Origin of the sequence: Sphingopyxis terrae subsp. terrae NBRC 15098 (genome assembly GCF_001598815.1) — a bacterium.
GTDB classification, from domain to species: domain Bacteria; phylum Pseudomonadota; class Alphaproteobacteria; order Sphingomonadales; family Sphingomonadaceae; genus Sphingopyxis; species Sphingopyxis terrae.
In genome coordinates, this window is record NZ_BCZQ01000003.1 from 111881 (window position 1) to 333300 (window position 221420).

Annotated in this window: 225 protein-coding genes, 1 tRNA gene, 1 pseudogene and 1 riboswitch (2 of these 228 running past the window's edge); of the genes and pseudogenes, 105 read left to right on the plus strand and 122 right to left on the minus strand. The window is 66.1% G+C overall.

Features of this window, described 5'->3' with window-relative positions:
• The 3 genes in view from STE01S_RS00595 to STE01S_RS00605 are tightly spaced (at most 7 nt apart) and all read right to left on the minus strand, a layout consistent with a single transcriptional unit that may run on beyond the window.
• Window positions 1-311, minus strand: partial view of a glycerophosphodiester phosphodiesterase gene (locus STE01S_RS00595; protein ID WP_062763986.1) — the beginning only. The gene continues 763 nt to the left of window position 1, outside the view; 311 of the gene's 1074 nt are visible here — the first part of the coding sequence; its start codon is at window positions 309-311; its stop codon lies beyond the left edge, outside the window.
• The gene (locus tag STE01S_RS00600; RefSeq protein ID WP_062763988.1) at window positions 308-658 is read right to left on the minus strand and encodes an ArsC family reductase; all 351 of its coding nucleotides are present in this window, start codon (window positions 656-658) and stop codon (window positions 308-310) included. Before STE01S_RS00600 ends, STE01S_RS00595 begins: the two co-directional genes overlap by 4 nt.
• 7 nt (window positions 659-665) lie before the next feature.
• Window positions 666-1340, minus strand: a complete 675-nt coding sequence (locus STE01S_RS00605) for a cyclic nucleotide-binding domain-containing protein (protein ID WP_062763990.1) — start codon at window positions 1338-1340, stop codon at window positions 666-668.
• Window positions 1341-1597: 257 nt separating this feature from the next.
• On the opposite strand from STE01S_RS00605, the gene STE01S_RS00610 reads away from it, so the two are divergent.
• Window positions 1598-2971, plus strand: a complete 1374-nt coding sequence (locus tag STE01S_RS00610; RefSeq protein ID WP_003040609.1) for a class II 3-deoxy-7-phosphoheptulonate synthase — start codon at window positions 1598-1600, stop codon at window positions 2969-2971.
• Window positions 2968-3138 (plus strand): hypothetical protein, encoded by a 171-nt coding sequence (locus STE01S_RS20200; RefSeq protein ID WP_162928171.1) that lies wholly within the window; start codon window positions 2968-2970, stop codon window positions 3136-3138. The genes STE01S_RS00610 and STE01S_RS20200 overlap by 4 nt, the downstream gene beginning before the upstream one ends.
• Window positions 3139-3167: 29 nt before the next feature.
• On the opposite strand, the gene STE01S_RS00615 is transcribed toward STE01S_RS20200, so the two are convergent.
• On the minus strand, window positions 3168-4667 hold the full coding sequence (locus tag STE01S_RS00615; protein WP_255265841.1) for a M28 family peptidase: 1500 nt from the start codon (window positions 4665-4667) through the stop codon (window positions 3168-3170).
• A gap of 83 nt (window positions 4668-4750) precedes the next feature.
• Window positions 4751-5563 carry an HpcH/HpaI aldolase/citrate lyase family protein gene (locus STE01S_RS00620; RefSeq protein WP_062763994.1) on the minus strand — a complete coding sequence of 271 codons (813 nt, stop codon included), beginning with the start codon at window positions 5561-5563 and terminating at the stop codon, window positions 4751-4753.
• A 72-nt stretch (window positions 5564-5635) separates the two neighbouring features.
• Here STE01S_RS00620 and STE01S_RS00625 point away from each other — a divergent pair, with 72 nt between their 5' ends.
• Together STE01S_RS00625 and STE01S_RS00630 are read left to right on the plus strand one after the other, a co-directional pair.
• Entirely contained in the window at window positions 5636-6556 is a 921-nt protein-coding gene (locus tag STE01S_RS00625) for an SPFH domain-containing protein (protein WP_058813142.1), read from the plus strand.
• Between the two features lie 16 nt (window positions 6557-6572).
• On the plus strand, window positions 6573-7019 hold the full coding sequence (locus STE01S_RS00630; RefSeq protein WP_062763996.1) for an NfeD family protein: 447 nt from the start codon (window positions 6573-6575) through the stop codon (window positions 7017-7019).
• A 145-nt stretch (window positions 7020-7164) separates the two neighbouring features.
• Here STE01S_RS00630 and STE01S_RS00635 read toward each other — a convergent pair whose 3' ends face one another.
• The 3 genes from STE01S_RS00635 to STE01S_RS00645 form a co-directional block, all read right to left on the minus strand.
• Complete coding sequence (locus STE01S_RS00635) at window positions 7165-7695, minus strand: GNAT family N-acetyltransferase (protein ID WP_062763998.1); 531 nt, start codon at window positions 7693-7695, stop codon at window positions 7165-7167.
• A 31-nt stretch (window positions 7696-7726) separates the two neighbouring features.
• Entirely contained in the window at window positions 7727-8287 is a 561-nt protein-coding gene (locus STE01S_RS00640) for a hypothetical protein (RefSeq protein WP_062764000.1), read from the minus strand.
• A gap of 150 nt (window positions 8288-8437) precedes the next feature.
• A complete protein-coding gene (locus tag STE01S_RS00645; protein WP_062764003.1) occupies window positions 8438-9331 on the minus strand; it encodes a metal-dependent hydrolase in 894 nt (297 codons plus the stop codon).
• A gap of 77 nt (window positions 9332-9408) precedes the next feature.
• Here STE01S_RS00645 and STE01S_RS00650 point away from each other — a divergent pair, with 77 nt between their 5' ends.
• The 4 genes from STE01S_RS00650 to STE01S_RS00665 all read left to right on the plus strand — a co-directional run bounded on the left by STE01S_RS00650 (window position 9409) and on the right by STE01S_RS00665 (window position 15939).
• Window positions 9409-10017, plus strand: a complete 609-nt coding sequence (locus STE01S_RS00650; RefSeq protein ID WP_255265863.1) for a TetR/AcrR family transcriptional regulator — start codon at window positions 9409-9411, stop codon at window positions 10015-10017.
• Window positions 10018-10141: 124 nt separating this feature from the next.
• Window positions 10142-10792, plus strand: coding sequence for an ATP-dependent Clp protease proteolytic subunit (locus tag STE01S_RS00655; RefSeq protein WP_058813148.1), 651 nt, complete (start codon window positions 10142-10144; stop codon window positions 10790-10792).
• Window positions 10793-10958: 166 nt separating this feature from the next.
• On the plus strand, window positions 10959-12227 hold the full coding sequence (gene clpX, locus STE01S_RS00660) for an ATP-dependent Clp protease ATP-binding subunit ClpX (protein WP_003040640.1): 1269 nt from the start codon (window positions 10959-10961) through the stop codon (window positions 12225-12227).
• A gap of 313 nt (window positions 12228-12540) precedes the next feature.
• Entirely contained in the window at window positions 12541-15939 is a 3399-nt protein-coding gene (locus STE01S_RS00665; RefSeq protein WP_255265842.1) for a TonB-dependent receptor, read from the plus strand.
• A gap of 267 nt (window positions 15940-16206) precedes the next feature.
• On the opposite strand, the gene STE01S_RS00670 is transcribed toward STE01S_RS00665, so the two are convergent.
• The 10 genes from STE01S_RS00670 to STE01S_RS20205 all read right to left on the minus strand — a co-directional run bounded on the left by STE01S_RS00670 (window position 16207) and on the right by STE01S_RS20205 (window position 19747).
• On the minus strand, window positions 16207-16617 hold the full coding sequence (locus tag STE01S_RS00670) for a SufE family protein (protein WP_062764009.1): 411 nt from the start codon (window positions 16615-16617) through the stop codon (window positions 16207-16209).
• A 58-nt stretch (window positions 16618-16675) separates the two neighbouring features.
• On the minus strand, window positions 16676-16930 hold the full coding sequence (locus STE01S_RS00675) for a hypothetical protein (protein WP_062764011.1): 255 nt from the start codon (window positions 16928-16930) through the stop codon (window positions 16676-16678).
• 23 nt (window positions 16931-16953) lie between these two features.
• The gene (locus STE01S_RS00680) at window positions 16954-17223 is read right to left on the minus strand and encodes a hypothetical protein (RefSeq protein WP_062764013.1); all 270 of its coding nucleotides are present in this window, start codon (window positions 17221-17223) and stop codon (window positions 16954-16956) included.
• A gap of 28 nt (window positions 17224-17251) precedes the next feature.
• Entirely contained in the window at window positions 17252-17500 is a 249-nt protein-coding gene (locus STE01S_RS00685) for a hypothetical protein (RefSeq protein ID WP_003040649.1), read from the minus strand.
• A gap of 16 nt (window positions 17501-17516) precedes the next feature.
• A complete protein-coding gene (locus STE01S_RS00690; protein ID WP_062764015.1) occupies window positions 17517-17837 on the minus strand; it encodes a hypothetical protein in 321 nt (106 codons plus the stop codon).
• An 11-nt stretch (window positions 17838-17848) separates the two neighbouring features.
• Entirely contained in the window at window positions 17849-18148 is a 300-nt protein-coding gene (locus tag STE01S_RS00695) for a hypothetical protein (protein ID WP_003040654.1), read from the minus strand.
• Window positions 18149-18189: 41 nt separating this feature from the next.
• Complete coding sequence (gene pspC, locus STE01S_RS00700; protein ID WP_003040655.1) at window positions 18190-18570, minus strand: envelope stress response membrane protein PspC; 381 nt, start codon at window positions 18568-18570, stop codon at window positions 18190-18192.
• 1 nt (window position 18571) lies between these two features.
• Complete coding sequence (gene pspB / locus STE01S_RS00705) at window positions 18572-18847, minus strand: envelope stress response membrane protein PspB (RefSeq protein ID WP_003040657.1); 276 nt, start codon at window positions 18845-18847, stop codon at window positions 18572-18574.
• A gap of 12 nt (window positions 18848-18859) precedes the next feature.
• On the minus strand, window positions 18860-19522 hold the full coding sequence (gene pspA / locus STE01S_RS00710) for a phage shock protein PspA (protein ID WP_003040658.1): 663 nt from the start codon (window positions 19520-19522) through the stop codon (window positions 18860-18862).
• 84 nt (window positions 19523-19606) lie between these two features.
• Window positions 19607-19747: a hypothetical protein gene (locus STE01S_RS20205; protein WP_156000919.1), complete on the minus strand. Its 141-nt coding sequence runs from the start codon at window positions 19745-19747 to the stop codon at window positions 19607-19609.
• 176 nt (window positions 19748-19923) lie between these two features.
• Here STE01S_RS20205 and pspF point away from each other — a divergent pair, with 176 nt between their 5' ends.
• Window positions 19924-20967 (plus strand): phage shock protein operon transcriptional activator, encoded by a 1044-nt coding sequence (gene pspF, locus STE01S_RS00720; protein ID WP_062764019.1) that lies wholly within the window; start codon window positions 19924-19926, stop codon window positions 20965-20967.
• 1 nt (window position 20968) lies between these two features.
• On the opposite strand, the gene STE01S_RS00725 is transcribed toward pspF, so the two are convergent.
• Window positions 20969-21484, minus strand: a complete 516-nt coding sequence (locus STE01S_RS00725) for a hypothetical protein (RefSeq protein ID WP_062764021.1) — start codon at window positions 21482-21484, stop codon at window positions 20969-20971.
• Window positions 21485-21710: 226 nt separating this feature from the next.
• Here STE01S_RS00725 and rplU point away from each other — a divergent pair, with 226 nt between their 5' ends.
• From rplU to STE01S_RS00740, 3 genes are all read left to right on the plus strand, one after another.
• Window positions 21711-22181 carry a 50S ribosomal protein L21 gene (gene rplU / locus STE01S_RS00730; RefSeq protein WP_062764023.1) on the plus strand — a complete coding sequence of 157 codons (471 nt, stop codon included), beginning with the start codon at window positions 21711-21713 and terminating at the stop codon, window positions 22179-22181.
• A gap of 47 nt (window positions 22182-22228) precedes the next feature.
• Window positions 22229-22498 (plus strand): 50S ribosomal protein L27, encoded by a 270-nt coding sequence (gene rpmA, locus STE01S_RS00735; RefSeq protein WP_003040665.1) that lies wholly within the window; start codon window positions 22229-22231, stop codon window positions 22496-22498.
• Between the two features lie 251 nt (window positions 22499-22749).
• Entirely contained in the window at window positions 22750-23346 is a 597-nt protein-coding gene (locus tag STE01S_RS00740; protein ID WP_062764025.1) for a GNAT family N-acetyltransferase, read from the plus strand.
• 15 nt (window positions 23347-23361) lie between these two features.
• On the opposite strand, the gene STE01S_RS00745 is transcribed toward STE01S_RS00740, so the two are convergent.
• Window positions 23362-23844, minus strand: coding sequence for a hypothetical protein (locus STE01S_RS00745; RefSeq protein WP_062764027.1), 483 nt, complete (start codon window positions 23842-23844; stop codon window positions 23362-23364).
• A gap of 6 nt (window positions 23845-23850) precedes the next feature.
• A complete protein-coding gene (locus STE01S_RS00750; RefSeq protein ID WP_062764029.1) occupies window positions 23851-24402 on the minus strand; it encodes a copper chaperone PCu(A)C in 552 nt (183 codons plus the stop codon).
• 163 nt (window positions 24403-24565) lie between these two features.
• On the opposite strand from STE01S_RS00750, the gene dnaK reads away from it, so the two are divergent.
• Together dnaK and dnaJ are read left to right on the plus strand one after the other, a co-directional pair.
• Complete coding sequence (dnaK, locus tag STE01S_RS00755; protein WP_003040675.1) at window positions 24566-26470, plus strand: molecular chaperone DnaK; 1905 nt, start codon at window positions 24566-24568, stop codon at window positions 26468-26470.
• Window positions 26471-26529: 59 nt separating this feature from the next.
• Window positions 26530-27666: a molecular chaperone DnaJ gene (gene dnaJ, locus STE01S_RS00760; RefSeq protein WP_003040677.1), complete on the plus strand. Its 1137-nt coding sequence runs from the start codon at window positions 26530-26532 to the stop codon at window positions 27664-27666.
• Window positions 27667-27696: 30 nt separating this feature from the next.
• Here the strand turns inward: dnaJ and STE01S_RS00765 are convergent, their stop codons facing one another.
• A complete protein-coding gene (locus STE01S_RS00765; protein ID WP_040589202.1) occupies window positions 27697-30006 on the minus strand; it encodes a patatin-like protein in 2310 nt (769 codons plus the stop codon).
• Window positions 30007-30185: 179 nt separating this feature from the next.
• Here STE01S_RS00765 and STE01S_RS00770 point away from each other — a divergent pair, with 179 nt between their 5' ends.
• A complete protein-coding gene (locus STE01S_RS00770) occupies window positions 30186-31679 on the plus strand; it encodes a CpaF family protein (protein ID WP_003040680.1) in 1494 nt (497 codons plus the stop codon).
• Window positions 31680-31705: 26 nt separating this feature from the next.
• On the opposite strand, the gene STE01S_RS00775 is transcribed toward STE01S_RS00770, so the two are convergent.
• On the minus strand, window positions 31706-31891 hold the full coding sequence (locus STE01S_RS00775; RefSeq protein WP_003040682.1) for a hypothetical protein: 186 nt from the start codon (window positions 31889-31891) through the stop codon (window positions 31706-31708).
• A 55-nt stretch (window positions 31892-31946) separates the two neighbouring features.
• Between STE01S_RS00775 and STE01S_RS00780 the strand changes: the two genes are divergently transcribed.
• A complete protein-coding gene (locus STE01S_RS00780) occupies window positions 31947-32789 on the plus strand; it encodes a class I SAM-dependent methyltransferase (RefSeq protein WP_062764031.1) in 843 nt (280 codons plus the stop codon).
• The gene (gene aat / locus STE01S_RS00785) at window positions 32786-33559 is read left to right on the plus strand and encodes a leucyl/phenylalanyl-tRNA--protein transferase (protein ID WP_218016967.1); all 774 of its coding nucleotides are present in this window, start codon (window positions 32786-32788) and stop codon (window positions 33557-33559) included. Before STE01S_RS00780 ends, aat begins: the two co-directional genes overlap by 4 nt.
• Window positions 33560-33594: 35 nt before the next feature.
• Here aat and STE01S_RS20730 read toward each other — a convergent pair.
• The 4 genes and pseudogenes from STE01S_RS20730 to STE01S_RS00800 form a co-directional block, all read right to left on the minus strand.
• Window positions 33595-33831: pseudogene (locus STE01S_RS20730) on the minus strand (DUF2155 domain-containing protein); the annotation flags it as partial.
• A 170-nt stretch (window positions 33832-34001) separates the two neighbouring features.
• Entirely contained in the window at window positions 34002-34388 is a 387-nt protein-coding gene (locus STE01S_RS00790; protein WP_003040693.1) for an NADH:ubiquinone oxidoreductase subunit NDUFA12, read from the minus strand.
• Window positions 34389-34470: 82 nt separating this feature from the next.
• Window positions 34471-34926 carry a DUF192 domain-containing protein gene (locus STE01S_RS00795; RefSeq protein ID WP_062764033.1) on the minus strand — a complete coding sequence of 152 codons (456 nt, stop codon included), beginning with the start codon at window positions 34924-34926 and terminating at the stop codon, window positions 34471-34473.
• Between the two features lie 83 nt (window positions 34927-35009).
• Window positions 35010-35582 (minus strand): regulatory protein RecX, encoded by a 573-nt coding sequence (locus STE01S_RS00800; RefSeq protein ID WP_058813159.1) that lies wholly within the window; start codon window positions 35580-35582, stop codon window positions 35010-35012.
• A 182-nt stretch (window positions 35583-35764) separates the two neighbouring features.
• Between STE01S_RS00800 and STE01S_RS00805 the strand changes: the two genes are divergently transcribed.
• The 3 genes from STE01S_RS00805 (at window position 35765) to STE01S_RS00815 (ending at window position 40762) form a co-directional block, all read left to right on the plus strand.
• Window positions 35765-37516, plus strand: coding sequence for a fatty acyl-AMP ligase (locus tag STE01S_RS00805; RefSeq protein ID WP_003040702.1), 1752 nt, complete (start codon window positions 35765-35767; stop codon window positions 37514-37516).
• Between the two features lie 106 nt (window positions 37517-37622).
• Complete coding sequence (locus tag STE01S_RS00810; RefSeq protein ID WP_062764035.1) at window positions 37623-39977, plus strand: putative bifunctional diguanylate cyclase/phosphodiesterase; 2355 nt, start codon at window positions 37623-37625, stop codon at window positions 39975-39977.
• Window positions 39978-40198: 221 nt separating this feature from the next.
• Window positions 40199-40762, plus strand: coding sequence for a CHAP domain-containing protein (locus STE01S_RS00815; protein ID WP_062764037.1), 564 nt, complete (start codon window positions 40199-40201; stop codon window positions 40760-40762).
• A 110-nt stretch (window positions 40763-40872) separates the two neighbouring features.
• On the opposite strand, the gene STE01S_RS00820 is transcribed toward STE01S_RS00815, so the two are convergent.
• A complete protein-coding gene (locus STE01S_RS00820) occupies window positions 40873-41142 on the minus strand; it encodes a DUF3297 family protein (protein WP_003040709.1) in 270 nt (89 codons plus the stop codon).
• A 322-nt stretch (window positions 41143-41464) separates the two neighbouring features.
• On the opposite strand from STE01S_RS00820, the gene STE01S_RS20210 reads away from it, so the two are divergent.
• Together STE01S_RS20210 and STE01S_RS00830 are read left to right on the plus strand one after the other, a co-directional pair.
• On the plus strand, window positions 41465-42397 hold the full coding sequence (locus STE01S_RS20210; protein WP_162928172.1) for a hypothetical protein: 933 nt from the start codon (window positions 41465-41467) through the stop codon (window positions 42395-42397).
• An 8-nt stretch (window positions 42398-42405) separates the two neighbouring features.
• Window positions 42406-44046: a ShlB/FhaC/HecB family hemolysin secretion/activation protein gene (locus STE01S_RS00830; RefSeq protein ID WP_120694122.1), complete on the plus strand. Its 1641-nt coding sequence runs from the start codon at window positions 42406-42408 to the stop codon at window positions 44044-44046.
• A 9-nt stretch (window positions 44047-44055) separates the two neighbouring features.
• Here STE01S_RS00830 and STE01S_RS00835 read toward each other — a convergent pair whose 3' ends face one another.
• Entirely contained in the window at window positions 44056-44523 is a 468-nt protein-coding gene (locus STE01S_RS00835; protein ID WP_062764043.1) for a hemerythrin domain-containing protein, read from the minus strand.
• A 189-nt stretch (window positions 44524-44712) separates the two neighbouring features.
• On the opposite strand from STE01S_RS00835, the gene STE01S_RS00840 reads away from it, so the two are divergent.
• The gene (locus STE01S_RS00840; RefSeq protein ID WP_062764045.1) at window positions 44713-45441 is read left to right on the plus strand and encodes an enoyl-CoA hydratase/isomerase family protein; all 729 of its coding nucleotides are present in this window, start codon (window positions 44713-44715) and stop codon (window positions 45439-45441) included.
• Between the two features lie 182 nt (window positions 45442-45623).
• Here STE01S_RS00840 and STE01S_RS00845 read toward each other — a convergent pair whose 3' ends face one another.
• Window positions 45624-46415 (minus strand): enoyl-CoA hydratase/isomerase family protein, encoded by a 792-nt coding sequence (locus STE01S_RS00845; protein WP_062764047.1) that lies wholly within the window; start codon window positions 46413-46415, stop codon window positions 45624-45626.
• Window positions 46412-47188, minus strand: coding sequence for an SDR family oxidoreductase (locus STE01S_RS00850; protein ID WP_058813163.1), 777 nt, complete (start codon window positions 47186-47188; stop codon window positions 46412-46414). The genes STE01S_RS00845 and STE01S_RS00850 overlap by 4 nt, the downstream gene beginning before the upstream one ends.
• A gap of 341 nt (window positions 47189-47529) precedes the next feature.
• On the opposite strand from STE01S_RS00850, the gene STE01S_RS00855 reads away from it, so the two are divergent.
• Window positions 47530-47964, plus strand: a complete 435-nt coding sequence (locus STE01S_RS00855) for a winged helix DNA-binding protein (protein WP_062764049.1) — start codon at window positions 47530-47532, stop codon at window positions 47962-47964.
• A gap of 19 nt (window positions 47965-47983) precedes the next feature.
• Here STE01S_RS00855 and STE01S_RS00860 read toward each other — a convergent pair whose 3' ends face one another.
• From STE01S_RS00860 to STE01S_RS00880, 5 genes are all read right to left on the minus strand, one after another.
• The gene (locus tag STE01S_RS00860; protein WP_003045111.1) at window positions 47984-48187 is read right to left on the minus strand and encodes a hypothetical protein; all 204 of its coding nucleotides are present in this window, start codon (window positions 48185-48187) and stop codon (window positions 47984-47986) included.
• A 114-nt stretch (window positions 48188-48301) separates the two neighbouring features.
• Window positions 48302-48541 (minus strand): helix-turn-helix domain-containing protein, encoded by a 240-nt coding sequence (locus tag STE01S_RS00865; protein WP_062764051.1) that lies wholly within the window; start codon window positions 48539-48541, stop codon window positions 48302-48304.
• 11 nt (window positions 48542-48552) lie between these two features.
• Window positions 48553-49008: a hypothetical protein gene (locus STE01S_RS00870; RefSeq protein ID WP_062764053.1), complete on the minus strand. Its 456-nt coding sequence runs from the start codon at window positions 49006-49008 to the stop codon at window positions 48553-48555.
• 44 nt (window positions 49009-49052) lie between these two features.
• Window positions 49053-49427 (minus strand): hypothetical protein, encoded by a 375-nt coding sequence (locus STE01S_RS00875; RefSeq protein ID WP_040590190.1) that lies wholly within the window; start codon window positions 49425-49427, stop codon window positions 49053-49055.
• A 38-nt stretch (window positions 49428-49465) separates the two neighbouring features.
• On the minus strand, window positions 49466-50029 hold the full coding sequence (locus STE01S_RS00880; RefSeq protein WP_082813169.1) for a helix-turn-helix domain-containing protein: 564 nt from the start codon (window positions 50027-50029) through the stop codon (window positions 49466-49468).
• 326 nt (window positions 50030-50355) lie between these two features.
• On the opposite strand from STE01S_RS00880, the gene STE01S_RS00885 reads away from it, so the two are divergent.
• Window positions 50356-52734: a TonB-dependent receptor plug domain-containing protein gene (locus STE01S_RS00885; RefSeq protein WP_062764057.1), complete on the plus strand. Its 2379-nt coding sequence runs from the start codon at window positions 50356-50358 to the stop codon at window positions 52732-52734.
• A gap of 17 nt (window positions 52735-52751) precedes the next feature.
• Window positions 52752-54026 carry an aminotransferase class V-fold PLP-dependent enzyme gene (locus STE01S_RS00890; RefSeq protein ID WP_174531815.1) on the plus strand — a complete coding sequence of 425 codons (1275 nt, stop codon included), beginning with the start codon at window positions 52752-52754 and terminating at the stop codon, window positions 54024-54026.
• A 47-nt stretch (window positions 54027-54073) separates the two neighbouring features.
• Here STE01S_RS00890 and STE01S_RS00895 read toward each other — a convergent pair.
• A tRNA-Gln gene (locus STE01S_RS00895) sits at window positions 54074-54148 on the minus strand.
• Window positions 54149-54204: 56 nt separating this feature from the next.
• The gene (locus tag STE01S_RS00900; protein WP_062764059.1) at window positions 54205-55290 is read right to left on the minus strand and encodes a branched-chain amino acid aminotransferase; all 1086 of its coding nucleotides are present in this window, start codon (window positions 55288-55290) and stop codon (window positions 54205-54207) included.
• Between the two features lie 78 nt (window positions 55291-55368).
• Between STE01S_RS00900 and STE01S_RS00905 the strand changes: the two genes are divergently transcribed.
• Window positions 55369-55878, plus strand: a complete 510-nt coding sequence (locus tag STE01S_RS00905; protein WP_003042620.1) for a MarR family winged helix-turn-helix transcriptional regulator — start codon at window positions 55369-55371, stop codon at window positions 55876-55878.
• Between the two features lie 54 nt (window positions 55879-55932).
• Here the strand turns inward: STE01S_RS00905 and proC are convergent, their stop codons facing one another.
• Window positions 55933-56763 (minus strand): pyrroline-5-carboxylate reductase, encoded by an 831-nt coding sequence (gene proC, locus STE01S_RS00910; protein WP_062764061.1) that lies wholly within the window; start codon window positions 56761-56763, stop codon window positions 55933-55935.
• A gap of 23 nt (window positions 56764-56786) precedes the next feature.
• On the minus strand, window positions 56787-58478 hold the full coding sequence (locus STE01S_RS00915) for an alkaline phosphatase family protein (protein WP_062764063.1): 1692 nt from the start codon (window positions 58476-58478) through the stop codon (window positions 56787-56789).
• An 85-nt stretch (window positions 58479-58563) separates the two neighbouring features.
• Here STE01S_RS00915 and STE01S_RS00920 point away from each other — a divergent pair, with 85 nt between their 5' ends.
• From STE01S_RS00920 to STE01S_RS00940, 5 genes are all read left to right on the plus strand, one after another.
• Entirely contained in the window at window positions 58564-60642 is a 2079-nt protein-coding gene (locus tag STE01S_RS00920; RefSeq protein WP_082813170.1) for a protein-disulfide reductase DsbD family protein, read from the plus strand.
• A complete protein-coding gene (locus STE01S_RS00925) occupies window positions 60642-61382 on the plus strand; it encodes a TlyA family RNA methyltransferase (protein WP_003042632.1) in 741 nt (246 codons plus the stop codon). Before STE01S_RS00920 ends, STE01S_RS00925 begins: the two co-directional genes overlap by 1 nt.
• 62 nt (window positions 61383-61444) lie before the next feature.
• Complete coding sequence (locus STE01S_RS00930; RefSeq protein ID WP_003042633.1) at window positions 61445-61996, plus strand: TspO/MBR family protein; 552 nt, start codon at window positions 61445-61447, stop codon at window positions 61994-61996.
• Between the two features lie 50 nt (window positions 61997-62046).
• Entirely contained in the window at window positions 62047-62343 is a 297-nt protein-coding gene (locus STE01S_RS00935) for an accessory factor UbiK family protein (protein WP_058811245.1), read from the plus strand.
• Window positions 62344-62404: 61 nt separating this feature from the next.
• Window positions 62405-62911, plus strand: coding sequence for a type III secretion system chaperone family protein (locus tag STE01S_RS00940; protein WP_062764065.1), 507 nt, complete (start codon window positions 62405-62407; stop codon window positions 62909-62911).
• A gap of 23 nt (window positions 62912-62934) precedes the next feature.
• Here STE01S_RS00940 and STE01S_RS00945 read toward each other — a convergent pair whose 3' ends face one another.
• The 6 genes from STE01S_RS00945 to STE01S_RS00970 form a co-directional block, all read right to left on the minus strand.
• Window positions 62935-63894, minus strand: coding sequence for a right-handed parallel beta-helix repeat-containing protein (locus STE01S_RS00945; protein ID WP_174531819.1), 960 nt, complete (start codon window positions 63892-63894; stop codon window positions 62935-62937).
• Between the two features lie 103 nt (window positions 63895-63997).
• The gene (gene metH / locus STE01S_RS00950; RefSeq protein ID WP_062764067.1) at window positions 63998-66619 is read right to left on the minus strand and encodes a methionine synthase; all 2622 of its coding nucleotides are present in this window, start codon (window positions 66617-66619) and stop codon (window positions 63998-64000) included.
• 18 nt (window positions 66620-66637) lie between these two features.
• Window positions 66638-67162, minus strand: coding sequence for a GNAT family N-acetyltransferase (locus tag STE01S_RS00955; protein ID WP_062764069.1), 525 nt, complete (start codon window positions 67160-67162; stop codon window positions 66638-66640).
• The gene (locus STE01S_RS00960; protein ID WP_174531816.1) at window positions 67162-68217 is read right to left on the minus strand and encodes a homocysteine S-methyltransferase family protein; all 1056 of its coding nucleotides are present in this window, start codon (window positions 68215-68217) and stop codon (window positions 67162-67164) included. Before STE01S_RS00960 ends, STE01S_RS00955 begins: the two co-directional genes overlap by 1 nt.
• Window positions 68214-69152, minus strand: coding sequence for a methylenetetrahydrofolate reductase (gene metF, locus STE01S_RS00965; RefSeq protein ID WP_062764071.1), 939 nt, complete (start codon window positions 69150-69152; stop codon window positions 68214-68216). Before metF ends, STE01S_RS00960 begins: the two co-directional genes overlap by 4 nt.
• Entirely contained in the window at window positions 69149-70138 is a 990-nt protein-coding gene (locus STE01S_RS00970; RefSeq protein ID WP_062764073.1) for an ArsR/SmtB family transcription factor, read from the minus strand. The genes metF and STE01S_RS00970 overlap by 4 nt, the downstream gene beginning before the upstream one ends.
• A 217-nt stretch (window positions 70139-70355) precedes the next feature.
• Between STE01S_RS00970 and STE01S_RS00975 the strand changes: the two genes are divergently transcribed.
• From STE01S_RS00975 to STE01S_RS00990, 4 genes are all read left to right on the plus strand, one after another.
• Window positions 70356-70673: a hypothetical protein gene (locus tag STE01S_RS00975; RefSeq protein WP_003042650.1), complete on the plus strand. Its 318-nt coding sequence runs from the start codon at window positions 70356-70358 to the stop codon at window positions 70671-70673.
• Between the two features lie 191 nt (window positions 70674-70864).
• Window positions 70865-71158 carry a hypothetical protein gene (locus tag STE01S_RS00980; RefSeq protein ID WP_062764075.1) on the plus strand — a complete coding sequence of 98 codons (294 nt, stop codon included), beginning with the start codon at window positions 70865-70867 and terminating at the stop codon, window positions 71156-71158.
• A gap of 78 nt (window positions 71159-71236) precedes the next feature.
• Entirely contained in the window at window positions 71237-71443 is a 207-nt protein-coding gene (locus tag STE01S_RS00985) for a hypothetical protein (RefSeq protein WP_062764562.1), read from the plus strand.
• Between the two features lie 32 nt (window positions 71444-71475).
• Window positions 71476-71556: riboswitch (ZMP/ZTP riboswitch) on the plus strand.
• A gap of 18 nt (window positions 71557-71574) precedes the next feature.
• Entirely contained in the window at window positions 71575-72252 is a 678-nt protein-coding gene (locus STE01S_RS00990; RefSeq protein ID WP_062764077.1) for a DJ-1/PfpI family protein, read from the plus strand.
• 9 nt (window positions 72253-72261) lie between these two features.
• Here STE01S_RS00990 and STE01S_RS00995 read toward each other — a convergent pair whose 3' ends face one another.
• The 5 genes from STE01S_RS00995 to STE01S_RS01015 form a co-directional block, all read right to left on the minus strand.
• The gene (locus STE01S_RS00995) at window positions 72262-73047 is read right to left on the minus strand and encodes a glutaminyl-peptide cyclotransferase (RefSeq protein ID WP_062764079.1); all 786 of its coding nucleotides are present in this window, start codon (window positions 73045-73047) and stop codon (window positions 72262-72264) included.
• A 127-nt stretch (window positions 73048-73174) separates the two neighbouring features.
• Entirely contained in the window at window positions 73175-74818 is a 1644-nt protein-coding gene (gene groL, locus STE01S_RS01000; RefSeq protein ID WP_003042661.1) for a chaperonin GroEL, read from the minus strand.
• Window positions 74819-74883: 65 nt separating this feature from the next.
• Complete coding sequence (gene groES, locus STE01S_RS01005) at window positions 74884-75171, minus strand: co-chaperone GroES (protein ID WP_003042663.1); 288 nt, start codon at window positions 75169-75171, stop codon at window positions 74884-74886.
• A 123-nt stretch (window positions 75172-75294) separates the two neighbouring features.
• The gene (locus STE01S_RS01010) at window positions 75295-76692 is read right to left on the minus strand and encodes an MATE family efflux transporter (protein ID WP_062764081.1); all 1398 of its coding nucleotides are present in this window, start codon (window positions 76690-76692) and stop codon (window positions 75295-75297) included.
• Between the two features lie 100 nt (window positions 76693-76792).
• Window positions 76793-77365, minus strand: coding sequence for a Pycsar system effector family protein (locus STE01S_RS01015; protein WP_058811237.1), 573 nt, complete (start codon window positions 77363-77365; stop codon window positions 76793-76795).
• Window positions 77366-77527: 162 nt separating this feature from the next.
• On the opposite strand from STE01S_RS01015, the gene STE01S_RS01020 reads away from it, so the two are divergent.
• From STE01S_RS01020 to STE01S_RS01030, 3 genes are all read left to right on the plus strand, one after another.
• Window positions 77528-77764, plus strand: a complete 237-nt coding sequence (locus STE01S_RS01020) for an acyl carrier protein (RefSeq protein ID WP_040589850.1) — start codon at window positions 77528-77530, stop codon at window positions 77762-77764.
• Window positions 77765-77859: 95 nt separating this feature from the next.
• The gene (gene spt / locus STE01S_RS01025) at window positions 77860-79062 is read left to right on the plus strand and encodes a serine palmitoyltransferase (RefSeq protein ID WP_003042671.1); all 1203 of its coding nucleotides are present in this window, start codon (window positions 77860-77862) and stop codon (window positions 79060-79062) included.
• A gap of 128 nt (window positions 79063-79190) precedes the next feature.
• On the plus strand, window positions 79191-81134 hold the full coding sequence (locus STE01S_RS01030) for an ATP-binding protein (protein ID WP_255265844.1): 1944 nt from the start codon (window positions 79191-79193) through the stop codon (window positions 81132-81134).
• On the opposite strand, the gene STE01S_RS01035 is transcribed toward STE01S_RS01030, so the two are convergent.
• From STE01S_RS01035 to STE01S_RS01045, 3 genes are read right to left on the minus strand one after another with little or no spacing between them, the layout of a single operon-like run.
• Complete coding sequence (locus tag STE01S_RS01035; protein ID WP_062764084.1) at window positions 81131-81991, minus strand: hypothetical protein; 861 nt, start codon at window positions 81989-81991, stop codon at window positions 81131-81133. The genes STE01S_RS01030 and STE01S_RS01035 overlap by 4 nt on opposite strands.
• An 8-nt stretch (window positions 81992-81999) precedes the next feature.
• Entirely contained in the window at window positions 82000-82971 is a 972-nt protein-coding gene (locus tag STE01S_RS01040; protein WP_003042677.1) for a diacylglycerol/lipid kinase family protein, read from the minus strand.
• A 7-nt stretch (window positions 82972-82978) separates the two neighbouring features.
• Window positions 82979-83452 (minus strand): DUF2141 domain-containing protein, encoded by a 474-nt coding sequence (locus STE01S_RS01045; RefSeq protein WP_058811233.1) that lies wholly within the window; start codon window positions 83450-83452, stop codon window positions 82979-82981.
• A gap of 122 nt (window positions 83453-83574) precedes the next feature.
• Here STE01S_RS01045 and lptF point away from each other — a divergent pair, with 122 nt between their 5' ends.
• Both lptF and lptG read left to right on the plus strand, forming a co-directional pair.
• Window positions 83575-84783, plus strand: a complete 1209-nt coding sequence (gene lptF, locus STE01S_RS01050) for an LPS export ABC transporter permease LptF (RefSeq protein ID WP_082813171.1) — start codon at window positions 83575-83577, stop codon at window positions 84781-84783.
• 2 nt (window positions 84784-84785) lie between these two features.
• Window positions 84786-85883 carry an LPS export ABC transporter permease LptG gene (gene lptG, locus STE01S_RS01055; RefSeq protein WP_062764086.1) on the plus strand — a complete coding sequence of 366 codons (1098 nt, stop codon included), beginning with the start codon at window positions 84786-84788 and terminating at the stop codon, window positions 85881-85883.
• A gap of 175 nt (window positions 85884-86058) precedes the next feature.
• Here lptG and pnp read toward each other — a convergent pair whose 3' ends face one another.
• The 8 genes from pnp to STE01S_RS01095 all read right to left on the minus strand — a co-directional run bounded on the left by pnp (window position 86059) and on the right by STE01S_RS01095 (window position 92373).
• A complete protein-coding gene (pnp, locus tag STE01S_RS01060) occupies window positions 86059-88365 on the minus strand; it encodes a polyribonucleotide nucleotidyltransferase (RefSeq protein WP_062764088.1) in 2307 nt (768 codons plus the stop codon).
• A 254-nt stretch (window positions 88366-88619) separates the two neighbouring features.
• Window positions 88620-88889, minus strand: a complete 270-nt coding sequence (gene rpsO / locus STE01S_RS01065; protein ID WP_003042688.1) for a 30S ribosomal protein S15 — start codon at window positions 88887-88889, stop codon at window positions 88620-88622.
• A gap of 24 nt (window positions 88890-88913) precedes the next feature.
• On the minus strand, window positions 88914-89924 hold the full coding sequence (gene truB, locus STE01S_RS01070; protein ID WP_062764091.1) for a tRNA pseudouridine(55) synthase TruB: 1011 nt from the start codon (window positions 89922-89924) through the stop codon (window positions 88914-88916).
• A gap of 64 nt (window positions 89925-89988) precedes the next feature.
• Complete coding sequence (locus tag STE01S_RS01075) at window positions 89989-90420, minus strand: DUF6491 family protein (RefSeq protein ID WP_255265845.1); 432 nt, start codon at window positions 90418-90420, stop codon at window positions 89989-89991.
• Between the two features lie 53 nt (window positions 90421-90473).
• Window positions 90474-90737 (minus strand): hypothetical protein, encoded by a 264-nt coding sequence (locus STE01S_RS01080; protein ID WP_156416698.1) that lies wholly within the window; start codon window positions 90735-90737, stop codon window positions 90474-90476.
• A gap of 13 nt (window positions 90738-90750) precedes the next feature.
• Window positions 90751-91293, minus strand: a complete 543-nt coding sequence (locus STE01S_RS01085) for a GNAT family N-acetyltransferase (protein WP_058811228.1) — start codon at window positions 91291-91293, stop codon at window positions 90751-90753.
• Window positions 91286-91900 (minus strand): thymidine kinase, encoded by a 615-nt coding sequence (locus tag STE01S_RS01090; protein ID WP_062764095.1) that lies wholly within the window; start codon window positions 91898-91900, stop codon window positions 91286-91288. Before STE01S_RS01090 ends, STE01S_RS01085 begins: the two co-directional genes overlap by 8 nt.
• A 41-nt stretch (window positions 91901-91941) precedes the next feature.
• Entirely contained in the window at window positions 91942-92373 is a 432-nt protein-coding gene (locus STE01S_RS01095; RefSeq protein ID WP_062764097.1) for an RrF2 family transcriptional regulator, read from the minus strand.
• Between the two features lie 80 nt (window positions 92374-92453).
• On the opposite strand from STE01S_RS01095, the gene STE01S_RS01100 reads away from it, so the two are divergent.
• Together STE01S_RS01100 and STE01S_RS01105 are read left to right on the plus strand one after the other, a co-directional pair.
• The gene (locus STE01S_RS01100) at window positions 92454-92930 is read left to right on the plus strand and encodes a group III truncated hemoglobin (protein WP_062764100.1); all 477 of its coding nucleotides are present in this window, start codon (window positions 92454-92456) and stop codon (window positions 92928-92930) included.
• A gap of 104 nt (window positions 92931-93034) precedes the next feature.
• Window positions 93035-94462 (plus strand): WS/DGAT/MGAT family O-acyltransferase, encoded by a 1428-nt coding sequence (locus STE01S_RS01105; protein ID WP_062764102.1) that lies wholly within the window; start codon window positions 93035-93037, stop codon window positions 94460-94462.
• 34 nt (window positions 94463-94496) lie between these two features.
• Here STE01S_RS01105 and rbfA read toward each other — a convergent pair whose 3' ends face one another.
• From rbfA to STE01S_RS01170, 14 genes are all read right to left on the minus strand, one after another.
• Window positions 94497-94907 carry a 30S ribosome-binding factor RbfA gene (rbfA, locus tag STE01S_RS01110; protein ID WP_062764104.1) on the minus strand — a complete coding sequence of 137 codons (411 nt, stop codon included), beginning with the start codon at window positions 94905-94907 and terminating at the stop codon, window positions 94497-94499.
• Between the two features lie 53 nt (window positions 94908-94960).
• Window positions 94961-97504, minus strand: coding sequence for a translation initiation factor IF-2 (gene infB, locus STE01S_RS01115; protein WP_062764106.1), 2544 nt, complete (start codon window positions 97502-97504; stop codon window positions 94961-94963).
• A 17-nt stretch (window positions 97505-97521) separates the two neighbouring features.
• Complete coding sequence (locus STE01S_RS01120) at window positions 97522-98292, minus strand: DUF448 domain-containing protein (protein ID WP_062764108.1); 771 nt, start codon at window positions 98290-98292, stop codon at window positions 97522-97524.
• Window positions 98273-99907 (minus strand): transcription termination factor NusA, encoded by a 1635-nt coding sequence (gene nusA / locus STE01S_RS01125; RefSeq protein ID WP_003042722.1) that lies wholly within the window; start codon window positions 99905-99907, stop codon window positions 98273-98275. The genes STE01S_RS01120 and nusA overlap by 20 nt, the downstream gene beginning before the upstream one ends.
• A complete protein-coding gene (gene rimP, locus STE01S_RS01130) occupies window positions 99907-100452 on the minus strand; it encodes a ribosome maturation protein RimP (RefSeq protein WP_062764113.1) in 546 nt (181 codons plus the stop codon). The genes nusA and rimP overlap by 1 nt, the downstream gene beginning before the upstream one ends.
• A 627-nt stretch (window positions 100453-101079) precedes the next feature.
• Window positions 101080-101955, minus strand: coding sequence for a 3-hydroxyisobutyrate dehydrogenase (gene mmsB / locus STE01S_RS01135; RefSeq protein WP_062764115.1), 876 nt, complete (start codon window positions 101953-101955; stop codon window positions 101080-101082).
• The gene (locus tag STE01S_RS20215) at window positions 101952-102209 is read right to left on the minus strand and encodes a hypothetical protein (protein ID WP_162928173.1); all 258 of its coding nucleotides are present in this window, start codon (window positions 102207-102209) and stop codon (window positions 101952-101954) included. Before STE01S_RS20215 ends, mmsB begins: the two co-directional genes overlap by 4 nt.
• The gene (locus STE01S_RS01140; RefSeq protein WP_062764117.1) at window positions 102206-102988 is read right to left on the minus strand and encodes an enoyl-CoA hydratase-related protein; all 783 of its coding nucleotides are present in this window, start codon (window positions 102986-102988) and stop codon (window positions 102206-102208) included. The genes STE01S_RS20215 and STE01S_RS01140 overlap by 4 nt, the downstream gene beginning before the upstream one ends.
• 97 nt (window positions 102989-103085) lie before the next feature.
• Entirely contained in the window at window positions 103086-104132 is a 1047-nt protein-coding gene (locus tag STE01S_RS01145; protein ID WP_062764119.1) for an enoyl-CoA hydratase/isomerase family protein, read from the minus strand.
• 130 nt (window positions 104133-104262) lie between these two features.
• Complete coding sequence (locus STE01S_RS01150) at window positions 104263-105408, minus strand: acyl-CoA dehydrogenase family protein (RefSeq protein WP_062764121.1); 1146 nt, start codon at window positions 105406-105408, stop codon at window positions 104263-104265.
• A complete protein-coding gene (locus tag STE01S_RS01155; protein WP_062764123.1) occupies window positions 105405-105806 on the minus strand; it encodes a RidA family protein in 402 nt (133 codons plus the stop codon). The genes STE01S_RS01150 and STE01S_RS01155 overlap by 4 nt, the downstream gene beginning before the upstream one ends.
• Window positions 105799-106110 carry an I78 family peptidase inhibitor gene (locus tag STE01S_RS01160; RefSeq protein ID WP_082813172.1) on the minus strand — a complete coding sequence of 104 codons (312 nt, stop codon included), beginning with the start codon at window positions 106108-106110 and terminating at the stop codon, window positions 105799-105801. Before STE01S_RS01160 ends, STE01S_RS01155 begins: the two co-directional genes overlap by 8 nt.
• Before the next feature lie 21 nt (window positions 106111-106131).
• The gene (locus tag STE01S_RS01165; RefSeq protein WP_255265846.1) at window positions 106132-106707 is read right to left on the minus strand and encodes a hypothetical protein; all 576 of its coding nucleotides are present in this window, start codon (window positions 106705-106707) and stop codon (window positions 106132-106134) included.
• 87 nt (window positions 106708-106794) lie between these two features.
• Complete coding sequence (locus tag STE01S_RS01170; protein ID WP_062764127.1) at window positions 106795-108291, minus strand: CoA-acylating methylmalonate-semialdehyde dehydrogenase; 1497 nt, start codon at window positions 108289-108291, stop codon at window positions 106795-106797.
• Between the two features lie 101 nt (window positions 108292-108392).
• Between STE01S_RS01170 and STE01S_RS01175 the strand changes: the two genes are divergently transcribed.
• From STE01S_RS01175 to STE01S_RS01220, 10 genes are all read left to right on the plus strand, one after another.
• The gene (locus STE01S_RS01175) at window positions 108393-109295 is read left to right on the plus strand and encodes a LysR family transcriptional regulator (RefSeq protein ID WP_062764129.1); all 903 of its coding nucleotides are present in this window, start codon (window positions 108393-108395) and stop codon (window positions 109293-109295) included.
• Window positions 109296-109399: 104 nt separating this feature from the next.
• Window positions 109400-110590 (plus strand): efflux RND transporter periplasmic adaptor subunit, encoded by a 1191-nt coding sequence (locus STE01S_RS01180; protein ID WP_062764131.1) that lies wholly within the window; start codon window positions 109400-109402, stop codon window positions 110588-110590.
• A 6-nt stretch (window positions 110591-110596) separates the two neighbouring features.
• Entirely contained in the window at window positions 110597-113791 is a 3195-nt protein-coding gene (locus tag STE01S_RS01185; RefSeq protein WP_062764133.1) for an efflux RND transporter permease subunit, read from the plus strand.
• Window positions 113788-115188, plus strand: a complete 1401-nt coding sequence (locus tag STE01S_RS01190) for an efflux transporter outer membrane subunit (protein ID WP_062764135.1) — start codon at window positions 113788-113790, stop codon at window positions 115186-115188. The genes STE01S_RS01185 and STE01S_RS01190 overlap by 4 nt, the downstream gene beginning before the upstream one ends.
• 80 nt (window positions 115189-115268) lie before the next feature.
• Window positions 115269-116054, plus strand: coding sequence for an ImuA family protein (locus STE01S_RS01195; protein ID WP_058812224.1), 786 nt, complete (start codon window positions 115269-115271; stop codon window positions 116052-116054).
• Window positions 115963-117507: a Y-family DNA polymerase gene (locus tag STE01S_RS01200; protein ID WP_062764137.1), complete on the plus strand. Its 1545-nt coding sequence runs from the start codon at window positions 115963-115965 to the stop codon at window positions 117505-117507. The genes STE01S_RS01195 and STE01S_RS01200 overlap by 92 nt, the downstream gene beginning before the upstream one ends.
• Window positions 117504-120779 (plus strand): error-prone DNA polymerase, encoded by a 3276-nt coding sequence (locus tag STE01S_RS01205; protein WP_062764139.1) that lies wholly within the window; start codon window positions 117504-117506, stop codon window positions 120777-120779. Before STE01S_RS01200 ends, STE01S_RS01205 begins: the two co-directional genes overlap by 4 nt.
• Before the next feature lie 800 nt (window positions 120780-121579).
• On the plus strand, window positions 121580-122374 hold the full coding sequence (locus STE01S_RS01210; protein WP_003042733.1) for an ABC transporter ATP-binding protein: 795 nt from the start codon (window positions 121580-121582) through the stop codon (window positions 122372-122374).
• A gap of 144 nt (window positions 122375-122518) precedes the next feature.
• Window positions 122519-123670: a cell wall hydrolase gene (locus tag STE01S_RS01215; RefSeq protein ID WP_058811219.1), complete on the plus strand. Its 1152-nt coding sequence runs from the start codon at window positions 122519-122521 to the stop codon at window positions 123668-123670.
• 48 nt (window positions 123671-123718) lie between these two features.
• Complete coding sequence (locus tag STE01S_RS01220) at window positions 123719-124108, plus strand: VOC family protein (protein WP_003042741.1); 390 nt, start codon at window positions 123719-123721, stop codon at window positions 124106-124108.
• A gap of 36 nt (window positions 124109-124144) precedes the next feature.
• On the opposite strand, the gene STE01S_RS01225 is transcribed toward STE01S_RS01220, so the two are convergent.
• The 5 genes from STE01S_RS01225 to STE01S_RS01245 form a co-directional block, all read right to left on the minus strand.
• Window positions 124145-125857: an ATP-binding protein gene (locus STE01S_RS01225; RefSeq protein ID WP_003042744.1), complete on the minus strand. Its 1713-nt coding sequence runs from the start codon at window positions 125855-125857 to the stop codon at window positions 124145-124147.
• A 71-nt stretch (window positions 125858-125928) separates the two neighbouring features.
• The gene (locus tag STE01S_RS01230; protein ID WP_003042747.1) at window positions 125929-126699 is read right to left on the minus strand and encodes a TIGR02186 family protein; all 771 of its coding nucleotides are present in this window, start codon (window positions 126697-126699) and stop codon (window positions 125929-125931) included.
• Window positions 126696-127604 carry a sulfite exporter TauE/SafE family protein gene (locus tag STE01S_RS01235; RefSeq protein ID WP_003042748.1) on the minus strand — a complete coding sequence of 303 codons (909 nt, stop codon included), beginning with the start codon at window positions 127602-127604 and terminating at the stop codon, window positions 126696-126698. Before STE01S_RS01235 ends, STE01S_RS01230 begins: the two co-directional genes overlap by 4 nt.
• A 208-nt stretch (window positions 127605-127812) precedes the next feature.
• Window positions 127813-128907 (minus strand): hypothetical protein, encoded by a 1095-nt coding sequence (locus tag STE01S_RS01240; protein ID WP_062764141.1) that lies wholly within the window; start codon window positions 128905-128907, stop codon window positions 127813-127815.
• Entirely contained in the window at window positions 128895-130319 is a 1425-nt protein-coding gene (locus STE01S_RS01245; protein ID WP_062764143.1) for a glycosyl transferase family protein, read from the minus strand. Before STE01S_RS01245 ends, STE01S_RS01240 begins: the two co-directional genes overlap by 13 nt.
• A gap of 152 nt (window positions 130320-130471) precedes the next feature.
• Here STE01S_RS01245 and nhaA point away from each other — a divergent pair, with 152 nt between their 5' ends.
• The 4 genes from nhaA (at window position 130472) to STE01S_RS01265 (ending at window position 135278) form a co-directional block, all read left to right on the plus strand.
• Window positions 130472-131758: a Na+/H+ antiporter NhaA gene (gene nhaA / locus STE01S_RS01250; protein ID WP_082657277.1), complete on the plus strand. Its 1287-nt coding sequence runs from the start codon at window positions 130472-130474 to the stop codon at window positions 131756-131758.
• Window positions 131759-131802: 44 nt separating this feature from the next.
• The gene (locus STE01S_RS01255) at window positions 131803-133245 is read left to right on the plus strand and encodes a hypothetical protein (protein ID WP_255265847.1); all 1443 of its coding nucleotides are present in this window, start codon (window positions 131803-131805) and stop codon (window positions 133243-133245) included.
• A gap of 138 nt (window positions 133246-133383) precedes the next feature.
• On the plus strand, window positions 133384-134154 hold the full coding sequence (locus STE01S_RS01260) for a tryptophan 2,3-dioxygenase family protein (protein ID WP_062764145.1): 771 nt from the start codon (window positions 133384-133386) through the stop codon (window positions 134152-134154).
• A complete protein-coding gene (locus tag STE01S_RS01265) occupies window positions 134151-135278 on the plus strand; it encodes an aminotransferase class V-fold PLP-dependent enzyme (protein ID WP_062764147.1) in 1128 nt (375 codons plus the stop codon). Before STE01S_RS01260 ends, STE01S_RS01265 begins: the two co-directional genes overlap by 4 nt.
• A 9-nt stretch (window positions 135279-135287) precedes the next feature.
• Here STE01S_RS01265 and STE01S_RS01270 read toward each other — a convergent pair whose 3' ends face one another.
• The 3 genes from STE01S_RS01270 to STE01S_RS01280 are packed head-to-tail and all read right to left on the minus strand — an operon-like array spanning window position 135288 to window position 139486.
• The gene (locus STE01S_RS01270) at window positions 135288-136712 is read right to left on the minus strand and encodes an amidase (RefSeq protein WP_062764149.1); all 1425 of its coding nucleotides are present in this window, start codon (window positions 136710-136712) and stop codon (window positions 135288-135290) included.
• 18 nt (window positions 136713-136730) lie between these two features.
• Complete coding sequence (locus STE01S_RS01275; RefSeq protein ID WP_003042763.1) at window positions 136731-137738, minus strand: zinc-dependent alcohol dehydrogenase family protein; 1008 nt, start codon at window positions 137736-137738, stop codon at window positions 136731-136733.
• Complete coding sequence (locus STE01S_RS01280) at window positions 137738-139486, minus strand: N-acyl-D-amino-acid deacylase family protein (RefSeq protein WP_062764151.1); 1749 nt, start codon at window positions 139484-139486, stop codon at window positions 137738-137740. Before STE01S_RS01280 ends, STE01S_RS01275 begins: the two co-directional genes overlap by 1 nt.
• A gap of 123 nt (window positions 139487-139609) precedes the next feature.
• Here STE01S_RS01280 and STE01S_RS01285 point away from each other — a divergent pair, with 123 nt between their 5' ends.
• Both STE01S_RS01285 and STE01S_RS01290 read left to right on the plus strand, forming a co-directional pair.
• Complete coding sequence (locus STE01S_RS01285; protein ID WP_062764153.1) at window positions 139610-140368, plus strand: class I SAM-dependent methyltransferase; 759 nt, start codon at window positions 139610-139612, stop codon at window positions 140366-140368.
• A gap of 17 nt (window positions 140369-140385) precedes the next feature.
• The gene (locus tag STE01S_RS01290) at window positions 140386-140697 is read left to right on the plus strand and encodes an alkylphosphonate utilization protein (protein ID WP_062764155.1); all 312 of its coding nucleotides are present in this window, start codon (window positions 140386-140388) and stop codon (window positions 140695-140697) included.
• Between the two features lie 124 nt (window positions 140698-140821).
• Here the strand turns inward: STE01S_RS01290 and STE01S_RS01295 are convergent, their stop codons facing one another.
• From STE01S_RS01295 to STE01S_RS01365, 15 genes are all read right to left on the minus strand, one after another.
• Window positions 140822-142117, minus strand: a complete 1296-nt coding sequence (locus STE01S_RS01295) for an acyl-CoA dehydrogenase family protein (RefSeq protein ID WP_062764157.1) — start codon at window positions 142115-142117, stop codon at window positions 140822-140824.
• A 20-nt stretch (window positions 142118-142137) separates the two neighbouring features.
• Window positions 142138-143469, minus strand: a complete 1332-nt coding sequence (locus STE01S_RS01300) for a phosphotransferase (RefSeq protein ID WP_062764159.1) — start codon at window positions 143467-143469, stop codon at window positions 142138-142140.
• 69 nt (window positions 143470-143538) lie between these two features.
• Window positions 143539-144318, minus strand: coding sequence for an enoyl-CoA hydratase (locus STE01S_RS01305; RefSeq protein ID WP_120694124.1), 780 nt, complete (start codon window positions 144316-144318; stop codon window positions 143539-143541).
• Between the two features lie 11 nt (window positions 144319-144329).
• Window positions 144330-145259: an energy transducer TonB gene (locus STE01S_RS01310; RefSeq protein ID WP_218016964.1), complete on the minus strand. Its 930-nt coding sequence runs from the start codon at window positions 145257-145259 to the stop codon at window positions 144330-144332.
• A gap of 40 nt (window positions 145260-145299) precedes the next feature.
• Window positions 145300-146292, minus strand: coding sequence for a cupin-like domain-containing protein (locus tag STE01S_RS01315; protein WP_062764163.1), 993 nt, complete (start codon window positions 146290-146292; stop codon window positions 145300-145302).
• A gap of 66 nt (window positions 146293-146358) precedes the next feature.
• Entirely contained in the window at window positions 146359-147747 is a 1389-nt protein-coding gene (locus STE01S_RS01320; RefSeq protein ID WP_062764165.1) for a DUF389 domain-containing protein, read from the minus strand.
• A 12-nt stretch (window positions 147748-147759) separates the two neighbouring features.
• A complete protein-coding gene (locus tag STE01S_RS01325) occupies window positions 147760-148689 on the minus strand; it encodes an electron transfer flavoprotein subunit alpha/FixB family protein (RefSeq protein WP_062764167.1) in 930 nt (309 codons plus the stop codon).
• Window positions 148686-149435: an electron transfer flavoprotein subunit beta/FixA family protein gene (locus STE01S_RS01330; protein ID WP_003042796.1), complete on the minus strand. Its 750-nt coding sequence runs from the start codon at window positions 149433-149435 to the stop codon at window positions 148686-148688. The genes STE01S_RS01325 and STE01S_RS01330 overlap by 4 nt, the downstream gene beginning before the upstream one ends.
• A 110-nt stretch (window positions 149436-149545) precedes the next feature.
• Window positions 149546-150754, minus strand: coding sequence for an ADP-forming succinate--CoA ligase subunit beta (sucC, locus tag STE01S_RS01335; RefSeq protein WP_003042798.1), 1209 nt, complete (start codon window positions 150752-150754; stop codon window positions 149546-149548).
• Window positions 150755-150881: 127 nt separating this feature from the next.
• Window positions 150882-151193, minus strand: coding sequence for a hypothetical protein (locus tag STE01S_RS01340; RefSeq protein ID WP_062764169.1), 312 nt, complete (start codon window positions 151191-151193; stop codon window positions 150882-150884).
• A gap of 6 nt (window positions 151194-151199) precedes the next feature.
• Entirely contained in the window at window positions 151200-152351 is a 1152-nt protein-coding gene (gene bla, locus STE01S_RS01345; protein WP_058811306.1) for a class A beta-lactamase, read from the minus strand.
• 157 nt (window positions 152352-152508) lie between these two features.
• Window positions 152509-153174 carry a peptide-methionine (S)-S-oxide reductase MsrA gene (msrA, locus tag STE01S_RS01350; RefSeq protein ID WP_062764171.1) on the minus strand — a complete coding sequence of 222 codons (666 nt, stop codon included), beginning with the start codon at window positions 153172-153174 and terminating at the stop codon, window positions 152509-152511.
• Window positions 153175-153466: 292 nt separating this feature from the next.
• A complete protein-coding gene (locus STE01S_RS01355; protein WP_003042809.1) occupies window positions 153467-154678 on the minus strand; it encodes a pyridoxal phosphate-dependent aminotransferase in 1212 nt (403 codons plus the stop codon).
• A 129-nt stretch (window positions 154679-154807) separates the two neighbouring features.
• Window positions 154808-156625 (minus strand): aminodeoxychorismate synthase component I, encoded by a 1818-nt coding sequence (gene pabB / locus STE01S_RS01360; RefSeq protein ID WP_174531817.1) that lies wholly within the window; start codon window positions 156623-156625, stop codon window positions 154808-154810.
• 22 nt (window positions 156626-156647) lie between these two features.
• Window positions 156648-157184: a hypothetical protein gene (locus STE01S_RS01365; protein WP_062764175.1), complete on the minus strand. Its 537-nt coding sequence runs from the start codon at window positions 157182-157184 to the stop codon at window positions 156648-156650.
• Window positions 157185-157323: 139 nt separating this feature from the next.
• Here STE01S_RS01365 and STE01S_RS01370 point away from each other — a divergent pair, with 139 nt between their 5' ends.
• The 8 genes from STE01S_RS01370 (at window position 157324) to STE01S_RS01405 (ending at window position 165204) form a co-directional block, all read left to right on the plus strand.
• A complete protein-coding gene (locus STE01S_RS01370) occupies window positions 157324-158991 on the plus strand; it encodes a long-chain-fatty-acid--CoA ligase (RefSeq protein ID WP_062764177.1) in 1668 nt (555 codons plus the stop codon).
• A 134-nt stretch (window positions 158992-159125) separates the two neighbouring features.
• The gene (locus STE01S_RS01375; RefSeq protein WP_174531820.1) at window positions 159126-159557 is read left to right on the plus strand and encodes a MerC domain-containing protein; all 432 of its coding nucleotides are present in this window, start codon (window positions 159126-159128) and stop codon (window positions 159555-159557) included.
• 52 nt (window positions 159558-159609) lie between these two features.
• Window positions 159610-160074, plus strand: coding sequence for a Fur family transcriptional regulator (locus STE01S_RS01380; RefSeq protein WP_062764179.1), 465 nt, complete (start codon window positions 159610-159612; stop codon window positions 160072-160074).
• Window position 160075: 1 nt separating this feature from the next.
• A complete protein-coding gene (locus STE01S_RS01385; RefSeq protein ID WP_062764180.1) occupies window positions 160076-160897 on the plus strand; it encodes a hypothetical protein in 822 nt (273 codons plus the stop codon).
• Between the two features lie 68 nt (window positions 160898-160965).
• A complete protein-coding gene (locus STE01S_RS01390; RefSeq protein ID WP_062764182.1) occupies window positions 160966-162489 on the plus strand; it encodes a fumarate hydratase in 1524 nt (507 codons plus the stop codon).
• A 272-nt stretch (window positions 162490-162761) separates the two neighbouring features.
• Window positions 162762-163052 (plus strand): GIY-YIG nuclease family protein, encoded by a 291-nt coding sequence (locus STE01S_RS01395; protein ID WP_062764184.1) that lies wholly within the window; start codon window positions 162762-162764, stop codon window positions 163050-163052.
• Window positions 163053-163213: 161 nt separating this feature from the next.
• A complete protein-coding gene (locus tag STE01S_RS01400) occupies window positions 163214-164749 on the plus strand; it encodes a M20/M25/M40 family metallo-hydrolase (protein WP_062764186.1) in 1536 nt (511 codons plus the stop codon).
• Window positions 164746-165204 (plus strand): VOC family protein, encoded by a 459-nt coding sequence (locus STE01S_RS01405; protein WP_062764188.1) that lies wholly within the window; start codon window positions 164746-164748, stop codon window positions 165202-165204. Before STE01S_RS01400 ends, STE01S_RS01405 begins: the two co-directional genes overlap by 4 nt.
• Here STE01S_RS01405 and STE01S_RS01410 read toward each other — a convergent pair.
• Window positions 165201-166358, minus strand: coding sequence for a DUF481 domain-containing protein (locus tag STE01S_RS01410; protein ID WP_062764190.1), 1158 nt, complete (start codon window positions 166356-166358; stop codon window positions 165201-165203). The genes STE01S_RS01405 and STE01S_RS01410 overlap by 4 nt on opposite strands.
• 136 nt (window positions 166359-166494) lie before the next feature.
• Here STE01S_RS01410 and STE01S_RS01415 point away from each other — a divergent pair, with 136 nt between their 5' ends.
• From STE01S_RS01415 to STE01S_RS01430, 4 genes are all read left to right on the plus strand, one after another.
• Window positions 166495-166770, plus strand: coding sequence for a hypothetical protein (locus STE01S_RS01415; RefSeq protein WP_040589778.1), 276 nt, complete (start codon window positions 166495-166497; stop codon window positions 166768-166770).
• 91 nt (window positions 166771-166861) lie between these two features.
• Window positions 166862-167446, plus strand: a complete 585-nt coding sequence (locus STE01S_RS01420) for a DUF1285 domain-containing protein (protein ID WP_003042845.1) — start codon at window positions 166862-166864, stop codon at window positions 167444-167446.
• Complete coding sequence (locus tag STE01S_RS01425; protein WP_003042847.1) at window positions 167446-168036, plus strand: CoA pyrophosphatase; 591 nt, start codon at window positions 167446-167448, stop codon at window positions 168034-168036. Before STE01S_RS01420 ends, STE01S_RS01425 begins: the two co-directional genes overlap by 1 nt.
• 13 nt (window positions 168037-168049) lie before the next feature.
• Window positions 168050-169243, plus strand: coding sequence for a CCA tRNA nucleotidyltransferase (locus tag STE01S_RS01430; protein ID WP_082813195.1), 1194 nt, complete (start codon window positions 168050-168052; stop codon window positions 169241-169243).
• Here the strand turns inward: STE01S_RS01430 and STE01S_RS01435 are convergent.
• From STE01S_RS01435 to STE01S_RS01445, 3 genes are all read right to left on the minus strand, one after another.
• Complete coding sequence (locus STE01S_RS01435; RefSeq protein ID WP_003042851.1) at window positions 169216-170856, minus strand: putative bifunctional diguanylate cyclase/phosphodiesterase; 1641 nt, start codon at window positions 170854-170856, stop codon at window positions 169216-169218. The genes STE01S_RS01430 and STE01S_RS01435 overlap by 28 nt on opposite strands.
• Before the next feature lie 124 nt (window positions 170857-170980).
• Window positions 170981-173275 (minus strand): DNA topoisomerase IV subunit A, encoded by a 2295-nt coding sequence (gene parC, locus STE01S_RS01440; protein ID WP_062764194.1) that lies wholly within the window; start codon window positions 173273-173275, stop codon window positions 170981-170983.
• A 71-nt stretch (window positions 173276-173346) separates the two neighbouring features.
• Window positions 173347-174759, minus strand: a complete 1413-nt coding sequence (locus STE01S_RS01445) for a M20/M25/M40 family metallo-hydrolase (RefSeq protein WP_062764577.1) — start codon at window positions 174757-174759, stop codon at window positions 173347-173349.
• 127 nt (window positions 174760-174886) lie between these two features.
• Between STE01S_RS01445 and STE01S_RS01450 the strand changes: the two genes are divergently transcribed.
• From STE01S_RS01450 to STE01S_RS01470, 5 genes are all read left to right on the plus strand, one after another.
• Window positions 174887-175546 (plus strand): lysophospholipid acyltransferase family protein, encoded by a 660-nt coding sequence (locus STE01S_RS01450; protein WP_082813175.1) that lies wholly within the window; start codon window positions 174887-174889, stop codon window positions 175544-175546.
• Entirely contained in the window at window positions 175543-176361 is an 819-nt protein-coding gene (locus STE01S_RS01455; protein WP_062764196.1) for a DUF1295 domain-containing protein, read from the plus strand. Before STE01S_RS01450 ends, STE01S_RS01455 begins: the two co-directional genes overlap by 4 nt.
• Window positions 176337-176741, plus strand: a complete 405-nt coding sequence (locus tag STE01S_RS01460) for a hypothetical protein (RefSeq protein ID WP_062764198.1) — start codon at window positions 176337-176339, stop codon at window positions 176739-176741. Before STE01S_RS01455 ends, STE01S_RS01460 begins: the two co-directional genes overlap by 25 nt.
• Before the next feature lie 96 nt (window positions 176742-176837).
• Window positions 176838-177887, plus strand: a complete 1050-nt coding sequence (obgE, locus tag STE01S_RS01465; RefSeq protein WP_003042868.1) for a GTPase ObgE — start codon at window positions 176838-176840, stop codon at window positions 177885-177887.
• Window positions 177888-177958: 71 nt separating this feature from the next.
• Window positions 177959-178774 (plus strand): MipA/OmpV family protein, encoded by an 816-nt coding sequence (locus STE01S_RS01470; protein ID WP_062764200.1) that lies wholly within the window; start codon window positions 177959-177961, stop codon window positions 178772-178774.
• A 279-nt stretch (window positions 178775-179053) separates the two neighbouring features.
• Here STE01S_RS01470 and STE01S_RS20220 read toward each other — a convergent pair whose 3' ends face one another.
• On the minus strand, window positions 179054-179503 hold the full coding sequence (locus tag STE01S_RS20220) for a hypothetical protein (RefSeq protein WP_162928175.1): 450 nt from the start codon (window positions 179501-179503) through the stop codon (window positions 179054-179056).
• Window positions 179504-179655: 152 nt separating this feature from the next.
• Here STE01S_RS20220 and proB point away from each other — a divergent pair, with 152 nt between their 5' ends.
• From proB to STE01S_RS01495, 5 genes are all read left to right on the plus strand, one after another.
• A complete protein-coding gene (gene proB, locus STE01S_RS01475; protein WP_062764202.1) occupies window positions 179656-180759 on the plus strand; it encodes a glutamate 5-kinase in 1104 nt (367 codons plus the stop codon).
• Window positions 180760-180788: 29 nt separating this feature from the next.
• A complete protein-coding gene (locus STE01S_RS01480; protein WP_062764204.1) occupies window positions 180789-181688 on the plus strand; it encodes an NAD-dependent epimerase/dehydratase family protein in 900 nt (299 codons plus the stop codon).
• Window positions 181689-181766: 78 nt separating this feature from the next.
• Window positions 181767-183755, plus strand: a complete 1989-nt coding sequence (sppA, locus tag STE01S_RS01485) for a signal peptide peptidase SppA (protein WP_003042878.1) — start codon at window positions 181767-181769, stop codon at window positions 183753-183755.
• Between the two features lie 188 nt (window positions 183756-183943).
• On the plus strand, window positions 183944-184576 hold the full coding sequence (locus STE01S_RS01490) for a DUF1013 domain-containing protein (RefSeq protein ID WP_062764582.1): 633 nt from the start codon (window positions 183944-183946) through the stop codon (window positions 184574-184576).
• A gap of 3 nt (window positions 184577-184579) precedes the next feature.
• A complete protein-coding gene (locus tag STE01S_RS01495; RefSeq protein ID WP_062764206.1) occupies window positions 184580-185722 on the plus strand; it encodes an MBL fold metallo-hydrolase in 1143 nt (380 codons plus the stop codon).
• Between the two features lie 9 nt (window positions 185723-185731).
• Here STE01S_RS01495 and STE01S_RS01500 read toward each other — a convergent pair whose 3' ends face one another.
• Window positions 185732-186217: a GNAT family N-acetyltransferase gene (locus STE01S_RS01500; protein WP_082813176.1), complete on the minus strand. Its 486-nt coding sequence runs from the start codon at window positions 186215-186217 to the stop codon at window positions 185732-185734.
• A gap of 108 nt (window positions 186218-186325) precedes the next feature.
• On the opposite strand from STE01S_RS01500, the gene STE01S_RS01505 reads away from it, so the two are divergent.
• The gene (locus STE01S_RS01505; RefSeq protein ID WP_003042886.1) at window positions 186326-186697 is read left to right on the plus strand and encodes a dihydroneopterin aldolase; all 372 of its coding nucleotides are present in this window, start codon (window positions 186326-186328) and stop codon (window positions 186695-186697) included.
• Complete coding sequence (locus STE01S_RS01510; protein ID WP_062764210.1) at window positions 186694-187461, plus strand: SDR family oxidoreductase; 768 nt, start codon at window positions 186694-186696, stop codon at window positions 187459-187461. Before STE01S_RS01505 ends, STE01S_RS01510 begins: the two co-directional genes overlap by 4 nt.
• A 112-nt stretch (window positions 187462-187573) precedes the next feature.
• Here STE01S_RS01510 and STE01S_RS01515 read toward each other — a convergent pair whose 3' ends face one another.
• Together STE01S_RS01515 and STE01S_RS01520 are read right to left on the minus strand one after the other, a co-directional pair.
• Window positions 187574-189007: an NAD-dependent succinate-semialdehyde dehydrogenase gene (locus STE01S_RS01515; RefSeq protein WP_062764212.1), complete on the minus strand. Its 1434-nt coding sequence runs from the start codon at window positions 189005-189007 to the stop codon at window positions 187574-187576.
• Between the two features lie 76 nt (window positions 189008-189083).
• Window positions 189084-189683 carry a TIGR02466 family protein gene (locus STE01S_RS01520; protein WP_058811181.1) on the minus strand — a complete coding sequence of 200 codons (600 nt, stop codon included), beginning with the start codon at window positions 189681-189683 and terminating at the stop codon, window positions 189084-189086.
• Window positions 189684-189729: 46 nt separating this feature from the next.
• Between STE01S_RS01520 and STE01S_RS01525 the strand changes: the two genes are divergently transcribed.
• The 3 genes from STE01S_RS01525 to STE01S_RS01535 are packed head-to-tail and all read left to right on the plus strand — an operon-like array spanning window position 189730 to window position 192501.
• The gene (locus STE01S_RS01525; RefSeq protein WP_058811180.1) at window positions 189730-190650 is read left to right on the plus strand and encodes an SMP-30/gluconolactonase/LRE family protein; all 921 of its coding nucleotides are present in this window, start codon (window positions 189730-189732) and stop codon (window positions 190648-190650) included.
• A gap of 28 nt (window positions 190651-190678) precedes the next feature.
• Complete coding sequence (locus STE01S_RS01530; protein WP_062764214.1) at window positions 190679-191380, plus strand: VIT1/CCC1 transporter family protein; 702 nt, start codon at window positions 190679-190681, stop codon at window positions 191378-191380.
• Between the two features lie 14 nt (window positions 191381-191394).
• Window positions 191395-192501 carry a DUF2855 family protein gene (locus STE01S_RS01535; protein ID WP_062764216.1) on the plus strand — a complete coding sequence of 369 codons (1107 nt, stop codon included), beginning with the start codon at window positions 191395-191397 and terminating at the stop codon, window positions 192499-192501.
• A 16-nt stretch (window positions 192502-192517) separates the two neighbouring features.
• Here STE01S_RS01535 and STE01S_RS01540 read toward each other — a convergent pair whose 3' ends face one another.
• Window positions 192518-193264, minus strand: coding sequence for an SDR family oxidoreductase (locus STE01S_RS01540; protein WP_062764218.1), 747 nt, complete (start codon window positions 193262-193264; stop codon window positions 192518-192520).
• A gap of 118 nt (window positions 193265-193382) precedes the next feature.
• Between STE01S_RS01540 and STE01S_RS01545 the strand changes: the two genes are divergently transcribed.
• On the plus strand, window positions 193383-194033 hold the full coding sequence (locus STE01S_RS01545) for an HAD-IA family hydrolase (RefSeq protein ID WP_255265848.1): 651 nt from the start codon (window positions 193383-193385) through the stop codon (window positions 194031-194033).
• 673 nt (window positions 194034-194706) lie between these two features.
• Here the strand turns inward: STE01S_RS01545 and STE01S_RS01550 are convergent.
• Window positions 194707-195516 carry a universal stress protein gene (locus STE01S_RS01550; protein WP_062764222.1) on the minus strand — a complete coding sequence of 270 codons (810 nt, stop codon included), beginning with the start codon at window positions 195514-195516 and terminating at the stop codon, window positions 194707-194709.
• Between the two features lie 98 nt (window positions 195517-195614).
• Complete coding sequence (locus STE01S_RS01555) at window positions 195615-196508, minus strand: LysR family transcriptional regulator (protein ID WP_062764224.1); 894 nt, start codon at window positions 196506-196508, stop codon at window positions 195615-195617.
• A 113-nt stretch (window positions 196509-196621) separates the two neighbouring features.
• Here STE01S_RS01555 and STE01S_RS01560 point away from each other — a divergent pair, with 113 nt between their 5' ends.
• From STE01S_RS01560 to STE01S_RS01585, 6 genes are all read left to right on the plus strand, one after another.
• The gene (locus STE01S_RS01560) at window positions 196622-197332 is read left to right on the plus strand and encodes a CoA transferase subunit A (RefSeq protein WP_058811176.1); all 711 of its coding nucleotides are present in this window, start codon (window positions 196622-196624) and stop codon (window positions 197330-197332) included.
• Window positions 197329-198228, plus strand: coding sequence for an HAD family acid phosphatase (locus STE01S_RS01565; RefSeq protein ID WP_062764226.1), 900 nt, complete (start codon window positions 197329-197331; stop codon window positions 198226-198228). The genes STE01S_RS01560 and STE01S_RS01565 overlap by 4 nt, the downstream gene beginning before the upstream one ends.
• Window position 198229: 1 nt before the next feature.
• A complete protein-coding gene (locus STE01S_RS01570) occupies window positions 198230-198871 on the plus strand; it encodes a CoA transferase subunit B (RefSeq protein ID WP_003042921.1) in 642 nt (213 codons plus the stop codon).
• A 10-nt stretch (window positions 198872-198881) separates the two neighbouring features.
• Window positions 198882-200162, plus strand: a complete 1281-nt coding sequence (locus STE01S_RS01575) for a serine hydrolase domain-containing protein (protein WP_003042924.1) — start codon at window positions 198882-198884, stop codon at window positions 200160-200162.
• A gap of 66 nt (window positions 200163-200228) precedes the next feature.
• Entirely contained in the window at window positions 200229-201206 is a 978-nt protein-coding gene (locus STE01S_RS01580; RefSeq protein WP_062764228.1) for an NAD-dependent epimerase/dehydratase family protein, read from the plus strand.
• The gene (locus STE01S_RS01585; protein ID WP_062764230.1) at window positions 201194-201874 is read left to right on the plus strand and encodes a glutathione S-transferase family protein; all 681 of its coding nucleotides are present in this window, start codon (window positions 201194-201196) and stop codon (window positions 201872-201874) included. Before STE01S_RS01580 ends, STE01S_RS01585 begins: the two co-directional genes overlap by 13 nt.
• Window positions 201875-201983: 109 nt before the next feature.
• Here STE01S_RS01585 and STE01S_RS01590 read toward each other — a convergent pair whose 3' ends face one another.
• Window positions 201984-202502 (minus strand): sterol desaturase family protein, encoded by a 519-nt coding sequence (locus STE01S_RS01590; protein ID WP_062764232.1) that lies wholly within the window; start codon window positions 202500-202502, stop codon window positions 201984-201986.
• A gap of 135 nt (window positions 202503-202637) precedes the next feature.
• Between STE01S_RS01590 and leuC the strand changes: the two genes are divergently transcribed.
• From leuC to STE01S_RS01620, 6 genes are all read left to right on the plus strand, one after another.
• The gene (gene leuC, locus STE01S_RS01595; RefSeq protein WP_062764234.1) at window positions 202638-204068 is read left to right on the plus strand and encodes a 3-isopropylmalate dehydratase large subunit; all 1431 of its coding nucleotides are present in this window, start codon (window positions 202638-202640) and stop codon (window positions 204066-204068) included.
• Window positions 204069-204131: 63 nt separating this feature from the next.
• Window positions 204132-204575 carry a GxxExxY protein gene (locus tag STE01S_RS01600; protein WP_062764585.1) on the plus strand — a complete coding sequence of 148 codons (444 nt, stop codon included), beginning with the start codon at window positions 204132-204134 and terminating at the stop codon, window positions 204573-204575.
• Entirely contained in the window at window positions 204572-205168 is a 597-nt protein-coding gene (gene leuD, locus STE01S_RS01605) for a 3-isopropylmalate dehydratase small subunit (RefSeq protein ID WP_062764236.1), read from the plus strand. The genes STE01S_RS01600 and leuD overlap by 4 nt, the downstream gene beginning before the upstream one ends.
• Window positions 205169-205195: 27 nt before the next feature.
• Window positions 205196-206191 (plus strand): NADPH:quinone oxidoreductase family protein, encoded by a 996-nt coding sequence (locus tag STE01S_RS01610; protein WP_062764588.1) that lies wholly within the window; start codon window positions 205196-205198, stop codon window positions 206189-206191.
• A gap of 68 nt (window positions 206192-206259) precedes the next feature.
• Window positions 206260-206469, plus strand: a complete 210-nt coding sequence (locus tag STE01S_RS01615; RefSeq protein WP_320248640.1) for a DUF167 domain-containing protein — start codon at window positions 206260-206262, stop codon at window positions 206467-206469.
• An 85-nt stretch (window positions 206470-206554) separates the two neighbouring features.
• On the plus strand, window positions 206555-206848 hold the full coding sequence (locus STE01S_RS01620) for a hypothetical protein (RefSeq protein ID WP_040589790.1): 294 nt from the start codon (window positions 206555-206557) through the stop codon (window positions 206846-206848).
• Window positions 206849-206898: 50 nt separating this feature from the next.
• On the opposite strand, the gene sdhA is transcribed toward STE01S_RS01620, so the two are convergent.
• From sdhA to ald, 5 genes are all read right to left on the minus strand, one after another.
• Window positions 206899-208701 carry a succinate dehydrogenase flavoprotein subunit gene (gene sdhA, locus STE01S_RS01625; RefSeq protein ID WP_062764238.1) on the minus strand — a complete coding sequence of 601 codons (1803 nt, stop codon included), beginning with the start codon at window positions 208699-208701 and terminating at the stop codon, window positions 206899-206901.
• A 1-nt stretch (window position 208702) separates the two neighbouring features.
• Complete coding sequence (gene sdhD, locus STE01S_RS01630; RefSeq protein WP_003042951.1) at window positions 208703-209107, minus strand: succinate dehydrogenase, hydrophobic membrane anchor protein; 405 nt, start codon at window positions 209105-209107, stop codon at window positions 208703-208705.
• Window positions 209100-209543, minus strand: coding sequence for a succinate dehydrogenase, cytochrome b556 subunit (gene sdhC / locus STE01S_RS01635; protein ID WP_040589793.1), 444 nt, complete (start codon window positions 209541-209543; stop codon window positions 209100-209102). The genes sdhD and sdhC overlap by 8 nt, the downstream gene beginning before the upstream one ends.
• A gap of 146 nt (window positions 209544-209689) precedes the next feature.
• Window positions 209690-209920 (minus strand): hypothetical protein, encoded by a 231-nt coding sequence (locus STE01S_RS01640; protein ID WP_003042959.1) that lies wholly within the window; start codon window positions 209918-209920, stop codon window positions 209690-209692.
• Window positions 209921-209947: 27 nt separating this feature from the next.
• A complete protein-coding gene (gene ald, locus STE01S_RS01645; RefSeq protein WP_058811169.1) occupies window positions 209948-211063 on the minus strand; it encodes an alanine dehydrogenase in 1116 nt (371 codons plus the stop codon).
• Between the two features lie 158 nt (window positions 211064-211221).
• Here ald and STE01S_RS01650 point away from each other — a divergent pair, with 158 nt between their 5' ends.
• The 5 genes from STE01S_RS01650 to STE01S_RS01670 all read left to right on the plus strand — a co-directional run bounded on the left by STE01S_RS01650 (window position 211222) and on the right by STE01S_RS01670 (window position 215791).
• On the plus strand, window positions 211222-211695 hold the full coding sequence (locus STE01S_RS01650) for an Lrp/AsnC family transcriptional regulator (RefSeq protein ID WP_003042965.1): 474 nt from the start codon (window positions 211222-211224) through the stop codon (window positions 211693-211695).
• Between the two features lie 127 nt (window positions 211696-211822).
• On the plus strand, window positions 211823-213175 hold the full coding sequence (locus STE01S_RS01655; protein WP_062764240.1) for a methyl-accepting chemotaxis protein: 1353 nt from the start codon (window positions 211823-211825) through the stop codon (window positions 213173-213175).
• Between the two features lie 51 nt (window positions 213176-213226).
• Window positions 213227-213934 (plus strand): SDR family NAD(P)-dependent oxidoreductase, encoded by a 708-nt coding sequence (locus tag STE01S_RS01660; protein ID WP_062764242.1) that lies wholly within the window; start codon window positions 213227-213229, stop codon window positions 213932-213934.
• Window positions 213924-214823 (plus strand): subclass B3 metallo-beta-lactamase, encoded by a 900-nt coding sequence (gene bla, locus STE01S_RS01665; protein ID WP_062764244.1) that lies wholly within the window; start codon window positions 213924-213926, stop codon window positions 214821-214823. The genes STE01S_RS01660 and bla (STE01S_RS01665) overlap by 11 nt, the downstream gene beginning before the upstream one ends.
• The gene (locus tag STE01S_RS01670) at window positions 214820-215791 is read left to right on the plus strand and encodes a 50S ribosomal protein L11 methyltransferase (protein WP_062764246.1); all 972 of its coding nucleotides are present in this window, start codon (window positions 214820-214822) and stop codon (window positions 215789-215791) included. The genes bla (STE01S_RS01665) and STE01S_RS01670 overlap by 4 nt, the downstream gene beginning before the upstream one ends.
• 3 nt (window positions 215792-215794) lie before the next feature.
• On the opposite strand, the gene phhA is transcribed toward STE01S_RS01670, so the two are convergent.
• From phhA to STE01S_RS01695, 5 genes are read right to left on the minus strand one after another with little or no spacing between them, the layout of a single operon-like run.
• Entirely contained in the window at window positions 215795-216664 is an 870-nt protein-coding gene (gene phhA, locus STE01S_RS01675) for a phenylalanine 4-monooxygenase (RefSeq protein ID WP_062764248.1), read from the minus strand.
• Window positions 216665-216702: 38 nt separating this feature from the next.
• Window positions 216703-217323, minus strand: a complete 621-nt coding sequence (locus tag STE01S_RS01680; protein ID WP_062764250.1) for a molybdenum ABC transporter ATP-binding protein — start codon at window positions 217321-217323, stop codon at window positions 216703-216705.
• Window positions 217313-218008: a molybdate ABC transporter permease subunit gene (modB, locus tag STE01S_RS01685; RefSeq protein WP_003042982.1), complete on the minus strand. Its 696-nt coding sequence runs from the start codon at window positions 218006-218008 to the stop codon at window positions 217313-217315. The genes STE01S_RS01680 and modB overlap by 11 nt, the downstream gene beginning before the upstream one ends.
• Window positions 218008-218790, minus strand: coding sequence for a molybdate ABC transporter substrate-binding protein (modA, locus tag STE01S_RS01690; protein ID WP_062764252.1), 783 nt, complete (start codon window positions 218788-218790; stop codon window positions 218008-218010). The genes modB and modA overlap by 1 nt, the downstream gene beginning before the upstream one ends.
• Window position 218791: 1 nt before the next feature.
• On the minus strand, window positions 218792-219442 hold the full coding sequence (locus tag STE01S_RS01695) for a Crp/Fnr family transcriptional regulator (protein WP_062764254.1): 651 nt from the start codon (window positions 219440-219442) through the stop codon (window positions 218792-218794).
• Window positions 219443-219512: 70 nt separating this feature from the next.
• On the opposite strand from STE01S_RS01695, the gene STE01S_RS01700 reads away from it, so the two are divergent.
• A complete protein-coding gene (locus STE01S_RS01700) occupies window positions 219513-220391 on the plus strand; it encodes a sterol desaturase family protein (protein ID WP_062764256.1) in 879 nt (292 codons plus the stop codon).
• 76 nt (window positions 220392-220467) lie between these two features.
• Here STE01S_RS01700 and STE01S_RS01705 read toward each other — a convergent pair whose 3' ends face one another.
• Window positions 220468-221420, minus strand: the 3' portion of a protein-coding gene (locus STE01S_RS01705; RefSeq protein ID WP_062764258.1) for a PepSY-associated TM helix domain-containing protein. Its footprint extends 421 nt past the window's final position; 953 of the gene's 1374 nt are visible here — the last part of the coding sequence; its start codon lies beyond the right edge, outside the window; it ends in the stop codon at window positions 220468-220470.

Here is a 221420-nt window from a genome sequence, read left to right on the forward strand (position 1 = left end):
ATCCGTTTCGTCGTCTTGCGCGCGGCGAATTCGGGATGGTCGGCGACGTCGGTCGTCTCCGAAATCTCATTCTCGTGCCGCGCGACGAGCACGCCGTCCTTGGTCAGTACCAGATCGGGCTCGATGAAATCGGCGCCCTGTTCGATCGCAAGTTCATAGCTTGCGAGCGTATGTTCGGGCCGTTCGCCCGACGCCCCGCGATGCGCGATGACGATCGCGGGCTTTCCGTCGAGCGTGGGCTGCGCCGCCATCGGTTCAGCCCCGCAGCCGGCGAGCGCGAGCAGCGCCAGCGCGGCGCGCCAGGGCCTCATGCCGCAAAGCGCTGTTGCCAATCATCGGCGGAGAAGCCCACGCTATACGCGCCGTCGGCATCGACGAGCGGGCGCCGGATCATCGCCGGCTGATCGAGCATCAGTGCCTTCGCCTTTGCCGCATCAAGCTCTGCCTTGTCGGCATCGGGCAGCTTGCGGAAGGTCGTCCCGCTCTTGTTGAGCAGCTTTTCCCAGCCGAGCGCATCGACCCAGCGGTCGAGCATAGCGGGATCGAGCCCGTCCTTGCGATAGTCGTGAAACGCATAAGCCACGCCATGCTCGTCGAGCCAGCGCCGCGCCTTCTTCACCGTGTCGCAGTTCGGAATGCCATAGAGAGTCAGTGCCATGCCGCCGTCATAGCGACGGCGCTTCGGCAATGCGAGCGTTTGCGCTTGCCAATTTTCCGCGCAGCGCCCGGGCGAAGCCTTCGTGCAGCGCCGCGGCGATGTCGGGATTGGCGGCAAGATAGTCGCGCAGCACCGCGGCGGGGATGAACCACAGCCGCGCGTTGGTCGACAGCGTCACGGTTCCCGTCGCCTGCGCGCCGTCGAGCACGGTCGCCTCGCCGATCAGCGCGCCGTCGCTCACCGCGCCGACCTCGACCCCGTCGCGCAGCACCGACGCCGCGCCCTGGCTCAGATAGAAAAGGCTGGGTGCCGCCTGATTTTCGCGGATCAACACCTCGCCCTGCCGCGCCGAAATCCAGTGCCCCTGGTCGATCAGCCCGCGCGCCGCCGTCGCGCTCAGCCGGTCGAAATGACGGGCGCGAAGCTGCTCCTCCTCGGACGAGAAGCGGATGCTCAGATTGCGGAGCCAGTCGCGCCAGCCGAACGCGATATTGGCGAGGATGATCGCGAGCAGCAGCAGACCCGCGATCAGCGCCTGCCCCGCGACGAGCGCCAGCGGCAGGGCGACGAGCGCGGCGATCGCCAGCCCGGCGCGCACATATTCGATGCGCACCGCAAAGCTCGCCGCAAGCAGGATGAACAGGGCCAGATAGCCAAGAAGGGCCGGATCGAAATTCGCCATAGCCAATCGTTTTACAGCGGTCCCTGTGCTTAGATTGCTAGGGACCAAATCTTACCGATTACCGAAGACGGACGCGCGACCCGTAAATGCGTCCCGATTTGCGAAAGAAACTAACAGTTTTTTGCAATGAAGAAAAGCATAGGTGCGCAAAAGCCGCCATCATGCTAATTTTATCGCCCGCGCTTGCTTTGGCGGGGCAATCGCGCCAAGGCACCCGGCGAATCGATTTTGACGCAGAAAATGTAAGAAGACCGCATATGACGCACCAATGGCAACCGCAAAGCTGGCGCTCGCACGAAGCCCGCCAGCTGCCGACCTACACCGACGAAGCCGCGCTCGCGGCCGCCGAGCGCGAGCTTGCCGGCTATCCGCCGCTCGTCTTTGCCGGCGAGGCGCGCGAGCTGACCAGCGAGCTGGGCCGCGTTGCGGAAGGCAAGGCGTTTCTGCTTCAGGGCGGCGACTGTGCCGAGAGCTTTGCCGAATTCCATCCGAACAATATCCGCGACACCTTCCGCGTCCTGCTGCAGATGGCGGTGGTGCTAACCTTCGCGTCGAAGATGCCCGTCGTGAAGGTCGGCCGCATGGCGGGCCAGTTCGCCAAGCCGCGCTCGGCCGACATGGAAGAAGTGGGCGGCGTCGAGCTGCCAAGCTACCGCGGCGACATCATCAACGACATCGCTTTCGAAGCCGCAGGCCGCGCCCCCGATCCGCAGCGCATGATCCGCGCGTACAACCAGTCGGCGGCGACGCTCAACCTGCTGCGCGCCTTTGCGAACGGCGGCTATGCCAATCTGCATCAGGTCAACGCCTGGACGCATGATTTCATGGACCGCAGCCCTTGGGCTAAGAAATATCAGGAAACCGCCGCGCGGATTTCCGAAGCGCTCGCCTTCATGGAAGCGTGCGGCGTGACGCCGGAAACGGTGCCGCAGATCAAGGGCACGAGCTTCTACACCAGTCACGAGGCGCTGCTGCTTCCCTATGAGCAGGCGCTGACCCGGCAAGACAGTCTGACCGGCGGCTGGTACGACACGTCGGGCCATATGCTGTGGGTCGGCGACCGCACCCGCTTCGAAGGGTCGGCGCATATCGAATATCTGCGCGGCATCGGCAATCCGGTCGGCATGAAATGCGGCCCCAGCCTCGACCCCGACGAGCTGCTGCGCCTGCTCGATACGCTGAACCCCCAGCATGTTCCCGGCCGCATGACGCTGATCACGCGCTATGGTCACGACAAGATCGAGGCGCATCTGCCGGCGCTGGTGCGCGCGGTGAAGGCGTCGGGGCACCCGGTCGTGTGGTCGTGCGATCCGATGCACGGCAATGTCATCAAGACGGGCAATGGCTACAAGACGCGCCCATTCGAGCGCATCCTCGCCGAAGTGCGCGGCTTCTTCGCGGTCCACCGCGCCGAAGGCACGCATGGCGGCGGCATCCATATCGAGATGACGGGCCAGAATGTCACCGAATGCACCGGCGGTGCGATGGACGTGACGCAGATGGACCTTGCCGATCGCTACCACACGCATTGCGACCCGCGCCTCAATGCCGGGCAGAGCCTCGAACTTGCCTTCCTGCTCGCAGAAATGCTCAATCAGGAAATGACCGACCGGGCGAAGCAGGCCGCATGAGCGAACGCCGCGTCATCGTGCAGAAGGAAGTGATCCGCAACGGGGTCGGCTTCGGCAGCGCGCTGGCGATGGCGATCAGCTTCACCACCCACAAATCGGTGCTGTGGGCGATCATCCATGGCATCTTCAGCTGGTTCTACGTCGCCTATTTCGTGCTGACTCGCTGAGCGGCGCGCGGCGTCGCCGGAGCTAAGTCCTAGTCTGCCGTTCCCGGCCAGCGCTTCGTGTCGGCGAAGGCGCGGCCAAGCGCGACATGGAGATCGGCATCCTCGGCCGCGCCGCCAAGCGGTACCTTGTCCGAAAATTCGTCGGCGGGGCGATGATAGTCGCTACTGAGAAACGCCTCGAGCAGTTTCATGTCCGAAAAGCTGCCGCCGACCATCAGCGACGTGACGCCCTTGGCGCCGAGCGCCCAGCCATCCTGCCGCTGGACGAAGGCATCGGCCTCGCCGTCGCTGTCGATCGTCCGGCCGAGCGCCGTCGCAACGTCGCGCACCACCGCGTCATAGGCGGGCTTGCCGCGCCCGATCGTCGCGACCGGGGTGCCGCGCGGCGAAATGGCGATAGTGTCGATGTTGAGCGCGACAGTGATGTCGGACAGCGGCACCACCGGATGGTCGGCGAACCAGCGCGCGCCGAGCAGCCCCTTCTCTTCCGACGTGGTCGCGAGGAAATAGATGTCGCGGTCGGGACGCGGCCCCGCAGCAAGGCGCTTGGCCACTTCGATCAGCACCGCGATCCCGCTCGCATTGTCGACCGCGCCGTTGCAGATGCGATCGGCGGTGCCTTCGGGCCGGCAGATGCCCAGATGGTCCCAATGGCCGAGGAACAGCACTGCCTTGCCGTCGGGCTTCGCGCCCGGCAGCTTGGCGACGATATTGTTGCTGGCAAAATTGCGCACCGCTGCGGTCGCAGTGAAATCGCCCGTCACCGGCAGCAGCGCGCCGCGATAGTCGCCCGCCCCGGCCGCCGCACGCAGCGCCTCGCCGCTCTGTCCCGCCTTGGCGAGCATGGCATCGAGCGCCGCCGGCGCGATATAGCCGCTGATCTTCGGTCCTGCCGGCGCCGATCCCATGCGCACAGTCTTCGCGCCCAGGCCTTCGCGAATCTCGCTCCACGGCATCGAATCCGGCGCGACGATCAATACGCCCGCTGCGCCCGCGTCCGCGAGCATCTGGCGCCGCTCGCGGTAACGCGGCAGCTTGTCGCCGAAGGGCGGCGTATCGAACAGCATGACCGCGACCTTGCCCGCGACATCGGCGTTGACCCGGCCCGCCGCATCGACGCCATAGCCAACGAAGACGAGAGGCGTATCGGCCAGCGCCACCGACGCCTCGCTGCCGGTGACGATGATCCCGTCATCGCCGATCGCGAAGGGCTGGCCGGCTACCTTGAACCGCGCGCTTCCGCCCGTCGTCTGCGTTTCGACGAAAGGAACCGGCTGCAGCCAGGGCGTGTCGCTGCCCGGCACCGCCTGCAACCCAGCCTTTGCCCATTCGCCGACGATATAGGCGATGGTGCGGTCCTCGCCCTCGGTACCCGGACCGCGGCCCTCGAAGGCATCGCTCGCAAGAACGCGGATATGCTGCGCCAGATCGGCTTCGGCGACGGGCGCATCGCCCTTCGCATAGGCGGCGGGCGTGACAACAATCAGGGCGGCGGCCGCAACGGCGGCGCGAAATGGCGACAATGTCATGGATGTGCCCGATGGCATGGCGATGCCGAAGCGGCAAGGCGCGTTCGTCGAACGATGAACGGCGTTGACGGAAGGATGAACCGCTATTGCGGGCGCGCCCGTTCCAGCAGCGCCTTCGCCGCCGCGACGTGCATATCCTCGATCATATGGCCCGCGTGCCGCTGCGCACCGCCGGTTGCGGCGGCGACCAGCGCCTCGGCAGCGGCAATCTCGCGCGGCGACGGGGCGAAGGCGCGGTTGCACGGATCCACCTGCGACGGGTGGATCAGCGTCTTGCCGTCGAAGCCGAACCGCCGCCCCTCGCCCGCTTCGGCCGCAAAGCCTTCCGCATCGTCGATCGCATTATAGACGCCGTCGAAGCACCACACGCCGCCCGCCCGCGCCGCGAGCACGATCGCCTGGATCGCATGGCTCATCGCGCCGCGATCCATGCCGTCGGGCAGTTTGAGCTCAAAGGCCAGATCGTTGAGCCCGGCGATCAGCCCCTGCACCGCCGCGTCGGCGGCGATGCCCTGTGCCGCATAGATGGCCGTCGGCGTTTCGATCATCGCCAGCAGCGGTAGCCCCAGCGTGCGCAGCGGGTCGAGGTCCGAGGGCGCGTCGACCTTCGGCAGCACCACCGCGTCGAGCGCGAGCCCGTCCAGCGCCGCAAGATCGTCTGCCTGCTCGGCGCTGCCGCTGGCGTTGACGCGCACGGCGACGCGCTTGCCCGCAAAGCCCGCCGTCACCGCGGCGCGCATCGCCGCGCGTGCCTCTGCCTTGCGCTCCGCGGGCACCGCATCTTCCAAGTCGATGATCAGCATATCGGCGGCGAGCCCGCCCGCCTTTTCGAGCGCGCGGGCGTTGGAGCCGGGAACATAGAGGAGCGAGCGCGGGGCGAAAGCGGCATGGGTCATGCGCTTTTCTGTGGCGCAGCCGGACCATTGCCGCAATAAGGAAGCGGGATTGCGATCGAATTTGCAAAGGGGATGATCATGTATTTCGCACTTGCACTGGTGGTGCTGGCGCTGGTGTTTCTGATCTGGGCGCTGACGCCGGTGCGGCAGGGTTTCGCCTATACGATCGAACGCTTCGGCCGCTACACGCACACCGCGCAGCCGGGCCTCAACTTCATCATGCCGATCTTCGACCGCGTCGGTCGAAAGGTGAACATGATGGAGCAGGTGCTCGACATCCCGGGGCAGGAAATCATCACCAAGGACAATGCGATGGTCGCGGTCGACGGCGTCGTCTTTTTCCAGGTGCTCGACGCCGCGAAGGCGGCCTATGAGGTCAGCGACCTGTACCTCTCGATCATGAACCTGACGACGACCAACCTGCGCACCGTGATGGGGTCGATGGACCTCGACGAGACGCTGTCGAAGCGCGACGAGATCAACGCGCGCCTGCTGCATGTCGTCGACGATGCGACGACGCCATGGGGGGTGAAGATCACCCGCGTCGAGATCAAGGACATCCGCCCGCCCGCCGACATTTCGAACGCCATGGCGCGCCAGATGAAGGCCGAGCGCGAAAAGCGCGCCGCGATCCTGGAGGCCGAAGGGCTGCGCGCCTCCGAAATCCTGCGCGCCGAGGGCGAGAAACAGGGCCAGATACTGCAGGCCGAAGGGCGGCGCGAAGCCGCCTTCCGCGACGCCGAAGCGCGCGAGCGCGAGGCCGAAGCCGAAGCCAAGGCGACACAGATGGTCAGCGACGCGATCGCGAGCGGCAATGCGCAGGCGATCAACTATTTCATCGCGCAAAAATATGTGGAGGCGGTAAGCCAGTTCGCGACCAGCCCCAATGCCAAGACGATCCTGTTCCCGGTCGAGGCGACGCAGCTCATCGGCACGCTGGGCGGCATCGGCGAACTCGCCAAGGACGCGATCGAACGCGGCAAGGCAAGCTGAGGCAGGGGAAGCGGATATGCCCGACTTTATCGCCAATATGGAACCGCACTGGGCGTGGCTGTCGCTCGGCGTCCTGCTTGCCGCCGCCGAAATCATCGCGCCCGGCTTTTTCCTGATCTGGCTCGGCGGCGCGGCGGTTATCACCGGCGTCGTCGCGTGGGTGTTGCCGATCGGCGTGCCGCTTCAGCTCGGCATCTTCGCCGTGCTGGCGGTGATCATCCTCTATGGCGCGCGCAAATGGCTGCGCGACAATCCGATCGTCTCGACCGACCCGCTGCTCAACCAGCGCGGCGGCCGCCTCGTCGGTGAGGTGCTGACGGTGACGACGGCGATCGAGGACGGCCGCGGCCGCGCTCGGGTTGGCGACGGCGAATGGCCGGTGCGCGGCCCCGACGCCGCCGAAGGCGCCAAGGTCCGTGTTGTCAGCGCCGACGGCGGCGTGCTGGTGGTCGAGGCGGTCTGATCGATAGCGCGCCTGCGTCCCCGTTTAATTCGTCATGCTGAACTTGTTTCAGCATCCATGGGCTATCGTTTCCTTCCGTGCCGCGCTTGTTGAAAGAGCTGGCCATGGACCCTGAAACAAGTTCAGGGTGACGAAGAGGCAGAAATTATCCGCCCCTGGGCCGCGAATAAATCCCCACCACATGCCCCAGCGCGTCGCTGTCGCCGATGCGGCTAAAGCCCAGCTTTTCGGCGACACGCTCCGATGCCGCATTGCCCGGATCGATGATGCAGCGCACCTCGGGCGCGTCGAGCGTCGCGTCGGCCCAGCCGAGCGCCGCGCTCATCGCCTCGGTCGCGAGCCCGCCGCCCCAATGGTCGGCATCGAACGCCCAGCCCGCCTCGGGTAGATCCTCAAGTTCGGGGATGCCGCGGCAGAAATAGGACAGCCCGCCCATGCCGATCAGCGCATTGCTGTCGCGGTCGGCGAACACCCAATAGCCAAAGCCCATTACCGGCCACAGCCCGGCAGAGCTCAAAAATTTGCCCCAGCTCACGTCCGGCGCACGCGGTTCGCCGCCGATGAAGCGCGTGACGCGCGGATCGGCCCACATCGCGATATGGACCGGCTTGTCCGAAAAATGCGGCGGGCGCAGGCGCAGCCGCGCGGTTTCGATCGTGGGGGGCGAGGTGATCATCGTGCCGACATGCCCAGCGCGGCGGGCATGGTCAATCGGGGTCGAAGAAATGGTCGAACAGGTCGTGCAACACGGCCTTGCCGTCGACCTGCGGCCGGACGCGCAGCACCGCCAGCGTATCGACGCGCGCCAGCACGTCGCAATGGTTCAGCACGACATGATAGGCGGCGCGGTCCCTGAAATCGTGAAACAACAGCATCGCGTCGGGCTTGCAGTGGACGATCGCCTGCAACAGGCAGGCGACACGAAAGCGCCCGTCGATCAGTACCGCGTCGGGGCTGCCCGTCAGGTGGCGCCAGATATGCGTGTGATAGCGCGGCCAATCGCGCAGGCGCGCCGGGTCGGTCGGCCGGCCCTCCGCATCGACCGGGCCGATTTCGGGCTGATAGGGCGTGTAGCGCTCCGCCTCTTCGCCCAGTCGGCGCGCGATGGCGGCGAGCCGCTCGCGATCGCCGTCGACCGCCACGATCCGCCGGGCCTGCCGCGCGGCGACGAGCGTCGCCTCGCCGCATCCGAATTCGAGCAGCGACTGGCGTCCGGCGAGTTGCAGTTCGAGCTGCACGAGCTCGGTCGCGGTCCAGATCGATGGCATGGACGGTCCCCTGTTCCCCGAGCAAGGAGATATGGGACTTCGCCGCAGCCGTCCAGCTATGGGACAGTTCCCCCACGAAGGCGGCGACGCGGAGAGGGAGAGAGAGGCCCCTCCGGCCGCCCGCCTTCGCGGGGGTGCCGGGCCGCGGCGTCAGGCCGCGGCGGTTGCCAGTTCGGGCGCTGCCGAGGAATGCGACGGCATCACCGCATCGGCATAATCGCTCTCGAATTTCTTGATGAGCTGGCGGTCGTCATGGTTCCACGGGTGAAAGCCCGGCATGAAATAGGCCAGCCAGGGCACAAAGCTTTTGCGCAGGATGCCGGGGTAGCCGAGCATGAACCACCAGATGCGCGCGCTGACGCGCCAGCCGGTCAGCCCATCCTGCCGCAAGAGCGCCTTCATGCCCCGGATGCGCTTGGGCCAGAAGCGCGCGGTGATCGCGACCATCATCAGCGACTTCGCCTTCCAGCGCCGCCAGCGGCTCCAGTCGCGCGTCGCGTGGAGCCAAGTGTCGTAAGCGACGCCCTTATGCTCGATTTCCTCGATCGCGTGCCATTTCCACAGCGCCGCCCATTCGGGCTCGGCGCCGTCGTACATCGCGGAATCCTTGAGCATGATCGCCGCCATCATCGCGGTATAATGTTCGAGCGCGATCGTCGCCATCAGGTTGACGATGGGCGGGCGCGTCTTGATGAGTTCCATCACATTGCCGACATCGGCCTCGAGCTCCGACAGGTCGTAGCCCGCCTCCGCCGCCTTGCGATTGAAAACGACATGTTCGCGGCTGTGAATGACTTCCTGCTGGGTGAAGGCGCGGATTTCGCGCGCCAGCTTTTCGGGCACGCCGTCGCGGTGCGCCTTCACCGCCTCGATGAACATCGCCTCGCCCTTCGGAAAAGTTACCGACAGCGCGGTATGAAAGACCGACGCGATCGGGTCGCCATTCATCCACCAGCGCCCCTGTCGGTCGTCGCGGCCGAAGCGGCGATCGCGCGGGGTGATCGACAAATCCTGCGGCGTCGGCGTGCGGGAAGGGCTGGACATATGGTTCTCACCGTCGAAAAGGGGGTTCAGGGCGTGGGGACGCCCGACGGGGCAAGAAATAGGAATTACTTACAGTGGTGTCAATAGCAAAGAAACGGCTCAGCCCGGAGGAAAGCCGGTCGGTGGCGCTCGAAGCCGCGCGGCTGATCCTGATCGAGATGGGGCCGCAGGCCGTGACGCTGAAGGCAGTGGCATCGCGCATCGACCGCACCCACGCCAATCTGCTCCACCATTTCGGCAGCGCCGCCGGGCTGCAAAAGGCGCTCGCCGCCTATCTCGCCGAAACGGTGTGCGACACGATTGCGGCGAAGATGACGTCGTCGCCGCCAGGCGAACGCAATGTGCGCGAGATCGTCGACCTTGCCTTCGACGCCTTCGACAGCGGCGGCGCCGGCGCGCTCGCCACCTGGATGGCGGCGACGGGCAATGAGGACGCGCTCGACCCGATCCTCGATGCCATCCACCGCCTGATCGACGGAACGGCGCCCGACGCGCACGAAAAGCGGCTGATGCACGAAGACACGTTGGCGCTCGTGCTGATGGCGATGGGCGATGCCCAGCTTGGCGGCCCGATGGCCGAAGCACTGGGCCTGCCGCGCGATACCGCGCGCACGCTCGCCACCGAACTCATCACCGGCCGCATCGCCGCCTTCTGGACCGAACAGGGCGGCAAACCCCCGCAATAGCGGGGCGCGCCGGCACGCGATATTTGCCCCCTTGAATCCCTTACGCCACGCGCCGATGTAAGGCGCCGAGGGGCAGCCCGCCGGTTCGCGGCGGGCATCCCGGATACTGAAGGACGAAATTTCCATGATCGACCCGCTCGCCGCCCTTGTTCCCGTCGTCGTCGAACAGACGAGCCGCGGCGAACGCAGCTTTGACATCTTCTCGCGCCTGCTGCGCGAACGGATCGTCTTCGTGACGGGCGAGGTTGAGGACAATATGGCGTCGCTGATCGTCGCGCAGCTTCTGTTCCTCGAATCGGAAAATCCGAAGAAGGACATCTATATGTACATCAACTCGCCGGGCGGCGTCGTCACGGCGGGCATGGCGATCCACGACACGATGCAATATATCCGCCCGCGCGTCGGCACCGTGTGCATCGGCCAGGCGGCATCGATGGGCAGCTTCCTGCTCGCCGCCGGCGAACCCGGCATGCGCGTCGCGCTGTCGAACGCCCGCATCATGGTCCACCAGCCCTCGGGCGGTGCGCGCGGCATGGCGTCGGACATCGAAATCCAGGCCAAGGAAATCCTGCGTATCCGCAAGCGGATGAACGACCTCTATGCGCAATATACGGGCAAGCCGCTCAAAGACATCGAAAAGGCGATGGATCGCGACACTTTCCTCGAAGCCGAGGAAGCGCGCGCATTCGGGATCGTCGATCATGTCTACGACCGCCGCCCCGCGCTCCCCGGCGACGAGGGCCCCAAGGAAATCAGCGAAGGTCCGACGCCCTGACGCCGGCCGACCCGCTTTCGGTAACCGCGTTTGTTGACGCCCCGTTCGCGGGCCGTCGTCAGGTTGGACATGTCCCGATGTCACCCAATTGCCATATTGTAATTGGGTGATCGCGGGCTAGGATGAAGGACGGCAGCGCCCTTTTGCGGCTGCCAGAGGAAGATTTATGACGAAATTGAGCGGCTCGGACAGCAAGAGCACTCTTTACTGCTCCTTCTGCGGCAAGTCGCAGCATGAAGTCCGCAAGCTGATTGCCGGCCCCACCGTATTCATCTGCGATGAATGCGTCGAACTGTGCAACGACATCATCCGCGAGGAAATCAAGGGCGGGGTCGCCGCGCGCAAGGACGGCGCGGTGCCGACGCCGCTCGAAATCTGCCAGCACCTCGACAATTATGTGATCGGCCAGAACACCGCCAAGCGCGTGCTGTCGGTCGCGGTCCACAACCACTACAAGCGCCTCGCCAATTCGGGCCGCGGCGATGATGTCGAACTGGCGAAGTCGAACATCCTGCTCGTCGGCCCGACGGGCAGCGGCAAGACGCTGCTCGCGCAGACGCTGGCGCGCTTCCTCGACGTGCCTTTCACCATGGCCGATGCGACGACCCTCACCGAAGCCGGCTATGTCGGCGAGGATGTCGAGAATATCATCCTCAAGCTGCTCCAGGCGTCCGACTATAATGTCGAAAAGGCGCAGCGCGGCATCGTCTATATCGACGAGATCGACAAGATCAGCCGCAAGGCCGAGAATCCCTCGATCACCCGCGACGTATCGGGCGAAGGCGTGCAGCAGGCGCTGCTCAAGCTGATGGAAGGCACGACCGCGAGCGTGCCGCCGCAGGGCGGGCGCAAGCATCCGCAGCAGGAATTCCTGCAGGTCGACACGACCAACATCCTGTTCATCGCGGGCGGCGCCTTTGCCGGCCTCGAAAAGATCATCGGCGACCGCCTGCAGGGCAAGTCGATCGGTTTCGGCGCGCATGTCGCCGGCCCCGACGAACGCCGCGCGGGCGAGGTGCTCAAGAATATCGAGCCTGAAGATCTCCTCAAGTTCGGCCTGATCCCAGAATTCGTCGGCCGCCTGCCGGTGATCGCAACGCTCGAGGATCTCGACATCGACGCGCTGGTCAAGATTCTGGGCGAACCCAAGAATGCGCTGATCAAGCAGTACAAGAAACTGTTCGATCTCGAAGAAGTCGCGCTGACCTTCACCGATGACGCGCTGGTCGCGGTCGCCAAAAAGGCGATCGAACGCAAGACCGGGGCACGCGGGCTGCGCTCGATCGTCGAGGCGATCCTGCTCGACACCATGTTCGACCTGCCCGACCTGACCGACGTGATCGAAATCGTCGTCGACAAGGATGTCGTCGAAGGCCGCAAGGCACCGGTGCGCGTCTATGCCGACAAGGCGAAGGAAGCGGGCGACGCCGCCTGAGTCGAGTCGCGGCGCGCACCCACGCCGCGGTTTCGCCCCTGCCAATGTTGCATTGCAGCAACAGTTGCACGAAAAAACGCAGCGCTGCCCGTCGACAATTCTGCGGCAGCGACGGAAATTCGCGCTTTTTTGACCTTTTCGCGTACCAGCCCGCCCACGCGGCTTGCACTGTCACATTTGCTGTCACAATCGTGCCACATGCGGGCTTCAGGGGCGCTCGCAGGTCAAGCGCGCCCCAAGCCGCGCGCCTGCCGAATGCCACAATAGGGGACATCCTGACATGAAACTTCGTTATTCGATTGCGGCTAGCCTTATGGCTATCAGCGCCGCCACCGTCGTCGCGGCGCCTGCACAGGCGCAGCAGATCACGACCGGCATCCAGGGCCAGGTCAACGACGAAAGCGGCGCCGCGATCGGCGGCGCGACGGTGATCATCACCGATACGCGCACGGGTGCTGCCCGCACGATTACCACGGGCAGCGATGGTCGCTTCACGGCCACCAGTCTCGTCACAGGAGGCCCCTACAGCGTTTCGGTTTCAGCGACGGACTATGAAGGCCAGACGCTCCGGGACATCTTCACCAGCCTTCAGGGCAACACCGACCTCGTCTTCTCGCTGACCTCAGGCGGCGGCGAGATCGTCGTCACCGGCAGCCGCGTCAAGGTGACGCAGCTTGCCGTCGGCCCCGGCACCAGCTTTGCGGGCGAACTCCTTGAGGCCGCCCCTTCGTTCAACCGCGACGTTCGCGACATTATCCGTTTCGATCCGCGCGTCAGCCTCGACCGTGACGACAGCGGTTCGGGTCAGGATCGCATTTCGTGCCTTGGCGGCAACGACCGCGGCAACGCCTTCACCGTCGATGGCATCAGCCAGGGCGATATCTACGGTCTCAACGACACGGGCTTTTCGTCGCGCAGCTCGACGCCAATCCCCTACGCCGCAGTCCGCGAAACGCAGGTCCAGTTCGCGCCTTTCGACGTCGACTATGGCTCGTTCACCGGCTGCGCAATCAACGTCGTGACCAAGTCGGGTACGAACGATTATCACTTTGGCGGTTTCTTCGAATATACCAATTCGGATTTGCGCGGTACCAAAGTCGCCGACCGCCCGGTCGTTTCGATCAAGCCCGACAAGCGTTGGGGCGCCTATCTCGGCGGCCCCATCATCAAGGATCGCCTGTTCATCTATGGCGCCTATGAACATCAGGAAGCCGGCCAGTCGCAGGACGAAGGTCCGAACGGCGGTGGTTTCACCACTGAAACCCCGGGGGTTTCGGTCGATCAGTTCAACGAGATCACGCAGGTTCTGCGCGACGTTTACGGCATCGATTCGGGACCGCTCGTCCGGAATCGCCCATTTACGAACGATCGCTATTTTGTCCGCGCCGACCTTCAGATCAATGACAAGCATCGCCTCGAAGCCACCTACCAGCGGCTCGAGGAAAGCACGGTACGATCGGACGATCAGGCGACTACCGGTACATTCGCGAACACGATCGTCGGATTGAACACCTTCTATAAGAGCGGGACCGAATCGAACTACTATTCGGGCCGTCTCTATTCGCAATGGTCGGACAAATTCTCGACCGAGCTGCGCTATTCGCGGTCGGAAGTGCAGGATCTGCAGGATCCCGTCGGCGGCGGCGAAGCGCAATCGGGCAATCCGATCCCGCGCATCATCGTCGGTATCACGAACGCTGGCGGCGTCCCCGGTGCCGTCGAAGTTGGCCCCGGCTTCTCGCGTTCGGCAAACGACCTTCAGACGACGGTCGATCAGTACCGTGCGGTGGCGAAGCTGGATGCCGGCAACCACCAATTCAAGGTCGGGTTCGAATGGAACCATGCGGACCTGTTCAACCTGTTTGTGCAGAATGCCACGGGAACGCTCAGCTTCCAGAATATTGATGACCTGCGCGCCGGTCTGTTGTCGCCCGGAACGGGCAACAACAATACGACCAACTCGCCAACCAACGTCGCCAGCGGTGCGGTCGAGGGGGCGTTCGGCAACTTCTCGTCAACCGGCAACATCAACGATGCCGCGGCAGCGTTCACGCGCGACATCTACTCGGTTTATGCTCAGGACGACTGGCAGATCAACGACAGCCTGAGCGCAGTGATCGGCGTCCGCGCCGACTGGTACGATGGCGGCGCCCCGAAGCATAACCCCAACTTCTTCAACCGCTATGGCATCACCAATTCCGTCGGCTTCAGCCGTTTGCCTCCGGTAGTCATGCCGCGGCTTGCGCTGACCTATGATCTCAATGATTTTGCCGTTTTCTCGCGCGCTCAGGTGCGTGGCGGCGTCGGCATCTTCTCGGGCGGCGATCCTCTCGTGTGGTTTGGCAACGCCTTCCAGAACGACGGTCGCGGTTTCGCGCAGGGCACCAGCCAGTCCGCGAACTGTCCGACCGGCCAGATCAGCGTGTTGAGCGGCGGTCAGTTCACGGGTGTTCCGACCTGTATCGCAGCCGATGGCATTGCGACGGCGGCTGCCGGCCTTGGCGACACACAGTCGATCAATCCGAACATCAAGTCGCCGACGGTGCTGCGCGCCAACATCGGCTTCTCGTCGGAACTGAACTTTGCCGACAGCGGCTTCTTCAGCGGCTGGAACCTCAATCTCGACTATATCTACAGCCGGTATCGGAACCCCTATACCATTGTCGATCTGTCGCAGGTTCCGGACATCCGCAAGGGTTTGAGCGGCTTTACGATCGACGGACGTCCGATCTATGCGGCGATCGATCCCACGGTTGCGGGCTGCAACGCCGTGTTCACCGGCGCCAACCCGACGCCGACGTTCACCGGAGTCAGTGCAGCCTGCTTCAACACTGGTCGCGACGACGAACTGCAACTGACCAACGCTGGCGGCTACACCAGCCAGATCGCATCGTTCATCCTGTCGAAGAATTTCGATCGCGGCCTGTTTACGGACAATGGTTCGGTTTTCTTCAGCCTGGGCTATGCCTATACCGACGCGCATGATCGCCGGAACATGTATAATTCGACGGCGGGATCGAACTATGACAACACGGCGGCGTTCGATCGGCAGAATCCAGCTGAATCGCGCGGCTTCTTCTCGAGCAAGCACAATATCACGGCGCAGATGAATTTTCGCGAGGAATTCTTCAGCAACCTGAGCACCCGCCTCGGGATCAGCTTCGTGGGTCGTTCGGGCCGTCCGTACAGCCTGACCTTCTCGGGCGGTTCGGTGTTTGGCGACAGTGTTTCGGGTACCGACAACGCGCTGATCTACCTGCCGACGGGTGTCAATGACCCGAATATTTCGCCGACCTCGAACGCTACTGCCGTGCAGCAGCTCGTCGACTTCGCCAGCGGCCTCGACTGTGCGAAGAAATATATCGGTCGCTCGGTCCCGCGTAACACCTGCTCGAACGACTGGTATTTCGACATCGATCTGTCCTTCTCGCAGGAAATCCCCGGCCCGGGCCGGCTGTTCGGCAAGAATGACAAGATCAAGCTCTATGCGACGATGGACAACTTCCTGAACTTCCTCGACAAGGATTGGAACGTCCAGCGCCGCCGCGACTTCGCGGGCCGTCAGGATCTGGCTGCCGTCAGCGGGGTCGATGCACAGGGCCGCTATATCTTCACGAATGCGACCGGCACGACGACGTTCAACGATGATAACCAGATCAATGTCAGCTCGTCAGTGTGGCGCCTGAAGGTGGGCGTGTCGTACGACTTCTGATCGCACGGCAGATGAGAAAATGGGGCGCGGGAGGAAACTCCCGCGCCCTTTTTCGTTCCGCTTGACCCAACGAGTAGCCGCGGCTCAGGGGTGGATTCCAGCCTTTCGATTCTCGTCATCCTGAACTTGTTTCAGGATCCATGGTGCGCCCTTTCCTTATGTGCTGCGCCGGACGAGAGATCAGTCCAGGGATGCTGAAACAAGTTCAGCATGACGATGCTGTAAATGTAAGCAACCAGTCCCTAGCGGCCGTCTGACGGCCCCCGCTCAGCTCGCGGCAATGCGCCGTGCGGTATCCTGGACCAAGGCAATCATGTTGGGGACGCCCTGCGTACGGTTCGACGACAGCTGGCGCGTCAGGTCGAACGGGGCGAGCGCGGCGGCTATGTCCATCGCGGCGACCTCCGTCGCGGGCTTGTCCTGCACCGCGGCGAGAACGAGCGCGACGATCCCCTTGGTGATCGCGGCATTGCTGTCGGCAAGGAAGTGCAACCGGTCGCCGTCCTGCGGCAGCGGGTAGACCCAGACGCTCGCCGAACAGCCGCGGACCAGCGTCGCATCGGTCTTGAGCGGATCGGGCATCGGCTCCAGTTCGCGACCGAGATCGATCAGCAGGCGATAGCGATCGTCGCCGTCGAGGAAGTCATATTCTTCGAAAATGTCGTCGAGGCTGCGCATGGTCGCGGCCGTGGCAGAAAGCGCGTTGGAAGAAAAGCCTCTCGCGGCGTCAGGCTGATCAAAGATCGACCCCCGCCGCAATGGCTTCGAGCTTGCGCAGCCGTTCCTTGAGGTCGGCGATCTCGATCCGCGATCCGGCGTTCGGCACCGCGGGGTCCTGGCCGACGCTGTGGCAGACGGCGAGTTCTTCGCGCTTGAGCTGGATCCAGTCGCGCCAGCCGCGCAGCGCGGCGAGGCTGACGATGCCGAGGGCGGACAGCGCCACCGCGGCGGTGACAAGATTGGTTGCGAGGTCAGAAGTGATGGCGGCCATGACAGGGCTCCTTCTTCGTCACATCAGGGGTGCGAACGATCGCGCAGCTTCTCGATTTCCTCGTCGAGGCTGACCGCGCGATTATTGTCGGTGGCGATCCGTTCGAGCACCTGGATGCGCTCTTTCAATTGACGGATTTCGGCTTGCAGCGCCTTGGTCTCGGCGTCCTGATTGGGGTTGCCGACGAAATATTCGTTGCCGCGGCGGTCGCGGTGGACGCCATATTTCGCCCGGACGATGCTGCCGATCGTCACGATCAGCACGATGCCGATGACCATTTCAAAGGGGTTCATGGGGAGTGATCCTTTCGGTCTTGTCTTGTCAGTTCAGCGGGGCTTCGCGCAGCTTCTCGATCTCGTCGGCGACGTCGATTCCCTTGTCGGTCACGATGCGTTCGAGGACGCGGACGCGCGCTTCCAGCCGCTCGGTCTGCGCCGCATATTGCGCGGCCTTTTCGGCGGTGAGTTCGGACTGCTTCTCGATCATCTTCTGCTGGTGCTTCGACCAGATGGCGAAGCCGCCGAGGAGAAAGGGGGCAAGCGGGATCAGGATCCAGATGGTGTCGCTCATGACGGCTGCTCCTTCCTCAGTTCGCCGGACGCCGCAGCGCCTCGATCTCGCGCTCCAGCCGGTGGCCTTCGTCGGTGACGATGCGTTCGACCACCGCCAAGCGATCCTTGACCGATCCGAGTTCGGCGCGAAGCTGGGCATTTTCCTGGCTGATCAGCTTGACGCGCTCCATCGCCTCGTCGCTGGTCTTGGGATAGATCGCCTTGCCCCAGCTGTTTTCGAGCGGATAGCCGTGCTTGATGCGCAACCAGGTGGTGAAAATCCAGCCGCCGATTGCCGCGAGGCCGATGATCGCCGCGACCGGCGCGATTGCTTCCTTCAGGATGACGAAATCCATAGTTATTCCCCTCAGCGCAGGCTGTCTATCTGACTGGCGAGCTGCGCCGCCTGTCCGTTGGTGTCGGTCGCAATGCGTTCGAGAACCGAGATGCGTTCCTCCAGCCGGACGATCTTGCCGGCGAGCTTGGCATTGTCGCTTTCCAGCAGTGCGATTTTTCGATCAGCGTCGGCGTCGGTTCGATGAACCGTGCCGCCCCATTCATTTTCAACCGGATAGCCGTGTTTGGCGCGGATCCAGGTGGTGAACATCCAGCCGGCCATCGAGATGCCGATGATGGCGAGGACGAAAGCGGGACCACCGAAATTCATGTTTCAACTCCCTGTTGCCATGGTTCCGGGCGTCGCCGGGATCAGCGCAGTGCGTCGATCTCGTCGGCGAGGCGGCGGTTGTGGCTCGTGTAGTAAAGTTCGATATCGGCAAGCCGGCGATCGATGTCGCGGAAGCGCGAGCGGATGTCGCGGGTCGAGGCGCTGGGGTTCGAGCGCACGCCCTGCCAGAATTTCGCCTCTTCCTGCGAGCCATAGAGCGCGAAGGGCTTCGGCTGCGCCATCCAGGCGACGAGCCAATAGGCGATCAGCGTCCAGGGGAAGCCCCCCATCAGCGTCAGCAGCACCGCGCCGACGCGGACCCACAGGGCGTCGATCCCGCTATAGTCGGCGATGCCCGCACAGACGCCGCTCCATTTGGCGTTCTGTTTGTCGAGATAGAATTTCGTGCGGCTAGCGGACATCTCAGTTCCTCCTGCTGATGTTTTCAAGCTGCGCCAGATCTTCATCGCTGCGAACCGCGGGGCGGAAATCGGGATGGTCGGCGCTGATGATCCGTTCGACGGTATGCAGGCGGGCTTCGAGACGGCGCGCCGTGTCATACATTTCGTCGAGCAGCTGTTCATCCTCTCCGGTCAATGTCTTGGCCTGCTTCCACTTGGTGATGTAGTGGAGGATCAGCCAGGGCAGACCGAGGAAGAGCGTGCCGATGACGATCGGGACAATGATCACTTCTTCCATCGGTGCGGCTCCTTAGTTCTTGCCCTGCGCGGCTTTCAGCGCGGCGAGTTCGTCGGCAACCTTGTCGGCCGCCTGCAGCTCGGCGATTTCTTCGTCGAGCGACTTCTTGTAGCCGAGGCCCAGCGCGTCGGCACGGCCTTCGGCTTCGTCGACGCGGCGTTCGAGCGTTTCGAAGCGCGAGAAGGCATCCTGGACGCGGTCGCCATTGGTCATTTCGCGCAGACGATAGCGGTTTTCGGCGCTTTCGAGGCGATTGACGACGCTCGACTGACGCGCGCGCGCTTCGCTGAGCTTCTTCTGCAGCTTGGTGATGTCGGCTTCATAGCCCTTGAGCGCATCGTCGAGCACGGCGATTTCGGCCTTCAGCTTTTCAGCCATGTCGCCGGCCTTCTGCTTTTCGACCAGCGCGGCGGTGGCCAGGTCTTCGCGATCCTTCGACAGCGCCAGTTCGGCCTTTTCCTTCCAGCTGTCCTGAAGGCTTTCGAGCTTCGCGATGTGGCGACGCATTTCCTTCTGGTCGGCGATGGTGCGGGCGGCCGAGGCGCGGACTTCGACGAGGGTTTCGTTCATCTCGAAGATGATCTGGCGGATCATCTTTTCGGGATCTTCGGCCCGGTCAAGCAGATCGGTGACGTTGGCGGCGATGATGTCGCGGGTTCGTGAAAAAATACCCATGTCTAAACTCCTGTCGAAATTCGTCGAAAATGGCTGGTGCCGGGGCGGGGCAAGGGGGGAGAGTGCCCCGGCACCAGTTTTCGGTCAGGCCACGAGGCTGACCGCCGGGGTTGCAGCAGCGACGTCGTAAACGACCTGCGGATGATCGATCACCCCGACAAGGATGGCCAGCGCACCGACCGCGCTGAGCGCGAAAGTGGCAGTCTGGGCAAACAGCGTCTTCATGATCGTTCCTTCCTGTTTTTCGCTGCACCGGAGCTTTCTGCGCCGGTTCGCAAATATCTGTGCAGGAGGCGTGCCAATTGCCGAAAGCGGCGGAAAAGCGCCTAACTTCACACGGAATCGCCCCGTTCGCACAAAATGACTTGCCAATCAGCGGGAAATTTTGCCAATGATTGGGAATGGAGCGCGAAACGCAGTTCATCGGCCAGTCGGTCGCCTTTCAGGACGCGGTCGAACGCGCGAGCCAGGCGGCGACGCTTGACCGCCCGGTGCTGGTGATCGGCGAGCGCGGCACCGGCAAGGAACTGATCGCCGAACGTCTGCACCGCCTGTCGGCGCGGTGGGACCGGCCCTATGTGATCATGAACTGCGCCGCGATGCCCGAGACGCTGATCGAGAGCGAATTGTTCGGGCACGAGGCGGGGGCATTCACTGGCGCGACGAAGACGCGCGCAGGGCGCTTCGAGGAAGCCGACGGCGGCACCTTGTTCCTCGACGAGCTCGCGACCATGTCGATGGGTGCGCAGGAACGGCTGCTCCGCGCGGTCGAATATGGCGAGGTGACGCGCGTCGGTTCGTCGCGTCCGATCCGCGTCGACGTTCGTATCGTCGCCGCGACCAACGAGCATCTGCCCGCGCTGGTCGATGACAACCGCTTTCGCGCCGACCTGCTCGACCGGCTGTCGTTCGAGGTCATCACCCTGCCCCCGTTGCGCGCGCGCGAAGGCGATATCGAGGTGCTCGCCACCTATTTCGGACAGCGCATGGCCGCGGTGCTCGGCTGGGACGAATGGCCGGGTTTCGGCCCGCGCGCGCTCGCGGCGATGGAGGGCCACGACTGGCCGGGCAATGTCCGCGAACTCCGCAACGTCATCGAACGCGCCATCTATCGCTGGGCCGACCCGACGCGTCCGGTCGACGCGCTGAGCTTCGACCCCTTCGCCAGCCCGTGGCAGCCCGCAGTGCGCAAGACGCAGGCGAAGGCCGACGCGGCGCCCCCTGCCCCGGCTGCGCCCGGTGACGAGAGTGCAATGGCAACCCCGGCCCCGCCCACCGGCGGCGCCGTCAGCGATCTGCGCGCGGCGGTCGATGCCTATGAACGGCAAATCCTGTCGGACACGATGGCGCGCTGCCGCTTCAACCAGAAGGTCGCCGCCGAAGCGCTGGGTCTGAGCTATGACCAGATCCGCCACGCACTGAAAAAGCACGGGCTCAACAACTGAGCTATTGCCCCGGCAGCCGCCGCTCGAGCGTGGTCAGGACATCGTCCTGCGCGGCCAGCATTGCCGCAAGCTTGTCGCGCAGCGCATAGATTTCGGGCAGCCCGTCGACCGATTCGGCGATGCTGCGTTCAAGATAGAGGCGGTCGATGTCGGCAAGCGCGTCGGTCAGCGGCGCGCGCGTTGCCTGAAGGCGCGAGATCGCCTGCTGCGCTACGACCCAGTTTTCGCTGGAAATCGCCGCGCCGCCCGCTGCGGTGACGGCGGCCTCGGTCGGCGTCCGTTCGCGGGCGAAGGCTTGCTGCGCGCCCACCGCGTCCGATTCCCAGCGCGCCAGCCGCCCGGCCAGATCGGTCGGAAGCGGCCCCGGCGGCGGCACGACGACCGACGGCGGCGCAACGTCGAAACGTCCCTCGACCGGGCGCTTCGCGAGCGAAGGATAGTCGCCGCCCTGCGCAGCGGCGCAGGCCGACAGCGGGATTGCGGCCATCAGCGGCAGGATTGCAAGGATTGGCTTCATCGCCGTCCCTGATATGGGCGCAGACGCATCGCAGCAAGCCGAATCGGAGGAGCGGCGCCGCGCGCCCCGAACCGCCCCTTTCGCGATGAAAAGCGCGGAAATATGCGGTTGACAGCATCGCCGTTCGCCGCTAGTGGCGCTGACTTTCCCGCATGCCGGAAAAATCGGTCGCTTCGGCGGCTGACCGGGAGCGCGGGTGTTTTAGTTTCTGATTGGATGGAAGACCATGTTCGCAATCGTGCGCACGGGCGGCAAGCAGTATCGCGTCGCCGCTGGAGACAAGATCGCCGTCGAGAAGATCGAAGGCGCAGCCGGTGACACCGTGTCGCTGGGTGACGTTCTGCTGGCCGGTGACGGCGGCGAGGTGAAGGATGCGAAGGGTCTGACCGTTTCGGCCGAGATCATCGCCCAGACCCGCGGCGAAAAGGTCATCGTCTTCAAGAAGCGCCGCCGGCACAATTATCGCCGCCGCAACGGCCACCGTCAGTCGCTGACGCTGCTGCGCATCACCGCCATCGGCGAAGCCAAGAAGGCCGCTCCGAAGAAGGAAGCCGCGCCGAAGGCCGAAGGAGCCGCCGCTGCGCCCGCGCCCGAAAAGAAGGCTGCTGCGCCGAAGAAGGCCGCTGCACCCAAGGCCGAAGCTGCCGCCGAAAAGAAGCCCGCTGCCAAGAAGGCAGCCCCCAAGAAGGACGCCTGAGCGCGATCACGCGGCTCGGCTGAAGAACGAAACAAGGAGTTTAGGTCATGGCACATAAGAAAGCAGGCGGTTCGTCGCGCAACGGTCGCGACTCGCAGGCCAAGCGCCTTGGCGTGAAGAAGTTCGGCGGTCAGGAAGTGATCGGTGGCAACATCATCGTGCGCCAGCGCGGCACCAAAGTGTACCCGGGCGTCAACGTCGGCATCGGCAAGGACCACACGCTGTTCGCGACCGCGGACGGCCGCGTCCGATTCCACGATGGCAAGCTTGGCCGCAAATATGTGTCGGTCGACGCCATGGCGGAAGCCGCCGAATAAGGACGATCTTCCAGGGTCGTCCACCAAGGGACGACCCGGAACGGTCCTTTCCGCCCAAGCGGGAACAAAGTTCGAAAAGAGGGAGACGGGTCGCCCCCCGGTCTCCCTTTTTTCTTGCCCGGAATCCGGACCAACCCGGTCCCTTTGAATTTCCGGCGCGAAAACAGGGCCATCCATCTCCCTCGCATATCGACTGTCGTCAAAGCGTCACCATCTGGCGCCACGGCGACAGGCAAATGGGAGTGACGAAAATGTTTGCGCGTACCGAAAGACTGTTGCTACGGCCCGGCTGGCTCGAAGATGCCCCCGCACTCGCCCGGGCAATCGGCGAGGAAGCGGTGGTGCGGAACTTGTCGCGCGCGCCCTGGCCCTATGGCGAGGAAGAAGCGCAGGCCTTCCTGAGCCTGCCAAGCGATCCCGATCAGCCGCGTTTTCTGATCTTCGCGCGCACCGGCGGCGCCCCGCGCCTCGTCGGCGGCTGCGGCATCGCGCCGAGCCCCGAAGGGCCGCTCGAAATGGGCTATTGGATCGCCCGCCCCTATTGGGGCCTCGGCTTTGCGACCGAAGCCGGCCGCCAGCTCGTCCGGATCGCGCGCGCGATGCAATTGCCGAAGCTGACCGCGGGGCATTTCCTCGACAACCCGGCGTCGGGCGCGGTGCTGCGCAAGCTGGGCTTCCGTCCCACGGGGCAGATCGCGCAGCGCTACAGCGTCGCGCGCGGCCGAGACGTTGCGTGTGCGCTGTTCGAAGAGGGCGAGGGTGACGGCAGCGATGTCGTCACCCCGATGCGCGGCCGTATCGACAGCGACGCCGATTTTCGCGAACAGTTCCGGCTGATCGCCGCCTGACGCGCGGCGCGGCGCCTATGCTGCTGCCCCGCCGTCCGCGAACGGCAGGATCGCGCGATACGCCTCCACCCCCGGCGCGCCGGCGATCGTCGCGCCCTGGGTAAGCAGCCAGTAATGGCGCACGATCTCCGCCTGCTGTTCGAGCCCGTAGCGTGCAAGCGGCCAGCCGGGTTTCAGGCTGTAACCATAGCTCGCGAAAGGGTGGCGCATCAGCACCAGATACCAGCGCCCGCGCGTCTGCGCCTGCCACACATGCGTCATTTCGTGGAGGAACAGGCCCTTCAGCGGCCGCGAGGCGGCGGCGAAATCGTCGCAGTATAAGTCACCGTGCGGGTGGAAATGCAGCGACCCCATCGGCGCCATCACGACGCGGCGCGGCTGGAAGAATATCCACTTGTGGTGGCATATGCGCACGCGGTCATAGGCGATCGCATCGCCGAAGACCGACCGCGCCAGCGCAATTTCGCCCGCCGTCAGGGGCCGCGACGGCCGCGCCACGGGCGCTTACTTCTTCGCCGCGTCCGTGCTCGGCGCGCCATGGTCCATCGAGCCATGCGCCATCCCGGCCATCGCACCCGCCGGCGCGTCGCCGCTGCCGTCGGCGCTCGCGCCCGGCGCCGGCTTGATCGGCAGGTCGAACAGGATGCGGTCATTGTTATAGTTGGTGAAGACGAACTGCATCGGCAGCTTGCCGGCGCGCACCGCGGCGCCGTTGATGTGCCAGATCATCAGATGCTTGCCGCCGGGCTTGAATTCCAGCTCGCCCTTCGCGGGGACGGTCGCAGTGGTCAGCGGCTTCATCGTCACCACGCCATTTTCCTTGACGCTTTCGTGCATTTCGACGCGCTGCGCGAGGTCGGCGGTCACGGCGACCAGTTCGACATCCTGCGGACCGCCCTTGATCGTGAAGTAGCCCGCGGCGGGGCTGTCGGGGGTCGCGCCCATCTGGATATAGCCGGCGACCACCGCGAGTTGCGGGTCGCTGCCGACTTTGCCGTTGCAGCCGGTAAGGGCGAGCGCGCTGGCAGCAAGGGCGGCGATGGCGAAAGGCTTCATGATGCGGGACTCCCGAAATGCGTCGATTTTCGATCCACAGTAAGCGGTCAAAACCCTTGTGCCAAGGATTAGCGCACCTATATCGCGCCCATCAAACCCGCAAGGGAACCCATGTGCGGCGTGCCTCTTTAGGGCGCCGGAAAATGATAAGGACGTTGAGACTATGGCCAAAGTGATCGGGATCGACCTCGGCACCACGAACAGCTGTGTCGCGGTGATGGAAGGCGGCAAGCCCAAGGTTATCGAAAATGTGGAAGGCACGCGGACGACCCCGTCGATCGTCGCCTTCGCCAAGGATGGCGAGCGCCTGATCGGCCAGCCGGCAAAGCGCCAGGCCGTCACCAATCCCGAAAACACCATTTTTGCGGTGAAGCGCCTGATCGGCCGCCGCTTTGACGACCCCATGACCAAGAAGGACATGGAACTCGTCCCCTATACCATCGTCAAGGGCGCCAACGGCGACGCGTGGGTCAAGGCGGGCGGCGAAGATTATTCGCCGTCGCAGATCAGCGCCTTCATCCTTCAGAAGATGAAGGAAACCGCCGAAGCCTATCTGGGCGAAAAGGTCGAGCAGGCGGTGATCACCGTTCCGGCTTACTTCAACGACGCGCAGCGCCAGGCGACCAAGGACGCCGGCAAGATCGCCGGCCTCGAAGTGCTGCGTATCATCAACGAGCCGACCGCGGCCGCGCTCGCCTATGGTCTCGACAAGAGCGAGAACAAGACCATCGCGGTCTATGACCTTGGCGGCGGCACCTTCGACATCTCGGTGCTCGAAGTGGGCGACGGCGTGTTCGAGGTGAAGTCGACCAACGGCGACACCTTCCTGGGCGGCGAGGATTTCGACAGCAAGATCGTCGAATATCTGGCCGACGGCTTCAAGAAGGACGAAGGCATCGACCTGCGCGGCGACAAGCTGGCGCTTCAGCGGCTGAAGGAAGCCGCCGAAAAGGCGAAGATCGAACTGTCGTCGGCTGCGACGACCGAGGTCAACCTGCCCTTCATCACCGCCGACGCCAACGGGCCGAAGCACCTCGTCAAGACGATCACCCGCTCCGACCTGGAAAAGCTGGTCGAAGAGCTGATCAAGCGCACCCTTGAACCGTGCAAGAAGGCGATCAAGGACGCCGGCGTTTCGGCAAGCCAGATCGACGAAGTCGTGCTGGTTGGCGGCATGACCCGCATGCCGCGCGTGCGCGAAGTCGTGAAGGATTTCTTCGGCAAGGAACCGCACACCGGCGTCAACCCCGATGAAGTCGTCGCCATCGGCGCGGCGATCCAGGCGGGCGTGCTGCAGGGCGACGTCAAGGACGTGCTGCTGCTCGACGTGACTCCGCTGAGCCTTGGCATCGAGACGCTGGGCGGCGTGTTCACGCGCATGATCGACCGCAACACGACGATCCCGACCAAAAAGAGCCAGGTCTATTCGACCGCCGACGACAATCAGTCGGCGGTGACGATCCGCGTGTTTCAGGGCGAGCGCGAAATGGCCGCCGACAACAAGATGCTCGGCCAGTTCGATCTGGTCGGCATCCCGCCGGCGCCGCGCGGCGTGCCGCAGATCGAGGTGACCTTCGACATCGACGCCAACGGTATCGTCAACGTCAGCGCGAAAGACAAGGGCACCGGCAAGGAACAGCAGATCAAGATCCAGGCTTCGGGCGGCCTTTCGGATGCCGACATCGACCAGATGGTCAAGGACGCCGAACAGTTCGCCGAAGAGGACAAGAAGCGCCGTGAGGCGGCCGAGGCGAAGAACAACGCCGAAAGCCTGATCCACACGACCGAGCGCCAGATCGCCGAACATGGCGACAAGATCGACGCCGGGCTGAAGTCGGAAATCGAAGCGGCGATCGCCGAAGCCAAGACGGCCGTCGAAGGCGGCGACAGCGCCGCGATGACCGAAAAGGCGCAGGCGCTGGCGCAGGTCGCGATGAAGCTGGGCCAGGCGATCTACGAAAAGGAACAGCAAGCCGCGGCATCGCCCACCGCCGATGCTGACGAGAAGAAGGCCGACGACGATGTCGTCGATGCCGAATTCTCCGAAGTCGAAGACGACAAGAAGTAAGCATGAAACTCTCCCCGTCGCGCTTCCCGGCGCGGCGGGGCAGAGGGGGCCGATAGACCATGTCGCTCGACATCGATTATTACGAACTGCTCGAATGCGAGCGCGGCGCCGACGACGCGACGCTGAAAGCCAGCTACCGCAAGCTCGCCATGAAATATCACCCCGACAAGAATCCGGGGTGCGGCGACAGCGAAGCGCGGTTCAAGGCCATCAACGAAGCCTATGATTGCCTCAAAGATCCGCAAAAGCGCGCAGCCTACGACCGCTTCGGCAAGGCGGCGTTCCAGAATGGCGGCGGCCCGGGCGGCGGCTTCGGCGGCGGCGCCGAATTCGGCGACATCGGCGATATTTTCGAATCGATCTTCGGGTCGGCTTTCGGCGGCGGTCGGCAGCAGCAGCGCGGCCCCGCGCGCGGCGCCGACCTGCGCTACGACATGGAAATCCGGCTCGAAGACGCCTTTGCAGGCTGCAGCCGCGAGATTCAGGTCGATGTCGCGGCGCGCTGCGACGCCTGCGACGGATCGGGCGCGAAGCCCGGCACCGCGACGCACCGCTGCACCACCTGCAACGGCCACGGCAAGGTCCGCGCGCAGCAGGGCTTTTTCATGGTCGAGCGCACCTGCCCGCACTGCCAGGGATCGGGCGAGGTCATCACCGACCCGTGCGGCACCTGTCACGGCGAAGGTCGTGTCGACCGGCGCAAGACGCTGACCGTCGAAATCCCGCCCGGCGTCGATGAAGGCACGCGCATCCGCCTGCAGGGCGAAGGCGAAAGCGGTGCGCGCGGCGCGGCGGCTGGCGACCTCTACATCTTCCTCCACATGGCGCGGCACAAGCTGTTCGAACGCGAAGGCACGACGCTGTTCACGCGCGCGCCGATCAGCTTCACCACCGCCGCGCTCGGCGGCTGCATCACCATCCCCGGCCTCGACGGGCGCAAGCATGACATCAGCATTCCCGCGGGCATCCAGTCGGGCAAGCAGCTTCGTCAGCGTGGCGCCGGGATGCCCGTGCTCAACGGTCGCGGCCACGGGGACCTGGTGGTTCAGATCGACGTCGAAACCCCGACGCGGCTGAATGCCAAGCAGAAGGAATTGCTCCAGGCGTTCCGCGAAACCGAAACCGGCGAAGAATGCCCGGCAAGTCAGGGCTTTTTCGGACGGCTCAAGGAAATGTGGGACGATCTGACGGATTGAACCGTCACTGGGGTCAGTATCCTGACATCGTCATCCAATCTCGCCCCGCAATTCGGCAATCAGCGCCGCAACCTTGGGTAGGCGCGGTTCCTCTTCATCGAGGATCGCGTGGAAGGCCCGGCGCTTGAGCGCCGCCAGCTCGTCGGTGCGCAGCGCGCCCTCGCCGCCGACGCTCGACGCGACGATGTCGATCAGCCGGTCGGCACCGTGGAGCCGCCCCCACAGATAGTCATTCTCGCGATAGGCGCGGCTGAAGAAGGCGCCGAAGCTGTTGAACTCGATCCCCTTGAGCATCGACGCCGCGCCGCCGGTGCGGATCGCGGTCGCGTCCGACGGCGAGATGCGGTCGATCTTGATCGGATCGAATTCGTCGAACCCCTCGCCCTGCAACAGCGGCAGGGTGGCAATGTCGTAAAAGGGGTAGCCGAGATAGGCGAGCAGCATCGTGCGCCGGTCGTCCTTGGGCAGGCTGCCGAGCGCGGCGGCGATCAATATATCGGCTTCGGCATCGACGCTGACCAGATCGCGCCGTTCGGCGATCGCGTCAATCCACTGCGCCGCGCTGGCGTCAACGGGCACGTCGAGCCGCTCGAGCCACTGGTCGCCCTCGCGTTCGAGATAGAGACCGAGCGCGGTGTAGATCGCGCCGCGCATCGTCTCGCACGCCGGATCGGGGGCATCGCGCTTTGCCTCGACCGCGGCGTCGAGCTCGCGCGCGAGGAAGCGCAGACGCCGGATGCGAAAGCCAAGGTCGTGGGTACGGAAAAAGGCAATCGCGTCGGTGCTCGCGCCCGAACCGCGCTTGCCCGAAATGCGGTCTAGCCCGCGGCTGCGGATTTCGTCCCATACGGCGTCGCGCCGGTTGCGCTGATGGATGTCGCCCTCTGGCGGTGCCAGCCGGTCGATCAGCGCGACCAGCTCCTCGACCACCGCCGACAGCTTTAGGTGGCCATAGGGTGCATAGGCGAAGCCGGCGCGCGCCGCCGCCTCCGCCTGCGCCTTTGCGCGCCAGCGGTCGAGCCGCGCCGGGGTCGGGGTGTTGAGGAAGAAGGTCGTGCCGAACAGCGCCGCCACCTGCTCCTCGACCTCGACCTTCATCGCATCGACGACGCGCTGCATGCGGCGGATGCGCCGCGACATATTCTCGATCGCCTCGACGCTGTCGCGGATCGGCTGTTCGCGCGGAATTTCGGACAGTGCGCCGAGGATGGTCGAAAAAAAGCCCGGCGGACGGCGCGCTTCGCCCTCGCCTGCCTCGCCCGGCTTGCCGAAGCTGATCGAGCGATAATCGGGCTTGGGATCGATATAGACGAAGCGCCGGTCGATCTCGCGCCGCGCCGGCCGCTGCTTGAGCGCCGCGATCGCCGGACGGAACGGCGCGTTGGCGAGCACCGACCCGTCGATGAGCACCCGGTCGGAGGGATCGGCCTCGCTTCCGGTCGGAAGCTGGACGCGGACGAAATCGGCGCGCGCCGGCCAGGCGATGCCGCGCTTTTCGAGCACGCTGTCGAGTTCGCGCAGCGTAAAGGGCGGAAAGGCGCCGGGAAAGCTGGCGGTCGCGCGCGCCGCGGCGGCGAGGCCGGGGACGTCGTCGAGCCGCTTGCCCGCGCGGCCGTCCTGCCGGAAATGCATGATCAGCCGGTGTTCCTGCTCGGTCACGCGCGGCGGACTGTTGAGCGCGAGCGGCATGCTGTGCCCCGCATAGTCGGTCACCGACACGAACAGGTCGACCGGCTGACCCGCCGGCAGCAGCGGCCGCCCCTGCGGCCCCGACGCCATCGCATCGAAGGCATCGAGCAGCAGGCCGGAGAAAATCTGTCCGCCGAAGGGCGGTTCGAACCAGCGCGCGCGCACGAAGCGCGACAGCTTGGCGCGCACCTCGTCCTGCGCGCCCTCGCCCACCGTGCGGTCGATGACATTGCCGCGCCGCTTCATCGCCCAGCCGGCGATCGGCACCGCCCAGAATTTGGTTGCCGCCGACAACGGCCGCGCATCGGGGTCGATCAGCCGGTCGACATCGGCATCGTCGAGCCATAATTCGGTGAGCGGGTCGAGCGACTGGCCGGTCGCCATCGCCCGCGCGAGGAAAATGCCGTTGATGCCGCCCGCGCTGGCGCCCGCGATGATGTCGGCAAGGACGCGCAGCTTGATCCCGCTGCGCGCCGCGAGCGCGACCAGCAATTCGCCATAGGCATCGACCGCCGCCGGTTCCGCCTCGTCATGAAAGGTGCGCGACGCCGCCGCGAGCCGCCACACTTCCTTGGTGATGCCGTGCATGTAGACGGCAAGGCTGATGCCGCCGTAGCAGATCAGGGCAAAGCGTAATTCCTTCTCGCGCATCGGCGACCTGATAGCGCGCTTCCGCACGCCGCGTCACCCCTTGCCGGTCGGTTCCCGAAAAGCCGGGCGGCGCATTAGGACAATATCAAAGTTTCCGATTTATTCACCGTGTCGAATGGGGGTTTGGCCATCAAAAGTGGCCGATTTCCCAGTCTGTAGATTCGAAGCAGGAAGAAGCGATGAGTGCATTCGGACGCCGTCCCGGAACCGCAGGCCGCCCCGCCTTTGGCGTGGCCAAGCCGATGCAGGCTGGCCCCGGCATGGCTGGCGGCGCGCAATTTCCTGCAATCGACACGCCGGCCGCCGAGGCACCCCCGCCGCCGTCGAACCTGAGCCCAGAAATGGAGGCGATGGAGCGGCTGAACCAGCGGTCGACCGCCGAGGCGATGGAGCCCGAAAAGGCGCAGGGTTTCGAAGCCAGCGTCCACAAGATCAAGGAACAGGTGCTGCCGCGCCTGCTCGAACGCGTCGATCCCGAGGCCGCGGCGACGCTGTCGAAGGACGAGCTGACCGAGGAATTCCGCCCGATCATCCTCGAAGTGCTGGCCGAGCTGCGCATCACGCTCAACCGCCGCGAGCAATTCGCGCTCGAAAAGGTGCTCGTCGACGAATTGCTCGGCTTCGGCCCGCTCGAAGAGCTGCTCTCCGACCCCGACATCAGCGACATCATGGTCAACGGGCCGTATCAGACCTATGTCGAGCGCAAGGGCCAGCTCGTCATCGCGCCGATCCAGTTCCGCGACGAACAGCATCTTTTCCAGATCGCCCAGCGCATCTGCAATCAGGTCGGCCGCCGCGTTGACCAGACAACCCCGCTCGCCGACGCCCGTCTGAAGGACGGCAGCCGCGTCAACGTGATCGTGCCGCCGCTCTCGCTTCGCGGCACCGCGATCTCGATTCGTAAATTCTCGGCCAAGCCGATCACGCTCGACATGCTCTGTCAGTGGGGCGCCATGAGCCAGAAGATGTGCACCGCGCTGAAGATCGCAGGCGCGAGCCGGTTCAACATCGTTATCTCGGGCGGTACGGGTTCGGGTAAGACGACGATGCTCAACGCCCTCTCCAAGATGATCGACCCCGGCGAGCGCGTGCTGACCATCGAGGACGCCGCCGAATTGCGGCTGCAGCAGCCGCACTGGCTGCCGCTCGAAACGCGCCCCGCAAACCTTGAAGGCAATGGCGCCATTCACATGGGCGACCTCGTCAAGAACGCCCTGCGTATGCGTCCCGACCGCATCATCATGGGCGAAGTCCGCGGCGCGGAGTGTTTCGACCTCCTCGCCGCGATGAACACCGGTCACGACGGGTCGATGTGTACGCTGCACTCGAACAGCCCGCGCGAATGCCTCGGCCGTATGGAAAATATGGTGCTGATGGGCGACATCAAGATTCCGAAGGAAGCGATCTCGAAACAGATCGCCGACTCGGTCGACCTGATCGTCCAGATCAAGCGCCTGCGCGATGGCTCGCGCCGCGTCACCAACGTCACCGAGGTCATCGGCATGGAAGGCGACGTCATCGTCACCCAGGAATTGTTCAAGTTCGAATATTTGGACGAGGACAAGGACGGAAAGATCATCGGCGAATATCGCTCGATGGGCCTGCGTCCCTATACGCTGGAAAAGGCGCGCCAGTACGGCTTCGATCAGCCCTACCTCGAGGCGTGCCTGTAAGACCCGCCTGCGGGGGGAGGCAGCGCTTAGGGCTTGAGCGCCAGCGCCGCCGCCACGATCGCGACCGCCACGCTCACCAGCGCGATGCCGCGCCACGGCATGAAACCGACCTTGTCGACGTCGCGGCGATTGCGGCGGCGCCACTCGGCGAGTTCGGCGACACCGAACAGGATCGCCGCAGTTACGCTCACCGACAGCATCGACACTTGCATTGACGCTCAACCCTTCGCAAACAGGGGATCTTCCCCCCAGTGACGAGGTGCCGATATGCGTTCGCTTCCGATTATTGCAACCGCTCTTCTTGCCGCCACCGCTCCGGCGTTCGCGATGGCTGATCCGCACGCCGGACATGGCGATCATGGCGCGCACGGTGCCGCGCCCGAGGGCGCGATCGCCGCAGCGGTGGCGGCGCCGACCCGCACGCCCGCCAATGTCGCGCGCGACGCGGCGCGCCATCCCACCGAAACGCTGGCCTTCTTCGGCGTGAAGCCGGGCGATACGGTCGTCGAGCTGTGGCCGGGCGGCGGCTGGTATACCGAGATTCTGGCGCCGCTGACCCAAAGCGGTGGCGGCACGCTCTACGCCGCGGCGCCGTGGGAGCGCGGGCTGAACACAGTCCGCAAATGGCAGGAGGCCAAGCCCGACGCCTATGGCGCGGTCAAGCTCGCCGAATTTCCCGCGACCGGCGCCGGGCCCAAGGTTCCCGACGGCAGCGCCGATGTCGTGCTGACCTTTCGCAACGTCCACAACTGGCGCTTCGGCGGCATGGACAAGACCGCCGAAGCCTTCCAGCAAATCTATGCGATGCTGAAGCCCGGCGGCGTGCTGGGCGTCGTCGATCACCGCCTGCCCGAGGCGATGGATTCGGCGCTCGAGGAAAAGAGCGGCTATATGAAGCGCTCGTCGATCGTCGCCTTTGCCGAAGCCGCCGGATTCAAGCTGGCGGGCGAAAGCGAGGTCAACGCCAACCCCCGGGACACGCACGATTATGAAAAAGGCGTGTGGAGCCTGCCGCCGACGCTGACCAACAAGGATGTCGACCGCGAAAAATATGTCGCGATCGGCGAATCGGACCGCATGACGCTGAAGTTCGTGAAGCCAGCAAGCTGAGCAAGCCGCTCGAAACGATCGACCCCGCGCTGCTGCTCAGCGCCTATGCGCAGGGGATATTCCCGATGGCCGACGGGGCGGACGACCCGTCGGTCCATTGGGTCGAACCGCGGCTGCGCGCGATCCTGCCGCTCGATGGCTTTCACCTGTCGCGCAGCCTGCGCAAGCTGCTGCTCGCCGACCGTTTCCGCGTCACCACCGACACCGCCTTTCCCGCGATGATGGCGCTGTGCGCCGAAGCCGCCGACGACCGGCCGACGACGTGGATCAACCCGGTGATCCGCGCGAGCTACGAACGATTGTTCCGCATGGGCCATGCCCATAGCGTCGAATGCTGGCACGACGGGGAACTGGTCGGCGGCCTCTATGGCGTGTCGCTGGGGCGCGCCTTTTTCGGCGAATCGATGGTCAGCCGGATGCGCGATGCCTCGAAAATCGCGCTCGCGCATCTCGTCGCGCGGCTCAGGGCCGGGGCCTTCGAGCTGCTCGATTGCCAGTTCATGACGCCGCACCTCGCCAGCCTGGGCGCGATCGAAATGCCCCAGGCCGCCTATCTCGCGCGGCTTTATTCGGTGCTGTCGGGGGCCGGCGATGCGGCCTTGGGCGCCGCCGCGGGAGCGGCCGGAGCCGGGGTACCCTCGCCGCCATTCCCGGCAGGCGACTGGTCGGCGCTCGATGCCTTGGGCGCCGACGCTGGCTTGGGCGCGGAGCGCGCGACGGGTTCGCCGCCCGGATATGTCATCGCACAGCTTTTGACGAAGACATCATAGATCGGGTGCTGGATCACATTGCGCTCGGGGCGTTCCTTGAACACCCAGCCCGAAAAGACGCGATACCATTTATTGTCGCGCTGATCCTGCACCGACAATTGCACGAAGGCGCCGGTTTCGGGGGGATCTTCCCACGGCGCCGTCTGTTCGCAGGCGCGCAGGCGAACGATCGCGCGGCCGACGCGTGCGGTATCGCCCGGCTTCATCGTCAGATCCTGCACCAGCCCGTTGCGCTTGTTGAGCAGGCCCAGCACCGCCACGCGTTCGGCCATCGGGGTCGCGCCTTCGATCCCGCCGACTTCCTGCGGCACGGTTTCGGACTTGGCGATCTGCGGGATGTTGCTCGTCGTCTTGGTCTGGTTGCCGCGATCGCAGCCGGCCAGCGTCGTCGCCGCGAGCAGCGCGATCAGCGCGGAACGGAAAAGCGGCGTCGCCACGGCGCTCAGTCGGCGCCGGGCCGCCAGGCCTCGTAATCGCCGGTCGCGGCGGCGCGATGCCCGCCGCGTTCGAGCGCGCCGGCGGGGCGATAGGCACCCAGGCTGCCGGTCAGATTTGCAGTCGGCTCGGCGAGCCAGGGGCGCGGCGCGGGCAGCACGTCGGACGGCAGTTCGTCGAAGGTGCCGTGCAGCCAGCCATGCCATTCGGGCGGCACGCGGCTCGCGTCGTTCGACCCCTTGTAGAGTACCCAGCGGCGCTTGCCGTCGCGCGACCGGAAATAGCGGTTGCCAAGGCCGTCCTCGCCGACCTGCTCGCCATTTTTCCAGCTGCTCAGCAGTGTGCCGACGGTCGCGCCGTCCCACCAGGTGAAAATCTTGCCCAAGATGCTCATGGCGGTGGCGTTTACAGGCAAGCGTGCGGGCTTCGCAAGCGGTCTTTGGCGAAAAGCGGCGCCATTACCGCCTGCCCTACCGCTACTTTGCGTCCTGCCACGTCACCTTGGCGCTTTCGTCGATCCCCAGCTTCGCGGCGGTGCCGCCCGCCAGTTCGAGCACCGCCGCTACTTGGCCGCCGCTGACGACGGGATCGAGCGATTCGGGGATGGCGTTTTCGGCGATCCGGTCGATGCTGCCGTCGGCGCGCACGAAGATCATGTCGAGCGGGATCAGCGTGTTCTTCATCCAGAAATTGGCGATCTTCGGCTTGGCGAACGGAAACAGCATGCCGCCATCGGCGGGCAGCGACGTGCGGAACATCAGTCCCTTTTCCTGTTCGGCCTCGGTTCGCGCGACCTCGACGCGAAAGCGGTGGGTGGTGCCCGCCATTGCGATGGTCAGCGGCACTGTCGCCTCGGCGCCGGCTTCGGCCTCGGCGCCCTTGTCGCAGCCCGCGACGGGCAGCGCGAGCGCCAGGGTGAGGGCGGTCAGCATGGCTCGCATCGGCATCTCCTTGTCGACTTTCTGGTCGCCGTCTTGTCGCCGACCTCGGGGTGCCGGACGTTCAGCGCCGCTGCCTAATCGAGCGCCGCCTCGGCGTCCAGCGCGGCCAGCGCCGCTGCGTCCCCCGGCGGGACAGCGAGGATGCGCCGCGCGAGCGCGGGCGAATGGCCGGCGCGCGCGAAGGCGGCCACCTGGCGCTCGCGCTGCGCGGGATCGTCGAGCGGCTGGCGCGCGAACGGACCGAAGCGGCGGCGGCGCGCAAATCCGACGGCCGAAGCCACCGCCGCGCCCTCGGCGGCGTCGATCGCTTCGCCCGCGTCGGCTTCGTCGATGCCGTCGACGAAAAGCTGCGCGCGCACGCGCCGCGCGCCCAGCCCGCGCCGCGTCATCGCGGCGCCGCGCATCGCGGCATATTGCCGGTCGTCAAGGTAGCGCAGCCGCTCCATGCGGTCGGCGATCGCGTCGCAAGCGGCGCGCGGATCGGCGGCATCGGTCCATTCGGCCTCGCGCAGCTTGCGCCCCAGATAGCGCAGCAATTTCGCCCGGCTGGTCGCGAATCGCGCCACATAGGCGAGCGCCAATTCGTCGAGTCGCGATGCGTCGAGCGGCTTTTTGCTTCGGTCGGACGGAGTGCGGCGGTTGGCCATATGCCATGTTTATGCCACAGTCGGGTCCGATTGAGAACGATCAGAGCCCCTATGCCCGGCGGAAAGCCCGGAAAAATGGGCGATTATGTTCAAACAGTCAGGGATCGCGCACGCTCATCATGGCACCGGAAGATGACATGCTTGTTGCCGCATCCCCCGTTTCCCGGGATTCGACACCCCTTATGACCGAAAATTCCGCTCCTGCGGTGGAGGCGCTTGTCCCCACCCCGACCGAATGCGCCCAGCCGCGCCGCTTTTCGAACTTCGCCACCGTCGGCGAAGCGCTCGACTATGCCGCCGCGGGTACGCGCGGGCTCAATTTTCATGATCCGCGCGGGCGCCTGATCCGCCCCTATCCCTATAGCGAGCTCAAGGCCGATGCGCTCGAGGCCGCCTATCGCCTCGTGGCGGCGGGGGTACAGCCCGGCGACCGCATCGCGCTGGTCGCCGAAACCGGCGCCGAATTTGCCGCGCTGTTCTTCGGCACCATCTATGCCGGCGCCTGGCCGGTGCCGCTGCCGCTGCCGACCAGCTTCGGCGGGCGCGATTCCTATGTCGGACAGCTTGTCGTCCAGCTCACGAGCTGCGACCCCAAGATGCTGTTCTTCCCGCCCGAAATCGCCGCCATGGCCACCGAAGCCGCCGAACAGCGCGGCGTCCAGCCGATGGACTGGAGCGAATTTGCGGCGCGCCCCGCGCCTGTCGTCGATCTGCCCGAACAGAAGCCCGACGAAACCTGCTATCTGCAATATAGCAGCGGCTCGACGCGCTTCCCGCACGGCGTCGCCGTCACCCATGCGGCGCTGCTCAACAATCTCGCGGCGCATGCGCACGGCATGGAATTGCGCGACAGCGACCGCTGCATTTCATGGCTGCCCTGGTATCACGACATGGGCCTCGTCGGCTGTTTCCTGTCGCCGGTCGCCAATCAGGTGTCGGTGGACTATCTCAAAACCGAGGATTTCGCCCGCCGTCCGCTCGCCTGGCTCGATCTCATCAGCCGGAACAGCGGCACGACGCTCAGCTATTCGCCGACCTTCGGCTACGACATCTGCGCGCGCCGTATTTCCAGTCAGACGCATGTCGCCGACCGTTTCGACCTGTCGCGCTGGCGCGTCGCCGGCAACGGCGCCGACATGATCCGCCCCGACGTCATGCAGAGCTTCGTCGATGCCTTCGCCGACGCCGGTTTCAAGGCGAGCGCCTTTCTGCCGAGCTACGGCCTGGCCGAAGCGACGCTGGCGGTCAGCATCATGCCCCCCGGCGAAGGGATCGTTGTCGAACTGGTCGAGGAAACCGAATTGTCGGGGGCCAGCGGCGACGCGGGACGCCCGACCCGCTACCGCGCGATCGTCAACTGCGGCCGCGCTGTGCGCGACATGACGATCGAGGTTCGCGACGAGGACGGCAATATCCTTCCCGACCAGACCGTCGGCAAGGTGTGGTGCACTGGCCCGTCGCTGATGACCGGATATTATCGCGATCCCGAATCGACCGCCGCCTGCATGAAGGACGGCTGGCTCGATACCGGCGATATGGGTTATCTGTCAGATGGTTACATCTATATCGTCGGCCGCGCCAAGGACATGATCATCATCAACGGCAAGAATCACTGGCCGCAGGATATCGAATGGGCGGTCGAACAATTGCCGGGCTTCAAGTCGGGCGACATCGCCGCCTTCGCGATCACCACGCCGGGCGGTGAAGAGACGCCGGCGGTGCTCGTCCAGTGCCGCACCAGCGACGAGAAGGAACGCGCGGCGCTGCACGAAACGATCCGCGACCGGGTCCGCGCGATCACCGGCATGAACTGCCTCGTCGAGCTGATTCCGCCGCGCACGCTGCCGCGTACCAGCTCGGGCAAGCTCAGCCGCTCGAAGGCGCGCGCGCAATATCTGGCGGGCGAGATCCAGCCCTTCCGGATCGCCGCCTGAGCCGAACGGTGCGCAGCGCCAATTCTGTTCCGCTTCGGTACAGAAAATGCGACGAAGCGAAGCGCGCGGTTACTTTCGAGTAACCCGCTTTCGCTATGCAAGCGGCGTGAAAAGCCTGTTTAGCGACCAGATTTCGGACGATGATCTTCCGCTGCGTACCCTGTTGGGCCTGACCCGGCAGGACGAAGCGGTCGGCGACCTGCGCCAGCTCCAGATCGCGCCGCTGCGCGGCCGGGGCGCACTGCGCCTCCTCCTCAACGGGGGCATGGCGCTGGTCGCGGGGTTCACCATGATGATGGAAACGGCGTGGCCGGTCGTCGTCGGCTGGCTCCTCGTCACGCTCGCCTTTTCGATATGGTCGTTCCGCACCTTCGACAGGTTGCCGCTCGACGATCCCAAATTCGCGACCGCGGCCGAGTTTCGCCTCTGTCATCGCCATGCGCTGTATTCGGCGCTGCTCTGGGGCGGCGCCTTCTGGTTGCAAGGGCTGACGCCGACGCTCGACCACGTCCTTTCGTTGTGGACGATCGCGCTGCTGCTGATGCTCGCGCTGACGATGGTCGCGCACAGCATGCCGCTGACCTGTATTCTCTATATCGCGCCCGTCACGCTTTCGGCCTCGCTCGCGACCGCGGCGGCCGGCGCGCCGCAGCTGACCGGGGTGACGATGGTCGCGGGGCTGCTCCTCGCTACCTTCTGCCTCCGGTTTGCGCAGACGCACATCCGTATCCGCCGCGCCGAAACGGTGCTGCACGAAAAGTCCGAGACGGTCAGCCTGCTGCTGCGCGAGTTCGAGGACACCTCGGCCGACTGGCTGTGGCAGACCGACAATTCGCGCCGGCTGGTCCATGTATCGCCGCGCCTTGCCTATGCGCTCGGCGGCAGCGCCGAGGCGCTCGAAGGCATTCCGCTGCTTCAGGCGCTGTCGGGCGACGCATGGGAAAGCGCGACCTTTCCCAAGGCACTGCACGACATGGCCGAACGGATGAAGCGGCGCGAAAGCTTTTCGAACCTGATCGTCCCCGTGACGATCGCCGGCAAGCGCCGCTGGTGGGAATTGTCGGCATCGCCGCGCCTCGACGAGAGCGGCAAGTTCCTCGGCTTCCGCGGCGTCGGATCGGACGTCACCGAACAACATGCCACCGCCGAACAGATCGCCAAGATGGCGCGCTTCGACAATCTGACCGGCCTGCCCAACCGGCTGAGCCTGCACGAAGACCTGGCGCGCGCACTGACCCACGCGCTCGAGGCGAAATCACGCTGCGCAATGATGATGATCGACCTCGATCGCTTCAAGGCGGTGAACGATACGCTCGGCCATCCGGTCGGCGACAAATTGCTCGCCCAGGTCGCCGCGCGGCTCAAGAGCATGATGGAACAGGGCATGACCTGCGGCCGCCTGGGCGGCGACGAATTCGCGGTCGTGCTTCACAATATCGTCTCGTCCAAGGAGATCGAGGATCTGGCGCGGCGGATCATCGCGACGATCAGCCGGCCCTATGTGGTCGATAATCACCAGCTCTTCGTCGGCGCCAGCGTCGGCTATGCGATCGGGCCGCAGGACGGCAATACGGTCGAAACGCTGACCCGCAACGCCGACCTCGCACTCTACAAGTCGAAGGACAAGGGCGGCAATGTCGTCGCCGCCTATGTCGCCTCGCTCCACGCCCAGGCCGAGGAACGGCGCGTGATGGAGCAGGAATTGCGCGGCGCGCTCGATCGCAAGGAGTTCGAACTTTACTACCAGCCCGTCGTCACCGCCGAGGATGGCACGCTCAACGGCTTTGAGGCCCTGATCCGCTGGACCAACCAGAAACTCGGCAGCGTATCGCCCGGCCGCTTCATTCCGCTGGCCGAGGACAGCCGCCTGATCGGCCCGATCGGCGAATGGGTGCTGCGCACCGCCTGCGCCGAGACGATGCGCTGGCCGTCTAATCTGAAGGTCGCGATCAACGTGTCGGCCGAACAGCTCACCGATCCCAATTTCGCCTCGGTTGTCGTCTCCGCGCTCGCGCAGAGCGGCCTGCCTCCGCAGCGGCTCGAGATCGAAGTGACCGAAAGCGTCTTTCTGCGCGACGGCGGCGGCGCAGCGCAGCTGCTCGACCAACTCATCGGCCTCGGCGTCCGGCTGTCGCTCGACGATTTCGGCACCGGCTATTCGTCGCTCGGCTATCTGCGCAAGACGCAATTCTCGACCATCAAGGTCGACCGCAGCTTCGTCGTCGGCGCCGCAAAGGGCAGCATCGAATCGATCGCGATCATCCGCGCCGTCGTCGCACTCGCCGACAGCCTCGGCATGTCGACGACCGCAGAAGGCGCCGAAACCGAGGTCGAGGTCGACACGCTACGCACGCTCGGGTGCAGCAATATCCAGGGCTATTATTATGGCCGTCCGATGCCGGCAACCGACGTGCTGACGCTGTTCCGGCCGCCCGAATCGATCGCGACCGCAGCGGCCTGACCGCCCTCTGTTCACCGCTTCCGCATCGGTCCGCCGCGGCGCCGAAACGCCCGTTCGGCGACGAAGCGAAGAGCCTGAGCGACGAATTGCACAGCTTAACAAAAGGTTCCCCCACCCACCGCACCAACGGCGCAACTCACCGCTAGATGGGTGGTGGTTGCGAAAGCCTGTGGCAGAGACGCTGCAACGCTTGAAGACAAGCCAATGGGGGGTCGCCTTTCATGCTTCATCGCCGCTTTCTGGGTGCATTTGCGCTGTGTGCTTCGCTGCTCTTCAGCCTTCCTGCCGCCGCGCAGAGCTATCTCCAGTGCGTCCCCTTCGCCCGTTCGGAATCGGGTGTCGAAATCCGCGGTAATGCCAAGACCTGGTGGTCGCAGGCGGCCGGTGAATATAAGCGCGGCCACGAACCCCGGAAGGGTGCCGTCATGGCATTCGCCGCGACCCGCGGCATGCCGCTGGGCCATGTCGCCGTCGTGAAAAAGGTCATCAGCGACCGCGAAATCCTGATCGACCATGCCAATTGGTCGCCGATCAACGGCCGCCGCGGCCAGATCGAGCGCAACGTCCGCGTCGTCGACGTCAGCGACGCTGGCGATTGGAGCGCGGTGCGCGTCTGGTATGCGCCGATCGGCGATCTCGGCCTGCGCGCCAATCCGGTGCAGGGCTTCATCTATCCCGACAGCGACAGCGCGCCCGACAGCTCGACCTTCGACGCACCGGTGTGGGCGAGCAACAATTGGAAGCCGGGCAACGGCCTCGACGTCGTCGCCGCTTCGCTGCGCTGAGTTGAACTGAGCAAAGTCTAACCGCTAATCGTCATTGCGAGCGCAGCGAAGCAATCTCCGGCTGTCGATCTGGAGATTGCTTCGCTGCGCTTGCAATGGCGAAAGGCCGATCAGTCGTCCGACGCGTCGTCGCTCTCGGCCCCGGCATCTTCGAACCAGGCTTCGACCGGGCCCGACAGCTTGATCGTCATCGGCTGGCCGAAACGGTCCTTCGACTTGCCCGCCGCGACGCGGATCCAGCCTTCCGAGATCGAATATTCCTCGACATCGGTGCGTTCCTGGCCCTTGAACCGGATGCCGATGCCGCGTTGCAGCACCTCCATGTCGAAATGCGGCGAGCGGGGGTTGGTCGACAGGCGGTCGGGGGGCGTATCGGTCATCTGAAATCTCCGTTTTCTGGCCGCTGCCGCTAGGCGAGCCAGCCTCGCAAATCAAGCGCCGCTGCGCCTTGCCATGCTGCTCCGCCTTGCGTGCCATAGCGGAACAGAAGCGCTGCCCCGCGCCGCGCGCGCAACGCCCCGTCGCGAAATAGAGGGTTAATGCCCGATATTTCCGGAACCGGCCGAAGGGCACGGATTTGCGGCGTTCACACGGCCACGGGCGCGCCGATATCCGAATTAACCATAAGAAAAGACGAAACTTTCTTCGGGAAGACCGCGTCTTTTGGGCAGGGACCAGATCCACGCGTGGAGGAGAAAATCCATGGTTTCAACGCGTCTTGATCGTCGTATTTCCTTGCTCATCGCCCTGCCCGTCTGCCTGGTGCTCGGCGCCTGCGAATCGTCGGGAAGCTACCGCGTCGGCGCAGTCGGCCCGGCCGGACCGACCGGCGCTGCCGGTCCGCAAGGCCCCGAAGGGCCCGCCGGACCGCAAGGCCCCGCTGGCCCCGCCGGCCCCGCCGGCAGCGCGCTCGGCCTTGGCGATGCGGGCGCGCTGGCTGTCGGCGGTCTGGTCGGGCCGGGCGGTATCGCGGGCACCGGCCTGCTTGCCAACACCGGCGACCCTGCGAACGTCAATCCGGTGATCGGCGGCGTGCTCGTCAAATCGGGCGGCCTCGTCAATGTCGTCGCCGACAAGACGCTGCTCCTCGCCAATGCGGTCGACAGCAAATTGCCCGGCGGCACCAACCTCGTCGGCACGGTCGTCGGCGTGGTCAAGAGCACCGGCGTCGCGCTCGTCCAAACGGGCAACGGCCAGCAATATCTGCTCGACGGCCTTGCCGCCGCGCCCGGCGAACTTGTCACCGCCACGATCGGCAAGGCAACCGCGATCGGGTCGCCCGGCGCTTCACCGCTGATCGGGGCGAGCATCCTGTCGCCCGGCCAGACCAATGGATCGCTGTTGACCGTCGGGGTCGGGTCGAACGGCAACCTCGTGACGCTGCAACCCGGCGGCAGCGGCAATCTGCTCGGCGGCCTTGGCGGCGCGGTGCCGGGAACCGCCACACCGGGCAGCGGGGCGGGCAATCTGGTCGGCACACTGACCAGCACGGTCGGCACCACCGTCGGCGGCGTAGTCGGTCAGGCAGGCGGTCAGGCCGGAGGTTCAGGCACCGAAAAGGGCGGTCTGATCTCGGGCGTCACCCAGGGCGTCGGCGGCCTCCTTGGCGGGTTGAAGCCGCCGCGCGGGGATTGATCGCGATCATGCGGAGCCCGAACCGGTGCGGCGCCGCGGCGTTGGCAGCAGCGATGCTCCTGCCCGCCGCGGCGTCCGCCGCCCAACCGTCCGCGACCCCGCTCGAACCGGGGCGCCCGCCGCTATCCCCGACCAGCGACCGGCCTTTCCCCCTCCCCGATCCTGACGTCGCACCACCCTCGCCGGCACGCACCGCGCCGCAGGGCCGCCCCGACATCGCGATCCGCAAGGTCCGCTTCATCGGGGCCGGGGTCCCCGCCAACGTCGCCAAGGCGGCCGAGCCCTATATCGGCCGCCCCGCCTCGACCGAAAATCTGAAGCGCCTCGCCGCCGCGATGACGCGCGCCTACAACCGGTCGAGCGTCGCGCTGTTCACCCTCGTCATCCCCGAACAGGATTTTGCGGACGGCGTCGTCATCGTCGCCTCGGCCGAGGGGCATATAAGCCGCGTGACGATCAGCGGCGATGCGCAGGGCGGCCCCGCCCCGCTGATCGCGCGCATGGCCGCACCGCTGCCGGGGCAAGCCCCATTGCCGCGCGCCCGGTTCGAACGCGCGCTCGGCAATATCGCCGACATCCCGGGCACCAAGGTCACCCCGACGCTGGCGCTCGGCGACAGCCCCGGCGCGGTGGCGCTCGATCTGGCGGTCGACGCCAGCCGCCCGACGCTCGGCGTCGGCTTCACGACGCGGTCGAGCCCCTATGTCCGCGACGGCATCGTCGAGGCGACGGCGCGCGGCTACAGCCTCCTGCGCAGCGGCGACGAGAGTCAGCTCGGCGGCGCGGCGGCGGTCGATTTCAAATCGCTGCTCTATATCACCGCGCGCCATTCCACGCCGCTGGGCGCCGCGGGCACGCGCGCCGAGCTGTCGGTCGCGGCGCTGCGCACCCGGCCGCGTGCGCTCGCCATCGACGGCAAGGCGTGGAGCGGCGGGCTGGCGGTGACCCACCCGCTGATCCGCAGCACGCGGCGCACGCTGACGCTGTCGGGGCGGCTCGACTATCTCGATTCGCGCAACGCCCTGTTCGGCACCACGATCGCGGCGGAGAAGAGCTGGACCGCGAGCGGCGCGCTGGCCTTTCGCCTGACCGAGGACCGCAGCGTGGTCGGCGCCCGCATCGGCGTCTCGCGCGGCCTCGACATCGCGGGCGCGCGCGTCGATCCGGCGGTGGGGGAAGCGGACTTTCTCTATGCCGACGCGGCGGTCGAGGCGAATCAGGCGATCGGCAAGCGCGTCGTGCTGCGCGCCGCCGCCACCGGACGCTGGACGCGCGACCGCCTACCCGCGGCACAGCGCTTCAGCGTGGGCGGCGCCAGCTTCGGGCGCGCCTTCGACGACGGGCTGGTCAGCGGCGACCGCGGCTATGCAGGCTTCGGCGAGCTGGCACTGCGCCCGCTGGCAAAGGGCGCGCTCGCGAAGAGCGAGGTCTATGCCTTCGCCGACTATGCCGATGTGACGCTGCTCGCGCGCCCCGCGACCCCGCGCAGCCGGTTCGATCTGGGAAGCTGGGGCGGCGGGGTGCGCCTGTCGTACCGCGACAATGCGACGATCGGGGTCGAGTTCGCCGATGCGTGGAACCAGCCCGCCCCCGGCTTCGATCAGGGCTGGCGCGTCGCGCTCGCCTGGAAAGTCTCGATCCGCCCCTGACCGGCGCTCTCAGGCGGTACGGCGCCCGCGCTCGCGAGGTGGCGGTGCCTCGGCCTTGAACAGCGTTTCGGCGACCGGATAAAGCTCGCTTTCCTCGCGCGCGATCCGGTCGCCCAGCGCGGTCAGGATCGCGCGCGTTTCGGCGCAGAAGCCCGGCCAGTCGGCCTCGACGCGCAATTGGGTCCAATAGCTGTCATAGGCCTCGAACGCCTCGGCGATATGGCCCATCTCGTCGATGAAGCGCGCGGCAAGCTCGGCCAGCACCGGCTCGCCCTTCGTCTGCAACCGCGGATAGAGCGCCCAATCCTCGCACTTCAGATGGCGCACCAGCGTGTCGCGAAACATCCCGCGCACCGCGGCCAATTCGGTCGGCCGCGGCGGGCGCCGGCCTGCGACAAATTCGATCATGAAGCCCGACAGGGTGACGAGCGCCGCATGTTCGGCGCGCAATCGGCGCATTTCCTGCGTCAAAGGCATGAACCACCCTCCAGTCGAGCGGTCCCTCACTTGCCCGCATAACGCCGCATGCTGAAAAGAGCGTTAAGCACGCTCGGCCATACGCCCACCGGGTCCGCCGCCGCGGGCGGTGCCGTTGGCGTCGGCACCGACTGGACTTGCCCACAGCGACCGCCCATGCTGGCGCGAAACGGGATGGAGATCGGGTGAATGACGGATCTGGTATTGCGCGCCGACGAAGGCGGGATCGCGACGCTGACGCTCAATCGTGCCGACAAGCGCAATGCGCTCAACCTCGCGCTATGGGCCGAACTCGACGCGCATATTTCGGATCTCGCGGCCGCGGGCGATGCGATCGGCGTGGTCGTGCTGCGCGCGAACGGGCCGGTCTTCTGCGCCGGGAACGACCTCAAGGAACGCGGGGGCGAAGCGCCGCGGCCGCATTATCAGGCGTCGATCGTCACCCGCCTTGCCGAGCTGCCGCAACCGGTGATCGTCGCGGTGCAGGGTGGCTGCTTTACCGGCGGGCTCGAACTGGCGCTGGCCGGCGACATCATCGTCGCGGCGGAAAGCGCGCATTTCGCCGATACGCACGGCAAGTTCGGGCTCGTCCCCATCTGGGGGATGAGCCAGCGCCTGGCACGCCGCGTCGGCGAATGGAAGGCGCGCGAGATGAGCTTCACCGGCCTGCCGGTCGACGGGCGCGAGGCCGCGCGCATCGGCCTTGCCAATCATTGCGTCGCCGACGACCGGCTCGACCTTGCCGTCCGCACCCTCGCCGAAGCGATCGCCGCCCAGTCGCGCCACAGCGTCTTCGCCTACAAGCGCCTCTACCGCGAACAAGCCGACCTCCCCCTCGCCGCCGGCCTCGCGCACGAAGTGTTCAACAGCGCCGGCGTTGCGCCGGACGTCGCCGAAAGGGTGGCGCGACAGTTCTGACGGTCGCCCAGCGGCGGTTGTGGGGAGGGAAGCGAGGATTGCCGCTAACCGCTTTGTGTTCCCCGGCGAAAGCCGGGGCCCAGAGTGTCGAACGCCGCCGTTAGTGCTGAGAAGCCCTGGACCCCGGCCTTCGCCGGGGAACACATTGTCAACGCGGTACTCTCATTCTTTCGACACCCCCCTCACCGTTCGCGATACGCCGGGGGCCGTTTGCCAAGGAAGGCTGCGAGCGCTTCCTTATGGTCTTCGGTTGCGGACAGGATGACCTGCTGACGATCCTCGATCGCCATGGCGGCGTCGAGGCTCTGGGCGTCGATGTTGAGGTTGAGCGCCTGCTTCGACAGGCGCAGTCCCCAGGGGCTGGTCGCGAGCATTTCTTCGGCGAGCGCCAGGCCGCGGTCCAGCAATTCGTCCTCGGCGACGATCTCGCTCACCAGTCCCGCCGACAGCGCGCGCTCGGCGTCGATGAAGCGGCCGGTCAGGATCATCTCCGATGCCAGGCTGGCGCCGACGAGGCGCGGCAGGAAATAGCTCGACGCCATGTCGCAGCCGCCGAGCCCGATGCGGATATAGGCGGCGTTGCACCGGAAGCCAGGCGCCGCATAGCGCACATCGGCGGCGAGCATCAGCGACAGCCCGCCGCCCGCCGCGGCGCCATGCCCCAGCGCGATGATCGGCTGCGGACAGGCGCGCATCTTGCGATAGATATTGCCGATGCTCGTCTGGGTGCGCAGTGTGCGCAGCACCGGCGTCTCGTCGCTCGACCGGTCCTCCTGAATGTCGAGCCCGGCGCAAAATCCGCGCCCCGCCCCGCGCAGGATGACGACGCGCACGTCGGGCCGCGCCGCCAGCCCGCCGAAATAATCGTGCAGCTCCTCGACGAGCCCCTCGCTCAGCGCGTTGAGCCGCGCGGGCCGGTTGAGCGTTGCGATCTCGATCTGACCGCGCGCCTCGATCAGCAGTTCGCCGCTCACAGCGTCTGGCCGTCGTCGATGGTGATCACCGAACCGGTGATGCCGCGCGCCGCGTCGGAGCACAGCATCAGCAGCGGCGTGTGCAGGTCGCTCGGCGGACGCAGCCGCTGGCGCGGGAAGCTCGCGACGAACTTGGCGCCCGCCTCGCTCGCGAACAATTCGGCGGTCATTTCGGATTCGAAATAGCCCGGCTGGATGACATTGACGCTGATCCCGCGCCGCGCCCATTCGCGGGCAAGCGCCTTGCCCATGTGGCGAACCGCGGCCTTGGTGGCGCCATAGACCGAGGTCGCCGGAAAGATCTTTTCCGCCGTTATCGACCCGATGATGACGATGCGGCCATTTTCCTTGTCGCGGCTGCCCGCCGCCTCGAGCCGGCGCGCGCCTTCGGTCGCGGTCAGGAAGACCCCGCGGACATTGGCGGCGAGCAGGAAATCGACATCCTCGACCGACAGGCCGAGCGCCACCTTCTCGGTCGCGACGCCGGCGTTGGCGACGATCGTATCGACGGTGCCGAACGCAGCCTCGGCGGCGTCGTAGGCGGCCTTGGTCGAGGCTTCGTCGGTAACGTCCATGCTGACCGCGACCGCTTCGCCTCCCGCTGCGCGGATCGCCTCGACCTGCTCGGCAAGCTTGTCGGCGCGGCGTGCCGCGAGCACCACCTTCGCGCCTGCTGCGGCGAGCGCCTTTGCAAAGCCCGCGCCCAGCCCCGACGACGCCCCGGTCACCAGCGCGACACGCCCGCTGAGGTCGAATTTCGGTTCGCTAGCCATATGTCTCTCCCTTGTCCTGGCCGCCGGACGGGCGATGCGCGGGCGGCGGCAGGGCCGCACCGTCAGTTAAGTTGACGCTTACGTCAACGGCGAGCGATGGCAAGCCCTTCCGCCCGTGGCTGACGGAAAAACGCCGCGCGGGGGGTTGACCGATCATATTTGTTCTCCTATTGTTCTTTTGTGCACACACAACCTGTTCCCCCGTCGCGGCCGCCAAGCGTGGCGGACGGGGGATAAAGGGCCTCCGCTCCCCACCCTTAATTGGCATACCAAATCCGCAACTTTACAATGCGGCGCCCCCCACCACTATCGCATCAACTTTTGCGAATGGGGAACGGGACATGACGCGCGCCTTGGCGGTGATGAAGGATCAGCATTGGGGCGAATATCCGGATGCGGCCATACCGGCGGACTTGCCGCCCGGCACGCGGTCCTTCTGTCCGGAAGCGCGGGCGCATGCGGTGCGCAACCTCATCCGGCATCGCCGCCGCCGCGAACAATTGTTCGGCGACGAGGTCTTCGCCGATCCGGTGTGGGACATTCTGCTCGATCTCTATGCGTCGCACCACGAAGGAAAGAGTGTCGCGGTGACCAGCCTGTGCATCGCCGCCGCCGTCCCGCCCACGACCGCACTGCGCTGGATCAAGGTGATGACCGAAAAGGGGTGGCTGGTGCGCGCCCGCGATCCCGCGGACGGGCGCCGCGTCTATGTCGGTCTGGGCGCCGACGCGCTGGTGCGGCTCGATCTCTATTTCGCCGGGCTGCCGGGCTTCTGATCGGGCTTCTGCCCGCGGGTCAGTCGGAGAAATAGCGCCGCTGAAGCCGCGCCATCTCCTCGGCCGAAGGGGTCTCGCCGATCCGGCCGTTCAATATCTCGATCGCCGAGTTGAGTTCGATGGCCGCCTGCGCTTCGCCGATGGCATCGAGCAGGGCCAATTGCCCCACCAGCACATCGCGTACGCCGCGCAGCCGCTTCGTCTCGTCTGGAACCTTCGTCATAGACCGCGCTTGTCCTCGAACTCGCGGCGCAACGGACCCTTGGCGGCGGCGAGCGGGAGCGGCGTTAGCAGACGGGGTGCATGCCGGAAATGTCGAACTGGTCCGGATCGGACGTCAGCGGCGGCGGCGATCCGAAACGCCGCCGGAGAGCCAAAGAGCGCCCTCCGTTTCGGTCACGACCACCCTCCCCCGGTTCTGAAGCAGCGCGGCGACGCGCAGGACGGTCGATGCCGTCAGCCCCGTGGCGCTGGCTATATCGTCGATGCCGCGGCGATCGTCGGCAAGCGCGGCCAGAACGGCGCCAGCCTTGGCGGCCACGCCCGGCGCCAGCGGCGGATCGAAATCATCGAACATATAAGACCAATCTAGCGCGCGTTGCGGCGCGCGGCGTCGTCATTCTGCTTGCGTCGCCGCCTTCGGTCGGCCTGAAACCATACGGTTGCCAGCACGATCACCAGCATCTGCGGATAGGCCCAGAAGCCTTGCCCAGCCGAGTAGAGCCGCGGCCAGAGGTCGGGCAGGACCAGCTTCGTCAGATGCGTCATACAGGTGATGAGCTGGAACGCCGGCAGGCACAGCGTCCAATAGCGGCGACTGACCAGCGCATGACCGAGATAGACCGCGAGCATGACGAAATCGAGCAGCGTCAGGAGCAGGCTGAACGTCTCGAAGCGCGTGCCCGAAATGATCAAAGCCGCCGGCGTCAGCACCGAAGCGACGAACACCGTCCAGATCGCAAAGCGCGTTTCGCGCTCGCCCGCCCACTGGACATACACCAGAACGGACAGAAGAACGAAAAGATAGATATAGCCCCAGATCAATCGGCCCGCCTCCGCTTATCGGCACCCATGACCCGGGACATGCTTCAGGCGGCCCGCGTGGCCGGCCGGCGCGGCGTGTCCGCGTCGCTCTCGGCAAGCGTCGCTCTCGCCGGAACCACCTTGCCCAGATCGCCCGATCCGACGACCATATTGCGCAGCCCGACCCGGTCTTTCAGCGAGGCCAGTTCATTGTGGAGCGCGACGACCTGCGACCGCCCCTCGAACAGGCCGGCAACCGCCGACTGAAGATGCGCGAAGGCACGGTCGCCGACCACCGCCGACAGGCGGGCCCCCGCCTGCGCATCGGGCAAGGATGTCACGAGCACGCCCAGCTTCGCAATCGCATTGTCGATGGCGGCTTCGGCCGCATGCACCTCGTTCGCGAGCTTGTTGGCCACGGCCAGTCGTTCTTTCAGCATGATTTTCTCCCCGCGCGCGCTGCCGCGACAACGCGCCTTCAGGGGGTCGACAGGAGTTTCGAAACGCCGGCATAGCCATTCAGCAAGACCCCGAACGCGATGCTGGCCCCGATCGCGATCGCCAGGATAATGACCAGTCGCCACCAGATCGAAAGCCTGTTCTCTCCCCCGAAAAATGTGGCGATCGGATGCGATGGTTCCAGCCACGCGGCCGCATCGTCGGAAGCGCTCCCGACGCCCCCCACCTGCCTGTCCCGTTGCTCGAGATCGTCGGGACCGACACCATCTCCCGCCGACGCCCCCTTGTCGGCGAGACGTTCGGAATCGGGAAGGTCGAACTTTTCATATACCAAATTGGTGCTGGCTGCGGCCGCTACCGCGCCGGCACTCTCGGCCCAGATCTTAGCCGCGACGAAGCGGGATTTGGTATCGAGCTTGGCGCATGCCGATTTCAGCCGGGCGTCGACCGTGTGCGGCGAAAGACCAAGCACGCGGGCGATTTCCTTGGACGCTAAACCTTCGCCAACGGCTTTCAGACAGTCGATCTCGCCAGCCGACAGGCTGCCAATGCCGCTATCCTTTCCCATATCCGCCCGACTCATCGATTCCGCGCCTTGGTTTACCGTCCTTGGGCCCGTAACAGGCCATCGCCTGCGTCCATCCCTGCCCCGTCAGGCGCACCGCTTCGTCGCGCCGACCGCCTTCAGCCTATCGGGCGAACCGTAACGAAGGGCAATGCAAAAGTCGCCTGTCCAGCGGACATGACCATCGTCCGGCGCCAAAGCGCCGAAAGGACGACGCGAACCGCTGCACCGGCAATCTTTATTCGACGACAGGCCGAAGCGACATGCACCTGTCATATTGAATTCCTACTTGGCCCGCGAACCGGATCACAAACCTCTCTCCCTCGCGTTCCCAAGGAGCATCCATGAAAAGCCTCACCGCCTGCGCGCTTGTCGCGCTGCAATTTGCTGCGCCTTCGATAGCCTTCGCCGAAGAAGCCGTTTCCACCGATGTCGAGGCGGCAAAGGACGGTGATGCGATCATCGTGACCGGAACGCGCGACACGCGGCGCACCCAGTTCGATACGCTGGCACCGATTGACGTCCTCTCGTCGCAAGCGATCGACGGCAGCGTGTCCGACGACCTGTCCGACACGCTCGCGCAGTTGCTCCCCTCCTTCAATGTTCAGCGGTTGCCGGCGGCCGACGGCCTCGCGTTCGTCCGCCCGGCGACGCTGCGCGGTCTGTCCCCCGACCAGACCCTCGTGCTGGTGAACGGCAAACGCTATCACCGCTCGGCGCTGCTCGGGACGCGCGGTGCGCAGGCCGCCGATCTTGCGACCATTCCCAATCTTGCGATCAAGCGGGTCGAGGTGCTGCGAGACGGAGCATCGGCGCAATATGGCTCGGATGCGATCGCCGGCGTGATCAACATCATTCTCGACGATCAGCCCGGAATGGACGCTTTCGGGCAATATTCGCAATATTATGAAGGCGACGGCGCAAGCTATCAGACCGGTGCCCAAGGCGGGGTAGCGCTCGGCGACCGCGGTTCCATCGTCTTTAGCGGCGAATTCACCAAATCGGACGCGACATCGCGCACGCGCCAGCGCCCCGATGCAGAGGCTTTTCAGGCGGCGCATCCCGAACTCGTCATCCCGAATCCGGTTCAGCGCTGGGGCCAGCCCGATCTGCGATCGGTGCGCGGCGCGATCAACGCCGACTATGCGATTGCGGACGCGATCACCCTCTACGCTTTCGGGACGATCGCTGACGGCGAAGGTGTCACCGATTTCAACTGGCGCAATCCCGCGAACACCGGAAATGTCTACAACCCTAGCCCGGCCTTTCCCGACTTCAGCTTCACCGACCTGTATCCGGCAGGCTTCACGCCGCGCTTCGGCAGCCAGTATGACGACTATCAGGCGGTCGGGGGAATCCGCGGCGCAGCGGGCGATGCCTTCACCTATGACCTCAGCGCGTCGACCGGGCGCAGCCGTATCGATTACACGATGCAGGAATCGCTCAACGCCTCGCTCGGTCCCGACAGCCCGACCAGCTTCTACCTCGGCCGCCTGCGGCAGAGCGAATTTAACCTCAATGCCGACTTCGTCTATCGCCTGCCGCTCGGGATGGTCGAACCGGCGAACATCGCCTTCGGTGCCGAACGGCGCAAGGAAACCTATGCCATTTATCCCGGCGACCCCGCTTCCTATGCGATCGGGCCGGGTGCGGCATCGGGTCTTGCCCCGAACAGCAACGGCTTTCCCGGCTTCAGCCCGCTCAACGCCGGCGAATGGTCGCAGACCAGCTATGCCGGCTACCTCGACGTCGAATTGCGCCCGATCGAGGCGCTGACGCTGGGCGCCGCCGGCCGCTACGAGGATTTCTCGGAGTTCGGCGACACCTTCAACTACAAGCTGTCGGCGCGGCTGGAGCCGGTTCGCGGCATTGCGTTGCGCGCGACCTATTCGACGGGCTTCCGCGCCCCGACTCCCGGTCAGCTCAACGCGGTGAACACGACGCAGGGCCTCGACACCACGACGCTGCAGATCTTCAACCGCGGCCGGCTGTCACCCAATGACCCGATCGCAATTGCCCTCGGCGCCCAGCCGCTCAAGCCCGAAAAGTCACGGAACCTGACGGCGGGGCTGACATTCCAGTCGTCCTTCGGCCTGACCGCGAGCATCGACGTCTATCAGATCGAACTGCGCGACCGCTTCGGCCAGTCGGCAACCTTTGCCGTTCCGGCCGACCTGCCCAATCCGCAGCGCTTTACCGCGGTGACCTATTTCACCAACGACTTCGACACGCGGACGCGCGGCATCGATCTCGTGCTCGGCTATGCGCGCGACATCGGCCCAGGGCGCGCCGATGTGAACCTTGCGTATAATTATAATCAGACGAAGGTGACGAGCGGCACGACCGCGGCCATCGGCAACGAGACGCAGCGCATATTGTTCGAGGACCGGCTGCCCAAGCACAACGCCACCGCCTCGCTGGGCTACAGCGTCGGCCCGTTCGGGATACAGGCGCGGGCGCGCTATTATGGCGCGTGGACCGATGTCAGCGGCAACGCGACGGGCGATGTCTTCCAGCGCTTCGGTTCGATCATGCTGTTCGATCTGTCGGCAAGCCTGGCGCTGAACGAGCATGTCACCCTGCGCGCCGGCGCCGAAAATATCTTCAACACCTATCCCGACGAAGCGACGAACCAGGCGGTGCGCGGCCTCATCTATTCGCGCAACGCCCCCTATGACACCGACGGCGGCCAATATTATGTCCGCCTGGGCATCACCTTCTAGGGCGAAAGGCGCGGACGATGGACCTCAACCGCCGACAGATGCTGATGGCCGCGGCGGCATTGCCGGTGGCGGGGCGGGCCGACGCCCTGCCGCCACCGGTGCGCAGCGGGGCAGCGTCCGCGCCGCCCGACGACGAAGCCTATTGGGCGGGCGTCGCCGGGCACTATGATGTGGTTCCCGGCATCACCCAGCTCGAAAACGGCAATTGGGGGATGATGGCGAAGCCGGTTCTGCGGGCCTATGAGGCAGCGATCGAGCGCGTGAACCGCGAAACAAGCTATTATGCGCGGCGCGGCATGGGCCCCGACCTGATCGCGGTGCAAAAGCGCGTCGCCGCCAAGCTCGGCGTCGCGCCCGACGAGATCGCCTTCACGCGCAACGCGACCGAAGCGCTCAAGGCGCTGATCGGCGGCTACAACGGGCTGCGCCCCGGCGATGCCGTCCTCTACGCCGATCTCGACTATGACAGCATGCAGGCGTGCTGCGATTCGCTGAAGATGCGGCGCGGGGTCGATATCGTGCGGATCGCGCTCCCCGAACCGGCGACGCACCAGGGGCTGATCGATTGCTATGCGGCGGCACTCGACGCCCATCCGCGCGTGCGCCTGATCCTGCTCACCCACCTCAGCCATCGCACCGGCCTTGTTATTCCCGTGCGCGAGATCATCGCCATGGCGCAGGCGCGCGGCGTCGATGCGATCGTCGATGCGGCGCATAGCTGGGGGCAACTCGACTTCGCCCTGCCCGATCTCGACGCCGATTTCGTCGGTCTCAACCTGCACAAATGGATCGGCGCGCCGCTGGGCGTCGGGGCGCTCTATATCCGCCGGGACAAGCTCGACCGGATCGATCCCGATATGGCGAATGCACCACCGTTCAGCCCAAAAGCCCAAAGCCGCGTCCACACCGGCACGGTCGATTTTGCGGCGCAGCTCAGCGTACCGGCCGCGCTTGATTTTCAGGACGCGATCGGCGACGCGCCGCGCGCCGGCCGCTTGCGCCACCTGCGCGATCTATGGGCCGAACCGCTTCGCGGCGTGCCGGGAATCGAAATATTGACCCCGACCGACCCGCGTCTCCACGGCGGCATCACCTCGTTTCGGCTTTCCGGCAAGACCAGCGAAGCCGACAATATCGCGATCGCAAAGCGCCTGCTGGACGACTATCGCATCTTCACGGTCCACCGCTCCGGCCCGGCCCGCGGCGCGTGCGTCCGGGTCACACCGGCGCTCTTCAACAGCGCAAACGACATGGCCCGGCTCGTCGCGGCATTGCGGGATATGTTGCGCTAGAGCGGACTGCGAGGCCGCTCTGGCCTCCGCCATCGACTTGAACCGGCTGGCTGGGGCGGCAGGATTCGAACCTGCGCATGGCGGTACCAAAAACCGCTGCCTTACCGCTTGGCTACGCCCCATCGGCCGGTGCGAGGGCGCTCTATAGCGTCTCGCGACCGATTGGCAAGGCGCCGGATCAGAGGCGTGTGACCCAACCGTGCGGGTCGGCGGCGCGGCCGCGCTGGATGTCGACGAGCTTGTCCTTCAGCATCGCGGTCACCTGTCCGGGGCCGCCGGCACCGACGGTAAAGCTCGTGTCGCCGCGCGTCACCTTGCCGACAGGGGTCACCACCGCCGCGGTGCCGCACGCAAAGCTTTCGGTCAGCCTGCCGCTGGTCGCATCGGCCTGCCACTGGTCGATCGCATAGGGTTCCTCGCGCACCGTCAGGCCCGCGTCGCGCGCCAGTGTGATGATGGCGTCGCGGGTTATGCCGGGCAGGATCGTGCCGGTGAGCGGCGGGGTGACAATGCTGCCGTCGTCGAAGACGAAGAACATGTTCATGCCGCCCAGTTCCTCGATCCAGCGATGCTCCGCGGCGTCGAGGAAGACGACCTGGTCGTGGCCCTTGGCGATCGCTTCCTGCTGCGCAATCAGGCTCGCGGCATAATTGCCGCCGCATTTGGCGGCGCCGGTGCCGCCGGGTGCGGCGCGGGTATAGTCTTCCGACACCCAGAGCGAGACGGCCGGCGCCCCCGACTTGAAATAATTGCCAACCGGCGAGGCGATGACGAGGAAATGATATTCGGCGGCAGGCTTGACGCCCAGGAACACCTCGCTCGCATACATGAAGGGGCGCAGATAGAGCGCGCCGCCTTGCACCTTCGGGAACCAGTCGGCATCGACGCGGACAATCTCGCGCACCGCGGCAAGGAACAGGTCCTCGGGCAGTTCGGCCATCGCCATGCGGCGGGCGCTGGCGTTGAAGCGTGCGGCATTCGCCTCGGCACGGAACAGTGCCATCGATCCGTCGTCGAGCCGATAGGCCTTCAGCCCTTCGAATATCTCCTGCGCATAGTGCAGCACCGCGGTCGCCGGATCGAGCGACAAGGGGCCGCGCGGCATCACCTGCGCATCGTGCCAGCCCTGGCCTTCCTTGTAGCGGATCGAGACCATATGATCGGTGAAGACGCGGCCGAAGACCGGGTCCGCAATCGCCGCCGCGCGTACATCGTCCGCCGTCGGGTTCGGATGCGGAAGACGGGTGAAAGCGGGTGCGGACATGGAAAAACCTAACCTCTTGGCAGTGACTCGGTGCGCGCCTCTTGCCAAAGCGCGGCGCCGCGCGCAACGGTAGTCGCCATGGCCGATGAAAATTTTCTTTCACAAGTTCCCGCTGCCTCTGCCCTTTTCTTGCGCGAAGAGGAGGTGCGCCGCGGCATCGAATTCCTGTTTTTCGGCCATGGCGCGTTGTGGCGCGCGGGCGATGCGCGGCTGGCCGAAAACGGCCTCGGACGCGCGCATTACCGCGCGCTTTACTTCATCGCGCGCCAGCCGGGGCTGACGATTTCGGACCTGCTCGCGCTGCTCGGCATCACCAAACAGTCGCTTGGCCGGGTCATCAAGGATCTGGAGGCGCGCGAGATGCTCGTCACGCGCCCGGGCAACCGCGACCGGCGGCAGAAGGAACTACGGCTCACTCCCGCCGGACGCGCCGTCGAGGCTGCGGTCTTCGGGCAGCTACGCGACGCGATGAGCCGCGCCTACACTCATGCGGGTCAGGCGGCGGTCACCGGCTTCTGGCAGGTCAACGAAGCGTTGATGTCGCCGCGCGAGCGGCAGCGCGTCGCCAGGCTGGGCAGCGAAAGCTGAGTGGGCGATAGCCGCCCGGCGCTGTCACGGCCCACGCCTTTGCGGGCGCGCCGGTCAATCTTCGCCGCGGGCAAGATCGGCGAGTTCGCGGCCGCGATCGCGCGCCGCGCGCAGGACATTGGTCATCAGCGCCACGAGTTCGCCGCCTTCGTCGAGGATGTCGAGCCCGGCCTGCGTCGTGCCGCCCTTGCTCGCGACCTGCGCGACGAGCGCGCCCGGTTTTTCGCCGCTGCGCGCGAGCAGGGCGGTCGCTCCGCCAAAGGTCGCGGTCGCAAGCTTGAGCGCATCGTCGCCCGAAAGGCCAAGGCGCTCGCCCGCCGCCGCATAGGCTTCGATCAGACGAAAGACGAAGGCCGGACCGCTGCCGGTGAACGCGGTAACGAGGTCCATCATACCGTCGTCGGGCAGCGCAACGATCTCGCCGAGCGGCTTGAGCAGCGCTTCGATCGCGGCACTGTCGGCATCACCCGTACTGGTCACGGCCGAAACCCCGGCGCCGATGCGCGCGGCGAGATTGGGAAGTATGCGGACCTGCGCCCGCGCTTCGGGAAAACGGACCGCGAGATCGGCGAGCGAGACGCCAGCGAGGATCGAGAGCAGATGCACCTCGCCACCCGCGACCGCGGCCAGATCGCCGGCGACCTCGCCCAATTGCTGCGGCTTCATGCCGAGCATGATCCAGTCGGCGGCCTGACCCGCCGCCCGCCAATCGGCAAGCGAGGTGAAATGCGCGGTGCCTTCGCGCGGCGCCGCGACCGGATCGACGACGGCGACCCGCGCCGGATCGAGCCCCGCGGCGAGCCAGCGATCGAGCATCGCGCCCGCCATATTGCCGCAACCGACCAGCAGCATCCGGCCGGCAAATTTCCCCAAAGTCTTCGTCATGATCCCTTGTTCTTCATTTTTCTTTACGGACGGCAACTGCTTTCCGGACCCGAAAGCAGGTCGAGGCAGCGGCCATCGATCTTGGCCGCGTCGACCGGCAGGTCGATGAGCGCGGCAAGCGTCGGCATGATATCCACCGTCATCACGGCATTCGGCTGTTCGAAGGCGGTGAGCCCCTTGCGCCAGAAAAGGATCGGCACGCGGCGGTCATAGTCCCATACCGAACCATGCGTCGCGACATAGCCGAGGCCCGATTCGGGGATCGGCGTGACGCGCGGTTTGAGCACGACGATGAAATCGCCCGAACGCTGCGCATTATAGGAAGCGCGCAGCTTGTCCATCAGCGTCCACACGTCGGGCGACCGTTTCGAGATCGGATGGTTCGCCAGTTCCTCACCGGTCACCACCGCCTCGACCTGTCGGTGGGCGCGGTAGCGCGCCACCAGTTCGGCCAGCGCCGCCTTGCGCTGCGCGGGGGTCAACGCCTTCGACAGATACATGTCACCGAACGGGCCATCGCCATAGAGCAACGGCTGCGGCAGGCCGAGCTTTTCGGCCACCGCCTTGCCCATCGCCTCGGGATCGAGCGCGGCATCGACGCGTTCGGCGGCGGGCCAGGCGTTTTGGCGGTTGCGTTCGGGGAGATCGTGACCGCCATGGTCGGCGGTCAGTACGACGGCATAGTCGATGCCGGTCGCATCGAGCCGTGCGAAGAAGTCGCCGAGCTGCTGGTCGAGTGCATGCATCTGGATGCACATCTCGGCGCCCTCGGTGCCCGTGCTGTGGCCGATATAGTCGGTCGCCGACAGGCCGAGGATCAACAGATCGGTCGTGCTGCCCTCACCCAGTTTGCGCGCAGCGCGCAGCGCGGCGCCGGCGGCGAGCACCGCGCCGTCTGCTTCGGGCGAGGCCATGAAGCGGCGAAAATCACCACCATCGCGCTGAAAGCGGCCGGTACCGACCGTGCCGCCCTTGTCGATCGAGATCGCGATATCGTGTGACGCGCAATCGGCGGGCAGGTCCATCGCGGGGCGCGCCTGGCCAATCGCCGCGGCGATCGCGCTGCTTGCCTGCTGCGCAACCGGCGACAGCGTGGTGCCGCGATAGCTGGTGAGGCCGCCCGGAAACAGCCACATCAGCTCGTCTGCCTTGCGCCCGCCCATCATGATCGCGGCGCGATCCTTACCTGCGACCGAGACGATCTGCGCCTTCGGATCGCGCGCCTTCATCAGATCGCCGAGTGTCGGGACCATCAGATGATTCACCGATGCCGCATATTTGCCGCCGCCCGAACTCGTATCCGGCACGGTTTCGTCCTCGGCGCAATAGACGCGCTTGTCGGACCGGGCGACCGAGAGGTCGAAATAATTATTCGCGATGATCCCGGTGTGCGCCGGATGATTTCCGGTCAGGATCGTCGAATGGCCGGGGCAGGTTTCGGTCGCGCCGTGCGACTGATACCCCGCCGGAAATACCACGCCCGACGCAAGCCGCGCGAGACCGCCGGTGTAATGGCTGCGATATTCGGCGAACAGATCGGCCGAAAACTGGTCCACGGAGATTGCGACTATCAGCTTGGGCGGCGGGGTTGCTGCTGTAACCTTTGCGACCGGTGGCGCCGAATCCTGCGCAAGGCCGGCTCCAGCAGTTGCGAAACAGAGGGTGGCGGCGAGAACGGTGGTCAGGCTTTTGAGCTTCACGGGGAACATCTCCATGGCTGGGGTCGTCAGCGCGGGCTGTCCTCTCGACGAAAGCCGCCTATATGGCAAGCCTCGAACGACAGGCAGACACAGGACAGGCATGGATCGCGCGAAAGACGGCTTTGTGACAGACCGAAGTGCATCGGCGACGGTGCGCGCGCTGCTGGCGCTGTTCGCCCTGGTTCTGCTCGCCTTCGCTCCTGCTCGGGCGCAGACCACGCATATCGCGCCGCGGCTGGTCGCCGAATCGGTGGTACCGTCGCCCGGCGGAGCGACGACGATTGCCCTCGCGATGACCCCCGAAAAGGGTTGGCACGGCTATTGGTCGAACGGCGGCGATGCCGGTTTCGGCATGCAAGTCGAATGGAATGCGCCGCCGGGCGTCACCGTAGGCGCCTTTCGCTATCCGGTTCCCGAGGCGCTGACGCTCTTTGGGCTGATGAACCATGTCTATGAACATCCCTATGCGCTGCTCGCCGATGTCCGCGTCGACAAGAGTGTCGCTCCGAGAACCGACCTGACGCTGACCGGCATCGCCAACTGGCTCGCCTGCACCGACAAGATCTGCGTTCCCGAAAAGGCGGTGATCTCGGTCGCGATGAAGGCCGGCGACGGAGCCATCGCAGCGGGCGCGCAGCAGCAATTCGACGCATGGCGCGCCAGGCTGCCGCAGCCGCTCGACCGCGCGGGGGCGTGGGAACGCCGCGGCGCGATGGTGCGGTTCGGCATCCCGCTGCCCGAAGGCACCACACTCGACGTTCCGCACCTCTTCCTCGAAACGCAGGGTGTGATCGACTATCCCGCACCGCAGAGCTTCAGCCGCAACGGCGATTGGATCGTCGTCGAGGCGCGCGCGAAGGGTGACGCGGCCGGCCCGATACAGGGGCTGCTCAAGCTGTCGGACGGTCGTGGGCTTAGCGTGCACTTCGAGCCCGAGGCGGTACGCCTGGCGGGCAAGCCGATTGCGGCCGCTTCGGGGTCCATTGACATGGCGCTGTTCTGGACCGCGCTCGGCGGCGCGATCATCGGCGGATTGATCCTCAACCTGATGCCCTGCGTCTTCCCGATCCTGAGCCTGAAAGCGCTCAGCCTCGCCCGTTCGGGCGGCGACGCGCGCGACGCGAAGATCGAAGCGGTGGCCTATACGGCGGGTGCCGTCCTGACCGCACTGCTACTCGGCGGCGCGCTTCTCGCGCTGCGGGCCGCGGGGGAACAGGTCGGCTGGGCGTTCCAATTGCAACATCCGGTCAGCGTCTTCGTGCTGATGCTGCTTGCGATCGCGATCACGCTGAACCTTGCCGGGGTCTATGAACTGCCGTCGTTCGGTGCCGGTCAGAGGCTCGCGAGCCAAAACGGCGCGGCGGGTGGCTTCTGGACCGGCGCTCTCGCCGCGTTCGTAGCAACCCCGTGCAGCGGTCCCTTGCTCGGCGCCGCGCTCGGCGCGACGCTGGTGCTGCCTGCGTGGGCGGCGCTCCCGATCTTTGGCGGGCTGGGCTTGGGGCTCGCCCTGCCGTTCCTTGCCGTCGGTTTCGTCCCCGCGCTTCGCAGCCGCTTGCCAAAGCCGGGGCCGTGGATGGCGACATTTCGTAAATGGATGGCGCTGCCAATGGGACTGACGGCGCTCGGTCTTTATTGGCTGCTCAGGCGACAGACCACTCCCGCTATGCATGGGTGGATGGACGTCGGCATCCTCGTCATAATCCTCGCAATGATGATCCGCGCTTGGCGAAGGGGAGAATTCGCCCGAAAGACGGCGCTCATACCTTATGTTGCGATCTTCTATCTCCTCGGCACCAACGCCGTGGATCAGTTCGCAAAGCCCGGCAGGGTTGCCGCCGCAGAAAACCACAGCACCTTCTCGCCCGTCGCCCTCGCTGAGGCCCGCAAGACCGGCAAGCCCGTCTTCGTCTATTTCACCGCCGACTGGTGCCTGTCGTGCAAGGCGAACGAAGCAGGCGCGATCGACCGCGAGGCGGTGCAGCAGGCGTTCCGGAATAAGGGCGTCATCACGCTTGTCGGCGACTGGACGAACGGCGATCCGGTCATCACCCGCACCCTCGCCGAACATGGACGCAACAGCGTGCCGCTCTATCTCTGGTATGCTCCGGGCGCGGCGCAGCCCGAGATCCTGCCGCAAATCCTGACACCGGGGCTGCTCACCGACAAGGCCGGCGGCTGATGGCCAAACAGCGCGCCGACCAACTGCTCGTCGATCGCGGACTCGCCGAAAGCCGGACGCGCGCGCAGGCGCTGATCCTCGCCGGCCTCGCCTTCGTCGGCGACCGCAAGATCGACAAGGCGGGGCAGCAGATCGCCGAGGATGCCGCGATCAGCGTCAAGGGCCGCGACCATCCATGGGTGTCGCGCGGCGGGATCAAACTCGACCATGCGCTGACGCATCTGGGCTGGGATATTGCGGGCGCGGTGGCGATCGACGTGGGATCGTCGACCGGGGGTTTTACCGACGTGATGCTGAACCGCGGCGCGGCACGCGTCTATGCAGTCGATTCGGGGACCAACCAGCTCGCCTGGAAGTTGCGGCAGGACGACCGCGTCATCGTCCACGAACAGACGAGCGCGCGCGTCCTGACCGCCGATCATATTCCCGAGCCGGTCGATCTGATCGTCTGCGACGCGAGCTTCATCGCGCTGTCGAAGGTGCTGCCGGTGCCGATGGCCTTTGCCAAAGCGGGCGCGCGCCTCGTCGCGCTGATCAAACCGCAGTTCGAAGCCGAACGGCACGAGGTCGGCAAAAAGGGCGTGGTACGCGACGCCGCGGTGCACGCCCGCGTCTGCTCCGAGGTGCGCGACTGGCTGGAACGTTCGGGCTGGCGCGTCGTTGAGACGGTCGAAAGTCCGATCACCGGACCCGAAGGAAATGTCGAATTTCTCATTGCGGCTACGAAATCCGCAGCTTGACGCGGGCGGTGCGCGCCGCGACAGCATGACCGACACAGATTCGCGCGCGAAGGACCAGATGCATGAGCGAGATTGCCACCCCCGGTCAGCTACGCATGTCCTATTGGCGCTGGGCGATGTTCACCGTCCCGGCGCTCGTCCTGATCGGCAGCCTGATGGGTCTGCTCTCGAACAGCGGCTATGACAATCGCTGGTTCATGGCGCTCGACCGACCCGCGATCGTTCCGCCCGGCTGGGTCTTCGGGGTCGTGTGGACGACGCTCTATGTCCTGCTCGGCCTGTCGCTGGCGATGATCCTCCACGCGCGCGGCGCGCGCGGGCGCGGCTTCGCGCTGGCGCTGTTCTTCGTACAGCTGATCGCCAATTTCGCCTGGTCGCCGCTCTTTTTCGGCATGCATCAGGTGACCGCCGCGCTCTATCTCGTCATTTTCATCCTGATGGTGACGATCGCGACGACCTTTGCCTTTGCGCCGATCCGCAAGGCGGCGGCGTGGCTGCTCGTTCCCTATATGATATGGCTCAGCTTCGCGACGATCCTGAATTTCCAGATCGATCAGCGCAACCCCGACGCCGAAACCCTTGTGCCGGCCGCCGCGACCTCCCAGATAGGATGACGACCCGATTTGGGTGAATACAGGGGACGACCCCGACAAAGGACAGGATAATGCAAAGCGAAAACCGGTTTTTCGACGATCTGGCCAAGATGGTCAACGGTATCGCAGGCACCGTCGCCGGTGCCGGACGCGAAGCCGAAACCGCGATGCGCGAACGCGCGAAGGAATTCGTCGGCCGCATGGACTTTGTGAGCCGCGAGGAATTCGAGGCGGTGAAGGAAATGGCGGCCAAGGCACGCGCCGAAGCCGACGCGCTGAAGGCGCGGCTGGACAAGCTCGAAGCCGCGGCAAAGCCGGCCGCCGCCGCGAAGGCGCCGGCCAAGCCCCGCGCCGCACCCAAGAAGTAACGGAGCGGGCTTTCCCCCGCGCGACTCGCCACCCGGCCAAAGTCGCGCTAAGGGCGCAGCCATGACCGACGATATTTACGACGACGAGGACGGCCAGGAAGCCGCGCCGATGGATATGCTGGCGTCCTATTTTGCGGCGCACGACTGGCCGCACGAAATGATCGGCGAGGACGAGATCGTCGCGACCGCGCAAGGCAGCTGGACGACCTATGAACTGCGCGCGGTGTGGCGGCCCGAGGACGGGGTGCTGCAACTGCTCGCCTTCCCCGACATCCGCGTCGTCGAGGACAAGCGCAGCGTCGCGCACGAAGCGCTCGCGATGATCAACGAACAGCTCTGGCTCGGCCATTTCGAGCTATGGTCGAACAGCGGGACCATCCTCTATCGTCACGCGATGCTGATCGGCAGCGACGCGGCGATGCCGCTCGACATCACCGAAACGCTGGTCGAAAGCGCCATCGACGAATGCGAGCGCTTTTACCCGGTGTTCCAGTTCGTGCTGTGGGGCGGCAAGACGCCTGCCGAGGCGCTGGCCGCGTCGCTGATCGAAACGCGCGGCGAGGCCTGACCCGTCGCGCCGGGCGCGCTTGCTTACCGCTTTTCGAAGGGCTTGAGGCCGGGGCCGATCTGATTGGTCCCGATCGCCAGCGGTTCGCCGCTCCAGTCGGCGACGAACACCGACGAACGGCCGATGCCCTGCGGGATGCTCGCGCGATTGCCTTCGATCACCAGCCCGCGCGACGGATTGTCGCGGCTCTCGGCCGCGACCGCGATCAGCGCCGAGTAATTTTCCTTGTCGCGCCCCTGGACGAGCAGGTTGCCCGTGATCCGTCCGGTCGAACCCGAGGGGAGATCGATGAGATAATTGGTCGCGGTCCCCTGCGTATCGTCGAAACTATTGTCGCTGATCTCGACCTCGCGCGCGCGCGCCTTCAGATAATGGCCGCCGCTGCCCTTTTCGAAGCGCGTGTGCGTCACGACGACGCGTCCATATTCGCCGGTATAGACGCTGTGCGCGCAGCTCAGCCCGCGGTCGCAGCGGCCGAGGCGCGAAAAGGTCGAGCGGTCGATCGTCAGCGTCGCCGCGGGATCATTGGCCGTCAAAATCCCTTCCTCGCTGTTGCGGAACAGGCTGTTCGCCACGTCGAGATTGCCCTGTTCGAGCCGGATGCCCGCGCCATTGCCGTCGGGAACGCGCATATTCTGGAACACCAGACCGTCGACGCGCGCGGCGCGGCCGCGCAGCACCAGCGCCGCCTTGCCCTCGCAGCTCACGCCGTCGAAGATCGCGCGCCCTGCCTCCGCCGCGACGAAGGCAACGCGCCCGGCGGTCTGGACCGCGCAATCGCGATGATAGCCCGTGGCGATGCGGATCGTGCCGTCGCCATCGCCGATCGCATCGACCGCCTCCTGAAGCCGCCCGAAAGCGCGGCCGCTTTCGGCGACCACATAGGGCGCTGCGCCCGCTTGCGCCGGCAGCGGCGCCGGCGCGAACAGCATCGGCAGGGCGAGAAGCGGCAACATGGGCCGGCGGAGAAGCATCTGGATCATCGCCGCGCCATAGCCCTTTTGCGGCCCCACGTCCTTCGCGAAGCTGGTTAACGGCGGCGTTGTCCCTTTGTCGGACAGCCCTTCCCAGCCCCGTTAACCGACGTCAGTCGAGGTTCGGACGCAGCCAGCGGCGGGCGGTTTCGATATCGACGCCGCGCCGCACGGCATAGTCCGCAAGCTGATCTTCCCCCACGCGGGCGACCCCGAAATAGCTTGCGTCGGGATGCCCGAAATAGAAGCCCGAAACCGCTGCGGTCGGCAGCATGGCAAAGCTTTCGGTCAGGGTCGCGCCCGAATTGGCCCCGGCATCGAGCAGGTCGAAGAGGATCGGCTTCAGACTGTGATCCGGGCACGCGGGATAACCGGGCGCGGGCCGGATGCCGCGATATTCTTCCTTGATGATCGCCTCTGGCGTCAATTGTTCGGCGGGCGCATAGCCCCACAGATCGGTGCGGACATGCGCGTGGAGCCGTTCGGCAAAGGCTTCGGCGAAGCGGTCGGCGAGCGCCTTCAGCAATATGTCGCTATAGTCGTCGTGCGCCGCCTTGAAGCGCGCAAGGTGCGGCTCGATGCCGTGGATCGCGACCGAAAAGCCGCCGATCCAGTCGCCGTCATGGCTGACGAAATCGGCCAGGCACATATTCGGGCGCCCTTCGCGCTTCGCGATCTGCTGGCGCAGGAAGGGGATGCGGACGTGCCGTTCTTCCTCGGCGAGGTGAATGATGACGTCGTCGCCTTCGCGCCGGCACGGCCATAGCGCCGCGACGCCGCGTGCGTGGAGCCAGCCCTCACCGATGATCTTTTCGAGCATCGCGCGGGCGTCGGCATAGAGGTTCGTCGCGCTTTCGCCGACGATATCGTCGTCGAGGATCGCCGGGAAATTGCCTGCCAGCTCCCAAGCGCGGAAAAAGGGGGTCCAGTCGAACCATTCGACGAGTTCAGCCAGATCCCAATTGTCGAACACATGGACGCCGGGCTTTTCGGGCGGGAACGGCCGGATATGCTCGTCGACGACGAACCCGTTGGCGCGCGCATCGTCGATCGGCACCAGCGCGCTCTGCCCCTTGTTGGCGCGCACGTCGCGGATATGTTCGTAATCCGACTTGTAACCGCGAACGAACGCATCGCGCCCGGTGTCGCTGACGAGCGAGGTCGCGACGCCGACCGCGCGGCTCGCATCGAGCACGTGCAGGACCGGCCCCTGATAGGCGGGGTCGATGCGCAGCGCGGTGTGGACCTTCGACGTCGTCGCGCCGCCGATCAGCAGCGGCATCGTCATGCCGGCGCGCTGCATTTCCTCGGCCACCGTCACCATCTCGTCGAGCGAGGGGGTGATGAGGCCCGACAGGCCGATCATGTCGGCGTCATTTTCGTTCGCCGCCTCGAGGATTTTCGACCAGGGCACCATGACGCCCAGATCGACGATCTCGAACCCGTTACATTGCAGCACGACGCCGACGATATTCTTGCCGATATCATGGACGTCGCCCTTCACGGTCGCCATCACGACCTTGCCCTTGCCCTTCGCGCCGGGTTCCTTGGCGGCTTCGATGAAGGGTAGCAGATGCGCGACCGCCTTCTTCATGACGCGCGCCGATTTGACGACCTGCGGCAGGAACATCTTGCCCGAACCGAACAGGTCGCCGACGACGTTCATGCCGTCCATCAACGGCCCCTCGATCACCTCGATCGGGCGATCCATCAGCAGCCGCATCTCTTCGGTATCGTCGACGACATGCGCGTCGATGCCCTTGACCAAGGCATGTTCGAGCCGCTTTTCGACCGGCCAGCCGCGCCATTCCTCGGCCGCCTTTTCCTGCGCCGCATTGCTGCCCTTGTAGCGTTCGGCGAGCGCGATCAGCCGCTCGGTCGGGCTCAGTTCCTCGCCCTCCACCTTGCGGTTGAGGATGACATCCTCGCACGCGGTGCGCAGTTCGGGGTCGATCGTGTCATAGACATCGAGCTGCCCCGCATTGACAATCGCCATGTCGAGCCCGGCGGGGATCGCGTGATAGAGGAAGACGCTGTGCATCGCGCGGCGCACCGTCTCGTTACCGCGAAAGCCGAACGAGAGGTTCGACAGCCCGCCCGAGAAATGGACGTGCGGACAGCGAACGCGGATTTCCTTCACCGCCTCGATGAAATCGACGGCATAATTGTCATGCTCCTCGAGCCCTGTCGCGACCGCGAAGATATTGGGATCGAAGATAATGTCCTCGGGCGGAAAACCGATGGTCATCAGCAGCTTGTAGGCACGCTCGCAAATCTCGATCTTGCGGTCCTTGGTGTCGGCCTGTCCGACCTCGTCGAACGCCATCACGACCACCGCGGCGCCATAGGCCATGCATTTGCGCGCATGGTCCAGAAAAGCCTCCTCGCCCTCCTTCATGCTGATCGAATTGACGATCGGCTTGCCGGGGACGCATTTCAGCCCTGCTTCGATCACCTCCCACTTCGACGAATCGATCATCACCGGCACGCGCGCGATGTCGGGTTCGGCGGCGATCAGCTTCAGGAAGGTCGTCATCGCGCGGGTCGCGTCGAGCAGGCCTTCGTCCATGTTCACGTCGATGACCTGCGCGCCATTTTCGACCTGCTGACGCGCGACCTCGACCGCCGCGGTGAAATCGTCGGCGAGGATCAGCCGCTTGAAGGCGGCGGAGCCGGTGACGTTGGTGCGTTCGCCGATGTTGACGAACGAGGAGGAGGAGAGAGTTGCGGTCATCGAACGGTCCAAAGAGAATCAGGCAGCAAGCGGGCGGGCGAGAACGCGGTCGTCGTAGAACTTCCCCCCGACATTGAACTGGCGTGTCCCGACGTCGACGAAGCCCTGCTTGCGATAGAAAGCGAGCGCCCGCTCGTTGCGGGCGTAAACGCCAAGCAACAGGCGGCGATGCCCTGCCGCAGCGTGAAGTGCGCAGCGCATCAGCGCGGCGCCAAGTCCGCTGCCATGAAAACGCGACAGCGAATAGATGCGCTTGAGTTCAATGTCGCCCGCCTCGGCAGCGGCGAGGTCGGGCCGACCGATCAGCGCGAAGCCGATCGGCGCGCCGCCCGGCTGCGCCTCGGCAAGCCAGGCGCGCGCGCCCGACGCCAGATAGGCGCGATAGGCGGCCTCCTGATGCTGCGCCGCGCAATGCCCGACGATCGCCTCGCCGTCGAGAATGCCCGCGAAGGTTTCGAGGAAGGTCGCGGCGCCGATCAATGCCAACGCGGCGGCATCAGCCTCTCCGGCCTCGCGAATCGCCCATGTCGGTCCGTCCTCCATCAGGATGCCGCCGCCATCGTGAAGGGCTCCAGTCCGGCAAGCCGCGTGCGCACCGGCACCTCGGGAATCCGCCGCGCGGGGAGGCCCTGCACGGCCTTTGCCATCGCTGCGATATGCGCCGGGGTCGATCCGCAGCAGCCGCCGAGGATGTTGACCTGACCATGGTCGGCCCATTCGCGGACCAGCGCCGCGGTCGTGTCGGGCAATTCGTCATATTCGCCAAGCTCGTTGGGCAGGCCGGCGTTCGGATAGACCATCACCAGCGTGTCGGCGAGGTCGGAGAGCACGCGGACATGCGGGCGAAGCTGCGCCGCGCCGAACGAGCAGTTGAGCCCCAGTGTCAGCGGCTTGGCATGACGCACCGCATACCAGAAAGCCTCGACCGTGTGGCCCGACAGGTTGCGACCCGACAGGTCGGTGAGCGTCATCGAGATCATCAGCGGCAGCTCGCGCCCGACCTTCGCCTCTGCCTCGAGCGTCGCGGCGATGCCGGCCTTGGCATTCAGTGTGTCGAAGATCGTCTCGATCAGGATGAAATCGGCTCCGCCTTCAGCCAGCGCGATTACCTGTTCGCGATAGACGTCCTTCAATTCGTCGAAATCGATCTCGCGATAGCCGGGATTGTTGACGTCGGGCGACAGCGACAGCGTCTTGTTCGTCGGCCCGACCGCGCCCGCGACGAAGCGGCGGCGGCCGTCCTGCGCCGCGAACTTGTCGGCCGCTTCGCGCCCCAGGCGCGCGCTTTCGTGGTTGATGTCAGCAACGAGCGCTTCGGCGCCATAATCGGCCTGGCTGATCCGGTTCGCGCTGAACGTGTTGGTCGAGACAATGTCCGATCCGGCGGCGAGATAGGCCTCGCCGATCGCGGTCACGACATCCTGCCGCGTCAGCGCAAGGATGTCGTTATTACCCTTCTGGTCGTGACCGAGGCCGAGCGATCCCGCATAATCGGCTTCGCCGAGCTTGCGGAGCTGAATCTGAGTGCCCCAGCCGCCATCGGTGAGCAGGATCCGGTCCTTCGCCGCCGCGATCAGGGCCTCGCGCGCTGAGATCATGCCGCCTTATCCTTTGCCGGCGCCACCGGCCGCAGCCCCAGCATATGACAGATCGCATAGCTGAGTTCGGCGCGGTTAAGCGTGTAGAAGTGAAAATCGCGTACACCGCCCGCGTAGAGGCGGCGGCACATTTCGGCCGCGACCGTCGCGGCAACGAGCTGACGCGCGGCGGGCAGATCGTCGAGCCCTTCGAACAGCGCGATCATCCACGCAGGGATCGCGGTGCCGCACATATCGGCCATGCGCCGCGTCTGCGACACGTTCGACACCGGCAGGATGCCCGGCACGATCGGCGCGTCAATGCCCGCCGCAGCCGCGGCGTCGCGGAAGCGCAGGAAGGCTTCGGGCGAGAAGAAGAATTGCGTGATCGCACGCGTCGCCCCGGCATCAAGCTTGCGTTTCAGATTGTCGAGATCGGCCTGCGGGCAATCCGCGTCGGGATGCACCTCCGGATAAGCGGCGACCGAAATGTCGAACGGCGCGATCCGCTTCAACCCGGCGACGAGCTCGACCGCGTTCGCAAAACCGTCGGGATGCGCCCGATACGCACCGCCGCCGGGGACATCGCCGCGCAGCGCGACGATATGCCGCACGCCCGCGTCCCAATAGGCGCGCGCAACCTCGTCGATCTCAGCGCGCGACGCCTCGACGCAGGTCAGGTGCGCGGCGGGCGGCACCGCGCTTTCGGACGCGATCCGTGCCACCGTCGCATGGGTGCGCTCGCGCGTCGATCCGCCCGCTCCATAAGTTACTGAAACGAAGCGCGGCGCCAGCGGCTCGAGCGTGCGGAACGTGTCCCACAGCTGCGCCTCCATCTTCTCGGACTTGGGCGGAAAGAATTCGAAACTGACGCCGATGTCGCCTTCCAGATTGGCGAAGAGCGGCGACGCCGCAGCGCGGCGCGCCTCGGCCAGCGCGTCGAGGGAAGTGGTCATGCGGCGAGCCTTTTGCCTTCGCCGTCGCCCGCGGCGACGGGGGGTTGATCCTGATCACGGCGGCGCGCGCCAAGCCACAGCTTGACCGCGAGCGCACCGCCTTCGAGTGTTTGCGTCCGTTCGAGCGTCAGCCCCGACGCGGCGAACCAGCCGCCGATCTGCGTATCCGAAAAACCGAGGCGCGCATGCGCGGCCAAGGCGCGCAGATCCTCATCCTCGTGCGGCGCAAAATCGGCAACGAGCAAATGCCCGCCATCGCGCAGCACGCGCGCGGCTTCGGCGATGACGCGTTCGGGTTCGTGGGCAAAGTGCAGCGCCTGATGGATAACCACCGAATCGACGCCGGCGTCGGCGATGGGCAGTGCGAGGAAATCGCCCTGCACCAGATCGACCGGCACTGCCTGATCCGACAGTTTGGCGCGCGCGATGCGCAGCATTTCGGGGCTGCGGTCGAGCGCGGTGATCCGCTGCGCCGTTGGTGCGAAGATTTCGGCCATGCGCCCCGTGCCGGTGCCGACGTCAAGCAGATGGCCCAGCGCGCGCCCGTACATCATCGCGACCATCGCGTCCTCGACCTCGCTTTCGGCGACGTGGCGCGACCGGATCGCATCCCATTCGGCCGCATGGTCGGCGAAATAGCGTTCGGCCACCGCCGCGCGCTCGGCGCGAACCGCGGCAAGCCGGCGCGCATCCTGCGCGATCACCAGCGCCTCGCGCGCCGAAAAGGGCCACGCTCCGGCGGCAGCAGCCATGTCGGCACCCGGCCCCTGTTCGGCGATGCGCAGGAAGACCCAGCTCCCCTCGCGGCGGCGCTCGACGATCCCGGCTTCGGCGAGGATACGGACGTGGCGCGAAACGCGCGGCTGGCTCTGTTCAAGCACCGCCGCCAGTTCGCCGATCGCCAGCTCCATCTCGCGCAGCAAAGCGACGACGCGCAGGCGCGTCGGGTCGGCCAAGGCCCGAAAAATGTCGATCAGCTCGCTCATCGCGGCATCATATAAAGACTTCTTTATATGTGGTCAACGAATTGTCGTGCAGCAACCGTGTGCGCGCGCGATTGCGACCAACGCCGCGCCTTGGACAAAAAGTCCGTTGCACCCCCACTTACAACCCTGTAATTCCGGCGCCCGATCAACGGGAGCAGGATCGCATTGGTCCGGTCCGCCCGCCGGTCGAGAAGTTCAATCAAGAGGGGTATCCCAAATGAAAAAGTCGATCACTCTGTCGCTCGTCCTCGCCGCGTCGCTGAGCGTTGCCGCTTGCTCGCAGAAGGCTGCTGACGAAGCCGCTCCGGCCGACACCGCGGCCACCGAAACCGTCGAAGGCGCTGCCGACGGCGCGATGGAAGCCGCTTCGAGCGCTGCTGACGCGACCGCTTCGGCCGCGACCGACGCCGCCGCTGCCGCCGGCGACGCTGCCGACAAGGCTGGCGAAGCTGCAGACAAGGCCAGCGAAGCCGCTGCGGCCGCCAAGGAAGCGACCGACGCCGCTGCCGCGAAGATGGAAGAAGCCAAGAAGTAAGCTTCCACTTTCGCCTGCCAAGGCAAGGAAATCGGGGGTCGTCGACATGCGTCGGCGGCCCCTTTTCCTTTTGCGATCAATACCCCGCGGCCACCGCGTCCCGCCGCACGGTTGCCAAGCCGGGCAGGCGCAGTTAGTCTCCGCGCCCAGTGGCCGGTTATCCGGCCGCTTGCACATCGAAAGGAACATATATGCGCAAGATCATCCTCGCCTCGATGGCCGCAGCGGCCTTCAGCCTCGCCGCTTGCTCGGAAAAGGCGCAGCAGGAAACGTCTGAAGCCGGCGATGCGATCGCCGCTGATGCCGCTAGCGCGGGCGATGCCGTCGCCGATGGTGCGGCCGACGCCGCTGACGCGACCGCCGATGCCGCGAAGGACGCCGGCAACGCCGTCGAAGGCACCGTGAATGCCGCCGGCGATGTCGCCGCTGCCGCGGGCGACAAGATCCAGGAAGAAACCAAGAAGGCCGAAGCCAACGACAAGTAAGTCGTCGGCAGGCCCTTGGCCTGATAGGGAAAGAGGGGCTTCGCCGGAATGGCGGGGCCCCTTTTCGCAGGAGCCGACATGACGAAATTTCCAACCTGCATGGTTTTGGCCGCAGTACTGTGCCTCGTCGCCGGCTGCAGCCGCACCGACAATGAGCCCGGCCCCGGCGGCGTCACGGTCAGCGAGGCCAAGGCGCTCGACGATGCGGCCGAAATGCTCGAAAGCCGGGACGGCACCGCTACGAACGCCGAGAGTGCCGCGAGCGGCGAAGACGGCGGCAAATAGGCTTTCGCCAAATCGATTGCCGCGATAGAAGCCAGGCGTCCCGCAACTGGCGCTGAAGATGGAGTTCCATCGGGGAGCGGGACCGATGCGAGCCGCGCGCCTGGGTGATCCGTCAGAAAAGGACCATCCCGATGACCGACGCGCCGCAAACCACCATCGTCTTCCTGCTGTTTCCCGGTATCACCCAGCTCGATTTTACCGCACCGGCGCAGGCGCTGTGCCGCCTGCCCGGCGCGCGGCTGATCGGCGCCGCGGCCAGCCTCGACCCGATACCGACCGACTGCGGCTTTGCGATGGTGCCGACGCATGATTTCGCCGCGGCGCCGCAAGCCGACATACTGTGCGTCCCCGGCGGACATGGCGTCGCCGAAGCGCTGGGCGACCGGGCGACGATCGACTTCATCGCGCAGCAGGCGGCCGGCGCCACCTGGGTGACGAGCGTGTGCACCGGCGCCTTCCTGCTCGGCCGCGCCGGGCTGCTCGAAGGGCGGCGCGCGACCACGCATTGGGCCTATACGCATCTGCTGCCGATGGTCGGCGCGCGCCACGAAGCGGCGCGCGTCGTCGAGGACGGTCCCGTCGTGACGAGCGGCGGGGTGACGTCGGGCCTCGATTTCGCGCTGACGCTGGTCGCGCGGATGCGGGGCGACGCGGCCGCGCAGGCGATCCAGCTTGCAATCGAATATGATCCGGCCCCGCCCTTCGCCGGCGGCCACCCCGACCGGGCGCCGGTCGCGGTGACCGAGAGGTTGAAAGCGCGCGTCTATGACGCAGCGGCGGCGCGGATGGCAGCGGCGCTCAAAAGCTAGAGCCGGCCCCTATGCGCAGTTTGCGAGGGCGATCTCGTAGAGTTTGGGCCAATATTTGCCGGTGACAAATAGCCGCTTGCCCTTCGCGTCCCAGGCAATGCCGTTGAGCACGCTGTCGCTGTCGCTGACCCCGGCGTCTTTACGCAGCCCAGTCAGGTCGATGTAGGAGACGATGGCTCCGCTGTCGGGGTCGATCCGCACGATGACGTCGCTCATCCAAACATTCGCCCAGACCTGTCCGTCGATCGCCTCGAGTTCGTTGAGCATGGCGAGCGGACGGCCGCCGAAGCGAACGGTGACGCGGCGCTTTTCCGCCATCGTGGCGGGATCGAAGAAGCGCAGCGTCGGCGTTCCGTCGCTGAGCACGATCGTATCGCCGAGCGTCGTCACCCCCCAGCCCTCGCCCGAATAGGTGAAGTCGCCGACCGGCTTCAGATCCTTGAAGCGCCAGCGATGGCCGATGCCGTTCTGCCAGGTGACGCCGATAATCTGGTCGCGCCAGCGCGTGATCCCTTCGCCGAACTGGTCGGCGGGGAGCGGCGTTTCGGCGAGCGCCTTGCCGGTCGCCAGGTCGAGACGCGCGATGCGCGAATGGCCGTACTGCCCCGTCCCTTCGTAAAGATGGCCGTCGTCCCAGAACAGGCCCTGAGTGAAGGAGGACGGATCGTGCGGATAGGTCTGGACCACCCGGTAGCCACAGCGTTCGATCGTGGCGCGCGGCGGCGGCGGCGCAGGCGGAGCGACGGCGGCCGCGGGATCGGCGAGCAGCGCGGCAAGGGCGAGAAGCAGGCTCATGACCGCCTAGCTATGCTGCGGCGGATGAACTGGCAATGGCCCGGAAAAAGGTGAGGGGACAGAAAAGGGCCGGAGGATTGCTCCCCCGGCCCCGTTTCTTGTTGGCTGAGCGCCGAACGGTACGGACTTAGAAGTCCATGCCGCCCATGCCGCCCATGCCGCCACCGCCCATCGGCATCGCCGGTTTGTCTTCGGGAAGCTCGCTCACCGCCGCTTCGGTGGTGATGAGCAGGCCCGAAACCGAGGCAGCGTCCTGAAGCGCGGTGCGCACGACCTTGGTCGGGTCGATGACGCCGGCGGCCTTCAGATTTTCATAGACGTCGGTCGCGGCGTTGAAGCCCTGATCCTGGTTGTTTTCGCGCAGCAGGTTGCCGGCGACAACCGCACCATCATGGCCGGCGTTGGCCGCGATCTGACGCAGCGGCGCTTCGATCGCCTTGCGGACGATGTCGATGCCGCGGGTCTGGTCGTCGTTGGCGCCCTTCAGCCCTTCGAGAGCCTTGGTGGCATACAGCAGAGCCGTACCGCCGCCGGGGACGATGCCTTCCTCGACCGCGGCGCGGGTCGCGTGCAGCGCGTCGTCGACGCGATCCTTGCGTTCCTTCACCTCGACTTCGGTCGCACCGCCGACCTTGATCACCGCAACGCCGCCGGCGAGCTTCGCCAGACGTTCCTGCAGCTTTTCACGATCGTAATCCGACGTGGTGGTTTCGATCTGCGCGCGGATCTGTTCGACGCGGGCCTTGATCGCGTCGCCTTCACCTGCACCGTCGACGATGGTGGTGTTGTCCTTGTCGATCGTGACGCGCTTCGCCTGGCCGAGCATGTTCAGCGTGACCGACTCGAGCTTGATGCCCAGGTCTTCGCTGATCATTTCGCCGGCGGTCAGGATCGCGATGTCCTGCAGCATCGCCTTGCGGCGATCGCCGAAGCCCGGCGCCTTGACGGCCGCGACCTTGAGGCCGCCGCGCAGACGGTTGACGACCAGCGTCGCAAGCGCTTCGCCTTCGATGTCTTCCGCGATGATGAGCAGCGGACGGCCCGACTGCACAACCGCTTCGAGGATCGGAAGCATCGACTGGAGGTTCGACAGCTTCTTTTCGAAGATCAGGATGTACGGATCAGCCAGTTCGACCGTCATCTTTTCGGGGTTGGTGATGAAGTAGGGCGACAGATAGCCGCGGTCGAACTGCATGCCTTCGACGACATCGAGTTCGAACTCGAGGCCCTTGGCTTCCTCGACGGTGATCACGCCTTCCTTGCCGACCTTTTCCATCGCTTCGGCGATCTTTTCGCCGACTTCGATGTCGCCATTGGCCGAGATGATGCCGACCTGCGCGATTTCCGACGAGCCCGACACGGCGGTCGAACGGCCCTTGAGGTCTTCGACGACCTTGGTGACCGCGAGGTCGATGCCGCGCTTCAGGTCCATCGGGTTCATGCCGGCAGCAACCGACTTCATGCCTTCGCGGACGATCGCCTGGGCGAGGACGGTCGCGGTGGTGGTGCCGTCGCCGGCCTTGTCATTCGCCTTCGAGGCGACTTCGCGCAGCATCTGCGCGCCCATGTTTTCGAACTTGTCCTTGAGTTCGATTTCCTTGGCGACCGAGACACCGTCCTTGGTGATGCGGGGGGCGCCGAAGCTCTTGTCGATCACGACATTGCGGCCCTTGGGGCCCAGCGTGACCTTGACGGCGTCGGCGAGGATGTCGACGCCCTTCAGGATGCGTTCGCGTGCGTCGCGCGAAAATTTAACGTCCTTGGCAGCCATGAGGATGCTCCTTTAATAAAAGCGCAGAAAACTGCGTAACTTCACACTGAAATCGGCAAACAGGCTCAGGCGAGAACGCCGAGGATGTCCGATTCCTTCATGATCAACAGCTCTTCGCCATCGACCTTGACTTCGGTGCCCGACCATTTGCCGAACAGGATGCGGTCGCCCGACTTGACGTCGAGCGGCGTCACCTTGCCATCTTCGGCCTTGCTGCCGGTGCCGACGGCGACGACTTCGCCTTCCTGCGGCTTTTCCTTGGCGGTGTCGGGAATGATGATGCCGCCAGCCGTCTTTTCTTCGGCTTCGATACGGCGGACGAGCACGCGGTCGTGCAGCGGACGAAATTGCATGGATGTCCCTCCAGTAATGCAATGGATGTCAGACTTAGCACTCACAGGGCGCGAGTGCTAACAAGCCGGCATATGGGTGGGAGTCAGATGGGCGTCAAGCAGCGCCGATCAACTTTTTTTGCGTCAGGCCGGAAGCAAACCGAGGCGGGCCCGCATCCCCCAGCGCATCAGCAGTACCGCCGACACCACGATGAGCCCGACCGCCAGACCGATCCACACGCCGACGCCCGCGAGCGGGGTCCAGAAGCCAAGGTAGATGGCGGTGCCATAGCCCGCGATCCAGTAGCCGCAGACCGCGATGATCATCGGCACGCGCGTATCCTGAAGCCCGCGCAATACGCCTGCCGCAACCGTCTGGGCGCCGTCGAACAGCTGGAACGCAGCGGCCACGATCAGGAACTGCAGCGCAAAATGGACGAGCGCGGCGTTGCGCGCCGCATCGACATCGACGTAGATCGACAGCACGAGCCGCGGCGCGAGCCAGATCACCGCCGCGGTCACGACCATGAACCCGATACCGAGGATCAGCGACGCCTGCCCCGCGAGCGCAATGCCGCGATGGTCGCGCGCGCCATAGGAAAGGCCGACCCGGATCGTCGCCGCCTGCGCCACGCCGAACGGAATCTGGAAGGCGAGCGCCGCGATCTGGAGCGCGAGGGTGTGACCGGCGAGCTGCGCCTCACCGATCCGGCCCATCAGGAAAGCGGCGCCGGTGAACAGCCCGGCCTCGGCCAGAATGATGAGGCCGATCGGGGTGCCGATGCGGAGCATTTCCCAGAAGCGGGGCCATTCGGAGCGCCACCAGTTGCCGAACAGATGATAACGGCGCAGCCGCCGGTCGGTCTGGATCACGATGATATAGGCGATCAGCATCACCGTGCTCGTGATGACGCTCGACAGCGCCGAGCCCTGCAGTCCGAGGGCCGGCATGCCGAGATGGCCGAAGACGAGGCTCCAGTTGCCGAGGGCATTGACGAACAGCGCGAGGAAGGTGATCGCGGTGGCAATCGTCGGACGTCCGAGCGCCGAAACGAAGATGCGCAACACGCTCGCTGCGATCATCGGCATCATGCCCCACATCAGGATCAACAGGAAACTGGCGGCATGTGCCGTGATTTCGGGGTCTTGCCCGGTTGCGCGCATGATCGGGCCGCCCGCGGCACAGACACCCATGAACAGCACGGACACGATCGCACTAAGCCACAGCGCCATGCGGACGGTCCGCCGTACTTCGCGCACGGCATGTTTGCGCCGCCCGAGTTCGGCGGCGACGAGCGGCGCTGCGGCGCCAACGAGCCCTGTCCCGGTCCACAACAACAGGCCGAAGATCGAGACGCCGAGCGACGAGGCGGCAAGCGGCGCATCGCCGAGCCGCGCCACGAAGATCACGTCGATCGCATGGACCATCATCTGCAGCAGGTTCGCCGCCGCCAGCGGCAGGGCGAGCGCCAGCGTCGCGCGAAATTCGGCGCGGAAAGTCTGCGGCTGATCCGCCGTCAGGGGGTGGGCCTGCTCGAGCATAGCCGGCCCGGATAGGCGCGCTTTTACGGCCGCTCAATAGCGCGCGAGCGCCGCGCGCGGTTTCGGATGCGGGGGTGATAAAAAGGCAACAATCGTTGCCTTAGCCCCTCCACGTCACCGCCATCTCATAGGCGAAGGCGAGGAAGGTCAGCGTCAGGCCGACGACGAACAGGCGATAGGCATAGGCGAGGTAGCGATATTTGCGCCGCGCGAGGACAAGACCGTTCTGGTAGGTGTCGCGCAGGATCGTTTCGTAAATATCCTCCTCGGTCCGCATCCGTGCCTTGACCGCGTCGATGAACTCGTCCTCCTCCATCTGCTCGAACCGGCCGAAGAAGAGGATATTGCTATGATCCTTGCCGTCGCGAAACACCGCCGGCGGCGCCTTGCCGACACGGGGGAGAACCGCCGATATGGCGAGCAGCGCCGAGAGGAAGGAAAAGGTCGCCAGCACCGCGAGCGGCAGCGTGAAGGCCCCCGCCCCGGCGCGCGCCTGTCCGACCGCGAGGGTGAAGACCACGAAGGTCGCGCCCATCAGGATCGACGCCTTTTGATCGGCCATCTGCGACAATTGCATCGTGATCTGCTGATTGGTGCGCACGAGATGCACCGCGTTGGGCGGAAAGGATATGGCGGGCCGTTGCGGCGCCGCGTCCGATTTTTCGCTGTCCATCCAGCCCCCTCCCTGCCCCTTCAGCTTGCGGCGACCTTCGCCCGGATGGCACGAAGGACCGCGAACGGCAAGATGCTGCCCGATTGCCGCCGCAATCGCTTGCCAAGCGGGACGGGGCGCGGCATGCCCGCCCGCAGTTTTTTCATTATGGGACGCACCCGCATGAGCACCCCCCTCGCCGACCAGATCCACGGCCTGATCGAACCTTTCAACAAGAAGGGCGTCGCCCTGACCGACGCGACGACCTTTGCCGGCGACCTTGAATGGGACAGCCTGACGGTGATGGATTTCGTCGCCGAGGTCGAGGATACGTTCGACATCATCATCAGCATGAACATGCAGGCCGAGATCGAAACCGTCGGCCAGCTCGTCGCCGCGGTGGAAAAGCTGCAGGGCTGAAAATCTTGTGCTCCCCGGCGAAAGCCGGGGTCCACGCGACGTCGCGCGACCTATCTGGACCCCGGCTTTCGCCGGGGCACACGGAAGAAACGAATATGACCGACCTTTTCTCCAAATTCGATCCGCTCATCGAACAGCGCGCGGCGCTGCTCGCGACCGGCGTTACCGATCCCTTCAGCCTGGTGATGGAGAAAGTGCTCTCGCCCACCGTCGCGATCTGCAACGGGCGCGAGACGATCCTGCTCGGCACCTATAATTATATGGGCATGACCTTCGACGAGGATGTCATCGCCGCGGGCAAGGACGCGCTCGACAAGTTCGGCAGCGGCACCACCGGCAGCCGCGTCCTCAACGGCACCTATCAGGGGCACAAGGAGTGCGAGGACGCGCTGAAGGAATTTTACGCCATGGATCATGCCATGGTGTTCTCGACCGGATATCAGGCGAACCTCGGCATCATTTCGACGATCGCGGGCAAGGGCGACTATGTCATCCTCGACATCGACAGCCACGCATCGATCTATGACGGGTGCAAGATGGGCGACGCCGAAATCGTCGCTTTTCGCCACAACGATGTCGAAGCGCTCGAAAAGCGGCTGAAGCGCCTGCCCGCCGAGGCCGGCAAGCTCGTCGTGCTCGAGGGCGTCTATTCGATGCTCGGCGACGTTGCGCCGCTGAAGGAGATGATCCGCGTCTCCAAGGAAAATGGCGCGATGGTCCTCGTCGACGAAGCGCATTCGATGGGCTTCATCGGCGAACATGGCCGCGGCGTCGCCGAGGCGCAGGGCGTGATCGACGATGTCGACTTCATCATCGGCACCTTTTCGAAGAGCGTCGGCACCGTCGGCGGCTTCTGCGTGTCGAACCACCCGAAGTTCGAGATCTTGCGGCTCGTCTGCCGCCCGTACGTCTTCACCGCCTCGCTGCCGCCGAGCGTCGTCGCGACCGCGGCGACGAGCATCCGCAAGCTGATGCACGGATCGAACAAGCGCGCGCACCTGTGGGAAAATTCGAAGACGCTGCACAAGGGGCTGCAGGGTCTCGGCTTCACGCTCGGTACCGAAGAGCCGCAGTCGGCAATCATCGCGGTCATCATGCCCGACCTCGAAAAGGGCGCGATGATGTGGGAAGCGCTGCTCGAAGAAGGCCTCTACGTCAATCTCGCCCGCCCGCCCGCGACCCCCGCGGGCATGACGCTGCTGCGCTGCTCGCTGTGCGCCGAACATTCGAGCGAGCAGGTGAGCGAGATCCTCGGCCGCTTCGAGCGCGCGGGCAAGCGCGTGGGAATTATCGGCTGAACCGAGCCGCGCCGCCGACCAGCGGATTCATTTTCGGGGCGAACCGAGCGAAGCACCGCGCCGTGCGGCCTTCGCCGCTTTGCCCCGCGACGCTTGTTGGATAGAAGATCAGCGTGTTCGAGCGGGATTTGGATCACGACAATGAGGGCCGTCGCGAACGGCTGCGCTTCTGGCTGACCGTCGGGCTGGGCGCGGTGCTCACGGGCGTCGTCGGCGCGCTCATCATGCTGATGAGCCGTGCCAACGACAATTATGACCGCTCGCTGAGCTGGCAGGCGCACAGCCTGGAAGTGATTTCACAGACGCGCAGCCTCGATGCCGCGCTGGCGCGCGCCGAGGCGGCGCTCGGCCGCTTCGCGGTCGGTCTGAAAAAGGAGGACGGCCGCGTCTTTCAGCAGCAGTGGGGGCTGTCGCAGCAATATCTCGCGCTGCTCCGCCGCAACGTCCGCGACAATCCGGAACAGGCGGCGCTGGTCAAGACACTGACCGCCGAACTCGACCGGCGCGGGACACAGCTCGGCGATGCGGCGCTCAGCGCCAATTATAACCAGACCATTGCCGCGATCTCGAAATATAACGCCGCCGGACACGATGCCGCGCTGCTGCGCATCGACCGGCTGCTGACCGAATTGATCGGCAACGAACGCGCGATCCTTGCCAACCGCAACCAGCTTGCAGCCGCCGACCGCGCCAGCCTGAACCAGGCGATCCTGCTGTTCACCGTGCTCGCCGCCGCCGCCGCCGTGATCGCGATTGCAGCGACCGTCTCACTCGTTCGGGCGCAGAGCGAACGCCGCGCGGCACGGCGCGAACAATTGGCCGAAAGCGACCGCGCGATGCTGCTGGAGGCGGCGGTCAACGAGCGAACGGCCGAGCTGGCCGAAGCGAACAGCGCGCTGCGCAGCGAAATGGCCGAACGCGCCGCCGCCGAGGAGCAGCTTCGCCAGGCGCAGAAGATGGAAGCGGTCGGCCAGTTGACCGGCGGCATCGCGCATGATTTCAACAATATGCTCGCTGTCGTCGTCGGCGGGCTGGAACTTGCGCAGCGGTGGATCGGCGAAGCGCCCGAAAAGGCACAGCGCCACATCGGCAATGCGATGGACGGGGCCAATCGCGCCGCCGACCTGACCCGCCGCCTGCTGGCCTTCGCACGGTCCGAACCCGCGCGCCCCGAAATGACGCCGATCGACGCCTGCATCGCGGGCTTTTCGGAATTGATCGGGCGCACGATCGGCGACCGCATCGCGCTGACGCTCGACCTTCAGACCGAAGGGCTCGCCTGCTGGGTCGACAAGCAGCAATTCGAAAATGCGCTGCTCAACCTTGCCGTCAACGCGCGCGACGCGATGGACGGGCACGGGTCGCTGACGATCCGGACGCTGCGCGACGAAGAGGACAGTACCGCCGCGCTGGCGGTCGAGGTGATCGATACCGGTTGCGGCATGTCGCCCGAGGTGCTCAAGCGCGTGTTCGACCCCTTCTACACTACGAAACCCGCGGGTCAGGGCACGGGTCTGGGGATGAGTCAGGTCTTTGCCTTTTGTCGCCAGTCGGGCGGCGAGGTGCAGATTCATTCGGTCGAGGGCGAAGGCACGCGCGTTGCGATGCTGCTGCCCGTCGCAAAGCCGCAGGCCGAAGCGGCGGCGCCCGCGGGCGGTTCCGATGCCGCGGTGAGCGAACCGCCGACGGACGCGATGCGCATCCTGGTGGTCGAGGACGACGAGCGCGTCCTGACCGCCACCGTCGACGCCGTGACCGAGCTTGGCCATCAAGCGATCGCTTGCGACGATCCGCGCGCCGCCGCCGGGCTGGTCGAAGCGCATGGCGGGTTCGACCTGATCCTCAGCGACGTGCTGATGCCCGGCCTGACCGGCCCCGAAATGGTCGCAGAACTGAAGGAACGCTGGCCCGATTTGTCGGTGCTGTTCGTCACCGGCTATGCCGGCGACGCCAGCGAGTTCGAAAGCTTTGGCGACCACGACGTGCTGCGCAAGCCCTTTACGCTGAACGCGCTCGAACAGGCGATCCGCCGCTGCGGCGATGCGCGCGCACCGGAGCGCGTCGCTTCCTAGCGGATTGCGCCGCTCTTCACGAGGCGCGGCACCAGCGTCAGCGCAGCGACCAACGGCCAGCGGCGCTGCCACGGCTTGATCTCTATCTTGGTGCCCGCATGGCGGTTGATCTTCCAGGCGAGATAATCGATCCCGCCGGCATAGGTCAGGCTGGCCTTGGCGAGCCGCACGATGCTGAGCAGCTTGCCCTCGATCCGCCGCCGCGCCCAGCCGCCACAGGCAGCACCGGCCGGGATTGCCGCCATCGCCGGCAGACTGAAGCGGTCGTAGCGCGCGGCGTCCGCATCGACGACCGACTGCGCCCGACCGGTGCGTTCGGCGCGCAATTCGACCGAATAGGTCAACGAAAAGGCGCGCCGCCACCAATCGAGCGGCGCCTCGCCATCGACCGATCCCGCCGCAGCAAGCAATGTCGGCGCGGCGCGTGCCACCGCCGCCACCGCGCGGTCCCGCGCGGTATCGTCGACTGCCCAGACGAGCCGCGACGGCTGGGCGAAGCGCGCCCAGACCGATACGTTGCGCGTTTCAGGGCCGTTCAGCCGGTGAAAATCACCTTCGCTGAGCACGGCATATTTGGCGATCAGCCCGTCATGCTCGAACGGAAAGACGTTTGGCGGGATGAGGCGGTTGGCGGCCGCGAGCCAGCGCTTCGGATAGGCATCGCCATAGTCCGAAACGATCAGATAGAAATCGAGCATCAGCCCGTCGAGTTCGCTCTCGCGCAGGCAGCTGCCGTAGAAGAGCACAGCGCGGGCGCTGCCCGGATAGCGGGCCGCGATCGCCGCCGCCATCGCGGCGACACGCGGGTCGACGGGTGTCGCCAATTCGGCACGGACGAGATCGGTAAGCGCCGACATGCGAGCGCTCAGGCGGCGAGGCGCAGGAAAGGCACCGGCTGGGTCGAGGTCAGGATGATCGGCCGGCCGTGCTTCGCCTCGAAAATCTCGCCGTCGAGGATGACGTTCGAGCGCTCGCCCTCGATACGGATCTCATCGCCCTGTTCGAAATGGACCCCGGCGAGCTGATGCTGGCCGAGGGTGCCGCGCCAGGTGGCCCCGAGCATGCGGAACAGGGCGCCGACGCTGCGATCGACCGCGAGCAATTTCATTCGCCCGTCGCCGCCGTGCGTATCGCTGGTGCGGATACTCAGCAGCAGCTTTTCCAGCGTCGTGACGATGAGCAGCGAGAATTTGCCCTTGAGCTGGCCCTGGCGGATCAGCGACACGGTCAGCGGCTCGGGCTTCGGCGGCAGGCGCCCGCCGCCAATGCCGAAGATGATCGCGAAAAGCCCGAGGATCGCCGCCAGCACATGCGACAGGCCGTTCGGCAGGCCGAGCGGATAGATGCGGTTGCGGCAATAGAGCATCACGTCGGCCAGATAGGCACCGCCCAGGAACATGCCGAGCACGGGGCGATTGCCGCCGCTGTCGAGCGCGATCAACTGCCGTTCAATGACATGATCCTCGAGCCGACCATTCGACACGAGTTCGACGACGCGCTCGAGCGCCTTGATCGGATCGCCTTCGGCGCCGAGATCGAGCGCGATCAGGTTGGTCTTGCCGTTCGGCAGCACCGCGACAGGCGGCGGCGAACCGCCAAAATGGCCGCCCGAATAAAGTTCGGTCAGCGCGGCCTGAACGGTGCCGTCACCGCCGTTGATCGCGACGATGCGCGGACTGACCATGGCGATCGTGCGGATCGCCTCACCGATCTGGTCAACATCCTCGACCTCGTAATGAAAAATGTCGGGGTGCGCCGCGCAATATTCCCGAACCCGCGGCAACAGGGCACGATTCCCCGTTGAGCGCGGATTGGAAAGAAGGGCGACGCTTGCCATCGGGCCCCTACATATATTTCATGGTGATCGAGATCGTCTTCGGCGCGTTGCCGACATCGAACCCCGTCTTCTTGTAGCTCGGCTTGCCGAGGTTGAAGATGTTGATGCTCGGGTTGTTCGACATGCCGCCGCCGTCCGAGGTCAGATCGGTCTTGCCATTGCCGTTGACGTCGTGGCGCACCGCGATGCCATAGTGGCCCGCTTCGGGCAGCGGCACGCAAACGGTCATCGACCCGGCCTGTGCCGGCACTTCGACACGGGTGATCCAGCGCCCCTTGGCCAGCCATTCGGACGCGGTGGCACGATAGCTTTGAACACGAATCTTGCCCGTCCCGGCCTTCACGCCGTTGATGTGGACGAGGGTGGACGGACCGCTCCGGCATTTCGACAGGTCGTTGGTGATAACCTGTCCCTCTGCGTTCGCTGCCACGGATACGGCGAGCAGAGCCACGCAGAGCGACGCCGACATAAATTTCGACATGACGCATTAGCTCCCAGTGGTTATAGCCACGCCAGCACCGAGCCGACATGGGTCCCTGTTGCCCTTGAAACCGGATATCGGAACCATTTGCGGCCAAATCATGGTGATGGGGCGACGAAAGATTGAATAGACTGCCCGCCATCGACCGTTACATCGCGCGGCTCATCTTCTTTCCCATGCTCGGTACGCTGGTCCTTTCGGCCATGCTGCTGGTGCTGGAAAAGATGCTGCGCCTGTTCGATTTCGTCGCGACCGAAGGCGGTCCGGTGAGCGTCGTGTGGCGGATGCTCGCCAATCTTATCCCCGAATATCTGTCGCTTGGCATCCCGATCGGGCTGATGCTCGGCATCCTGCTCGCCTTCCGCCGCCTCGCGACATCGAGCGAGCTCGACGTGCTGCGCGGGGTGGGGATGAGCTTCGGACGGCTGATGCGCGTACCCTATGCCTTTGCCTTCGCGCTGGCGCTGCTCAACCTCGCGATCGTCGGCTTTATCCAGCCCTATGCGCGCTACGCCTATGAAGGGCTGCGCTTCGAATTGCGGTCGGGCGCGCTCGGCGCGTCGATCAAGGTCGGCGAATTCACCAAATTGGGCAGCCGGATGACGCTGCGCATCGAGCAGAGCTATAACGAGGGGCGCAATCTGCGCGGCATCTTCGTGCGCGGCGAGAACAAGGACGGGCAAAGCGTTTCGGCAACCGCCGCCGAGGGCCAGTTTCTTGCCACTGACGATCCCGACACGATCATCCTGCGCCTGACGCGCGGCGTGCTGATCCATGAATCGCCGAAATTCGCGGTGCCGCGGGTATTGACCTTCGACAGCCACGATCTGCCGATCCCGCTACCCAAGATCGAGGCGTTCCGCACCCGCGGCGGCGCCGATCGCGAACTCACCATCCCCGAATTGCTGGTAGTCGGTCACGATCAGGCCGAGCCATTGGCGACGCGGCTCGAATCGCGGGCGAATTTCCACTTCCGCATCGTCGAGGTGGTGTCGATGTTCTTCATCCCGCTGATGGCGATCGCGCTGGCGATTCCGCCCAAGCGATCGACAAGCTCGCTGGGCGTCTTCCTGTCGATCGTGCTGCTCGTCACCCAGCACAAGATCAACGAATATGCCGAAGCGCTGGGCGCGCGCGGGGCGGTCGATCCGCTGTTGGCGCTTTGGATTCCGCTGCTGCTGTTCGGCGCGCTCGCGGTGTGGATGTATTATACGGTGGCGCATGTCCCGGGCGGCCAGCCGATCGGCGCGCTCGAGCGCGTCGCGGCCAAGGCAGGGCAGAAAATCCGCGCCTTCATCCGCCTGTTCCAGCGCAAACAGCAGCCTAACTGACGATGAACCAGCTCCATTTCTTTCCGTCGCGAACCATGGCGCTCTATGTCGGGCGGCTGTTTCTGGTACGCAGCTTCGCGATCCTGTTCGCACTCGTGCTGGTGCTCCAGACGCTCGACCTGCTGGGCGAGAGCGGCAAGATCCTGTCGGTCGCAGGCAACAGCGACAGCGACGTGTGGCGCTATGTCGGGCTGCGCCTGCCGCAGATCATCGAAACCTTTCTGCCCTTCTCCGTTCTGCTCGGGACGATCTTGACGCTGATCACGCTCAACCAGAACAGCGAGGTCATCGCGATGAAGGCGTCGGGCATGTCGGCGCATCAGGTGCTGGCGCCGCTGTTCCTCGCCGCGCTGTTCGTCGCCGCGATCAGCTTCGGCTTCAACGAAAGGATCGTGACGCGCGCGACCGCGGCGCTCGCCGCCTGGCAGAAGGTCGAATATGCGCAAATTCCGAAAGATACCGGGATTCGATCGAACATATGGGTTCGCGACGGCAATAATCTGATCAATGCCGCGACCGTCAGCGGCACCGGGGCGGCGATCACGCTGCATGGCGTGCGTATCTACGAACGGTCGGGCGGCGTATTGTCCTCGATATTGTCGGGCGACAGCGCGCGGCCGGTCGCGGGTGGGTGGGAACTCACCAACGCCAAGCGCTTCCTGCGCCGCGCCGGTATCGTCCAGCCGCTCGGCACCATCGTCGCCGCGCCGGGCGTGCGTCCCGACCAGTTCACGCTCGCGCAGGTCGATGGCGATCAACTGCCCTTCACCGAACTCAAGGCAGCAATCGGCGATCTCGAGGCAGCGGGGCGACCCGTCGATGCGCTGAAAGGCGTGTTGTGGCACAAGATCTCGGGGCCGCTGTCGGCGGTCCTGATGCCGCTGCTCGGTGCCGTCGCGGCATTCGGCCTGGCGCGATCGGGCAAGCTGTTCGTTCGCGCCATCATCGGCATGGCGCTGGGCTTCGCCTATTTCGTCGCCGACAATTTCGCGCTCGCGATGGGCGACCTCGGCGCCTATTCCCCCTTCCTCGCCGCATGGGGGCCCTTCATCCTGTTCGCGCTGATCGGCGAAATGATCCTGATCCGGACCGAGGAATAGCGTCCGGACTCCGGGCGCATAGCCCGCCACCGTCCAAGCGCCGCCCTGTTTCGGGCCCGGCCCAAATGTTTGGACGGGCAGGCCGACGCCCCTCTCCCCACCCGGAAGCCGACAGCGCCCAAAAGAAAAGGGGCCGCTTTCGCGGCCCCTTCGCATTGGTTCGAGGGTCGAAGGATCAGTCCTTCAGGAAGTCGGGCACATGGCCCTGATCTTCCGGACCGTCTTCGCTGCGCTCGCGGCGCGGGCCGCGGTCGCCGCCGTCGCGGCGGGGGCCGCGATCGCGGCCGCCACGGCCACGGTCGCCACGATCGCCGCCGTCACGGCGCGGACCACGATCACCGCGCGGTTCGCGGGGTTCGCGCGCCGGACGCGTGTCTTCCAGTTCCTCGCCGGTTTCCTGATCGACGACGCGCATCGACAGGCGGACCTTGCCGCGCGGATCGATCTCGAGGACCTTGACCTTGACTTCCTGTCCTTCGGACAGGACGTCGGCGACCTTTTCGACGCGTTCGTTCTTGATTTCCGACACGTGGACGAGGCCGTCCTTGCCGCCCATGAAGTTCACGAAGGCACCGAAATCGACGAGGTTCACGACCTTGCCGTTATAGATTTTGCCGACTTCGGCTTCCTCGACGATGCCGAGGATCCACGCCTTGGCGGCTTCGATCTGCGCGGTATCCGACGAGGCGATCTTGATCGTGCCTTCGTCGTCGATGTCCACCTTGGCGCCGGTCGTCGCGACGATTTCGCGGATGACCTTGCCGCCGGTGCCGATGACGTCACGGATCTTCGACTTGTCGATCGTGATCGTTTCGATACGCGGCGCATGCGCCGACAATTCGCTGCGGACTTCGCCGAGCGCCTTGTTCATTTCGCCGAGGATGTGCGCGCGGCCTTCCTTGGCCTGCGCCAGTGCCTTTTCGAAGATTTCCTTCGTGATGCCGGCAATCTTGATGTCCATCTGCATCGTGGTGATGCCTTCGGACGTACCCGCCACCTTGAAGTCCATGTCGCCGAGGTGATCTTCGTCACCCAGGATGTCCGACAGGATTGCGAAATCCTGGCCTTCGAGGATCAGGCCCATCGCGATGCCCGACACCGGGCGCGCGATCGGCACGCCAGCATCCATCATCGCAAGGCTGCCGCCACACACCGACGCCATCGACGACGAACCGTTGGATTCGGTGATGTCGCTGGTCAGACGGATGGTATAGGGGAAATCTTCCTTCTTAGGCAGCACGGGATGCAGCGCACGCCACGCCAGCTTGCCGTGGCCGACTTCGCGGCGGCCCGGCGCGCCGAAGCGGCCGACTTCGCCGACCGAATAGGGCGGGAAGTTATAGTGCAGCATGAAGTTCTGATACGACAGGCCGTTGAGGCCGTCGATCATCTGTTCGGCTTCCTTGGTGCCCAGCGTGCAGGTCGCGATCGTCTGGGTTTCACCGCGGGTGAACAGCGCCGAACCGTGCGCGCGCGGCAGGAAGTGCGTTTCGGCGACGATCGGACGGATCTGCGTCGTCGTGCGGCCGTCGATGCGCTTGCCGTCCTTCAGGATGGCGGTGCGGACGATTTCGGCTTCCAGCTTCTTGGTCAGCTTGATGCCGGCCATGACTTCCTGCGGGCTGAGGCCATCGGCTGCAAACTGTTCCTTCGCCTTCGCGCGCGCTTCGTTGAGCGCGTTCGAACGAGCCGACTTGTCGGTCAGCTTGTAGGCGGCGGCAATGTCCTTGCCGATCAGCTTCTTGAGCTTGTCCTTGATCGCCGCATTGTCGTCCGACGATGCGATTTCCCAGGGTTCCTTGGCAGCCTGTTCGGCAAGCTTGATGATCGCCTTCACGACTTCGCGGCACGCATCGTGCGCGAACAGCACGGCGCCGAGCATGATCTCTTCCGACAGCTCGTTCGCTTCGGATTCGACCATCATCACCGCGTCGTGCGTCGCCGCGACGACGAGGTCGAGGTCGCCTTCGGCAACCTGTTCGTCGGTCGGGTTGAGGATATATTCGCCGTCGAGATAGCCGACGCGCGCAGCGCCGATCGGACCCATGAAGGGCACGCCCGAAATGGTGAGCGCAGCCGAGGCCGCGACCATCGCGAGGATGTCGGGTTCATTGTGGCCGTCATAGCTCAGCACCTGAGCGATGGCGTTGATCTCGTTATAGAAACCTTCGGGGAACAGCGGGCGGATCGGACGGTCGATCAGACGACTGACCAGCGTTTCCTTTTCGGTCGCGCCGCGTTCGCGCTTGAAGAAGCCGCCGGGGATGCGCCCCGCGGCCGAATATTTTTCCTGATAATGGACGGTCAGGGGGAAGAAGTCCTGCCCTTCCTTCACCGACTTGGCGGCGGTCACGGCGCACAGGACGACCGTTTCACCCAGTGTCGCCATCACGGCGCCGTCGGCCTGACGGGCAACCTTGCCCGTTTCGAGAGTCAGCGTTTCACCGCCCCACTCGATCGATACTTTTTTCACGTCAAACATGGAATTTCCTTCGCCCGCCGGGCCCTATGCCGGGCGGGGCCTCTGTTCCGGGCAATCCGGCCCGGGCGGGTCGGGGCGTCTGTCTGCCCCTATGGCGGTCCCGCCGGATGCGGGAACGGCCCTTTAAGCATGTGTCCCCGCGAAGGCGGGGACCCAGTTCTGCCAGTTCGGTGCAAGCCCGCCCTGGATCCCCGCCTGCGCGGGGATAACGCAATACGTAAACGGCCCCCGAAGCCGGGGGCCGAACGATTGCGTTACTTGCGAAGACCCAGCTTCGCGATCAGGTCGGTGTAGCGTCCCTCGTCCTTCTTCTTGAGATAGTCGAGGAGGCTGCGGCGCTTGTTGACCATCATCAGCAGCCCGCGGCGGCTGTGATTGTCCTTGGCGTGCGACTTGAAATGGCCGGTCAGCGTGTTGATGCGGTCGGTCAGGATCGCGACCTGCACTTCGGGCGAACCCGTATCGCCCTTTTCGCGGGCATGTTCCTTGATGAGTTCGGCCTTGCGTTCGGCAGTAATCGACATGTGCTTCGTCCTTCGAACATCCTGTTACAGATTGAAGCCCCGCACGACCTTCAGCGTTCCCGCCAAAGCCTCTATCAATGCCACGGGCCGATCGTCGGCGTCGCGTCCCCAATAGAGCCCGTCCTGCGTGCTTCCCCCGGTCCAGACACGACCCTGACGGATCGCCCCTGCCGCTTCCGGGGAAAGGTCCAGAGCCGGGATGTCGACCAGCCCTGCCTCCAGCGGCAGAAATATCTCTGATTGGGCGGCCCCTTGGCCGAAAGCGTTCAATTTGTCCAGCGAAATCGCCTGATCCAGCGCGAAGGGGCCCGCCTTCGTCCGGCGCAACATGGTGACATGCCCGACGGTGCCGACCGCCCGCGCAATGTCGCGCGCAAGGCTGCGGATATAGGTGCCCTTCGAAACATGCGCCGTGAGGGTGATTTCTTCCAGTTCCTCCCCGGTACGGGGAGGGGGACCATGCGAAGCATGGTGGAGAGGCACGGGCGGCTTGCCCGGCGTATCGACGAAGCGCGAACCCTCACCTGCCCCTCCACCACCTTCGGTGGTCCCCCTCCCCGTGCCGGGGAGGATCGCGAGCGCATGGATCGTCACCGCCCGCGCCTTCATCTCGACCGTTTCGCCGGCGCGCGCGCGGTCATAGGCGCGCTCGCCGTCGATCTTGATCGCCGAATAGGCGGGCGGCACCTGTTCGATCGGCCCGGTAAAGCGCGGCAGAATCGCAGCAATTTCCGAAAGCCGCGGCCGCACGTCGCTGGTCGCAACGACGTCGCCCTCCGCGTCGAGCCCGGCGGTCTCGGTCCCGAACGCGATCGTGAAATCATAGACCTTGCTCGCGTCGAGCATGCGCCCGCACAGCTTCGTCGCCTCGCCGAGCGCGATCGGCAGCACGCCCGAGGCAAGCGGGTCGAGCGTCCCGCCATGGCCGACCTTGACCTTGCCCAGCCCGGCTTCGCGGCACACGCGCTTCACCGCGGCGACCGCCTGCGTCGAGCCGAGCCCGACGGGCTTGTCCATTATGATCCATCCGTTCATCGCCGCGCGGGCTAGGCCGCGCAGGCGATGCTTGTCAATTCGACCGGGATCGATTCGATTGGGCTCAATTCGACTTGGCGGCGTCCGCAGCGGCCTTGGCGGCTTTCTCCGCCTCGCGCGCCGCCTTGCGCTCTTCCTTGGTCGGCGGCGGCGCCGACGTCACGAAGGACGAAATCGCACAGCGCTCGCCGCGCACCAGAAGCGACGCGAACTTGTCGAGCCGCGAGGTTCCGCGCGTGTCGACGCCGATCGCCTGCGCAAAATCGATGTCGCGGCACGGACCGAAGAAGGTCGCATAATACCAGTCGCGGCGGCTGTCCTGAATCCACACGCCATCCTCGCCATCGGCCTGAAAGGTACGGATCGTCGCATTACTGGGAAAGCTGATGCCGGTTTCGACGCCCAGCGCGCGCGATTCCTGCGGTGCCCTTTCGGCCGCCACAGTTGCTGAAAGGGGGAGCAAGGCGGCGGCCAGGGAGAGTGCAAGAGTTTTCATGGCGACTCATCTAGCGCGAACTGGCTGAACTCATGCTGACTGAGGCCGCAATCCTAGCGACGGCGCGCGACCGGCCATAGCAGCAATCCCGCCATGAAAGCCGTACCGGCATATAGGAACCAGGATCGCGGGGCGAACGTGAATGGGTTCCAGAATAGGAGCAGGTTGAGTGCGTGCCCGGCCAGCAGTGCCAACCACAGCGCACGCCGCGTGCGCCCCCACCAGCGCCGCGCCGCGAACCGGTCGATGATCAATGTGAACAGCAGCGTCACCGCCGTGCACACGATCCATGCAAATCCCATAAAAAGCCAAGCCACGCCCATCGCCGGACTATGGCCGGGCAGCCCAATCGTCCGCAAGAAGGCTAAATAACCCAGTATGCCGCAAATAGCCGGTCCAGGTGATGCGTTCGGCGCGTAGCACGCCCTCCTTGACCGCGCCGAGCTTCCCGACCGCCGCCTGACTGCGTGCATTGCGTTCATCGATGCGGAATTCGATCCGGCGGATGCCGACTGCAAACGCATGATCGATCATCAGTTTCTTGACACGCCCATTGAACCCCGTGCCGCGCGCGGCGGGTTCGATATAGCTGTTGCCGATCTCCACCGTCTGCGCCGACACATCGGGACGCAGATAAGCGGTCATGCCGACCAGCCGATCGCCGTCGATGATCGCATAGGGCATCCGGCTTTCATGCCCGATCAGCGTGTCGAAGCTCGCGTCGAAATGATCGGGATCGAAGCTCGACGAATAGATCGGCCAGATGTCGGCATCGGCGGCGCAGGCGGCGCGCAGCGCCTCGCGGTGCGGCTCGGCCAGCTTGACGAGCCGGAGGTCGCCGTCGGCCAGTTCGACATAAAGCCGGTCAAGCATCGGCGCCCGCCTCTTGCAAAGCGTCCGCCGCAGCCCGGCGCTTGGCCATGAAATGGCGGCGGCACATGGCGACATAGCGGTCGTTGCCGCCGATCTCGGTCTGCGCGCCCGCGACCACCGCTCGGCCGGCGGCATCGACGCGCAGGTTCATCGTCGCCTTGCGCCCGCATTCGCACACCGCCTTCAGTTCGACCAGCGCGTCGGCGATGCCGAGCAACGCCGCCGAGCCGGGAAAGAGATCGGCCGCAAAATCGGTGCGCAGCCCGTAACAGAGGACCGGAATATCGGCCTCGTCGGCGAGCCGCGCCAGCGCAAACACCTGATCTTTCGAAAGGAACTGCGCCTCGTCGATCAGCACGCATGCCAGCGGGCGCCGCCGATGCTCGTCGCTCACCGCGGCCCACAGGTCGCTTTCGGGATCGAATTTATGCGCCTCGGCGAGCAGGCCGATGCGGCTGGTGATCTGCCCCGCGCCGTAGCGGTCGTCGAGCGCGGCGGTCCACAGCATCGTCTCCATCCCGCGCTCGCGATAGTTGAAATCCGCCTGCAGCAGCGTCGTCGACTTGCCCGCGTTCATGCTGGCATAATAGAAATAGAGCTTGGCCATGGCATGAGCGATACCGCCTCGGCGGCGCCGCGCAAGCCCAATCAGGCGGCGCCGAGCAGCGCGCGAAAGCGCGCCGGCTGCGGCAGCAGATCGGCGAGCGTGTAGCCGTCGAGATGCGCGGTGAAGGCTGCCAGCGCCCCGGCGAGCGCGCCCTGCAATCCGCAGCCGCCGCGCACCGGGCAGGTCGACGTCGCTGGGTTCATACACTCGACGAAGCCGTCCAGCCTTTCGAGCTCGCGGACGACCGCGCCGACGATCACCGCCTCAGGCGCCTTGGCGAGCGTCAGCCCGCCTCCGCGTCCGCGCTGCGCCGCGACATAGCCGAGCGCCTGCAGCCGCTGCGCCACCTTGGCGAGATGATTGCGCGACACGCCATATTGGCCGGCGATCTCGTCGACCGACATCTGCCGCCCGGTCGCCGCCAGCGCCATCAGGATGCGCAGCGCATAGTCGCTGTGAAGGCTCAATCGCATAAAATAGGTATATGAAATATTGCTTTTATGCGCAAGGCCGATAAAGCGGCAAATGAAATGCCGTTTATCGAGTCGAGGCAATGAAGAAGACCGTCCCCGCCCACCCCCATGCCATCGCCGCGCGCGAGGACCGGCGCGCTGCCGCCATCGCGATGGGAGTCGACGAAGCCTTTATCGCGACGCTCGTCGATCGCTTCTACGCCGCGATCCGGCGCGACGCCCTGCTTGGCCCGATCTTCGACGAACGCATCCACGACTGGCCCGCGCATCTCGCGCAGATGAACCGCTTCTGGCAGTCGATCCTGCTCGGCGCCGGCAATTTCACCGGCAATCCGATGGCCAAGCATCTTGCGATCCCGACCATCGGCGAACGCCATTTCCAGCATTGGCTCGGGCTCTTTTATGCCACGCTGCGCGACGTGGCGCCGAGCGAAGGGGCGGTCGCGCTGGTCGGTGCGCGGGCGCGGATGATCGCCGAAAGTCTGCTCACCGGTATCGCGGTCCACCGCGACCGCGACCCCGACATCACCCGCCGGATGGTGCTGCCCCACGTCTGATACCCGCCGCGCGCCCGCAGCCGCCGACACCGCAGCTTGACTCGCCCGCCCCCGCTGTCATGCTGCGCACAAAAGATGCAGCATTAACAGTGGGGAGAGCTGCAATGCGATTGATGCCGGTGACCGATGCGATGTTCCTGTGGGGGGAAAGTCGCGAAATGCCGATGCATATCGGCGGCATCAACCTCTACACGCTGCCCGACGATGTCGACGAAACCGATTGGCTGAACGAACAGCTCGCACTGTTGCGCCAGTCGGAAGGGCTGCGGCGGCCGTTCAGCGAGGTGCTGAAACTCACCCCGCTCGGCCAGTACGGCCCGATCCGGCTCGAACCCGACCGCGACATCGACATGCACTATCATGTGCGCTCGGCCGCGCTGCCCAAGCCGGGGCGCTATCGCGAGATGTTCGAACTCGCCTCGCGCCTCCATTCCAGCCTGCTCGACCGCACCCGCCCCTTGTGGGAAATCACGCTGATCTCAGGGCTCCCCAATCGGCAGATCGCAACCTTCAAGAAGGTGCATCATGCGCTGATGGACGGCGCGGCGAGCATCCATTTCTATAATTCGATGTTCTCGCCCGACCCCAAGGAACGGCGGACCTGCTCGCCGCTGTCGGTCGAGGCCTATGAAGCCTATAAGCGCAAATTCCCGTCGCCCAAAAAGCCGCCGCGCCCCAGCCTGACCGACATCGCCGCGATCGGCGAGTTTCTGAAGGAGCAATGGGGCAACAGCGTCGGCGTGACCAAGGCGCTCAACCAATATGTCGCGGCGATGTTCGGCATCGGCGGCGAAGGGCTGGTCACCCCCTTTGCCGGCGTGCCACGCACCAGCTTCAACCGCAACATCACCGGCGCCCGCCGCTTCGTCGCGCAAAGCTGGTCGCTCGAACGCGTCCGCGCGGTCGGCAAGGCCTATGACGGGACGATCAACGACGCGGTGCTCGGCATGTGCGCGGGCGCGATGCGCAAATATCTGCAATCGCTGAACGAGCTGCCCGACAAGCCTTTGAAAGCCATGGCGCCGGTGTCGATCCGGCCCAAGGACGATATCGATTCGGGCAATTCGGTTGCCTCAGTGACGGCCAATCTCGCGACCCATATCGACGACCCCGCCGAACGCATGGCGGCGATCCAGGGATCGATGAACGCCGCCAAGGCACAATTGCGCGCGATGACCGCGCAGCAGATCCAGCTCTATACCGCAATCACCAATTTCCCGCAGATGCTGACCGCGCTGACGCGTACCGCCGACAAATTCCCCGCCTATTCGGCCACCATCTCCAACGTCCCCGGCCCGCGCGAGCAGATGTACTGGAACGGCGCGCGGCTCGACGGCATGTATCCCGCAAGCATCCCCGTCGACGGCATGGCGATGAATATCACGCAGGTGTCGAATTTCAGGAATATCGACTTCGGCATCACCGCCTGCCGCCGCAGCGTGCCGCACGCGCAGCGGATGATCGACTATCTGGAAGAAGCGCTGGTCGAGCTTGAGGCCGCGGCAGGGATCAAGACGCCGAAGGGAAAATAGCGCCTATCCGCTCCCACCAACCCGTCATCTGGGCTCAGTCTTGAATTTCGCCCTCGCCGCTGCCCAAGTCGCGCGCCACCTTGGGATCGCGCAGCAATTGCTCGATGTGGCTCGCTTCGTCGAAGCTTTCGTCGGCGAGGAATTTGAGCTTCGCCGCATATTTCATGCGGATGCGGTGCGCGACTTCGCGCTGGAGATAGGCGGTGTTGGTGCGCAACGCCTTCAGCACCGCCTCCTCGTCGCGGCCGAGCAGCGGCTTCACGAATACCGTGGCATGGCGCAGGTCGGGCGACATGCGCACTTCGGTCACGCTCACCGGATGCGTCGCGAGGACATCGTCATGCACGTCGCCGCGCTGAAGTATCTCGCTCAGCACATGGCGCACCTGTTCGCCCACGCGCAGGACGCGGACCGAGGGGCCTTCGGGTTTTTCGTTATGCCGCATCGCTCAATATCCTACCGCACCCCCGCGCATGCAGGGGTGCGGCGATGGTTCGATCACAACGTCCGCGCGCGTTCCTCGACCTCGAAGACTTCGAGGTGATCGCCCGGCTTGATGTCGTTGGTATCCGCCAGCACGACGCCGCATTCCAGGCCCGCGCGCACTTCGGCGACATCGTCCTTGAAACGGCGGAGCGACGCGATGGTCGTTGCCGAGACGATGACGTCCTCGCGCGTGAGACGCGCGTGGAGCCCCTTGCGGATGATGCCTTCGAGCACCAGCAGACCCGCGGCCTTGTCGCGCTTGCCGGCCGGGAAGACTTCCTTGACCTCGGCGCGGCCGACGACGGTTTCGACGCGTTCCGGGCCCAGCTCGCCCGCCATCTCCTTCGCGACTTCCTCGGTCAGGTGATAGATGACGTCATAGTACATGAAGCGCACTTTTTCGCGGTTCGCGATCTCGCGCGCCTTGGCGTTGGGGCGGACGTTGAAGCCGATGATCGGCGCATTCGTCGCCGCCGCCAGCGTCACGTCGCTTTCGGTGATCGCGCCGGCTCCCGAATGGAGCACGCGGACGCGAATCTCGTCGGTCGACAGCTTGTTGAGCGCGTTGACGATCGCTTCGACGCTGCCCTGCACGTCGGCCTTGATGACCACCGGATATTCGATGACATTGGCCTTGTCGGCGAGCGCCGAGAACATGCCTTCCAGGCTGACCGGCGCCTGCGCCGTCCGCTTCTTGAGCGCCTGTTCCTGACGATAGGCGGCGACTTCGCGCGCGCGCGCCTCATTCTCGACCACGGTCAGCGTGTCACCCGCCATCGGCACCCCGCCGAGGCCCAGAACCTCGACCGGCATTGACGGACCGGCTTCCTTGATCTGCTGGCCCTGATCGTTGACGAGCGCGCGGACGCGACCGCTTTCGGCGCCGCAGACGAAGATGTCGCCGACCTTCAGCGTACCGCGACGGACGAGGATCGTCGCAACGGGGCCGCGGCCCTTGTCGAGCTTGGCCTCGACCACCGTCCCCTCGGCCGAACGGTCGGGGTTGGCCTTGAGCTCCATGATCTCGGCCTGAAGCGCGATAGCGTCGAGCAGCTTGTCGAGGCCAGTCTTCTTGAGCGCCGAAACTTCGACATTCTGGACGTCGCCGCCCATTTCCTCGACGACGATCTCATGCTCGAGCAGGCGCTCGCGCACGCGCTGCGGGTTCGCGCCTTCCTTGTCGACCTTGTTGATCGCCACGATGATCGGCACGCCGGCCGCCTTCGCATGGTTGATCGATTCGATCGTCTGCGGCTTCAGCCCGTCGTCGGCCGCCACCACCAGCACCGCGATATCGGTGACATTGGCACCGCGCGCGCGCATTTCGGTGAAGGCTTCGTGGCCCGGCGTATCGAGGAAGGTGACTTGGCTCCCGTCGGGGGTCTTCACCTGATAGGCGCCGATATGCTGGGTGATGCCGCCGGCTTCGCCCGACTGGACGCTGGTGCCGCGCAGCGCGTCGAGCAAGCTGGTCTTGCCGTGATCGACGTGGCCCATGATGGTGACCACCGGCGCGCGGGGCTTCATCTGTTCGGGCGCATCGACGTCCTGATCGTTGCGGATATCCACATCGGCTTCGCTGACGCGTTTGATCTCGTGCCCGAATTCGGTGACGAGCAGTTCAGCCGTATCCTGGTCGATCGTCTGATTGACGGTGACCATCATGCCCATCTTGAACAGCGCCTTGACGAGATCGGCGCCCTTTTCGGCCATGCGGTTCGCCAGTTCCTGCACGGTGATCGTGTCGGGAACGACGACTTCGCGAACCTGCTTTTCGCGCGGACCGCTCGGCATCAGGTGCGAACGCTTTTCCTTTTCGCGAGCGCGCTTCAGCGCGGCGAGGCTGCGCGCACGCGCGCCTTCATCTTCGTTGAGCGCGCGCGTGACGGTCAGCTTGCCCGACTGACGCCGGTGATCGCCGCGATGTTCCTTCTTCTGTTCGGGGCGCTTCGGTTCGGGACGCTTCGGCGCCTCGACCGGCGTGAAGCGACGCGGCGCGGGCGCAGCGCTGCTCGTCGTGGCGGCGCGCGGCGCGGCTTCGGCCGGCTTGGCTTCGGCAGCAGGCGCGACCGGCGCTTCGGCGGCGGGCTCGGCAGCAGCCGGAGCGGGCGCTTCCTCGGAAGCCTTGGATTTTTCCTCGCGCGCTTCGGCGGCACGCGCGCGCTCTTCCTCGAGCGCGCGGGCGCGTTCGGCCTCTTCGCGGCGGCGCGCTTCTTCAAGCGCGGCGAGACGCGCCTCTTCGGCTTCGCGCAGCAACTGCGTCTGGCGCTCCTGACGCGACATCAGGCTGTTGTCGGCCTTGGGCGCGGCAGGCTTGGGTGCCGGTGCGGGCGCAGCCGGCTTCGGCGCGGGTGCAGGCGCGGCCTCGACCGCTTCAGCCTCGGGCGCGGGCGCCGCTTCGCCGGGACGGCCAAGCACGCGGCGGCGCTTCACCTCGACCACCACCGTATTGCGGCGGCCGTGGCTGAATTGCTGCTGCACCTGTCCGGCCTCTACCGTACGCTTCAGCCCCAAGGGCTTGCGGGTCAGAGTCGGCTTGTCCTGTTCGTCACTCATCGAAACGTCTTATTCCTTCAATACGCGTCCGAAACCGGAGAGTCCGTGTCGGGCTCCCTGGACGCCATCCCATTCCCCGCCGTGCGGGAATCCTGATCGGAAACGCGGTTGGCCGCGTCCCTAAACCATCCGGTGAAAAACTGCCAGCGGCTCAAATGCGCCAGCACCCGGTCGGCGGCACGGGCGTCGGTCACGCCCAGATGCACCGCATTTTCACGCCCCAATGCCATAGATAGGGTGTATCGGTCCACCGGCAAGACCGTGCCCTCGCGGCCGGACCCTTCGTGATCCTCGCCGACCCGCCACGCCTGTGCCAGTTTCTTGCGCCCATCTTCGCCGGCATCCTGCGCATGCAGGAGCAGGCGGACCTGGCCGCGGCGCGCCGCGTCCTCGATCCGCTCGCTGCCGAGGATCAGCATTCCGCCGCGCGCCTCAAGCCCCAGCCGGTCGAGCGTCGCACGCGCGAGTTGCGCCTCGATCCGCGCGCCCAGATCGTCGGGAATCGTGAAGGCGCTGTCCTGCAGCGCCCGCGCCAGCCCGCCCTTGAGCTTGCCCTTCGCCTGCGCCGCTTCCAGCGCGTCGCGGTCGACCCCGATCCACGCGCCGCGCCCCGGCGCCTTGCTGAGCACGTCGGGCGCGATCGTGCCGTCGGGCCCGAGCGCAAGGCGCACGAGCCGTCCGGCCGGCGCCACGTCGCCGGTTACCACACAGCGCCTTTCGGGCGCGTGCTGTCCGCGCTTACCCGCGCGGTCGGTTTGGCTTAGCTGATCATTGCGCGGGGTCCGCATCGGCGGCCTCCCCGGTCTGGGCTTCGGCTTCGGCAGCCGGTTCGTCGTCGAACCAGTGCGCGCGCGCCGCCATGATGATCTCGTTGCCCTGCTCTTCCGACAGGCCATATTCGCCGAGCACGCCGCCCTTGTCTTCGGCGCGTTCCGAACGCTCGCGCGCCGGGCCGCGGCGATTCTCGCTGCGCTTCTTCGCGATCAGTTCGTCGGTCGCGAGGTCAGCCAGATCGTCGAGCGTCTTGATCCCCGCCTTGCCGAGCGTGACGAGCATCGCTTCGGTCAGGTGCGGCAGTTCGGCCAGATCATCCTCGACGCCAAGCCCGCGGCGTTCCTGGCGCGCGGCTTCTTCGCGGCGTTCGAGCGCTTCGGTCGCACGGCTCTGCAGCTCTTCGGCCAGTTCGTCATCGAAGCCTTCGATGCTCGCCAGTTCGTCGAGCGGCACATAAGCGACTTCTTCGAGTTCGCCGAAGCCTTCGGCGACGAGCAACTGCGCGAGCGTTTCGTCGACGTCGAGTTCTTCCTGGAACATCGTCGAGCGTTCGACGAATTCGCGCTGGCGCTTTTCGCTCGCGTCGGCCTCGGTCATGATGTCGATCTGCTTGCCGGTCAGCTGGCTGGCGAGACGGACATTCTGGCCGCGGCGGCCGATGGCAAGGCTGAGCTGATCGTCGGGAACGACGACTTCGATACGGCCGTCATCTTCGTCGATGACGACGCGCTGCACCGTCGCGGGCTGCAGCGCGTTGACGACGAAGGTCGCGGTGTCTTCCGACCAGGGAATGATGTCGATCTTTTCGCCCTGCATTTCCTGGACGACCGCCTGAACGCGGCTGCCCTTCATGCCGACGCACGCGCCGACGGGGTCGATCGAGCCGTCATAGCTGATGACGCCGATCTTGGCGCGGCTGCCCGGATCGCGCGCCGCGGCCTTGATCTCGATGATGCCGTCGTAGATTTCGGGCACTTCCTGCGCGAACAGCTTCTTCATGAAGTCGGGGTGCGCGCGGCTGAGGAAAATCTGCGGTCCGCGATTTTCGCGGCGCACCGACAGGATCAGCGCGCGGACGCGATCGCCGACGCGCATCAGTTCGCGCGGGATCTGCTGGTCGCGGCGGATCACGCCTTCGGCGCGGCCCAGGTTGACGACGATGTGGCCGAATTCGACCGACTTGACGACGCCGGTGATGATCTCGCCCGCGCGGTCCTTATATTCCTCGAACTGGCGCTCGCGGTCGGCTTCGCGGACCTTCTGGAAGATCACCTGCTTCGCCGACTGGGCGTCGATGCGGCCGAGGTCGACCGCGGGCAGCGGATCGACGATGAAGTCGCCGACCTTCGCATCCTTCTGCAGCTTCTGCCCGGCGGCAAGGTCGACCTGCTTGAAATAATCATCGACCTGTTCAACCACCTCGACGACGCGCCACAAGCGAAGGTCGCCGGTCTGCGCGTCGAGCTTGGCGCGGATGTCGTTCTCGGCGCCGTAGCGGGCGCGCGCCGCGCGCTGGATCGCTTCCTCGATGGCCTCGATGACGATGCCCTTGTCGATCATCTTCTCGCTGGCGACGCTGTTGGCGATCGCGAGCAGTTCGGCCTTGTTGGCGGAAATGGCAGTGGCCATCAGTCCTGTCCTTCTTCTTCCATGTCGTCGGCACCCTCGATCGAGAGCGGGACGGTTGCGGCAATCAATTTGTCGGTAAGGACGAGCTTGGCCGTGTCGATCGCGTCGAACGGCAGCTTGTGCTCGACCCCTTCCTTGTCGAAAATCGTGACGATACCGGCGTCGATGCCGGCGAGTTCGCCATTGAAGCGCAGGCGCCCGTCACGCTTTTCCTTCAGCGCGACCTTCGCCTCATGCCCCGCCCAGTCGGCAAAGTCGGCGGGACGCGTCAGCGGGCGGTCGATCCCGGGCGACGACACTTCGAGGCGATAGGCGCCCTCGATCGGATCCTCGCCCGCTTCCTCCAGCGCGTCGAGCCGGTCCGAAATGCGGCGCGACAGATCGGCGCAATCGTCGATCGTCAGCTGGCGCGTATCGGGCCGTTCGGCCATCACCTGCAGCGTCGGATCTTCCTCGCCGCCGAAAAAGGCGACGCGCACGAGCGCAAGGCCCATCGCCTCGGCTTCGGGCGCGATGATCGCATTGAGGACGTCGAAATCGACCAAGCTTCATTCCCAAATATCGCGACCGGAAAAGCCATGCGTTTACGGCCGCCGCGGCCCGCGGCCCCGACGTCCTATATGGCTACCCATGTCTAGGAGTGAGCGTGCATATAGGCGCGTTGCGGGGAGTCGGCAAGCGGAGATTGGGGTGGGCGGCTTTCGGCCGGTTGGGTCATCGGGCCGGATCGGCATGGATGGCAGTTGAGGACCGATTGCTGACATTTACAGCATCGTCATGCTGAACTTGTTTCAGCATCCATGGACGGAGCTTTCCTCCGGCGCAGCACATAAGGAAATGGCGCACCATGGATCCTGAAACAAGTTCAGGATGACGAGAATCGAAAGGCTGGAATCTACCCCATTCCCGCCGCTGCCGATCGGTATCTAATGACCGGAATCGACCGGTTGCGGACGTTCGATCCTCATCGTCGTCCCGGACTTGATCCGGGATGACGAAGGTATGAAAGTCCCGCTTCGACGTTGTGCACCCCGGCGAAAGCCGGGGCCCAGGGCTTCACGGCACCAACGGCGGCTTTTAACGCTCTGGGCCCCGGCTTTCGCCGGGGAACACGAGCGGTTAGCGGCAACGGCGACCAACTACCCCAAAACCGTCACGGGCGGCGTTGCCGCTCAATCCTGCAATGTCTTGATGATCGCGGAAAAATCATGTCCGCCGTCGTCGGCGGCGACGAACGCTTCATAGAGTTCGCGGGCCTTCGATCCCATCGGGACATCAGCCTCGACGCTCGCCGCCGCTTCCATCGCGAGGCGGAGGTCCTTGAGCATAAGGGCCGCGGCGAACCCGCCCTTGTAATCATTGTCGGCGGGCGTCGTCGGCCCGACGCCGGGGAGCGGCGCATAGCTGGTGAGCGACCAGCATTGCCCCGACGACACGCTGGCGATGTCGAAGAATTTTTGCGGATCGAGCCCGAGCTTCTGCGCGAGCGCGAGCGTTTCGCACGTCGCGATCATCGACGCGCCCAGCAGCATATTGTTGCAGATCTTCGCGCCCTGCCCCGCGCCCGCGTCGCCGGCGTGGATCACCGCCTTGCCCATTTTCGCGAGGATGGGTTCGGCGCGCGCGAAGCCTTCGTCGGTGCCGCCGACCATGAAGGTCAGCGTGCCCGCATTGGCGGCGGCGATACCGCCCGAAACCGGCGCATCGACCGCGACGAGGCCCTTCGCCGTCGCCGCCTCGATATTCGCGCGCGCCGTCGCGACGTCGATCGTCGAGCAATCGAGCAGCAGAGTGCCGGGCGCGGCGTTGGGGAAGACGTCGGCTTCATAAACGCCCGCGACATGCTTGCCCGCGGGGAGCATGGTGACGACGGCCTCGGCGCCGGTCACCGCGTCGGCCGCCGATGCGGCGCGGGTGCAGCCCGCCTCCACCGCCCGCGTCAGCGCCTCTTCGCTGAGGTCGAAGGCGCGGACGTCGTGGCCCGCCTTCGCAAGGTTCGCAGCCATCCCGCCGCCCATATTGCCGAGTCCGATAAAGGCGATTTTCATAGTATTTCCAATTCGTTGAGAATGACAACTACGCCAATGAACGTGAAGAAGGAGCCCAAGACAAAGCCAAGGATCGCTTGAAGATATTTGAGGAACCAATCGAGCCTCGTCAGAGGCTGCGGTTCTTCACCTGCCGCGTTCAGGATCATTCTTTCCAATACGCCGGTCGTTTCCTGTCGCCGATATCGCCAATGATTCCACCCGGCCCAAAAGAGCAGGAGTCCCATCGCCAAGGCGAGCAGACCAGTTGTCACCGCCCTTTCCACACGCCTTCGCGCTTTTCGATGAAGGCGGCCATACCTTCGGCCTTGTCCTCGGTCGCGGCGAGAATCTGGAACAAGCGGCGTTCGTAGAGAAGGCCCTGGTCGAGCGTCGTTTCGAACGCGGCATTGACCATGTCCTTGTTCACCATCGCGGCCATTGGCGGCATGCCTGCAATCGTGGTCGCCGTCTTCACCGCTTCGTCGACCAGCGTTTCATGCGCGACTACCCGCGCGACGAGGCCCGAACGCTCGGCCTCTTCGGCGTCCATCATCCGGCCGGTCAGGCACATTTCCATCGCCTTCGCCTTGCCGACCGCGCGGGTCAGACGCTGCGACCCGCCCATGCCGGGGGCGACGCCGAGCTTGATTTCGGGCTGGCCGAATTTCGCCTTTTCGCTGGCGATGATGAAGTCGGCCATCATCGCCAGTTCGCAGCCGCCGCCCAAGGCAAAGCCGTTGACCGCAGCAATCCACGGCTTCCTGACCTTCTTCACGAAGTCGCTCGTCCATTTCGAGAAGAAATCCTCGAGATAGAAATCGGCGGCGGGCTTGTCGGCCATTTCCTTGATGTCGGCACCCGCGGCAAACGCCTTGTCGCCCGATCCGGTGAGGACGGCGCAGCGCTGGCTGTCATCGGCCTCGAACGCCGCGAAGGCAGCGATCAGGTCGTCAAGCACATCGGAGTTCAGGGCATTGAGCGCCTGCGGGCGGTTGAGCGTGACGAGCGTGACGGCGCCGCGCTGTTCGACGAGGAGGGATTCGTAGGTCATTCGGTATCTCCGGATTTTCGTCATGCCGGACTTGATCCGGCATCCATTCCTCCCACCAAGGCAGAATGGACCCCGGATCAAGTCCGGGGTGACGAGTTTATGGTAGCGGGGTCCATTTCTCATTCTCGGGCAGCGGCGCGAAGATCGCGTCGATCCAGTCGTCGGTGACTGCCTCGGGCGTCGGCGGGTCCCATTTCGGGCTATTGTCCTTGTCGATAATCAGCGCGCGGACACCCTCGATGAAATCGTGCATCTGCACCACCCGGCTGCCGATCGCATATTCCTGCGTCATCTGCGCGGCAAAGTCGTGCATCTCGCCGCCCTCCTTGAGCTGGCGGAGCGCGACCTTGCAGGTTTGCGGCGATTTGCCGTGGAGCGTCGCCAGTTCCTTTTCGGCCCATTCGCCGCCATCGGTTTCAAGCGCGGCAAGAATCTCTTCATAGCTGTCGCTGGCGAACAGGCGGTTGATCCGGTCGATATGCTGCATGATCGCGGCGGGCGGCGCGGTGACCGACAGCTCGCCCAAGATACCGCCAATGCGGTCGGGGTGCTGCGCGATGCGCGCCTTTGCCTCGGCGATCTTTTCGGACGGCAGATAGTGGGTCGCGAGGCCCAGCGCGAGGCATTCGGCCCCGTCGAGCCGCGCGCCGGTGAGCGCGAGATAGACGCCGACGCGCCCTTCCAGTCGCGGCAGATACCAGCCGCCGCCGACGTCGGGGAACAGGCCGATCCCGGTTTCGGGCATCGCAAAGCGCGTATGTTCGGTCGCGACGCGATATTTCGCCGGCTGCGAAATGCCGACCCCGCCGCCCATGGTAATGCCGTCCATGAAGGCGACGACGGGCTTCGCATAGGTGAAGAGCAGATGGTTCAGGCGATATTCGGTGTGGAAGAACTGCCGCGCCTCCGTTCCGTCCTTGGCGCCGCTTTCCGCGAGCATGCGAATGTCGCCGCCGGCGCAGAAGCCGCGGCCTTCGCTATGGTCGATGATGACCGCCTCGACGGCCTCGTCATCGCGCCATTTTACGAGCGCGTCGATCATCGCCCGGCACATCGGCAGGTTGAGCGCGTGGATCGCCTTCGGACGATTGAGCGACAGGCGGCCGGCATGGCCGTCGATCGAGATGAGGATGTCGTCGGTCATACAAGAGGTCCTTCGAGACGGGCCTTCGCCAGGCTCAGTCCCTCCTCAGGACGAACGGCGGCAAAGGAAACCCGTTTGTGCTGAGGAGCCGCTGAGCCTGTCGAAGCGGCGTCTCGAAGCATCGTATTCATCATTGGCGTAGCAAATCCCTTCCCACGATCATTCGCATCACCTGGTTCGTCCCTTCGAGGATCGAATGGACGCGCAGGTCGCGCCAGAAACGCTCGATCGGATAATCCTTCAGATAGCCGTAACCGCCGAACAATTGCAGCGCGTCGTTGACGATCTTGCTGCCGTTATCGGTCGCCAGCCGCTTCGCCATCGCCGAGAAGCGCGACTTGTCGGGGGCGTTTGCAGTCACCTTCGCCGCCGCCATATAAAGCAGCGCACGCGCGGCTTCGAGGTCGGTCGCCATGTCGGCGAGCATGAACTGGGTGTTCTGGAAATCCGCAATCGGCTGGCCGAACTGCTGGCGGTCCTTGGTATAGGCGATCGCCTCGTCGAGGCAGCGCTGTGCCCCGCCGAGCGAGCAGGCGCCGATGTTGAGGCGGCCGCCGTCGAGCCCCGCCATCGCAAAGCGGAAGCCGTCGCCTTCCGCACCGACGCGGTTTTCGACCGGCACCTTCACATTGTCGAAGATCACCTGCGCGGTCGGCGAGGCGTTCCAGCCGAGCTTGCGTTCCTTCGCGCCGAAGCTGACACCGGGCATGTCCTTTTCGATGACGAGGCAGCTGATCCCCTTCGGTCCCGGCTGGCCGGTGCGTACCATCGTCACATAAAGGTCGTTGACGCCGGCGCCCGAAATGAACTGCTTGGTGCCGTTGACGACATAATGGTCGCCGTCGAGCGTCGCGGTGGTCTTGAGCGCCGCGGCGTCGGACCCCGAACCGGGTTCGGTGAGGCAGTAGCTGGCCATGCGGTCCATCGTGACGAGGTCGGGAAGATATTTCGCCTTCACCGCAGAGCCGCCGAAGCTGTCGATCATCCAGCTCGCCATATTGTGGATCGAGATGAAGGCGCTCGTCGCCGGGCAGCCGTAGGACATCGCCTCCATGATCAATGCCGCCTCGAGCCGACCGAGGCCGATACCGCCCGATTCCTCGCTGACATAGATCGCCGCGAAGCCGAGTTCGGCCGCCTGCTTGATCACGTCGCGCGGGAAATGCGCCTTCTCGTCCCATTCGGCCGCAAAGGGCGTGATGGCGTCGGCGGTGAACTTGCGCGCCATGTCCTGGATCGCGCGCTGGTCGTCGGTAAGCTGGAACTGGTCGGTCATATCCCTGTCTCTAAAATGGCCTCGGCCTCGATTTCGACTTTCCATTCGGGGCGGATCAGCGCCGGAATGACGAGCATCGTCGCGGCGGGGCGGATCGCGCCGAATATGGCGCCATGCGCCTGTCCGACGCGATCGGCATCGGCGGCGTCGGTGATATACATGCGGGTGCGCACAACGTCGGCGAAGCTGCCGCCCAGGGCTTCGAGCGCTTCGCCGATGATCGTCAGGCAGCGCGCGGCCTGCACTCCGGCGTCGCCGACGGTCGACGAACCGTCGGGCTCGATCGGCGCGCAGCCGGCGACATCGATGCGATTGCCGACCCGGACTGCGCGGCTGTAGCCGTACACGGGTTCAAAGGGTGACGCCGAGCCGTGATTGCGCCGCGAGCCGTCAGCCACACGTAACCTGCGTGATCTTGTAAGCGTCGTCGTACATGACGTTCACCCGGTCCTGCCGATAATCCATCGTCATCGCGCTGCGCGGCGGGCCCCAGCGCAGCGTGCGCGCGCCGGTCGCTTTCAGGATGGCGCCGCCCAGATCGGGGCTCGCGGTCTGGCCGACATAGCTTTGCGCCGCATCGGCGCTGCACGTCATCACGGCCGGCGGCGGCGGCCCGGCATCGGAGGGAGAACCGTCCCCGGCGCTGGCGCAGGCGGCGAGCGGCAGGACGGCGGCGAGGGTCAGAAAACGGATATCCATCATATATCTCCCTTTCTTCGCAAGTCAGGCGCAGCGGGTATAGCGCATCGCGTCGGGCGCGGCACCATCGCCATAATCGCGGCGAACGAGCGTCTTGCCGCCGTCGGCGAGGCCGAGCAGCATCAGCCGGTCCCACTGCTGCCCTTCGCCGCTGAATTTATAATCGGCGACGATGCGGTTTGCATCGCGGTCGCGCACCCGCGCCAGATCGCCCGCCGATTCGAAGAAGCGCAGCGTCTTTGCGTCGATCACCAGCGCGGTCAGGTCGGTGCCGGGACGCGCGCCGCAATCCTCCGCCTTCAGCGCCCAGCGACCGCGGATGGCAACCGGAATCGCCTGCTCGCCGATACCGACTCCCGCTTCGGGTGCCTTGGGCGGGGCCACCGACGGATCGGCAACATAGGCGAGGTCGGCATCGCTGGCGCCGCCCGCGGCGGGCGCCGGTTGAGCAGGCGCGTTTTGCGAAGGCCCGGCCGGCGTATCGGCTGCCTGTTCCTCGGCGGCGGGTGCCTTGTTATCAGTGCCGTCCGTGCCATCGCTGCCGCCGCTGCACCCGGCAAGCAGCAGCAAGGGAGCGGAAAACAGCCAGCGCGTCATCATTCGATCTCCTGCACGGCGCCAGCGACCGGCCGGCGCCCCAACAGGAAATGCCCGATGACGGGGGCCGGTTTCATCGCCCGCGCGCCGTCAGCCCATGGTCGGGATGACGAAGGCGTTGCCGCCGTCAGGCGACCCATCGGGCCAGCGCGCAGTCACGGTCTTGACCTTGGTCCAGAATTTGACCCCCTCCATGCCGTGCTGGTTGGTGTCGCCAAACGCCGAGCGCTTCCAGCCTCCGAAGGTGTGATAGGCGACGGGCACCGGAATCGGCACGTTGATGCCAACCATGCCGACATTGACGCGCGCGGCAAATTCGCGCGCGGCATGGCCGTTGCGCGTGAAGATGGCGACGCCGTTACCATACTGATGCTTCGACGGCAGTTCGAGCGCGGTTTCGAAATCGGGCGCGCGGACGATCTGCAGCACCGGGCCGAAGATTTCTTCCTTGTAGCTTTCCATCTCGGGGGTGACATGGTCGAACAGCGTCGGGCCGACGAAGAAGCCCTTTTCATGCCCCTGCCGGCTGAAGCCGCGCCCGTCGACGACGAGCTCGGCGCCTTCGTCGGCGCATTTCGCGATCCAGCCTTCGACCTTTTCCTTGTGCGCCTGCGTCACCACGGGGCCGTAATGCGCATCGGGATCGGTCGATACGCCGACGCGCAGCGCCTCGATCGCGGGGACCAGCTTGTCGCGCAGCCGCTGCGCCGTATCCTCGCCCACCGGGACGACGACGGGCAGCGCCATGCAGCGTTCGCCCGCCGAGCCGAAGGCGGCGCCGGTCAGGTCGCTCACCACCTGGTCGAGATCGGCGTCGGGCATGACGATACCGTGATTCTTCGCGCCGCCCATCGCCTGCACCCGCTTGCCCGCGCGTACGCCGCGTTCATAGACATAATGGGCGATGTCCGACGAGCCGACAAAGCTCACCGCGGCGATGTCGGGATGATCGAGGATCGCGTCGACCATTTCCTTGTCGCCGTGGACGACCTGGAAAATCCCCTCGGGCATCCCGGCTTCGAGGAACAGTTCGGCCAGACGGACGGGAACCGACGGGTCGCGTTCGCTGGGCTTCAGGATGAAGGCGTTGCCGACGGCAGTGGCAACCGCGCCCATCCACAGCGGAATCATCGCGGGAAAGTTGAACGGCGTGATGCCGACGCCGATGCCGAGCGGCTGGCGCATCGAATAGACGTCGATGCCGGGGCCGGCGCCCTGCGTATATTCGCCCTTCAGCACATGCGGGATGCCGCAACAGAATTCGACGACCTCCAGCCCGCGCTGGATGTCGCCCTTGGCATCAGCGATCACCTTGCCATGTTCGGCCGAGAGCATCTGGGCAAGCTCGTCCATATTGGCCTCTACCAGCCGCTTATATTCGAACATCACCCGCGCGCGGCGCTGGGGATTCACCGCGGCCCAGGCCGGCTGAGCCGCCTTGGCCGCCGCGACCGCGCGATCGAGGAGCGCCTTGTCGCCAAGCGCCACCTGCGCCTGAACGCCGCCATTGTTCGGATCGAGCACGTCGCCGAGCCGTCCCGCATTGCCGCCGGCACCGCCGACGATGTGATGATCGATCTGTCGCATGAGGGTCGAGTCTCCCGTTTCTGACGTGTCGCAGCCACAACCCAAAACCGGCGCGATTGCAAGGGATAGACTTGCAGCTTTGTCCTGCATATTTGCAGTATATGGACTGGGACAGCCTGCAATATTTCCTGATGGTCGCGCGTCATGGCACGCTGGCGCGAGCCGGCCAGGCGCTCCACGTCGACGCCACGACGGTCAGCCGCCGCATCAGCGCATTGGAAAGCGCCTTGCAGCAGACACTGTTCGAACGTGCGCCGACGGGTTTCGTTCTGACCGCGGCCGGCCGGGCGCTCGTTCCGCACGCCGAAGCGATGGCGGCAGCGGCCGCGCGCATCCACTCGGCAGGCGAGGGCGGCGCGGCGCTGTCGGGACAATTGCGGATCAGCGTCTCCGAAGGTTTTGGGGGCAGCTTCATCGCGCCGCGCCTCGCCGCCTTCGTCGCGGCGCACCCCGAGCTCGAGATCGACCTTGTCGCTTCGTCGGGTTTCCTCAACCCCTCGCGCCGCGAGGCCGATATGGCAGTGCTGCTCGCGCGGCCCCGCAAGGGTCCGCTGATCACGCGCAAGCTCGCGGACTATAGCCTCGGCCTCTACGCCGCCGCCGACCGCCGCGACTGGCATCGGGCGGTCGAAGCGGCGCCGCTGTCGCGTACCGGTATTCCCGTCGTCGGCTATGTCCCCGACATCCTCTACGCCCCCGAACTCGACTATCTGGGCGAGATCGAACCGGGGTTGCGCGCCGGCATCCGATCCTCTTCGATCCTCGCGCAGCGGCGGATGATCGCGGGCGGCGCCGGGGTCGGCGTCCTGCCCTGCTTCCTTGCCGCGGGCGACCCCGCGCTCGTCCGCGTCCGCGGCGACCAGACGATCGCGCGCGCCTTCTGGCTGGCGCTGCACCGCGACATCGCACCGCAGCCGCGGATCCGCGCCTTCATCGACTGGCTCGACGCCGAAGTGCAGGCCGCACGCACGCTGTTCGTCCCCGCGCCGGGAAAATTGTCGTAATTTGTCGCAAAGCCGCCATGGGGCTTGCATGGTGCGGCGCAATAGGTTGAATAGGCGCCCTTCCCCCCGCCTCCCCCGGCGGTTTCGACACGAGACAACAGACTATGCTGCACAAGAAGCCGCTGCTCCTTGCCGGAGCGCTGTGCGCGATGACGCTTTCGCTCGGCGCCTGTTCGGGCAAGGACGACAAGGGCGGCAACCGCGCCGCGCAGGTCGGCTTTGTCGTGGTGCGCGAAGAGGCAGTGCCGATCACCACCGCGCTCGGCGGCCGCACCGTCGCTTTCGAAACGAGCGAAGTCCGGCCGCAGGTAAACGGCATCGTCCGCCAGCGCCTGTTTACCGAGGGCGGGACGGTTCGCGCCGGCCAGCCGCTGTTCCAGATCGACGCGAGCCTTTACAAGGCGGCGGTCGATCAGGCGGCGGCCAATCTGGCGAGCGCCCGCGCGAGTGCGCAGGCGGCCGAGGAAAAGGCCAAGCGCTTCGAACCGCTCGCCAAGATGCAGGCGGTGGCCGAACAGGATTACACCGACGCACTGGCGCAGGCGCGCGTCGCGCGCGCCGCCGTCGCGCAGAGCGCCGCATCGCTGGAAACCGCGCGGATCAACCTGCGCTATTCGACGATCACCGCGCCGATCGGCGGCCATATCGGCCGCTCGCTCGTCACCCCCGGCGCGCTGGTCAGCGCCAGCCAGGCGACGCCGCTCGCGGTGATCCAGCGCACCGATCCCATGTATGTCGACATCCAGCAATCGGCGGCCGACATGACGCGCCTGCGCCAGTCGCTCGCCAGCGGCGGCGTGACCGCAGGCAGCACGAGCGTGCGGCTGAAGCTGGAGGATGGCAGCGATTACGGCTTGCCCGGCACCGTCCAGTTTTCCGAAGTGACGGTGAACGAAGCGACAGGAACGGTGACGCTGCGCGCGCGCTTCCCCAACCCCTCGGGCCTGCTGATGCCGGGCATGTTCGTGACCGCGCTGTTCGACCAGGCGGTAAACCCCGCGGCGATGCTGGTGCCGCAGGCCGCGGTGCAGCGCGATTTCGACGGATCGGCCTTCGTCTATCTGGTCGGCAAGGATAATAAGGCCGAACGGCGCAAGGTCGAGGCGGACCGCACGGTCGGCGCGAACTGGGTCGTCACCGGCGGGCTGAAACCGGGCGACCGGGTCATCACGCAGGGGGTCGGCAACCTGAAGCAGGGATCGGCGATCAAGCCCGTGCCCGCGTCCAGTCCGCAGCGGGTGGGGGCGCCCGCGGGGAAGAGCGCCGACAAGAGCGCCGCGACGAAAGGACAATAACGCCCCATGTCGCGCATTTTCATCGATCGGCCGATCTTCGCCTGGGTGCTGGCGATCGTCGTCATGCTCGGCGGGCTCGGCGCGTTGTTTTCGCTGCCGATCGAACAATATCCCGATATCGCGCCGACGCAGGTCAACATCCGCGCCAGCTATCCCGGCGCCTCGGCCGAGACGATCGAGAACAGCGTCACGCAGGTGCTGGAGCAACAGCTCACCGGTATCGATGGCCTGCTCTATTTCAGCTCGCAGTCGAGTTCGCGCGGGCAGGCGACGATTACCGCCATCTTCGCCAAGGGCACCGATCCCGACATCGCGCAGGTGCAGGTGCAGAACAAGATCGCCTCCGCCATCTCGCGCCTGCCGCAACAGGTGCAAAGCCAGGGCGTGCGCGTCACCAAGTCCAATTCGGATTCGCTGCTGCTTGTCGGCGTCTATGACACCACCGACACGCGATCGAACCAGGATGTGTCCGACTATCTGTCGTCGAACGTGCAGGATCCGTTGTCGCGCGTCGAAGGCGTCGGCGACGTCAATGTCTATGGCTCGCCGCATGCGATGCGCATCTGGCTGAACCCGCAGCGGCTCGCCGCGGTGTCGCTGATGCCCGGCGACGTCGTCACCGCGATCACCGCACAGAACAGCGAGGTCGCGGCGGGCGAGGTCGGCGGCACCCCGGCGCCCGAGGGGCAGATGCTGAATGCGACCGTAACCGCGCAGTCGCGGTTGCAGACGCCCGAAGAGTTCGAGAATATCGTGCTCAAGACGCTGCCCGACGGGTCGACTGTAAGGATCAGAGACGTCGCGCGGGTCGAGGTCGGCGCCGAAAATTACGGCACCATCGTGCGCATCAACGGCCATCCGGGTGCTGGCATCTCGATCTCGCTGTCGCCCGGCTCCGACGCGCTGGAAACCGCCGACCGGGTCAAGACGCGCGTTGCCGAACTGGCGCAGGATTTTCCCGACGGCCTGACCTATGCCTATGCCAACGACGCCACCGCCTTCATCAAGCTGTCGGTGAGCGAAGTGCAGAAATCGCTGTTCGAGGCGATCCTGCTCGTCGTGCTGGTGATGTTCGTCTTCCTGCAAAGCTGGCGCGCGGTGCTGATCCCGGCGATCGCGGTGCCGGTCGTGCTGCTTGGCACCTTCGGCGTCTTCTATATCGCCGGTTTCACGATCAACACGCTGACCCTGTTCGGCCTGACGCTCGCGATCGGCCTGCTCGTCGACGACGCGATCGTGGTGGTCGAGAATGTCGAGCGGCTGATGGAAGAGAATCCCGGCATGTCGGCGCGCGAGGCGACGATCCAGTCGATGAAGGAATTGCAGGTCGCACTGATCGCGATCGCGATGGTGCTGTCGGCGGTGTTTCTGCCGATGGCCTTTTTCGGCGGATCGACGGGCGTCATCTATCGCCAGTTCTCGATCACCATCGTGTCGGCGATGGCGCTGTCGGTGCTCGTCGCGCTGATCCTCAGCCCGGCGCTGACCTCGACCCTGCTCAAGCCGCGCAGCCATGGCGGGGACGAGGGTCGGCCGCACCGTTTCCCGCGCCTGCACGCCGCGATGATCCGCGCCCGCGACGGCTTCAACACGCGGTTCGACCGCACGGTTCGCGGCTATGTCGGCAGCGTGACCCGCGTCGTCGACCGCAAATGGCTGTTTCTTGGCATCTACGCCATCATTCTGGTGCTGCTGGTGCTGATGTTCGTGCGCCTGCCGACCGGCTTTCTGCCCAATGAGGATCAGGGCCGCGTTTCGGTGCAGTTCCGCTTGCCCGCGGGCGCGACGCAGGAACGCACGCTCGCAGTGCGCGACAGCGTCGAAAAATATCTGCTGAGCCAGGAAAAGGCCAATGTCGGCGCGCTCTTCCTCGTCGCGGGCGGCGGCGGGGGCGGTGCGACCGGCCAGAATACCGGCCAGGGCTTTTTGAACCTCGTCCACTGGGACGACCGGCCCGGCAAGGAGAACACCGCCGACGCGATTGCCGACCGGACGCGCAAGGCGCTGTCGGGCCTGCGCGACGCGCAGGTTTTCGCCCTCGTTCCCGGCGCGGTGCGCGGCCTTGGCGATTCGTCGGGATTTACGATGGAGTTCCAGAACCGCAGCGGGATGAGCCGCGCCCAATTCGTCGCGGCGCGCGACCGGCTGCTCGACATGGCCAATGCCAATCCCAAGCTTACCTCGGTGCGGCTCAGCGATCTTCCCGATGTTGCGACGTTGAAGGTCGATATCGATACGCAGCGGCTGACCGCCTATGGCCTCAGCAACGGCGATGTGAACAACACGCTGGCGACCGCCTGGGGCGGCCGCTACGTCAACGACTTCATCGACAAGGGCCGCGTCAAGCGCGTCTATGTCCAGGGCGACGCCCCCTATCGCGCCAAGCCCGACGACATCGGGCAATGGTATGTCCGCTCGTCCGATGGCGAGATGTCGCCCTTTTCCGCCTTTTCGAGCATCGGCTGGTCGACCACCCCGGCCAGCACCTCGCGCTTTCAGGGCGTCCCGGCGTTCGAAATTTCGGGGCAGGCGGCCGCCGGCGTCAGTTCGGGCGAGGCGATGGACGAGATGGAGCGGATGGCGGCCGAAATTCCCGGCACCAGCGTCGCTTGGGCGGGCGCTTCCTATCAGGAACGCCTGTCGTCGGGGCAGGCGCCCCTGCTCTATGGCCTGTCGCTGCTCGTCGTCTTCCTCTGCCTTGCCGCGCTTTACGAAAGCTGGTCGATCCCGCTTGCGGTGCTGCTCATCATTCCGCTGGGGCTAGTCGGCGCGGTTTTCGCGGTGACGCTGCGCGGGCTGGAAAACGACGTCTATCTGCAGATCGGGTTGCTGACGACGATGGGACTGGCGGCGAAGAATGCGATCCTGATGATCGAGTTCGCCGAACAGGAGGAACGCAAGGGCCGCCGCGTTATCGAGGCAGCGGTCGAGGCGGCGCGTATCCGTTTGCGTCCGATCCTGATGACCAGCTTTGCCTTCATCTTCGGCGTCCTGCCACTCGCCATCGCGACCGGTGCGGGGGCCAACAGCCGCGTTGCGATCGGTACGTCGGTGATCGGCGGCATGCTGACTGCCGCGCTGCTCGCCATTTTCTTCATCCCGCTCTTCTTCGTGCTCGTGCGCCGCGGCGTGCGCGACGGGCTCGCCGCGCTGCGCCGGCGCTTCGGCAAAAAGGACGGCGGCGCGGAGGTGACGGCATGAAACGCGCGCCCTTCCTGATGATCGCAGCGCCGCTGATGCTCGCGGGCTGTTCGCTTGCGCCGAAGACGGCGTTACCGCCGCCCCCGGTGCCGCAAGGCTGGCCGGTCGGCGACGCCTATCTGATCGAGAGCGAGGCGGCGCTGCCGATCCTGTCCTACAAACAATTGTTCACCGACGCGCGGCTCCAGTCGCTCGTCGAACAGGCGCTCGCGAACAATCGCGATCTGCGCACCGCCTATGCCAATCTGGCGGCGGCGCGCGCGCAGGTGCGGGTCAGCCGGGCAGCGCAATTCCCGGCGATCGGCGTCAGCGCGAGCGGCGACTATGCCGACCGTGGCGGCACGGGCGGCGCGGGCAGCAGTTTCGCGCTGCAAGGCGGGGTCACCGCCTTCGAACTCGACCTGTTCGGGCGCCTCGCCAACGCGAATGCCGCCGACCGCGACCGCGCGCTGGCGACCGAGGCCGCGTCGCGCACCGTGCGGCTGAGCCTGATTGCCGATCTTGCCAATGCCTGGGCCGCCTATGGCGCCGACCGCGACCTGCTCGCCATTGCGCAGGAAACCGCCACCAATGCGCGCGAAAATGTCCGGCTGACGAAGGCGCGGCTCGACGGCGGCGTCGCGCCGCGCACCGACCTCAGGCAAGCCGAACAGATATTGGCGACCGCCGAGGACGCGATCGCGCAGCAGCAGACTGCGATCGCGCAGGACGAAAATCTGATCCGCCTGCTCGTCGGCGGCGATGTCGATCCGGCGCTGTTCCCCGCCAGCCTGGCCGAGGTGACGCCTGCGGTTGCGGCGCCCCCGGCCGGGATGCGGTCGGAAATCCTGTTGCGGCGGCCCGACGTGATCCAGGCCGAATATCTGCTGCGCGCCGCCAACGCCGATATCGGCGTCGCACGCGCGCGGCTGTTCCCGACGATTTCGCTGACCGGCCTGCTGGGCTTTGCCAGCGACGCGCTGTCGAGCCTGTTCGACAAGGGTTCCTTCGCCTGGTCGGCGGGCGGCGATGCCAGCGCCTCGATCTTCGATTTCGGTGGCCGCCGCGCCGGGGTGGCGGTGAGCGAGGCGCAGCGTGATGCCGCGCTTGCCAGCTATGAAGGCGCGATCCAGACCGCCTTTCGCGAAGTCGCCGACGCGCTCGCGGTGCAGGGCACAATCGCCGAGCGCGTCCGCGCCGCCGCCGCCAACACCGAAGCCGCGGCCGACACGGCGAGACTTAGCGATGCGCGCTACAAGGGCGGGGTCGACAGTTTCCTCGCCAGCCTCGACGCGCAGCGCAGCCTCTATGCCGCGCGGCGCAGCGAAATCGCGACGGGCCTGCTGCTCGTCCAGACCCGCATCGCCCTGTTCCGCGCGCTTGGCGGCGACAGCAGCGCGGGGTCCGCGGCGCCTTAATCCCGCAATCAAGACGCGAATCCCGACTCCGCTTGACAACCCCATCCGCTCGCGCGCTAATAGAACAAATCAGGAACATTATGCGCGAGTCGTCTTCCTCTCTCGCCGCGCTGCGCCAACGCGTCGCCCGGCTCGCCGATAGCGGCGCCCCGTCCGGCGGGGGCGATGGCGGCTGGCTGGCGAGCGGCCATGCGGATTTCGATGCGGCGATCGGCGGCGGGCTGGCAATCGGCAAGACGCATGAATTTTTCGCAGCCGACGCGCTCGATGCGACGAGCGCTGCCGCCTTTGCCGCGTTGCTCGCGCTGCGTACGCCCGGCGCGGCGCCGCTGCTGTGGCTGCGCACCGCCGATGCCGCACGGCGCGCAGGGCATATCTATGCGCCCGGCATCGCCGAGCTTGGCGGCGACCCCGACCGGCTGCTGCTCGTCGAAACCGCCGACCCCAAAATGCTCCTCGCCTGCGCCAATGACGCGGTGCGGTGCGGCGGATCGGCGGCGGTTATCGTCGAAAGCTGGGGAGCATGGCCCGCGCTCGACCTGACCGCGGGGCGGCGGCTGGCGCTCGGTGCGCGCGATGCGGGGACCGTGCTGCTGATGCTGAGGCTCAACACCCTTCCCGCGCCCAGCGTAGCGGAAACGCGCTGGACGGTCGCCGCCGCGCCCTCGACCGCGCTCGAGGCCGATGCGCCGGGCGCCCCGGGCTTCACCCTCGACCTGATACGCTGGCGCGGCGGCCCCGCGGGCGCCCGCTGGCAGATGGAATGGAATCGCGATGAGCAAGTCTTCCGGGGGGCGGCGCTATCTGGCGCTCTTCTTCCCGTGGCTCCCGGCCGAACGGCTGTGCCGCGCCGCGCCGCCGCCTGACGCCCCGATCGTCTTTGCCGAAAAGCAGCGCGGGGCGCTCCGTCTCGCGAGCGTCGATCCGCACGCCGCGGCGCTGGGGCTCGCCCCCGGCATGCCGCTCGCCGATGCCCGCGCGCAGATCGGCGACCTTGCCGTCGTGCCGCACGATCCCGTCGCCGATGCCGCCTGGCTCGACCGGCTGGCGCAGGGCTGCGCGCGCTACACGCCGCTCGTCGCGCTCGACGCCCCCGACGGGCTGATCCTCGACATCGCGGGCGCGGCGCATCTGTTCGGCGGCGAAGCAGGGCTTGTCGCCGATGTCGAAGGGCGCATGGACCGGCTGGGAATGACCCTGCGCAGCGCGCTTGCTGGGACCGCCGATGCGGCGCGCGCGCTCGCGCGCTACCAGGCGCTCCCCGCCCCCGACGAGGCCGCGGCGGTGCGCCGCCTGCCCGTCGCGGCGCTGGGGCTGGAGGCGGAGGCGACGACCGCGCTCGTCCGCGCGGGGCTCAAGACGATCGGCGATCTTTCGGGCCGCCCGGTCGCCGCGATCGCCGCGCGCTTCGGGGCCGAGGCGGCGAACGCGCTGCGCCGGTTGCTCGGCGATGCGCCGAGCCCGCTCGACCCGCGCATCCGGCCCCCGCCGATCGTCGTCGAGCGCCGTTTCGCCGAACCGCTGGGCAGCAGCGCCCATGCCGCTGCGGTGCTCGCCGAGCTTGCCGCCGAGGCTGCCGTCGCGCTTGGCGAACGCGGCAAGGGCGGACGCCATTTTCGCGCGACCTTCTTTCGCAGCGACGGGCTCGCGCGCAGCATCGCGATCGAAACCGGCCAGCCGACGCGCGACGCCGATCTGGTCATGCGTCTGTTCGCCGAACGGATCGACAGCCTGCGCGACCCGATCGACCCCGGTTTCGGTTTCGACATGATCCGCCTCGCCGTCCCGCGGATCGAGGCGCTGGGTGCCGGCCAGCTCAGGCTCGAGGGCGGGGCGGCGAACACCGCGCGGGGCGCCGCCGCCGTCGACGAACTCGCCGACCGGCTGGCGACCCGGCTGGGGCGCGGGCGCGTTCGGCGGCTGCGTAGCGCCGATACCCATATCCCCGAACAGGCGCAGCTTGCCTTTCCCGCGGTCGAGGCGCCGCCGCCGACGCCCTGGACCGCGACCGAGCCGGGCGAACCGCCACTGCGCCCCTTTCACCTGTTCGACCCGCCGCAGCCGATCGAAGTGATCGCCGAAGTCCCCGACGGCCCGCCGCAGCGCTTCCGCTGGCGCCGCACGCTCCATGCGGTGCGCCGCTTCGAAGGCCCCGAACGCATCGCCGCCGAATGGTGGCGCCGCCGCGACAATGCCGGGCTGACGCGCGACTATTACCGCGTCGAGGATGCGCAGGGCCGCCGTTACTGGCTGTTCCGCCACGGCCTCTACGATGAAAAGCCCGACCCGCGCTGGTATATTCACGGGGTCTTTGCATGAGCGCGCCTTGTCCCGACGCCGATCCCGGTTTCGCCGAGCTGATCGCTGCGACCAACTACAGCTTCCTGCGCGGCGCCTCGCACCCCGCCGAAATGGTCGCGCGCGCGCTCGAACTCGGCATGACGGGCATCGGCATCGCCGACCGCAACAGCGTCGCGGGGGTAGTGCGGGCCTGGGCCTTCCTGAAAGAGCTGCAGGTCAAGCAGCCGGAGGCGGTGGCGGGATTCCGGCTGGTCGTCGGCGCCCGGCTCGCGTTCGCCGACGAGACTCCCGACATTATCGCTTATCCGGTGAGCCGCCATGGCTGGGGCCGACTGACGCGCCTGTTATCGACCGGCAATCTGCGCGCGCAGAAGGGCGACTGCATCCTTCACCTCGAAGATCTGCTCGCCTATTGCGATGATCTGTTGCTGATCGCGACTGAGGGCGACGAGGCCCTGCTGCGCCAGCTCAAGCATGCACGTCCGAAATCGGTCTGGCTCGCCGCGACCATGCCCCGGGGCGGCGCCGACGCGCGGCGGCTGGCGCGACTGCACCGTCTGGCGGCGGCGGTGAACATCCCGCTGCTTGCCACCAGCGATGCGCTCTACGCGACCTCCGCGCAGCGCCCGCTCCACGACATCGTCACCTGTATCCGCGAGGGCACGACACTTCACAAGGCGGGCCGGCGTCTCCACGCCAATGGCGAACGCCATCTGAAAGCGCCGGCCGAGATGCGCCGGCTGTTCGCGGCCTGTCCGGAAGCGGTCGAGCAAAGCGCGCGACTGCTCGACCGTATCGGCTTCGCGCTCGACGAACTGCGCTACGAATATCCGCACGAGCCGGTACCGCCGGGATGGAAGCCCTTCAACTATCTGCACCATCTGGTGAAGACAGCGGCCGAGGCGCGCTATGGCACGCCCTTGCCGGCGAAAGTCCGCAAGCTGATCGGCAACGAACTGCGGCTGATCCGGCGGCGGAATTACGTCTATTATTTCCTCACCGTCCACGATCTCGTCCGTTTCGCGCGCGCGCAAGAACCCCCGATCCTCTGTCAGGGGCGCGGATCGGCGGCCAATTCGATTGTCTGCTTCCTGCTCGGCGTCACCTCGGTCGATCCGATGCAGCACGACCTGCTCTTCTCCCGCTTCGTCTCGGCCGAGCGCGACGAGCCGCCCGACATCGACGTCGATTTCGAGCATGAGCGGCGCGAGGAAGTGATCCAATATATCTACCGCCGCTACACGCGCGACCGCGCCGCGATCGCCGCAACCGTCATCCACTATCGCCCGCGCAGCACGATCCGCGAGGTCGGCAAGGCGCTGGGCCTCAGTGAGGATGTGACCGCGCGGCTCGCCGATACGAGCTGGGGGAGCTGGGGCGACGAGGTGCCGGTCGAACGGCTGGCCGAAGCCGGGCTCGACCCCCATAATGGCGAGATCGAGCGATTGCACCGCTTCGTCGGCGAATTGCTGAAGGCGCCGCGCCACTTGTCGCAGCATGTCGGCGGCTTCGTGCTGACCCAGGGGCGGCTCGACGAACTGGTGCCGATCCACAATACCGCGATGGAGGACCGCACCTTCATCGAATGGGACAAGGACGACATCGATGCGCTCGGCCTGATGAAGGTCGATGTTCTCGCGCTCGGGATGCTGACCTGCATTCGCAAATGCTTCGACCTGATGCGTGCGCACGGGCTGGGCGACCATACGCTGGAGGTCGACATCGATTGCGGCGACGAGGCCGTCTATGAGATGCTCCAGCGCGGCGACAGCATCGGGGTCTTTCAGGTCGAAAGCCGCGCCCAGATCAACATGCTGCCGCGCCTGAAACCCAAGATATTCTATGACCTTGTCGTGCAGGTCGCGATCGTCCGGCCGGGCCCGATCGAGGGCGACATGGTCCACCCCTATCTGCGCCGGCGATGCGGCGAGGAGCCGGTTGAATTCCCCGAGCCTGCCCCGCCGCACCCACCCGACGAACTGCACGACGTGCTCGGCAAGACCTTCGGCGTGCCGCTATTCCAGGAACAGGCGATGAAGCTGGCGATGGTGGCCGCCGATTTCACGCCTGATGAGGCCAATGGCCTGCGCCGCGCGATGGCGACCTTTCGCAACGTCGGGACGATCGAGAATTTCCGGGACAAGATGATCGGCGGCATGGTGCGGCGGGGCTACACGCAGGATTTCGCCGAACGCTGTTTCAAGCAGATCGAGGGCTTTGGCAGCTATGGCTTCCCCGAAAGCCATGCGCAGTCCTTTGCGCGGCTTGTCTATGTCTCGTCATGGATCAAGCATTACCACCCCGCCGTCTTCACCTGCGGCTTGCTCAATTCGCAGCCGATGGGCTTTTATGCGCCGGCGCAGCTTGTCCGCGATGCGCGCGAGCATGGCGTCGAGGTGCGCGCGGTCGACGTCAATTCCAGCGATTGGGACAGCAGCCTCGAACCCCGCGCCGACGGCAGCCTCGCCCTGCGGCTCGGCTTTCGGCAGGTGGAGGGGTTTCGCGCCGAATGGGCGAAGCAGATTGCCGACGCGCGCAACACGCCCTTCGCATCGGTCGAGGAACTCGCACGCCGCGCGAACCTGCCGCCGCGCGCGCTGCGCCTGCTCGCCGATGCCGACGCATGCCGGTCGATGGGGCTCGAACGGCGCCCCGCGCTATGGGATGCGCGGCGCGTCCGTCAGGGGGTGCTGCCGCTGTTCGGTGCGGCGGGCGCCGACGAACTGGGCACTGAAGACGATGCACGCCTGCCGCCGACCCCCCCGGTCGAACAGGTGCTGACCGATTATCAGACGACGCGCCTGTCGCTGAAGGGCCATCCGATGGCCTTTCTGCGCCCCGCCTTCGCCCGCGAAGGCGTGCTGAGCGCGGGCGAAGTTGCAGCGGCGAAGAACGGGTCGATCGTTCGCACCGCGGGGGTCGTGCTGATCCGCCAGCGGCCGGGCAAAGGCAATGCGATCTTCATCACCATCGAGGATGAGGGCGGGATCGTGAATATCCTGCTGTGGGCGCGTCATTTCGAACGCTATCGCCGCGCCGTCATGGCGTCGCGGCTGATGCTGGCCGAAGGCGAGGTGCAGCGCAGCAAGGAAGGCGTCATCCACCTGATGGCGACCCGCATCGTCGATCGCACCGCGATGCTCGACGCCCTGGGCAGCGATCGCGGCTTCGATTCCGACTTCACCGAACAGGCCACACCTCCCCTACCGTCGCGCGGGCGGACGCCAGGCGCACGCCACGGTCATCCGCGCAACGTCCGCATCCTGCCCCGCTCGCGCGATTTTCATTGAAGTACGGCGGGTATCGACCGAAGGCGGGCATGAAATCCTCCCTGTGGCCGCAGGCCATGGGGAGGTGGCAGCGCGAAGCGCTGACGGAGGGGCTAATGGCGCGCCGTCGCAGCCCCTCCACCATCGCCTGCGGCGACGGTCCCCCTCCCCATCGCTTCGCGACAGGGAGGATATTCTAATTCGCCCGACGTTGACGTGCTCCCCGGCGAAGGCCGGGGTCCAGAGCGTCGAACGCTCACGTCGGTGCTGTAAAGCCCTGGACCCCGGCCTTCGCCGGGGAACACAAGGCGGTTAGCGGCGAAGTTTGCTTCCCACCCCAAAGTCGCCGTTCGCCGCCAATCTGGATTGAATGACCGGAATCGACCGAAAGCTGCCTTATTGATTATCGTCACCCCGGACTTGATCCGGGGTCCACTAGGCGCAACGTTGGAAGAATGGATCCCGGATCAAGTCCGGGATGACGAATGGAATATGAGCATATTTGGGGTGATGCCGCCGCCGGAACGTCCCCTTCCCACCCCACTTCTGTCGCTTACCGCCGACCTGGGTCGAATGACCAAAAAGCACCGATTGCTGCCCTTATCTCCCCTCCCGCAGGCAGAAGGCGTTGGGGGTGGGCATGCGGCGTTGAAAAGGCCCACCCCACTGCGACTAGCGAGCAAGCTCGCAAGTCTCGCTGCCCCTCCCGCCTGCGGGAGGGGATGGAAGGACATTCCGCAATATCGTCTTCCCACGCAAAGCGGCCTCCCCGCCCACCTTTCCACTTCCCTCGCGCGCGCGGTCATGCTCAACGCGCCGGCATGGTCGACGATTCCCCCCTGCTCGCGCTGTCGAACGTCCGCGTCATGGCGGACGAGGCGTGCATTCTCGATCTGCCCGCGCTGACCATCCCGGCGGGCGAGAGCGCCGCGATCCTTGGCGCCAACGGTTCGGGCAAATCGACATTGGTCAAGCTGATCGCGCGCCAGCTTTATCCTGCCTGGGGTGCCGATGTCCGCATCTTCGGGCAGGACAGCTGGAACGTCTTCGACCTGCGCAAGCTGCTCGGCATCGTGTCGTCGACGATGCAGCTCGACTTCGACGCCGAACCTCCGCTGGAGGTACTCGACTGCGTCGTCTCGGGCTTCTTTGCCTCGCGCGGACTGTGGGCGCATCAAAGCTACACGCAGGATATGGTCGATGTTTCGGTGGCGGCGCTCGGCGATGTCGGCGCGCAGCATCTGATCGGGCGCAGCATGGCGAGCCTGTCAACGGGCGAGGCCCGCCGCGTCCTCATCGCCCGCGCGCTTGCGCACCGCCCGCGCGCGCTGCTGCTCGACGAACCCTGCGCCGGGCTCGACCCCGCGGCGCGGCATCATTTCCTCGACATGCTGCGTGGCGTAGCGCGCAGCGGGGTCGCGCTGTTGCTGATCACCCATCATATCGAGGAGATATTACCCGAGATCGACCGCATCGTGATGCTGCGCGGCGGCCGCCTCGACCGCGACGGCGCCAAGGCCGATCTGCTGACCGGCGACAGCCTGACGCGCCTGTTCGGCCTGCCGATGACGGTGACGGAGCGGCACGGCTGGTATCAGGCGGATATCCACCCCTGACCGCCGCCGCATTGCCTCCTGTCCCGCTGCGGGACAGCGCACACGCGGTGCAATCTTTTATTCGCACCTCGCGGCATAAGCAGGGATCGCAGCACGCCTGGGCGAATCGGCCGATCGGGCGGGGCACCGGATTTTGACGCGCGCATGAAACCCGAACTCAACCTCGACGCTCCCGGCTATGCCGACGCCCGCGCCGCCTGGCGCGGTGCGCCGCGCGCGGCCGCTGCGGCAGCGGGGCCGGGGCGCAACTTCTGGATCGGCCTGCTCGCCGCCGTGCTTGTCGCCAGCGTTGCGCTCGCGCTGTCGAGCGGCCAGTTCCGCCCGCGCGGCTTCGGCCCCTACAGCGTGTCGGTGCCGCTGACCTTCAAACCCTATGACCCGACGCGCTGGGCGGTGATGAATTCGGACAGCTATGCCGACGCGCTCAAGATCGACCCGACGCTGCCCGATCCCAGCAGCGTCGGCTATGCCGATGCGACCGCGCTGCCGCCCGCCGATCCGGCGCAGCTTCGCGACGAAGCCTTCGTCGGCCCGGCGGCCAAATCCTATGTCTTTCGCGGCGTCACCGCGCTCGACCGCGAACGCGCGCATTATTGCCTGACCTCCGCCCTCTATTACGAGGCGGCCTCCGAAAGCGATGACGGGATGCGCGGGGTGGCGCAGACGGTGCTCAATCGCGTGCGCCACCCGAGCTTTCCCAACACGGTGTGCGGCGTCGTCTTTCAGGGTTCCGAACGCGCCGGCGTGTGCCAGTTCACCTTTTCGTGCGACGGCGCGATGGCGCGCGCGCCGAGCCGCGACAACTGGCTGCGCGCGAGCCGCATCGCATCAGCGGCCCTGAACGGCGCCGTCTTTCCGGGCGTCGGGCTCGCCACCCATTATCACACCACCGCGATCTGGCCGCGCTGGGGCAAGAGCCTGGTGATGACCAACATCGTCGGCGCCCATATCTTCCACCGCTGGCGCGGCCGCTGGGGCATGCCCGACGCGTTCCGCGCGCCCTATCTGGGCCGCGAGCCGGTGCCTGGCCCCTATCTTCCCGTCGCGCAGCAGCTTGCGATGCTGAAGAAGGGGCCGATCCCGGGCGCGCCCCTGTTGCCCGCCGCTGCGGTCGATCCCTTGCCCGCAGGCGGCCCCGCACCGCTGCCCGGCACGCTGAGCGCGCCGGCGCAGACCGCGGCACCGTCCCCTTCGGTGACCGCCGCGCCCACGCCGCCGGCCTACAGCGACCCGCGGCTCAACCAGTCGGGTCAGATCCGCGAGGAATATCAGAAGAGCGGCGAGTGGATTCGCTAGGCGCGACGCGCTAGCTTCTTTCGTTCAACAAGCGAAGGAGGCGTTTCCATGGGACATGTCAAAGGCATCGGCGGCCTGTTCTTCCGCGCACGCGACCCCGCCGCGCTCAGCGACTGGTATCGCGACCGGCTGGGCGTCGGCGGCGGATGCAGCGCCGACGACAGCGCGCCGGTCAATCAATGGGTGTGGACGGTGACCGGCGGACCGCTGGTCTTCTCGCCTTTCAAGGCCGACACCGACTATTTCCCGGCCGACCGCCAGTTCATGATCAACCTGCGCGTCGACGATCTCGACGCGGTGCTCGCGCCGTTCCGCGCCGCCGGCGAGGAGGTGATTACCAAAAAGGAATGGGATGATCCGTCGGTCGGCCGCTTCGCGCGCGTCCACGACCCCGAAGGCAATCCGATCGAATTGTGGGAGCCGGCGCAAGCCGGCTAGATCGCCGTCCCGGCGAAAGCCGGGACGACGGAAGCCTTACCTGCCCTGGCTGCGCCAGCGCTTGACGACACGCTCCAATATTTCGGGCTCGCCGCCGGTTTCGCGCCAAAGCTGCGAGAAGAGCGGATCGCTCGACGCGGGGCGCTTGTCTTCCTCGAGCGTGTCGAGGTGGACGCGAATCGGGATCGACACGCCCTCGCCGCAGATGATGCATTCGCGGTTGCGCAGCGCCGGGATCGAATCGATGAAACCGCGCGCGCCTTCGGGCATCGCCGCCTTGACGAAATGCTGGTCGCGTTCGTTGTTGAGGCGCATCGAGATGATCGTGCCGCACTGCGACAGCACGCCTTCGGCAAGGTCGGACGGGCGCTGCGTGATGAGGCCCAGCGACACGCCGTATTTACGGCCTTCCTTGGCGATACGTTCGAGGATCTTGCGCACCGCCTGCCCCTGTCCGCTATCCTTCGACGGGATGTAGCGGTGGGCTTCTTCGCAGACGAGCAGGATCGGACGCTGCGGCTCGCCGCGCGACCAGATTGCATAGTCGAAGGTCAGGCGCGACAGCACCGCGACGACCACGCCCGTGATGTCCGACGGCACCCCCGACACGTCGATGATCGAGATCGGCCGGCCGTCCGACGGCAGGCGGAAAATCTTGCCAAGGAAGTTTGCCATCGTGTCGGCGACGAGCATACCGGAGAACATGAAATTATAGCGCGGGTCGGCGCGCATTTCCTCGATCTTGCCCTTGATGCGCATGAAGGGCGCCGACGAGGTCGCCTTGTCGAGCTTGCCCATCTCGTTCTGCAGGATGTTGAGCAGATCCGACAACAGATAGGGGATCGGCGAATCGACCGTGATCTTCGTCATCCCCTCGGCCAGCCGGTTCTTGAGCCGCGCCTGGAGCAGACATTTGGCGAGCACGTCGCAATCGCCCTGGCGGTCGCGCCCTTCGCTGGTGACGAAAACCTCGCAATGTTCCTCGAAATTCATCAGCCAATAGGGCATCGCGAGATTGTCGACGTCGAACAACGCGCCGGTGCCCTTGAACGCCGCCGAATATTCGCCGTGCGGGTCGATCATCACGATATGGCCTTGCGGTGCCAGTTCGCAGATCTTGTGCAGGATCAGCGCGGCGCTCGTCGATTTACCCGTACCGGTCGATCCGAGCAGCGCGAAATGCTTGCCGAGCATCGCGTCGACATACAGCGAACCGCGAATGTCGCGCGTCGGATAGACGGTCCCGATCTCGACATGCGCCCGCTCGTCGGCGGCGTAGATCTGCTTGAGGTCGGCGCTGGTCGCAGCATAGACTTGGCTACCCGGAATCGGATAGCGCGTCACGCCGCGGCGGAAATTGTGGATGCGGCCGGTCAGCTTTTCTTCTTCGCCTTCGCCGAGGAAGTCAATCGCCGCGACGATCAGTCCCTCGCCGCGCTCGTAAAGCTGCTGGTCGCGCACGCTGGCGAGCAGCCAGACATTGCCGACGCGCACCTTGACCTGCGCACCCACCTGGCCCGCCATCGCGACCGACGGGTCGTTCGATGTCGACAAGCCCTGCAACGCCGAAGCATCGAGCAGGATGCGCGAGGCCGAGCCGGCAATGTCGATCACTTCGCCGATCAGAAGGTCGTCGCGGTGGTGCGCCTGCACCGGCGCAATCGGCGCCGCCGTTCCGCCGCCCGCCAGCCTGACATGCTGCGCAGCCGTCGCGTCGCCGGTACCAAAACCGCCCCCATGCATATCCATATTCAGCCCCGCCATATGTTTGTCCCGCGGCGACTATCGCAGGCGAGGGTAAACAAAGCGCTTATGATAGATCAGCGGCGGCGGAAAAGCGCCGATGCGGCATAGCCGAGCAGCAGCGACAGCGCGACCGCGGCAAGGCCGTAGAGGAACCCGTGCCGCTGCGCCGCGAGCGCGACGAAACGTTCGAAGCCCGCCTTGCGGATCTGAACGTCGCGCGAGGCGACGGCCAGCACGCGTCCCTTGCTGATCAGATAGGTTTCGGCGCGGTAGGTGCCCACGGGAACGCGCGCCGGCACGGGGATTCGCGCCCGATACAACACGCCTTCGGTAATCTCGACCGCCGAAGGGTTTTCGTAGAACAGCCCCATGCGGCGATAGAGATCGACCAGCCCCGCCTCGAACCGCTCGAGCTTCTTCGCCTCCGAAAAGCCGGTCGGGGACATCGACAGATTTTTAAGGCCAAGCTCGAAGATCGCCGCGGTGCGTTCGTCGACCAGCTTGTCGACCGGGCGCGACGACCCGATCGCGTAGAAACCGGGCGAGGTGCGCAGCCGGATGCTGCTGGCGTTGACCCACATGCCAGCGATGCGCTGCTTTTCGCGCAGCACCACCGGCCGCACCGGACCCTTCAGAACGACCACGATGTCGGCGCGATCGTCGGGCAGGCGCTGACCGGGATAGAGGATCGCGCCGAACAGCAGCAATTCCTCGCCGGTGAAGCTGTACTGGATTTCGATCGAGCGGCTCGACACGTCGGGCACCAGACGCGGGTCGACCGCCTGCGCCGCGGCGGGCAGCAACAGCAGCAGCAGCGCTGCGATCGAGGCGCCGATCCGCGTCACTGGACGGTGTAGATTTCGTCGGGACGGATGAAGAGGCCGACCGCCATGCGCAGTGCGACGAGCAGCACGATGATCGCCAGCGCCATGCGCAAATATTCAGGGCGGACCTTTTGCGCGAAACGCGCGCCGATCTGCGCGCCCGTCACGCTGCCGAGCAGTAGCAGGCCGGCAAGGACAATATCGACCGCGCCCGTCGTCATCGCATGGACCATCGTCGTCGCGATGGTGACGAACAGGATCTGGAACAGCGAGGTGCCGACGACCACCTGCGCTCCCATGCCGAGCAGGAAGATCATCGCCGGGACCATGATGAAACCGCCGCCGACGCCGAGCAGCATCGTCAATATGCCGACGAGCGCCCCGAGGATCAGCGGCGCGAGCGGCGAAATATAGAGGCCCGAACGATAGAAGCGCCAGCGCATCGGCAGGTTCGCGACCATCGGATGGTGGCGCCGCTTGCGCGCCGGCGCCGGAAGCCCGGCCTGCAGCGCGCGCAGCGCACCCCATGCTTCGCGCGCCATCAACCCGCCGACCGATCCCAGCAGCACGACGTAAAGGATGTTGATCGTCGTATCGATCTGCCCCCATGCGGTGAGCAGTTCGAACAATCCGGCGCCGATCAACGATCCGAGCAACCCGCCGGCGATCAGCACAGCGCCCATGCGCAAATCGACGCCGCCGCGCTCGAAATGCGCGAGCGCGCCCGATACACTGGCCCCCGTCACCTGCGTCGCGGCCGACGCCGCGGCGACCGTCGGCGGGATACCGTAAAAGATCAGCAGCGGCGTCGTCAGAAAGCCGCCGCCGACGCCGAACATGCCCGACAGAAAGCCGACCCCGCCGCCCAACAGCACGATGACCAGCGCGTTGACCGACAGATTGGCGACAGGAAGGTAAAGATCCATGAGCCCCGTATGCACGTCAGCGGCGCAAAACCAGCACCGATTCCGCCGACCCTAGAGCCTTTTCAGCGCAGGTGGAACCACCTGACGAGCGGGATAAGCGCGCAAAAGGCAAATCCCGCGCGCCGCCTGTGTTGCGGGCAGAAGCCGTCCCAAGAACGCGCTGTCCCGGCGCATGAAATCGGCCGTGCCACCGCGCGCCGGGGGGTTGTCAAAAGTCGCTCGCCAGCGTCAGCGCGAGGCCGCTTTCGGGCCGGGCACCGCCAGCGACGCGCTGTCGCCAGTCGAGCGCGATGCTGCTGCCCTGGCCGACATCGGGCAAGCGGAGCGTCAGCCGTGGCCCGACATCGACGCGTGCGACACCGGGCTGTATGGCGCCTGCCGCCATCCCGCCCACGCTGACGCGGGTCGGACCCGCCGCCGCTATCTCGCGATCGATCGAAATCGCACCGTCGGCAAAGACGTCGCGCCGGCGCAGCCCGACAACCCCTGCCTCGCCATAGGCGTCGAGCCGGAAGTCATGCGGCAGCGGCAGCGCGCTCACGCCGCCGACGACCATCGCGGCAAAGGCGCTGCGCCCCTCATGGCCGATCGCAATGCGGCGCTCGACCGCAACATCGACGGGCAGGCCGGGTGCCGGAGCAAATGCCAGTCCGAGCGCCAGTTCGCTCTGTTCGGGACGACGCAAGGCCGCGGTCGCCCGCCCATAGACGCGCAGCGCTCCGTCGCCGGCGAGCGCGTGCGCGACGCGGAAGCCCGCCTGCGAACCGCCCAATTGCCCGTCGCCCGCCAGCGACCGCCCGTCGCCGTCCCGCAAATAGACCCATGCCGATGCCGACAGCCCCGATAATTGCCGCTGCATCCAGAAGGCGCCGCCGCGACCAGGCGCTGCGCGCGCGGGCGCGGTCGCGAGATTCCACGTTCGCGGTTCTGCGGCGGCGGCGCGCGGCGGGGCCGCGGGGAAGAGGCGGGCCATCAAGGCGAGGCTCAGCTGCGGCAAATCGGCGCCGAGGTCGGGCGCCGCCGGGGTTGCGGCATGTCGCGGTCGCCGCGGCGAAGCGCCATGGGCGATCCGCTGCACGACCGGCGCCGACGCAGCCGCGATCGCACCCTGGTCAGGCGCGCCGGACAGAACCGTCGGAAACCAGGGCGGCGCGACCGGTATCGGCGGCGCGGGAGTCGCGGCGCTCCACAGCATCAGCGCGCGCAAGGCGATCCAACCACCGATGCAGAATGCCAGAAACCGCAGCGCCGGGGCGCCGCCGGACGCCGGACCGCTATAGGCCGTGCGATTCACCGCAACCATGCTTCGGAAAGAAGCAAGGGACGCGGAGCCTCGACGGCGGGGTGATCGGTCTTGTCCCAGACCACCCGCCCCGAACGCTGCATCGTCCAATAGCATGCGATCGCGCGCCGCGCCGCAAGGACCGCGATCAGATTGGCGACAAAGGCGCGCGGCACCGCCGCGAAACCGGCGCGAAGCCCATAGCAGCGCGCGGTGAAAAGAAAGCGCATCGAAAGCCGCCACAGCAACAGGACGGCATTGAACGCGAGCAGCCAGCGCAGCGTGTCGCCGATGTCGACCGCGGACCAGCCGAACAGCGCCTCTCCCGCCATGGCCAGCCCCGCCAGGATCATCCCGATATAGGCCGCCAGAATGACGATCGCCGCAAGCGGCGCGCGCCGGTCGCGCCAGAGCATCCAGCGCGCGGCCCAGGCGCGCGATGCGCCGCGTGGGCCATCGTCGGGGCGCGCGGCTGGCCAGGCGACATGATCCCATCCCGCGAGCGCGATGCCGACGACCCACCGCGCCTTCTGCCGCGCCGCCGCCTCGACCCGTGCCGGAAATTCGCCGCGCGAGACGATCCGTGTCCCGTCGCCGTCGACCGCATCGACGAAGCGCGCCGACAGGCCGAAGGCATCAAGCAGCATCCCGACCTCATAATCCTCCGCCAGACTGTCGGCGCGGAACGGGTCGCCCCCGCGCTCAATCGCCAGCAGCGACAGCGCATTGCGCGTCAACGCGGTTCCGACGCCCGCCGACGGCAGCGGCAGGCGAAGGCGCGAGCGCAGCGCCAACTCCTTGCCATGCGCCTCCGCAAACTCGTCGGCATAATGTCCGCCGATCCAGCGTTGACCGGGTTCGTAATGCGGCACGACGGGGATCTGCACCATCGCATCCTGCGCGAGATGCACGCGATAGAGCGCGATTTCGGCCGGATGCACCCGATCTTCGGCATCGTGGAGCACGACTGCGGCAAAACGCCGCCCCTCGGCGCGCTCATCCTCGCCCAGCGCGTGCCACATCCGGTTGAGATTATCGCCTTTTGTCGTTGGCCCGGCCGCCGGCCCGATCACCAGCCGCACCCGCCGGTCGCGCGCCACCAGCGGGGCGACCGCCATCAGCGTCGCGGCATCATTGGGGTAGCAGCCGACGTAGAGCCGGACATCCTCGCCATCCCAGCTTCGCAGCATGTGGGTGAGGGTCGCGGGCAACACCGCCGCCTCGCGCCACGCCGGCACGAAGACCGCAACCGTTCCCGAAACCGGATCGCGCCCGCGAACAGCGTCGCGCCGCGCCCGGCCAGCCCCGAACCAGAGCGCATCGAACAAGAGATCGTCGAGCCCGAACAAAAGGATGCCCACCGATGCGAACAGCATCAGTTCATGACCGGCACCCTGTACCAGCCAGCCCAGCCATGCGGTCGACCCTTCCACCCGCCTGCCCTGCTCTGCCCCTGTCTCTGACGTCTTGGCGTCACATATCGCAATGCCTAATCGGCGGAATCGGTTTGTAAAGCGTGACGCAGCCGTTCGAGCGCGCTACGACGTCCACCAAATGGCCCCCAGACAAAAAGAGGTGTAATTTCGTGACCCGCAGTTCGTCGCCACGCTCGGCTCTCCGCGACTTTCTTGAAAGCGAGAGCGCCGGCGGGATGTTGCTGATTTTCGCGGCCGCTTTGGCAATGATTATCGCCAATTCGGCACTGGCCACCGATTATCACCACGCAATCCATGCGGTGACGGGGCCGACGCTGACCGACAAGCTGGGTCCGATGACCGTTCACCTGTGGGTGAATGATGGCCTGATGGCGATTTTCTTCCTGCTCGTCGGGCTCGAGATCAAGCGTGAGTTCGTTGACGGACGCCTTGCGAGCTGGGATCGGCGGCGGCTGCCGATGATCGCCGCTGCAGCGGGCATGGCGGTTCCCGCGGTGATCTACATACTGCTCGCGGGGGGCACGGCGGGTCTTGCGCAAGGCTGGGCGATCCCCGCTGCGACCGACATCGCCTTTGCGATCGGCGTGCTCGCGCTGCTCGGCAAGCGCGCGCCGACGTCGCTCAAGCTGTTTCTGGTGACCGTCGCGATCGTCGACGACATGGGTGCGGTCGCGATCATCGCGCTTTTCTATACGGCCGAAATCAACATGCTGGCGCTCGGCGCTGCGGCGCTGCTGCTCGGCGTGATGTTCGCGGTCAACCGCGCCGGGGTGAAGCATCTCGCGGTCTATCTGCTGCTCTTTGCGCTGCTCTGGTACGCAATGCTGCTCTCGGGCGTGCATGCGACGATCGCCGGCGTCCTCGCGGCGATGGCGATCCCCTTCGAACGCACGCCGGGCGCGCCGGACAGCGAAACCTCGCCGCTCCACCGCCTGGAACATGGTCTGCACCCGTGGGTCGCCTTTGCGATCGTGCCGCTGTTCGGCTTCGCCAATGCCGGTGTCGACGTGCGCGGACTGGGGCTCGATCAGATTTTCGCGCCGCTGCCGCTCGGCATCGCGGCCGGGCTGTTCTTCGGCAAGCAGGTCGGCATTTTCGGCAGCGTCTGGCTGGCCGTAAAGCTGGGGATCGCGGGCAAGCTGCGCGGTGCGACCTGGCTGCAAATCTATGGCGTGTCGGTGCTGTGCGGGATCGGCTTCACGATGAGCCTGTTCATCGGCGGCCTTGCCTTCCCGGGCAACGCCCTGCTGATCGAGGAGGCCAAGATCGGTATCCTGATGGGATCGCTCGTCGCCGCGCTGACCGGTTTTGCCGTGCTGCGCTTCGCTCCGCTCCATCCCGACCATTCGGGGATCGAGACGAGTTCGGACGCGGAAATCGCCCGCGACGGCGACGTCAGCGACACCTCCGAAGTGCGGCCCGCCACAGCTGGCTGATGCCCCGCCGCAGCGCTCTTCTGGCCCTTGCGGTCCTTGCGGGCATGACCCTGTCGGGATGCTATGCGCTCGACCCCGAAATGCGGCGGGTCGTGGCGCAGCGCAAGGCGGCTGAACGCGCAGCAAAGGACGCACCAACCAAGCAGGCGCCGGCGGAACCGGCAATGGCCGTCACCATCCTGCCGCAAACGGTGCTGCCGCCGCCGATGCCGGCGCCCGCCGGAACGGACGCCGCGTTCGATCCCGCCGTGGCCGCGGTCGCGCGCCACACGCTCGACAGCGTGGCGCATGATTATGTCGGGCTCGTTCTCGAACTGGGCACGCATAACAAGAGCGATATCGACGCCTATTACGGACCGAAGGCGCTGATGGCGGCGGCCGTGACAGATCCGCGCAGCCTTGCAAGGCTGGGCGAAGCTGCGCGCCAGCTCTCGGCATCGCTTGACGACGTCGCGCCCCACCTGACCGCAGCCGGCGACCAACGGCGCTTGCGCGCGCTGAAGGCGATGCTGCTCGCCGCCGAGACGCGCAGCGAAATGTTGCAGGGCAAGCGCTTTGCCTTTGCCGACGAGGCCGAACGGCTTTTCGGCGTGCGCCCGACGCTCGAACCGCTGTCCGCCTATGACGCCACGCTGGCTACCATCGCGCAGCTCGTCCCCGGCGACGGCGAATTGGCCGATCGCGTCGAAGCCTATTTCGACCGCTTCACCATTCCCGCCGCCCGGCTGAAGCCGACCTTCGACGCCGCGATCGCCCAGTGCCGTGCGCGGACCGCCGCGCAGGTGGCGATGCCCGAAGACGAGAATTTCGACCTGCAGTTCGTCACCGGAAAGAGCTGGAGCGGCTATAATTTCTACATGGGCGGCTATCGCAGCATCATCCAGGTCAACACCGACCTGCCGATCCGCCTGTCGCGCGCGCTCGATCTCGGCTGCCACGAAGGCTATCCGGGCCACCATCTGTTCAATCTGCAAATCGAAGCAAAGCTGGTCCGCGACCGCAACTGGATCGAATATAGCGTCTACCCGCTTTACAGCCCGCAAAGCTTCCTGGCCGAAGGAAGCGCCAATTACGGCATCGACCTTGCTTTTCCGGCTGACGAACGCATCGCCGTCGAGCGCGACACGATCATGCCGCTGGCAGGCATCGAACCACCCGCCGACGAGCGCTACTGGCAGCTTCTCGACGCGATGAAAGCGCTGTCGGGCGCCCGGCTGACGATTGCGCAGCAATATCTCGACGGCGCGATCGACCGGCCGACGGCGGTGGCGTTGACGCAGAAATATGGGCTCGTGTCGCGACCGCGCGCCGAGCAGATGACCGATTTCACCGAAAAATATCGCAGCTACGTCATCAACTACGGGCTCGGCGAAGCGATGGTGCGCGACTATGTCGAACGCGGTGCGCCGTCCCGCGACATGATGTGGCGCCGCTTCCTCGGGCTTCTCGGCGAACCCACCCTGCCAGCGGATCTCGCCGCGCGATGACCCCCGCGGTCGCCCTTCTCTGGCTCGGCCAGGCGGGATCGCCGCGGCGCCCGCCTGCGGGAGTGGCTCCGCGCGATTGATCCGTCGGCGCGCCCGAGCGGCGCGCCCTTTCGGTTCCATCAATCGCAAGGATTTCCCATGCACCTCGACAAACAGGATATTCACCAGCGCATCGAAGCGCCGGTCATGAAGGATTATGGCGTCTATCTGGCGGTCGACCGTCTGCTCGATTGCCAGAAGCCGCTCGCAGAGCTTTGCACCCCCGACGAATTGCAGTTCCAGATCGTCCATCAGGTCGAGGAATTGTGGATGAAGCTCATGGCCTTCACCCTCGCCGAAATCGACGGCCATATGGCGGCGGGCGAGACGATGCGCGTCCTGTCGCTCTTCGACCGGGTCAACCGGATCATGCGGCTGATGACCGATCAGCTGGCGCTGCTGGAGACGATGAGTCCGTTCGACTATCAGGCGATCCGGCTTCAGCTCGGCAATGGGTCGGGGCAGGAAAGCCCCGGCTTCCAGCTCCTGCTCACCCTGCCGCAGCCGCTGTGGGCGCGCTACAAATCGGCCTATCTCGATCCCGCCGGGCGCAGCGTCGCCGACGTATACGACACCGGCTACCGCCACGACGAGGCCTATATGGTCGCCGAGGCGCTGATCGAATTCGACGAGCTGTTCCAGATCTTTCGCGCCCATCACATCTATCTCATCCACCGGTCGATCGGCATGGGATCGAAATCGCTCAAAGGGCGTCCGGTCGAACTGCTCAATGCCGGCGCGCGGCATCGATTCTTCCCCGAACTGTGGGACATTCGCGCCGCAATGACCGACCGCTGGGGCGCCGAATATGGCGTCAAGCGCGACAGTATCAGCGGCAATGCGCCGGCCGGACACGGCAGCGGCCTGTGAGCGGCGCGCTGCTGCCGGCCGCGGTTGCCGGGCACTTTTTCCTGCCGCCCGGCGCCGTCTATCTGAAAAGCCACAGCGTCGGATGCCAGCCGCGCAGCGCCGAGGCGCTGCTGCGCGACCGGATGCTGACCCCGTGGCGCGAGACGGGCGAGGCCTGGCCGCACTGGCTGGAGGCGATCGACGCCTGGCGCGCCGCGCTGGCGGAGCTGATCGGTGTCGAAGCACGCGATCTGTGCCCCGCCACCAATGTCAGCGCGGCGCTGTCGCGCTACCTCTCGGCGCTAGGCACCGCGACGACCCGGCGCACCATCCTGCTCGCGCCGAGCGCCTTTCCGACGATCGGCTATGTCGCAAGCGGGCTCGCCGCCGCGGGGTGGACGACGCGCTATCTGCCTGCCGCCGCCGATGTGCGCGATCCCGCGCAGTGGGCATCGGCGCTGGACGACGATGTCGCGCTGGTGGTTGCCATGCACGTCAGCTCGAACAGCGGCGCGCTGACCGACATCGCCGCCGTCGCCGCGGCCGCGCACGCCGCGGGCGCGCGCTGCATCGCCGATTGCGCGCAATCGGTCGGCGTTGTTCCCGTCACGCCCGCCCTATGGGGCGTCGATGCGGTGATCGGCACCAGCGTCAAATGGCTGTGCGGCGGACCGGGTGCAGCGTGGCTGTGGGTCGCGCCGCACGACCGCACGACGCTGGACCCGATGGAGCGCGGCTGGTGGAGTCACGACAATCCGTTCGAAATGGACATCGAAAGCTTCCGCTATGCCCCCGACGCGCGACGCTGGTGGGGCGGCACCCCCGATGTCGCACCGTTCGTCCTGTCGACCGCGGGTATCGAAGCCGTCACCGCAATCGGCGTCGAGCGGGTGCGCGCGCATAATCGCGCGCTCCAGACGATCCTCCGCGCCGCGCTTGAACCCCGGACGCCGCAGTGGCGCTGGCCCAAAGGCGACATCGGCGGAACGCTGTGCATCGACACCGGCGCTGACCAGCCGCGTGTCGCCGCGGCGCTCACCGCGAATGCGATCAGCGCCGACTTCCGCGGCACCACCGTCCGGCTGTCATTTCACGCCTATAATGGCGCCGACGACGCCGAAGCCGCCGTTCGCGCGCTCGTCTGACGGTCGCCCCTAGAGCGCCGGGCGCCGGTCGAACCAGGGTTGCGCTTCTTCGAGCTGCGCCGCGAGCTGGAGCAACAGCGCCTCTTCGCCGAAGCGCCCGACGAACTGCGTTCCCATCGGCAACCCCTCGGGCGTCCACCACAGAGGGACGTTGATCGCAGGCTGCCCCGTCGCATTCTGGATCGCGGTGAAGGGAACATAGTCGGTCATCGCGCCGAAACCGGCCACCACATCTTCGCTGTCGAGTGGGAAACTGCCGTTGCGCGGCGGCGGGGCGCCGAGCGTCGGGGTCAGCCAGATGTCATGGTCGGCGTGCCACGCCGCGACCGCGCGCGCCATCTGTTGCAGCTGGAAGATCGCGCCCCACAGTTGCGGCGCGCTGATCGCCTTGCCCATCGCGTACAGGCCGCGCGTCAGCCCCTCCAGATTGTCGGGACCGGGCGTCTGCCCTGTCATCATCGCGATGCCGTCGATCTGCATCGCCGCGCCGCTCGACCATATCGCCATGAAGGCCGGAACCATCGCATCATTGTCCACCGGGGGCGATGCCTCCTCGACATGATGACCCAGGCTCTCGCACAGTTTTGCCGCATGTTCGACCGCGGCGACCGCCTGAGGATCGAGCGCCCGCCCACCCGGCGCCGAGCGCGCGAATGCAATGCGCAGCTTGGGGCATGGCGCCTCGGCGGCCCGGCGCCAGCTTGGCGGAGCGGGCGGCGCCGCATAGGGATCGCCGGGTTCGGCACCTGCGGTGACGTCGAGCATCGCCGCGGTGTCGCGCACGCTGCGGCTGACGATATGTTCGGCGGCGAGGCCGCCCATCACATCGCCGAGCATCGGTCCCAAGGGATTGCGCCCGCGCGTCGGCTTCAGCCCGACCAGCCCGTTGCAGCTGGCCGGGATGCGGATCGATCCGCCGCCGTCGTTGGCATGCGCGACGGGCACCATGCCGCTCGCCACCGCTGCGCCCGACCCGCCCGACGAGCCGCCGGTCGAATGCGCCGGGTTCCACGGGTTGCAGGCGGGACCGTACAGCTTGCTCTCGGTCGTCGCGACGACGCCGAATTCGGGCACATTGGTCTTGCCGATCGGGATCAGCCCGCCCGCCAGGAAACGCTGCACCAACGTCGCGGTAAAGGGCATCGGAACGGGCGGCGAGATGCGCGATCCGTTGCGCGTCGGCCACCCGGCGAGATCGCCCAATATGTCCTTGAGCAGAAAGGGAACGCCCCGGAACGGTCCGTCGGGCAGTGGCGCCTTCGCGCGCGCCCGCGCGCCGTCAAAATCGGTGAAGATCACCGCATTCAGGCGCGGGTTGAGCGCCTCGATCCGTTCGATCGCGCTATCGACCAGCTCGAGCGGCGATACCGCCCCCTTCGCGACGAGGTCGGCAAGGCCGAGCGCGTCGTAACGATCATATTCGGCAAACCCCACAGGCCCGTCCTTTTCGTATCAGATGTCGACGACGATCTTGCCGAAATGCTTGTTCGCGGCCTGATGGCGGAACGCATCGGCGAGGCCTTCGAGCGGGAAATGATCGCTGATCACCGGCCGGATCGCATTTGCCTCGATCCCGGCGATCATGTCGAGCTGCTGCTGGCGGCTCCCCACGGTCAAACCCTGAACGCGCAGATTCTTCGCCATCAGCAGCGCGGTCTGCACCGGCCCGGCAAAGCCCGCGAGTACGCCGATCAGCGCGACATGGCCACCGACGCGCGTTGCAATCATCGACTGGTCGAGCGTACCGGCACCCCCGATCTCGACGACGCAATCGACGCCGCGCCCGCCGGTCAGTTCCATCGCCTTTGCGCCCCAGGCGGGAACCGCCTTGTAATTGATCAGCTCGTCGGCGCCGAGATCCTTGAGCCGTGCAAGCTTGTCGTCGGACGAGCTGGTCGCGATCACCCGCGCGCCTGCTGCCTTGGCGAATTGCAACGCAAAGATCGACACGCCGCCCGATCCCTGCACCAGCACGGTCGAACCCGGCCGGATCGCATCATCGACGAACAGCGCGCGCCAGGCGGTCAGCCCGGCGCAGGTCAGCGTCGCGGCCTCCGCGGCCGAATAGCCCGCCGGGACGCGTGTAAACCAGTGGTCGGGCGTCACGACGACATCGCGGGCATAGCCGTCGATGCCGTCACCCGGCACCCGCGTGAAAGCGCTCGTCGGCGGCGCGCCGTCGATCCAGTCGGGAAAGAAGATCGAGACGACCGGATCGCCCACCGCGAACTGCGTCACCCCCTCGCCCACCGCTTCGACCACGCCGGCGCCGTCAGACATCGGGATGCGCCCGTCGGCAGCGGGGATCATGCCCGCCACCACCGCATAGTCGTGGAAGTTGAGCGACGACGCCGCCAGCCGCACCCGGATCTCGCCCGGCCCAGGTTGCCCGGGGTCGGCGAGATCGGTGAGCGTCAGATTGTCGAGCGAAGCGGGAGCGCGAAGCCGGACCGCCCGCATCATTCCGCCGCCATCGCCAGCTCGACGCGCTGCGGACCGCGGATCACGCCGCCCGGATAGGCGCCCTGCGCTTCGCCGTCCCTGAAGGTGACGACGCCCGACTTGACCGTCGCAACATAGCCGTCGGCCTTTTGCAGCAGGCGCTTGCCGCCCGCCGGAAGGTCGAAGGCGAGCCACGGCTTGCCGAGCTTGATCGCATCCATGTCGATGACATTGAGGTCGGCGAGATAGCCCGGTGCGACCAGCCCGCGATCTTCGAGCCCATAGAGCAGCGCCGTGTCGCGGCACTGGCGCTTGATCGCCCGTTCCAGCGCCACGCGTCCGCCGCGCTTGCGATCGCGCACCCAATGCTGAAGCATGAAGGTGGGCGACGCGGCATCGCAGATCGTGCCGCAATGCGCGCCGCCGTCCGACAGGCTGTTCACCGTGTCGTCGCTGTCCTGCAGCGCCTCGAGGAAGTCGAGGTTGCCGTCGGCATAGTTGAGGATCGGCAGATAGGCGAAACCGGTCGCATCGTCGCGGCACAGCAGATCATAGGCATATTCGGCCGGATCGACGCCCGCCGCCGCGGCGCGCGCCGCGATGCTGGCATCGGCGCCGGGCTCATAGTCGAAATCATCGTCCATCTCGAACTGCATGGTCCAGCCGCCGGCGACGACCATCAACAGCCCCATGATGTCCTGCGGCGCTTCGCTGAAGTCATTGTCTTCGGAAAGGAGCTGCGCCTTGAACGCGGGGTCGAGCAGCTTTGCCTTTTGCTCGTCCCACGACAGGCCCTCAATGGCGCGCCACGACGGGCGGAAGCGGAAGGGATGGACGGTGCCGCGCCACGCCATGATGATGCCGTTGCCGCGCAGCGCGATCTGCGCGACGATATTGGCACCCTTGGCATTTTCGGCGCGCATCGTTTCGATCTGTTCGTCGAGCGGCAATTCCTTGGCGATCGACTGGAGCGCGGCAAAGGTCACGGGCAGCCCGGTTTCGCGGCTCAGCTTGCCCATCCAGTCGAACTCGTTCCATTCGCGGTTGAGGTCGCTCGCCATTTCGAACACCCCATAACCGACGCGGCCCATCGCACGGCCGATCTCGATCAGTTCCTCGGCGGTCGCGGTCGTGCCAGGGACGACTTCACCGTCGACCGATTTGTGGATGACGGTGCGGCTCGTCGAAAAGCCGAGCGCGCCGGCGCGCACCCCTTCTTCGACGATGCGCGACATTTCGGCGATGTCCTCAGCCGTCGGCACCGCGCCCGGCTGTTCGCGGTCGCCCAGCACATAGGCGCGAACCGCGCCATGCGGAACGTGGCACGCGACATCGATGGTGCGCGGCAGTTTTTCGAGCGCATCCATATATTCAGGGAAGGTTTCCCATTCCCAGCTCATCCCTTCGGCGAGCGCGGTGCCGGGAATATCCTCGACGCCTTCCATCAGGCCGATCAGCCAGTCGTGGCGGTCGGGCCGCGCGGGCGCGAAGCCGACGCCGCAATTGCCCATGACGACGGTGGTGACGCCGTGCCAGCTCGACGGCGCCATTTCCTGATCCCACGTCGCCTGCCCGTCATAATGGGTGTGAACGTCGACGAAGCCGGGGGTGACGATCTTGCCGCGCGCGTCGATTTCCTCGCGCCCGGCGCCGAGGTCGGTGCCGACCGCGACGATGCGATCGCCCTCTACCGCCACATCGGCCACCATGGACGAACCGCCCGTGCCATCGACGACGGTGCCGCCGCGAATCACCAGATCGTACATCTCGCTCTCCCGTTATTTGGTTTCAGTGCGAAACCTATCATCAAATTCGGACAGTGCAAATAAGCGCGCGCGGCGTGCGGCGAACGGCTATAGCCGTGCGACAAACCAACGGGAGTCGATGCCATGATCCGTCACTTTACCCTTGTCGCCACCGCCGCGGCTCTTGCCGCAGCCGCCATTCCGGCCATCGCCGCCGACGCGCCCGCCGCCGATTATGCGGCAGCGCTTGCCGATCCGGCGCGCCCGGCCGCCGACCGCGAGCGCGACGCCGCCCGCAAGCCCGCCGAATTGCTCGCCTTCGCCGGCATCAAGCCGGGCCAGAGCGTTGGCGATTATGTGATGGGCGGCGGCTATCTGACCCGCATCCTGCCGGGAGCCGTGGGCACCGCGGGACATGTCTACGCTTTTCAGCCCGCCGAGTTCATCGCCTTTCGCAAGCAATATGGCGACGATCAGACCGCGGTCGCCGCGGCCTATGCCAATGTCGATGCGGTTGGCGGCGCCTTTGCCGCTCCGGCTTTCCCGGTGCCGCTCGACGCGATCGTGACGGTGCAGAATTTTCACGATCTCTATTTGAAGCCCTTCCCCGAAGGGACCGGCGACAAGGCCAGCGCCGCACTCTTCGCCGCGCTCAAGCCCGGCGGCACTCTGGTGGTGGTCGATCACAGCGCGGCGGACGGCAGCGGCACGACGCTGTCCGACAGCCTGCACCGCATCGACAAGGCCGCGGTCGTCGCGGCGCTGACCAAGGCCGGCTTTCTGCTCGAGGCCGAGAGCGACCTTTACAAGCGCCCCGAAGACCCGCGCACCGCCAATGTCTTCGACCCCGCCATTCGCGGCAAGACAGACCAGTTCACGCTGCGCTTTCGCAAACCGGAATAGACGGATAGAGCGCCCCGATGAGCAGCGATGACGAAGACTATGTCTATGACGAGGCGAGCGGCGAATGGCTGCCCGCCAGCGAAGCGCGCGAGCGGGCGGCGGCGGCCAATGCGCTTCCGCAAGCGAAGGACGCGGTCGGCAATCTACTGAGCGACGGCGACTCGGTCGTCCTCATCAAGGATCTGCCGGTGAAGGGCGCGGGCCAGACGTTGAAGGTCGGCACCGTCATCAAGTCGATCCGGCTGACCGCCGATCCCGACGAGATCGACTGCCGCTACGAAGGGATCAGGGGCCTGGTGCTGCGAACGGAGTTCGTACGGAAGCGTTAGAGTCGTGCCTTTTTTGTCGCGTGTCCCCGCGAAGGCGGGGACCCGTCTCCGGTCGGTTCCAGTTTGCACCTTTCGATGATGGACCCCCGCCTTCGCGGGGGAACACCACCTTTATATATAACCCTCAAATCTTCCCCAGCGTCTCCCTGCGCGGGCCGAGATAGCCGAACAGATAGGCCGCAACCTTGCGCATCTGAATCTCCTCGGCCCCTTCGGTGATCCGGTAGCGGCGGTGGTGGCGATAGATATGCTCGAAGGGCTTGTGGCGCGAATAACCGATGCCGCCATGCACCTGCATCGCGCGGTCGGCCGCCTGACAGACGAGGCGGTTCGCCCAGTAATTGCACATGCTCACCTTGTCGGAGAGGGTGCGCTCAACCTCCTTGTGCGGCATATTGTCCATTTCCCACGCCGTCTTGCGGATGAGGAGGCGCAGCATTTCGGCCTGCGTCGCCAGCTCGACGAGCGGGAACTGGATCGCCTGATTCTTCGCCAGCGCTTCGCCGAAGGGCTTGCGCTCGCGCGCATAGCGCACGCTTTCCTCGATGCAGTAAACCGCCGCACCAAGCGACGAGGCCGCCTGACGGATGCGGTTCTGGTGGACGAAGCTCTGCGCGATCGACAGGCCCCCGTCGACCGGGCCGAGCCGCGCGCTGTCGGGCACCCACACATCGGTAAAGCTGACGCGCGGGTGATCGGTGGGCATGTTGAAGGTCCACAGATATTCCTCGATCACGAGGCCCGGCGACGGGTTGGGGACGAGCAGGCAGGTGATCCCCTTGGCATCGCCGTCATCGCCGCTGGTGCGGCAGAAGGTCGCGCAATGGGTCGCAACGTGCATCCCCGTCGTCCACATCTTCTCGCCGTTGATCAGCCAGCCTTCGACCCCGTCGCGGGTTTCGCGCACCGCGCGCGTTTCCATGTGCGTCGCGTCGCTGCCATGATCGGGTTCGGTGAGGCCAAAGGCGGTGCGGCGTTTGCCTTCGAAGCCGCCGAGGATGAACTCCTGCTTCTGCTCCTCGCTGGTACCGAATTGTTCGAACATCTCGACGAAGGGGAAATTGCCGACGATGCTGTGTTCGTTCTGCAGATCATTGTGGAGGCCGAGGCCCTTGGCGGCAAAATGCTCGCGGATCACCGCCATCCACAGGTTCGATCCGTCCTTGCCGCCATATTTCTTCGGCGCCGAAAAGCGCCAGTGGCCCGCGGCATCGGCTTTGCGGGTTGCCTGCTTCAGCAGCTGTTCCCACTCGTGGCGCGGCAGTCCCTGATTGTCCCAGTCGGTGCGCGCATGTTCGCGGCGATGGTCGAAGAAGCGGATGTTGTCGTCCGCCTCCTCGAGCGGTTTGATCTCCGCTGCGATGAAGGCGTCGAGTTCGTCCAGATAGGCCTGCAAATCGGCCGGAACCGCAAAATCCATCGTCTCTCTCCCGTTTGTCTCTATCCGTTCCAGGCGGCCCGCGCCGCGGCGAGCGCGGCATATTTGGGACTGTCGACCGCGCATTTGTCGAGCGCCGCGCGGCGCAGGCGCGCGAGCAGGCCGGGGTCGGCAAGCGTCGCCCGCCCGGCCAGTATGTCCCCGGCCAGCGCCTTGTCCTCGGCACGCACGCCGGCACCAAGATCGCGCATCACGATGCCGAGCGCGTTCATCGCGACCGCGACCTGAAATTTGCCATGCCCCTCGGCCTGCGGCTTGATCGCCTCCCCCAGCCAATCGCGCACCGCCTGCACCATTTCCTGCGTCGTCGGTTCGCCGACCGGCGCCGCGGCGGCGGCAGGCGAAGGCGGCAGCGGCGCCGCGCGCTCGGCCGCGGGCGCCCCATCTTCGAGCAGCCGGATGATGTCGAGTTCCTGTTCGGCAGTGCGCCGCCCCACGACCACGCGTTCGACCGTCGTATCGGCGCCGCTCCGCCACGCCTGCCCCATCTGCAGACAGCCGAGCGCCCACCACAGGGTGCGATAGACGAGCCAATATTTGAAGCGGTCGCGGTCCACCGGACGCCCGCCCGCGGCCTCATAGGCGGCAAAATAATCGTCGAGACTGCCGACCCCGAACGCCGGCTTGTCGAGCATGCCGAACCGCCACACCGTCATGCAGCCGAAGGCCAGATCCTCGTGCGCGTCGCCCAGATGCGCGAGTTCCCAGTCGAGCACGGCGGCAAGACCATCGGCATCGACCATGACATTGCCCATGCGATAGTCGCCATGGACGAGCACCGGGTCGGCGGGTTCGGGCAGATGATCCTCGCACCATTTGATCGCGAGCGCGATCGCTGGCCGGTCGCCGCCATAGGAAAGGAAGCGCGCCTTGAGCTCCGCGAGCGCTGCGGCGGTATCCATCACCGGAATTTCGGCCGGGATCGCGGCGCGCGGCAGCGCGTGGATCAACGCCAGTTCGCGCCCCAGATCGGCGACGAGCGACCGCGGCGCCGCCGCTAATATCTTCGCCGAGCTGACTTCGGCGATGACGCGCCGCATGACATAGCCCGTGCCCATGCCGTCGGCATCGGACAGCACCCCGATCACCTCGGGCGCCTTGACCCCGCCAGCGTGCGCCGCCCGGACCAGCGCAGCCTCGACCGGATGACCATAAGGCCGCCCTTCCATATATTCGGCCGAGGGCGCACGGCGCAGCACATAGGCACCGCCGCCCCAGTCGAACGCCCAGCTTTCCATATTGGCGCCGCCCGAAAGGCGAGTCAGGTTCGACAGGTCGCCGGCACCGGCAACGCGCGTCATGAAGGGAGGCAGCAAGGTCGACAGATCGGACATTACTTCCCCTTGCTAAGTATTTTCGGGCTCCGCAAGCCCGTAATCGTGACAGGTGGGCGCGGCCGCGCGTCAGATGTTCGCACGCCCCCGCTGCATCACCGCCATCCGCCGCGCCTCGACCTCCTCGGCGCGAACGGCGCGGTTCGCCGCCGACGACCGCGCCTGTTCGAGCGCCATCGCGTCACCGAAGGGCAGCGCATAGCCGTCGTCGATCAGCCGCTTGTAGCGTCGTACCATCGCCGGATCGGCGCTGGCGATATCGCGCGCGAGCGCCTGCGCCGCGGACACCAGCTCTTCCGGGGCAACGACGCGATTGACGAGGCCCCAGTCGCGCGCCGCTTCGGCGCCCAGGAAATTACCCGTCAGCGACAATTCCTTGGCGCGGCCGATACCGATCAGCCGCGACAATTTCTGCGACAGGCCCCAGCCGGGCATGACCCCGACGCGCGCATGTGTGTCGGCGAAGCGCGCTGCCGTCGATGCGATCAATATATCGCAGGCGAGCGCAAGCTCGAACCCGCCGGTGATCGCAACGCCGTTGATCGCGCCGATCACCGGCTGCGGGCAGAGCTCGATCGCCTTGACCGGATTCTCGTCGGCGTCGGTGGCATTGGCGGCGCCCAGATTGCTGGTGTCGGCCCCCAGTTCCTTGAGGTCGAGCCCGGCGGTGAAGGCGCGCTCGCCCGCCCCCGTCAGCACGATCGCGCGCACGCCGTCGTCGGCGGCAAGCCGCCGCATCACCGCCGCAAGCTCGGCGCGCAACGCCCGCGAGAGCGCATTCATCGCATCGGGACGGTTCAGGGTGACAGTCGCGACCGCATCATGGCGTTCGAGCCGGATCAGTGACATCGCGAGGCCTCTTACAGTCCCATGTGGAAATTGACGCTGCTGAGCCAATAAGATGCCATCGGCTTGCCATCGGCGTCGAGCGCGGGTTTGAATTCGGCGCGGCGCATGATCGATTTGCAAACCGCGTCGTCGAATTCTTTGGCGCGCGTCGTTTGCTGGATGTGACAGGCGGTCGGCTTTCCCGACGCATCGACATTGAGCCGAAACTGCACCAGCGCGCGCTGTCCCTGCCACAGCATCTCCTGAGGATAATCGCCCGACCGGATCCATTGGCCGGGGTCGCTTATCGGGGTGACCGGGCGCGTCATCGTTGCATGCCGCGCGACGTCGATGCCCCAATGGTCGAGCAGTTCGTCGGTGCATTTGCTCAGCGCCGCGAAGGCATTGCCCATCGACCCCGTCTCCAGAACGAAGGGTCGGCTCACCGGAGAACCCACTTCAATCCATGTGACGGCAGCTTCTTCGGCAGGCGTAACCGTCGACCAGCGGAAGCCGAAATCGCCTGCATTGCGCGCGGCATCGTACGCGCCGTTTTCGGCTTCGCTCCGCGGCGCAATCCTGACCTCGCTGCGCAGCACCAGGGCCGGGGTCTTGCCATCGCCCCTGCCGGGGTAGAATCCGATCGCCTGCTCCGCCTGGTTCGGGCCGAAGCGAATTTTCGCATCGCCGTCCATCCGGCTCGTACGCGCCGGTTTGCCGAAAAAGCTCATCCGCATCCCGTCGCCGGGCTCGAAGCGGTCCATAACCAGCATCACCTTGTCGTCGCCCTCGCCGAACTGGCGCGCCAGGCGGCAACTGTCGTCCGCATAATTCAGAAGCCACTTCGAACTGGGCTGAAGATGCAGCGGCTCTTTCGGCTTGGCGCCTGCGTTCGGAGCCGTCAGCAGCGAAAGCATCGCGACGGCGACGACGGACGAACTGCGGCAAGTCACTCTCTCCATGGCCGGAATGTCGTCGATGAAGCTGGCCAAGGCAAGTCTTTCAAAGCGCCCCCCACGACCCATAATCGTCGACATGCGCGTTGGCACGGCGGAAGTTGGTGAAGCTCATGCTCGCCGACAGGTCGAGCGCCTCGACCTGATGCCACCAACCGACGGGCAGGAAGATCGCCTCGCCCGGCGCGATTACGCATTCGAGAACCGGCGGCGTTTCGGCGGTGCCATCGCCCGCCGGCAGCGCTTCGTTGCCCCAGTCGGAAAAGCAATGGCGGCTGTTGCGCATCTGCGCAAAGGCCCAGGGCGGCGCCATGCGGACCCGCTTGCGGCCCATGACCTGTACGAGCAGATTGTTCGTCAGATCGTGGTGCCAAGGCGTCAGCGTCCCTTTGGGACCGAGCCAGAAAAAGCCGTCGCGGCCGTCGCGCGGTTCCAAGAGGTCGATCGGTGCCAGATCGTCCCACAGCGCCGCGAGCGCCGCCGCGTTGGTACCGCTGTTATAGGCCGTCAGATAGATGTCGTTGCTGACCTCGTCCCCCCGCAACCAGTCGATCAGCTCGCCGAACCGCAGCATCCGCCGGTGAGCGTCCTTGGCGAGTTCATAATCGGGGTCGCCGTCGCGCCCCACCTGCGCCTCGACCGCCGCGCCGCCCGCGACCGCCGCAAAATGATCGAGCGACCAGCGCGACAGCGCGGGCCAATGATCGACGAGGCCGGCCAGCTTCACCGGACGGTTCGCATCATAATAGCCGCGATAAAAGTCTGCGGTCGCGATGCGATCGGCAGTATCGAGCGCGAAGCCGCCTTCGCTCTCGCGCGCAAGCCGCGCCTGATTGGCGAACAACCATTGCTGCTTGGCGCTCCGCGCCGCCTGCCGCCGCAACGCAAGCGCCATCGGGTCCTTCGCCAGCCGCTCGACCTCATATTTCGCCGAAGCCGCTGACACGCCCGCGGCGATCAGCCGGGCACGCAGCGCCGTATCATCGTCGCCCGCGGCTAGCCCGTCGGCGAGGATAAGGCGCTTGTCGGCTTGGGGCATCGAACGACTCCAAAGAGGCAGCGCCCACCCTATGATCGCGAATGCGTCGGTATCAAGACGCCCGGCTCAGCGGCGCTCCGTCGCGGGCTCTTCCCCGGTCGCGCCGTCCGCTGTCTCCTTCGGCGGTTCGGCGGGGGTGAAGCTGCCGTTTTCGATCAGCCATTGCGGGTAGCGGCCCTGAATGTCGGCCATGATGCGGTCGATCGCCGCAGCGACCTGTTCGCCTTCGCCCTCGCGGTCGCGCTGGACGACGACGCGGCGCGCCTGCGCATCGACCAGCACCCGCGCGCGCGGAATCAGTTCGCCGATGGTCAGCCCGGCGATGATCCCCATGCTGTCGGCGTCACGCTGTTCGAGCGTGGCGAGCCGCTGGTTCAGCCGCTCCTCGAACTGCACCGCGGCGTTGGTCTGCTGCTTGAGCTGGACGAGGTTGACGCTGACGTCGCGGTCGAGATCGCCGCGCACCTTGGTGGCAAGCTGATCGTTGAGCTGCGCCGAATATTGGTCGACGAGGACAACGCCGTCGACCGCCACCTCCTCGCCCTCGGTGCGCACATTCAGGCTGTCGATGCGATCGCCGTCACCGAGCAAGCGGTTGAGTTCGGACTGCACCGCCGAGCGTGCGCGGATCTCGCGCGCGATATTGTTGAGCGACAGCGCCAGCGGGATCGACAGCACGCCCAGCGTGACGATGATTCCGGTTATCTGCATCGCCGTATGCTGCGGGGTCAGCGACGGGCCGAATTTGTTGACCCGTGCGACGATCGTCGCGGCAAAGGCGATGGCTAACGTGTTGGTCAGGAAGAGCAGCGCCGAACCGAGCGCGAAGTCGGGGCGGCCGGTGGCAAGGCCAAAACCGATCGTCGAGAGCGGCGGAACCAGTGCGGTCGCGATCGCGACGCCGACCATGACGCCCGACAGCTTGCGCAGGATCGCATAGACGCCGGCGATCCCGCCGACGACGGCGACGCCCAGATCGAGCAATGTCGGCTGCGTCCGCGCGCGCAGTTCGGGGGTGACGTCCTTGATCGGCGACAGCCAGATGATCAGCATCGCGACGAGCACCGCGACCGCCATCCCCGCCGCCATCGTGACGAGCGAACGCTTAATGAGATTGGATTCGAGCGTCGCCAGGCCAAAGCCGACGCCCATGATCGGGCCGAGCAGCGGCGATACCAGCATCGCGCCGATCACCACCGCCGCAGACCCTTGAAGCAGGCCGAGCGTGGCGATCGCCGCCGACAGCGTGATCAGCAACAGGAATTTCTGATTGAGCCGCGCGTCGCGCGCGACGCTGGCCAGAATCAGCGCGCGGCCATGGACGGCTTCCTCGTCGTCGGCCGCGCGGTCATCATCGTCGATTTCGCGCCCCGGCCCCGGCCGCGCGGACCGGCGACCGCCGGCGTTGAACGGCGCGTCGCCCAGTCCGGGCACTCCGGGATGATTGCCGGCCATATGGTCGGGCGGTTAGATCTTGCCGGTCAGTTCGGGCACCGCGCTGAACAGATCAGCGACGAGGCCGAGATCGGCGACCTGGAAGATCGGAGCGTCTTCGTCCTTGTTGATGGCGACGATCGTCTTCGAATCCTTCATCCCCGCAAGGTGCTGGATCGCACCCGAGATGCCGATCGCGAAATAAACCTCCGGCGCGACGATCTTGCCGGTCTGGCCGACCTGATAGTCGTTGGGGACGTAGCCTGCATCGACCGCAGCACGCGAAGCGCCGAGCGCGGCGCCGAGCTTGTCGGCGAGCGGCACGATGACTTCCTGATATTTCTCGCTCGAACCCAGCGCACGCCCGCCCGACACGATGATCTTCGCGGAGGTGAGCTCGGGACGATCCTGCTTGGCGATTTCGGCGCCGACGAAGCTCGAAATGCCGGCGTCGCCGCCAGCCGAGACGGCTTCGATCGCACCCGAACCGCCGGTCGCCGCCGCCTTTTCGAAGGCGGTACCGCGAACGGTGAGCACAAGCTTCGCATCCGACGATTCGACGGTCGCAATCGCGTTGCCGGCATAGATCGGACGCGTAAAGGTCTTCGGACCCTCGACCGACAGGATTTCCGAAATCTGCATCACGTCGAGCAGAGCGGCGACGCGCGGCGCGATATTCTTGCCGGTGGTGGTCGCAGGCACGACGAACGCGTCGTGGCTGCCCATCAGATCGGCGACGAGCGGTGCGATATTTTCGGGCAGGTTGTGACCGAAGGCGGCGCTATCGGCGACATGCACCTTGCCGACGCCCGCAATCTGCGCGGCTTCCTTGGCAACGCCGTCGACGCCTTCCCCGGCGACGAGCAGATGGACTTCGCCGAGCTTCGAAGCCGCGGTTACTGCGGCGAGCGTGGCATCCTTGACGGCGCTGCCGTCATGTTCGACCCAAACGAGCGTTTTCATGAGTGCACTCCCATCGCCTTCAGCTTGGCAACCAGTTCATCGACATCGGCGACCTTGACGCCGGCCGAGCGGACGGGCGGCTCCGAAACCTTGACCGTCTTGACGCGCGGCGCCGTGTCGACGCCGTAATCGGCGGGCGCCTTGGTATCGAGCGGCTTCGACTTCGCCTTCATGATGTTCGGCAGCGACGCGTAGCGCGGCTCGTTCAGACGCAGGTCGGTGGTGACGATCGCGGGAAGCTTCAGCTTCACCGTTTCGAGACCGCCGTCGACTTCGCGCGTGACGCTGACATGATCGCCTTCGACGTTCACGGCGCTGGCGAAGGTGCCCTGCGCCCAGCCGGTGAGCGCGGCGAGCATCTGACCGGTCTGGTTGTTGTCGCCGTCGATCGCCTGCTTGCCGAGGATCACGAGACCCGGCGTTTCGGCATCGGCAATCGCCTTCAATATCTTCGCGATCGCGAGCGGTTCGGCTTCATCGTCGGTCTGCACCAGGATCGCGCGGTCGGCGCCCATCGCAAGCGCGGTACGCAGCGTTTCCTGCGCCTTGGCCGGGCCGACGCTGACGGCGACGATCTCGGTCGCGACGCCCTTTTCCTTGAGGCGGATCGCCTCTTCGACGGCGATTTCGTCGAAGGGGTTCATCGACATCTTGACGTTGGCAAGGTCAACGCCCGTGCCGTCCGCCTTCACCCGCGGCTTCACGTTGTAATCGAGCACCCGCTTCACGGGGACGAGGATTTTCATGGCTTTTCAGCTCCTCTCGAAGAATTGTGCAGTGCGCCATAATTGGCGTTTACGTAAACGTCAACCTGTGGGCGACCCCTTCCGCCGCAAGAGCGGAAGGGGAAAGCCGGTCAGGCCGCCTTGGCAACCTCGGCGACGATCTTCTTCGCCGCGTCGCCCAGATCGTTCGCGGGAACGATCGCGAGACCCGAGTTCGCCAGGATTTCCTTGCCCTTTTCGACGTTCGTGCCTTCCAGGCGGACGACGAGCGGCACCGACAGATTCACTTCCTTCGCCGCGGCGACGATGCCTTCGGCGATGATGTCGCACTTCATGATGCCGCCAAAGATGTTGACGAGAATGCCCTGAACGGCGGGATCCTTGAGGATGATCTTGAACGCCGCGGTGACCTTTTCCTTGTTCGCGCCGCCGCCGACGTCGAGGAAGTTGGCCGGGAAAGCGCCATTGAGCTTGATGATGTCCATCGTCGCCATCGCCAGGCCGGCGCCATTGACCATGCAGCCGATATTGCCGTCGAGCTTGATGTAGGCGAGGTCATATTCGCTCGCCTCGACCTCGGCCGGATCTTCTTCGGTCAGGTCGCGCAGCTCGGCGAGATCCTTGTGACGGAACATCGCGTTCGAATCGAAGCCGACCTTTGCGTCAAGGACATAGAGCTTGTCGCCTTCGTCGGTCGGGCAGATGGCGAGCGGGTTGATTTCGATCTGCGAGGCGTCGGTGCCGAGGAACGCGGCATAGAGGCCCTCGAGGATCTTCGCCGCCTGCTTGGCAAGATCGCCCGACAGGTCGAGCGCCTTGGCCACCGCACGGCCGTGGTGCGGCATCAGGCCGGTGGCGGGATCGATGGTGATGGTGTGGATCTTTTCAGGAGCCGAGTGCGCGACTTCCTCGATGTCCATCCCGCCTTCGGTCGACGCGACGACCGCGATGCGGCTGGTGGCGCGATCGACGAGCAACGCGAGGTAGAATTCCTTGCCGATGTCGACGCCGTCGGTGATGTACAGGCGGTTGACCTGCTTGCCGGCCTCGCCGGTCTGGATCGTCACCAGCGTGTTGCCCAGCATGTCCTTGGCGTGCGCTTCGACTTCCTCGATGCTCTTCGCCAGGCGAACGCCGCCCTTGGCGTCGGGGCCGAGTTCCTTGAACTTGCCCTTGCCGCGGCCGCCCGCGTGGATCTGTGCCTTGACGACGTAAAGCGGTCCGGGGAGCTGCTTTGCCGCCGCGACGGCTTCCTCGACACTCATCGCGGGAATGCCCTTGGGCACCGCGACGCCAAATTTCGCGAGCAGTTCCTTGGCCTGATATTCGTGGATGTTCATGAGCTCTGCCGGGCCTTTCGACTCTGTAAGCGGGGAGATATGCGGCGCCGCATAAGCACAAGTTGCGCGGCAAGGCTACCCCTGCCGCGCCCAGAAAATCTTGACACGCGCCAAAGCGGCGGTTGGATCAGCGCAGCGCACACACCGCGGCGGAGCTGGTCGTCACCGCCAATATCTCCGGATCCTTTAGCGCGCGGACCTTGCGGAAGAACTGGTCGAGCGTCAGGTCGGTGATTTCGCGGTCTTTCAGGCTGCCCAGCGCCGACAGGCGGCGAAGCTGGACGAGCGACATCCGGTCGACCATGCGCCCCGCCATGCACGTCGACATCGCCTTCGACAGACCCGCATTCTGGAGCCCGTTGCGCAGCCGCGTCTCGGGCGTTGCGCAGGCGGACAGGACCAGCGGCAGCGCCAGCAGCGGAACCATCACCCTTTTCATCGAAGCCTACTTTCCGTGAAATTCGGCCACCGCGCCGGAAACCGCCTGCATCAGCGCCATGCGCGCGGGGATCGACGCCGATGTATCGCCCAGCATCACGACGATGGCATAGCGCGTACCGTCGGGTGCGGTGGCGATGCCGATGTCGTTATAGCCTGCCGTCTCGCCTTTGTAATCCTGGCCGGTGCCGGTCTTGTGCATGAAGTCCCAGCCCGAGGGGAGCCCGGCCTTCAGCCGCTTCGGCCCGCTGTGCGTCCGGCTCATCACGCCCATCAGATATTGCGTCGATTCGGGCGACAGCAGCGCCCCGCGCGCCAGCCGGGTCAATGCGCTCGCGATCGCCGCCGGCGCGGCGCCGTCCATCGGATTGGCAAGATAGGCCTCGCGCGCGGCCTTGCGCGTCGAATCGGGCAGCGCGGCGCGCGCCTGCTGGAAGGCATTGCCCCGCGAATAGCTCTGCTGCCACGACAGGCCCGCGGTCGCGCTCTGCAACAGGCGTTCGCCGGGACCGAAACGGATCGATCCCAGATCCTTCTTCGCGATGAAGCGCCGGACCGCCTCGGGACCGCCCACCGTGCGCAGCAGGCTGTCGTTGGCGGTGTTGTCGCTGTGCGTGATCGCGGTTTCGATAAGGTCGCGCACGCTCATCGTCACCTTGCCTTCGGACCGCACGCGCGCCGCGAGCGGCTGATGGAACAGGGTGAGGTCGTTGGGGCCGATGTCCACCTGGCGGTCGAGGCTGAGTTTGCCCTGGTCGACCGCATCGAGCACGGTCATCGCCACCCACAGTTTCGACACGCTCTGCTGCGGGAACAGTTCGCCGCCGCGTTCCGAAAAGGACCATTCGCCGTCGATACGCTGAACCGCGATGCCGGTCTTGCCGGGAAAAGTTCGCCAAAGCTGCGAAATCCGGTCGCTGAGACCACTCGGCGGGCGCCGGAAGCCCGGATCGACGACGTCCTTGGGCGGTGCATTCACCGCGCGCGCCGGGGTTGCGGTGCTGACCGGCGGCCCGATGGGAACGCTGACCGCACCGCGCGGCGCCGTTTGCGCCTGCCGCGGCGTCGGCACCAGTGCCGCGCCGCTGACACAGCCCGCCAGCGCCATACCGCCAATCGCCATACCGAGCAGCCGCCTGCCCGAAAATCCCAACGCCATCATAACCCCGCAACCCGCGACCAGTTTATCGCCCGACCTTTTTGGTCGGCACCATGCGTCCCGCACTCTGCCTGCGCGGACCAGCGATTTGCGGTGAATGATTCCTATCGCGCGATAAGTGGCGGAACGCTGAACGGCCTGCCGCGTGCGGCGCCGTTCAGGGCGCCGGGGTCGCCCGCACCCATTCGGGATAGAGGCGTTTCAGCGCCGCCAGCTTGGGCGCGTCCCAGCGGCGGATATAGCCATTGTCGGGATGCAGGCGCATGAAATCCTGATGATAGGCTTCGGCGCGGTAAAAGCCTTTGTAGCTTTCGACCGGGACCACGATCGGCGCCTTGAAATAATGACCCTTGCCGATCTGTGCCAGATACGCGGTCGCAACCTGCCGCTGCGCGGCATCCATCGGCACGATCGCGGCGCGATATTGGGTGCCGCTGTCGGGACCTTGCCGGTTTTTCAGCGTCGGGTCGGCGACCACGGAAAACAGGATGCGCAACAAGGTGCCATAGCTGACCACCGACGGATCATAGACGATGCGAACCGACTCGGCATGTCCGGTCGTGCCGGACGAGGTCTGGTCATATTCGGCGGTGGCCTTGCTGCCGCCATGATAGCCCGATTCGACCGACACGACGCCCTTCACATTGGAAAAGACGCCTTCGACGCCCCAGAAGCATCCGCCCGCGAGCACGGCAACCGCACGCTTCGTCTTCACGGCGGGATCGACAGCCGCCGCGGGGAGCTTGACGACGCTTTCCGCCTGCGCGGGCGCGCATTGCGCCAGCACCGCGGCAGCAATCAGCGCGGCGAAGGGGCGCCGCATCGCGGTCAGATCGGCATGGCGACCGCCGGCTGATTCAGCACGACGATCAAGGCACCAATGGCGAAGCCGGCGAGCATGGTCGGAAACCAGTCGGAGCGGAACATCGAAAACATAAAAGCCTCTTTTTGTCATATTGTCGTTTTCGTGGGGGAGGCCCCCTCGGTTACAGCGACGATATGGCGCGCCCCGTGCCGCCGTGCAGTGACCGCCATCACCCATAGCGACGATGGCTTACTATCCGGTGAACCGGATGACGGGGCATCGTTCAGACGGCGCCGGTCCGGCGCCGCGGTCAGCGCAGCGCGGCGCAGGCCTGCTGGATGCGGATGCACGCTTCCTTGAGCACCGCCTCCGACGTCGCATAGGAAACGCGGAAGGCTGGCGACAGACCGAAGGCCGCGCCATGCACCGCCGCGACGCGCGCGGTGTCGAGGAAATAATCGATCAGCGCTTCGTCGCTGTCGATCGGCTTGCCGTCGGGGGTCGTCTTGCCCATGCAGCCGCTCGCGTCGGGATAGACATAGAAGGCCCCGTCGGGAACCGGGCAGTTCAGCCCCGGCGCGTCGTTGAGCATCGCGACGACCATGTCGCGGCGCTTGCGGAACGCGGCGTTGCGCTCCTCGAGAAACTGCTGCGGCCCGCCGAGCGCGGCCACCGCCGCGGCCTGCGCGACCGAACAGGGGTTCGAGGTCGACTGCGACTGCAGCTTGCCCATTGCCTTGATCAGCCATGCGGGGCCGCCGGCATAGCCGATGCGCCAGCCGGTCATCGCATAGGCCTTGGAACAGCCGTTGACGGTCAGGATACGGTCGATCAGGTCGGGGCAGCGCTGCGCCAGCGTCGAGAAGGCGAAATCGGCGTACCAGACATGTTCGTACATATCGTCGGTCATCACCATCACATGCGGATGGCGGCGGATGACCTCGCCCAGCGCGTCGAGTTCCTCGGGCGAATAGGCGGCGCCCGACGGGTTCGACGGCGAATTGAAGATGATCCAGCGCGTCTTCGCGGTGATCGCGGCGTCGAGCTGTTCGGGCGTGATCTTGTAATGCTGCGCCGCCGACGCCTCGATCGTCACCGGCGTGCCGCCGGCAAAGGCGACGATGTCGGGATAGCTGACCCAATAGGGTGCCGGGATGATCACCTCGTCGCCGGGGTCGACCGTCGCGACGAGCGCGTTGAACAGCGTGTGCTTGCCGCCGACATTGACCGTGATCTGGTCGAGCCCGAAGTCGAGCCCGTTGTCGCGGCGGAACTTGCCGCGGATCGCTTCCTTGAGCGCGACCGTGCCGTCGACCAGCGTATATTTGGTCTGGCCGCCGCGGATCGCCTCGATCGCCGCTTCCTTGACGAAATCGGGCGTGTCGAAATCGGGCTCGCCCGCCGACAGGCCGATCACGTCGACGCCGTCCGCTTTCAGCTTGGTGACGCGCGCGGTCATCGCGAGCGTGGCCGAGGGCTGGATGCGGTTGAGGGCGGCGGAGGTGTGCGGCTTCAGCGACATGACGATACTTTCCGTGGCTTGCGCGGACAGGCTGCAAAATGACAGGAAATTGCGCGGGGCCGCGCCTAAAGCCTCCGCCCGCAATAGGCAAGTCGGCGGCGCCATAAATTAGCTATGCAAGCCGAAAGTTCAGCCTGCGGGCTGCGCCAGTCGCGCCGGGATCAGCCCGCGCAGCGAATTGCCGATGAAGAAGCCGTCCGCCAGATCGGCGAGGCGCAGATGCGACTCGACCGCTCGCCCCTTTTCGACCAGTTCGGCGCGCAGCACGCCGGGCAACAGGCCGAGCGACAGCGGCGGCGTGAGCAACAGGCCGTCGCGTTCGACGAAGATGTTGCTCCAGCTTCCTTCGGTCACGAACCCCGGCTCGTCGACGAACACGACTTCGGCGGTGCCGTGCGCCGCACGCACTTCGTCATAGGCGCCGCGAAGGCTGGTCTTGTGGGTCAGACGGAAATCGCCGGGAGCGAGCGGCGCAGGCGCGACGGCGACCGGCACCGGGAGCTCGGCAAGCCGCGGCAATGGCGACACCTCGACCGCAAGCGCGCCCGAAGGCGCGAGCCGCATCCGCACGCGCGCGGCGCTGCGCAGGCGAAAGGTCGCCGACTGCAGATTGTTGCGCGCGCCGTGGCGGTCGAAACGAAAGCCCAGCGCCTCGGCGCTCGCCTTCATGCGCGCCAGATGCCCCTCGAGCCGCTGGACGCCGTCCACGGGATCGAAGTGCATCGTCTCGATCAGATCGAAGCTTTGCCCGGCAGCGACCACAAATTCCCCCTTGGCCAGACATTCGCGCCATTCTTCAGCCGGTTCGCTGTCGGCGACGATTCCGGAACCCAGTCCCAGCGTGGCGCAATGCGCTCCGTCGCGCAAGTCGCGCTGCGACGGAAAGACGAGCGTTCGGATCGCGACATTGAACGCCGCCTCGCCATCGGGCGCGATGAAGCCGATCGAACCGGTGTAAAGTCCGCGCGCTTCGTCCTCCAGTTCGTCGATGATCTCCATCGCCCGCACCTTGGGTGCGCCGGTGATCGACCCGCAGGGAAAGGCGGCGCGCAGCACGTCCGCGGCCCCCTTGTCCGCGGGCAGGCGCGCGGTGACGTCAGAGACGAGCTGATGAATCGTGGGATAGGTTTCGACGCGAAACAGGTCGGGCACCGCGACCGATCCGGCCTCGGCAACGCGCGACAGATCGTTGCGGAGCAGGTCGACGATCATCAGATTTTCGGCACGCTGCTTGGGATCCTGCGCGAGCGCCCGCGCCCCGCGCGCGTCGCTTTCGGGATCGGCGCGACGCGCGGCCGTCCCCTTCATCGGCCGCGCCATCACCGCGCCGCCGCGCAGCGCAAAGAAAAGCTCGGGCGACAGCGACGCGATCGCCTGCTCGCCGGTCCAGATAAAACCGCCATATCCCGCCCGCGCCGTCTGCCGCAGCCGCGCATAGACGGCGAGCGGATCGCCCGCGAAGGGCACGTCGGCGCGAAAGGTCAGATTGGCCTGATAAATGTCGCCGGCGCGAATATAATCGAGAACGCGCGCAACGGCGGCTTCATAGTCCGCACGCGCCACGCGCGGACGTGGTGCGCCGATCCAAGCGGCATCGGGATCGGGTAGAAGCGACGCAACTGCGTCGGCATCGATCCGCTCGACACGCTCGAACAGGCCGAACCAGGCTAGCGGTGCATCGAAGTTCATCGGCGCGGCACCGCGCCCCCGCCAAGCGGGCGCCAGCGCCTTGCCCCCATCATAAGCGAGATAGCCGGCGACATACAGGCCACGCGCCGCAGCCGCCTCGACCGCTTCGATCAGCGAGACGACATCGCCGACGTCGTCTGCACGCACAATATCGAGCGGATCGCGGAACAGGCGCGCCTCCGCTCCCGTCACTCGCGCGTCGTCGAGCAACACAAAGGGCGCCGCGGAGGCGGCCGTTAGCTGATACTGTGTCGTCATCGACCGCTTGGGGTTATGCGTGTTAGCGCTCTCGGCGGACGCGAACCGACGGCCTGCCTTCGAGACTGAGGAAATAGGCGCCCAAGGCCGCAGGTTTGATAACAATCTTTTGCCCCGGACGCGGCCGCAGCGGCATCCTCTTGCCATCGATTTGAACCCAGACAGACCCGTCGGCCATTTCGATGCGATAGCCTCCTGTACTGGCTTCGGATGCGGAGACGACCGTCGTTTCGACGCTTTCGACCTTGTCTTCGTCATCGCCGCCGAAAATACCGAAATCCGGGAGGGTAAAGCCGAAGAGACCGCGACGCGTCTTCTTGATCGTTTCCCGGTCCGCAAAGGTGATCTCCCGCGCCTGATCGGCGACCGAAAGCGCGGCGACCTCGCGATCGAAGCAGGCAAGCCGTTCCGTCGGATCAGCGACATCCCGGCACGAATAGAGCTTGTCGATCTGAGCCGGCCGCGGCGCAGGCGCTTTGTCCTTTGCCGTCGCCGGAGTAGCGGCGATGCAGGCGAAAGCAGCAAGAACCGCGACGATCCGAGATGAAAGCTGCGACATGACAATCCCCCTGCAAAGACGATGGCCCTGCCTAGCCGCCGCGGCGGCGGCCCGCAAGCGCGCTGCCGATTGCGATATCGGCTTACTGACCCTAGTGTAAGGAAATCCCGCCTCATTTCCGAAAGGACGCCATCCCCCGATGGGCACGCTCTACGACTGGTCGACCGAATATCGCCACCCCGCCGCCTGGGACCAGTCGTTCGCGCCGCTCTCGCTGCCCGCCATGCTCGCCGACAGCGTCGCGCGGCGCGGCGAGGCGCCGATGCTCGACTTCATGGGGCGCCGTTTCAGCTATGCCGAAGTCGCGGACGGGGTCGCCCGCGTCGCGCGCGGCCTGCAGCAGCGCGGCCTCGGCAAGGGCAGCCGGGTCGGCCTGTTCCTGCCCAATGTCCCGCATTATGTCGCCGCCTATTATGGCGCGCTCGCCGCGGGTGCGACCGTGGTCAATTTCTCGCCGCTCTACACTGTCGCCGAACTTGAGGCGCAGGTGGAGGATTCGGGAACCGACACGCTGTTCACGATCAGCGCCTCGGCACTGTTGCCGACGGCGCTCGCGGTGCTCGAGGGGTCGAGCCTGAAGCGGCTGGTCGTCGGCTCGATCGCTGGCGGGCTTCCTGCCGCCAAGTCGATCCTCTACCGCCTGTTCCGGCGCAAGGAGACGGCGGCGGTGCCCGACGATCCGCGCATCATCCGTTTTTCGGCGCTGACCGACAATGATGCGCGCCCCGATCCGGTCGCCATCGACCCGGAAGGCGATGTCGCGCTGATCCAGTATACCGGCGGCACGACGGGCACGCCGAAGGGCGCGATGCTGACGCACCAGAATCTGACCGCCAACGCGCGGCAGGTCAATGCGATCGACCCCGACCGCGACGCCGACGACCGCATCCTCGGCGTGCTGCCCTTCTTCCACGTCTTCGCTAACACCTGCGTCCTCAACCGGACGGTGTTGAACGGCGGCATGATCGCGATGCTCCCGCGCTTCGACGCGAAACAGGCGCTGCAGACGATCACCCGGACGAAGGCGACGGCGCTGCCGGGCGTACCGACCATGTATCAGGCACTGCTCGACCATCCCGACCTTGCCAAGACCGATTTCTCCAGCTTGCGCGTCTGCATCTCGGGGGGCGCGCCGATGCCCGCCGAACTGCGCGAGAAATTCGTTGCAGCGACCGGCGCGTCGCTCGTCGAAGGCTATGGCCTCACCGAAAGCGCCGGGGTCGTCGCGACCAACCCCTATGAAGGTCCGGTCAAGGCGGGAACGATCGGCCAGCCGATCCCCGCGACGCATATCCGCCTGCTCGACAAGGAAGATCCTGCCAAGGACGCGCCTGAGGGCGAGCCCGGCGAGCTGGCGGTCAAAGGGCCGCAGATCATGCGCGGCTACTGGAACCGCCCCGACGCCGACCAGGACAGCTTCACCGCCGACGGCTGGCTGCGCACCGGCGACGTCGCGACGATCGACGCCGACGGCTATATCCGCATCGTCGACCGGCTGAAGGACATGATCGCGGTCGGCGGCTTCAAGGTCTATCCGAGCGAGATCGAGCACAAACTCTACCAGCACCCGGCGGTGAAGGAAGCGATCGTGCTCGGCGTCCCCGATCCTTATCGCGGCGAACATCCCAAGGCCTTCGTCACGCTGGAAGAGGGTTATGACGTCTCGGGCGACGCGCTCGCCGCCTGGCTCAACCCGCAGCTTGGCAAGCATGAACGCGTGAGCGCCGTCGAAGTGCGCGATCATCTGCCCAAGACGATGATCGGCAAGCTGGACCGCAAGGCCTTGCGCGCCGAAGCGGGGGGATGACAACCGCCCCTTCTCACCCCCGCCTTCACGCGGGTGACGGGAAGTGAAAGGATAGAAATGTCATAATGTGACATTGTAACCTTTGTCATGTTATGCCATATCAAGGCCTGCAATTGCTTTCCTTGGAGAATCGGGTGACGCGCGTCGCCAGCCATGCCCCTGTTCTGACGCGCCTTAGTGCGCTGGTTCGGGCTGCGCGCGATTCGCGGCCGCTGACCGCTTTGACGGGCGATCAGCTCGCCATCGGCCTGTCGGGCCTGTGCCTCGTCCACTGCCTTGCCAGCACGATCTTCTTTGCCTCGCTCGCCTCGGTCGGCGGCGCGTTGTTGCATCCTGCCTTTCACGAGATCGGGCTGGTCGTTGCGATCGGCTTTGCGCTGGTTACGCTCGTCGCCGGGGTGCTCAGCCACGGCTATATGATGCCTTTCGCGGTCGGCAGCTTCGGGCTGGGCATGATGGCGGGCGCACTGTCGCGGCCGCATGACGGCAGCGAAGTGCTCGCGACGATGATCGGGGTCGCGGTTGTCGCGCTCGGGCACGATCTCAATCGCCGCGCGGCGCACTGATACGCATTGCCCGCAGCTTGCGGGCGCCCTCCAAAGCGCCTACATTATCCCTATGGGCAAGCACGAACATGCGCATATCGAGGCCAGCGGCGCCTCGCTCGCCAATGCGGCGCAGAACGCGCTCGAAAAGGCCGGCGAAGCGTGGACCGACATGCGCGCGCAGATTTTCGATGCGGTCGCCGAAATTGGCAAGCCAGCGAGCGCCTATGAAATCGCCGACATCGTCTCGCAAAAACGCGGCAAGCGGGTCGCGCCCAACAGCGTCTACCGCATCCTCGACCTGTTCGTTGCCAACAATCTCGTCCGCCGGGTCGAAAGCGCCAATGCCTTTGTTGCCAACAGCCATCCGGGCTGCCTGCACGACTGCATCTTCCTGATCTGCGACAGCTGCGGCAACGCCGTCCATGTCGATAATGACAAGCTGTCCGACGGCGTGCGCGCCGCCGCCGCCGCGACCGGATTTGCTGCCGAGCGCCCGGTGATCGAAGTGCGCGGCAAATGCGCCGAGTGCCAATAGGTTGAATGAGGGCGCGCTGCCAGCGGTACGCTGGTGGCTCGCGGCGCTTTTCCTCGGTTTCGGCACCATAACGGTCGGCCTTTGGCTGAGCCAAACCTTCCCGCAAGACAGCTTCGCCGCCGAGCCGGGCTACGGCGCACCGGTGCTTGCCTTCGAGTTCGCGGGTGGGCAGGACGATCTTCTCGCGATCTTCGGACCCGATAGCGACCCGCGGCAGGTCGGGCGCCTCGCCGCAATGCGAACCGGCAACGAGCGCGACTATCTCTACATGCTGCTTTACGCCGGATTCCTGGCCAGCGGCCTGATCGCTCTGGGACGCGAGACGGGGCTACGCCTGTTCGCCGTCGCCGCCGCTCTGCCGATCCTGGCCGCGCTTTGCGACGGGTATGAAAACTGGCTGCTGTTCGACATTCAGGCCGCCTTCACTGCAGGCGATTATTCGCCCGCGATGGCCAGCCTGTCCTATCCGGTCGCCGCGAAATTCGTGCTGCTGGCGCTGACCAATGTCGCGATCGGGCTTGCGCTCGCACAGCTCGGCGGGCGCTGGTGGACCCTGGCGGGAACACTCGTCATCGTCGCCTGCGTCCCCACGCTGATGGCGATCGCCCTGCCCGCCCATTATGGCTGGACGCTGCTCGCAGCCGCGGGTGGCGGCTGGATCGTGCTGCTCGGGACCACGGCCATCGCCTGCTGGCGCGGCATGATGCGGGGCCGTCCGCTCGTCGTCGCACTCACCGCGCCACCCCTTCGCCCCGTCGTCCGCCCGTCCGCGCGCCACCCGGCGAGCCCGCCCGCGACCGGTTTCGGGCGCCGCAGGCGCTGACCCCTTTCCGTTGCCGCGATGCGGGTCTAGGGAAACCGCGACTCACGAAACCGGGCAAAGGGCTGCACATGAACACCGTCATCATCCGCGAAGACGACCTCATCGAAACCGTCGCCGACGCGCTCCAGTACATCAGCTATTTTCACCCGATGGACTATATCCGCGCCTTGGGCGCCGCCTATGAGCGCGAGGTGTCGCCCGCTGCGAAGGACGCGATGGCGCAGATCCTGTCGAACAGTCGCATGTGCGCCGAGGGACACCGTCCGATCTGTCAGGATACCGGCATCGTCACCGTGTTCATCAAATGGGGCATGGACTGCCGCCTCGACTCGCCCCGCAGCCTGCAACAGGTCGTCGATGAAGGCGTCCGCCGCGCCTATCTCCACCCCGACAACAAGCTGCGCGCCTCGATCCTCGCCGATCCGGCGTTCAGCCGCGTCAATACCAAGGACAACACGCCGTCGGTGCTGAATGTCGAAATGGTCCCCGGCGACAAGGTGCATATCGACGTCGCGGCGAAGGGCGGCGGCAGCGAGAACAAGTCGAAGTTCAAGATGATGAACCCCAGCGACTCGATCGTCGACTGGGTGCTCGAAATGGTGCCCCAGATGGGCGCCGGCTGGTGCCCGCCCGGCATGCTCGGCATCGGCATCGGCGGCACTGCCGAAAAGGCGATGCTGCTCGCCAAGCAGTCGTTGATGGACCCGATCGACATGACCGAACTGCTCGCGCGCGGGCCGAGCAATCCGACCGAGGAACTGCGCATCGAGCTTTATGAAAAGGTCAACGCGCTCGGCATCGGCGCGCAGGGACTTGGCGGCCTCGCCACCGTGCTCGACATCAAGATCAAGGATTGGCCGACGCACGCCGCGTCGAAACCGGTCGCCATGATCCCCAATTGCGCCGCGACCCGCCACGCGCATGTCACGCTCGACGGCAGCGGCCCCGCCTATCTCGAAAAGCCAGTGCTCGCCGACTATCCGCAGATCGACTGGGCGCCCGACAGCGCAGCGAAACGCATCGACCTCGACACGCTGACGCCCGAAGTGGTCGCGAGCTGGAAACAGGGCGACCGCATCCTCCTCAATGGCAAGATGCTCACCGGCCGCGACGCCGCGCACAAGCGCATCGCCGACATGCTCGCCAAGGGCGAAGAGCTGCCCGTCGAGTTCAAGGGCCGCGTTATCTATTATGTCGGCCCGGTCGATCCGGTGGGCGAGGAAATCGTCGGCCCCGCCGGCCCCACCACCGCGACGCGCATGGACAAGTTCATGGACATGATGCTCGAACAGGGCCTGCTCGCCTGCGTCGGCAAGGCCGAACGCGGCCCCGCCGCGACGCAGGCGATCGCCAAGCACAAGAGCGCCTATCTGATGGCAGTCGGCGGCGCCGCCTATCTCGTCGCGCGCGCGATCAAGGGCAGCAAGGTCGTCGGCTTCGCCGACCTCGGCATGGAGGCGATCTACGAATTCGAGGTCAAGGACTTCCCCGTCACCGTCGCGGTCGACAGCGAAGGCCAGAATGTCCACGTCAACGCCCCGAAAATCTGGCAAAAGCGGATCAAGGACGAAGGGCTGCTCGAGAAGGCGTGAGGCGATCTGCCAAGTCGCTGTGCGAACACCTGACTATTTGGAGCAGGCCCCAGCTGTGTTGCTAGTGAGGAGATCCTACAAACAAAGGGATCATCTCGATGGGCAACAAAATCCGGATAGCTCGACTGCTCCACCGCATTCAAGGCCGCGGCCTCACCTTCCCTTCTCCGTCACCCCGGCGAAGGCCGGGGTCTCGCCCTCACGACCCCAAACCTCCGCAACGGAGAGATCCCGGCCTTCGCCGGGATGACGATGTGGGATAGGTCTGCGCCATGCGCCAGCCCTGCACCTACATCCTGACCAACCGCAGCAACCACTTATTCTATATCGGTGTAACCGGCGACATCGCCGCCCGCATGGTGCAGCATCGCAACGGACAAGGCTCGGCGCATTGCCGACGCTACAATATTCACAAGCTCGTTCACGCCGAGTTCCACGCAACAATGGCTGACGCGATCGCGCGCGAGAAGGCCTTGAAGGTGTGGCATCGCGATTGGAAGCGACGGCTGGTGAACGAGAATAATCCCGCCTGGACCGATCTGTTCGATACGATATTGAGCTGAAGGCGCCTTGTCGCATCGGCGAGATCCCGGCCTTCGCCGGGATGACCGACATATTGGCATCGTCATCCCGGTAAAGACCGGGATCTCGCCGGTGCATCCTTGCCATCCCCTCCAATTTGAAGAACACTCCCGCACGGCATACACAGCATAGGGGACGCGTGATGGATTTCCGGGAGCTTGACCGATTGGACCGCCGCGCATTGCTGCGCGGCACCGCGATGCTGGGCGCGGGTGCGATGATGATGCGGCCGCTGCCGACGCTTGCTGCAAGCGGCCCGATGGCGGCGATCCGCAAGGCGGCCGAGGCGGGCAAGGAGGCGTCGGTCAAGCGGCTGCGCGACTGGATCGCCCTGCCCTCGATCGCGGCGGAAAATCGCAACATGGCCGAAGGCGCGGCCTATATGGCCGACCTTGCGAAGGACGCGGGCTTTTCGAATGTCGAGATCGTTCCGACCGACGGCCAGCCCGGGGTGTTCGGCACCATCGACGTCGGCGCGCCGCGCACGCTCGGCATCTATTTCATGTATGATGTGAAGCAGTTCGATCCCGCCGAATGGTCGTCGCCGCCGCTCGAAGGCAAGATGGTCGACAAGCCGGGCTTTGGCCTGTCGATCGTCGGGCGCGGCGCGGTGAACCAGAAGGGGCCCGAGGCGACCTTCCTCGCGGCGCTTCACGCGATCCGCGCTGCCAAGGCGAAATTGCCCGTCAACATCGTCCTGATCTGCGAGGGCGAGGAGGAAATCGGATCGCCGCATTTCCGCCAGGTCGCGACCAAACCGAACGTGCTCGCCGCGCTCAAGAAATGCGACGGCATTTTCATCCCCTTTGCCTCGCAGGACAAGACCGGCGCGGTCGATGTCAATCTGGGATCGAAGGGCATCATCGAACTTGAACTGATCGCCAGCGGTGAAAAATGGGGCCGCGGCCCCAAGGGCGACGTTCATTCCAGCCTGAAGGCGATGCTCGATTCGCCAGCGTGGCGGTTGGTGCAGGCGCTCCAGACGCTGGTCACGCCCGACGGCAATACGCCGGCGATCGAGGGCTGGTTCGAAAATGTCCGTCCGCTTACCGAGCGCGAAAAGATGCTGATCCGCGAAGCAGCAAAGGGCGCCGACGAGGCGGCCGAAAAGCAGGCGCTCGGCGTCAATGTCTGGATCGACAACCTCAAATATGACGATGCGCTGATCCGCCTCGCGCAGGAACCGACGGTCAATATCGAAGGGTTGGTCGCGGGCTACACCGGTCCCGGCGGCAAGACGATCCTGCCCGGCCGCGCGGTCGCGAAGCTCGACCTGCGCCTCGTCCCCAACCAGACGCGCGCCGAGGCCGAAAAGAAGCTGCGCGCCCACCTCGACAAGCATGGCTTCACCGACGTCGAAATGAACGTGTCGGGCGGCTATGATCCGACCGAAGTCGCCGAGGACAGCCGCCTCGTCCGTACCGAACTGGCCACCTACAAGGCGCTGAGCGTCAAGGCGAACATCAACGCGCGTCTGGCGGGAAGCTGGCCGGGCGCGACCTTCACCGCGCCGCCCGTGTCGATCCCCGCCGCCCATTTCGGCATCGGCCACGGGTCGGGCGCGCACGCGCCGAACGAATATTATCTGATCGATTCAACCAATCCCAAGGTCGCGGGCATGGTCGATGCGACGATGGGCTTCGCCGAGTTTCTCTACACCCTCGCGGCGATCAAGTGACCGGCGATCTCAACGGGGTCGCGCACGTCATCCTGACCGCCGGCGATTTCGCGCGGTCGACGGCTTTCTGGCGCGACCTGATCGGCTATCTCGAGCTCAAGGTCGTGCTCGACAGCGACGCGATGCTTTACGGCGTCGGCGGCCGCACCGCGATCGGCATCCGGACCGGCAGCCCGGAAAATGCGGGCAAACGCTTCGATCAGGGCGCGCCGGGGCTGCATCATGCCTGTTTCCGGATGCGCGATCGGGACGCCGTCGACCGCCTCTATGCCTTTTTGAAGGATCGCAGCGACATCGTCTTCGTCCACGGCCCGCAGGAGGAGCCGTGGGCGCCAGGCTATTATTCGATCCTCTTTGAAGACCCCGACGGCATCCGCATCGAATTCAACCATGTCCCGGGCGTCGGCCTGCTCGAAGCGGGCCGCGAGATCGGCGGCGCCGAAATCTTCGATTAAAAGCCGTAAACGAGCGTGAAGCGGGTGAGCGTATCGACGGTCTTGACCCCCGCCGGCGGATGGGTGTCGATGTCGGCCGAATAGGAGACCCGCGCCGACAGCGCACCCGAAAGCTTGGCATTGAGCGCGGTCAGCGAACTGGTCGTGGTCGTGCGATCGCCGACGATCGTCGAGGCGACCTGGGTCAGCCGCAGGTTCGGCGACATCTGCCACCCGAAATCGAGCCCCGCGAGCCCGGTCAACTCACTTTCGTGGCCACCGGTCACCAATTCGGTCTGCCGCCATGCCGGGCCGGCCTTCAGATTGAGCGTCATCGTCTTGCCGTCGATCAGCTTGTAGCCAAGCCCGCCCGACGCGCTCCAGCGCGCATCGAACCCCTGCATCCGGTCGCGCTCCCACCGGCCCAGGCCAAAGGCAAAGGCACGGTCGCCCATGCGGATTTGCGGTTCATATTCGGCAAGATATTTCTCGATCGTCGTCTTGCCATTGGTGCGCTGATAATCGGCCTGAACGCGGAAGCGCTGATCCCAGTCCAGCCCCTTGCGCGCCAGCGCGATGCCGGCGCTGAGCCCGGTCGATTTCGAATTGCCCGAACTGTGCGAGGCACCGATCTGCCCCTCGCCCTTCCAGTGCTGCCAGAATTTCGCGCTCGCCAGCCGCGCCCGCGCCGCATCGGCCGCCGCCTGCTTCTCGGCCGCGCGCTTGGCGCGATAATCGACCAGCAGCGCATCGATGTCGGCGACCTGTGCGGGGCTGGTCTTTTTGGCAAGCGCCCCCACCGCTTCTACATCGCCGTCTTTCTTGCTCGCCATGGCGGCGGCCAGCATCTGGAGGACCGGATCACGCTCGGGCTCCCGCTTGGTTCGCGCGCGCCAGGCCGAGAGGATCGCGTCGATTTCATCGAGCGATCGCGGATTGGTCGCCTTGGCGAGCGCCACCACGGTTTCCACATCCTTGCGCTCGCCGCTGTCGATCGCGGCGCAAATCATCGCGCGCACCGGATCGGGCAAGGGCAAGGGCCGCACCTCCATCGCCGCCATGACCGCCGGCACCGTCGCGGCGGGCAGCGCCGGACCGGCAACGGCGGCATGCGCCGGCGGCGCGCCGACAGCGGTCAGGAGAATGGCAACCGGCAGCGGCGCGAACTGTCTCATCGAACGGGATCCTTCTTGTGGGGATGCCCCGGGTAATTGCCCCGGGACCGGTTTTCCGATCGGGCGTAGAGCCGTGCCGCCGCTCTTAACCGCAAAGCCGCTGGCATTTCCACCCATTAGGCCCCATTTGATGCGCATGTGGATCGCGATCATCGCCATTTTCTGCGCCGGGGTGGGCAATTTCGCGATGCACCGCGCCTTCATGGAAAGCGACGATCCGCTGGTGCAGCAGATGGTCCGGCCGCTCGCCGACAAGGTCGGTCCGCACATCACCTACGTGTTCGAATTCCTGCTCCTCGTCGGGGCCATGGCGATCGCGACGCGCAACTGGTTCACCGCGATGCTGCTTTATGGCCTCTACACCATCTTCAATGCGATGGCGTTCAGCTGGGTGATGAATCGCCCGCGGTGAACCGCTCGAGAAGGCGCATTATCCCGGCGGCGCAGCACCCCGCACGCGACTGCTCTCTTTACTTGCCCACCCACCTTCCTATGTCGGTTTGATGGTCAGCCCCGCGCCCTCGCTTCCCAAATCCTTCGCGCAGCTTTCGCCGGCCGAGGCCGCCGAATTGCTCGCGGCGCGCAAACTGCCGCCGGTCGAAAGCTGGCATCCGGCGCGCACGGGCGACAGCGCGATGGAAATCCGCGCCGACGGCAGCTGGTATCATGAAGGCGGCCGGATCAACCGCCCGGCGATGGTGAAGCTGTTTTCGACGATCCTGCGCCGCGAACCCGATGGCGGCCATGTCCTGGTCACCCCGGCCGAAAAACTGGCGATTGCGGTCGAGGATACCGCCTTCCGCGCCGTCGAGATGAAAAGCGAGGGCGACGGCGCGGCGCGCACGCTGCTGTTTCGTCTCGACACCGACGATCTGGTCATGGCGGGCGCCGATCATCCGCTGTCCTTCGGGCGCGATCCCGACCGTCCCGACCCGCGGCTCCATGTGCGCGGCGCGATCGGCAACGGGCTGGAGGCGCGCATCGACCGCGCGCTCTATTACGAGATTGTCGAGATGGCGCTGGCCGAAGGCGGCGATCCGCCCGCCATCTGGTCGAACGGCGCCTGCTTTCCGCTGGTGGACCGCTGATGCTCTCGGCAAAGCTGCGCGATGCACTCGACAATCTGCTTCCCGATCACGGCGAGGATGAGGGCTATCTGCTCCATCGCGGCGATTCGCTGCGCGACGCGGCGGTGCTGATCGCCTTCACCGACCGGCCCGACCCCGGCGTCATCCTGACCCAGCGGCCGCAATGGCTGCGCAGCCATGCGGGACAGGTCGCCTTTCCGGGCGGCAAGATCGATCCCGGCGACGCCGATGCGGTCGATGCGGCGCTGCGCGAAGCCGAAGAGGAAATCGGCCTGCACCGCCGCGACGTGGCGGTCGCCGGGACGACCGACGCCTATCGTTCGGGCAGCGGCTATCACATCACCCCGGTCCTCGGCGTCATCCCGCCCGACCTGCCGCTCGATCCCAATCCCGACGAAGTCGAGGACTGGTTCGAAGTGCCGCTCGACATCCTGTTCGATCCCGCCAATTACGAACGCCAGCAGGCGCATTGGCAAGGACAGGTGCGCCGCTATTATGACATGCATTGGCAGGGACGGCGGATCTGGGGCGTGACGGCGGATATCATCATCAATCTGGCGCGGCGGCTGCCGCCCGGCTGGCATCGCTGAGATGGGGGTAACGATGCTGCCCGACGCCGCGTGGCGCGGCCGCGCCGGATTGCGCCGGATCGTCGCCGCGCTCGGCGCCGATGCGGTGAAGATCGTCGGCGGGGCGGTGCGCGATACGCTGCTCGGCCTGCCCGTCACCGACATCGACCTTGCGACCCCACTGCTGCCGCAAGAGGTGACCCGGCGGCTCGAGGCGGCCGATATCAAGGTCATTCCGACCGGCATCGCGCACGGCACGGTGACCGCAATCGCGAGCGGCGATCATCACGAGATCACGACGCTTCGCCGCGATGTCGAAACCGACGGCCGTCGTGCTACGATCGCCTTTGCCGAAGATTGGCGCGAGGATGCCGCACGGCGCGACTTCACGATCAACGCGCTCTATGCCGATCCGCTGACCGGCGCGGTCGACGACTGGTTCGGCGGGCTTGCCGACCTGCAGGCGGGCTGCGTCCGCTTCATCGGCGATGCGGCGACCCGGATCGCCGAGGATCATCTGCGTATCCTGCGCTTCTACCGTTTTGCCGCGCGCTTCGGGGACGGCGACCTCGAACCCGTCAGCCACGCCGCGGTGACTGCCGCGCGCCAATCGCTCAAGAGCCTGTCGCGCGAGCGCATCGCCGACGAGCTGACCAAGATCCTGTCGCTGCCCGACCCGCGCGCAATCGTCGGCCAGATGGCGGCCGACGGCATCTTCGCGGTGATCCTGCCCGAACTCGATCCGACGTTCGCCGCAGCGCTCGACCGCTTGCTCGCCAATGAAAGCGCGACCGCGGCGGCGCCCGCGGCGCTGCGCCGGCTCGCCGCGCTGTTGCCCGCCGACGCCGGTATCGCCGATCAGGTCGCGAGCCGGCTGCGCCTGTCGATGCGGCAACGCAAGCATCTGTCGGCGATCAGCGCGTATCGCCATGACGCGCGGCCGGTGCGTCAGCTTGCCCATGCCATCGGGATCGAGGCGGCGCGCGACGCGCGGCTGCTCGGCGGGAATGAGAGCGATGCAGCGGCTGCGGTCGCGGCGCTCGACGGCTGGACCGTGCCGCAGCTTCCGGTGCGCGGCGGCGACATCGTTGCACGCGGCATCGCGGCGGGCCCGGAGGTTGCGCGCATCCTGCAAGGCGTCGAGGCGCAATGGGTGACGGAGGATTATCCGGACGCCGCGCGCGTCGCGGAACTGGTCGATCAGATGATCGGGCGGAGCAGCGACTGACGCCAATAGGCGATCGCCGCGCGGGCATCCATCGGCCGCGCGAACAAATAACCCTGACCGAAATCGCAGCCGAGCGCCGAGAGCAGCCGGGCCTGGTCGGCGGTTTCCACACCCTCGGCCGTGGTGCGCATGCCCAGCACTTCGGCAAGGCTCTGGATCGTGCGGACGATGGCCGCCTTGTCGCGGTCCTCGACCATATGGTCGACGAAGCTGCGATCGATCTTGAGGACGTCAAGCGGCAGGCGCTGGAGATAGGCGAGGTTCGAATAGCCGGTACCGAAATCGTCCATCGCGACCCGGGCCTCGACCGCCTTGAGTTCGCTCAGCACCGACAGCGCAAGGTCGGGATCGCCGATGATCGCGCTTTCGGTGAGTTCGATCATCAGCCGGTCGCCGCCGATGCCGTGCCGCGCCAGCGCCTCGCGGACCACCGCCGCGACATCGTCACGAACGAGCTGGATCGCCGAGACATTGACCGAGATATAGCAGTCGACCGGGGCATCATTCTCGCGGTCCCACGCGGCGAGCGTTTCGGCCGCCTTGGCGATCGCCCATTGGCCGAGCGGGACGATCAGTCCCGAATCCTCGGCAACGGGGATGAATTCGGTGGGCGACACCGCGCGGCCGGCGCTGTTGTTCCAGCGCGCCAGCGCCTCGAAGCCCGCAACCTTGCCGGTCGACAGTTCGACGAGCGGCTGGAAGTCGAGGTGCAGGCGGTCTTCCTCGATCGCGTTGCGTAATTCGGTTTCGAGCCCGAAGCGATTGTCGGCGAGCAGCGCCGCCTCGGGTTCGTAGATTTCGATGCGGTCGGTCTGCTTCGCCCGCTTGAGCGCGATCTGCGCGTGGCGGATCTGGTCGGCGACATCGGTGTCGGGCGCGGATTGAATCGCGCACCCGAGCGCGCAATCGACGCTGACCTTCAGCTCGCCGATGCGGAAGGGGTGGTCGAAGCAGCCACGGATGCGGCGCGCCATTTCGCGGACGTCGGCCTTGCCGCCCGCGATGCGCGTCGAGATGGCGAATTCGTCGCCGCCGGTGCGCGCCAATATGTCGCCGCTGCGCAGGCTCGATTTCAGGCGCCGCGCCACGGTAATGATCAGCTCGTCACCGGCCAGCGGACCGATATGTTCGTTGATGCGGCTAAACCGCGCGAGGTCGAGCAACAGGATGGCATGATCGCCCGCTTCCTGCTCGGTACTGCGCTGTTCGACCAGTTCCTCGAACCCGGCGCGATTGGGCAGGCCGGTCAGGCTGTCGGAAACAAGTTCGCGGCGCAGATTGCGCTCGGTCATCATTTCCTGCGTCCGGTCGATCAGGGTCAGCAGGAACAGCGAATCGTCGCCGCTCTCGTCCGATAGCGGGCCGATCGATCCGCGCAGGTCGCGCGCCGCCGGGCCTTCGCCCAGGCGGCAGGAAAATTCGTGGACGCCGCCGATATGCTGCGCGGCCTTTTCGATCGCGCGGCGCAATTCGATCGGCGCCTCGACACCCGCCGGCGACAGGTCGAGCCGGTCGAACGCGGCGTTGCTGGCGTGCAGGCGAAAATTGCCGCGCGCCAGCGGCCGCACAAGCGCGGCGGGGACCGGTAAGGCGTCGATCCAGCCGACAAACAAGGATGGCCGGTCTTCACCGGTTCTATCTATTGGCATAACAAAGGGTTTGATGCGACCTTTCCCCATTGGTCGATGCCTAAGTGACCGGAGGTAAAGAAGCTATTTACGGCAACGTAAATTGCGATCAGTCGAAGCGATTGTTACGCGGGAAACCGGTTGGCGGCATCCGCCCCGACGCACTGCGCGCGACGCGCCACGGCCCGAGGTCGGTTTCGGTGCGCACGCGCCCTGTCTCGCCGCCCATCGTCCAGCTCAACCCTTCGGCAAAGACGAAGCTCGTCGCGTCGGACAGGCCGCCATCGCGATATTTCTGCAGCATCACGCCCTGACCGCGCGCCATCACCGGCACTTCGGCGATCGGGAAGACGACAAGTTTGCGGTTTTCGCCGATCACCGCGACGCTGTCATGGTTCGCCGCGATCGTGCGGACGACCGACAAGTGTGCCTTGGGCTTCAGATTGACGACATTGCGGCCCTTGCGCGTTTCGGCGATCACATCGGCCATCTGCGCGACGAAGCCGTGCCCGCTCGACGAAGCGAGCAGCAGCCGGCCGTCGGCGCTCGCCGGGATCAGCGCGACGATGCGCGCGTCGGGGTCGATGTCGACCATCAGGCGCAGCGGCTCGCCGAAGCCGCGGCCGCCGGGCAGCTTGTCGGCGCCCACGGTATAGAAGCGCCCGTCGCTCGCGGCGACGAGCAGCTTGTCGGTCGTCTGGGCATGCACCGCAAAGGCGAGCTCGTCGCCTTCCTTGAACTTGAACTCGGCCCATTGATCCGCCACGACATGGCCGCGCTGGGCGCGAATCCACCCGCGCTTCGACAGGATCACCGTCACCGGTTCCTTCTCGATCATCGCGTCGAGCGGAATGTCGCGCACCGGCGCGGCTTCGGCGATCGCGGTGCGCCGCGCGCCGAGCGGCGTGTCGAGGCCATAGACGGCCTTCAGCTTTTCCAGATCCTTGCGCAGCCGCGTCTTCTGGCGATCCTTGCTCGCGACGAGCTTCGCCAGCTCCTCGCGCTCGGCGATCAGGTCGGCCTGCTCGCGCTTCAGCTCCATTTCCTCGAGCTTGCGCAAGCTGCGCAGGCGCATGTTGAGGATCGCCTCGGCCTGGCGGTCGGTCAGCTCGAATTCGGCCATCATCACCGCCTTCGGCTCGTCCTCGGTGCGGATGATCTCGATCACCCGGTCGAGGTTCAGGAAGGCGATGAGATAGCCGCCGACCAGTTCCAGCCGATCGTCGATCTTGCCGATGCGATGCTCCGCGCGGCGAACAAGGACGATGATCTGATGCTGCAACCATTCGGTGAGCAATTGGTGCAGCCCCATCACCTTGGGCGTGCGCGTCGCATCGAGGACGTTGAGGTTGAGCGCGAAGCGGCTTTCGAGCTCGGTCAGCCGGTAGAGGCTTTCCTTCAGGATGTCGGGATCGACGTTGCGGCTCTTGGGCACCAGCACGATGCGGATATCCTCGGCGCTTTCGTCGCGGACATCCTCGAGGATCGGCAGCTTCTTGTCGGCGATAAGCTGCGCGATCGCTTCGATCAGCTTGCCCTTGGAAACGCCATAGGGAATCTCGCTGATGACGAGCTGCCACGTGCCGCCCGCCTGCTTCTCGATCCCCGTCTCCTCCCACGCACCGTCCTGCTTGCCGGTCGAAAAGCGCGCGCGGACGCGAAAACTGCCGCGTCCGGTTTCATAGGCGTGGGCAATCGTCTCCGCGCTGTCGACGATGACGCCGCCGGTCGGAAAATCGGGGCCGCGCACATGCGTCAGCAACTCGGCAAGCTCGGCCCTGGGATTGTCGAGCAGCACCAGCGCGGCGTCGATCACCTCGGCGGCGTTGTGCGGCGGGATGTTGGTCGCCATGCCCACCGCGATGCCGCTCGCGCCATTGGCAAGCAGGTTGGGGAACAGGCCGGGCATGATCTCCGGCTCTTCGTCTTCGCCGTTATAGGTCGGACGGAAATCGACCGTGCCTTCGTCGAGCCCCTGCATCAGGTCGATCGCGACGCGCGTCAGCCGCGCCTCGGTATAGCGATAGGCGGCGGCGTTATCGCCGTCGATGTTGCCGAAATTGCCCTGCCCGTCGACCAGCGGATAGCGCAGCGAGAAATCCTGCGCGAGGCGGACCATCGCATCATAGACCGCAGTGTCGCCGTGCGGGTGGAATTTACCGATGACGTCGCCGACGACGCGCGCCGACTTCTTGTAGCCCTGCGACGGGTCGAGCCGCATCGCGCGCATCGCCCACAAGAGGCGGCGATGCACGGGCTTCAGCCCATCGCGCAGGTCGGGCAGCGACCGCGCCGTGATCGTCGACAGCGCATACACCAGATAGCGCTCCGACAGCGCACTGCCGAAGGGGGTGTCGATATTGCCGGGTTCAGGAGGCGGAAGGTCGTCGGTGGTGCTGGCCATTGTCGCGGCGCGATAGCAATCCTAGCGCATCAACGCAAAGGGCTTGGGAGGATCGATCCTAGGGTCAGGACCTAAGGCTTGTCGGCATAGGCCTTGACCAGATCGTACATGAAGTCGCGGCCGACATAGACCGCCTTCACTTCGACCCGTTCGTTGAGGCCGTGGACGCCGTTGCCGTCGGGGTCGCCCCAGATGCCGGGAATGCCATAGGTCGGGATGCCCACTGCGCCGAGGAAGGTCGCATCGGTATAGCCGTTCGCCATCGACGGGATGACCTTCAGCCCCGGCCAATAGCGCGCGACGAGCCTTTCCATCGGGCCGATCACCTTGGGGTCGAGCGGCGGTGCCGGCGGCGCGGGGCGCTTTGGCGGGAGCTGCGTCACGGTGACGCCGGGGTCGCCGATCACCTTTTCCAGCTCGGCCTTGATCTCCTCGATCGGATGACCGGGGAAGATGCGGCAGTTGATATTGGCGCCCGCCCGCTGCGGCAGCGCATTGGGGGCGTGCCCGCCGTCGAGCAGGGTCGCGACACAGGTCGTGCGGATATTGCCGTGGAGGAACCGATCCTTGTTGACGATCGCCTCTGCTGCCTTGTCGGCGGGATCGGCGGCCAGCGCGGCCATCGCCTTGCCCATTTCGTCCCCGCGCGCGGCGCCCGCTTCGCTGAAGAAGCGCCGCGTCGTGTCGGTCATTTCGACCGGAAATTCATATTCGTCGATCCGCGTCAGCGCCCGCGCGAGCTGATAGATCGCATTGTCGCGCACCGGCACCGAGCTGTGGCCGCCCGCGTTTCGGGTTTCGAGGCGGAAATTGGCGAAGGTCTTTTCGCCGACCTGCACCGACTGGCCGATCACATGGCCCTTGCCGTCGCTGTCGCCGCCACCGCCTTCGTTAAGCGCGAATTCGGCGTCGATCAGGTCGCGCTTGTTCGCCGCCAGCCATTCGGCGCCGTTGAAGGCGCCGTTGGTTTCCTCGCCGCAGGTCAGCGCCAGCTTGACGGTGCGCTTGGGCTTGTACCCTTCCTTGCGGAAGCGGATCAGCGTGTCGGTCCAGATCGCCGCCTGCGCCTTGTCGTCGAGCGTTCCGCGGCCATAGAAATAGCCGTTTTCCTCGACCATCTTGAACGGGTCGCGTTCCCAGTCGGCACGTTTCGCCTCGACGACGTCGATGTGCGCGATGAGCAGGATCGGCTTGGCGGTCTTCGATGTGCCGGGATAGACGGCGACAAGGCCGCCCTCCTTCGGATGATCGGGGTCCGCGAACAGCGTCAGTTGATCGTCGCCGAAGCCCGCCGTCTTGAGGCGCGCCGCCATGCGTTCGGCGGCGAGCGTGCAGCTCCCCGCCGACAGCGTGGTGTCGGTTTCGACCAGTTCCTTGTAGAGATCGCGAAAGGCGAGTTGGTCCGCGCGCGGCGCCGTCTGCTGCGCGGTGGCGGGCGCGCCGACGAGCAGCGCCGACGACAGCAAGGCGGACATGATCTTCATTGGTTGGCCTCCCCTGAACAGGCCGCGAAAGGAGCAGAAAGCGCCGCGCGCCGCAAGCCGCTTGCGCGCGGCGCCGCTTTCGCGCAAGTCGCGCTAGGGTCAGGACCCTAAGGATGGGGAGAGAGACGTGACGCCGATCGAAGACGATCTGCCGGGGCCGGTCGCGCGCGCGGTGCGCCGCCTGCTGTTGCTGCTGTACCGGCTGCGCGGCTGGACCGCGGTGGGTGAGGTGCCCGAACCGCGCCGCTTCATCATCATCGCCGCGCCGCACACCAGCAATTGGGATTTCGTCAACTATCTCGGCCTGACCGCCGACCTAGGCGTGCGCGCCCATTTCATGGGCAAGCTGTCGCTGTTCAAATGGCCGCTCGGCGGCTTCATGCGGCAGATGGGCGGGATTGCCGTCGATCGCCGGAACAGCAGCAATGTCGTGCAGCAGATGGTGCAGGAATTTGCGCGGCGGCGCGAGTTCATGCTGACCGTCGCGCCCGAAGGGACGCGGGGCAAGGCCAAGAAATGGCGCACCGGCTTTTACCAGATTGCGCTCGCCGCGAAGGTGCCGATGGTCGTCGGCCTGATGGACTATGGCACCAAGACCGGCGGCCTGGGGCCGCTGATCTGGCCGACGGGGGATTTCCGCGCCGACATGATGAAGGTGTTCGACGTCTATAAAAGCTGTATTCCGAAAATACCCGAACGCGCCGTCCGGTCGATCGACGACATCGTCGGCCGCGACGAGGAGGTGCAGGGCGTGGAGGCACAGGGCGAGGAGGGACCGGGCCGATGACCGACATAGTGACGCTTCTGGCGATCAATTTCGCGGCACTGATCGCGGCGATCCTCATCCTCTGGGGTATCGCGGTGGCGATCCGCGACGTCTCGTTCATCGATGCCTTCTGGGCCTTCGGCATGGTGCTGCTGGCACTCGCAAGCGCGGCGCAGGTCGGAATCGAAGGCGTGCACGCGGCGGCGATCCTCGCGCTCACGACGCTGTGGGGGCTGCGCCTGTCGATCCATCTCTTCGTGCGCTGGCGCGCGCATGGCGAAGACCCACGCTACACACGGATCATGGCGCGGACGATGGAACGCCGCGGCTGGAGCTGGGCGCAGACGGCGCTCCTCACCGTCTTTCTGACGCAGGCGCCGCTCCTGTTCCTCACCTGCCTCCCTGCGCAGATCGGCATTTGGGCCAGCGTGGCCGGTCCGGTGCCGACGCTGGGCGTCATCGGCTGGGCGGGCGTTGCCGCGGCGCTCACCGGCATCGCGTTCGAAAGCATCGGCGACGCGCAGCTCGATGCCTTTCGCAAAAATCCGGCGAACAAGGGCAAGGTGCTCGACGCCGGCCTGTGGCGCTATACGCGGCACCCCAATTATTTCGGCGATGCGCTGACCTGGTGGGGTATCTGGCTGGTCGCCGCCGACATCGGGCTGTGGGCCGCCGTGGCGAGCGTCATCGGCCCCATTTTCCTGACCTTCACCCTGACGCGCTGGTCGGGCAAGGCGCTGCTGGAAAAGGGCCTGCACAAGACGCGTCCCGGCTATGCCGACTATGTCCAGCGCACCTCGGGCTTTTTCCCATGGCCGCCAAAGACCAGGGGCTAGGCGGCGAAGCGGCCGCCGCCGATGCCGGCGCGCTGGGCGATGCGCCGCGCATTCGCGCGATCCTGACCGCCGCGGCGCGCGACGGACGCAGCGTCAGCTATTCCGAAATACTCGGCGACCTGGGTTTCCGCTTCACGCGGCCCAAGATGCGCGCGCTGTGCAAGACGCTGGGCGAGGTCGACCGGCTGTGCGCACTCGATGGCGAACCCGATCTCGCCGTGCTTGTGGTGCGCGAGAGCGACCGGCTGCCCGGTCAGGGCTGGTGGGTCGGCGGCACTGCGCCATTGCTCGGCTACGACGGCCCGTGGGAAGGCGCCGCCGCGACGCGTTTCATCCGCGAACAGCAACAGATCGCGTTCGATTATTGGGCGTCGCGATAGGCGGGATAATATCGCGGCGCGCGGCAAAGGCAGCGGCATGTTGAGCGACGCCATCGCGACCTAGCCAAATGCGCCCCTTCGCCCTAAAGAGCGCCGATGCATTTCCTCGATCAGGCAAAGATTTTCGTGAAGTCCGGCGACGGCGGCCCCGGCGCCGTTTCGTTTCGCCGTGAGAAATATGTCGAATATGGCGGCCCCGACGGCGGCAACGGCGGCAAGGGCGGCGACATCGTGTTCGAGGCGGTGAGCGGACTCAACACGCTGATCGACTTTCGCTATACCCAGCACTTCAAGGCCCGCCGCGGCACCCCCGGGGCCGGCCGCGATCGCACCGGCGCGGGCGGCGACGATCTGGTCATCCAGGTGCCGATCGGCACGCAGATCCTGGCCGATGACGAAGATCGCAGCCTGCTCGCCGATCTGACCAAGGAGGGCGAGCGCATCGTCTTTCTGCGCGGCGGCGACGGCGGGCGCGGCAATGCGAGCTACAAAAGCTCGACCAATCGCGCGCCGCGTCAGCACGGCCCCGGCTGGCCGGGCGAGGAAATGTGGGTGTGGCTGCGCTTGAAGCTGCTCGCCGATGCGGGTCTGGTCGGGCTGCCCAATGCCGGCAAGTCAACCTTCATCAACGCCGTCTCCAACGCGCAGGCCAAGGTCGGCGCCTATGCCTTTACGACGACGCGGCCGCAACTCGGCGTCGTCAGCCACAAGGGGCGCGAATTCGTCATCGCCGATATTCCCGGCCTGATCGAAGGTGCGGCCGATGGCGCGGGGATCGGCGACCGCTTTCTGGGGCATATCGAACGCTGCCGCGTGCTGCTGCATCTGGTCGATGCCAATGATGCCGATGTCGCGACCAGCTATCACATCGTGCGCGACGAACTCGACGCCTATGGCGCGGGGTTGACCGACAAGCCGGTCGTCGTCGCGCTCAACAAGGTCGATACGCTCGACGAGGAATTGATCGCCGCGCTCAAGGCCGAGCTTGAAGAAGCAAGCGGCTATCCGGTCATGGCGCTGTCGGGCGCCAGCGGCGAAGGCGTGGGCGCGGTGCTCGACAAATTGCTCGAAGCCATCGGCCCGGTTGCGCCCGCGGCCGACCATCGCGACGACGCCGACGACGAAGGCGCTTGGTCGCCGCTTTGACGGCGCGGCGGCCGGCGCGGAACGAAACGCGCCCGCGGGGCATTTGATCGCGGAACAACAAGGAGTTCGTCATGCCTCCCCACGCGTCCCGCGCCCTGCGCGCGCCTCTCTCGCTCTGCCTGGCCGCGGCCACGGCGCTCACCGCCGTCCCGGCCGCCGCGCAGGACGAAGGCGAAACGACCGGCAAGCGCACCCGCGTCTTCGCCGGGCCGCAATTCTGGCCCGAAACCCCCGGATCCAAAAAGCTCGTCGTCGGCCCCTTCGTCGACCTCTCGCGCGCGAAGCCCGGCGAGGATTTCGCCTTCGAGGCCCCCGACCAGAGCTTTGGCTTCGACCTTGTCGACGACAAGAAATTCGACTTCGGCCCGACCGCCAGCATAATCCGCAAGCGCAAGCCCGAAGCGGTCGGCGGCAACCTGCCCAAGGTCGGACTGACGGTCGAAGCCGGCGCCTTCGCCCAAGCCTGGCTAACCCCGGCGCTGCGCGTGCGGGTCGAAGCACGCAAGGGCCTCGGCGGCCATGGCGGCTGGGTCGGCGATGTCGGCGCGGATTATGTCGCGCGCCAGGGCGACGACTGGCTGTTTTCGATCGGGCCGCGCATCTCGCTCGGCGACAGCAAATATAGCCGCGCCTATTTCGGCGTCGCTCCCGCCGATGTCGCCGCCTCGGGCCTGCCCGCCTATGATCCCAAGGGGGGCGTGCAATCGGTCGGTGTCACCGCGGGCTATATGCGCCAGTTGACGCGCAATTGGGGTGTCGCGGCCTTTGCCCGCTACGACCGCCTCGTCGGCGATGCCGCCGACTCACCCGTCACCCGCGCCTTCGGGTCGCGCAACCAGCCGGCCTTCGGGATCGCACTGAGCTACACCTTCGGCGGCAAGCGCTAGGCCGCGTGGACAAATTCCAACGCCGCAGGGACTGCAGCTAACCGCCATCTGGTTCCGAACGCTGCCTTTCCGGACACGACCGAAGCGCGACATTTGCAGCATCGTCATCCTGAACTTGTTTCAGGATCCATGGCGCGTCATTTCCTTATGCACTGCGCCGGACGAAAGCTCCGTCCATGGATGCTGAAACAAGTTCAGCATGACGAGAATGGAAAGGGTGGAATCCACCCCAAGGTCGCCGTTCGCCGCCGATTTGGATTGATTCACCGGAATCGACCGCTAGCGGACCTGCACGCTGGCCGGGAAATCTCTGATCTCCAGTAACAGGGCTCCGAAAGAAGCGCGTCGGGGGTCGAGATATTCCATGGATAGGCGGCCGGTATTTTCGTCGATCCAAACAATACGGCAGCGCCACCCAGAAAACCATGTGGCCACGCTGCCTTCTTGATCGGGTAGCACGCAAATCCGTTCGCCATCGATTTTCCACCGTCCGGAAAATGGCACCGGGCCTCGCCCCAGAAGGGTTCCGGTCCAAGTGCCATTTGCTTCAAACCCTTCCCATATGTCCGTGTCGGCCCATCCTGGCAGCGAGTAGCCGACATATTTTCCCGATAGCAAAGCACGTATCGCGGCAGCTTCTTTCAATTGTCGTGAAGCAGATGGTTGCGCCGATGCTGGGAAGGCGGCCGCAGCCAAAAGTAGCGACGTCAACAGCACGTGCAGTTTCATATGTTCTCCAAATCGCCGAGTTCGGCATCATAGAGCCTGGAGGTTAATGTCCGCTCTCCACCCCAAAGTCGCCGTTCGATCAGTTCGACCTTGTCCATGCGCCTTAGTCTAATTTCATTGGCGCGCAGGCATCTGCGCGCTATCGGGCGCGCATGTTGTTCGCGCCTGCCTCCTGCCCGCGGCTGATCGTCAAGATCGGATCGGCGCTGCTCGTCGACGAAGGCGGCGCGGTGCGGCGCGACTGGCTGGCCGGGATCGCCGCCGACATCGCGGCACGTTGCCGCGCCGGGCAGCAGGTTGCCGTGGTGTCGTCGGGAGCGATTGCGCTCGGCGCTCGCCGGCTCGGCCTTGCCAAGGGCGGCCGCGCCAGCCTTGAGGATGCGCAGGCGGCGGCAGCGACCGGACAGATTGCGCTGTCGCAGGTCTGGGCCGAGGTTTTGGGCGCCGAAGGGCTGACCGCAGCGCAAATCCTCGTCACGCTCGACGATCTCGAACATCGCCGCCGTTACCTCAACGCCGCCGCGACGCTCGACCGGCTGCTCACCCTGGGCGTGGTTCCGATCATCAACGAGAATGACAGCGTCGCGACCGAGGAAATCCGCTTCGGCGACAACGACCGGCTCGCGGCGCGCGTTGCGCAGGCGGCGGGCGCGGCCGGCGTCGTCCTGCTCTCCGACATCGACGGCCTTTATGATCGTAACCCGGCGCAGTCCGGCGCCACGCACATCGCGCGCGTCGACCGCATCGACGCCGCGATCGAGGCGATGGCCGACACCGGATCGGCATCGGGCATGGGGTCGGGCGGCATGGTGTCGAAGATCGCGGCGGCGCGGATCGCCAATTCGGCGGGCGCGAGCCTCGCCATCGCGTCGGGACGGATCGAACGCCCCTTGTCCGCCGACGCACGCCACACGCTCTTCACGGCCGAACGCGGCGCAAGCGCGCGCAAGGCATGGCTCGCGGGCGGGCTCACCGCCAAGGGACGACTGACGATCGACGCCGGGGCGGTGCGCGCGCTTGCCGGCGGCGCCAGCCTGCTCGCCGCCGGCGTCACCGGCGCCTCGGGTGACTTTGCACGCGGCGATATCCTCGACATCGCCGGTCCCGACGGGCGCACGATCGCGCGCGGATTGTCGGAATATACCGCCGCCGATGCGCAGGCGATCCTCGGCCTCGGCCGCGATGCCCAGGAGGCCGCACTCGGCTATGCGCCGCGCGCCGCAATCGTCCACCGCGACCATCTGGTCCTGTTGTGACGGCGCCGGACCAACCGCCCATTCTGGCCATGACCGGTGCGACCGGCTTCGTTGGCGGCGCGACATTGCGGCGGGCGGTCGCCGCCGGCTGGGAGGTGCGCGCGCTGACGCGGCGGCCGCAAGAGCCGCGCGATGGCGTGACCTGGATCGACGGCGCGCTCGACCGGCCCGACAGCCTTGCTGCGATGATCGCAGGCGCCGATGCGGTGTTGCACATCGCCGGCGTCGTCAACGTACCGACGCGCGCCGCGTTCGAGGCGGGCAATGCCATCGCGACCGCCAATATGGTTGCGGCCGCCCGCGATGCGGGGGTGGCGCGCTTCGTCCATGTCTCGTCGCTCGCCGCGCGCGAGCCGGCGCTGTCGAACTATGGCTGGTCGAAGGAACGCGCCGAAGCCGTGGTGATGGAAAGCGCGCTCGACTGGACCATCATTCGCCCGCCCGCCGTCTTCGGCCCCGGCGACACGGACATGCTCGACCTGTTCCGCATGGTGAGCCGCGGCATCGCGCTGCTCCCCCCGCCAGGGCGGATGTCGGCCATCTATGTCGACGAACTTGCGCGCCTGCTGCTGGTGGTAACGGCCGATAATGACGAGACCCTCGGCCGCATCTACGAACCCGACGACGGTCAGGACGGGGGCTGGACGCACCGCGAATTCGCCCGGGCGATCGGCCGCGCTGTCGGGCGGCCGCGCGTTCCGGCGTTGTCGGTGCCGGCGGCGGTGCTCAAGGCCGGCGGGCATCTCGACCGCCTCGTCCGCCGCGACCGCGCCAAGCTGACGCCCGACCGTGCCGCCTATATTGCGCATCCCGACTGGGTTGCGACCGCCGGGACACAGCCGCCAGCAGCGCTGTGGCAGCCCGCGCTCGCCACCGATGAGGCGCTCGCCGAAACGGTGCGCTGGTACCGCGAACAGGGCTGGCTCTGACGTCGCCCGTGGGGCTTCGTCGGACGCCCGTCGAAGCGTGGATTGCCAAGGCCGAGCGGGCGGATTAGGCACGGGGGCATGACCGACACCAGCGCCACGCCGCCCCAGACCCCCGATTCCGCCGGCCCCTGGGCCATTCCGGTGCGCCGCCCGCTGCCGGGCGACGACCGGCCGCGCGGCGGCACCAGCTTTCCGCGCAAGGTTTGGAACCTGCTCGTCGCGATCAAGGACGGGCTCGCGCTCCTGTTCCTCCTGCTCTTTTTCGTCGGGCTGTTCGCGCTGCTCTCCGGCCGTCCCAATGCGTCGCTGCCGGTCAGCAAAGGCGCGCTCGTTGTCGAACTCGACGGCGTGCTGAGCGAACAACCGGCCGAGGTCGATCCCTTTGCCGCCGTGTCGGGCGGCGATCGGATGAAGGAATATCGCACCCGCGACGTCGTCCGCGCTATCGAAACCGCGGCGAAGGACGACCGCGTCAGCGCCGTCGTTCTCGACCTCGACCGCTTCGTCGGCGGCGGACAGGTGTCGCTTGCCGAAGTCGGCGCCGCGGTCGACAAGGTGCGGGCGGCCAAGAAGCCCGTGCTCGCCTTCGCCACCGCCTACACGACCGACAGCTATCAGCTCGCCGCGCATGCGAGCGAAATATGGACCGACAGCATCGGCGGCGTCGCCGTCGCCGGTCCCGGCGGATCGCGCCTCTATTACAAGGGGCTGATGGACCGGCTCGGCATCACCGCGAACATCTATCGCGTCGGCACTTTCAAGAGCGCGGTCGAACCCTATCTGCGCAGCGACCAGTCGCCCGAGGCGAAGGAGGCCAATCTGGCCTATGCCTCGGTGCTGTGGGACACCTGGCTCGCCGAAGTGAAGAAGGCGCGGCCGCAGGCAAAGCTCGACGCGGTGCTGGCCACTCCGGCCGCGGTGGTGAAGGCCGCAAACAATGACCTCAGCAAGGCGTCGCTCGACGCCGGACTGGTCGACAAGATCGGCGGCCGACTCGCTTTCGGCGAGCGCGTCGCCGAAATCGCCGGCGCGCCCGACGACAGCCAGCCTTGGGCCTATAATGCGATCCCGCTCAAAAACTGGGTCGCCGCCAACCCGCCCGAAGCCAAGGGAGCCGCGATCGCGGTCGTTCCGGTCGTGGGCACCATCGTCGACGGCAAGGCGCGCCCCGGCAGCGCCGGCGGCGATACGATCGCCGAACATATCCTCGACGCCGCATCGGACGACGGCGTCAAGGCGATCGTGCTGCGCGTCGATTCGCCCGGCGGATCGGTGCTGGCGTCCGAACAGATCCGCCAGGCGCTGCTTGTCGCCAAGGCGAAAAAGCTGCCGATCGTCGTCTCGATGGCGAATGTTGCGGCCTCGGGCGGCTATTGGGTCTCGACCCCCGCCGACCGCATCTTTGCCGAGCCCGAGACAATCACCGGCTCGATCGGCGTCTTCGGCATCCTGCCGAGTTTCGACAAGACACTCGCCAAGATCGGCGTCACCACCGACGGCATCCGCACCACCCCGCTGTCGGGTCAGCCCGACATCCTCGGCGGCGTCAACGAAGAGTTCAACCAGCTCGCGCAGGCGGGGGTCGAGGACGTCTATGCCCGCTTCACCGGCCTCGTCGCCAAGAGCCGCAAACAGCCCATCGAAAAGATCGAGGCGATCGCCGAGGGCCGCGTCTGGGCCGGCGGCACCGCGCGTCAGATCGGGCTGGTCGACCAGTTCGGCGGGCTGCCCGACGCCCTCGCGGCCGCGGCGAAGCTTGCCAAGGTCGATGGCGCCTTCCACGCCCAATATTTCGAGGAAGAGCCGAGCGAATGGTCGAAGATGCTCGCCGCCTGGACCGGCGCCGAGCAGGATGAAACCGCACTCGCGCCGCGCGGCTGGTTCGGCATCGCGGCAATGAACCGCACCCTCGCCGAGCGCCGGCTGGTGCAGGATATGCAGATGCTGACGAGCAGCGGATCGGTGCAGGCCGCCTGTCTCGACTGCCGTGCTTATCTGCCGCCCGTACCGGCCGGCTCGGCAGAGGCGAAAGGCCTGATCGGGATGCTGGCGTTCCTTTTGAAATAGCTGAAGGGGCACATCGCCGGGCGGCTTGAAACAATATTGCCGCAAACGCCGCCGAATCGCCGGGGCTTGCCGCCATCGGCAAAGGCGTATAAAGCCGCGGCCAATGTCCGGCCGCCCCGCGAGGGGCGGCCCTTATTATTTCCGCTTTTGGAGAAGCAGTCATGGCCAATGCCGATGCCACCCCGCTGATGCCGCATGCGACCGCCGCCTGGCTGGTCGACAACACCGGCCTGACCTTTGCCCAGATCGCCGATTATTGCGGCATCCATATCCTGGAAGTGCAGGCGATCGCCGACGAGACCGCGGCGACCAAATATACCGGCCGCGATCCGGTTCGCGCCCACGAACTGTCGATGGAAGAGATTGAAAAGGGCCAGAACGACCCGAAGTACAAGCTCAAGATGACGAAGCAGGCGCAGGACACGATCCGCCGCACCCGCGGCCCGCGCTACACGCCGGTCAGCAAGCGTCAGGACAAGCCCGACGGCATCGCCTGGATCCTGAAGAACCATCCCGAAGTGTCGGACGGCGCGATCGGCAAGCTGATCGGCACGACGCGCAACACCATCGGCGCGATCCGCGATCGCAGCCACTGGAACAGCGCGAACATCGTACCCAAGGATCCGGTGACGCTCGGCCTCTGCTCGCAGCGCGAACTCGACGCGATCGTCGCGAAGGCCGCGAAAAAGGCGGGGATCAAGGCCCCCGAAGACAGCCGCTTCGAAGGCGACCGCGAGGCGCTGCTCGAGGAACTGCGCGCCGAGCGCAGCGCCGCCGCCGAAGCGCGCGCGGCAGAGGATCATTCGGACGACGAAGCCTGACGCATGGCGGTCGGCGGCGACGAAGATGATATTCCGGCGGCCAGCGGCTCGCCGGACGCGTCGCTGACCCAGGACGACAGCTTTACCGCGACGAGCCACGCCGGATTGACCTATCCCTGGGGCGACGCCGCACCGGGGACCGGCGAAACGATCCGCATCGCCGACGGCATCAGCTGGGCGCGCATCCCGATGCCGGGTTCGCTCGGCCACATCAACAGCTGGCTGCTCGACGACGCTGCCCCCGACGGCTCCGACGGGGTGGCGGTGGTCGATACGGGCATTTGCCTGACCATCTGCTCGGACGCCTGGAAAGCGCTCTATGCCGGGCCGCTCGCAGACACGCGCATCACGCGCGTTTTCGGCACGCATCTGCACCCCGATCATATCGGCCTTGCCGGCTGGATCGCGAAGAAACAGCAGGTGAAGCTGTGGATGACGCGCGGCGAAATGCTCACCGCGCGCGCCATCGTCGCCGATTCGTCCGACGTCGCACCCGACGAGGTGCTGGCCCAGTCGCGCGCCGCGGGATGGGACGACGAGGCGATCGAGCGCCAGCGCGCGGGCGGCTGGAACATGTTTCAGCGCATGATCTTCGCGCTGCCGCGCAGCTATGTCCGCATCGCCGACGGCGACCGGATCGATTTCGGTAAACACATGTGGCGCGTCGTCACCGGGTCAGGCCACAGCCCCGAACATGCGTGCCTGTGGAACGAGCGCGAAGGCGTGCTGGTCTCGGGCGATCAGGTACTGCCGCGGATCAGCTCGAACGTGTCGGTCAACATCACCGAACCCGATGCCGATCCGCTGGGCGAATGGCTCGCCTCGATCGACAAGCTGCTCGCGACCGTTCCCGCCGACGTCGTGACCTGTCCCGCGCATGGCGAGCCCTTTCGCGGGCTGCACGTCCGCCTGATGGCGCTCCGCGACGAACACCGCATGCGGCTCTACAAGGTTGCCGAAGCGGTCGCCGAAACCCCGATGCGCGCGGTCGACACCTTCCCGCTGCTGTTCAACCGCCCGATCGGCGCCCACAACCAGAATCTGGCGACCGGCGAAGCGCTGGCGCATCTCAAGCGGCTCGAGGTCGAAGGCCGCGTGCGCAAGGAGGATCGCGGCGGCGTGTGGTGGTATCACGGGGTCGCCTGAAGCGATCCTTCAGCGCGGGCCGATCAAACCCGCAGCGACGGGCAAAACGTGACCGTTGACGGCGAGCGCGAGCAGGCGGTGCTTTTCATAGGGGCCGGGCAAGTCCCACGCCCCCGTCGCGTCCGCGGTGAAGCCGAAGAAGCGGCCATAATATTCGGGATCGCCGATCATCATCAGCGCACCGTCGGCCATCGTCCGCGCCGATTCGAGCATGCGGTCCATCAGCGCGCGGCCGTGCCCGCCGCGCTGAACATCGGGGCGCACCGCGACCGGGCCGACCATCACCAGCGGCATCGCCGCTCCCTGCGCATCGCGATGCGCGACCGGCCAGCACTGGATCGTGCCGACCAGCGCGCCATCCTCGACGGCGGCGAAGCTGAGGCAGGGGACCGCATCCATGCCCTCGCGGATGCGATAGGCGGTTCGTCCAAAGCGGTCCGATCCGAAAGCGGCGTCGAGGAGCGCCTCGACTGCCTGCGGTTCGATTTCGGACAATGGAAGTAACTCGACCAACGCGCACCCTTTCGCTAATGCGGCGGCGCTTTAGGGTCGCCGACCGGCAATGGAAAGCCGAATGTCGCGCCCGTACGACAGGAATTTCTTGTGACCGACACATTGTGGCTGGAAGTGGACGGGCTGACCGTCGATGTGCTGACCGGCATTTATTCCGAAGAAACCCACCTGCCGCAGCCGCTGCGCATTTCGGTGCGTGCGCGCTTGGTGATGGCCGATCATTATGACCCGGCAACCCCGCTCAGCGCCTCCAAAAACTATATGAACCTGAAATTCGCGGCGACCGAGGGACTGCCCAAGGACGTGCATTTCGTGCTGATCGAAAGCGTCGCCGACCATATCATCGACACGCTGTTCCTGCAGGACGACAAGGTCGAAGAGGTCGAGGTGAAGATCGTCAAGCTCGCGATCGCCGAGGATGGCGAAGAGATCGGCATCACGATGCGCCGGGCGCGCAAATGACGGCGGCGCCGATCGCACTCGTCACCGGTGGTCTGCACCGGATCGGCGCGGCGATCGCGGCGCGGCTCGCGCACGAGGGCTATGCGCTCGCAATCCACAAGCGCAGCCCCGGCGCGGCCGATGCCGTGCTGGAGGACGCGCTGGCCGACACGGGCGCCGAATGTCACCGCTTCGCCGCCGACCTCTCCGATCCGGCCGCCGTCGATGCGCTGGTGCCGGCGGTGATCGCAAGGTTCGGCCGTGCGCCAGTCCTGCTCGTCAACAACGCCTCGCTGTTTCCCGAGGGCGAATGGGACACGCTGACCGGCGCCGCGCTGGCCGAAACGATGCAGATCAATCATCACGCGCCGGTGATGCTCGCGCGCGCCCTGGTCGCCGCGAATGAAGGCGGCCGGCGCCCCGCGATCGTCAACATCCTGGACCAGCGCATCGCCAACCCGGTGCCCGACCAGCTTGCCTACAGCCTGTCGAAGCAGGCGCTGTGGCAGGCGACGGCGACGCTGGCGGTGGCCTTCGGCGCGCGCGCGCGCGTCAACGCCGTGGCGCCGGGGCTTACCCTCCCCACCGACGATTACAGTGCGGGACAGATGACGCGGCTCGCGGCACGCATGCCGCTCGGCGCGCTGCCGACCCCGGACGATATTGCCGACGCGGTCGCCTGGCTCGCCCGCGCCGAGGCGGTGACGGGGCAGACGATCTTCGTCGACGGCGGCGCGCATCTGGCGCCGCTCGGCCGCGATTTCGTGACGCTGGAGCGCGATTGACGACCCGCTTGTCCCCGCGAAAGCGGGGACCCAAAGCCAGATCAGGCGAGCTTCGCTTTAGGACGCTCTGGGCTCCCGCCTGTGCGGGAGCACACGCAAAGCAGCTGGCCGCTCAGTAAATATGCACCGCCTTGGCGACGAGATAACCGTCGAGGCCTTCCGGCCCGCTCTCGCTGCCGAAGCCCGATTCCTTGATCCCGCCGAAGGGCATGTCATTGGCCGAGATGACGAAGCTGTTGATTCCCACCATGCCGCTTTCGATGCCATCGGCGACGCGGTTGATGCGGCGACCGCTTTCGGTGAAGGCGAAGGCGGCCAAGCCATAGGGCAGCCGGTTCGCCTGTTCGAGCGCGTCTTCTTCGGTCGCGAACGGCCGGATCAGCGCCATCGGGCCAAAGGGTTCGTTGTTCATCGCATCGGCGTCGAGCGGCACGTCGGCCAGTGCCGTCGGCTGGAAGAAATAGCCTTCGCCCGTCGCGGCGCCGCCCGCGATCACCCGCGCGCCCTTTGCGGTCGCATCGGCAATCATCGCCTCCAGCGCGGGGGCGCGGCGCGCGTTGGCGAGCGGTCCCATCTGGGTGCCGGCATCGAGCCCGCTGCCGATCTTTACGCGCGCGGTGCGTTCGGCAAAGCCCTTCACGAAAGCGTCGTAGATGCCGTCCTGCACATAGAAGCGCGTCGGCGAGACGCAGACCTGGCCGGCGTTGCGAAACTTCTGCGTCACGACGCGGTCGAGCGTCGTTTCAAGGTCGCAATCGTCGAACACCAGCACCGGGGCGTGTCCGCCGAGCTCCATCGTGATGCGCTGCACCCGGTCGGCGGCGAGCTTCATCAGATGCTTGCCGACCGCGGTCGATCCGGTGAAGCTGACCTTCCGGATCACCTCGCTGCCGAGCAGGTGGCGGCTGATCATGTCGGGATTGCCATAGACGAGCTGCACCACGTCGCCGGGGATGCCCGCATCGGCAAGGCAGCGCATGATCGCGCTGGTGCAGCCCGGCGTTTCCTCGGGCGCCTTGGCAATCACGACACAGCCCGCAGCGAGCGCCGGCGCGACCTTCTTGATCATCAGATTGACGGGGAAATTCCACGGGCTGAACGCCGCGACCGGACCGACGGGCTGTTTCAGCACCATCGCGCGCTGACCCGCCGGACGCTGCACGACGCGGCCCTCGATCCGCTTGCCCTGTTCGGCAAAATATTCGAGCAACGACGAGGCCGAAAGCACTTCGCCGCGCGCCTCGGCGATCGGCTTGCCCTGTTCGAGCGTGAGCAAGGTCGCGATATGGTCGGCGCGTTCGCGAATCAGTCCGGCGGCCTTGCGCATCAGCGCCGCACGCTCATCGGGGGTCTTGGCGCGCCAGACCGGCCAGCCGCGCGCCGCGGCGGCGAGTGCTTCATCGAGGTCGGCTGCGGTCGCCACCGGCAGCTCGGCAATCGTCGCCGCGGTTGCGGGGTTATAGACGGGCCGCGCCTCGCGCCCCTCGCCGCTCCGCCAGGCACCGTCGATGAAAAGCTGCAGGTCGGCGTCGTAGGTCGCGGTCATTGGGCAATTTCCTGTCTGATCCGTTCGCATCGAACGGGAAATGGAGGGTCATCAGATGGCGCCCATATAGGACCGATCAGCGATAGTTAAAGCTGATGCTGATCCGTTCGTCCTTGCCGGCGTTCGGCATCACTTCGTGCCGCAACCAGCTTTCCCACAGAAAAATGCGCCCCGCCGCGGGCTCGGCATAGATGAAGGGCTGCAGGCTCTCGGGCGCATCCTCGCTCCGCCCCGGCGCCGCCATCAGCATCGCGAGTCGCGGATCTTCGAGCTTCAGCGCGCCCGATCCGGGCGGGACGGCGACATAGAAGGTGCCCGATACGATGCTGTGCGGGTGGATATGCCCGCTGTGCGTGCCGCCGGGTTTGAGGACATTGACCCACAGGCTGTCGAGCTTGAGCGGCTTGGCGAGATCGAAGTGGCATGCCTTGGCGAATGCCTTCACATGCTTGTCGAGCAGGCGCTTGAGGTCGTGAAAGGCGGGGTCGCGGTCGGGCAGGTCGTCAAGGCTGGCATAGCTGGTATAGCCGCGATAACCGTGCGCGCGGCTCCACGCCTTGCCCGCGCCATCCTCGCGCGCGAACAGCCGGCAGCTTTCCTCCAGCTCTTGCAGCAGGTCGGGCGCGGCAATGTCGGCCTCGTAAAAATTTGTGGCGAAGAGCGTGCGAACGGGCATGATGCGCGCAAAGCACAGCAAGGGCATGAGAGCAAGGGAGACGAGAATGGCCGAGTTTGAATTGATCGCCGACGGATTGCGCTTTCCTGAAGCGCCGGTGGTGATGGACGACGGCAGCGTCATCGTGACCGAGATCGAGGCCGGCCGTATCACGCGCTGCTGGCCCGGCGGTCGCAAGGCGGTGATCGCGACCCCCGGCGGCGGTCCCAACGGCCTGGCGATCGGTCCCGACGGCAAGCTTTACTGCTGCAACAACGGCGGCTTCGAATATACCGAATCGAACGGCTATCTGGCACCGCACGGCATCGCGAAGGATTATTCGGGCGGCCGCATCGAACGCATCGATATCGAAACGGGCGCGGTCGAAATCCTCTATAAATCGGGCGACAACGGCGTCGTGCTGCGCGGCCCCAACGACATCATGTTCGACAGCCACGGGGGCTTCTGGTTCACCGATCATGGCAAGGTCGATTATGAAAAGCGCTGCCACGACATCGTCGGCATCTTCTATGCCAAGGCCGACGGCAGCTTTATCGAGGAAGTGATCTTTCCGTCGAACAATCCGAACGGCGTCGGCCTCTCACCCGACGGCAAGGCGCTCTACGCCGCCGAAACCTACACCTGCCGCCTGATGAAGTTCAACATCACGGCGCCCGGCAAGGTCGCCCCCGACGCCGGTCCCGGCGGCCCCGGCATCCCGCTCTATCGCCCCGCCGGCTATAAATTCTTCGACAGCCTGGCGATGGAGGCGAACGGCAATATCTGCGTCGCGACCATCGGCGAATGCGGGATCAGCGTCGTGTCGCCGTCGGGAGAGTTGGTGGAGTTCGTCGCGACCGACGATATTTTCACCACCAACATCGCCTTTGGCGGCGCCGACATGCAGGATGCCTATATCACCTTGTCGGGCACCGGGCGGCTGGTAAAGACGCGCTGGAACCGGCCGGGACTGACGCTGCAATATTGATCGGTCGCCGGTCGGAAAAGGGGAAGATATGCGCCGCGATACTCACCGCGAAACCCACTCTGTCGCGCGGATCGGATGGCTGCGCGCCGCGATTCTGGGAGCCAACGACGGCATCGTCTCGACCGCGAGCCTGATCGCGGGCGTCGCGGCGGCGGGCGCGGCGCAACCCTCCATCCTCCTTACCGGCATCGCGGGTCTGGTCGCCGGTGCGATGTCGATGGCGGCGGGCGAATATGTCTCGGTCAGTTCGCAAGGCGACGCCGAAAAGGCCGACATTGCAAAGGAACGGCACGAACTCGCCACCGACCCCGAATTCGAGCTGGAGGAATTGACCCAAATCTATCAGGAACGCGGGCTCGACCGTCCGCTTGCCGAACAGGTCGCCGCGCAGCTTACCGCGCACAATGCGCTCGACAGCCATTTGCGCGACGAGCTGGGGCTGACCCACCATATGAAGGCGCGTCCGGTGCAGGCCGCGGTCGCATCGGCCGCCAGCTTTACTGCCGGCGCGGCGCTGCCGCTGCTGGTGGTTTTCCTCGATACGGGATCGTCGCTGCCGTGGACGGTGTCGGGCGCGTCGATCGCTTTCCTTGCGATCCTCGGCGCGCTCGGCGCGTGGGCGGGCAATGCGCCGATGCTGCGCCCCGTGCTGCGCGTCACCTTCTGGGGCGCATTCGCCATGGCGCTGACCATCGCGATCGGATCGCTGTTCGAAGCGCCGCTGGGCTGACGGGAGAGAGAAGCATGAACGATATGGCCTGGACCATCGACATCGATCGGGACACGATTTCGAAGGCGGCGCTCGCACGGGCGGATTATGCGCCGCTGCGCGCCGGCGAGGTTCGTGTGCGCGTCGACAGCTATGCGATGACGGCGAACAACATCACCTACGCCGTCTTCGGCAAGCCTGCGGGGCTGTTTGGCAACGATCAGGGCTATTGGGACTTTTTCGCCGAGCGTGACGCGCCCGCCCGCCTGCCTGTCTGGGGGTTCGCCACCGTGATCGAGAGCGCCGCCGAGGGCATCGCGCCCGGCGATCGCTTTTACGGCTATTATCCGATGGCAAGCCATGCGGTGCTCAACGCGGGCAAGATCGGCGCCGGCGGCTTCACCGACATCACGCCGCGGCGCACGACCCTGCCCCCCATCTACAATCAATATCAGCGGATCGAGGCTTTGCCCGACTATCGCGCCGATCATCATGATTATTGGCCGATCTTCCGGCCGCTCTTCCTCACCGGCTGGCTGATCGCCGACCAGTTCGAGGATGAGGGCGATTATGGCGCCGACCAGATCCTGATCGCCAGCGCGTCGAGCAAGACCGCGATCGGCCTCGGCTTCGCGCTCGCCCAGCGTGCGGGGCCCCGCCCCGTTAGCATCGGGCTGACGAGCAAGGCCAATGTCGCGGCGCTGGCCGCGCAGGGCATCTACGACCGCGTGATCGCCTATGACGACATCGCTACGCTCGACGCTGCGGCGCCGTCGGCCTTTGTCGACATGGCGGGCAATGGCGCGGTCACCCGCGCGGTGCACGGCCATTTCGGCGATGCGCTGAAAGTATCGATCATCGTCGGCAAATCGCACTGGGACGCCGAGGCCGACGCCGCGGCGCTGGCCGGCCCCGAACGGCAGGGCTTCTTTGCCCCCGGCCGCAGCCAGAAACGCGTCGGCGACTGGGGCGCCGCGGGCTTCGGACAGCGGATCGCCGAGGCATGGTTGGGCTTCATGGCGGTCGCACCGCGCATCGCGCGCATCGACCGGCGCGAAGGCAGCACCGCGGCGCTCGATGCCTATCGCGAAATGCTGTCGGGACGCGCCGATCCCGCGGCGGGGATATTGGTCATCCCCTGACGCAGCGCCCGCGCGGTCAGAGCTTGACCGCGGCGTTGCCGCCTTCGGCCCACAGCGCCGATCCCGACACGAAGCTCGCCATGTCGCTCGCCAGAAACAGCGCCGCCTGCGCGATCTCGTCGGGGTCGGCGATACGCTTCATCGCGTGCAGGCTGGCGGCCCATGCCTTCGATTCGGCATCGCCCGCCATCGCCGTATCGGTCCCGCCCGGGATCAGCGCGTTGGCGCGAATACCCGCCGCGCCATAATCGGCGGTGATCCCGCGCACGAGCCCGAGCAGCCCCGCCTTGGCGGCCCCGTAGCAGGCCATGCCCGGCAGCCCGACGCTGTTGCCGACAAAGCTTGAGGTGAAGATCAGGGCGCCCTTGCCGCGCGCCAGCATCGACGGAATCTGCGCGCGGGCGCCCAGAAAGGCGGCGGTCAGATTGGCCGCCATCACCGCGTCCCAATTGCCCGGCGCCTGATCGGCGAGCGGGGCGAGCGCGCCGACCGTACCGGCGTTGTTGAAAGCGATGTCGAGCCCGCCCCACGGTGCGCAGGCGGCAACCAGTGCCTCGTGCGTCGCGGCATCGGCAACGTCGCCCGCGACCGCGCGCGCCGTTCCGTTATCGGCGGCGATTTCGGCGACCACGGCATCGAGCCGCGCCCGGTCGCGTCCGCCGAGCACGAGCCGCGCGCCATGGCGCGCAAACAGCCGTGCGGCGGCGCGCCCGATTCCCGAACTCGCGCCGGTGATGATGACGGTCTTTCCTTCGAGCAGCATAAATCCTCCGGTGAATGAACAGCGCCGCGCCTTGCCGTAGCGGCAGGGGCGTGGCGTCCCGAAAGATGCGGTCAAATTCGCTTGATCTTGGACGATAGCGCGCGGCATGGCCGTCGGCATGGCTCAATATACGCATGTGATCTTCGACTTCGGCGGCGTCATCACCGCCTCGCCCTTCGAGGCGTTCAACCGGCTGGAAGCCGAACGCGGGCTACCCCGCGATTTCGTGCGCGGGGTGAATGCGCGCAACCCCGACACCAATGCCTGGGCGCTGTTCGAGCGCGCCGAGATCGACGCCGCAACCTTCGACACATTGTTCGCCGAAGAAGCGCGCGCGCTGGGCCACGACCTTGAAGGTGAAGCGGTTCTTGCGGTCCTCGCCGGCGCGGTGCGCCCGCAAATGGTTGCGGCGCTCGACACGCTGAAGGCCGGCGGCTTCACGATCGGCTGCATCACCAACAATGTGCCGTCGGGCAAGGGCGCCGGCATGGCGCGCAGCGAAGCAATGGCGGCCGAGGTCGCGGCGATCATGGCGCGCTTTGACCATGTCATCGAATCGTCGAAGGTCGGCGTACGCAAACCCGACCCGCGCATCTATCAGATGATGTGCGTGGCGCTGGGTGTCGAGCCCGCCGCCTGCATCTACCTCGACGACCTTGGCATCAACTGCAAACCCGCCGCAGGGCTCGGCATGCACGCGATCAAGGTGACGAGCGGCGAACAGGCGCTGGCCGACCTGTCCGCCGCGCTGGGCATGCCGCTACCCTGAGTGGCCAGAGCGGTGCATTGCCCCGCGCGGAATTTTGGGTGGTTAGCGGACGTTGCTGCTAGCCGCTTTGTGTTCCCGGCGAAGGCCGGGGCCCAGCGTGTCGAACGCCAACGTTGGCGCTGTAAAGCCGTGGGCCCCGGCCTTTGCCGGGGTGCACAACATCGACGCGGGACTTTCATACCGTCGTCATCCCGGACTTGATCAGGGATCCATTCACGCGGCGTCGGAAGAATGGATCCTGAAACAAGTTCAGGATGACGACCGATCATATCCTCCCTGTCGCGCAGCGATGGGGAGGGGGACCGCGCCCGAAGGGCGTGGTGGAGGGGCTGCGACGGCGCGCCATTAGCCCCTCCGTCAGCGCTTCGCGCTGCCACCTCCCCATGGCCTGCGGCCACAGGGAGGATTTCATGCCCGCTATCGGTCGTTAGCGGCTCATCCGGTTTTGGGCCGGGATGCCCTCACATCGGTCGCCTCGCTCTGCCCAGCGGCCACCGCCATCAAGACAACTATCAATGACGAGATAACTTCGCGCTGCCCAACCAACCGAAATGCCGAGCATGCCAGCGAGGATTACAGAAAACATGATTCGTCGCCTCATGCTGTGCGTAATAGGTCTGCTTGCGATGTCCGCAACCGGTCGTTCGCCGTCGTCCAGGCCAGTCTTTCGGGCCTAGTGCGCGAGCAGCAGCGGATAGCGGCCGCCCGTCACGAGATATTGCGTCGCGCCGCCGAAGATCGTCTCGCGCAGCCGGCTGCGACCGAAGGCGCCCATCACGATCAGACCGGCGCCCAGCGCGCCGGCTTCCTTTTCGATCCGTTCCTCGGGGGTTTCGACACCGCGCTCGATCGCGCGCAGTTCGGCGTGGATGCCGTGCCGCGAGAGATAGCGCGCGGCCTCCTCCGCAGCGAAATCGCCCTCGTCGCCTCCGATCGTGACGATCACGACCGGGCGGCCCTTCAGAAAGGGGACCGCGGCGCGCACCGCATGGGCCGCCTCAGGGCTGCCGTTCCACGCGATCAGCGCCGGCTTGTCGAAATCGAGCGCCTTGCTGTCCTGCGGCAGCGCGAGCACCGGGACCGACGCGGTCAGCGCCAGATCGCCCGCGAGCATCGGCGGGCCGCTGCGGAAATCGCCCTTCGCCTTGGGCAGGCTGACGATCGCCAGATCGGCGAGCGTCGCGGCGCCCGACAAGGCGCTCACGATTTCGCCATCGGCCATTTCGATGTCCCACGGCACATCTTCCTTCGCCAGCCGGTCGGCAAGCCGGCTTTCGAGCGCCAGATCGTCGGCCTGCGCCTTCGCCAGCGCCTCGGCGGCGAAATAGGTGCCGCCGAACGGATCGAAGCTGACGAATTCGCGCAGCGGCGTCGCGATGAGCAGGCTGACATGGCCTTCGAAACGGCGGGCGCAATCGAGCGCGACCTGCAAACGTCCTTCGGACGCGGCATCGCTGTCGGCATGAACCAGAATTGAGCGCATTGGGGGCCTCCTTTGTCCAGTGAACATCAGAATAATGCGCCGCGCGATCCTATCGTTCATTGACCGGGGTCAAAAGGGACGAATCTTCGCGCGCCGCGCTATCCCGCGGTCAGGCTGAGACCCGCGGCCTGATCGAAGATGCGCGTCAGCACCGGTTCGGTGTCCGACACGCGCATCGCGACGCGGAATTCGACCGGCGCGAGCGCGGGCAGCCCCGCCAGTTCGACGAGCGCGCCCGCGGCAACCTCGGCACGCACCATCGGTTCGGGAAAGATGCCGACACCGCCGCCGGCGCGTGCGATGTCGATCATCATCCGGGCGTTGTTGCACAGGTTCAGTGATTTCTGCGCGATCCGCGACGCCGCGATCGCCTCGCGCATCCGGCCGTGGATCGGCGAGGGGCTGGCGAGCGACCAGACGGGCACCTGCTGTTCGCCCGTTCCACGCTCGAACAGCGCAGCGACCGCCGGGTTGGCGAGCCAGAGCAGCGCAACCTCGCCGATCGGGCTGGTCCGAAGCGCCGGGTGCGCGATCGGTCCCGCCGCAAACGCCAGATCGGTGCGGCCGGTCAGCAGTTGCTGGATCAGATTCGCGGTCAGGTCGATCTCGATCTCGAGCGCGACATTGGGCATTTCGGCTTTCAGCGCCGCAACGAAGGGCGGCAGGCAGCTTGCGGCCGCGATCTCGCCCGCGCCGATCCGCACCACACCGCTCGCCTCGTTGAACCCGCCGCTGCCGAGCAGCGCGAGTTGCATGTCGCGCAGCAGCGGGGTGCAATCATTGACCAGTTTGCGCCCCGCCGGGGTCAGCGACATGGTGCGCCCGTCGCGGCGGAACAGCGTCGAACCCAATCGCTGCTCCAATTCGCGCATCCGCGCCGACACCGCGGGCTGCGTCGTGTTGAGCCGTTCGGCAGCGGCCGAGAAGGTGCCGAGCCGATCGATCCACAGCAAGGTTTCGATATGATAGATGGAGATGCGATTGATCGACATCGGTTATGGATAATCGAAAAATAGAACAATTAGAATTGATGATTTATTTGCGCCAAGGTCGCCGCCGATCAGTGGGCCGATCCGCGAGCCGATCAGAGGAAGGGAGTCCCGTCATGGCGAACAAGCAATATCCCGATGCAGCATCCGCGCTCGAAGGGCTGCTCTTCGACGGCATGCATATCTGCGCGGGCGGCTTCGGCCTGTGCGGTATTCCCGAACGGCTGATCGACGCGATCCGCGACGCCGGGACGAAGGACCTCACCATCGCCAGCAACAATGCCGGCATCGATGGCGAAGGGCTCGGCAAGCTGCTGCGCACGCGGCAGGTGAAGAAGATGATCTCCTCTTATGTCGGCGAGAACAAGGAGTTCGAGCGGCAATATCTGGCCGGCGAGCTCGAGGTCGAATTTTGTCCGCAGGGCACGCTCGCCGAACGCTGCCGCGCGGGCGGCGCGGGCATCCCCGGCTTCTATACCAAGACCGGCGTCGGCACCGCGGTGGCCGAGGGCAAGGAGGTCAAGAATTTCGACGGACAGGATTATATCCTCGAACGCGGCATCTTTGCCGACCTCGCGATAGTCAAGGGGTGGAAGGCCGACGAAAGCGGCAATCTGATCTTCCGCAAGACCGCGCGCAACTTCAACCAGCCGATGGCGACCGCGGCCAAGATTTGCGTTGCCGAGGTCGAGGAGATCGTCCCCGTCGGCAGCCTCGATCCAGACTGCATCCATTTGCCCGGCATCTATGTGAAGCGGCTGATCGTCGGTGCGCCCTATGACAAGAAGATCGAGTTCCGCACCGTGCGCCCGCGGGAAGCCGCATGATGCGCGCGCTTGCCCTGTCGGCCGGCCTGCTGCTCGCCGGCTGCGCCCAGACCGCTGCGACGACGGCGCCCACAGCGCCCAGCGCCGAAGTGATCGCCTCGCAGGTCGGTGAAAAGCCGACGCCGACCTCGCCGCCGGCGGGACAGCAATGGCTCTATGGTTCGGCGGAGGGTGCGATCGCCTCGGCGCAGGTCTATCGCACCATGGCCGACTATGTCCGCATGGCCGCGATTTCGGCGGCGCCGCGCCGTCAGGTCGTGCTCGCCGAAGGATCGACGCCCACAGCGCCGAAGTTCGACGATTGCGGCGAAAAGCCGCCCGCGGCGGTGTTCGACGCCGACGAAACGCTGATCTGGAACCTCGGCGCGATGCGCTACTTTGCCGAGCAGGGGAAGGATTTCGATCCCGCAGTCTGGGACCAGTGGGAAAAGACCGGTGCCGGCAAGGCGGTCGCGATGCCCGGCGTCATCGATGCGCTGGCGATCATGCGCGGTGCAGGGGTGACGATCATCGTCAACACCAACCGCAGCGCCGCCAATCCCAAGGGCAGCGAGGATACGCTGCGCGCCGCCGGCCTTGGGGATTTCAAGCATGGCGAGACACTGTTCCTGATGGGCGACACGCCCGACGGAGCGAGCAAGGACGGCCGCCGGGCGCTGATCGCTTCGCGCTGGTGCGTGATCGCGATGGGCGGCGACCAGCTCGGCGATTTCGCGCAGGCGTTCAACGCACGCGGGCTGTCGGTCGCCGACCGCAAGACGATGGCGACGAGCGGACCGGTGGCGGGCCTGTGGGGCCACGGCTGGTTCCTCTTCTCCAACCCCGTCTATGGCCCGTCGATCCGCGGCGGCTTTGCCGACATCTTCCCCTCCGACAAGCAATGGGAGCCGAACTGACATGGCCTGGACGCGTGATGATATGGCGGCGCGCGCCGCGAAGGAATTGCAGGACGGCTTCTACGTCAATTTGGGCATCGGCATCCCGACGCTGGTCGCCAACCACATCCCCGACGGGATGGACGTGACGCTGCAGTCGGAAAACGGCATGCTCGGCATCGGCCCCTTCCCGATCGAGGGCGAGGAGGACGCCGACCTCATCAATGCGGGCAAGCAGACGATCAGCGAACTGCCGCAGTCGGTCTATTTCAGCTCGGCGGAAAGCTTCGCGATGATCCGCGGCGGGCATATCGACCTTACCGTGCTGGGCGCGATGGAAGTCGCCGAAAATGGGGACATCGCCAACTGGATGATCCCCGGCAAGATGATCAAGGGCATGGGCGGCGCGATGGATCTGGTCGCCGGCGTCAAGAAGATCATCGTCGTCATGGAACATAATGCCAAGGACGGCAGCCCCAAATTCATCCCTGCCTGCACCCTGCCGCTGACCGGCAAGAATGTCGTCGACATGATCATCACCGACCTCGCGGTGTTCAAGCGCGACGACCACGACAGCCCGTTCCGGCTGATCGAGCTCGCACCGGGGGTGACGGCGGACGAAGTCGCAGCTAAGACGACGGCCAAATATGAGGTCGCCGTCTGATCGAGAGTCCATGCTGCGTGCTTTGATGATATTGGTTGCGGCCGGCGCGCTCGTTTTCGCCGGCTGGTTCGGAGTTCAGGCGCTGGGCGGCAGCCAGCCGCTGGCAAGCGTTCCGATTCCCTTCGCCGCTCCCGAAGATCTGCCCGACACGCCCGACAAATGGCACGGGCGGATCGATTATCGCGCGCTCGACCGGCAATTGACCGATCTCGCCGCCCGCCCCGAAATGGCGGGGCTGGCGGTGGCGGTTGTCGAGGACGGCAAGCTGAGCTTCGTGCGCACCTACGGCGTCGCCGACGCCGATAGCGGCGCGCCGGTCACGCCGCATACGCTGTTCCGCTGGGCGTCGGTGTCCAAGACCGCGACCGGCGCGCTGGCCGCGGCGCTGAGCAAGGATGGCGCGGTGAACCTCGACCGGCCGGTCGCAAGCTGGCACAGCTCTCTGCGCCTCCCCGGCGGCGCCGAATCGCATGTGACGCTGGCCGAACTGCTCGCCCAGCGCACCGGCCTCACCAAAAATGCCTATGACGAAAAGCTGGAGGAAGGGCAGAGCCCGGCGCTCCTGCGCACCAGCCTTGCCGGCGCGCCGCTGCAATGCGAGCCCGGCACCTGCCACACCTATCAGAATGTCGCCTTCGACACGGCGAGCGAGATTCTGGGCGCCGCGGCGCACAAATCTTTTGCCGATGCCGTCGAGGACCGCTTTTTCCTGCCGCTCGGCATGGTCAGCGCCGGCTATGGCGCCGAGCGGCTGACGGGCGCGAAGGATTGGGCACGGCCGCATCGCGGGCGCCACGTCCAGCCGGTCAAGGAAGCCTATTGGCGCGTCCCCGCCGCCGCCGGCGTCGAAAGCGATATCGTCGATTTCGCGACCTGGATGCAGGCGATGATGGGCAATCGTCCCGACGTGCTGCCGAAGGATGTCCTGCAAATCGCTCATCAGCCGCGCGTCGGCACCGCGCGGCTCTATGGCGGCGCGTTGCGGCAGGCGATCGGCGATGCCTCCTACGGCCTCGGCTGGCGTAACTTCACCTATGCCGGGCTCCGCCTTCAAGGTCATTCGGGCGCCGTGTCGGGCTATCGCGCGACGATGATCTTCGAACCCGCAACGCGCACCGGCGTCGTCGCGCTGTGGAACAGCGACTGGGGCTTCCCCTTCCGCATCCCCTTTGCCGCGCTCGACAGCTATCACAAGCGCGCCGACGCGGCCTGGCTCGACCTCAGCGAACTGCCGCCGCAGAAGGGCGGGGCGACCGCGCCACAATCGACTGCCGAGGCGCCGGAAGGGTAAAGCCCTTGTTCCCCTGTCGGCGGCCTGTGTATCAGGCGCGCATTCAGACCGAGAGGAGAGTCACCGATGCGCGTACTGCTGACCGGATCGTCGGGATGGCTCGGGCGTTATCTGGCCCCGTTGCTCGCCAAAAGCGGCCATGACGTTACCGGGCTCGATGTCGTTCCCGGCGCGCATACTGCCGTGATCGGTACCGTCGCCGACCGCGCGTTGGTTGACCGCACGATGAGCGAGCAAGGCATCGAGGCCGTCATTCACAGCGGCGCGCTGCACAAGCCCGATATCATCCGTTATCCGCGGCAAGCCTTCATCGACGTCAATGTGACCGGCACGCTGAACCTGATCGAGGCTGCCGTGGCGGCGGGGAACGACCGCTTCCTCTTCACCTCGACCACTTCGCTGATGGTCCGCGCCGATGTGCGCGCAGGCGCGGGCGAACAGGGTGCCTGGTGGATGGACGAGGATTTTTCACCCGTCGAGCCGCGCAACATCTATGGCATCACCAAGCTGGCCGCCGAGCAGGCGTGCCGGTTGGTCCACCGCGAGCACGGCATCAACGTCGCGATCCTACGTACCGGGCGCTTCTTTCCCGAGGATGACGATACGCATGATGCGCCGAGCGGCGAAAATCTGAAGGCCAACGAGCTGCTCAACCGCCGCCTGACGGTCGAGGATGCCGCCGCGGCGCATCTCGCCGCGCTGGAAGCGGCGCCGCAGATCGGCTGCGACACGTTCATCCTGTCGGCGCCGCCGCCTTTCGTACGCGAAGAGGCCGGAGAACTTGCCCGAGATGCTCGCGCCGTGATCGCACGCCATCACCCCGACGCCGCTGATCTTTACGCCGCCGAAGGCTGGGTGCTACCCGAGACCATCGACCGCGTTTATGACCCGTCGCGCGCCGAGCGCCGATTTGGCTGGCGGGCCGCAACCGACTTCGGCAGCGTGCTGGCGGCGCTGAGAAACCACACGCCGCTGCCCTTCACGCACGACCCCGATTACACCTCCCCCATCGTCCGACAGGAGCGCGAAGCATGTATGTGCTGATCACCGCCAACCGCAATTATTCGAGCTGGTCGCTAAGGCCGTGGATGCTGATGAAGGGGCTCGGCATCGGCTTCGAGGATCGCGTCGAGCCTTTCGCAAAGCCCGTCAATTACGACGCCTTCCGCAGCTTTTCGCCGACCGGTCAGGTTCCGGCCTTGCTCCACGAGGGGCGCACGATCTACGACTCGCTCGGCATCACGCTCTATCTCGCTGACCGGCACGATGGCGTCTGGCCGGCCGATCCCGACGCCCGCGCCTGGGCGCAGTGCGCGGTGGCGGAAATGCACAGCGGCTTTGCGGCACTCCGCAACGATTGCACAATGAACGTCGGCGTCCGCGTAACGCCCAAGCCGATGTCGGCCGCCCTCGCCGCCAATGTCGCGCGCATCCGCGAGCTGTTCGAGGAAGGTTTGGCGAAGTTCGGCGGCCCGTGGCTCGCCGGCGCCAACTTCTCGGCCGCCGACGCCTTTTTCGCGCCGGTCGCCTTTCGCATCCGCACTTACGGCCTCGACGTCGGCGCCGGGCAGGCGTGGGTCGACCATATGCTGGCGCATCCGGCGATGCGCGAATGGGAACGGCAGGCACTCGCCGAAGAGTGGCGCGAAGAAAGCCATGAGGCCGAACTGGCAGCAGCCGGGGTAATTACGGCGGATTACCGGACGGCCTGAACCCTCCTTCGTCATTGCGACACCGGCGAAAGCCGGGGGAAGCAATCCGGCGCGGTTTACGCAGACTCTGGATTGCCGCGTCGCCTTCGGCTCATCGCAATGAGGGGAATTAGTCCACCAGCGCCTCGCGCACCACGGCGATGCCCGCTTCGCGCTGCGCCTTCAACTCGGCCTTCAGCTTCGCCGGATCGCGTGCGAAGACGAAGCCGAAGCTGACCCCGCCTTCCTTGCCGATCGTTGCATGGTGCAGCTTGTGCGCCTGCACCAGCCGCTTGGCGTAGCCGCGCCGCGGTACCCAGCGGAAATAGCGCTGATGGACCAGCCCGTCATGCACCAGCGTATAGATGATGCCATAGCAAAGGATGCCGAGGCCGATCCACGTTCCTGGTTCCCACGCCGCCGCACCGAAGATCATCGGACTGCCGATCGCGAACATCGAAATGCTCATCGCGGCCCCGACGATGGCGAACAGGTCGTTCTTCTCCAGCCGACGCCCGTGCGGTTCGTGATGGTCGCGGTGCCAACCCCAGCCGAAGCCGTGCATGATATATTTGTGGCTCGCCCAGGCGACACCTTCCATCGCGATGACGGTGGCAAGGACAAGGGCGATGATGGCGAGCGTCGACATGGGGGAGAGTATAGGCCGGTTAAGGCAACCGCGCCATCATCTCCTCGTTCCCGGCTATAGGTATCGGCGACCGAAAATTGCGTTTTTGATCGCCACTCGCTTGCAAAGTTGTGTGGGCAGCGTAAGTGAACCCGCATGACTCGGCCCCGCACGCTTTATGAGAAAATCTGGGACGCGCATGTCGTCGAACAGCGCCCCGACGGTACCTGCCTGATCTTCATCGACCGCCACCTCGTCCATGAAGTCACCAGTCCGCAAGCCTTCGCCGGGCTTCGCGCGAGCGGCCGCACGGTGCGCCGTCCCGACCTGACGCTGGCGGTTCCTGATCATAATCTGCCGACGACGGCGCGGCGCGATGCGGCGGGCAACCGGCTGCCGATCGCCGACCCCGAAAGCGCAGCACAGCTCGCCGCGCTCGAAAAGAATGCGCCCGAATATGGCATCCGCTACATCGACGCGGTGGCGCCCGAACAGGGCATCGTCCATGTCGTCGGCCCCGAACAGGGCTTCTCGCTGCCCGGCACGACGATCGTCTGCGGCGACAGCCACACCGCCTGCCACGGCGGCATCGGCGCGCTCGCCTTCGGCATCGGAACGAGCGAGGTCGAGCATGTGCTGGCGACGCAGACATTGCTGCTCCAGCCCGCAAAGACGATGGAAGTGCGCGTCGACGGTGATGTCGGTCCCGGCGTCAGCGCGAAGGACATCATCCTTCACATCACCGGTGTGATCGGCGCTGCCGGCGGTACCGGCCATGTCATCGAATATACGGGCAGCGCAATTCGCGGCCTGAGCATCGAGGGCCGTCTGACGGTCAGTAACATGGCAATCGAGGGCGGCGCCCGCGCCGGGCTGATCGCCCCCGACGATGTTACCTTCGCTTATCTGAAGGGCCGCCCCTACGCGCCGAAGGGGGCCGACTGGGAGGCTGCGGTCGCCTATTGGCGCAGCCTCGCGACCGATCCCGGCGCCAGCTATGACAAGACCGTCGTCATCGACGCCGCCGACATCGCACCGAGCGTCACCTGGGGAACCAGCCCCGAGGATGTCGTGCCGATCACCGGCATCGTTCCCGATCCCGCGAGCTTTGCCGACCCGTCGAAACAGGCCGCCGCGGCAAAATCGCTCGCCTATATGGGCCTCGAACCCGGCACGCGGATGCAGGACGTCGCGATCGAGAACATCTTCATCGGCAGTTGCACCAACAGCCGGATCGAGGACATGCGCGCTGCCGCCGCGGTCATCAAGGGCCGGAAGAAGGCCGACAATGTCCGCTGGGCGATCGTCGTTCCGGGATCGGGCCTGGTCAAGGCGCAGGCCGAAGCCGAAGGGCTCGACCGCATCTTCATCGACGCAGGGCTCGAATGGCGCGAGCCGGGCTGTTCGGCGTGCCTCGCGATGAACCCCGACAAGGTACCCGCGGGCGAACGCTGCGCGTCGACGAGCAACCGCAATTTCGTCGGCCGCCAGGGTCCGGGCAGCCGTACCCACCTCGTCAGCCCCGCGATGGCCGCGGCGGCAGCGGTGACCGGCAAGCTCACCGACGTGCGGGAGTTGATGGGCTGATGGGCCGGTTCGGTTCGGGTTCACGCGAAGACGCGAAGACGCGAAGGAATGGAGGCCGCGAGCATGGCTGACATCGAAGACGTTGCAGCGATGGCTATCGATTGCGGTTTTCGAATTCACCGCGACCTTGGCCCCGGCTTATTGGAATCGGTTTATGAGCAGTTGCTCGCAGCGAGCCTTGCGCGCGCCGGGCTGAAGGTCGAGCGCCAAAAGCCGGTCACTTTCAGATTTGACGGGATGGAATTCACCGATGGCTTTCGTATCGATTTGATGGTCGACGACCGCCTGATAATCGAGATCAAATCGGTAGAAGCGCTGTCCAAGATGCACGGGAAACAGATGCTGACCTATTTGCGTTTGATGCAGCAGCCCGTCGGGCTGCTAATGAATTTCGGCGGCGCGACCTTCAAGGAAGGTATCCGCCGGATCGTCAATAACCATACGGCCTTCGCGTCTTCGCGTCTTCGCGTGAACCAGATCGGCGCCGCCGCTGGAGGCTGCGCATGACCCCGCTGGAAAAGGTCGAAGGCCGCGCGATTCCGCTCGGGCTCAAGAATGTCGATACCGACGTCATCATTCCCGCGCACTGGCTCAAGACCACGAGCCGCGAAGGCATGGGGCGCGGCGCGTTCGAAAGCCTGCGCGCCGATCCCGACAATCTGTTCGACCGGCCCGAGAACAAGGGCGCACCCATCCTGATCGCGGGTGACAATTTCGGCTGCGGGTCGAGCCGCGAACATGCCGCCTGGGCGCTCGGCGACCTTGGTATCCGCGTCGTCATCGCGCCCAGCTATTCCGACATCTTCTCGGGCAATGCCGTCAAGAACGGCATCTTGCCCGTCGTGCTGCCGCAGGCGGCGGTCGACCGGCTGATCGAGGTCGCGGCAACCGATCCGATTCAGGTCGACCTCGACACGCAGACGGTGACGACGCCCTTTCAGGATCGCTTCACCTTCGAAATCGACCCGTTCCGCAAGATGTGCCTGCTCGGCGGTCTCGACGAGATCTCGCTCACCGAAAAAAGCGGCGGGGCGATCGACGCTTATGAGGCAAAACTGGCGGCCGAGCGTCCCTGGTTGCAGCCCGCGCTAACCGAATAACCGACGAAAATGGAAAAGGAGACGATGATGAAGGCTCTTCTGTCGACCGCGACCGGCGGCCCCGAAACGCTCGAACTGGGCGAGGTCGCGCGACCCACCCCCGGCAAGGGGCAGATGGTCGTCGATGTGAAGGCCTGCGCGGTCAACTTCCCCGACGTGCTCATCATCGAGGATAAATATCAGTTCAAGCCGCAGCGCCCCTTCGCCCCCGGCGGCGAGGTAGCGGGCATCGTGGCCGAGGTCGGCGAAGGCGTGACCGATTTCAAGACCGGCGACCGGGTGATCGCGGCGTGCGGCAACGGCGGCATGGCCGAGGCGGCGCTGGTCAATGCCGCCAATAGCTATCCGCTGCCCGAGGGGCGCGACTTTGCCGAAGGCGCGGCGCTGCTGATGACCTATGGCACCAGCATCCACGCGCTGGTCGATCGCGGCCATATCGAGGAAGGCGATACGCTGCTCGTCCTCGGCGCTTCGGGCGGAGTCGGCATCGCCGCGGTCGAACTGGGCAAGGCGTTCGGCGCGCGCGTCGTTGCGGGCGTATCGAGCGAGGCAAAGGCCGACATCGCACGTCAGGCCGGCGCCGACGAAGTCGTCGTCTATGGCTATCAGCCGTTCGACAAAGAGGCCTCGAAGGCGCTCGCCAATATGTTCAAGACGGCGGTCGGCGGCGACGGCGCCAATGTGATCTACGATGCGGTCGGCGGCGATTATTGCGAACCGGCTCTGCGCTCGATCGCGTGGGAAGGACGCTACCTCGTCGTCGGCTTCCCCGCGGGCATCCCGCGCCTGCCGCTCAACCTGACCCTGCTCAAGAGCTGCGACGTCGCCGGTGTCTTCTGGGGGGCCTTCGCCGCCCGCGAGCCGCAGCGCAACCGCGCCAATATCGCGCGCCTGTTCCAGCTTTGGGAACAGGGCAAGATCAGCCCGCGGGTCACCGAACGCTTCGCGCTGGCCGATGGCGGCAAGGCGATCGCCAAGCTGGGCGACCGCAGCGCGGTCGGCAAGCTGGTCGTGACGATCTGAAATACCACCCCGACCCCGCGCTGACCGAGGCGCTCGTCGCGCTGGCGCGGCCGACCGGCCGGATCGAGGTGCGCGTGACCCCCGGCGCGGGGCGCGACGAGGTGCGGATCGATGCCGGCGCCGTTTTGCTGCGCGTCACCGCCCCGCCCGCCGACGGCGCCGCCAACGAGGCGGTGCTGCGCCTGCTCGCGGCCGCGCTCGGCCGGCCACGCCGCGATCTGACGCTGCTGCGCGGCGCCACGGCGCGCATAAAACTGGTCGCGGTCGCGCTCGACTGATCGCAAAGCGACGCCCCGCTTAACCATTTATCAGGGGCTCCCCCCTATCGTTCAATGCAGGACTATTGGGATTCAGGGATCGACGATGGCGGACCCCCGTTCGGCCAGTGATGGGCAGGCGATGAGCCTTGCGAATATCTCGCGGACTCGCCGTGCGCAGTTGATTGCCGAGTTCGAGGGCGAACTCGGCATCGATCACAAGGCGCGCGCGCGCGCCGCCTATGAAGAAAAGCGCTGGCGCATCATCAAGACGATCATCGTGTGGACGATCGCGCTGATGTTCTTCGCGGTTGCCTGCTACAAATTGTGGTTGATGGGCCAGCAGGTCGACAGGCCCTTTTCCGACCTCAATCCGATCGACAATATCCTGGGCAAATAGGCCGAGCAGCCGATCCGGGCACCCGAAGGCGCCCGGTCACAAACGCATCCTCAGTAAACGCGCGCCTTCGGCTTGATATATTCGGCATCGTCGGTCAGCGTATATTCGTGGACCGGGCGGTAATCGAGCGTCACCTTGCCGTCCTTGCCGCCCCAGCCGTCGAACCAGCTGATCGTGTGCTTCATCCAGTTCGCATCGTCGCGGTTCGGGAAATCCTCGTGCGCGTGGGCGCCGCGGCTTTCCTTGCGGTTGAACGCCGAATGCATCGTCACCGTCGCCTGCGCGATCAGATTGTCGAGCTCGAGCGTTTCGACGAGATCGGTGTTCCAGATCAGGCTGCGGTCGGCGACATGGACGTCGTTCATGCGCTCATAGGTCTTGGCAAGCTTGTCCTTGCCCTCGGCCATCAGCTCGTCGGTGCGGAACACCGCCGCATGCTGCGACATCGCGCGCTGCATCTCGGTGCGGATTTCGGCGGTCGGCGAACTGCCGCTCGCATTGCGGAAATGGTCGAGGCGGCCGAGCGCGAGGTCGGCGCTGTCCTTGGGCAGCGCGGGCTGCGCGGCGCCGGGCGCGACGATTTCCTTGAGCCGGTGACCGGTCGCGCGTCCGAAGACGACCAGATCGATCAGGCTGTTCGAGCCGAGGCGGTTCGCGCCGTGGACCGACACGCACGCCGCCTCGCCGACCGCGAACAGGCCGGGGACGACCGCATCGGGGTTGCCGTCCTTCAGCGTCACGACTTCGCCGTGATAGTTACAGGGAATGCCGCCCATATTGTAATGGACCGTCGGCACGACCGGCAGCGGCTGGCGCGTCAGGTCGACGCCCGCGAAAATCTTGCCGCTTTCGGTGATGCCCGGCAGACGCTCCGCCAGCACCGCGGGATCGATATGATCGAGGTGCAGGAAGATATGGTCCTTGTGCGGACCGACGCCGCGGCCTTCGCGGATTTCGAGCGCCATCGAACGCGACACGACGTCGCGCGACGCCAGATCCTTCGCCGACGGGGCATAGCGTTCCATGAAGCGCTCGCCTTCGGAATTGGTCAGATACCCGCCCTCGCCGCGCGCGCCCTCGGTGATGAGGACACCCGCACCGTAGATGCCGGTCGGGTGAAACTGGACGAACTCCATGTCCTGGAGCGGCAGGCCCGCGCGCAGCACCATCCCGCCGCCGTCGCCGGTGCAAGTATGTGCCGAGGTCGCGGTGAAATAGCAGCGGCCGTAGCCGCCGGTCGCGAGCACGACCGCTTGGCTGCGGAAGCGGTGGATGCTGCCATCCTCCATGCACAGCGCGATCACGCCGCGGCACACGCCGTCTTCCATGATCAGGTCGAGCGCGAAATATTCGATGAAGAAGTCCGCGTCATACTTCAGGCTCTGCTGATAGAGCGCGTGGAGCATCGCGTGGCCGGTGCGGTCGGCGGCGGCGCAGGTCCGCTGCACCGGCGGGCCTTCGCCCATATTCTGCATATGGCCGCCGAACGGGCGCTGATAGATGGTGCCATTGGCGTTGCGCGAAAAAGGCACGCCGGCATGTTCGAGTTCGTAGACCGCGGCGGGCGCCTCGCGCACCATATATTCGATCGCGTCCTGATCGCCCAGCCAGTCGGAGCCCTTGACGGTGTCGTACATATGCCACTGCCAATGGTCGGGGCTGTTGTTGCCGAGGCTGGCGGCGATGCCGCCCTGCGCCGCGACGGTGTGGCTGCGCGTCGGGAACACCTTGGTAATGCAGGCGGTGCGCAGGCCGGCCTCGGCGCTGCCCATCGTTGCGCGCAGGCCCGAACCGCCGGCGCCGACGACGACGGTGTCATAGGTGTGGTCGATGATCTTGTAGGCTTCGGTCATATCACATGCCCCCCGGGCCGAGCGCGGCGGGCGCCAGCGCGATGCGCACGATCGCGAAAATGCCATAGGCCGCGCCGCCGAACGCATAGAAATTCAACAGGACGATCGACAGCAGACGCGTCGCTTCGCCATGGACATAATCCTCGATCAGCACCTGCAGGCCGAGGCGCAGGTGCCAGAAGACGCTGACCACGAGCAGGATCAGCGCAAAGGCGACCATCGGCTTCGACGCCCACTGCATCAGCGCGGCATGGTCGCCGAGCGGCAAGCGGAGCAGCGAGACGACGAACCAGGTGACGAGCAGCACATTGCCGAGCGCGGTCAGCCGTTGCTGCAGCCAGTGGCCGGTGCCGTGGTGCGAGGCGCCAAGTCCGCGGACCCGGCCGAGAGGCGTTCCGTTACCCATTGAGCGCCTCCTTGGCGATATAGAGCCAGGTCGCGGCCGTCGCGAGGATCGCGCCGACGATCACGACGGTCGACCAGAGCTTGTTGGCCTTGAGCTCGTAACCCGCGCCGGTATCGAGGACGAAGTGGCGCAGGCCCGAAAACAGATGCTGGAAGAAGGCCCAGGTCAGACCGACGAGCACGATCTTGCCCAGAATATTGGTGACCTGATGCACGCTGCCGCCCGCGGGGTCGTGCCAGACGCAGGCGACGAAGGCCGCATAGGCCTCCGGGCCCGCCGCGATCGCGCCGAGCCAGCCGAGGAACATCAGCGCACCGACGATGGCCAACCCGTCGCCGCTGACGCGGTGGAAGATCGAGACCGCCATGTGCGGCCCCCATTTATACACCTGGAGGTGCGGCGAGAGCGGACGTCCGCTCGGTTCTTTGCCAGCCATATCAGCCCCGTTCCGTGACTCTAGTCGGTCGATGGGCGCCGGTTTAGCGCCGCGCGCACGATATGCAATTGCTTAGGGGGCGATGGAGGCAAGAAATCGCAGGCACCCGGCCCCGGGATCGAAGGATCGTCCGGGACCGGGGCGCCTTATTTGATCTTGTCGCGGTTCGCGTAGAGCAGCGCCGCAAGCACCGCCGCCGAACCGACACCGATCCCCGCCGCCGTCTTCCAGCCGATCTTCCGGCCGCCTTTCGCCGCCTCCCGGTCGGCCGCCTCGGTTGCCTCGGCGGCTTCCTTCTGGGCCTGCTGCTCGCGCGCGGCGCGCAGCACTTCATTTTCGTCTTCGTCTTGCGGGGGAGGCGGCACTTGGTCGGTCATCGTCTCTCTTGATCCTATGGTCTGGCGTCAGGCGAGTGCCTGCTCGACAGGCACATAGTCCGTTCCCACCGCTTCGGCTACGGCTTCGAACGTCACCTTACCATTCCATACGTTCAGGCCCTGCGAAAGATGCATATCGCGGCGCAGCGCTTCTTTCCAGCCAAGGTCGGCGATGCGCAGCGCGTGCGGCAGGGTGACATTGTTGAGCGCATAGGTGCTCGTGCGCGCGACGGCGCCGGGCATGTTGGCGACCGCATAATGGACGATGCCGTCGACGACATAGGTCGGATCGGCGTGCGTCGTCGCATGGCTCGTCTCGAAACAGCCGCCCTGGTCGATTGCGACGTCGACCAGCACCGATCCGGGGCGCATCGTCTTCAGCATGTCGCGGGTGACGAGCTTCGGCGCTTCGGCGCCGGGGATCAGCACCGCGCCGATGACCAGATCGGCCTCGGCGACGCATTCGGCAAGGTTGGCGCGGTTCGAAAAGCGGGTCTTGGCGCGCGCTTCGAAAAAGGTGCCGACGCGTTCGAGCACTTCGGGATCGCGATCGAGGATCGTGACGTCGGCGCCCAGCCCCGCCGCCATCTGCGCCGCGTTGAAGCCGACGACGCCGCCGCCGATCACGCAGATTTTGCCCGGCGCCACGCCCGGCACGCCGCCGAGCAGCACGCCGCGGCCGCCATGCGCCTTTTCGAGCGCGGTCGCGCCGGCCTGGATCGACATGCGCCCCGCGACCTGGCTCATCGGCTTGAGGAGCGGCAGGCCGCCGTGCGGGGAGGTCACGGTTTCATAGGCGATGCACACCGCGCCCGATTTCATCAGATCGCGCGTTTGCTCGGGGTCGGGCGCAAGGTGGAGATAGGTATAGAGAATCTGGCCTTCGCGCAGCATCGCGCGCTCGACCGCCTGCGGCTCCTTGACCTTCACGACCATTTCGCAGGTCGCGAAAATTTCTTCGGCGCTGTCGACGATCTCGGCGCCCGCCTCGACATAGAAGCGGTCGTGCGCGCCGATGCCTTCGCCCGCGCCGGTCTGGACCAGCACGCGGTGACCGTGCGCCACCAGTTCGCGGGCGCTCTCGGGCGTCAGGCCGACGCGATATTCGTGATTCTTGATTTCCTTGGGGGTGCCGATGATCATCCTGTCTCTCCGATTTGCGGGGCCGGACGCGCATTATTTCGCCTATCCGAAGCCTTCGGGCAAACATAACAGCGGATCGCCGGGATTTGCTTGCAAACTATCGTTCGCATGACGATAAATACGCAATATTTTTGCGTCATTCTGGATGAACACGCGACATGATCGATCGAATCGATGCAAAGCTGCTCAACCTGTTGCAGCGCGAGGGGCCAAAACCCGTCGCCGAACTCGGCGAACGGGTCGGACTTTCGGCCTCCGCCTGCCATCGCCGCATCCGCGCGATGGAGGCGGCAGGGATCATCACCGGCTATGCCGCGCGCATCGCCCCCGACACGATCGGCCTGGGGCTCGACGTGTTCGTCGACATCAGCCTGACCTCGCAGAGCGAAGAGGCGCTCACCGCCTTCGAAAGCGCGGTCAAAAGTTTCGACGAAATCCTCGAATGCCAATTGCTGTCAGGCGCGTCCGACTATCGGCTGCGTGTCGCCGCGCGCAATGTCGCCGATTTCGACCGGCTGCACCGTCATTGCCTGTCGCGCCTTCCCGGCGTTGCCGCGATGCACAGCGCCTTTGCCCTGCGCACGATCAAGGGCTTCGAAGGCTATCCCGTCCAGCCCACCGAGCGGCGCTGACCCCGCGATACCGGCCGCGCTGGTTAACGGTGAATTTACCAATTTCCTTCCATATCCGGCAGACGCAGTTTGGGATGATGGCGGGCGACAGACCTGCGCGTCCCGGGGTCGGCAAGGGAACAGGATCATGGTGAAGGAAAATCCGATTCATAAGCAGCAAATCGAGCCCGTTCTGATGGCCGATCGCTTCCCGACCTATGACCTCGACGGCCGGCTCGCCGCCGACGGTGCCGAAGTGCACATGATCCTGTCGGGGCTGGAGACGCAGCTGGCGACCGCCTATTGGGATGCCTTCAACGCGCTCCCCATCGTCACCCGCAAGATCGAGGGCGAACTGCTCGAATCCTATATTCGCGGCAGCGCGCGGCACATGCAGACCAAATATGCCGACGCCGGGGGGCAGGAGGCCGCGACCATCGCGTGCCAGAACACCCACATGGCGCTGCGCGTCGGCCTGCCGATCGCGACCGTGCTGTCGTGCATCGGCGAAAGCCACAAGCTCGCCATCCATTATGTGATCGAGGCGTGCGCCGGCGACACGGCGCGCCAGACGCGCCTGACCGCAGCGATCAACCGTCTCGCGCTGCTCGAAATGGATATCATGCTCGCCTATGCCGAAAAGCTCGACCGGGCGGCGATCTCGCAGGAGCGACAGGCGCTGGCGAGCGATTTCGACCGCTCGATCGCCTCGCTGGTCCAGGACAGCGACGGGGTGCGCCAGCAACTCGCCAAACAGGCCACATCGGCCGATCACGCCGCGCGCGGCATGATCGCCAAGACGAGCGAAGTCGCCGCGGCGTCCGAACAATCGGCGATGGCGATGCGCGAAGCCGCCTCGACCGCCGCCGGACTGATCCGTGCGATCGAGGATGCCCGCACCGAAGTCGAAGCATCGGCCAGCGTCGCGACGCGCGCCTCCGAACAGGCGGGCGAAGCGGTGGCCATGTCCGACGCGCTGTCGCGTCACGCCGAATCGATCGAATCCATTCTGGGCCTGATCCGTGAAATTGCGGGCCAGACCAACCTCCTCGCGCTCAACGCGACGATCGAGGCGGCGCGCGCGGGCGAATCGGGCCGCGGCTTCGCGGTCGTGGCGCAGGAAGTGAAGAGCCTCGCCAACGAAACCGCGCGCGCGACCGACGATATTGCGGGCAAGATCACCGCGATCCAGCGGGCAACGCGCGGTTCGGTCGCCGCCAACCAGTCGATCCAGCAGACGATCATCGAGGTGCAGCAGTCGGCGCAGCGAATTCGCGATGCGATGGACGCGCAGGCGCAGACGGTCACCTCGATCACGGCCGCCGTCGACGAAACCGCGCTCGCCGCCGATAGCATGTCGTCGACCATCGCCAGCATCCGCAACGATTCGGGCACCGTCGCCAGCGAAATCAGCGTGCTCAGCCAGGAATTTTCCAAGATGGGCGAGCGGCTGCAGGCGCTGGAAACCGCCGCGAGCGAATTCAGCCGCCGCGTCGCCTGATCCGTCGCGCCCTGCTTGGCAAGCGGCCCGCCGCTCGCCTAAGGCGGGGGGATGAAAACCCACATCCTGATTACCGGGGCCAGCCGCGGCATCGGTGCGGCCATCGCCGACGCGCTGGCGACCGACGCGACGAAGGTCGCCGCGCTGTCGAGCGCCGACGGCGACCTTGGCGACCCTGCGATTCCGGACCAATTATGGGCCAAAAGCCTCGACCGGCTCGACGGCCGGATCGACGTGCTCGTCAATAATGCCGGCGTTTTCGAAGCGAATCCGGTCGGTGCCAGCGATGCCGACTGGCTCGAAAGCTGGAACCGGACCCTTCAGATCAACCTGACCGCCGCCGCGCTACTGTGCCGCCGTGCGGTGCAGCACTGGCAGGCGCGCCGGGCCGCAGGCGTCACGGTCGATGGCCGGATCGTCAATATCGCCAGCCGCGCCGCCTATCGCGGCGACAGTCCCGCGCATTGGCATTATGCGGCATCGAAGGCGGGCATGGTCGCGATGACCAAGACGATTGCGCGCGGCTATGCCCATGACGGCATCCTCGCCTTCGCCATTTGCCCCGGCTTCACGATGACCGGCATGGCCGAGGACTATCTCGCCAGCCGGGGCGGCGACACATTGCTCGCCGACATCCCGCTGGGCCGCGTGGCGAGCCCGGAGGAAATCGCCGAAATGGCGCGCTGGTGCGCGCTCGAAGCGCCGCCGTCGATGACCGGCGCGATCCTCGATGCCAATGGAGCCAGCTATGTCCGCTAAAAGTCTTGCCCTTGCCGCCCTGATGCTTGCCGGATGCGCGCCGCAGACGAGCGCTCCGGCCGCGGCGCCGGCCGCGCCGACGGGCAAGGGGCTCGCCGCCGCCTGCGCCGATCGCGACGGCTGGAGCGATCCCGCGCCGCCGGCGAAGCTGTTCGGCAACACCTATTATGTCGGCACCTGCGGCATCACCGCGCTGCTCATCGACGCGCCGGCCGGACCGATCCTGATCGATGCCGCAACCGCCGAAGCGGCGCCCGCGATCCTTGCCAATATCCGCGCGCTGGGATTCGATCCCAAACGTATCCGCGCGATCCTGACCAGCCATGAACATTTCGATCATGTCGGCGGCCTCGCGGCGCTGCATGCCGCGACCGGCGCACCGGTGATCGCGCTCGCCGACGCCGCGCCGCAGCTCGAAAGCGGAACCCCCGACCCGCGCGATCCGCAGCGCGGCGCCCTCGATAGCTTCACCGGCGTGCCGGTCGCACAGCGCCTGCGCGACGGACAGCCGCTCGCCTTTGCCGACATCCGGATCACCGCCTACGCGACCCCCGGCCATACGCCGGGCAGCACGAGCTGGACGTGGCAATCGTGCGAAGGGTCCGCCTGCCGCACCATCGCCTACGTCGACAGCCTGACCGCCATTTCGGCCGACGGCTACCGCTTCAGCGACCATCCCGACTATGTCGCGATGCTGCGCGCGACCTTTGCCAGGGTGCCGACGCTGCCGTGCGACATTCTGGTCACCCCGCATCCCGGCGCGAGCAATTTGTTTGCGCGGTTGGCGGGCGAGGCACCGCTGGCCGGCGCCGATGGCTGCGCCGCTTATGCCGCGGCAGCAGGCAAGCGACTCGACGATCGGCTGGCGAAAGAGGCGGCGACGCGATGAGTTGGATCGTCTCGCTGCCCTGCACGCGTGCGGAGGCCGAAGCGCTGTCGGGTGAAATCCCTGCGCTGGATGCGGCCCCCGATGCGCCGGTCGTCGTAACGCGCGAGATCGACGAAGATGCCGGAACTTGGCAACTCGACGCCTATATGGACGACGCGCCAGGCGATGACCTGCTGCGACTGATCCAATCGCTCGCCCCGAGCGCGAAGGGCATCGCGCCGACCGTCGCCGAATTGCCCGAAGAAGATTGGGTCACGCTGTCGCAGCAGGGTCTCGAACCGGTGCGCGCCGGACGCTTTTTCGTTCACACCAGCAGCTATGCCGATCGCGTACCGCCGGGCGCGACATCTTTTCTGATCGATGCGAGCCAGGCCTTCGGCACTGGCGGGCACGACACCACCGCGGGCTGCCTCGCGATGCTCGACCGCCTCGCCCGCGCGGGCGCCGCGCCGCGCAACATCGCCGACATCGGGACGGGCACCGGCCTGCTCGCCTTCGCCGCCATGGCACTTTGGCCGCGCGCGCGTGTCATTGCGTCGGACATCGACCCGGCGAGCATATTCGTCACGCGTGACAATGCCGCGATCAACGATGTGCCACTGGGCCGCGGCGGCGGCCGGCTCGCTCTGGCGGTCGCGCCGGGGACCGACCATCCGGCCATAAGGCACCGGGCGCCCTATGACCTCGTCATCGCCAATATTCTCGCCGGGCCGCTCATCACTCTTGCTCCCGACATTGCCGCTGCGACCGCACCCGGCGGCCGCGCCATTCTTGCCGGCCTGATCGCGCGCCAGATGGATCCCGTACTCGCCGCCTATCGCGCGCACGGCTTTCGCCTGTCCGCGCGCGGCGGCAGCGCGGAATGGCCCTGTCTGCTGCTCACCAAGCGGCGGCGCTACGGCTACCGCCGCAAGGAACGCGCCCTGCACCGCGCCAGCCCCTCCGACGCGAGCTTCGGGAGCTGGTGAAATTCAGGCTTTCGCCGCCGCATAGTCCTGCGTGCCGCGGGTGATGACGGAATCGTCTGGCAGGATGTCGGCGATCGGGATCGGCGGCAGCGCGGCGTTCGCGGCATAGAGCGGTGCGAAGTCGGTGTTGACCGTCGTCTCCAGAAGCTGGTCCAGGCTATCGATCACGAAATAATTCTGCTGGAAATCGTCGATCCGGTAATCGGTGCGCATCACGCGCGCGAGGTCGAAACCGATGCGATTGGGACTGTCCGAATCGAGCGCAAAGACGCTCTCGGCGTAGGACGAGACGATCCCCGCGCCATAGATGCGCAGGCCGCCGCTCTCGCGGATCAGCCCGAATTCGACCGTGTACCAATAGAGCCGCGCGAGCTGCTTCAGCGCATCGAACTGCAGGCTCCGAAGCCCGCCTTCGCCATAAGCGACCATATAATCGGCGAATATCGGGTCGGCGAGCATCGGGACATGGCCGAACACGTCGTGAAAGACGTCGGGTTCCTGCAGATAGTCGAGCTGCTGCGGCGTGCGGATGAAATTGCCCGCCGGGAAGCGCCGGTTCGCCAGATGGTCGAAAAACACGTCGTCGGGGACAAGCCCCGGCACCGCCACGACCTGCCACCCCGTCGCCGCCATAAGCCGCGCGTTGAGCTCGCGATAATCGGGGATTCCCGGCTTTTCGAGCTTGAGCACGTCGATCCCGCGCAGAAAGGCGTCGGCGGCGCGTCCCGGCAGCATTTCGGACTGGCGGGCGAACAGCCGGTCCCACATCGCATGCTCGTCGGCGGTAAAGGCGTCCCAATCCTGCGATATCGTCCAATCCGCCGCAGCGCCCGGCGGCGGCGTGTCGTGGACGTGCGTAAACTGGCTTTCCATGCGTGCAATCTACCATCAATATGGTTTCAAGTGAAACTTTATTTGCCGACCTCGACGATTTGCGTCGCCAGTCGGTCGACCTCGGCCCGATCGTGACTGACATAGAGGATCGGCACTTTCAGCTCGTCGCGTATCCGTTCGATCACCGTCATGATGTCACCGCGCCGCGCCGCGTCGAGCGACGACAGCGGTTCGTCCATCAACAGGATTTGCGGCGCCGCGAGCAAGGCCCGGCCGATCGCGACCCGCTGCGCCTCGCCGCCCGACAGGCTTTGCGGCCACCGACCGAGCAAATGGCCGATGCCCAGGAAATCGGCGGCCTCGTCCAGCGTCATCCAGCGATTAGCCGGATCGGCGAGACGCCAGCCATAGAGGAGATTGGCCTTCACGCGCCGATGCGGAAAGAGGCGCCCGTCCTGAAAGACATAGCCGACGCGCCGCGCCTCGGGCGGCAGGTCGGTGGCGTCGTCGAACAATGTCCGTCCGCCGATACGGATATGCCCGCGGTCGGGGCGCAGCAGCCCGGCGACCATGTTGAGCAGGCTGGTCTTGCCGACCCCCGAAGGCCCGAACAGCGCGGTCAGTCCGGCTTCGGCCGTGAACTGCGCCCCGATGACGCTCGCGCCGAAGCGCCTTTCGACGTCGATATCAATCGCCATGCCGCGCCCTTTCGGCGTGGGTGCGCCGCACCAGCCATTCGGACAGGATCAGCGCACCGAGCGACAGCGCGACCGACAGCAGCGCGAGCCGGGTTACCATCGCCTCCGCCCCCGGCACCTGCAGCGCCGAATAGATGGCGAGCGGCAGCGTCTGCGTTTCGCCGGGAATGTTGGAAACGAAGGTGATCGTCGCGCCGAACTCGCCGATCGAGCGCGCGAAGCCGAGCACGAGCGCCGCCAGCACGCCGGGCAGCGCGAGCGGCAGGCTGACCGTCCGGAAGGCGTGCCAGCGCCCGGCCCCCAGCGTCCGCGCCGCGCCTTCCAGCCGCCGGTCGATCCCCTCGATCGACAGGCGCATCGCGCGTACCATCAGCGGCAGCGCCATGATCGCCGCGGCCAGCGCGGCGCCGGTCCAACGGAACATCAGCGTGACGCCCAGCCAGTCCTGCAACCGGCTGCCGATCGGGCCGAGCGGCCCGAAGGCGACAAGCAGCAGCCAGCCGGTGACGACGGGCGGCAGGACGAGCGGGAGATGGACCAGCGCATCGAGCAGCAGCCGCCCCGGAAAACGATAGCGCGCGAGTACCCAGGCGAGCGCGAAGGCAAGCGGCAGCGTCGCAAGCACCGCGACCCCGCCGACCTTGAGCGACAGCGCAACGATGCCCCACTCCTCGGCCGACAGCATCAGGGCGCCGTAAAGCCGTGGCGCGCGAAGATCGCGCGCGCCTGCCGCGACAACAGGAACGCACGGAACGCTGCCGCATCGCGGCTGCGCGACGTCTTGAGCAGCGCCAGTGGATAACGGATCGGCGGATGGCTGGCGGCGGGAAAAGTGCCGACGACGCGCACCGCCTGCGACGCCTGCGCATCGGTGGCATAGACGATGCCGAGCGGCGCGGCGCCGCGTTCGACGAGCACCAGCGCAGCGCGGACATTCTCGGCCGGGGCGAGCTTGTTCGCCACATCGCCCCACACGCCGAGCGCGGTCAGCGCCGCCTTGGCATATTTGCCCGCGGGCACCGCGTTCGGATCGGCCACCGCGAGCCGCCCGCCGCCGAGCGCGCGCGCCAACGCAAAGCCGCGCACCGGGGCAAGGCGCAATCTGCTCGCCCGGGGGGCGATCAGCACGAGCCGGTTGCCGACCAGATTGGCGCGCGTACCGGGGCGCAGCAGCCCCGCCTTGGCAACCGCATCCATCCAGGGCTCGTCGGCGGAGATGAACAGGTCGGCCGGCGCCCCCGCCATGATCTGCCGCGCGAGCGCCGACGATCCCGCAAAGGACAGGACGGGGCGCGCATGCCCCTGCTCCGCCCACGCATCGGCCGCGTCGGTCAGCGATTCCTGAAGGCTGGCCGCCGCAAGAATCAACGGCCCGCGCTCGGCCGCTGTCGCCATGGGCGCCACGATGGTCAGGACAAGGAGCAGCAGCAGGCGCCGGAGGATCGTCATGGCGGCGACCATAGCCATGCTACGCCGGGCGCGAAAGCGGCGGCAGGACGCGAACATGGCGATAGCCGCGCTCGATCGTTCCGCGCGCCGACAGATCGCGCAGCGCAGCGCCCAGCGTGACGCGCGATACGCCGAGCAGATCGGCGAGCTGTTGCTGCGTCGCACGCACCGTCATCCTGTCGGCGGCGTCGGCGGCCATTGCCGCGAGCAGCCGCGCCAGCCGTTCGGCGACGGGCAGCCGCCGTTCGGCATCGATGATGTCGAGCGACACGGCAAGCTGACGGCCCAGACTGCGCAGCAGCAGCTCGGCCCAGCCGATATCGGCGGTCATCAGCGCGCGAAGCACCGTGCGATCGATGGCAACCAGCCGCGCCGGACCGCTGGCAATCGCGTCGACCTGGCGCTCCAGCCCGGTGAAGAAGGCCAGCTCGCCGAAGATATCGCCCGGCCCCAGCACGGCAAAGGCGGTGAAGGCGCCATCCTCGGCATAGCGGCCGACGAGCACATGCCCCTCGATCACCGCCCAGAAGGCATCGCCCGGATCACCTTGATGTTGGACGAACTGGCCATCCGCAAAGGATCGCGGCGACGTCATCGCGAGCAGCCGGTCGCGTTCGACGCCCGAAAGGCGCGTTCGCTCGGCGAGGGCCAATTGATAACTTCTTTGCATTGTCGAGTCGGTTTCTGTGCCACCACGCTGCGAAAGACAAGTGGCACAAGGCCATAGCGGGAGAATCGGGATGCAGCTTACCTCGGCCCAATCGAGCCTGATCGTCGTCGCAATCTATGTCGGTTTCTGCCTGCTCGAACTGATCCGCACGCGCCTGTTCGCCAAGTCCGAACAGTCGCGCCACGACGGCATCATCGAAATCGTCAGCACCTTCACGTTGCTCATCGCGACCCAGCCCGCGATCCTGCTGATCGTCGGCGCGCTCGGCCACGCCTGGTTCCCGCAATATGAAGGCGCACTGGCGCACGCCCCTTGGTACGCCGCGCTAGCGCTGTTCCTCGTCTTCGAGGACATGATGCAATATTGGTGGCACCGCGCGTCGCACAGCACCGCGTGGCTCTACAACCTGCACCGCGCGCACCATAATGCCCGCTATATGAGCGTCCGGCTCGTCTATCGGAACAACATCATCTATTATGCGATGATGCCGAGCATCTGGTTCGCCGGGGTGCTCGTCTACCTTGGACTCGGCTGGTTCTACGCCTTCTACCTCATCGTGAAGATGGCGGTGATCATCGGCGCACACAGCGATGTCGCCTGGGATGCGCCGCTCTATCGCATCCGGGCGCTCGCCCCGGTGATGTGGGTCGTCGAACGCACGATCAGCACCCCCGCGACGCATCATGCGCATCACGGCCGCCACGCCGACGACCCGGCGGTCAACTACAAGGGCAATTTCGGCAATCTACTCTTCTTCTGGGATGTGCTGTTCGGCACCGCAAAGATCACGCGCGCCTATCCGCAAAGCTATGGCGTCGAAAATCTGCCGCCGGCCACGCTGGGCCAGCAGCTTTTGTGGCCGATCTTTCCCGAGAACAAGGACATGCATGCGGTCATCCCCGGCGCCGTGCCGGGGGACAATGAACCGCGTGCGATCGCGGCGGGCTGAACGGGTCGCAGCACGTCCCGCCAGCGCGCGGCCCGGCACCTGTGGGGGGATGCCGGGCCGTTTGCCGGTCGGCGGATCAGCGCACCGCGGGAACCATCCCCAGCCAGCGCGCGACCCGTGGCAGACGCGGCAGGATCAGCCGGTCGACGAGCCACAGCAGGATCAGCGACGCCGCAAGCAGCGGCAGCAGCGCCGCGAGGAACAGCACGATCGCCGCCACCCCCTTCAACCGCGCCGGATCGCGCGGCATCGGCGGCGCCCCGATTGCGTCATCGGGCTTGCGGCGGCGCCACATCAGGAAACCCGACACCGCAAGCGTGAGCATCGCGAGCGCGGTTGCGACGCCGATGAGTTGATTGACGAGGCCGAATAGCTGGCCTTCGTGCCAGGCGATGCCATAGCCGACGGCGCGGTCGATCACATGCTTGTCGGCAAAGCCGCTGCGCGCCACCTCGATCCCCGTCACCGGATCATAGCTGACCTTGCGCACGAGCGGGCGGTTCTGCGTCTGCGTCGTCAGCGTCCAGACATTGCCGTTGGGCGGCCCGAACATATTGGGCGCCCCCGGCGGCTGGATGATCGCCGGCGCGGGCATATGTTCGGCCTGTGCGCGCAGCACGATCCGGTCGAGCTTGACCCGCGGCGCATCGGCCGCGTTCGCCATCCGATGCGCCGGCATCGCCCCATCCATTGCCTTGGCCATCGCGCCATGGTCGTGCGCGGCGTGCGGATCGAGCCCGCCCTTCCAGTCCTGTACCCCCGACACCCAGCCCATCTCGGCGCGCACGGCGCGAAAGCCCGTCGCCCAGATGTCGGTCCACGGCAGCGCGGTGGTGAGGAGGACGAGCGCGAGCCCCGACACCCAGAATCCGGTGACGGCGTGCAGATCGCGCAGCGCCGCGCGCCCGCCAAGGCTCAATCGCGGCCAGACGACCCCGGCCAATCCCCGCCCGCGCGGCCACCAGAGATAGAGGCCGGTCAGGATCATCACGATCGCCCAGCTCGCCGCGAGTTCAACCAGAATGCCGC

What these genes read in the sequence shown, in the direction of transcription:
- bla (WP_062764244.1), top strand. Translation starts at nt 213,924, where the DNA reads ATGTCCGCTAAAAGTCTTGCCCTTGCCGCCCTGATGCTTGCCGGATGC.
- STE01S_RS00655 (WP_058813148.1), top strand. Translation starts at nt 10,142, where the DNA reads ATGATCGACCCGCTCGCCGCCCTTGTTCCCGTCGTCGTCGAACAGACG.
- STE01S_RS01590 (WP_062764232.1), bottom strand. Translation starts at nt 202,502, where the DNA reads ATGTCGACGCTCGCCATCATCGCCCTTGTCCTTGCCACCGTCATCGCG.
- STE01S_RS00830 (WP_120694122.1), top strand. Translation starts at nt 42,406, where the DNA reads ATGCGGAGCCCGAACCGGTGCGGCGCCGCGGCGTTGGCAGCAGCGATG.
- STE01S_RS20210 (WP_162928172.1), top strand. Translation starts at nt 41,465, where the DNA reads ATGGTTTCAACGCGTCTTGATCGTCGTATTTCCTTGCTCATCGCCCTG.
- STE01S_RS01235 (WP_003042748.1), bottom strand. Translation starts at nt 127,604, where the DNA reads ATGGATCTTTACCTTCCTGTCGCCAATCTGTCGGTCAACGCGCTGGTC.
- STE01S_RS01225 (WP_003042744.1), bottom strand. Translation starts at nt 125,857, where the DNA reads ATGGATATGCATGGGGGCGGTTTTGGTACCGGCGACGCGACGGCTGCG.
- metH (WP_062764067.1), bottom strand. Translation starts at nt 66,619, where the DNA reads ATGACCGCAACTCTCTCCTCCTCCTCGTTCGTCAACATCGGCGAACGC.
- STE01S_RS01510 (WP_062764210.1), top strand. Translation starts at nt 186,694, where the DNA reads ATGACGGCGGCGCCGATCGCACTCGTCACCGGTGGTCTGCACCGGATC.
- mmsB (WP_062764115.1), bottom strand. Translation starts at nt 101,955, where the DNA reads ATGAAAATCGCCTTTATCGGACTCGGCAATATGGGCGGCGGGATGGCT.
- STE01S_RS00725 (WP_062764021.1), bottom strand. Translation starts at nt 21,484, where the DNA reads ATGAAGCCAATCCTTGCAATCCTGCCGCTGATGGCCGCAATCCCGCTG.
- STE01S_RS01300 (WP_062764159.1), bottom strand. Translation starts at nt 143,469, where the DNA reads ATGTCCGATCTGTCGACCTTGCTGCCTCCCTTCATGACGCGCGTTGCC.
- STE01S_RS20220 (WP_162928175.1), bottom strand. Translation starts at nt 179,503, where the DNA reads ATGAAACTGCACGTGCTGTTGACGTCGCTACTTTTGGCTGCGGCCGCC.
- modB (WP_003042982.1), bottom strand. Translation starts at nt 218,008, where the DNA reads ATGCTGTCGGCCGAGGAGTGGGGCATCGTTGCGCTGTCGCTCAAGGTC.
- spt (WP_003042671.1), top strand. Translation starts at nt 77,860, where the DNA reads ATGACCGACCTTTTCTCCAAATTCGATCCGCTCATCGAACAGCGCGCG.
- pspC (WP_003040655.1), bottom strand. Translation starts at nt 18,570, where the DNA reads ATGTCCGCTAGCCGCACGAAATTCTATCTCGACAAACAGAACGCCAAA.
- STE01S_RS01395 (WP_062764184.1), top strand. Translation starts at nt 162,762, where the DNA reads ATGCGCCAGCCCTGCACCTACATCCTGACCAACCGCAGCAACCACTTA.
- STE01S_RS00695 (WP_003040654.1), bottom strand. Translation starts at nt 18,148, where the DNA reads ATGAATTTCGGTGGTCCCGCTTTCGTCCTCGCCATCATCGGCATCTCG.
- STE01S_RS01315 (WP_062764163.1), bottom strand. Translation starts at nt 146,292, where the DNA reads ATGCCCCAAGCCGACAAGCGCCTTATCCTCGCCGACGGGCTAGCCGCG.
- obgE (WP_003042868.1), top strand. Translation starts at nt 176,838, where the DNA reads ATGCATTTCCTCGATCAGGCAAAGATTTTCGTGAAGTCCGGCGACGGC.
- STE01S_RS01035 (WP_062764084.1), bottom strand. Translation starts at nt 81,991, where the DNA reads ATGTCGGCGCTTACCGATCTCGTCCGTGCCGAATTGGCGACACCCGTC.
- STE01S_RS01420 (WP_003042845.1), top strand. Translation starts at nt 166,862, where the DNA reads ATGGTCAGCCCCGCGCCCTCGCTTCCCAAATCCTTCGCGCAGCTTTCG.
- pspF (WP_062764019.1), top strand. Translation starts at nt 19,924, where the DNA reads ATGGAGCGCGAAACGCAGTTCATCGGCCAGTCGGTCGCCTTTCAGGAC.
- STE01S_RS01585 (WP_062764230.1), top strand. Translation starts at nt 201,194, where the DNA reads ATGTATGTGCTGATCACCGCCAACCGCAATTATTCGAGCTGGTCGCTA.
- STE01S_RS01015 (WP_058811237.1), bottom strand. Translation starts at nt 77,365, where the DNA reads ATGGACAGCGAAAAATCGGACGCGGCGCCGCAACGGCCCGCCATATCC.
- STE01S_RS20205 (WP_156000919.1), bottom strand. Translation starts at nt 19,747, where the DNA reads ATGAAGACGCTGTTTGCCCAGACTGCCACTTTCGCGCTCAGCGCGGTC.
- STE01S_RS00885 (WP_062764057.1), top strand. Translation starts at nt 50,356, where the DNA reads ATGAAAAGCCTCACCGCCTGCGCGCTTGTCGCGCTGCAATTTGCTGCG.
- lptG (WP_062764086.1), top strand. Translation starts at nt 84,786, where the DNA reads ATGAACCAGCTCCATTTCTTTCCGTCGCGAACCATGGCGCTCTATGTC.
- leuC (WP_062764234.1), top strand. Translation starts at nt 202,638, where the DNA reads ATGACTCGGCCCCGCACGCTTTATGAGAAAATCTGGGACGCGCATGTC.
- STE01S_RS01545 (WP_255265848.1), top strand. Translation starts at nt 193,383, where the DNA reads ATGGCTCAATATACGCATGTGATCTTCGACTTCGGCGGCGTCATCACC.
- STE01S_RS01260 (WP_062764145.1), top strand. Translation starts at nt 133,384, where the DNA reads ATGCACCTCGACAAACAGGATATTCACCAGCGCATCGAAGCGCCGGTC.
- STE01S_RS01415 (WP_040589778.1), top strand. Translation starts at nt 166,495, where the DNA reads ATGTGGATCGCGATCATCGCCATTTTCTGCGCCGGGGTGGGCAATTTC.
- STE01S_RS00625 (WP_058813142.1), top strand. Translation starts at nt 5,636, where the DNA reads ATGATCATGTATTTCGCACTTGCACTGGTGGTGCTGGCGCTGGTGTTT.
- STE01S_RS01175 (WP_062764129.1), top strand. Translation starts at nt 108,393, where the DNA reads ATGGACTGGGACAGCCTGCAATATTTCCTGATGGTCGCGCGTCATGGC.
- STE01S_RS01370 (WP_062764177.1), top strand. Translation starts at nt 157,324, where the DNA reads ATGGGCACGCTCTACGACTGGTCGACCGAATATCGCCACCCCGCCGCC.
- STE01S_RS00680 (WP_062764013.1), bottom strand. Translation starts at nt 17,223, where the DNA reads ATGAACCCCTTTGAAATGGTCATCGGCATCGTGCTGATCGTGACGATC.
- STE01S_RS01210 (WP_003042733.1), top strand. Translation starts at nt 121,580, where the DNA reads ATGGTCGACGATTCCCCCCTGCTCGCGCTGTCGAACGTCCGCGTCATG.
- STE01S_RS00840 (WP_062764045.1), top strand. Translation starts at nt 44,713, where the DNA reads ATGACGGATCTGGTATTGCGCGCCGACGAAGGCGGGATCGCGACGCTG.
- STE01S_RS01640 (WP_003042959.1), bottom strand. Translation starts at nt 209,920, where the DNA reads ATGACCGACCAAGTGCCGCCTCCCCCGCAAGACGAAGACGAAAATGAA.
- STE01S_RS01540 (WP_062764218.1), bottom strand. Translation starts at nt 193,264, where the DNA reads ATGCTGCTCGAAGGAAAGACCGTCATCATCACCGGCGCGAGTTCGGGA.
- STE01S_RS00645 (WP_062764003.1), bottom strand. Translation starts at nt 9,331, where the DNA reads ATGTCCAGCCCTTCCCGCACGCCGACGCCGCAGGATTTGTCGATCACC.
- STE01S_RS00875 (WP_040590190.1), bottom strand. Translation starts at nt 49,427, where the DNA reads ATGCTGAAAGAACGACTGGCCGTGGCCAACAAGCTCGCGAACGAGGTG.
- STE01S_RS01145 (WP_062764119.1), bottom strand. Translation starts at nt 104,132, where the DNA reads ATGACCGACGACATCCTCATCTCGATCGACGGCCATGCCGGCCGCCTG.
- STE01S_RS00940 (WP_062764065.1), top strand. Translation starts at nt 62,405, where the DNA reads ATGACCGACGATATTTACGACGACGAGGACGGCCAGGAAGCCGCGCCG.
- STE01S_RS01075 (WP_255265845.1), bottom strand. Translation starts at nt 90,420, where the DNA reads ATGAAAACTCTTGCACTCTCCCTGGCCGCCGCCTTGCTCCCCCTTTCA.
- STE01S_RS00800 (WP_058813159.1), bottom strand. Translation starts at nt 35,582, where the DNA reads ATGGCCAACCGCCGCACTCCGTCCGACCGAAGCAAAAAGCCGCTCGAC.
- STE01S_RS01650 (WP_003042965.1), top strand. Translation starts at nt 211,222, where the DNA reads ATGATCGATCGAATCGATGCAAAGCTGCTCAACCTGTTGCAGCGCGAG.
- STE01S_RS01380 (WP_062764179.1), top strand. Translation starts at nt 159,610, where the DNA reads ATGGGCAAGCACGAACATGCGCATATCGAGGCCAGCGGCGCCTCGCTC.
- STE01S_RS00750 (WP_062764029.1), bottom strand. Translation starts at nt 24,402, where the DNA reads ATGAAGCCTTTCGCCATCGCCGCCCTTGCTGCCAGCGCGCTCGCCCTT.
- STE01S_RS01085 (WP_058811228.1), bottom strand. Translation starts at nt 91,293, where the DNA reads ATGCTTGACCGGCTTTATGTCGAACTGGCCGACGGCGACCTCCGGCTC.
- STE01S_RS01255 (WP_255265847.1), top strand. Translation starts at nt 131,803, where the DNA reads ATGACCCTGTCGGGATGCTATGCGCTCGACCCCGAAATGCGGCGGGTC.
- STE01S_RS01045 (WP_058811233.1), bottom strand. Translation starts at nt 83,452, where the DNA reads ATGTCGAAATTTATGTCGGCGTCGCTCTGCGTGGCTCTGCTCGCCGTA.
- STE01S_RS01400 (WP_062764186.1), top strand. Translation starts at nt 163,214, where the DNA reads ATGGATTTCCGGGAGCTTGACCGATTGGACCGCCGCGCATTGCTGCGC.
- STE01S_RS01305 (WP_120694124.1), bottom strand. Translation starts at nt 144,318, where the DNA reads ATGTCACTGATCCGGCTCGAACGCCATGATGCGGTCGCGACTGTCACC.
- STE01S_RS00780 (WP_062764031.1), top strand. Translation starts at nt 31,947, where the DNA reads ATGCGTTCGCTTCCGATTATTGCAACCGCTCTTCTTGCCGCCACCGCT.
- STE01S_RS01490 (WP_062764582.1), top strand. Translation starts at nt 183,944, where the DNA reads ATGCCGCATGCGACCGCCGCCTGGCTGGTCGACAACACCGGCCTGACC.
- STE01S_RS01425 (WP_003042847.1), top strand. Translation starts at nt 167,446, where the DNA reads ATGCTCTCGGCAAAGCTGCGCGATGCACTCGACAATCTGCTTCCCGAT.
- STE01S_RS01390 (WP_062764182.1), top strand. Translation starts at nt 160,966, where the DNA reads ATGAACACCGTCATCATCCGCGAAGACGACCTCATCGAAACCGTCGCC.
- STE01S_RS01355 (WP_003042809.1), bottom strand. Translation starts at nt 154,678, where the DNA reads ATGTCGCTGAAGCCGCACACCTCCGCCGCCCTCAACCGCATCCAGCCC.
- STE01S_RS01090 (WP_062764095.1), bottom strand. Translation starts at nt 91,900, where the DNA reads ATGGCCAAGCTCTATTTCTATTATGCCAGCATGAACGCGGGCAAGTCG.
- STE01S_RS00905 (WP_003042620.1), top strand. Translation starts at nt 55,369, where the DNA reads ATGGCCGATGAAAATTTTCTTTCACAAGTTCCCGCTGCCTCTGCCCTT.
- STE01S_RS00770 (WP_003040680.1), top strand. Translation starts at nt 30,186, where the DNA reads ATGAGTGCATTCGGACGCCGTCCCGGAACCGCAGGCCGCCCCGCCTTT.
- STE01S_RS01430 (WP_082813195.1), top strand. Translation starts at nt 168,050, where the DNA reads ATGCTGCCCGACGCCGCGTGGCGCGGCCGCGCCGGATTGCGCCGGATC.
- STE01S_RS00855 (WP_062764049.1), top strand. Translation starts at nt 47,530, where the DNA reads ATGACGCGCGCCTTGGCGGTGATGAAGGATCAGCATTGGGGCGAATAT.
- STE01S_RS01470 (WP_062764200.1), top strand. Translation starts at nt 177,959, where the DNA reads ATGCCTCCCCACGCGTCCCGCGCCCTGCGCGCGCCTCTCTCGCTCTGC.
- STE01S_RS01680 (WP_062764250.1), bottom strand. Translation starts at nt 217,323, where the DNA reads ATGGCGATTGATATCGACGTCGAAAGGCGCTTCGGCGCGAGCGTCATC.
- proC (WP_062764061.1), bottom strand. Translation starts at nt 56,763, where the DNA reads ATGACGAAGACTTTGGGGAAATTTGCCGGCCGGATGCTGCTGGTCGGT.
- STE01S_RS00865 (WP_062764051.1), bottom strand. Translation starts at nt 48,541, where the DNA reads ATGTTCGATGATTTCGATCCGCCGCTGGCGCCGGGCGTGGCCGCCAAG.
- proB (WP_062764202.1), top strand. Translation starts at nt 179,656, where the DNA reads ATGTTGTTCGCGCCTGCCTCCTGCCCGCGGCTGATCGTCAAGATCGGA.
- STE01S_RS00970 (WP_062764073.1), bottom strand. Translation starts at nt 70,138, where the DNA reads ATGAGCGAGCTGATCGACATTTTTCGGGCCTTGGCCGACCCGACGCGC.
- STE01S_RS00990 (WP_062764077.1), top strand. Translation starts at nt 71,575, where the DNA reads ATGACCGACGCGCCGCAAACCACCATCGTCTTCCTGCTGTTTCCCGGT.
- STE01S_RS01310 (WP_218016964.1), bottom strand. Translation starts at nt 145,259, where the DNA reads ATGGAGAGAGTGACTTGCCGCAGTTCGTCCGTCGTCGCCGTCGCGATG.
- STE01S_RS00850 (WP_058813163.1), bottom strand. Translation starts at nt 47,188, where the DNA reads ATGGCTAGCGAACCGAAATTCGACCTCAGCGGGCGTGTCGCGCTGGTG.
- STE01S_RS01185 (WP_062764133.1), top strand. Translation starts at nt 110,597, where the DNA reads ATGTCGCGCATTTTCATCGATCGGCCGATCTTCGCCTGGGTGCTGGCG.
- STE01S_RS01495 (WP_062764206.1), top strand. Translation starts at nt 184,580, where the DNA reads ATGGCGGTCGGCGGCGACGAAGATGATATTCCGGCGGCCAGCGGCTCG.
- STE01S_RS01460 (WP_062764198.1), top strand. Translation starts at nt 176,337, where the DNA reads ATGGCCGCCAAAGACCAGGGGCTAGGCGGCGAAGCGGCCGCCGCCGAT.
- metF (WP_062764071.1), bottom strand. Translation starts at nt 69,152, where the DNA reads ATGACCACTTCCCTCGACGCGCTGGCCGAGGCGCGCCGCGCTGCGGCG.
- rpmA (WP_003040665.1), top strand. Translation starts at nt 22,229, where the DNA reads ATGGCACATAAGAAAGCAGGCGGTTCGTCGCGCAACGGTCGCGACTCG.
- sdhC (WP_040589793.1), bottom strand. Translation starts at nt 209,543, where the DNA reads ATGGCTGGCAAAGAACCGAGCGGACGTCCGCTCTCGCCGCACCTCCAG.
- STE01S_RS00945 (WP_174531819.1), bottom strand. Translation starts at nt 63,894, where the DNA reads ATGATCCAGATGCTTCTCCGCCGGCCCATGTTGCCGCTTCTCGCCCTG.
- STE01S_RS01170 (WP_062764127.1), bottom strand. Translation starts at nt 108,291, where the DNA reads ATGCGACAGATCGATCATCACATCGTCGGCGGTGCCGGCGGCAATGCG.
- STE01S_RS01445 (WP_062764577.1), bottom strand. Translation starts at nt 174,759, where the DNA reads ATGAAGATCATGTCCGCCTTGCTGTCGTCGGCGCTGCTCGTCGGCGCG.
- parC (WP_062764194.1), bottom strand. Translation starts at nt 173,275, where the DNA reads ATGGCCAGCACCACCGACGACCTTCCGCCTCCTGAACCCGGCAATATC.
- STE01S_RS00835 (WP_062764043.1), bottom strand. Translation starts at nt 44,523, where the DNA reads ATGCCTTTGACGCAGGAAATGCGCCGATTGCGCGCCGAACATGCGGCG.
- STE01S_RS01205 (WP_062764139.1), top strand. Translation starts at nt 117,504, where the DNA reads ATGAGCGCGCCTTGTCCCGACGCCGATCCCGGTTTCGCCGAGCTGATC.
- STE01S_RS00820 (WP_003040709.1), bottom strand. Translation starts at nt 41,142, where the DNA reads ATGACCGATACGCCCCCCGACCGCCTGTCGACCAACCCCCGCTCGCCG.
- ald (WP_058811169.1), bottom strand. Translation starts at nt 211,063, where the DNA reads ATGATCATCGGCACCCCCAAGGAAATCAAGAATCACGAATATCGCGTC.
- STE01S_RS00765 (WP_040589202.1), bottom strand. Translation starts at nt 30,006, where the DNA reads ATGCGCGAGAAGGAATTACGCTTTGCCCTGATCTGCTACGGCGGCATC.
- STE01S_RS01180 (WP_062764131.1), top strand. Translation starts at nt 109,400, where the DNA reads ATGCTGCACAAGAAGCCGCTGCTCCTTGCCGGAGCGCTGTGCGCGATG.
- dnaK (WP_003040675.1), top strand. Translation starts at nt 24,566, where the DNA reads ATGGCCAAAGTGATCGGGATCGACCTCGGCACCACGAACAGCTGTGTC.
- sucC (WP_003042798.1), bottom strand. Translation starts at nt 150,754, where the DNA reads ATGAACATCCACGAATATCAGGCCAAGGAACTGCTCGCGAAATTTGGC.
- STE01S_RS01670 (WP_062764246.1), top strand. Translation starts at nt 214,820, where the DNA reads ATGAGTTGGATCGTCTCGCTGCCCTGCACGCGTGCGGAGGCCGAAGCG.
- STE01S_RS01105 (WP_062764102.1), top strand. Translation starts at nt 93,035, where the DNA reads ATGCGATTGATGCCGGTGACCGATGCGATGTTCCTGTGGGGGGAAAGT.
- truB (WP_062764091.1), bottom strand. Translation starts at nt 89,924, where the DNA reads ATGAACGGATGGATCATAATGGACAAGCCCGTCGGGCTCGGCTCGACG.
- STE01S_RS01655 (WP_062764240.1), top strand. Translation starts at nt 211,823, where the DNA reads ATGGTGAAGGAAAATCCGATTCATAAGCAGCAAATCGAGCCCGTTCTG.
- STE01S_RS00975 (WP_003042650.1), top strand. Translation starts at nt 70,356, where the DNA reads ATGAAAAAGTCGATCACTCTGTCGCTCGTCCTCGCCGCGTCGCTGAGC.
- STE01S_RS01610 (WP_062764588.1), top strand. Translation starts at nt 205,196, where the DNA reads ATGAAGGCTCTTCTGTCGACCGCGACCGGCGGCCCCGAAACGCTCGAA.
- STE01S_RS00620 (WP_062763994.1), bottom strand. Translation starts at nt 5,563, where the DNA reads ATGACCCATGCCGCTTTCGCCCCGCGCTCGCTCCTCTATGTTCCCGGC.
- STE01S_RS01150 (WP_062764121.1), bottom strand. Translation starts at nt 105,408, where the DNA reads ATGACCGACCAGTTCCAGCTTACCGACGACCAGCGCGCGATCCAGGAC.
- STE01S_RS00955 (WP_062764069.1), bottom strand. Translation starts at nt 67,162, where the DNA reads ATGGAGGACGGACCGACATGGGCGATTCGCGAGGCCGGAGAGGCTGAT.
- STE01S_RS01515 (WP_062764212.1), bottom strand. Translation starts at nt 189,007, where the DNA reads ATGACCGCGACCTACGACGCCGACCTGCAGCTTTTCATCGACGGTGCC.
- STE01S_RS00635 (WP_062763998.1), bottom strand. Translation starts at nt 7,695, where the DNA reads ATGATCACCTCGCCCCCCACGATCGAAACCGCGCGGCTGCGCCTGCGC.
- STE01S_RS00795 (WP_062764033.1), bottom strand. Translation starts at nt 34,926, where the DNA reads ATGCTGACCGCCCTCACCCTGGCGCTCGCGCTGCCCGTCGCGGGCTGC.
- STE01S_RS01095 (WP_062764097.1), bottom strand. Translation starts at nt 92,373, where the DNA reads ATGCGATTGAGCCTTCACAGCGACTATGCGCTGCGCATCCTGATGGCG.
- bla (WP_058811306.1), bottom strand. Translation starts at nt 152,351, where the DNA reads ATGGCGTTGGGATTTTCGGGCAGGCGGCTGCTCGGTATGGCGATTGGC.
- STE01S_RS00925 (WP_003042632.1), top strand. Translation starts at nt 60,642, where the DNA reads ATGGCCAAACAGCGCGCCGACCAACTGCTCGTCGATCGCGGACTCGCC.
- STE01S_RS01620 (WP_040589790.1), top strand. Translation starts at nt 206,555, where the DNA reads ATGGCGGACCCCCGTTCGGCCAGTGATGGGCAGGCGATGAGCCTTGCG.
- STE01S_RS01165 (WP_255265846.1), bottom strand. Translation starts at nt 106,707, where the DNA reads ATGATGACGCGCTGGCTGTTTTCCGCTCCCTTGCTGCTGCTTGCCGGG.
- msrA (WP_062764171.1), bottom strand. Translation starts at nt 153,174, where the DNA reads ATGCGGCGCCCCTTCGCCGCGCTGATTGCTGCCGCGGTGCTGGCGCAA.
- STE01S_RS01290 (WP_062764155.1), top strand. Translation starts at nt 140,386, where the DNA reads ATGAGCAGCGATGACGAAGACTATGTCTATGACGAGGCGAGCGGCGAA.
- pspA (WP_003040658.1), bottom strand. Translation starts at nt 19,522, where the DNA reads ATGGGTATTTTTTCACGAACCCGCGACATCATCGCCGCCAACGTCACC.
- STE01S_RS01040 (WP_003042677.1), bottom strand. Translation starts at nt 82,971, where the DNA reads ATGGCAAGCGTCGCCCTTCTTTCCAATCCGCGCTCAACGGGGAATCGT.
- STE01S_RS01325 (WP_062764167.1), bottom strand. Translation starts at nt 148,689, where the DNA reads ATGAAAACGCTCGTTTGGGTCGAACATGACGGCAGCGCCGTCAAGGAT.
- clpX (WP_003040640.1), top strand. Translation starts at nt 10,959, where the DNA reads ATGACGAAATTGAGCGGCTCGGACAGCAAGAGCACTCTTTACTGCTCC.
- rbfA (WP_062764104.1), bottom strand. Translation starts at nt 94,907, where the DNA reads ATGCGGCATAACGAAAAACCCGAAGGCCCCTCGGTCCGCGTCCTGCGC.
- STE01S_RS00935 (WP_058811245.1), top strand. Translation starts at nt 62,047, where the DNA reads ATGCAAAGCGAAAACCGGTTTTTCGACGATCTGGCCAAGATGGTCAAC.
- STE01S_RS01700 (WP_062764256.1), top strand. Translation starts at nt 219,513, where the DNA reads ATGCAGCTTACCTCGGCCCAATCGAGCCTGATCGTCGTCGCAATCTAT.
- STE01S_RS01220 (WP_003042741.1), top strand. Translation starts at nt 123,719, where the DNA reads ATGGGACATGTCAAAGGCATCGGCGGCCTGTTCTTCCGCGCACGCGAC.
- STE01S_RS01280 (WP_062764151.1), bottom strand. Translation starts at nt 139,486, where the DNA reads ATGTACGATCTGGTGATTCGCGGCGGCACCGTCGTCGATGGCACGGGC.
- STE01S_RS00900 (WP_062764059.1), bottom strand. Translation starts at nt 55,290, where the DNA reads ATGTCCGCACCCGCTTTCACCCGTCTTCCGCATCCGAACCCGACGGCG.
- rplU (WP_062764023.1), top strand. Translation starts at nt 21,711, where the DNA reads ATGTTCGCAATCGTGCGCACGGGCGGCAAGCAGTATCGCGTCGCCGCT.
- STE01S_RS01190 (WP_062764135.1), top strand. Translation starts at nt 113,788, where the DNA reads ATGAAACGCGCGCCCTTCCTGATGATCGCAGCGCCGCTGATGCTCGCG.
- STE01S_RS00740 (WP_062764025.1), top strand. Translation starts at nt 22,750, where the DNA reads ATGTTTGCGCGTACCGAAAGACTGTTGCTACGGCCCGGCTGGCTCGAA.
- sdhD (WP_003042951.1), bottom strand. Translation starts at nt 209,107, where the DNA reads ATGGGTAACGGAACGCCTCTCGGCCGGGTCCGCGGACTTGGCGCCTCG.
- infB (WP_062764106.1), bottom strand. Translation starts at nt 97,504, where the DNA reads ATGAGTGACGAACAGGACAAGCCGACTCTGACCCGCAAGCCCTTGGGG.
- STE01S_RS01285 (WP_062764153.1), top strand. Translation starts at nt 139,610, where the DNA reads ATGATCCGTCACTTTACCCTTGTCGCCACCGCCGCGGCTCTTGCCGCA.
- dnaJ (WP_003040677.1), top strand. Translation starts at nt 26,530, where the DNA reads ATGTCGCTCGACATCGATTATTACGAACTGCTCGAATGCGAGCGCGGC.
- STE01S_RS00790 (WP_003040693.1), bottom strand. Translation starts at nt 34,388, where the DNA reads ATGAGCATCTTGGGCAAGATTTTCACCTGGTGGGACGGCGCGACCGTC.
- STE01S_RS01365 (WP_062764175.1), bottom strand. Translation starts at nt 157,184, where the DNA reads ATGTCGCAGCTTTCATCTCGGATCGTCGCGGTTCTTGCTGCTTTCGCC.
- STE01S_RS01565 (WP_062764226.1), top strand. Translation starts at nt 197,329, where the DNA reads ATGATGCGCGCGCTTGCCCTGTCGGCCGGCCTGCTGCTCGCCGGCTGC.
- STE01S_RS01160 (WP_082813172.1), bottom strand. Translation starts at nt 106,110, where the DNA reads ATGATGGATATCCGTTTTCTGACCCTCGCCGCCGTCCTGCCGCTCGCC.
- STE01S_RS01455 (WP_062764196.1), top strand. Translation starts at nt 175,543, where the DNA reads ATGACCGACATAGTGACGCTTCTGGCGATCAATTTCGCGGCACTGATC.
- STE01S_RS00610 (WP_003040609.1), top strand. Translation starts at nt 1,598, where the DNA reads ATGACGCACCAATGGCAACCGCAAAGCTGGCGCTCGCACGAAGCCCGC.
- STE01S_RS00915 (WP_062764063.1), bottom strand. Translation starts at nt 58,478, where the DNA reads ATGGAGATGTTCCCCGTGAAGCTCAAAAGCCTGACCACCGTTCTCGCC.
- rpsO (WP_003042688.1), bottom strand. Translation starts at nt 88,889, where the DNA reads ATGTCGATTACTGCCGAACGCAAGGCCGAACTCATCAAGGAACATGCC.
- STE01S_RS01140 (WP_062764117.1), bottom strand. Translation starts at nt 102,988, where the DNA reads ATGACCTACGAATCCCTCCTCGTCGAACAGCGCGGCGCCGTCACGCTC.
- STE01S_RS01410 (WP_062764190.1), bottom strand. Translation starts at nt 166,358, where the DNA reads ATGAGACAGTTCGCGCCGCTGCCGGTTGCCATTCTCCTGACCGCTGTC.
- modA (WP_062764252.1), bottom strand. Translation starts at nt 218,790, where the DNA reads ATGGCTATGGTCGCCGCCATGACGATCCTCCGGCGCCTGCTGCTGCTC.
- groL (WP_003042661.1), bottom strand. Translation starts at nt 74,818, where the DNA reads ATGGCTGCCAAGGACGTTAAATTTTCGCGCGACGCACGCGAACGCATC.
- STE01S_RS00995 (WP_062764079.1), bottom strand. Translation starts at nt 73,047, where the DNA reads ATGAGCCTGCTTCTCGCCCTTGCCGCGCTGCTCGCCGATCCCGCGGCC.
- STE01S_RS01320 (WP_062764165.1), bottom strand. Translation starts at nt 147,747, where the DNA reads ATGGCCGGCAATCATCCCGGAGTGCCCGGACTGGGCGACGCGCCGTTC.
- groES (WP_003042663.1), bottom strand. Translation starts at nt 75,171, where the DNA reads ATGCAATTTCGTCCGCTGCACGACCGCGTGCTCGTCCGCCGTATCGAA.
- STE01S_RS00690 (WP_062764015.1), bottom strand. Translation starts at nt 17,837, where the DNA reads ATGGATTTCGTCATCCTGAAGGAAGCAATCGCGCCGGTCGCGGCGATC.
- STE01S_RS01100 (WP_062764100.1), top strand. Translation starts at nt 92,454, where the DNA reads ATGAAGAAGACCGTCCCCGCCCACCCCCATGCCATCGCCGCGCGCGAG.
- STE01S_RS00960 (WP_174531816.1), bottom strand. Translation starts at nt 68,217, where the DNA reads ATGATCTCAGCGCGCGAGGCCCTGATCGCGGCGGCGAAGGACCGGATC.
- STE01S_RS01330 (WP_003042796.1), bottom strand. Translation starts at nt 149,435, where the DNA reads ATGAAAATCCTCGTCCCCGTGAAGCGGGTGCTCGATTACAACGTGAAG.
- STE01S_RS00665 (WP_255265842.1), top strand. Translation starts at nt 12,541, where the DNA reads ATGGCTATCAGCGCCGCCACCGTCGTCGCGGCGCCTGCACAGGCGCAG.
- STE01S_RS00880 (WP_082813169.1), bottom strand. Translation starts at nt 50,029, where the DNA reads ATGAGTCGGGCGGATATGGGAAAGGATAGCGGCATTGGCAGCCTGTCG.
- phhA (WP_062764248.1), bottom strand. Translation starts at nt 216,664, where the DNA reads ATGGAAAGCCAGTTTACGCACGTCCACGACACGCCGCCGCCGGGCGCT.
- STE01S_RS00985 (WP_062764562.1), top strand. Translation starts at nt 71,237, where the DNA reads ATGACGAAATTTCCAACCTGCATGGTTTTGGCCGCAGTACTGTGCCTC.
- STE01S_RS00630 (WP_062763996.1), top strand. Translation starts at nt 6,573, where the DNA reads ATGCCCGACTTTATCGCCAATATGGAACCGCACTGGGCGTGGCTGTCG.
- STE01S_RS20200 (WP_162928171.1), top strand. Translation starts at nt 2,968, where the DNA reads ATGAGCGAACGCCGCGTCATCGTGCAGAAGGAAGTGATCCGCAACGGG.
- STE01S_RS01195 (WP_058812224.1), top strand. Translation starts at nt 115,269, where the DNA reads ATGCGCGAGTCGTCTTCCTCTCTCGCCGCGCTGCGCCAACGCGTCGCC.
- STE01S_RS00640 (WP_062764000.1), bottom strand. Translation starts at nt 8,287, where the DNA reads ATGCCATCGATCTGGACCGCGACCGAGCTCGTGCAGCTCGAACTGCAA.
- STE01S_RS01020 (WP_040589850.1), top strand. Translation starts at nt 77,528, where the DNA reads ATGAGCACCCCCCTCGCCGACCAGATCCACGGCCTGATCGAACCTTTC.
- STE01S_RS00775 (WP_003040682.1), bottom strand. Translation starts at nt 31,891, where the DNA reads ATGCAAGTGTCGATGCTGTCGGTGAGCGTAACTGCGGCGATCCTGTTC.
- STE01S_RS00600 (WP_062763988.1), bottom strand. Translation starts at nt 658, where the DNA reads ATGGCACTGACTCTCTATGGCATTCCGAACTGCGACACGGTGAAGAAG.
- STE01S_RS00675 (WP_062764011.1), bottom strand. Translation starts at nt 16,930, where the DNA reads ATGGCCGCCATCACTTCTGACCTCGCAACCAATCTTGTCACCGCCGCG.
- STE01S_RS01240 (WP_062764141.1), bottom strand. Translation starts at nt 128,907, where the DNA reads ATGGTTGCGGTGAATCGCACGGCCTATAGCGGTCCGGCGTCCGGCGGC.
- leuD (WP_062764236.1), top strand. Translation starts at nt 204,572, where the DNA reads ATGACCCCGCTGGAAAAGGTCGAAGGCCGCGCGATTCCGCTCGGGCTC.
- STE01S_RS01600 (WP_062764585.1), top strand. Translation starts at nt 204,132, where the DNA reads ATGGCTGACATCGAAGACGTTGCAGCGATGGCTATCGATTGCGGTTTT.
- STE01S_RS01580 (WP_062764228.1), top strand. Translation starts at nt 200,229, where the DNA reads ATGCGCGTACTGCTGACCGGATCGTCGGGATGGCTCGGGCGTTATCTG.
- sdhA (WP_062764238.1), bottom strand. Translation starts at nt 208,701, where the DNA reads ATGACCGAAGCCTACAAGATCATCGACCACACCTATGACACCGTCGTC.
- STE01S_RS01275 (WP_003042763.1), bottom strand. Translation starts at nt 137,738, where the DNA reads ATGCGGGCGGTCCGGCTTCGCGCTCCCGCTTCGCTCGACAATCTGACG.
- STE01S_RS00670 (WP_062764009.1), bottom strand. Translation starts at nt 16,617, where the DNA reads ATGCGCAGCCTCGACGACATTTTCGAAGAATATGACTTCCTCGACGGC.
- STE01S_RS00890 (WP_174531815.1), top strand. Translation starts at nt 52,752, where the DNA reads ATGGACCTCAACCGCCGACAGATGCTGATGGCCGCGGCGGCATTGCCG.
- STE01S_RS01550 (WP_062764222.1), bottom strand. Translation starts at nt 195,516, where the DNA reads ATGCGCTCAATTCTGGTTCATGCCGACAGCGATGCCGCGTCCGAAGGA.
- pnp (WP_062764088.1), bottom strand. Translation starts at nt 88,365, where the DNA reads ATGTTTGACGTGAAAAAAGTATCGATCGAGTGGGGCGGTGAAACGCTG.
- STE01S_RS01695 (WP_062764254.1), bottom strand. Translation starts at nt 219,442, where the DNA reads ATGCAAAGAAGTTATCAATTGGCCCTCGCCGAGCGAACGCGCCTTTCG.
- STE01S_RS01530 (WP_062764214.1), top strand. Translation starts at nt 190,679, where the DNA reads ATGCGCCGCGATACTCACCGCGAAACCCACTCTGTCGCGCGGATCGGA.
- STE01S_RS00930 (WP_003042633.1), top strand. Translation starts at nt 61,445, where the DNA reads ATGAGCGAGATTGCCACCCCCGGTCAGCTACGCATGTCCTATTGGCGC.
- STE01S_RS00815 (WP_062764037.1), top strand. Translation starts at nt 40,199, where the DNA reads ATGCTTCATCGCCGCTTTCTGGGTGCATTTGCGCTGTGTGCTTCGCTG.
- sppA (WP_003042878.1), top strand. Translation starts at nt 181,767, where the DNA reads ATGACCGACACCAGCGCCACGCCGCCCCAGACCCCCGATTCCGCCGGC.
- STE01S_RS01480 (WP_062764204.1), top strand. Translation starts at nt 180,789, where the DNA reads ATGACCGGTGCGACCGGCTTCGTTGGCGGCGCGACATTGCGGCGGGCG.
- pspB (WP_003040657.1), bottom strand. Translation starts at nt 18,847, where the DNA reads ATGGAAGAAGTGATCATTGTCCCGATCGTCATCGGCACGCTCTTCCTC.
- STE01S_RS01295 (WP_062764157.1), bottom strand. Translation starts at nt 142,117, where the DNA reads ATGGATTTTGCGGTTCCGGCCGATTTGCAGGCCTATCTGGACGAACTC.
- STE01S_RS01660 (WP_062764242.1), top strand. Translation starts at nt 213,227, where the DNA reads ATGAAAACCCACATCCTGATTACCGGGGCCAGCCGCGGCATCGGTGCG.
- STE01S_RS00980 (WP_062764075.1), top strand. Translation starts at nt 70,865, where the DNA reads ATGCGCAAGATCATCCTCGCCTCGATGGCCGCAGCGGCCTTCAGCCTC.
- STE01S_RS01010 (WP_062764081.1), bottom strand. Translation starts at nt 76,692, where the DNA reads ATGCTCGAGCAGGCCCACCCCCTGACGGCGGATCAGCCGCAGACTTTC.
- STE01S_RS01555 (WP_062764224.1), bottom strand. Translation starts at nt 196,508, where the DNA reads ATGTCGATCAATCGCATCTCCATCTATCATATCGAAACCTTGCTGTGG.
- STE01S_RS00605 (WP_062763990.1), bottom strand. Translation starts at nt 1,340, where the DNA reads ATGGCGAATTTCGATCCGGCCCTTCTTGGCTATCTGGCCCTGTTCATC.
- STE01S_RS01120 (WP_062764108.1), bottom strand. Translation starts at nt 98,292, where the DNA reads ATGCGGACCCCGCGCAATGATCAGCTAAGCCAAACCGACCGCGCGGGT.
- nusA (WP_003042722.1), bottom strand. Translation starts at nt 99,907, where the DNA reads ATGGCCACTGCCATTTCCGCCAACAAGGCCGAACTGCTCGCGATCGCC.
- STE01S_RS00805 (WP_003040702.1), top strand. Translation starts at nt 35,765, where the DNA reads ATGACCGAAAATTCCGCTCCTGCGGTGGAGGCGCTTGTCCCCACCCCG.
- STE01S_RS00615 (WP_255265841.1), bottom strand. Translation starts at nt 4,667, where the DNA reads ATGACATTGTCGCCATTTCGCGCCGCCGTTGCGGCCGCCGCCCTGATT.
- STE01S_RS01520 (WP_058811181.1), bottom strand. Translation starts at nt 189,683, where the DNA reads ATGCCCGTTCGCACGCTCTTCGCCACAAATTTTTACGAGGCCGACATT.
- STE01S_RS00685 (WP_003040649.1), bottom strand. Translation starts at nt 17,500, where the DNA reads ATGAGCGACACCATCTGGATCCTGATCCCGCTTGCCCCCTTTCTCCTC.
- pabB (WP_174531817.1), bottom strand. Translation starts at nt 156,625, where the DNA reads ATGACGACACAGTATCAGCTAACGGCCGCCTCCGCGGCGCCCTTTGTG.
- STE01S_RS01525 (WP_058811180.1), top strand. Translation starts at nt 189,730, where the DNA reads ATGGCCGAGTTTGAATTGATCGCCGACGGATTGCGCTTTCCTGAAGCG.
- STE01S_RS00920 (WP_082813170.1), top strand. Translation starts at nt 58,564, where the DNA reads ATGGATCGCGCGAAAGACGGCTTTGTGACAGACCGAAGTGCATCGGCG.
- STE01S_RS01215 (WP_058811219.1), top strand. Translation starts at nt 122,519, where the DNA reads ATGAAACCCGAACTCAACCTCGACGCTCCCGGCTATGCCGACGCCCGC.
- STE01S_RS01560 (WP_058811176.1), top strand. Translation starts at nt 196,622, where the DNA reads ATGGCGAACAAGCAATATCCCGATGCAGCATCCGCGCTCGAAGGGCTG.
- STE01S_RS01340 (WP_062764169.1), bottom strand. Translation starts at nt 151,193, where the DNA reads ATGAAAAGGGTGATGGTTCCGCTGCTGGCGCTGCCGCTGGTCCTGTCC.
- STE01S_RS01200 (WP_062764137.1), top strand. Translation starts at nt 115,963, where the DNA reads ATGAGCAAGTCTTCCGGGGGGCGGCGCTATCTGGCGCTCTTCTTCCCG.
- STE01S_RS01570 (WP_003042921.1), top strand. Translation starts at nt 198,230, where the DNA reads ATGGCCTGGACGCGTGATGATATGGCGGCGCGCGCCGCGAAGGAATTG.
- STE01S_RS01535 (WP_062764216.1), top strand. Translation starts at nt 191,395, where the DNA reads ATGAACGATATGGCCTGGACCATCGACATCGATCGGGACACGATTTCG.
- STE01S_RS01575 (WP_003042924.1), top strand. Translation starts at nt 198,882, where the DNA reads ATGCTGCGTGCTTTGATGATATTGGTTGCGGCCGGCGCGCTCGTTTTC.
- STE01S_RS00860 (WP_003045111.1), bottom strand. Translation starts at nt 48,187, where the DNA reads ATGACGAAGGTTCCAGACGAGACGAAGCGGCTGCGCGGCGTACGCGAT.